164 protein-coding genes, 10 tRNA genes, 1 other RNA gene, 2 pseudogenes, 1 riboswitch and 1 other annotated feature (1 of these 179 cut by a window edge) are annotated in these 162,359 nt (G+C 34.5%); of the genes and pseudogenes, 35 read left to right on the top strand and 142 right to left on the bottom strand.

Annotated features, from left to right (window positions below):
* Positions 1–182: 182 nt before the first annotated feature.
* Both ATN92_RS03260 and ATN92_RS03255 read right to left on the bottom strand, forming a co-directional pair.
* Entirely contained in the window at positions 183–2,816 is a 2,634-nt protein-coding gene (locus ATN92_RS03260; RefSeq protein WP_056951785.1) for a glycoside hydrolase family 3 protein, read from the bottom strand.
* 598 nt (positions 2,817–3,414) lie between these two features.
* Complete coding sequence (locus tag ATN92_RS03255; protein ID WP_056951783.1) at positions 3,415–3,609, bottom strand: hypothetical protein; 195 nt, start codon at positions 3,607–3,609, stop codon at positions 3,415–3,417.
* Positions 3,610–3,687: 78 nt separating this feature from the next.
* Here ATN92_RS03255 and coaBC point away from each other — a divergent pair, with 78 nt between their 5' ends.
* Positions 3,688–4,881: a bifunctional phosphopantothenoylcysteine decarboxylase/phosphopantothenate--cysteine ligase CoaBC gene (gene coaBC, locus ATN92_RS03250; RefSeq protein ID WP_056951782.1), complete on the top strand. Its 1,194-nt coding sequence runs from the start codon at positions 3,688–3,690 to the stop codon at positions 4,879–4,881.
* 53 nt (positions 4,882–4,934) lie between these two features.
* Here the strand turns inward: coaBC and lpdD are convergent, their stop codons facing one another.
* From lpdD to ATN92_RS03215, 7 genes are all read right to left on the bottom strand, one after another.
* The gene (lpdD, locus tag ATN92_RS03245) at positions 4,935–5,342 is read right to left on the bottom strand and encodes a prenylated flavin chaperone LpdD (RefSeq protein ID WP_056951780.1); all 408 of its coding nucleotides are present in this window, start codon (positions 5,340–5,342) and stop codon (positions 4,935–4,937) included.
* Positions 5,342–5,914: a UbiX family flavin prenyltransferase gene (locus ATN92_RS03240; protein ID WP_056951778.1), complete on the bottom strand. Its 573-nt coding sequence runs from the start codon at positions 5,912–5,914 to the stop codon at positions 5,342–5,344. The genes lpdD and ATN92_RS03240 overlap by 1 nt, the downstream gene beginning before the upstream one ends.
* Positions 5,915–5,926: 12 nt before the next feature.
* Entirely contained in the window at positions 5,927–7,402 is a 1,476-nt protein-coding gene (locus ATN92_RS03235; RefSeq protein ID WP_056951776.1) for a UbiD family decarboxylase, read from the bottom strand.
* 136 nt (positions 7,403–7,538) lie between these two features.
* The gene (locus ATN92_RS03230) at positions 7,539–8,291 is read right to left on the bottom strand and encodes a nitroreductase family protein (protein WP_056951774.1); all 753 of its coding nucleotides are present in this window, start codon (positions 8,289–8,291) and stop codon (positions 7,539–7,541) included.
* The gene (locus ATN92_RS03225) at positions 8,281–9,504 is read right to left on the bottom strand and encodes an MFS transporter (RefSeq protein ID WP_056951773.1); all 1,224 of its coding nucleotides are present in this window, start codon (positions 9,502–9,504) and stop codon (positions 8,281–8,283) included. The genes ATN92_RS03230 and ATN92_RS03225 overlap by 11 nt, the downstream gene beginning before the upstream one ends.
* A gap of 11 nt (positions 9,505–9,515) precedes the next feature.
* Positions 9,516–10,574 (bottom strand): YcaO-like family protein, encoded by a 1,059-nt coding sequence (locus tag ATN92_RS03220; RefSeq protein ID WP_056951771.1) that lies wholly within the window; start codon positions 10,572–10,574, stop codon positions 9,516–9,518.
* Positions 10,575–10,639: 65 nt separating this feature from the next.
* Entirely contained in the window at positions 10,640–11,389 is a 750-nt protein-coding gene (locus ATN92_RS03215) for a hypothetical protein (protein ID WP_056951769.1), read from the bottom strand.
* A 282-nt stretch (positions 11,390–11,671) separates the two neighbouring features.
* Between ATN92_RS03215 and ATN92_RS03210 the strand changes: the two genes are divergently transcribed.
* A complete protein-coding gene (locus ATN92_RS03210; RefSeq protein WP_056951766.1) occupies positions 11,672–13,186 on the top strand; it encodes an ATP-binding cassette domain-containing protein in 1,515 nt (504 codons plus the stop codon).
* Positions 13,187–13,328: 142 nt separating this feature from the next.
* On the opposite strand, the gene ATN92_RS03205 is transcribed toward ATN92_RS03210, so the two are convergent.
* Both ATN92_RS03205 and ATN92_RS03200 read right to left on the bottom strand, forming a co-directional pair.
* Complete coding sequence (locus ATN92_RS03205) at positions 13,329–15,581, bottom strand: UvrD-helicase domain-containing protein (protein ID WP_234032523.1); 2,253 nt, start codon at positions 15,579–15,581, stop codon at positions 13,329–13,331.
* A 74-nt stretch (positions 15,582–15,655) separates the two neighbouring features.
* Positions 15,656–16,549 carry a LysR family transcriptional regulator gene (locus ATN92_RS03200; protein WP_056951762.1) on the bottom strand — a complete coding sequence of 298 codons (894 nt, stop codon included), beginning with the start codon at positions 16,547–16,549 and terminating at the stop codon, positions 15,656–15,658.
* A 115-nt stretch (positions 16,550–16,664) separates the two neighbouring features.
* Between ATN92_RS03200 and ATN92_RS03195 the strand changes: the two genes are divergently transcribed.
* Positions 16,665–17,393: a DUF554 domain-containing protein gene (locus ATN92_RS03195; RefSeq protein WP_056951760.1), complete on the top strand. Its 729-nt coding sequence runs from the start codon at positions 16,665–16,667 to the stop codon at positions 17,391–17,393.
* Positions 17,394–17,596: 203 nt separating this feature from the next.
* Here the strand turns inward: ATN92_RS03195 and ATN92_RS03190 are convergent, their stop codons facing one another.
* The gene (locus ATN92_RS03190) at positions 17,597–18,529 is read right to left on the bottom strand and encodes an agmatine deiminase family protein (RefSeq protein WP_082604501.1); all 933 of its coding nucleotides are present in this window, start codon (positions 18,527–18,529) and stop codon (positions 17,597–17,599) included.
* Between the two features lie 250 nt (positions 18,530–18,779).
* Between ATN92_RS03190 and ATN92_RS03185 the strand changes: the two genes are divergently transcribed.
* Together ATN92_RS03185 and ATN92_RS03180 are read left to right on the top strand one after the other, a co-directional pair.
* Positions 18,780–19,559: a hypothetical protein gene (locus ATN92_RS03185; RefSeq protein ID WP_056951759.1), complete on the top strand. Its 780-nt coding sequence runs from the start codon at positions 18,780–18,782 to the stop codon at positions 19,557–19,559.
* A 477-nt stretch (positions 19,560–20,036) separates the two neighbouring features.
* Positions 20,037–20,837, top strand: a complete 801-nt coding sequence (locus ATN92_RS03180) for a Cof-type HAD-IIB family hydrolase (RefSeq protein WP_056951757.1) — start codon at positions 20,037–20,039, stop codon at positions 20,835–20,837.
* A gap of 68 nt (positions 20,838–20,905) precedes the next feature.
* Here the strand turns inward: ATN92_RS03180 and ATN92_RS03175 are convergent, their stop codons facing one another.
* Entirely contained in the window at positions 20,906–21,292 is a 387-nt protein-coding gene (locus tag ATN92_RS03175) for a winged helix-turn-helix transcriptional regulator (RefSeq protein WP_082604500.1), read from the bottom strand.
* 150 nt (positions 21,293–21,442) lie between these two features.
* On the opposite strand from ATN92_RS03175, the gene ATN92_RS03170 reads away from it, so the two are divergent.
* Together ATN92_RS03170 and rpmA are read left to right on the top strand one after the other, a co-directional pair.
* Positions 21,443–22,192: an SDR family oxidoreductase gene (locus ATN92_RS03170; RefSeq protein WP_056951754.1), complete on the top strand. Its 750-nt coding sequence runs from the start codon at positions 21,443–21,445 to the stop codon at positions 22,190–22,192.
* 18 nt (positions 22,193–22,210) lie between these two features.
* A complete protein-coding gene (rpmA, locus tag ATN92_RS03165) occupies positions 22,211–22,483 on the top strand; it encodes a 50S ribosomal protein L27 (RefSeq protein WP_056951752.1) in 273 nt (90 codons plus the stop codon).
* Positions 22,484–22,545: 62 nt separating this feature from the next.
* On the opposite strand, the gene ATN92_RS03160 is transcribed toward rpmA, so the two are convergent.
* Together ATN92_RS03160 and ATN92_RS03155 are read right to left on the bottom strand one after the other, a co-directional pair.
* Complete coding sequence (locus ATN92_RS03160) at positions 22,546–22,740, bottom strand: PspC domain-containing protein (RefSeq protein ID WP_056951750.1); 195 nt, start codon at positions 22,738–22,740, stop codon at positions 22,546–22,548.
* A gap of 19 nt (positions 22,741–22,759) precedes the next feature.
* Entirely contained in the window at positions 22,760–22,948 is a 189-nt protein-coding gene (locus tag ATN92_RS03155) for a PspC domain-containing protein (RefSeq protein ID WP_056951748.1), read from the bottom strand.
* Between the two features lie 181 nt (positions 22,949–23,129).
* Here ATN92_RS03155 and ATN92_RS03150 point away from each other — a divergent pair, with 181 nt between their 5' ends.
* Positions 23,130–23,807 (top strand): L,D-transpeptidase, encoded by a 678-nt coding sequence (locus ATN92_RS03150; protein ID WP_056951746.1) that lies wholly within the window; start codon positions 23,130–23,132, stop codon positions 23,805–23,807.
* A gap of 25 nt (positions 23,808–23,832) precedes the next feature.
* Here the strand turns inward: ATN92_RS03150 and ATN92_RS03145 are convergent, their stop codons facing one another.
* From ATN92_RS03145 to ATN92_RS03110, 8 genes are all read right to left on the bottom strand, one after another.
* The gene (locus tag ATN92_RS03145) at positions 23,833–24,237 is read right to left on the bottom strand and encodes a hypothetical protein (RefSeq protein WP_056951744.1); all 405 of its coding nucleotides are present in this window, start codon (positions 24,235–24,237) and stop codon (positions 23,833–23,835) included.
* 76 nt (positions 24,238–24,313) lie between these two features.
* Positions 24,314–25,132, bottom strand: a complete 819-nt coding sequence (locus tag ATN92_RS03140) for a helix-turn-helix domain-containing protein (RefSeq protein WP_056951741.1) — start codon at positions 25,130–25,132, stop codon at positions 24,314–24,316.
* A 474-nt stretch (positions 25,133–25,606) separates the two neighbouring features.
* On the bottom strand, positions 25,607–26,431 hold the full coding sequence (locus tag ATN92_RS03135) for a MetQ/NlpA family ABC transporter substrate-binding protein (RefSeq protein ID WP_411762956.1): 825 nt from the start codon (positions 26,429–26,431) through the stop codon (positions 25,607–25,609).
* An 86-nt stretch (positions 26,432–26,517) separates the two neighbouring features.
* Positions 26,518–26,749, bottom strand: a binding site (T-box leader).
* On the bottom strand, positions 26,749–27,438 hold the full coding sequence (locus tag ATN92_RS03130; protein WP_056951735.1) for a methionine ABC transporter permease: 690 nt from the start codon (positions 27,436–27,438) through the stop codon (positions 26,749–26,751). (Overlaps the previous feature by 1 nt.)
* Before the next feature lie 3 nt (positions 27,439–27,441).
* Positions 27,442–28,500 (bottom strand): methionine ABC transporter ATP-binding protein, encoded by a 1,059-nt coding sequence (locus ATN92_RS03125; protein ID WP_056951733.1) that lies wholly within the window; start codon positions 28,498–28,500, stop codon positions 27,442–27,444.
* 7 nt (positions 28,501–28,507) lie between these two features.
* Entirely contained in the window at positions 28,508–29,842 is a 1,335-nt protein-coding gene (locus tag ATN92_RS03120; RefSeq protein WP_056951731.1) for a M20/M25/M40 family metallo-hydrolase, read from the bottom strand.
* Positions 29,843–29,872: 30 nt separating this feature from the next.
* The gene (locus ATN92_RS03115) at positions 29,873–30,691 is read right to left on the bottom strand and encodes a MetQ/NlpA family ABC transporter substrate-binding protein (RefSeq protein WP_054643280.1); all 819 of its coding nucleotides are present in this window, start codon (positions 30,689–30,691) and stop codon (positions 29,873–29,875) included.
* A 668-nt stretch (positions 30,692–31,359) separates the two neighbouring features.
* Positions 31,360–32,109: a LysM peptidoglycan-binding domain-containing protein gene (locus ATN92_RS03110; RefSeq protein WP_056951729.1), complete on the bottom strand. Its 750-nt coding sequence runs from the start codon at positions 32,107–32,109 to the stop codon at positions 31,360–31,362.
* Between the two features lie 216 nt (positions 32,110–32,325).
* Between ATN92_RS03110 and ATN92_RS03105 the strand changes: the two genes are divergently transcribed.
* Positions 32,326–32,925 (top strand): YitT family protein, encoded by a 600-nt coding sequence (locus tag ATN92_RS03105; RefSeq protein WP_082604498.1) that lies wholly within the window; start codon positions 32,326–32,328, stop codon positions 32,923–32,925.
* Positions 32,926–33,486: 561 nt separating this feature from the next.
* Here ATN92_RS03105 and ATN92_RS03100 read toward each other — a convergent pair.
* Both ATN92_RS03100 and ATN92_RS03095 read right to left on the bottom strand, forming a co-directional pair.
* The gene (locus ATN92_RS03100; protein WP_056951726.1) at positions 33,487–35,613 is read right to left on the bottom strand and encodes an isopeptide-forming domain-containing fimbrial protein; all 2,127 of its coding nucleotides are present in this window, start codon (positions 35,611–35,613) and stop codon (positions 33,487–33,489) included.
* Between the two features lie 424 nt (positions 35,614–36,037).
* Positions 36,038–39,055 (bottom strand): hypothetical protein, encoded by a 3,018-nt coding sequence (locus tag ATN92_RS03095; protein ID WP_056951724.1) that lies wholly within the window; start codon positions 39,053–39,055, stop codon positions 36,038–36,040.
* A gap of 271 nt (positions 39,056–39,326) precedes the next feature.
* Between ATN92_RS03095 and ATN92_RS03090 the strand changes: the two genes are divergently transcribed.
* Positions 39,327–39,647 (top strand): helix-turn-helix domain-containing protein, encoded by a 321-nt coding sequence (locus tag ATN92_RS03090; RefSeq protein ID WP_025086035.1) that lies wholly within the window; start codon positions 39,327–39,329, stop codon positions 39,645–39,647.
* A 174-nt stretch (positions 39,648–39,821) separates the two neighbouring features.
* Here the strand turns inward: ATN92_RS03090 and ssrA are convergent.
* Positions 39,822–40,186: a transfer-messenger RNA gene (gene ssrA / locus ATN92_RS03085) on the bottom strand.
* Between the two features lie 144 nt (positions 40,187–40,330).
* Between ssrA and ATN92_RS03080 the strand changes: the two genes are divergently transcribed.
* The gene (locus ATN92_RS03080; protein WP_056951721.1) at positions 40,331–40,978 is read left to right on the top strand and encodes a DUF3862 domain-containing protein; all 648 of its coding nucleotides are present in this window, start codon (positions 40,331–40,333) and stop codon (positions 40,976–40,978) included.
* Between the two features lie 70 nt (positions 40,979–41,048).
* A complete protein-coding gene (locus ATN92_RS03075) occupies positions 41,049–41,492 on the top strand; it encodes a hypothetical protein (RefSeq protein WP_056951720.1) in 444 nt (147 codons plus the stop codon).
* On the opposite strand, the gene ATN92_RS03070 is transcribed toward ATN92_RS03075, so the two are convergent.
* The 3 genes from ATN92_RS03070 to ATN92_RS03060 all read right to left on the bottom strand — a co-directional run bounded on the left by ATN92_RS03070 (position 41,489) and on the right by ATN92_RS03060 (position 45,985).
* The gene (locus ATN92_RS03070) at positions 41,489–42,652 is read right to left on the bottom strand and encodes an MDR family MFS transporter (protein WP_056951719.1); all 1,164 of its coding nucleotides are present in this window, start codon (positions 42,650–42,652) and stop codon (positions 41,489–41,491) included. The genes ATN92_RS03075 and ATN92_RS03070 overlap by 4 nt on opposite strands.
* Before the next feature lie 411 nt (positions 42,653–43,063).
* A complete protein-coding gene (locus ATN92_RS03065; RefSeq protein ID WP_056951718.1) occupies positions 43,064–45,031 on the bottom strand; it encodes a hypothetical protein in 1,968 nt (655 codons plus the stop codon).
* 195 nt (positions 45,032–45,226) lie between these two features.
* Entirely contained in the window at positions 45,227–45,985 is a 759-nt protein-coding gene (locus ATN92_RS03060; RefSeq protein ID WP_056951717.1) for a hypothetical protein, read from the bottom strand.
* Between the two features lie 117 nt (positions 45,986–46,102).
* Here ATN92_RS03060 and ATN92_RS03055 point away from each other — a divergent pair, with 117 nt between their 5' ends.
* The 3 genes from ATN92_RS03055 to ATN92_RS03045 all read left to right on the top strand — a co-directional run bounded on the left by ATN92_RS03055 (position 46,103) and on the right by ATN92_RS03045 (position 49,608).
* Complete coding sequence (locus ATN92_RS03055; protein ID WP_056951716.1) at positions 46,103–46,429, top strand: ArsR/SmtB family transcription factor; 327 nt, start codon at positions 46,103–46,105, stop codon at positions 46,427–46,429.
* The gene (locus ATN92_RS03050) at positions 46,419–47,036 is read left to right on the top strand and encodes a cation efflux transmembrane domain-containing protein (RefSeq protein ID WP_056951715.1); all 618 of its coding nucleotides are present in this window, start codon (positions 46,419–46,421) and stop codon (positions 47,034–47,036) included. The genes ATN92_RS03055 and ATN92_RS03050 overlap by 11 nt, the downstream gene beginning before the upstream one ends.
* Before the next feature lie 220 nt (positions 47,037–47,256).
* Positions 47,257–49,608: an isopeptide-forming domain-containing fimbrial protein gene (locus ATN92_RS03045; protein ID WP_056951714.1), complete on the top strand. Its 2,352-nt coding sequence runs from the start codon at positions 47,257–47,259 to the stop codon at positions 49,606–49,608.
* Positions 49,609–49,740: 132 nt separating this feature from the next.
* Here ATN92_RS03045 and ATN92_RS03040 read toward each other — a convergent pair whose 3' ends face one another.
* Positions 49,741–50,379, bottom strand: a complete 639-nt coding sequence (locus ATN92_RS03040) for a GNAT family N-acetyltransferase (RefSeq protein WP_056951713.1) — start codon at positions 50,377–50,379, stop codon at positions 49,741–49,743.
* Positions 50,380–50,689: 310 nt separating this feature from the next.
* Here ATN92_RS03040 and ATN92_RS03035 point away from each other — a divergent pair, with 310 nt between their 5' ends.
* Positions 50,690–51,871 (top strand): MFS transporter, encoded by a 1,182-nt coding sequence (locus ATN92_RS03035; protein WP_056951712.1) that lies wholly within the window; start codon positions 50,690–50,692, stop codon positions 51,869–51,871.
* Between the two features lie 39 nt (positions 51,872–51,910).
* Here ATN92_RS03035 and ATN92_RS03030 read toward each other — a convergent pair whose 3' ends face one another.
* Both ATN92_RS03030 and ATN92_RS03025 read right to left on the bottom strand, forming a co-directional pair.
* Positions 51,911–52,120, bottom strand: coding sequence for a DUF3923 family protein (locus ATN92_RS03030; RefSeq protein WP_056951710.1), 210 nt, complete (start codon positions 52,118–52,120; stop codon positions 51,911–51,913).
* 2 nt (positions 52,121–52,122) lie between these two features.
* Positions 52,123–52,548 carry a GNAT family N-acetyltransferase gene (locus ATN92_RS03025; RefSeq protein ID WP_056951709.1) on the bottom strand — a complete coding sequence of 142 codons (426 nt, stop codon included), beginning with the start codon at positions 52,546–52,548 and terminating at the stop codon, positions 52,123–52,125.
* A 145-nt stretch (positions 52,549–52,693) separates the two neighbouring features.
* On the opposite strand from ATN92_RS03025, the gene ATN92_RS03020 reads away from it, so the two are divergent.
* Entirely contained in the window at positions 52,694–53,014 is a 321-nt protein-coding gene (locus ATN92_RS03020) for a DMT family transporter (RefSeq protein ID WP_056951708.1), read from the top strand.
* On the opposite strand, the gene ATN92_RS03015 is transcribed toward ATN92_RS03020, so the two are convergent.
* Positions 53,011–53,688, bottom strand: coding sequence for a YoaK family protein (locus ATN92_RS03015; RefSeq protein WP_056951707.1), 678 nt, complete (start codon positions 53,686–53,688; stop codon positions 53,011–53,013). The genes ATN92_RS03020 and ATN92_RS03015 overlap by 4 nt on opposite strands.
* 133 nt (positions 53,689–53,821) lie before the next feature.
* Between ATN92_RS03015 and ATN92_RS03010 the strand changes: the two genes are divergently transcribed.
* The 3 genes from ATN92_RS03010 to ATN92_RS03000 all read left to right on the top strand — a co-directional run bounded on the left by ATN92_RS03010 (position 53,822) and on the right by ATN92_RS03000 (position 55,258).
* A complete protein-coding gene (locus ATN92_RS03010; RefSeq protein WP_056951706.1) occupies positions 53,822–54,067 on the top strand; it encodes a hypothetical protein in 246 nt (81 codons plus the stop codon).
* A 77-nt stretch (positions 54,068–54,144) separates the two neighbouring features.
* Positions 54,145–55,011 (top strand): glycerophosphodiester phosphodiesterase, encoded by an 867-nt coding sequence (locus tag ATN92_RS03005; RefSeq protein WP_056951705.1) that lies wholly within the window; start codon positions 54,145–54,147, stop codon positions 55,009–55,011.
* Positions 55,012–55,015: 4 nt separating this feature from the next.
* Positions 55,016–55,258, top strand: coding sequence for a DUF3781 domain-containing protein (locus tag ATN92_RS03000; RefSeq protein WP_056951704.1), 243 nt, complete (start codon positions 55,016–55,018; stop codon positions 55,256–55,258).
* A gap of 33 nt (positions 55,259–55,291) precedes the next feature.
* Here the strand turns inward: ATN92_RS03000 and ATN92_RS02995 are convergent, their stop codons facing one another.
* The 13 genes from ATN92_RS02995 to ATN92_RS02935 all read right to left on the bottom strand — a co-directional run bounded on the left by ATN92_RS02995 (position 55,292) and on the right by ATN92_RS02935 (position 69,939).
* Positions 55,292–56,539, bottom strand: a complete 1,248-nt coding sequence (locus ATN92_RS02995) for an MFS transporter (protein ID WP_056951914.1) — start codon at positions 56,537–56,539, stop codon at positions 55,292–55,294.
* Positions 56,540–56,843: 304 nt separating this feature from the next.
* A complete protein-coding gene (gene adhE, locus ATN92_RS02990) occupies positions 56,844–59,462 on the bottom strand; it encodes a bifunctional acetaldehyde-CoA/alcohol dehydrogenase (RefSeq protein ID WP_056951702.1) in 2,619 nt (872 codons plus the stop codon).
* Positions 59,463–60,127: 665 nt separating this feature from the next.
* Positions 60,128–61,804 carry an oleate hydratase gene (locus ATN92_RS02985; protein ID WP_056951701.1) on the bottom strand — a complete coding sequence of 559 codons (1,677 nt, stop codon included), beginning with the start codon at positions 61,802–61,804 and terminating at the stop codon, positions 60,128–60,130.
* A 166-nt stretch (positions 61,805–61,970) separates the two neighbouring features.
* Positions 61,971–63,167: an acetate/propionate family kinase gene (locus ATN92_RS02980; protein ID WP_056951700.1), complete on the bottom strand. Its 1,197-nt coding sequence runs from the start codon at positions 63,165–63,167 to the stop codon at positions 61,971–61,973.
* A 10-nt stretch (positions 63,168–63,177) separates the two neighbouring features.
* Positions 63,178–64,191: a class I SAM-dependent methyltransferase gene (locus tag ATN92_RS02975; RefSeq protein ID WP_056951699.1), complete on the bottom strand. Its 1,014-nt coding sequence runs from the start codon at positions 64,189–64,191 to the stop codon at positions 63,178–63,180.
* A gap of 245 nt (positions 64,192–64,436) precedes the next feature.
* Complete coding sequence (locus ATN92_RS02970; protein WP_056951698.1) at positions 64,437–64,910, bottom strand: ComGF family competence protein; 474 nt, start codon at positions 64,908–64,910, stop codon at positions 64,437–64,439.
* Positions 64,888–65,166, bottom strand: a complete 279-nt coding sequence (locus ATN92_RS02965) for a hypothetical protein (RefSeq protein WP_143444259.1) — start codon at positions 65,164–65,166, stop codon at positions 64,888–64,890. Before ATN92_RS02965 ends, ATN92_RS02970 begins: the two co-directional genes overlap by 23 nt.
* Positions 65,135–65,587: a type II secretion system protein gene (locus ATN92_RS02960; protein ID WP_056951697.1), complete on the bottom strand. Its 453-nt coding sequence runs from the start codon at positions 65,585–65,587 to the stop codon at positions 65,135–65,137. Before ATN92_RS02960 ends, ATN92_RS02965 begins: the two co-directional genes overlap by 32 nt.
* Positions 65,557–65,886, bottom strand: coding sequence for a competence type IV pilus major pilin ComGC (gene comGC, locus ATN92_RS18995; protein WP_056951696.1), 330 nt, complete (start codon positions 65,884–65,886; stop codon positions 65,557–65,559). Before comGC ends, ATN92_RS02960 begins: the two co-directional genes overlap by 31 nt.
* Positions 65,886–66,872, bottom strand: a complete 987-nt coding sequence (locus ATN92_RS02950; RefSeq protein ID WP_234032520.1) for a type II secretion system F family protein — start codon at positions 66,870–66,872, stop codon at positions 65,886–65,888. Before ATN92_RS02950 ends, comGC begins: the two co-directional genes overlap by 1 nt.
* Positions 66,865–67,833: a competence type IV pilus ATPase ComGA gene (comGA, locus tag ATN92_RS02945; RefSeq protein WP_056951693.1), complete on the bottom strand. Its 969-nt coding sequence runs from the start codon at positions 67,831–67,833 to the stop codon at positions 66,865–66,867. The genes ATN92_RS02950 and comGA overlap by 8 nt, the downstream gene beginning before the upstream one ends.
* A gap of 86 nt (positions 67,834–67,919) precedes the next feature.
* Positions 67,920–68,897: a Gfo/Idh/MocA family protein gene (locus ATN92_RS02940; RefSeq protein WP_056951691.1), complete on the bottom strand. Its 978-nt coding sequence runs from the start codon at positions 68,895–68,897 to the stop codon at positions 67,920–67,922.
* A gap of 1 nt (position 68,898) precedes the next feature.
* Entirely contained in the window at positions 68,899–69,939 is a 1,041-nt protein-coding gene (locus tag ATN92_RS02935; RefSeq protein ID WP_056951689.1) for a Gfo/Idh/MocA family oxidoreductase, read from the bottom strand.
* Between the two features lie 170 nt (positions 69,940–70,109).
* Here ATN92_RS02935 and ATN92_RS02930 point away from each other — a divergent pair, with 170 nt between their 5' ends.
* A complete protein-coding gene (locus ATN92_RS02930) occupies positions 70,110–70,997 on the top strand; it encodes a MurR/RpiR family transcriptional regulator (RefSeq protein ID WP_056951688.1) in 888 nt (295 codons plus the stop codon).
* 33 nt (positions 70,998–71,030) lie between these two features.
* Here the strand turns inward: ATN92_RS02930 and ATN92_RS02925 are convergent, their stop codons facing one another.
* The 10 genes from ATN92_RS02925 to murB all read right to left on the bottom strand — a co-directional run bounded on the left by ATN92_RS02925 (position 71,031) and on the right by murB (position 83,408).
* Entirely contained in the window at positions 71,031–71,759 is a 729-nt protein-coding gene (locus ATN92_RS02925; RefSeq protein ID WP_056951686.1) for a YebC/PmpR family DNA-binding transcriptional regulator, read from the bottom strand.
* A gap of 114 nt (positions 71,760–71,873) precedes the next feature.
* On the bottom strand, positions 71,874–72,572 hold the full coding sequence (locus ATN92_RS02920; RefSeq protein WP_056951684.1) for a hypothetical protein: 699 nt from the start codon (positions 72,570–72,572) through the stop codon (positions 71,874–71,876).
* Positions 72,573–72,693: 121 nt separating this feature from the next.
* On the bottom strand, positions 72,694–73,212 hold the full coding sequence (locus ATN92_RS02915; RefSeq protein ID WP_056951682.1) for a VanZ family protein: 519 nt from the start codon (positions 73,210–73,212) through the stop codon (positions 72,694–72,696).
* A gap of 5 nt (positions 73,213–73,217) precedes the next feature.
* Positions 73,218–74,813, bottom strand: coding sequence for an APC family permease (locus tag ATN92_RS02910; protein WP_056951680.1), 1,596 nt, complete (start codon positions 74,811–74,813; stop codon positions 73,218–73,220).
* Positions 74,814–74,895: 82 nt separating this feature from the next.
* Positions 74,896–76,707, bottom strand: a complete 1,812-nt coding sequence (gene glmS / locus ATN92_RS02905; RefSeq protein WP_056951678.1) for a glutamine--fructose-6-phosphate transaminase (isomerizing) — start codon at positions 76,705–76,707, stop codon at positions 74,896–74,898.
* A 267-nt stretch (positions 76,708–76,974) separates the two neighbouring features.
* The gene (gene glmM / locus ATN92_RS02900; protein WP_056951677.1) at positions 76,975–78,327 is read right to left on the bottom strand and encodes a phosphoglucosamine mutase; all 1,353 of its coding nucleotides are present in this window, start codon (positions 78,325–78,327) and stop codon (positions 76,975–76,977) included.
* 20 nt (positions 78,328–78,347) lie between these two features.
* On the bottom strand, positions 78,348–79,448 hold the full coding sequence (locus tag ATN92_RS02895; RefSeq protein WP_056951675.1) for a CdaR family protein: 1,101 nt from the start codon (positions 79,446–79,448) through the stop codon (positions 78,348–78,350).
* Entirely contained in the window at positions 79,432–80,289 is an 858-nt protein-coding gene (gene cdaA, locus ATN92_RS02890) for a diadenylate cyclase CdaA (RefSeq protein ID WP_056951674.1), read from the bottom strand. Before cdaA ends, ATN92_RS02895 begins: the two co-directional genes overlap by 17 nt.
* A gap of 75 nt (positions 80,290–80,364) precedes the next feature.
* Complete coding sequence (locus ATN92_RS02885; protein WP_056951671.1) at positions 80,365–82,488, bottom strand: Na+/H+ antiporter; 2,124 nt, start codon at positions 82,486–82,488, stop codon at positions 80,365–80,367.
* Positions 82,489–82,508: 20 nt separating this feature from the next.
* Positions 82,509–83,408, bottom strand: coding sequence for a UDP-N-acetylmuramate dehydrogenase (gene murB, locus ATN92_RS02880; protein WP_056951669.1), 900 nt, complete (start codon positions 83,406–83,408; stop codon positions 82,509–82,511).
* 112 nt (positions 83,409–83,520) lie between these two features.
* On the opposite strand from murB, the gene ATN92_RS02875 reads away from it, so the two are divergent.
* Complete coding sequence (locus tag ATN92_RS02875) at positions 83,521–84,273, top strand: exodeoxyribonuclease III (RefSeq protein ID WP_056951667.1); 753 nt, start codon at positions 83,521–83,523, stop codon at positions 84,271–84,273.
* Between the two features lie 12 nt (positions 84,274–84,285).
* Positions 84,286–84,822 (top strand): 3'-5' exonuclease, encoded by a 537-nt coding sequence (locus tag ATN92_RS02870; RefSeq protein WP_056951665.1) that lies wholly within the window; start codon positions 84,286–84,288, stop codon positions 84,820–84,822.
* On the opposite strand, the gene ATN92_RS02865 is transcribed toward ATN92_RS02870, so the two are convergent.
* From ATN92_RS02865 to ATN92_RS02850, 4 genes are read right to left on the bottom strand one after another with little or no spacing between them, the layout of a single operon-like run.
* Complete coding sequence (locus ATN92_RS02865) at positions 84,819–85,283, bottom strand: GNAT family N-acetyltransferase (RefSeq protein WP_056951660.1); 465 nt, start codon at positions 85,281–85,283, stop codon at positions 84,819–84,821. The two genes, ATN92_RS02870 and ATN92_RS02865, sit on opposite strands and share 4 nt — an antisense overlap.
* Positions 85,283–85,741: a tRNA (adenosine(37)-N6)-threonylcarbamoyltransferase complex ATPase subunit type 1 TsaE gene (gene tsaE, locus ATN92_RS02860; RefSeq protein ID WP_056951655.1), complete on the bottom strand. Its 459-nt coding sequence runs from the start codon at positions 85,739–85,741 to the stop codon at positions 85,283–85,285. The genes ATN92_RS02865 and tsaE overlap by 1 nt, the downstream gene beginning before the upstream one ends.
* 15 nt (positions 85,742–85,756) lie before the next feature.
* Positions 85,757–86,725, bottom strand: coding sequence for a phosphate acetyltransferase (gene pta / locus ATN92_RS02855; RefSeq protein ID WP_056951650.1), 969 nt, complete (start codon positions 86,723–86,725; stop codon positions 85,757–85,759).
* Between the two features lie 2 nt (positions 86,726–86,727).
* On the bottom strand, positions 86,728–87,420 hold the full coding sequence (locus tag ATN92_RS02850) for a uracil-DNA glycosylase (protein WP_056951648.1): 693 nt from the start codon (positions 87,418–87,420) through the stop codon (positions 86,728–86,730).
* 81 nt (positions 87,421–87,501) lie between these two features.
* Here ATN92_RS02850 and ATN92_RS02845 point away from each other — a divergent pair, with 81 nt between their 5' ends.
* Together ATN92_RS02845 and ATN92_RS02840 are read left to right on the top strand one after the other, a co-directional pair.
* Positions 87,502–88,383, top strand: a complete 882-nt coding sequence (locus ATN92_RS02845) for a Cof-type HAD-IIB family hydrolase (protein ID WP_056951646.1) — start codon at positions 87,502–87,504, stop codon at positions 88,381–88,383.
* Positions 88,380–88,931: a hypothetical protein gene (locus ATN92_RS02840; RefSeq protein ID WP_234032519.1), complete on the top strand. Its 552-nt coding sequence runs from the start codon at positions 88,380–88,382 to the stop codon at positions 88,929–88,931. Before ATN92_RS02845 ends, ATN92_RS02840 begins: the two co-directional genes overlap by 4 nt.
* 190 nt (positions 88,932–89,121) lie before the next feature.
* Here ATN92_RS02840 and ATN92_RS02835 read toward each other — a convergent pair whose 3' ends face one another.
* The 3 genes and pseudogenes from ATN92_RS02835 to ATN92_RS19460 all read right to left on the bottom strand — a co-directional run.
* Positions 89,122–89,688, bottom strand: a complete 567-nt coding sequence (locus ATN92_RS02835) for a GNAT family N-acetyltransferase (RefSeq protein WP_056951644.1) — start codon at positions 89,686–89,688, stop codon at positions 89,122–89,124.
* A 245-nt stretch (positions 89,689–89,933) separates the two neighbouring features.
* Complete coding sequence (locus tag ATN92_RS02830; protein ID WP_234032518.1) at positions 89,934–90,284, bottom strand: hypothetical protein; 351 nt, start codon at positions 90,282–90,284, stop codon at positions 89,934–89,936.
* Between the two features lie 12 nt (positions 90,285–90,296).
* A pseudogene (locus tag ATN92_RS19460) lies at positions 90,297–90,404 on the bottom strand (TetR family transcriptional regulator); the annotation flags it as partial.
* Between the two features lie 237 nt (positions 90,405–90,641).
* On the opposite strand from ATN92_RS19460, the gene ATN92_RS02825 reads away from it, so the two are divergent.
* Positions 90,642–91,118 carry a hypothetical protein gene (locus ATN92_RS02825; protein ID WP_056951640.1) on the top strand — a complete coding sequence of 159 codons (477 nt, stop codon included), beginning with the start codon at positions 90,642–90,644 and terminating at the stop codon, positions 91,116–91,118.
* On the opposite strand, the gene ATN92_RS02820 is transcribed toward ATN92_RS02825, so the two are convergent.
* The 50 genes from ATN92_RS02820 to ATN92_RS02580 form a co-directional block, all read right to left on the bottom strand.
* Complete coding sequence (locus tag ATN92_RS02820; RefSeq protein WP_056951638.1) at positions 91,108–91,986, bottom strand: sigma-70 family RNA polymerase sigma factor; 879 nt, start codon at positions 91,984–91,986, stop codon at positions 91,108–91,110. The genes ATN92_RS02825 and ATN92_RS02820 overlap by 11 nt on opposite strands.
* A complete protein-coding gene (locus tag ATN92_RS02815; protein ID WP_056951636.1) occupies positions 91,983–93,827 on the bottom strand; it encodes an N-6 DNA methylase in 1,845 nt (614 codons plus the stop codon). Before ATN92_RS02815 ends, ATN92_RS02820 begins: the two co-directional genes overlap by 4 nt.
* Before the next feature lie 773 nt (positions 93,828–94,600).
* Positions 94,601–95,725 (bottom strand): GH25 family lysozyme, encoded by a 1,125-nt coding sequence (locus ATN92_RS02810; RefSeq protein ID WP_056951634.1) that lies wholly within the window; start codon positions 95,723–95,725, stop codon positions 94,601–94,603.
* The gene (locus ATN92_RS02805; RefSeq protein ID WP_056951632.1) at positions 95,722–96,012 is read right to left on the bottom strand and encodes a holin; all 291 of its coding nucleotides are present in this window, start codon (positions 96,010–96,012) and stop codon (positions 95,722–95,724) included. The genes ATN92_RS02810 and ATN92_RS02805 overlap by 4 nt, the downstream gene beginning before the upstream one ends.
* The gene (locus ATN92_RS02800) at positions 96,013–96,321 is read right to left on the bottom strand and encodes a hypothetical protein (protein WP_056951630.1); all 309 of its coding nucleotides are present in this window, start codon (positions 96,319–96,321) and stop codon (positions 96,013–96,015) included.
* Entirely contained in the window at positions 96,321–96,659 is a 339-nt protein-coding gene (locus ATN92_RS02795; protein WP_143444255.1) for a hypothetical protein, read from the bottom strand. The genes ATN92_RS02800 and ATN92_RS02795 overlap by 1 nt, the downstream gene beginning before the upstream one ends.
* Before the next feature lie 60 nt (positions 96,660–96,719).
* A complete protein-coding gene (locus ATN92_RS02790; RefSeq protein ID WP_056951627.1) occupies positions 96,720–98,264 on the bottom strand; it encodes a hypothetical protein in 1,545 nt (514 codons plus the stop codon).
* 10 nt (positions 98,265–98,274) lie between these two features.
* A complete protein-coding gene (locus ATN92_RS02785) occupies positions 98,275–100,551 on the bottom strand; it encodes a BppU family phage baseplate upper protein (protein ID WP_056951625.1) in 2,277 nt (758 codons plus the stop codon).
* A gap of 4 nt (positions 100,552–100,555) precedes the next feature.
* Positions 100,556–100,915 (bottom strand): hypothetical protein, encoded by a 360-nt coding sequence (locus ATN92_RS02780; protein WP_056951624.1) that lies wholly within the window; start codon positions 100,913–100,915, stop codon positions 100,556–100,558.
* The gene (locus ATN92_RS02775; RefSeq protein ID WP_156638746.1) at positions 100,916–101,074 is read right to left on the bottom strand and encodes a hypothetical protein; all 159 of its coding nucleotides are present in this window, start codon (positions 101,072–101,074) and stop codon (positions 100,916–100,918) included.
* Positions 101,075–101,084: 10 nt separating this feature from the next.
* A complete protein-coding gene (locus tag ATN92_RS02770; protein WP_056951622.1) occupies positions 101,085–102,848 on the bottom strand; it encodes a phage tail spike protein in 1,764 nt (587 codons plus the stop codon).
* Positions 102,845–103,534: a phage tail domain-containing protein gene (locus tag ATN92_RS02765; RefSeq protein ID WP_056951620.1), complete on the bottom strand. Its 690-nt coding sequence runs from the start codon at positions 103,532–103,534 to the stop codon at positions 102,845–102,847. The genes ATN92_RS02770 and ATN92_RS02765 overlap by 4 nt, the downstream gene beginning before the upstream one ends.
* Positions 103,534–107,322: a phage tail tape measure protein gene (locus tag ATN92_RS02760; RefSeq protein WP_056951618.1), complete on the bottom strand. Its 3,789-nt coding sequence runs from the start codon at positions 107,320–107,322 to the stop codon at positions 103,534–103,536. The genes ATN92_RS02765 and ATN92_RS02760 overlap by 1 nt, the downstream gene beginning before the upstream one ends.
* 247 nt (positions 107,323–107,569) lie before the next feature.
* Positions 107,570–107,956 carry a hypothetical protein gene (locus tag ATN92_RS02755; protein ID WP_056951616.1) on the bottom strand — a complete coding sequence of 129 codons (387 nt, stop codon included), beginning with the start codon at positions 107,954–107,956 and terminating at the stop codon, positions 107,570–107,572.
* Between the two features lie 15 nt (positions 107,957–107,971).
* Entirely contained in the window at positions 107,972–108,577 is a 606-nt protein-coding gene (locus tag ATN92_RS02750) for a hypothetical protein (RefSeq protein ID WP_056951614.1), read from the bottom strand.
* Between the two features lie 11 nt (positions 108,578–108,588).
* The gene (locus ATN92_RS02745) at positions 108,589–108,996 is read right to left on the bottom strand and encodes a hypothetical protein (RefSeq protein WP_056951612.1); all 408 of its coding nucleotides are present in this window, start codon (positions 108,994–108,996) and stop codon (positions 108,589–108,591) included.
* 2 nt (positions 108,997–108,998) lie between these two features.
* Entirely contained in the window at positions 108,999–109,370 is a 372-nt protein-coding gene (locus ATN92_RS02740) for a hypothetical protein (protein WP_056951610.1), read from the bottom strand.
* Complete coding sequence (locus ATN92_RS02735; protein ID WP_056951607.1) at positions 109,360–109,707, bottom strand: hypothetical protein; 348 nt, start codon at positions 109,705–109,707, stop codon at positions 109,360–109,362. Before ATN92_RS02735 ends, ATN92_RS02740 begins: the two co-directional genes overlap by 11 nt.
* Positions 109,688–110,005 (bottom strand): hypothetical protein, encoded by a 318-nt coding sequence (locus tag ATN92_RS02730; RefSeq protein WP_056951605.1) that lies wholly within the window; start codon positions 110,003–110,005, stop codon positions 109,688–109,690. The genes ATN92_RS02735 and ATN92_RS02730 overlap by 20 nt, the downstream gene beginning before the upstream one ends.
* Positions 110,006–110,021: 16 nt before the next feature.
* Complete coding sequence (locus ATN92_RS02725) at positions 110,022–111,350, bottom strand: phage major capsid protein (RefSeq protein ID WP_082604495.1); 1,329 nt, start codon at positions 111,348–111,350, stop codon at positions 110,022–110,024.
* 3 nt (positions 111,351–111,353) lie between these two features.
* A complete protein-coding gene (locus ATN92_RS02720) occupies positions 111,354–112,139 on the bottom strand; it encodes a head maturation protease, ClpP-related (protein WP_158106614.1) in 786 nt (261 codons plus the stop codon).
* Positions 112,126–113,433, bottom strand: a complete 1,308-nt coding sequence (locus ATN92_RS02715; protein ID WP_056951602.1) for a phage portal protein — start codon at positions 113,431–113,433, stop codon at positions 112,126–112,128. The genes ATN92_RS02720 and ATN92_RS02715 overlap by 14 nt, the downstream gene beginning before the upstream one ends.
* A gap of 15 nt (positions 113,434–113,448) precedes the next feature.
* Entirely contained in the window at positions 113,449–115,095 is a 1,647-nt protein-coding gene (locus ATN92_RS02710) for a terminase TerL endonuclease subunit (protein ID WP_056951599.1), read from the bottom strand.
* On the bottom strand, positions 115,082–115,405 hold the full coding sequence (locus ATN92_RS02705) for a P27 family phage terminase small subunit (protein ID WP_199250834.1): 324 nt from the start codon (positions 115,403–115,405) through the stop codon (positions 115,082–115,084). Before ATN92_RS02705 ends, ATN92_RS02710 begins: the two co-directional genes overlap by 14 nt.
* A gap of 113 nt (positions 115,406–115,518) precedes the next feature.
* Positions 115,519–115,848 carry an HNH endonuclease gene (locus ATN92_RS02700; RefSeq protein WP_056951597.1) on the bottom strand — a complete coding sequence of 110 codons (330 nt, stop codon included), beginning with the start codon at positions 115,846–115,848 and terminating at the stop codon, positions 115,519–115,521.
* Position 115,849: 1 nt separating this feature from the next.
* Positions 115,850–116,134, bottom strand: coding sequence for a hypothetical protein (locus tag ATN92_RS02695; protein ID WP_056951595.1), 285 nt, complete (start codon positions 116,132–116,134; stop codon positions 115,850–115,852).
* 391 nt (positions 116,135–116,525) lie between these two features.
* On the bottom strand, positions 116,526–116,855 hold the full coding sequence (locus tag ATN92_RS02690) for a hypothetical protein (RefSeq protein ID WP_143444251.1): 330 nt from the start codon (positions 116,853–116,855) through the stop codon (positions 116,526–116,528).
* Positions 116,856–117,224: 369 nt separating this feature from the next.
* A tRNA-Gln gene (locus tag ATN92_RS02685) sits at positions 117,225–117,295 on the bottom strand.
* Positions 117,296–117,385: 90 nt separating this feature from the next.
* Positions 117,386–117,452, bottom strand: a tRNA-Thr gene (locus ATN92_RS02680).
* Positions 117,453–117,784: 332 nt separating this feature from the next.
* Positions 117,785–118,282, bottom strand: coding sequence for a hypothetical protein (locus ATN92_RS02675; protein WP_056951591.1), 498 nt, complete (start codon positions 118,280–118,282; stop codon positions 117,785–117,787).
* A 491-nt stretch (positions 118,283–118,773) separates the two neighbouring features.
* A complete protein-coding gene (locus ATN92_RS02670; protein ID WP_056951587.1) occupies positions 118,774–119,061 on the bottom strand; it encodes a hypothetical protein in 288 nt (95 codons plus the stop codon).
* Complete coding sequence (locus ATN92_RS02665) at positions 119,054–119,233, bottom strand: hypothetical protein (RefSeq protein ID WP_143444249.1); 180 nt, start codon at positions 119,231–119,233, stop codon at positions 119,054–119,056. Before ATN92_RS02665 ends, ATN92_RS02670 begins: the two co-directional genes overlap by 8 nt.
* A 98-nt stretch (positions 119,234–119,331) precedes the next feature.
* Positions 119,332–120,480: a site-specific integrase gene (locus ATN92_RS02660; RefSeq protein WP_056951582.1), complete on the bottom strand. Its 1,149-nt coding sequence runs from the start codon at positions 120,478–120,480 to the stop codon at positions 119,332–119,334.
* Positions 120,443–121,126, bottom strand: a complete 684-nt coding sequence (locus tag ATN92_RS02655; protein ID WP_056951580.1) for an N-6 DNA methylase — start codon at positions 121,124–121,126, stop codon at positions 120,443–120,445. The genes ATN92_RS02660 and ATN92_RS02655 overlap by 38 nt, the downstream gene beginning before the upstream one ends.
* Positions 121,101–121,670: a hypothetical protein gene (locus ATN92_RS02650; RefSeq protein ID WP_056951578.1), complete on the bottom strand. Its 570-nt coding sequence runs from the start codon at positions 121,668–121,670 to the stop codon at positions 121,101–121,103. Before ATN92_RS02650 ends, ATN92_RS02655 begins: the two co-directional genes overlap by 26 nt.
* Positions 121,639–121,914 carry a hypothetical protein gene (locus ATN92_RS02645; protein ID WP_056951576.1) on the bottom strand — a complete coding sequence of 92 codons (276 nt, stop codon included), beginning with the start codon at positions 121,912–121,914 and terminating at the stop codon, positions 121,639–121,641. The genes ATN92_RS02650 and ATN92_RS02645 overlap by 32 nt, the downstream gene beginning before the upstream one ends.
* Positions 121,911–122,177: a hypothetical protein gene (locus ATN92_RS02640; protein WP_056951575.1), complete on the bottom strand. Its 267-nt coding sequence runs from the start codon at positions 122,175–122,177 to the stop codon at positions 121,911–121,913. The genes ATN92_RS02645 and ATN92_RS02640 overlap by 4 nt, the downstream gene beginning before the upstream one ends.
* Before the next feature lie 49 nt (positions 122,178–122,226).
* Entirely contained in the window at positions 122,227–122,367 is a 141-nt protein-coding gene (locus tag ATN92_RS02635) for a hypothetical protein (RefSeq protein WP_156638745.1), read from the bottom strand.
* Between the two features lie 4 nt (positions 122,368–122,371).
* Positions 122,372–122,866: a hypothetical protein gene (locus ATN92_RS02630; RefSeq protein ID WP_087721292.1), complete on the bottom strand. Its 495-nt coding sequence runs from the start codon at positions 122,864–122,866 to the stop codon at positions 122,372–122,374.
* Between the two features lie 13 nt (positions 122,867–122,879).
* The gene (locus ATN92_RS02625; RefSeq protein ID WP_056951571.1) at positions 122,880–123,356 is read right to left on the bottom strand and encodes a hypothetical protein; all 477 of its coding nucleotides are present in this window, start codon (positions 123,354–123,356) and stop codon (positions 122,880–122,882) included.
* A gap of 28 nt (positions 123,357–123,384) precedes the next feature.
* Positions 123,385–123,576, bottom strand: a complete 192-nt coding sequence (locus ATN92_RS02620; RefSeq protein ID WP_056951569.1) for a DUF6877 family protein — start codon at positions 123,574–123,576, stop codon at positions 123,385–123,387.
* Between the two features lie 24 nt (positions 123,577–123,600).
* Positions 123,601–124,350 carry a hypothetical protein gene (locus ATN92_RS02615; RefSeq protein WP_056951567.1) on the bottom strand — a complete coding sequence of 250 codons (750 nt, stop codon included), beginning with the start codon at positions 124,348–124,350 and terminating at the stop codon, positions 123,601–123,603.
* A 9-nt stretch (positions 124,351–124,359) separates the two neighbouring features.
* The gene (locus tag ATN92_RS02610) at positions 124,360–124,827 is read right to left on the bottom strand and encodes a hypothetical protein (RefSeq protein WP_056951565.1); all 468 of its coding nucleotides are present in this window, start codon (positions 124,825–124,827) and stop codon (positions 124,360–124,362) included.
* 4 nt (positions 124,828–124,831) lie between these two features.
* The gene (locus ATN92_RS02605; RefSeq protein WP_056951563.1) at positions 124,832–125,209 is read right to left on the bottom strand and encodes a hypothetical protein; all 378 of its coding nucleotides are present in this window, start codon (positions 125,207–125,209) and stop codon (positions 124,832–124,834) included.
* A gap of 11 nt (positions 125,210–125,220) precedes the next feature.
* Complete coding sequence (ssb, locus tag ATN92_RS02600; RefSeq protein WP_056951561.1) at positions 125,221–125,778, bottom strand: single-stranded DNA-binding protein; 558 nt, start codon at positions 125,776–125,778, stop codon at positions 125,221–125,223.
* Positions 125,768–125,902: a hypothetical protein gene (locus ATN92_RS18990; RefSeq protein ID WP_256970561.1), complete on the bottom strand. Its 135-nt coding sequence runs from the start codon at positions 125,900–125,902 to the stop codon at positions 125,768–125,770. Before ATN92_RS18990 ends, ssb begins: the two co-directional genes overlap by 11 nt.
* A complete protein-coding gene (locus ATN92_RS18695; RefSeq protein WP_056951560.1) occupies positions 125,889–127,076 on the bottom strand; it encodes a conserved phage C-terminal domain-containing protein in 1,188 nt (395 codons plus the stop codon). The genes ATN92_RS18990 and ATN92_RS18695 overlap by 14 nt, the downstream gene beginning before the upstream one ends.
* A 114-nt stretch (positions 127,077–127,190) precedes the next feature.
* A complete protein-coding gene (locus ATN92_RS02590) occupies positions 127,191–127,385 on the bottom strand; it encodes a hypothetical protein (protein ID WP_056951558.1) in 195 nt (64 codons plus the stop codon).
* 11 nt (positions 127,386–127,396) lie between these two features.
* Positions 127,397–127,624, bottom strand: coding sequence for a hypothetical protein (locus ATN92_RS02585; RefSeq protein ID WP_056951556.1), 228 nt, complete (start codon positions 127,622–127,624; stop codon positions 127,397–127,399).
* 7 nt (positions 127,625–127,631) lie between these two features.
* Complete coding sequence (locus ATN92_RS02580) at positions 127,632–127,952, bottom strand: DUF771 domain-containing protein (protein WP_056951554.1); 321 nt, start codon at positions 127,950–127,952, stop codon at positions 127,632–127,634.
* A 105-nt stretch (positions 127,953–128,057) separates the two neighbouring features.
* Here ATN92_RS02580 and ATN92_RS02575 point away from each other — a divergent pair, with 105 nt between their 5' ends.
* A complete protein-coding gene (locus ATN92_RS02575) occupies positions 128,058–128,765 on the top strand; it encodes a hypothetical protein (RefSeq protein WP_056951552.1) in 708 nt (235 codons plus the stop codon).
* A 76-nt stretch (positions 128,766–128,841) separates the two neighbouring features.
* Here ATN92_RS02575 and ATN92_RS02570 read toward each other — a convergent pair whose 3' ends face one another.
* The 3 genes from ATN92_RS02570 to ATN92_RS02560 are packed head-to-tail and all read right to left on the bottom strand — an operon-like array spanning position 128,842 to position 130,020.
* A complete protein-coding gene (locus tag ATN92_RS02570; RefSeq protein WP_056951550.1) occupies positions 128,842–129,048 on the bottom strand; it encodes a hypothetical protein in 207 nt (68 codons plus the stop codon).
* 2 nt (positions 129,049–129,050) lie between these two features.
* Positions 129,051–129,761, bottom strand: a complete 711-nt coding sequence (locus ATN92_RS02565; RefSeq protein WP_056951549.1) for a phage regulatory protein/antirepressor Ant — start codon at positions 129,759–129,761, stop codon at positions 129,051–129,053.
* 10 nt (positions 129,762–129,771) lie between these two features.
* The gene (locus ATN92_RS02560; protein ID WP_158106613.1) at positions 129,772–130,020 is read right to left on the bottom strand and encodes a helix-turn-helix domain-containing protein; all 249 of its coding nucleotides are present in this window, start codon (positions 130,018–130,020) and stop codon (positions 129,772–129,774) included.
* Positions 130,021–130,168: 148 nt separating this feature from the next.
* Here ATN92_RS02560 and ATN92_RS02555 point away from each other — a divergent pair, with 148 nt between their 5' ends.
* From ATN92_RS02555 to ATN92_RS02535, 5 genes are all read left to right on the top strand, one after another.
* Entirely contained in the window at positions 130,169–130,792 is a 624-nt protein-coding gene (locus tag ATN92_RS02555; protein WP_199250832.1) for a LexA family protein, read from the top strand.
* Positions 130,793–130,804: 12 nt separating this feature from the next.
* Positions 130,805–130,984: a hypothetical protein gene (locus ATN92_RS02550; protein WP_056951545.1), complete on the top strand. Its 180-nt coding sequence runs from the start codon at positions 130,805–130,807 to the stop codon at positions 130,982–130,984.
* Between the two features lie 9 nt (positions 130,985–130,993).
* Positions 130,994–131,485, top strand: coding sequence for a DUF4429 domain-containing protein (locus tag ATN92_RS02545; protein ID WP_056951544.1), 492 nt, complete (start codon positions 130,994–130,996; stop codon positions 131,483–131,485).
* Positions 131,486–131,550: 65 nt separating this feature from the next.
* The gene (locus ATN92_RS02540) at positions 131,551–132,201 is read left to right on the top strand and encodes a hypothetical protein (protein ID WP_056951542.1); all 651 of its coding nucleotides are present in this window, start codon (positions 131,551–131,553) and stop codon (positions 132,199–132,201) included.
* A 129-nt stretch (positions 132,202–132,330) separates the two neighbouring features.
* Entirely contained in the window at positions 132,331–133,530 is a 1,200-nt protein-coding gene (locus tag ATN92_RS02535; RefSeq protein ID WP_056951539.1) for a site-specific integrase, read from the top strand.
* Positions 133,531–133,699: 169 nt separating this feature from the next.
* On the opposite strand, the gene ATN92_RS02530 is transcribed toward ATN92_RS02535, so the two are convergent.
* The 16 genes from ATN92_RS02530 to ATN92_RS02460 form a co-directional block, all read right to left on the bottom strand.
* A tRNA-Leu gene (locus tag ATN92_RS02530) sits at positions 133,700–133,783 on the bottom strand.
* Positions 133,784–133,820: 37 nt separating this feature from the next.
* Positions 133,821–133,891: transfer RNA gene (locus tag ATN92_RS02525), tRNA-Cys, on the bottom strand.
* Between the two features lie 20 nt (positions 133,892–133,911).
* Positions 133,912–133,983, bottom strand: a tRNA-Gln gene (locus ATN92_RS02520).
* A 9-nt stretch (positions 133,984–133,992) separates the two neighbouring features.
* Positions 133,993–134,065, bottom strand: a tRNA-His gene (locus ATN92_RS02515).
* A gap of 19 nt (positions 134,066–134,084) precedes the next feature.
* Positions 134,085–134,155: transfer RNA gene (locus ATN92_RS02510), tRNA-Trp, on the bottom strand.
* 5 nt (positions 134,156–134,160) lie between these two features.
* A tRNA-Tyr gene (locus tag ATN92_RS02505) sits at positions 134,161–134,243 on the bottom strand.
* Positions 134,244–134,483: 240 nt separating this feature from the next.
* Entirely contained in the window at positions 134,484–135,959 is a 1,476-nt protein-coding gene (locus ATN92_RS02500; RefSeq protein ID WP_056953611.1) for a peptide MFS transporter, read from the bottom strand.
* A 147-nt stretch (positions 135,960–136,106) separates the two neighbouring features.
* Positions 136,107–137,609: a glycerol kinase GlpK gene (gene glpK / locus ATN92_RS02495; RefSeq protein ID WP_056953609.1), complete on the bottom strand. Its 1,503-nt coding sequence runs from the start codon at positions 137,607–137,609 to the stop codon at positions 136,107–136,109.
* 40 nt (positions 137,610–137,649) lie between these two features.
* On the bottom strand, positions 137,650–139,158 hold the full coding sequence (glpK, locus tag ATN92_RS02490) for a glycerol kinase GlpK (RefSeq protein ID WP_056953607.1): 1,509 nt from the start codon (positions 139,156–139,158) through the stop codon (positions 137,650–137,652).
* Between the two features lie 97 nt (positions 139,159–139,255).
* A complete protein-coding gene (locus ATN92_RS18985) occupies positions 139,256–139,552 on the bottom strand; it encodes a YfhO family protein (protein ID WP_256970556.1) in 297 nt (98 codons plus the stop codon).
* Positions 139,542–141,806: a YfhO family protein gene (locus ATN92_RS02485; RefSeq protein ID WP_256970555.1), complete on the bottom strand. Its 2,265-nt coding sequence runs from the start codon at positions 141,804–141,806 to the stop codon at positions 139,542–139,544. Before ATN92_RS02485 ends, ATN92_RS18985 begins: the two co-directional genes overlap by 11 nt.
* 677 nt (positions 141,807–142,483) lie before the next feature.
* A complete protein-coding gene (locus tag ATN92_RS02480) occupies positions 142,484–142,693 on the bottom strand; it encodes a hypothetical protein (RefSeq protein WP_056953605.1) in 210 nt (69 codons plus the stop codon).
* Positions 142,694–142,767: 74 nt separating this feature from the next.
* The gene (locus ATN92_RS02475) at positions 142,768–144,120 is read right to left on the bottom strand and encodes an FAD-dependent oxidoreductase (RefSeq protein ID WP_056953603.1); all 1,353 of its coding nucleotides are present in this window, start codon (positions 144,118–144,120) and stop codon (positions 142,768–142,770) included.
* 1,699 nt (positions 144,121–145,819) lie between these two features.
* Positions 145,820–147,070 (bottom strand): NAD(P)H-dependent oxidoreductase, encoded by a 1,251-nt coding sequence (locus ATN92_RS02470; protein WP_056953601.1) that lies wholly within the window; start codon positions 147,068–147,070, stop codon positions 145,820–145,822.
* A gap of 11 nt (positions 147,071–147,081) precedes the next feature.
* A complete protein-coding gene (locus ATN92_RS02465) occupies positions 147,082–147,690 on the bottom strand; it encodes an NADPH-dependent FMN reductase (RefSeq protein ID WP_056953599.1) in 609 nt (202 codons plus the stop codon).
* 99 nt (positions 147,691–147,789) lie between these two features.
* Positions 147,790–148,719: an FAD:protein FMN transferase gene (locus tag ATN92_RS02460; RefSeq protein WP_056953597.1), complete on the bottom strand. Its 930-nt coding sequence runs from the start codon at positions 148,717–148,719 to the stop codon at positions 147,790–147,792.
* 99 nt (positions 148,720–148,818) lie between these two features.
* Between ATN92_RS02460 and ATN92_RS02455 the strand changes: the two are divergent.
* Positions 148,819–150,638: pseudogene (locus tag ATN92_RS02455) on the top strand (FAD-binding protein).
* 438 nt (positions 150,639–151,076) lie between these two features.
* Here ATN92_RS02455 and ATN92_RS02450 read toward each other — a convergent pair.
* From ATN92_RS02450 to ATN92_RS02435, 4 genes are all read right to left on the bottom strand, one after another.
* Positions 151,077–151,149, bottom strand: a tRNA-Thr gene (locus tag ATN92_RS02450).
* A 94-nt stretch (positions 151,150–151,243) separates the two neighbouring features.
* A tRNA-Asn gene (locus ATN92_RS02445) sits at positions 151,244–151,316 on the bottom strand.
* Positions 151,317–151,380: 64 nt separating this feature from the next.
* Positions 151,381–152,670: a serine--tRNA ligase gene (serS, locus tag ATN92_RS02440; RefSeq protein ID WP_056953595.1), complete on the bottom strand. Its 1,290-nt coding sequence runs from the start codon at positions 152,668–152,670 to the stop codon at positions 151,381–151,383.
* Between the two features lie 474 nt (positions 152,671–153,144).
* Positions 153,145–154,593, bottom strand: coding sequence for an amino acid permease (locus ATN92_RS02435; protein ID WP_056953593.1), 1,449 nt, complete (start codon positions 154,591–154,593; stop codon positions 153,145–153,147).
* Positions 154,594–154,675: 82 nt separating this feature from the next.
* A riboswitch (Lysine riboswitch) is annotated at positions 154,676–154,878 on the bottom strand.
* Positions 154,879–154,978: 100 nt separating this feature from the next.
* On the opposite strand from ATN92_RS02435, the gene ATN92_RS02430 reads away from it, so the two are divergent.
* Positions 154,979–156,493 (top strand): helix-turn-helix domain-containing protein, encoded by a 1,515-nt coding sequence (locus ATN92_RS02430; protein WP_056953591.1) that lies wholly within the window; start codon positions 154,979–154,981, stop codon positions 156,491–156,493.
* A gap of 37 nt (positions 156,494–156,530) precedes the next feature.
* Here ATN92_RS02430 and ATN92_RS02425 read toward each other — a convergent pair whose 3' ends face one another.
* From ATN92_RS02425 to ATN92_RS18685, 3 genes are all read right to left on the bottom strand, one after another.
* Entirely contained in the window at positions 156,531–156,683 is a 153-nt protein-coding gene (locus ATN92_RS02425) for a hypothetical protein (protein WP_156638767.1), read from the bottom strand.
* 86 nt (positions 156,684–156,769) lie between these two features.
* Positions 156,770–157,342: an RNA-guided endonuclease TnpB family protein gene (locus ATN92_RS18690; protein ID WP_234032522.1), complete on the bottom strand. Its 573-nt coding sequence runs from the start codon at positions 157,340–157,342 to the stop codon at positions 156,770–156,772.
* 32 nt (positions 157,343–157,374) lie between these two features.
* On the bottom strand, positions 157,375–157,539 hold the full coding sequence (locus tag ATN92_RS18685; RefSeq protein WP_234032517.1) for a hypothetical protein: 165 nt from the start codon (positions 157,537–157,539) through the stop codon (positions 157,375–157,377).
* Positions 157,540–157,608: 69 nt separating this feature from the next.
* Here ATN92_RS18685 and ATN92_RS02415 point away from each other — a divergent pair, with 69 nt between their 5' ends.
* Positions 157,609–157,902 (top strand): transposase, encoded by a 294-nt coding sequence (locus ATN92_RS02415; protein WP_143444178.1) that lies wholly within the window; start codon positions 157,609–157,611, stop codon positions 157,900–157,902.
* 139 nt (positions 157,903–158,041) lie between these two features.
* Here the strand turns inward: ATN92_RS02415 and ATN92_RS02410 are convergent, their stop codons facing one another.
* From ATN92_RS02410 to ATN92_RS02400, 3 genes are all read right to left on the bottom strand, one after another.
* Complete coding sequence (locus ATN92_RS02410) at positions 158,042–160,282, bottom strand: L-type lectin family protein (RefSeq protein WP_056953587.1); 2,241 nt, start codon at positions 160,280–160,282, stop codon at positions 158,042–158,044.
* A 121-nt stretch (positions 160,283–160,403) separates the two neighbouring features.
* Positions 160,404–161,516 carry a DUF916 domain-containing protein gene (locus tag ATN92_RS02405; protein WP_087721267.1) on the bottom strand — a complete coding sequence of 371 codons (1,113 nt, stop codon included), beginning with the start codon at positions 161,514–161,516 and terminating at the stop codon, positions 160,404–160,406.
* A 4-nt stretch (positions 161,517–161,520) separates the two neighbouring features.
* Positions 161,521–162,359: the 3' portion of a WxL protein peptidoglycan domain-containing protein gene (locus ATN92_RS02400; protein ID WP_056953584.1), read on the bottom strand. The gene runs 154 nt beyond the window's last position; 839 of the gene's 993 nt are visible here — the last part of the coding sequence; its start codon lies beyond the right edge, outside the window; its stop codon occupies positions 161,521–161,523.

Below are 162,359 nucleotides of genomic sequence, written 5' to 3'. Positions count from 1 at the left end.
AAAGTAGGATTTAGTCCGGAGCAACAAGAAAATTGGCTCAGCCATGAGATTCCCTTAGCAATTTATTGCTTAGGGAAAGGTCGAGCTTAGAGATCCATTATTTTGCACGAAGTGGGAAATAATTAGCTCTAAGTCGGCCCATGGCGTTCCAGCCAAATTTTCTTGTTGCGGAGGACGGCATTTTAACTAAACTTCAATTTCAAAACTGTTCTTAAAATATTGATTGCAGATTTTTGTAAATCACCTAAGTACAAAGTATTGTTATCTTTCCACTTTCCTGTTAACAAGACGTGATCATCATCAACGATTTGAGCTTCTCCAGTATAAACCCAAGTTTGGATTTGCTTATTCAAATTAGAATTGCTATCAACTCTAACTTTTACTAACACATCCCCATCGGCATCTAATACGAAGTCGTTCCACATTTCTGTTCTCTTGATGCCCTTAGTTTTAATATCAAGTTCTTCTTTAATTTTGATATTGCCCTGATCATCAAACTCTGGTCCAAAATCACTAGCTGCACAGAGCAAATCTTCCTTGGAACTTCCAGGCATAATTAAATCATTTCCAGCATGCATGCTTTCTTTAGGATCAGCGGAACTGAACCAATCGGTCATTACTAATCCCTTGAAATGCCATTCATCACGCAAAATATTCGTTAATAATTCAAAATTAGCACCTGAGAACGTTCCATTAACTTGATTGTATGAAGTCATCATTGCCACTGGTTGGCCTAATTTCACAGCAATCTCAAAATTACGCAAATAAATTTCACGTAGAGCTTGTTCACCAATTAAACTATCTCCGGAATTACGGAAACTCTCTTGGTTATTGCCAATAAAGTGTTTCAAGGTTACTCCAATTGTCTGGTGATCTTGTACCCCTTTAGTTTCTGATGCAGCAATCGTTCCAGAAAGATATGGATCTTCAGCAAAGTATTCAAAATTACGTCCACCTAGTGGATCTCTGTGAATATTCATTCCTGGAGCTAACCACAAATCAACTCCAAACTCGACCATTTCTTTACCAATGGCGAATCCAACTTTTTTAACCAAACTCTTATTCCAAGTCTGAGCCAATGCTGTTCCAATAGGCCATGCAGTTGCATAATGTGTAATTGTCTGACCGTTTCGTTCAAAGACTGGCTCTATTCTGATTCCAGCAGGTCCATCGGCCATAACTAAAGCGGGAACCCCTTTATGATCGATCATTCCAGTTTGTCCAGCAGCACCAGGTAAAATATCTGACGAGATACCAACCACACTATTCTCTTTAGTTGAAAGCTGTCCTTCGACTAAATCAACTAATTGCTTAGTAGATAAACTAGCCACAAATTCAGCCAGCTCGACATCACCATTATTAACGTCATCAAGTGTTTTTCCAGCAGCATTGCGAACTTGTTCTACAACTTCGTCTAAACCTTTACCAGGCAATGGATTTTCATCATTGATGAAAGTTGTAACATCAGATTTTTCTTGATATTGGATAAATTCAGTTTCTGGGAAATTATTAGCTTTCAAAATAAAACGTGGTACGTCAGTCACATTCTCCAATTCAACTTTGTTCTCTGTAAAGACAGTTGGATCAGTTTCCGGCTTCATCAATGAATCAACTTTTTTCAAAATAACTTTTTCATCAAGTTTAAACGAAGCAACGACTTTCGTATTACGTGAACTGTTACCTACTCGCAAAAGATAAGTCCCAGGCACTAGAACATAAGCTCCTAATTCATCATCGAAAACACTTAAATCACTCGTATCAATTTCAAAATCCACCTTCTGTTGCGCATTAGGACGCAATACAGATGTTTTTTCATAGCCAATTAAATCTTGATAAGGCGTAGGAATTCCCGTCTGTGGCTTAGAAACGTACACTTGAACGACTTCACGACCAGAATACTTATTGCCAATATTTTCGACATTAACACTTAGCTTAATTTTTTTCTCATTAACATTTACTTTTTGTGCTTTTAAATAGAAATCAGCGTAACTCAAGCCGTAACCAAACTCATATCTTGGTTTAACGTTGAAGCTATCAAAATAACGATAACCAACGTAAATACCCTCAACGTACTTAGGATTCTCCATACCAAAATTTTCTGAAGTTGGATAATCATCGTATGAATAAGCCCAAGTATCTGTTAATTTACCAGAAGGTGTTGTTGTACCGTCAATAATATCAACGACCGCATCTCCAGTTGTCATTCCCAATTGAGAAACGAGAACAACACTATCCAACAAAGGACATTCATCAATAAAACTAGTATCGATCACACCACCAACATTCAAAAGCAAAATGCTGTTAGTGTAATATTCACTCATTCGTTTAATATTTGAAAGTTCATTATCAGTTAATTTAAAATCGCCAGCTTCATTTTTACGATCATAATTTTCGCCAGAACTTCTTGAAATAACATAGATTCCAGTTAAACTATCTTCAAATTCACCGACTTCTGGGTCATCAAATTTAAAGGCTGGTGCTAATAAAGCTAAAGGATCATCTTTTAATTTTTCATCATGTGACTGTTTTTCTTTTTGGTAATAGCGATTCAAACGGTTCAACCAAGCCTTAGTAGTAACCGTGAAACCATGACTCTCTAGTCCATCCAGAATACTAACCATATTTCGTTGATTAACATCACCAGAACCAGTACCACCTTTGATTGTGGCAAAAGCCCCACTTCCGTACAAAGCTACTGTTTTATTTTTAATCGGTAAAGTAGCATTACGATTTTGTAATAAAACAATACCTTCTTCAGCTGCATTTTTAGCTAATTCTTTATTTTCTAATTCTCTTTGTGAAATAACGTTTTCCATCGCGACATTCTCCTTTGGTGGAAATGTAATTACCTTAATTTTACACTTTTAAATAATTGATTAAAAAGTAATTTCATAATCATTATATGTATTCTTTCAAATAGAAACATTATTAGTATGATTGAATTACAAAAAAAGGCCAGACACTGGCATGTCTGACCTTGAGTAACACATAGTTTTTTTATATATTCAGGCGATGACATTAAGATTTTTGGGACTGAAGATTGCCGTCTTCAGTCCTTTTTAATGTCCTCATTTACAAAAAAATAATAGCCCGAAATTTAAATTAAAGTCAACTGTGTTCTTAATCCTAATATTAGCGAGTAAAAACGCAGCATCTTGAAATTCTTAACTCCACATTATCCAAATGAAAATTCTAAATCAAAAGAACAGTTCACTAGTCTGGAGCAAAAGTTGAAAATGCGGTCAGCTGTGAAATCATTGTTAGTGGCTTTGCCACTTACAATGAGGCCGGACTTGAAGATCCATTATTTTGCACGGAGTGTGAAATAATTAGCTTCAAGCCGTGCCCACAGCGTTCCACCAGCATTTTCAACTTTTGCGGAAGACGGTAATTTAAACGTATCCCTAATTTATTCTATTTCTTAAAGAAAAATCGTCTCAAAACATATTTATGAATAACAATCATAAGAAAAATGACAACAACACCAATGATTATTTCACTAACTACAAAATTGCTTCCTAATACACTTTGTAAAACCCTAAGTAATGGATCATTCAAACCAACAATCAATAAAATAATAATTATTATATCCAACGTATAAATATTCATGGCAACCCCCTGATAAGAAAATATTATCATACTCATAATCATGTATAATATAGTAAGAAAAAATTTTGAGGTGAAATTATGCTTAAAGATAAACATATTGCAATTTATGTTACAGGTGGTATTGCAGCTTATAAATCATTGAACATTGTCCGTGCATTGATTAAACAAGGTGCTCAGGTTCAAGTTATTATGACTAAATCAGCACAAGAATTTGTTACACCACTAACCTTCGCTACCTTGAGTCAAAGACCTGTTATCACTGATAATTTCAAACCCCAAACCGCTACTGATGACTTTATTCCTCATATTAAATTGGCACTGTGGACCGATTTAGCCGTAGTCGTACCCGCAACTGCCAATATTATTGGAAAAATGGCTAATGGCTTAGCTGACGATATCGTTTCTACCAGTTTGCTGGCAACTAAAGCACCCAAATTGGTTTTCCCAGCCATGAATACCGATATGTATGAAAATCCTGCCGTTGAGCATAATTTACAAACTTTAAAACAAATGGGAATTCAAATAATTGAACCCGAAACAGGCTTTTTGGCCGAAGGAATGACTGGCAAAGGCCGCTTGCCCGAACTTGATGTCATAGTTAAAGCGATTCAAGAACAGTTTGCTGAGAAAAAACTGAAGGGTGTTAAAGTTGTTGTAACTGCTGGCGGAACTAAGGAAGCTATCGATCCAGTCAGATTTATCGGCAATCGTTCGTCCGGTAAAATGGGCTTTGCGATGGCTAAAATTGCCCGTGATCTAGGAGCTGAAGTAACCTTAATTACCACTGTGGCAGCACCATTTGGTGGTATGAATATTATCCAAATACAAACTGCTGACGAAATGATGAAGCAATTAAAAGATGTTTTTCCCACTACTGACGTTTTAATCATGGCTGCCGCTGTTGCCGATTTTAAACCAGTTCATGTAGCTGATCAAAAGATCAAAAAGAATGATGATGAAGATATTTTCACTATCAAATTAACTAAGAATCCCGATATTTTACAAACTATCGCCGCTACTAAATCCAAAGATCAATTTGTTGTTGGCTTTGCTGCTGAAACTCAAAATCTTTTAGAAAATGCTGAAAAGAAGTTAGCTAAGAAGAATGCTGATGTAATCTTAGCTAACAATGTTGCTCAAGTCGACGCCGGTTTTAACGTTGATACCAACAAAATTACCCTTTTACAAAAAGGACATCAGCCTTTAGTTTGGCCATTAATGTCTAAGGAAGATGTAGCCAAAAAATTCTGGAAATTCTATTTAAGTAAGTAAAACAAAAATGCCCTCTAGAACTAGGTAATCACTAGTTTTAGAGGGCATTTATTTCATTGTGGATTCTCCGAATTACTGTAGTAAATAGGTTCTGGCACATCGAAATCGTTTTGTTGTAACCAAGTACTAATTTGATCACCTAAATTCTGTGCCATCTGACTGGAAACCATGATTTGTTTCTTTGAAATATGATTAATGTGGACTCCCGCACTGATAGTGCAACTTCCCGGTAGACAAGGTTGAATAATTTTTCCAACACGAGTGGCTAGAACATCATCCTTATGAAATCTGCCGTCGTGACTAGGATATCGTATCGTCTGCATATCAATATTTTTCGTTAGAGTCGTGATAGTTCCAATATGAGGATTATCTCCACCCGTTATAGCGATAAATAAATCTTTACCAATGATAGTAATATCAGCTGTCATAGTGTAATTTTCTTTGGTAACTGAGAATTTCATTAAATTCCCTCCCAACGTCCGCCAATTGCATTGTCAATTCTTAAAGCATCTAGTTCTTTCATTGTTTGATGATCAACTAAATCTTGAATGGTTTCAGGATGATTATAAAATGCCGGAATTGGTGGAATCATTTGTACACCCATTTTCGATAACTTTGTCATGTTTTCTAAATGTATCGTATTTAAAGGCGTTTCTCTTGGTACCATAATCAACTTACGTTGTTCTTTCAGTGTGACATCAGCTGCTCGTGAAATTAAATTGTCACCGATACCTACTGCAATACTGGCGACTGTCTTCATACTGGCAGGAACGATTACCATCCCATCGGTTAAGAATGAACCACTAGCAATAGTAGCACCCAAATCATTATCACTGTAAAAGTAATCGGCTAATTCCTTAATCTCAGCTAAAGACATTTCTGTTTCTAACTGTAAATTTTTCTTAGCCCAAGCACTGAAAACAACATGTGTTTCAACATTCTCAATTGCCTTCAATTTTTTCATCAAATCAATTGCATAAATTGTGCCTGAAGCACCAGTTACACCAATAACAATTCTTCTTTTACGAGCCATCTTCACACTTCCTTATTTCAAATATTTTTGCCAGTCATCGACTTCCTTAAACTGAGCACGGACAAATTGATCTTTCATATCAAATGGTACAGTACCATCAATAATTGTCTTGGAACTCATACCACGGAAACGAATTGACTTAGGATCATATTGTGGTCTTTCAGATGGATCCAAAGGATGATTTCTCATACCTGGTAAAACCATAATATCCTTGTCGCCTTGGAATCTAGTATTCATTGTCCAAACAACATCGTTCATATCAAAGATGTCGACATCTTCATCAACTAAAAAGACTGTCTTCAATTCCTTAAAGGCTGATAGAGCTAAAATAGCTGCTTGTCTTTGAATACCTTCATCGGCTTCATTATCCTTGTGAATTTGCATAATAGTCATTAACTTACCGCCACCTGCTGGAGGATTATAAACGTTAACAACTTTTCCAGGAATAGCCTTGTCAACAAGTTCAAGAATACTTGCCTCAGTAGGAATTCCAGCCATGGAAACATGTTCTTCACTAGGACCAATTGTTGTCTGCATAATTGGGTTATCTTTACGGTGAGTGATAGCCTTAACTTTTACCACATTAACGGCTGGATTAGCATCACCATTGTAGCCTGGGAATTCAGGCATAGCTTTGCCAGTGTGTGTATTGATATCTTCTTGCATAGTTTGGTTAGGCATAATTTCGGCTTCAACTACGTATTCGGCACGAGCAATCGCCTTTTCATCAATTGTTTTGGCGTTAACGAGTTGAACTGCTTGATTACGCAAAGCACCGGCAATATTCAATTCGTCATAACCAAGTGGAGTTGTAGGTGGCTCAAAAGTTGCCCCAATGGTAATAGCTGGATCCAAACCAATATTAATTGTAATAGGCATAGGTTTATCTAGTTTTTCAAATTGTTTCTGGAAGTGTCCAATGTGACGACCACCAGGCATGATATACATACCAATTGTATCTTTGTCTTCCAAAACCATACGGTGAATCGTAACGTCTGTCATAGTCTTATCGGGATCTGAACCCAAAACTAATCCCATAGTAATATATGGACCAGCATCGTATTCAGTATTAGTTGGAGCTGGCAAAATCTTTCTGATATCGAAATCTTTGTCAGTAGCCTTATGAACAACTTCTTGTACAGGAGCTTTGTCAGAATCCACCATTACTGGAGCAACAGGATGTTCCACTGAATCCTTTAAAAGACGTCCCAAAGTCTTATAGTCATGATGCAAAATCATCCCATCACGCTTACGACTTGCCATCGCACCGATGAATACTCTTGTTCCAGGAAATCCTTTGACATTGTTGAACATCATTGCTGGACCCTCTTGAGTAGGACGTTTAACCGTTCCACCAGCACCGATATAACGGTAAACTCCTGAAAGTTCTGCATCCGGATCAACCTCAACATCAGTTTCATGATATTGACCAGGTTCTTTCTTTAATTCATCAATAACTCTTCTTAAATCATATGGTTGTTCTGACATTTAATTGCCTCCTCTTTGTCTTAACAGTGATTATTATAGGAGGGATATTAAGTGCGAACAATTCATGTTAATTTAAAAAGCATTCCATAATGGAATGCTTTTTTGAGAAATATTATAAAATTGATTAAAAAGCTTTTTAATTGGATCTGTATCCAAAAAACTGAATCATTACCGGAGAAATATTTGAAATTCCTATTGTCTTTTTAACACCTTCATCATCAAATCCCGACCAGCTGATATCGCCAAAATCTGGAATCTCTCTACTCCCAAACAATCTAAAAGCTTCAGCCATTTCACCCGCTTCAAAAAGCATATGTCTAAAACCTCTGAATCCATATTTAATAGTTGTTCTAAACAACGAAAAACAGTAACAAATCATTAAATCAGACGGTAATTTTTTATTTTCGTCATATGGATATATATACTTTGCCATTTTATTTAATTCTTGGCCACAAGAAACATAAATTAAATTTTGGGTATCATCATCTAAAACATATATGCCTCGACTTAATTTTTCAACAATATTATCTTTCGTAACAATAAGTATGGGAAAAATAGGATAAAGGGCTCCAGCGGACCCATAAGATCTATGATTAGATTGATTTCCTTTGCAAAACGAGAGAGAGATTACTTTAAGTAAATCTTCCCTTTTCATGGGAATTCTTTGAAACTCTCTTATACTCTTAATACCATATCCCTTCATTAATTTTATAGGCTTAAGTTGATTATCATGTGTAAAGAACGGAGACGTATTTTGAACTAACTCATATTTAAAATTCTCCTTTTTTTTCTTTCCATGTTCCATGGTATTCCAAACTCTTTTATATTTTAATAAGTCTGACGAACCAATATCATTATTATCAATAATATCTATAATTTTATTTTTCATTTTCTATCAACACTTTCATGTATGGCGGCGTATATATAATTAATGCTGCTAAAAACATTATTAAACCAAGTACAATTATTAGCGGTCTTAGCCCCACTAGTTTTAATAAAAATGGACTTGTTATTCCAGCTATCGGATTGGCGATTGAAAAAATTGTCAATACTGCCCCCACAGTTTTTCCAATATCAGATCTAGAGGCTGACATTTGTACGGCCGAAAAATAAATTATTGCCGATATACTATTAAAAAAGCCGTACAAAATCCATATAATTCCTACTAGAACCACATTAATGATACTTACAAAAGGTACTAATGAAAGCAAACCCAACAAAAATAAAGAGAAAGCTTGTCCAGCAAGATATATTGGATAAAAATGTAATTTACCAATTTTTTTTCCTAATTTTGTCAGAACAACTGTTCCAACAATTCCCCCAATCGTTAAACCCATATCTATAAAGTTGTATGTAAAAGAATACTTACCATATATATCAACACTAAACTTGGGCATCAAAAGCCATATGGTCCAATAGCAAAAATTAGTTACCAAAGCAATTGGTATCATTATGCTTACTAAATGATTTTTATATATAAGGAAAATACCCTCTTTTATTTTTGATTTTAGCCGAAATAATGATATATTATTACTCATTTTAGGTTTATCGTCTGCCTTTATTCTCGAAAGAGAAATAAAAGAAATAATGACAGATATCACAACACAAACCAAAGAATATTCTGGATCTTTCATCATAACCATAATTACTGAAAAACCGGATGATACAATTGATGATACTTGTGATGCTAGAGAAACCCATGAATTTGCAGATACAATATCTTCATCATTTTGTATAAAGGTTGGAGCAATAGACTCAGTCAATGGCATATAGACAATATTTAGACAGGCATTCAATATTACAATAGTTATAACAATATAAACATTACTTCCACCCATCATCAATATAGTTAATGCAATTATTAATGCAATTATTCTTATAAAAGCAATCATTCTTAATAATTTTAATTTACTTGATCGATCAACGATATATCCACCCATCATCGAACCCAGTACAGCAAGCATCGTTATCGTACCAATAGTCGATACAATTGATTGGTCTTTAGTAATTCTATATAAAAACCAATAGGCGTATGTTATAAAAGCGGATATAGAGAAACTACTAATAAAATCACTGAAAACTATTAACTTAATTTTCTTCATATATTATTCACCTACCAAAATGGAACTGTGCCTAATTTAAGAGGTTTGTCCGTTCGTAAAATTAATCTAGATACAAACGGTGTAGTACTTAACAATGTCTCTGGTTGTAATAATGTACTATAGGCTTTTATCGTATATCCATTTTTATTATTAATTGTGGAGAAATATGTTTGAGTTTTTTTCATTAACTTTTCTATGCTATATTTTTGAATATTATTATCTAACCTACTATTTGTCCTAGTTTCTAAAATATGTTTGTAGGTTTCCTCAAACCTCAACATATTTACGTTAATCTCACCATTCAATGCTTCCCACATATGTCCTCTATATGTGCCAACCGCTTCGAGTATTGCATGTTTACACGAGTATTCCAAACTAAATGATGTCCCTAATCCTAGTGAAATGTTAGGATATTCATTTGAATAAATAACACATAATATAGTAATCACTTTCCATTCATTTGGTATTTCAAATAGATCTACCCCCTTTACATTTGGAGAAATTTTGATTTCTTTTATCATTCTTTTAACAAGCTCTAACTGAGTTGTATTAACATCGAATAAACCATTTCCTTTATGCCACCAACTTGCAAAATCATCTCTCTCAATTAATTCCATGATTCCTTTTTCAACTGCAATTTTAAATTTATTATCATGAGCATAGCCACTATAAGTTATCCAACTTAATCCCTTCTTAAGGGGTAAAGAAATTGATATAGCAGCTGGAATTAATACTTTTTTACCATCCCAACGTGTAAAACATACGTATCTAGAATCATCACTACTGTACCAATCCACATCATTTTGGTTTTTACTATTCCACTCAGAAGGAATTAAACTTAATGGAATTATTTTATTTTTTTTTGTATAGGGCTTCATTTCATTAATAATCAAATTTGCAGATTTTTTTATATCATTTTGTTCATAGAATTCTTGCCTGACCTTTTCCGTCAAATGATCCACATCTCCGCCAAAAATTGTAGCTGATGGTCTAAAGCTTTCATCAATTGGCATTCGCATACTTGTAAATTTGGGCATACCCCACTTTTTTAAAATTTGTATTTTTTCCATATTTTTCACCAATAAACAAAAAATGCGGGAATCATAATGATTCCCGCATTTTACGCGTAAATCTTTTATGCGTCTTGTGCTTCTTTTTTTTGTTCATTTTCCAATACCGAATACTCTTCATACGATATTTCTTTTCCAGTTAGACTCGTATGTGTTGAATATTCAATTAAACAGAAACTTGTAATCTCTGTTGATACTTGACTAATTTTAGTAAGAGCTGATGCTGTCAAAGCAGTAATTTTATTATCTGCATCCCTTATTGATAATTGGAGTTTTCCCCTCATAGCATCTTCCTTTACTGATTCTTTGGAATATTCAGTTAACAAATCTTTTAATACATTTCTTAAACTTGAAATTTTAGAATTTAAAATCTTCAAGTATTCCAAATCTCCATCTTTTTGAAGAGCAAGTTTTACTTGATCAAATGATTCCGATTTTCCTGGCATCATTCCCATTTTGTTCCAAAATTCATAAGCTCTATCTTGGTCTTTTTGACTATATGGATCAACAAATTCCTTATGTAATTCATTTTGTCTATATAGCGGCTGTAAAGTTAATTGCATTTTTTGTATTTTTTCTTCTGCAGACTTTGCGGACACAATTGCCCTTTCAAAATGTTCTTGTGATGACTTTAAATCAATAAGTGATTCCCTTGAATCCGTACGCTCATTTAACACTAAACTTTCAACATACGAATTTGCTTTACCAAATTCTGTTTGAATATCAAAAATAGACTTTGTAACTTCTGCGTACTGTCCAGCATACTCTAGATTTTTTTGACCATAATGAGAATAACCGCAATTCATACCACCCATGATAAAATCTCCTTTATCTTTACATTATTTGATGAAATAGAATAAAATTCACTCTCAAAGATTAATTTTAAAGTCGTTATATTAATATAAACCTAATTAAATTAAATTAATTTAGATTTCGCGCGAACGATTTTCATTTGATATTAGAGTGTTTTTAAAATTTATCATCATCAACACCACAAACATATCACCTTACCTTTAATTATTCAATAGTTTTATTATTATTTAATTAATATCATTAAAAGTATTATAATGTAACTAAAATTATTAGAGGAGGATAACATGTTACAAATCTCTAAAGGAATTATTTCAATCAACGATAATATTCTATTTACGTTCCCTAATCTAATAGTTCATTCTGATGAAATTATTGGAATCGTTGGTGATAACGGTGCAGGTAAAACTACATTTTTTAATTATATAATTGAAAATATTCGAAGAAAAAAAATAATTAATTTTAACGGAACTTATTCTTTAGTTAAGCAAATTCAACCCACAGATGATATGAAAAGTGGCGGAGAAAGAACTAAAGCCACAATAATTGAATCCTTAGAAAGCCATCCCGCTCTATTAATGTTGGATGAACCATCTACAAATCTAGATACAACTCAACAAATCTGGTTGAAAGATATAATAAATTCCTTTAATGGGACATTATTATTAATAACTCATGACGAATCTCTTTTAAACTTGGTCAATTCCTTGTGGATAATAAATGATAAAAAACTAACCGTTTATAACGAATCATATAGAGAATTCTTACTAAATAAAGAAAAGAGTTACAAAAAACAGCTAACTTCTTACAAACAACAACAGATTCAAATATCTAAATGGAAGAAACAAATACAAAAGCGTGAACAACGAGCCGAACGACTAAAAAAAGGAAACGGTAGAAAACTATCCTCATCCGATAAAAAGGCCGCCGGAATGACTAGCCACGATGCTATGGAAAAAAAGATGCAGAAAAGTGCAAAAACATTAGAAAACAGAATGAATCGCACTATAAAAGTACAACGTCCTAGAACAGTGAAGCCAATTAAATTCGTAGATCCAAATACTAAACTTCTTGATAACCGGACAGTCTTAAATATTAAAGATACGACAATAAAAATAAATGATCGTATTTTAATCGATGACGTGAATTTAAAACTTAAATATGGAGATCATATCCAAATTACCGGTAAAAATGGCAGCGGAAAAACTACTATGATAAAAATGGTTCTAAGACATAAAGAGAAATTTTTCCTAAATCATATTAGTATTGGTTATTTTGACCAAAACCATACATCCTTAGCAGACAAAGACAAAGTAAATTCATTGATACGAGCATCATCTGATCAGAATTCACAAACAATTTTTGCTACCTTTTCATCACTAGGAATAAAAGAAATTCTGACAAGAAGAGTCTCTGAACTAAGCGGCGGTCAAAGGGTAAAATTACAACTGGCAAAAATATTACTAGGTCCACACCAATTACTGATTTTAGATGAGCCTACAAATTACTTAGACTTACGGGCAAAGAAGGGACTTGAAGATTTCCTTATTAATTATCCAGGAACAATTATTTTAATTAGCCATGACATTGATTTCACAGAAAAATTGAATTTTAAAACTTACAATATAAAAAATAAAAAGCTTCTAAATCCAATTTTGAACAATCATTACTCTAGTTCTGAAGACGATAATCTACTTTTGCTGAAACAACGACTTGGAACATTCATTGCCGACCCCAACATTAGTATGGAGGAAATAAAAGATTTGCAAAATAAAATAAAAAAATTGGAAACTAACAGATAATGAAAAGTGTCTAAAATATAATTAAAGAATGGTATAAAACCACGAAAAAAGGCAAAACAAATAATCCTAGTAATCAAATACAATTACTAGGATTATTGTTTCAATGCTTGAAGATTAAGTATATTTGTCTCACCTCCACAATTTACTTTTTATCTTTTTTCTTAGGTAGTTCCAATTCAAACACCAAAGGATTGGAATCTGGTGCAATTCTTAAATTTAATTCCTTCTGGGCTCTAGTGACACCAACATACAGAAGACGACGTTCTTCTTCAATGAAAGCCGAATAATTCTCAATCTCATTGTACATTGTGTAGAACATTTTGAATTCTTTATTTTTATTCAAAGTCTTATCCAAATTAATTGGGTTGAAAGCATTGTTATTGGTAATATCACGATATTTTTCAACGTGAGCTGTCTTCAAGGCATTCTCCAAATATTTAAAATCGTGATTATAAACTATTTTCCATTTCTGTACAAACTTATCCATTGGCATTTCAGGTGGGAACCAACTATTCAAAATTTTACTGTTACGATCAACTTCTTTATCCGTTAATCCATAGAGATAAACATACTTGAATTCCAATCCCTTTGCCTGATGCAATGACAAAAATTGGATACGATTATCCTGTTTGCCTTGCTCAACTCGACTCGTAAGAATCTCTTTTTTATTTTCCTCTGCACTAAAGAAATCATCAATATTAGGATACTTCTCTAACTCTTCCAACAAATACTTCTTAATATCGTTAACTTCATTTTTCGACATGAAATTCTTTTCTTCCATGTAATCAAAATATCTGTCAGTTAATTTAGTCGTGGCCTTATACAAATCTTTAATCAAACTCTGCGACAATTTTTGCTTCGTAGCTTCATTGTCTGACTGTTCCATCTGTTTTTTAAAACGTTGAACACTATTGAAATAGACTTTAACTCGCTCATCAGTCCGTTTATAAGGTGTGTTAGTCGTCGCATTGTACTTCTCAGCACCCTTAAAATACTGACTCAAAGTTTCAAATTCAGCTTCAGCTTGGGCCTGAACTTTTTCAGTGTGATCTTTATAAGCTCTGAAACCAATACGATTGGCCTGATTGCTGAAGTAGGAAAACTTGTCCTGCCACAAAGATCTCATTAATTCAGTCACAATTCGATAGACAATATTATTCTGTAAGATAGCTCCAATATTATTGATATCCGCATAAATCTTTTGATTAGCCAACCAATCAGCCAGCAACATTCTTGAAGAATTGTAACGAACCAAAATAGCAATATCATCGTTGTTAATTTTAGGATCATTAATTTGTTTGACCAGACGACGTAACATCTTGGAATCACCACTAAAACCTGACTTCTTCGTACTATAAAGAATAAACTTTCCCATATCCTTCTTGCCAGACAATAAATCCTTATCCAAACGAACATGATTCTTTTTAATCAGTGGAATAACTCTTTTCAAAATTTTCTCACCGGTCCGATAATTCGTTGATAAATTTTTCTTTTGAGCCTGTGGTAAAAGTTTCTTATAGTTCAAAATGAATTGTGGATTACTACCTCTGAATGAATAAATACTCTGATCATCATCCCCGATAACAATCAAATGTTGCATCGTTTCTGGACTCAATAATTGTGAAATGATTTTCCACTGTAAGTTGTCAATATCCTGAAACTCATCAATAACCGCAATCTTAAAACGGGCCATAATCTGTTGATAATACTGCAAATATTCTGGCACCTGCATACTCTTTAATAACAAAAGCTTCATATCGTTAAAGTCAATATAGCCATTACTATGCTTTAATTCCTGATATTTTTTAATCACATCAATATAATCTTCAAAAAAAGTTTCGTTGTGATTTTGTCTTGAGTATTGACCCATAACTTTAACCGCTTCACTCAAAGGTTTGCCGACGCACTCATTAGGTAATACACCGTCACTAGTCAAATCTTGATTGATCAAATAATCATTCAAATCGAACATTTCTGACAACATCTCATCTTTGGTAATAATATTACTAGGATGTTTGATCTGATCCGATAAGTCTCGAATAAAGTAGCGATAAGATGTTAAAACCTTTGCACTACGATATTCAGGATTCTGCCGTAATAATTGATAAAACAATGCGTGAAAAGTGGTAAATTTCGGCTTGCCACTGGATAAATTCAGTCCACTACCCTGCAACTGGTCAACAAAATTTTGATAACGTTGGCCCATGTCAATTTTAGATTTGTGTGAAAAAGTAATTCCTAAAATTTCATTGGGTTCCGTCTTACCTTCAGCTATCGCAATCAAAGCCATCAAAATAAAAATAGTCGTCTTACCTGAACCGGCACAAGCGTTGACTAATAGTGGTCTCATAAAATCATTATTCAATATAGCAATCTGTTCATTTGAAAATTTCATTTTCAAATTTGATTCCATCAAATTAATTATTTCAGTTGTTGATAAATCTTGGATATTGTCGTCCCCCAATACTTCTACTTAGCTTGTAAAACTTTTAAATTTGTTTGGATATATTTCCAAAAGAGATTATTAGCACTAGAATGTTCACCCTTAACTCGGATAAAACATAATTCATTAGCAATATTCGTTGTCAATGGAACAATCGAGAACTCTTCACTGTCAAAGTTCTGAGCTGTCTTTTGCATCATAATGGAAATTCCCATATTGTTTTGGACCATCTGCATAATTAAATCGACTCTGGTTCCTTCATACGCAATTCTTGGCGTGAAGTGAGCCTGACGGCAAAGTTTTATAACTGGATCATATAAGTTAGTCGATTTTCCTAAAATCAAAAACGGATCATTCTTCAACTGAGAAATAGTGAGTTTTTCCGATTTTGCCAAAGGATGCTTTTTAGGTAGAACCGCTACAAATTTGTCCTCTTCAGTGATAATTCTTTCTAAATCAGAATCATCAAAATCAAAAGTTCGAGCAAAAATTATTTCACACTTACCTGATTTCAATGAAGTAAATAAATTGTAGCTTTCCTCTTCTCGTAGCTGCATATGCACTTCAGGATGTTTCTGTAAAAATTGTGTTATTAAAGTAAAACTCTGATAACTAGGCATTGTTGGAATGGTGTGCATTTCAATTGTCAAATTTTTAGCTGCCTGAAAGTCGTTTAACTTATTACTTAATTCGTTATAGTCCAATAAAATCTTCTTCGCATAAGGTAAAACAATTTCGCCTTGTTGCGTCATTTCAATTTTGCGATGGGCACGCTTGAACAATGATACACCAAGTTCCTTTTCTAATGCCATGACCTGTTTAGAAATATTGCCTTGAGTGGTAAAAAGATTCTCAGCCGTATCAGTATAATTCAGTGTTTTTGACAAATCGACAAAAATTTTGAGCTTTTGCAAATCCATTCCTCATGCCTCCCATTCCATTTTAGAATACTATATCACAGTTTTTGAATTGTTCATTGCCCTACTAAATCCTAAAGTTGGAAATAGTTAAGTATTTGAAAGGGGTATTACGACTATGCCAACTGGTGTTATTATCAATGCTGCTTCAGTCTTATTGGGTGGCTTACTTGGCGGGTTCTTAGGTGATAAATTTAGTGAACAATTCAAAAATGATATTACCTTGATTTTCGGTGTTTGTTCGATGGGAATGGGTATCTATTCAATCGCACCGATGAAATATATGCCTGCTGTTATCTTTGCTTTAGTAATCGGAACTGGAATAGGTTTGTGGATGCATTTGGGTCAATGGATCAATAAAGGTGCTGTTGAAATGCAGAAGCCTATTTCAAAATTATTCCCTAATTCTAAGACAGAAATGTCCCATGAAGATTTCGTCAATACTTTAGTTACCGTGATTGTACTCTTCTGTGCCAGCGGTACTGGTATTTACGGAAGTTTGGATAATGGGATGACTGGTGACACAACTATTTTGATTTCTAAATCTGTTTTGGACTTCTTTACAGCTGCTATCTTTGCCTGCAACTTAGGTTACGTAGTTTCTATTATTGCTATTCCACAATTTATTCTCTTCTATATTTTATTCTTACTAGCACGTTTCATTTTCCCACTCACAACGCCAAATATGATTCTTGATTTCAAAGCTTGTGGTGGTTTTCTAATGCTGGCAACTGGTTTCAGAATGGTAAAACTCAAGATGTTCCCAATAGCAGATATGATTCCCGCGATGGTTATCATTATGCCTTTGAGTTGGATCTGGGCTAACTGGTTCTTGCCTTTGCTGTAAATTATATTCTTCGTAAGTTTGATTAAAAATAATGGCATCTATTTAGAATAAGCGTATGTTTCTTACGTTTCTAAATGGATGCCGTTTTTATTTTCCGAAATATTTGAAACAAGTATACAAAAAATAAATAGAACTTCTCTACAATTATCTACAAGGAATGAGAGGAGTAAAAGTTTTGAAAAAAGTAGCGATGCTTACGCTAGCTAATTTTTAAATTTATTGGGTACATTCCAAGTTAAACAGTGAAGTGAGCCACCAAGCACCGATATATTTCCTACTTTGACGGGAACTACTGGTTTATTAGTTTGAGCTTGAACCATTTTTAGAACCGAATGATCCCGCTTAAGTCCATACATGGGAAAATAAATTGTGTGATCGGTTTCCAGCATATTAATGTATAACCCCTTGGCCGAAGCTATCTTAGAGTCGTATTGTCCCTTGCTCGTATAGGCCGACGGCAACACGATAAATTTCATTTCAGGAATCTGTTTTTTTATCTGTCGTTCAATTTTTTGTAAGAATCCAGGTTCATAACTGAAATCATTGATGAACATTTTATTCGGACTAATGAATTTTACCATCCCATCGCTATGTCCTAAAACGTCTCCAGGTTCAGTCGAAATGTAGACTACTCGTCTCACCTTTAATTTATCTTTCAATTCTGAAGTTATTTCGGTCTTGGTCCAATCGGGATTATCCTGAAATACTTTTTTGGTCAGTACTACAGTTTGATCGCCATCCCACTGAACATTTCCACCGTCCAAAACTAAGCTGGATTGACTATATTTGTATCTTCCTTTTAAAAATTTTTTAAAGCGATTATTCAAATATCTACTATCACACTTTTTTAAATAACTAGGCGAATATTTAAATTTCACCATCTTTGTCGTAATGACCGGAGCAACATCCCGTAACCAAATATCAGGATAATAGAATTTCAAAACAGAAAAAGAATCACCTTTATTCATTTTTCGTGAAAAATCATAATTAAATTTCTTCAAAGAATCATAGAATGGTTGATAATAATCGTCATTTTGATCTGGCATACTAGTATAAATTGTTTCAGCCGACACCAAATTATTAGTTCCCAAAATTGTTAACAATGCTGTTAAAGTTGCAATAATAATTTTTTTCATGACTCCGACCTCTTTTCACAAAGAGTATAACAGCAGCTTTCTTTATATATTTATATAAAAAATATATAGCCGATCTGGCACCAAAAATTAATGCTTGACAGTACAGACTATATATTTAAATAAATAATATAAATCTAATCAAATTTTCCAACATTGACTTCTGTTGACCTTTTAAATAAGTTAATCTGAAGACGAAATGGATTTCAATATTCCGCGATACATCCAAAAATAAAAACGAGGGGTACTGATTTTGAAGAAAACAGTAACATTAATCGTTGCTATAATAGTTTTATTATTAGGCGGTTTCACTACGTATTACATTAACAACAAGGCCAATAATATTACTCACGAAAAAAAGATTTCTAATGTTAAAGAAAACATTTCTCCCCAAAAAATAAGTAAAACCGAAGCAAAAAAGATCAACGATGCATTCTATAGTCACAAAATTACAAAAGCAGGTGGAGAATCATGTTTTGTTGGTGAATACCCTTCGACTTTTCCAAAATTGATTAACAAATCTGAATTAGTGGTTGTTGGTAAAGTAGTCGGACTCAAAAGTCATGTTTCTGATAACTTCCCTTATACCACTGTGAGCTTGAGAGTCGATAAAGTTTTAAAAGGTGACAGTAAAAAGCTGCATAAAACCATTCCAATAGAAATCATGGGTGGAAATATTACTAGAAAAGAAGATGCAGCCGCCCACAACCTTAAACCCTCTGATGATAAAGATCCTAATGAAATTATCACCTTAGAGTTTACTCGCTTACCTAGAGCTGGCGAAAAAATGGCAGTGGGACTTACCAAAATTCCTAAAGGAGTAAACGGAACTCAGGGAAAATCTTGGAGTGCAACTTATGTTGAAAAGAGTACCTTCTTTCAAGACTCCGATGGCAAATACCGCCGAGAATCTGAGGTACCGCCAACTACCGATAACGGTACTCATGATCTGACTGGACAAAAAGAAGATGAACTAATGAATAATGGAATGAATGATTTAATTAATAAATCTCAAAATAAAAAAACAAATTAAATAATGTATCTATTCACGATAAAAGTATTACTTTATATCCAATTTCTTCTTGTTGTTCCTTTCACTTTGCTAAGTAATCGCTATAAACTTAATGACCTCCATCAAGCGCTCAAGGTATATGAGTTCTTGATGGAGGTCTTTCTTTTGGAACTATGTCTTAATATTAGAATCAAGGAACTAATCGGTAGTAAAAAATCTGTGGGCCCTCAGTGGTGAATTTTACTTAGCTTGCTTAGCAAGGTTAGTAAGAGACCGAACTTCGAGATCCATAATTTCGCACAAAGTGCGGAATTATTAGCTTGAAGTCGCGTCCACCACGTTCCAGCGGCCCACAGATTTTTTACGGACGACGGCATATTTCAGTTACATTAGTCAGTATCTAGTTACAATTAAGTTTGAATAAATAGATGCATTTTTATTTTTATATTCAGTTAGTTTATAATAAATTATAAATAAACTTACTTAGGAGAATTTAATTTGAAGAATATAAAATTAATTGCAACAGATATAGATGGAACACTTTTTGATTCTAATCACGAATACAATATCCAGCGCTTAAATAATTATATTAACCAATTGCATCAACAAAATATTAAATTTTCCGTAGCCAGTGGTAATAGTTATAGTCACCTCGAACAGATTTTCCAACAAACTGAAAATATCGATGCTATCGTGGCTGAAAATGGTGCTCAAATTCTAGTTGACGGTAAAACTATTTACGAAGACACTTTGAACAATGATGAATTATTTGATATTGATAAAGAATTGAATAGTAACTTAAATATTATCAGTCTTTGTTTCTCCGGTGAAAATGGAACTTACGTCAATGCAGATTCCCCACAGACCAATGATTATTACATCAATAACCTTGTCCGACTTGATAATATGAATGACATCGACGATAAAATTTTCAAAATGAATATTCGAATTGACGATGAAGAACTCGACCCCACAGTCAAATATATTAACGATAATTATGGAGACAGTATTCACGCCGCCGTAAGTGGCTTTGGTAGTATTGATATCATCAGTGCTCACATCAACAAAGCCACTGGTATCAAGGAGTTGTGTGATTACTACAATATTTCTACTGAAAATGTCATTTCTTTTGGCGATAACGGTAATGACTTGGAAATGTTACAAGAATCTGGTATCGGTGTTGCCATGAAGAATAGTGGTAAACACATTCAAGCAGAAGCTGACATGATTTCTGTAACCGACAATGATCATGATGGTGTTCTCAACACCATTGCAGACGTACTAAGCCTTGAAAAATAATCAGATTTTATGAACATGAAGACCACTAGTCCTAAAACGGATTAGTGGCCTTTTTTTAATGGAGAAATTTATTTTGAATCTGTCCATTTTTGATGATCTGTATATTCCAATTTAATCTTTTGTCCGTTCTCATTTAAACGTTGGGCCTGTTGTTCTCCCCAATAAGACATTGACCCTAGAACCTTTGCCAAGGAATAACCGTCAGGTGTCAATGAATACTCAACATGTGGAGGTATCTCATTGAATACTTTTCGAGTAATAATTTTATCTGCTTCTAACTGTTTTAATTGTTCAACCATTACCTTCGCAGATATACCTTTTACACGTCGCTGTAATTCCAACGTTCGCAAAGGTCCATCCAGTAAATGACAAATTATTAATGGTTTCCACTTATTTCCCATCACGTTCAGCGCCAATAAAGCACCATTGGTAAATTCATTTTCTTTTTTTACCACAATTTTCCCTCCCTCAACACTTACCTGCAGGTAAATAACCCACTTTAAAGTGCGTTCTAGAATAATTTTGACAATGATTTATGATATTAAATATCGTTACTAACTTAACAGTATATCAATCGAAAGGTTATAGGTCTCAAATAATTAATTATGGAAAATATTCAAGGTAAAACTATTATTATTACTGGTGCTTCAAGTGGTATAGGAAAAGCCACTGCCACTAAATTGGCTGAGAATGGTGCACAACTAGTTCTAGCAGCCAGAAACGAAACGAAACTACAAGAACTTACAAATGAGTTGGCAAAAAAATTCAAAATTAAAGCCATTTATAAAGTTACCGATGTTACTCAAGAATCTGATATTAAAGACTTAGTTAACTTCACCATTACCAATTTTCATAAAATTGATGTTCTATTTAATAATGCCGGATTGATGCCCGTCTCACTACTCCGAGATGGTAAATCAAATGAATGGGAAAGAATGATTGATGTTAATTTAAAAGGTGCCCTATATGGCATTAAATATGTTTTGCCAATCATGGAAAAACAACACAATGGTCACATTATCACAACTGATTCCGTAGCAGGTCATTTCGTAGGAGCCGGTTCTGCTGTCTATTCTGGCACCAAATTTGCTATGCGAACTATCATGGAAGGTCTACGTGTGGAAGAAGTCGGTAATGGTATCAAATCAACTTTGATTTCACCCGGACATTCTCAAACTGGATTGGCTTCTACCATTAGTGATAAAAAGTTAAAAGCCGACGTCTTAAAGAGTGAACAAGAAACTGGTCTAAAAGCTGAGGATGTAGCAAATGCCGTTATTTATGCCATCAATACTCCTGATAACGTTGGCATAAATGAAGTGATTTTGCGTTCTACCAATCAAAGAGATTATTAAAATACGAGGAGAAATATTATGTTAAAAATGAATTTACAATTTTTTGCCCATCATAAAGGTGGAGGTTCTACTACCAACGGCCGTAATTCAGCTGGCCGTAGACTTGGAGCAAAAAGGGCTGATGGTCAAAGAGTAAAGGCTGGATCTATCCTCTACCGTCAACGAGGTACCAAGATTCATCCCGGAACTAACGTTGGCCGCGGCAGTGATGATACACTTTTTGCTTTAAAAGCCGGTGTTGTAAGGTTTGAACGTCTTGGCAGGGATAAAAAGAAAGTTTCCGTTTATTAGTTTTACATAAAAAGGCTCAGTAAAGCGATCATCACAGATGATTACTAAACTGAGCTTTTCTTTTAATTCATATCTGGTTTTTCCATTATCATCCAAAGTATTAAATAAACAATGATTCCTGGGAAACCTGGGGTCAAGGCTAAAATAACATACAACACTCGACCAATTGCTGGATTCCAATCGAAATTCTCACAAAATCCGGCAATGACTCCACCTAATATTTGATTATCTTTAGATCTTTTAACTGGAATATGCACTGTACTCTCCCCCTTTAATTTAATCTTCTGGATTTTCCATTAGTAACCAGAGTACTAAATAACCGATAATTCCTGGTAAAGGTGTCAAAGCTAAAATAACCCATAATACTCTAGCAATGGTTGAATTCCATTGGAAATGCTCAGCTAATCCACCGATTACTCCGGCAAGTACTCTATCATTGTTGGAACGTTTAATTGGAATATGCATAATTGCTTTCCCCCTTTGTTATGTTAAATTCATCTTAATCTATTCTCAAAAATAAGTACATTTAAATTGCTTACATAAAACTTACAATTATGTCACATAAAAGTATTACTTAGTTACAGTGCTTTTTTCTACAAGCCATGTATAATATAAATATAATTATATACGTTTGGGGAAATTTTTAATGAATCGTAGGAAAATTTATACTATTGTTTTATCCGCACTTTCAGTTTTAATATTGGGAATAATTGTTTGGCATGTTTCAGATACTTCAGCTAAAAAAAATCAGGCTGAGGCTCAACAACAAGTCATCAAAAAAAAGCAGGCTAAGAAGAAATTAAAGAAAAAAACTCCTTCGCCATTAAATGTTAAAGATGATAAACATATGGTGAAGTTAGAAAATTTCAAATATAACAGTGCTTCCGAAAAAAAAGAATATCCAGATCTATACAAATATCCTAAAGCCTGGATTGATGTCGATATCACGACTCAACGTGTTTACATTAAAGACGGCAAAACCAATCTATATGAGATGTACTCATCAACCGGTAAGCATGATACGACTCCTAGAGGAACTTACCATATTCAAAACGAGCGTGGTGATTTCTTCTACACAGCACCTTTGAAATTAGGAGCATACTACTACGTTTCCTTTTTGAATCATGGTGAATACCTTTTCCACACAACACCAACCGATGAACAAGGAACTTATGTTAAATCAATCGCCAAGACTTTAGGTAGAGAACCTTCATCTCATGGATGTGTCCACCTATCTGTTCCCGACTGTAAATGGATCTATGAAAATGTTCCTTCAGGGATGAAGGTCGTTATTCACGGAAAATATCAACCACAAAAAGCGTAATCACTCAAAAGTGACCACGCTTTTTTCATACTTCAATCATTTTTTTCAATGCTTTCAAATTCTGGTTAAAGGCTCTTTTAGTAATTGGTAAAATTAAAGTTTCCGGCAAACTAAAGTCATTCAAGATGTAAAAGTTCTCTGTTACTAATACATGATTGTTAGTTTGAAAAGTCTGAAAAGTTAATTGATATTCTAGTTTTCCGCCTTTACTTACATAAGCTACTTCATTATCATTTTGTTCAACAGTCATAATTTCATCTTGATTTATAGCAGGTTCATCTCGATGAATTGCAAATTCGTTAACACTCACTTCAGTAACTTCTGAAATGGCATAATTCCATTTAGCCAAGGTAAAAGCATTCACCAAAATATCCGTCACCGTTTTAAGATTAGAGTTGATTTCAATACTATTAGTAAATAATTTTTTCATAAGAGCATCCCCTATCTAATTTATGGAGTCATCTTACGAAATTTGGTCTCTAATTAAAAATCAGTATTCTGATATTTTAAAATTCTTCAAAAATATTTTCACCGTATAGTTCTGTAAACAAATCCTTACGTCTATTAGCTTCCAGACGTTCATCATCGTTGTGAGCTACCAATGCCAAACGAGCCAACAGAAAATAACAATTAGCCAACATATAGTGAGAATTGTGTTTTGCAATAAAACCAATTCCGTCAGCTATATAGGCAGTCGAATCTTGATAATCATTTAATTTGAAGTAAATCAATGCAGCTAAATAATAAAGAGCATTTTGATTTTCCTCATAAGAAAATTCATCCCAATTTCTAAAGGCTTTATTAATATATTCCTCCGCTAAATCTTTTTGATTTTCCAGACTATGAACATAACCAATAGCCATATAAGCCAGACGTCCTAAAGTATTGGGATGTTTAGGATTGACCTCTGCCAGCGACAAATTCAACGACTGCTTAGCCTCAGAAATAGCATTAGTCTGTATCTGTGCTACCCCTAAATAATAGTAATAAGCTTGCATTTGTAAACTGGTTTTTAAATTATCTAAAACCTTATCCTGCATCAAAAAATCATATAATTCCTGATACTGATGATTATTACAAAGGTCATCCACTTTATCATTAAAATTGTATTTTGAACTGATAGGAAAATTAGTTGCCAAACTAACTTGATCCAAACTTACTTCCAGTTTAGTAGCTAACTTGATCAATAAATTAGCATTAGGAACATAAACGTTATTTTCAATAGCTGACAACATCGATTGAGCACAAATACCCTCTGCTAATTCTTTTTGTGTAAGTTTCTTATCTTTTCGCAGTTCTTTAATAACCGTCCCTAAATCTTTCATATATATCCCTGACTTTGCTTTACTTGTTATCTCCATTTTAAAATAAATTTTGTGAAATGTGTTATCTTTCGTTACAAAAAACGCCTAGAAATTATTCTAGACGTTTTTTGGTGTGGTAGTTGTTCTATTCTTTGGTGGTAGTTTGGAGCCCTCTCTTTTGATACTCGGTAATTTGATAATTTTGGTCTTTGGGGATTGTGGTATTTATTTTTATCCTCAAGTATGCAGCAAACGGGTTCCACAGGCCAGATTCCTGTGCTTTGCCTGACTTCACAAACTGTCTGCCCCGCAGCCAATTCGCAAAGTCCTGCAAATGCTCAGAATCTAAGCAGGCCTGCTCCACCCTCTAATTTAAAACGGGTTCCGAATGACAGATTCCTGTGCTTTGCTACAGAGCTGAAATCATCCGCAGGTACGGCGGATAATTCCAGTTCTTAGGCAAATGCTCAGAATCTAACCGTCATTCTCCACCCTCTAATTCAATACTTTATAATTCCAAGCTGGTTGTTCATATCCGTGGAATTCATTCTTAATAACTTTGGCAATATCTTTTGATTGATATGCTTTAACAATCTTCTTGTATGTAGGATTATCTTTGTCTTTCTTATTAGCTGAAATAACATTTACATATGGTTTTGATTTGGCTGTGATTTTTTCTCTATAAACGGCTGTCTTAGGATCTAGTTTTGAATCGTTAGCAACTCCACTATTAACTACTGATGCTGTAACGTCATCCATTGACTTAGCTGTTTGGGCAGCATCTAATGGTGTGATCTTTAGATTCAATTTATTTTCTGTAATATCTTTTAAACCAGGAACTTTGGCGTTATCCAACTTAATCAAGCCGGCACTTTCTAGTAATGTTAATCCACGGGCTTCATTTGTGGCATCGTTGGCAACGGCAATTTTATCACCATTCTTGATTTGGCTAACTTTCTTGATCTTCTTTGAATATAGAGCCATTGGGGCAATTACGGTTGAACCGATTGAAACGATATGTGTCTTATGTTTCTTGTTCCAGTCATTTTGGAAAATAACTGTTTGGAAGGCATTCAAATCAATTTCCCCTTGATCCAAGGCTGTATTTGGTTGACTGTAATCTGAGAATTCAACAATTTTAATGTTGATACCCTCTTTTTTAACTTTCTTAGCAACAGCTTTTAACACTTCATCATCAGACCCTGTAATACCTATTTTTACAGTCTTTTCTTTAGTTGAACTGGCTGAAGAATTACTTCCACAACCTGCCAACAAAAACAAACTGAATGTGGCAACAACTAACAAAAATATAGCTTTAATTTTATTTTTTTTCATAATGAAACTCCTCCTCATATTTAAATCCCTATATACAAAAAGGCGCTCCTAACTAGACATCATTTGTCTAAGATAGAAGCGCCTTTTGCGCGGTACCATTCTATTTTAAAAGCAAATTCACATCTGCTTTCCTTAATAACATGCATTGCATGCGTGTACGATAATGGGTACCGGCCATCACCCCTTAAAAAATTCAGGGATACCAATCACGGATCATTTTCACTTACTGCTTTGTCCTCATCTCAGCACCTGAGGCTTTCTGTACAAAATTCAATAAGTTACTTTTCCGATCAACTTGTTATCTAATGTTCAAGTTTACGGACGGCAAAATCGCCAAGTCCTTGAATAACAAACACTAAAACTAAGATAAATAACATAGATACAATAGTTACATCATTTTCAAATCTTTGATAACCGACAGAAATGGCCATGTTACCAAGACCACCACCACCAACAGCACCGGCCATGGCAGTTAAACCAATCAAACTGATAATTGTTAGAGTTCCTGAACGGATCAATTCTGGTAGACCTTCGCGCAAGTAAACTCTAAAAATAATTTTAATTGGTGAAAGACCGATTGCTTCAGCAGCTTCAATCACACCGTGATCAACTTCAACTAGAGCTAATTGAACTTGTCTAGCAAAGAATGGTGCTGTTCCGATAACTAACGGTACTAAAGCACCAGTAGGTCCAATTGTTTGACCAACAATCAACTTTGTAAATGGTCCAATAACAGCCAATAGAATAATAAATGGTATTGATCTGAATAGGTTAACCAACTTGTCTAAGCAAGTATAAAAAGTCTTATGTGGAGTAATTCCATCATCAGCTGTTACAACTAGCAGAATTCCTAAGATAATTCCGATAATTCCAGCAAATAATGCACTGACAAATGTCATATAAAGTGTTTGCCAAATGGCTATTACGAAACCATTGTCACCTTCCCAATTAGCTACAACGTTAGGAAGAAATTTATTTACTAAATCTGCCATGAATTATTCGCCCTCTTTCTTTAAAGATATTTCTTTAACATTAACTTTTAAACTATTTAAGTATTGAATAGCTTGTTCAACTTTGTCATCGTCTCCTGTCAAAGCGAATAACATAATTCCAACTGTGGTACTTTGTAATCTTTCAATATTACTGAAAAGAATGTTAGCTTCAACTTGGAAACGTTTATAAAGTTCAACAACAATTGGTTCATTAGTTGAATCACCGATATAATTCAATTCGATCAGACGACCGGAAAGTTTATCAACAATTCCACTATCTCTAATTTCATCAAGAACTGAACCAATATGAGTAGATGTATTAACAAAATCTTTTGTAAGTTGTTGCTTAGGGTTACCGAAGATTGATAGCAAACTGCCTTCTTCAATCAATTCACCATTTTCCATAACTGCAACACGATTACATACTTGTTTGATAGCATCCATTTCATGTGTGATGATAACGATTGTGATACCTAATTCTTCATTCAAACGTCCTAGTAGATTCAAAATTTCAGTGGTAGTTTTTGGATCTAGAGCACTAGTAGCTTCATCTGAAATCAAAATTTCGGGATCATTTGCTAAAGCACGAGCAATCGCAACACGTTGTTTTTGACCACCTGATAGCTGTGATGGATAGTTCTTAGCACGATCAGATAGACCAACAATATCCAATAATTTATCAATTTTTTGTTTACGTTCAGCTTTACTTAGTCCTGAATCACGTAATGGAAAATCAACATTTCCATAAACAGTTAATGAATTCATCAAATTAAAGTGTTGGAAAATCATTCCAATATTACGACGTGCCTTACGTAAATCCTTAGCACTCAATTGTGTTAAGTTTTGGTCATTAACTACAACTGTTCCTGAAGTTGGTTTTTGTAATAAATTAATTACACGAACCAAAGTACTTTTTCCGGCACCAGAGTATCCAATAACACCAAACACATCACCTTTGTTAACGTTAATCGAAACGTCTTTCACAGCTTCAATTGTTTTGCCTTCATTATGAAAAGTAACATCAATATCTTTTAGCTGAATTATCCCATTTTGTTCTGCCATATAATAATTACTCCCTTAATTTACCTAAGAATTGATCAAAGAAATCAATGAAGTCTAGGTAATCTTTAATTCTAATATTTTCGTTAGGGGCATGATTGCCAGCCTTAGAATAACTTACACCAGTTGAAACAATTGAAGCGTGAGTATATTCATTTAATAAGTACATTGGACCAGTACCAGGACTTGATGGTAATGCTTCAACCTTATCAGCCCCTCCAAAGAAGTCTTCAGCAGTTCCAATTAACTTATTAACAATTGGACTGTCTAGATCCCAACGATAGCCTTTTTCACCCAATAGATATTTAACTTTAATATCTTTAAAACCTTGATCATTCAAATATTTAGTTAACTTATCAAAAAGATCATGTGGATCTTGATTAGGTACCAATCTGAATTCCAATTTAGCCTTGGCAGCTTTAGGAGTAACAGTTTTTACTCCTTCGCCTTCCCAGCCACTGCTAATTCCTTCTATATTAATAGTAGGATTAAATGTCAAATTGTAATTAACTGATTTGTTCTTCAATAATGGTACTTGTAAGTCCCACTTAGATTTCAAATCAGGTGTAGTAGCTTTATTAACTAAATCAATTTCTCTTTGAGAAGGTTCAACAACATCATCGTAGAAACCAGGAATCTTAATATCACCTTCTGGAGTTCTCAAAGCATCTAATGCTTGAGCTAATCTCCATGTAGCTGAATCAACTACAGCGGCAAATGATGAATGAAGATCAATATTGGCAGAAGTAGCTTCTAATTCAAAACATAGAACCCCTTTATTACCACCAGTGAAATTAAATTGTTCTTTTTCATTCTTGTATCCTGATTCCCAAATTATCAAATCAGCAGATAGTTTGTCTGAATATTTCTTCAAATAGTCTTCTAAGTGACGACTAGCAACTTCTTCTTGTCCTTCAACTAAGAACTTAATGTTGCAAGGTAAATCACCATGTTCTTGACGATAAATCTTCAAAGCAGTAATTCGACTGATCAAATCAGCTTTACAATCAGAAACTCCACGTCCAATGAACTTGTCATCAGTGATCTTTAATTCAAACGGATCTGAATTCCAAAGTTCTACTGGTTCTTCCGGTTGAACATCGTAATGATTGTAAATAAGAATTGTGGTATCACTTGGCTTCTTAGGTTTAATTTCGGCGAAAACAACTGGATATTCATATTCATCCCAAACTGTTGCATCTGCTCCAAAGTCTTGTAGTAAATTCTTAAGGAATTCGGCTGTCTCAGTAATAGATTGATTCTTTGCTGAAACGGATGGTAGTGCGATATATTGCTTTAAATCTTCAATCGACTTCTGAATTAATGGATCTGATAATTTTGACATATGAAAACCTCCTCAAATTTTTAAAACATTTTACTTATTCCAAGCTGGTACAGCACTTTCGCCGTAAACCTTCTTGATTTCTTTAGCAACTGATTTCGTTTGGAATGCTTTAACGACTTTCTTGTAAGTCTTGTTATCCTTGTTCTTCTTTTGAGTAACAATGATATTGATCCAAGGTTGTGACTTCTTATTAACTTTTTCAGTTACAACAGCCTTTGATGGATCAAGTTTGGCATCACTAGCAACATTACCATTAACGATTGCGGCATCAACATCATCCAATGAACGAGCTGTTTGTGCAGCATCAAGTGTTGTGAACTTCAAATTCAATTTGTTTTCTTTGATGTTCTTTGTTGATGGTAATTTAACACCACTATCAAGTTTCAAAAGTCCATTAGCTTCTAGCAATTGTAATGCACGGGCTTCATTAGAAGCATCGTTAGGAATGGCGATCTTAGCACCGTTCTTCAATTGACTAAGCTTTGTGATCTTGTGTGAATATAGAGACATTGGTTGAATAACTGTTTTACCAATTGATACTAGATCTGAATGATGTGCTTTATTCCATGAATTTAAGAAGAATGTGTGTTGGTAAGCGTTGATATCAACTTCCCCTTGGACCAAAGCCGTGTTAGGTTGATTGTAATCATTAAACTCAACGACCTTTAAGTTGATACCTTCACTCTTTACATTTTTCTTTACCACTTTCCAAATTGCAGCATCTGAAGGATTGATTCCGACTTTAACTGTTTGTTCCTTATTTTGGTTACCACAACCAGCTAATACGAAAATAAATAATGCTGTAAAAGCTAATAGGATTACCTTACCCAAATTCTTAAATTTACTCATTTTTTTCCCACCTTACTTGTTTCTTAACTAACCAAAAATATCTATAAAAACAAAAAAGCCACTTCCAAACATGAACAGACTATGTTCATGTTTAGAAGCGGCTATTGCGCGGTACCATTCTAATTCGGAATAAATTTACACTTATCCCCTTAACAACGTACAAAATTTCTATACGCGTGTACTGTAAAGGGTACCAACCATTGCATCTTTATCCGAAAGGATTCAGCGCACCAATCACGGGTCATTTTCATTCAAGTCGTCGCCCTCATCTCAGCAAATAGAGGTTTTCTGTACTAACGAGGTTGAATTACTTCCCCCGATCACTTTGTTTAATAAATGTCTTTTGTTAATTGATGATTTGATAATACAATCTAATTTTTAAATTGTCAATCAATAAAAATAAGTTTTTTCAGTTAATTTTCTAATTTTATGTTTTCATGCCAAGTGTCATTTATAACATGGCATTTAGTAAAATGCCCGTTTTACAACCTTTGATCAAGTCTACCGTGACAACTTTTATAACGAATAAACTATATTTTTTTAAGAATAAAAAAATTATAAATTTATTTTCTAACACTAAATAATATTAGAAAAATTAAACATTTATTAAAAAAGTCCCTCTAAATTAATAGAGAGACTTCTGCAATTGTCTTTATATTTTTTAGTAATTAAGAAATTACTTCAACTGAAGCTGTAGTTACACCATATGAAGGAATTGATGAACTAGGCATAGCAACATCTAATTGTTGTGAGTTTGAATTAGCGAATGTTCCTGTATCATTTACAGTTCTGTACAATACTGTTCCGTCTGCTAAAGTAATCTTTAATTGTGTACCCTTAGGGAATACTAAAAGATTAGCAGCGACACCACCGTAACCCATATTTGAACCTAAAACAGATGGATCATAGAAACTAATTTTAAATGTACCACTAGCTGTTGATGATGTTGTACTTGTTGTTTGTGTAGAAGCAGCTTGTGTTGTAGCTTGTGAACTATCCGTTGTGTTTTGTGTAGTTGCTTGTTGAGCACTTGTATCTTGTGTTGTTGTAGTATCAGTATTTTGTGTATCATTTGATGCTTGTGTAGTAGTATCTGTTGATGTTTGTGTTGTTGGTAATACATTTTGTGATGCTTGTGTATTTGTATTATCAGTTGTAGTTGTTGCTGTTGAACCAGGTAATGTAATAACATCTCCTGGGAAAATCAAGTCAAATCCGCCAACTTCACGGCCGTTTGCTTGTTCAAGTGCGGAAATACTAATTCCGTTAGCTTCAGCAATGTTCTTATAAGAGTCACCCTTTTCAACTTTAACTTGGTTGTTACCAGTTGAAACTGCGGCTTGAGCAGTATTTGTTGAAGTGAATACTCCTGCTAATACTACTGTACTTAATAAAGCGATAGATAAAACTTTTTTCATGAATTAATTACATCCTTAATTTTTAAATTTGTTTAGCTCTCATTTGCTATGGTGCTATACTAACAGCCCAGTATTACATGACAGCAACCACAAAGTTACAATTTAAGGCCAGAATGTAATTTTAGTAATACTTATGAAATATAATTATTTATTTTATTTTTTAGGTATTGAGTACTTTTATTGCTAATGGCTCTATCTTCATGATATAGTACATATATGAAGAATAAAAAGAGAACGTCCGCAAAACTACTAATAATGTTAGTTGCTTTGGAACTTATCGCATTTAGTCTTAATATGTTCTTCGAACCGCATAGTATAGCGGCTGGCGGTGCTACAGGTATCGCTATTTTGCTACAGGCAGGGTGGAAAATCCCAACATTCATCTCGGTTCTTTTCATAAATATTGTGATGTTAGTACTGGCTTACATACATTTAGATCGACAAACTACCGTTAAATTAGCAATCGGAAGTTTCATGCTTCCCCTCTTGTTATATATCACACCTGTTTACAATTTGATTCCTAATAATCGAGTAATCTCTATTATAGTAGGAAGTATCATTTTTGGAATTGGTTTAGCTATCCTTTATACTCTCAACATGTCTAGTGGTGGGACAACAGTTCCTCCAATGATCATCCACAAGAATTTCGGTGTTGATAAATATATTAGTTTATTCATTATTGATGGATTAGTTTGTTTAGGAAACTTTGCTTTAAACGATTTAATTTCCTTCCTACTAGCTGTCATGTCAGTTGGTATCTCTAGCCTCGCAATTAAAGGTTTCGGTATTTTCCATCAACGACACATTACACAATAAAAGACGCCCATATCAAAGCATTCAGTGTTTTGACATAGGCATCTTTTTTTAATTGAAGATCCCCATGTATATGGGGAACACTAAGAAAAGACTGATATATCAACATTTTAAAATTAGAAAATCACTTATTTTTATTAACTTGAAAAAGTAAGTTCATCAGTTTCTTAAAGAATAACTTTCTCTTCTATTGAAAACAACTCTATTTCTAATTTTCAATAACTAACAAAGACATTTTAAATTCATGTACACAAAAAAGAAGATTCAGAAATCAAATCAATTTCCGAATCTTCTTTTATTTGTAATTTCTTCCAGACTCTCAATACCTGTAACATCCTTATTTTAATTTTACTGTCAAAATAATTCTATTACCTACCTATATGTTTTTATAACATTTTTAAATCTACTTAATTAATTATTGGAAATTCCATCAATAGCGCTCCACGTTATTTTCCAGAATAGACACCTGACTTAAGGCCATAACCATTTGCATTCATCAACCATTTTCCTGGTCCTATAAACTCAATAAGAGCATTGTTTCCTAACTTATTAAATCCTGCACTATCAACTCTCTGAAGGATCGTATGAAACAAATACTTGATAGTATGGATCATTCATATAATTTATGAAATTAAGTTCACTAACTTTTTTTACATTGCCTTTATTCTGAGCAGTTAAGGTGAAATTCAATACATCATTTATTTTATTTTTACTATCACCTCTAGAACTCTCCGTAGTATTTTTAAAATTCTTATCAAAAGATGAACTACTCGGAAAGTTATCCGATTCTACATTAAATGAAGTAGAAGAGATATCAGTTGAAATCGTTGGCTTAGCATCACCAGGTTTAGAAAAAGCATTCATATCTGTACCAGTGACACTTGTATTTGTTTTTGAAACAGTTCTACCTCTGACAGCAATATCAATTGTTGTGTCATAAGTCAACGTTTCTGCTCCTGTACTAATATACAAATTATCGTTTGAGCGAACTGTCAGTAATCTGCTAGAAGTGTCGTAATCATAGTTAGATTTTAGAACCGAATACGCTGCTTTGCTTCCAAACTTAAGCTTCAACGAACTAAGATCAATATTTAGACCTTCAGGAATATTGATCTTAAATACTAAAGCTCCCCATTTAGCATCTGAATTTCCATTTTGTGCTATCCAGGAAAATGAAACCTTATTATCTACATGATATGTTCCTCCAGTCATTGATCCACTAAGTTCTGGTTCGACTTTATAACTATTGATAACCATTTTAGAATTAGCCGATGATGTCGCTGATCCATCATCATTTTTGGTGACATAATTGTTCCCTTTTAAACCATATGTAGAATAGGCCTCACCGTTCATTTTAATGTAGTGAGGATCATTACTACTTGCATCCAAATAGTTATTCAAAAAGTTTTCATTTGCCAACTGATCCTTCGTTATTCTGCCAGTAAATGTAAATGTATATTGTTTATTAACTAAAGCCGATAAGCTTTTTGCAGTAGCGGTATAATTGCCGTTATTGTCCTTTTCTATATTAAAGTCACTAGTAACATCTGTACCAGCTGAATTTTTAATTTTTAAACTAACATCATTAGAATTTAAATCACTTGGTATCTTAAAATGTAAAACATAATTATCTAAATGAGTATCACTTGGTTGTGATGGAAACGCCTGAACAACATTCCAACTAATCTTATTTCCTTTATCAGAATTATCATTAGTGGTTCCAATTACATCAGGTGAAGCAAGTAGTATTGGAGATGCTGATGTTGTTTGAACATTATAAAAAGCAATCCCATCAAACATATAAAAAGTAACATTCATACTACTACTTGAAGATGTATATAGTTCCGAAAAATTATTATATTTATACTCATATCCACCGAGCTCATTAGCCGTAATAAAAAGACTTCCCTTATTATATGAATTTATATTATAGAGATCTGAATAGCCGGTGCCGACTTGACTACCAGATGCCGTTCTCGCAGAATTAGGTACTCTTCTCCCTTGAAAAACATCAGGATCCATATAAACGGCCTTAGGATAAGATAATTTACCATGATTCATAGTTCCGCTAATTTTCTTCATGGAATCCTTTGTATTAGATTTAACATACATAACATTATTATTAATGTAAGAAAGTGCCGATGCATTAATATTCGTGTACATAAATTTAGCATCATCACCAACAGGTGCCAATGTTAGACGTTGAGTCGCATTTGATACATTAACGTTTCCGTTTAACTTCTTATTCTCCGCAAATAAAGTAAGGATATCCACACTCTGTCCTTTATAATACCCGACATTAGATATACGGTATGTCACTGGTCCCCCGGATCCTCTGACGGTAGGGACTCTTGAACCTTTCAATAAGGATTCCTTTCCGTCCGAATTAACAATGTAATATTTTGTATCTGAAGTCAGAATAGGAGCAAAAGCATATTTACTATCGATAGGCTCATTAACAGAATATATATTTAGATTCTTCAATGTAGGAGAATTATTGTTATCTAATCGTTGACCCCAAGAACCGTTACCGTTAGAGCCAGAAGAAACTCTAGGGTTTCTATCAGGTACAACAATCGTATCAGGATTAGGCAACAAAGAGGCTGCCGAAATCTTTTGATAATCTGAAAAAGAAAGAATTAAAAATATAAGAATAATACTCCAAAAAGGAAAAAAACTTGATTTTTTCAAAGAAATATCCCCCTTTTTTCTATATATGAGGTATTATAAAACAGTTATGTGCATATTTCTCACATTTTAAAAATAATGACTGTTATTTGACATATTTTTTTAGTCCAATCATAGAATGATTTTGCTGAAATTTTCCATACTCTAGATATGAAGATGAGTGATATTTTTAAACTTAGTCTTATTGGTAAAAAAGTGGAAGGTAAATCATCTCTCAATTCTCTCAATGGCTCTAACACATCCCACAAGAATAAAGAAGCCCACAAAATGAGTAGCTTTGAGGCACAAGTCTCTATTACATACGATTTACGACCCAAGTCGGTAAGTTTCCCTTGCTTAGACATAATAAATAGGCCCCGATACTCAAAGAATGAGAATATCGGGACCTATTTTTTAAGATATTTTTCAAATTTTAATATTAATTATTCTATAAACTATCCGTAGCTGTCCAAGTGACTGTACTTGTATATTTTCCAGGATAATCAACACCGTTACTTCTTAATTTTATTTTTTGAGGTCCATTTATCAAATCTAAAATCGTCGATCCTCTATAATCATCTGTACTCTGTTGTTCTCTAATTAGTGAATCAGTATTTGTGATATTGATAATGTTATTATTGTCATTTAACTCTAGGCCAAGGTCATCACTACTTATTTCCCTTTGACCTGATTTAAAGTTAGATGCTCTAGCCATCAATTTCCAACCATTAACATGTGATGGATCTCTATCATCATTAACAGTTACATTAAATTTTTTGGATGCCGGTGACTTTATCACCGGAGTATATGCAGGAATAACTCCAAAATCCAAATTCTGAGTAACGTCGAGAGATAAGGTATTAGTTCCACCTACACTTACAACGGTAGCTGGTAAAAATGTAGCATCATGGAAAACTGTTTCCGAAAATGGAGTAGTATTAGCATTTTTATCAGTCAAGTAAATGACAATCTTATCGTCATTTACTATTCCAGAAATATTATTTATTTTCCAGTTCCCATTACTGTCAACTGTCGTGGCATTTGAATAAACCGTATCTGCACTACCATTATGATGGATTATCTTCCAACTTAATGACGTTCCTGGTTCACCTGTACCTTCTAATTCTTTAGACCACTGAGAAATCATTTTTACATTATTTTTTATTACTACTGGATCAGGTGGCGTCTTATCTATGACCGTTTGTTCTTTATATTGATTATATTTCGTATTGCTCATATCAGTCTTTATAGCATTAACAGAATTATAATCCGGATCATTTCTCCACAATTTTAAAATTTTTATCTTGGTACCTGGTTCTAGATATTTTGTACTGGAACCAAAGTTACTAATTGGTATCTTAATAGCACCATCAATCGTTGATGTACTGTATTCATAATATTTTTGGTTCTGAACAGATGTCCCAGTTGCAGTTTTAGTTGTTCCATCTGGATAAGTTAATTGAACCTCAGCATAAACTTCATTGTCATATGAAGGGCGATATGCATTATTCTCAGCGGGCATTAATGTTGGTACCCAAACATATGAATCGGCATTGGTAGGCTGGTCAGGGGCATTTTTTACTTGAGCAGGTGCTGTATTAGCCGTCATCCTTCCCAATTTCGATAAACCTGAATTATTTACTAAGAATTCTTTAAAATCAGCATCAGAAGTAGTAGTAGTAAATTTATTGAAATTAACTCCTGAATAAGTAGCATTAACATATTTCCAGCTCTTAGTAGGAGATTTTTGAACATTTGATGTACTTAACCATACAGATAGTGGAATATTACCATGATTAAATTGGCTAGTATCCGAACAATTGAATAAAGTCCCCCCTATTCCTGTTCCAATGGAAGCAGTATTCATAAAATCAAAATATCTAGGTACCCCCATATTAAAATTTAATATATTTGCAGAATAGAATATTGCGTTGCCAGGATAATACCCTCGTGCTACAAAAGAAGTCCCATCACCGGCTGTCATGTCGATTCTTGATAATGAAGATATAGCTGGTCCATTGTTCGCACTAATGAGAACCTGAGAGTCTGTACCACTTAATTTGAAAGAGTTCGAATTTCCGCCACCAGCATAATATATTCCTTGTCCGTCATTATCTCCAATTCCCGGACCCGAACTAGTTGAATTATTTATACAATCAAATTCAGCACCATTGCTTACCGAAATATTATTACCTCCACCATACATACGGATTCCATATGTATTAACAGTTCCATTTTGATTAATTGAAACTTTAGCATGATTTTTTATATCAAATGTCATTTCTCCCGTCCATGCAAACCTAATAACAGCATTATTATAATCAGCTGTTCCTGAACGAGAAACATTTAATTCAGTACCTTCATCAGAAACATCAAAAATACTTCCTACTCCAGATTCCGTTATGGCAGCTCCATTAGGGTTATTTACTGTAAATTTAGAATTTGTTGATAATATAATCTTGGTATTCGTTCCAAAAAGATAAATGGGAGCATTAAAATCCCCCTGATTTGTTTTATCAACATTTACGTTTGAATTGTTAGTCATTTCAAGTACCATACCAGTTTGAGTATTAGTTCCACTCGTACTGATAAAATAATTTGAAGTTCCCGAGGCGTAAGTTGATTTAACTGTTGAATTATTTATATTGATATTTTTCGAAATACTATCAGATGTAGAACTATAATAAAAACTCCTAGAACTATCTGTAATTGTCGAATCTTTGATAGATAGATCTCCACCTGACGATCCTCTAAATCTAATCGTAGGAGTGGAACTTGTATTTTGCGTTACATAGTTGGCATTAGTAAAAGTCAAATTGGTATAAATATTATTATTGTCTAAAATTGAACCAGTTAAAGAACCTATACCTGAAAATATAATTCCAGCATTTGAACTAGATCTTAGCATTGCTGATCCAGTTGAATTAATTGATGCATCAACAAAATTAATCTGATAATTGTTAGTATTCAGATATCTACTAGCCATATCTATACTGTGTCCGTTAAAAGCAACAACCTTATCATTTTGAAAACTAACCTTATTATCAGCGGCCTTTAGGTCTACGCCAATAATTATTTCCCCTACCGATGTATTATTAGCGGCATCAATAAAATCCTGCCAACTATTGACAGTAACAGAACTCCCCTTAACATCTAACACCGGAACACTGGATATCGATTGCACCCTAAAATTTTTCAATGTAGCATTTATTTGTTTATTTTTTAAACTGAATTCTCCTGAATTATTTATTTGATTTAAAAAGTCTGCTTTATAAGGCTGAGATACCCCAGTATCATTAGAATCATCGGATAAATTACTGTTTAAATTTAATGATTGAGATATTTCGTTATCTGAACTATCCGCTTTTACAAATGTAGTATTCGTTATTAAACCAATTAGGAATATTGATAAATATATCAGAAACAAATTCAATTTATTGCGATGTAAATTTTTTATAAAAAACATGTGATGACCCCCTCATCAGAAATTCCATATGATATCAATCAATGGATTCCTACTGGCAATCTGAAAAAAGAGATATTAAAAACATAACGAAAGAATCTAAAAATAGAAAAAAACTTGATTTTTTCAAAGAAATATCCCCCTTTTCTCTATATATGAGGTATTATAAAACAATTATGCGCATATTTTCAATATTTTAGAAAAAATGACTGTTATTTGACATTTAATTTAGTCTTATCGTAGGGGAGCTTAAGGCTTGAGGTGTATGACTACTATGGCTAAAAGTTACAATGATTTTATTAGACAAAAAAGATTAAGCAAGGGATTAACAATTGAACAGCTTGCCGAAATTTCTCATGTTTCTAGATATACAATCTCAAGGTTGGAACTGGGAGAATCAGGTAGCATATCCTTATCTAAGTTGGAAAAAATTGTCCACGCTCTAGATATGGAGATGGGTGATATTTTTAAACACAGTCTCATTGATGAAAAAACTGATAATTTCTTTAAATTTATGAATACAATGAATCTGAAAGATCGCCAATCTTATGTAGATTTATTCATGGAAATAATCGGCTTCGTTGATGATAAATAAATTGGTTATAAAAAAACAGTAACTAACCGTAGTTAGTTACTGCTCCCTTACTTATTTTTGACGATAAACATATTTATCCAATATACATGCCTAGTATTAGATAAATTATGAAAAAGAAAAAAAGCCAGCTATATCAAGGTATAAATTACCTGATATAGCTGACTCTTATTTGCTTTATGGAGGTGAGGGGAATTGAACCCCTGTCCAAGCGTAATGCTATGCAAGCCTCTACACTCATAGTTGTATTATTTAAAGTTTCGCCACTATGAACGCCATACAACCCGGCTAGCCACAATGACTATTCCGACAATCTCTTTTTAACTATTCAGAATGCGTAGTTAAACGTAGCCCAATATTTTTGAGACCCATTTCCAGCCCTTGGGCGAAACTAGAATGGATCACGCTTAGACTGTTTTTAGGCAGCTAATGCGTAGTTATTATTATTTTTTGCAGTTATAATAAACTGTGCGTTTTAAAGGGACGCAAGGCCCTAAGTGCAACTCACACGCTACTACACATGTCGAATCCAGAACACCCCCATTAGTGTTCACAGTCTATACTATCGAATTTTGTTTTATTTAGCAAATTATAAGTTTATTTATTATGAAAATATTGGTGCATCTAGGATGCTACTTTCAGTAAATACTAGTAAAATACTGAATATAGACGGAGGTATAAACATATTGAATGAAAATGAAAAGAAACCTTTCTATAGAAGAAACTGGTTCTGGATCACGATTCTTTCGATTATTATTGTAGTGTCAGCTACTACCTACATCGCCAACTATTCCTACTATAAAGATGAAGCTGATCAAGCTAATGTGGATCAACGAAAAGATCAATCAGAGAGAAAACAGGCCGAAAAGAATCCTTCTTTGGTTGCTAAATACAATTCCATTAAAACCGGCAAGAATGGCTACTCCAGAAAAGTCATCACTAATCTACTTGGAAATCCTACTGAAACACAAATAATGGATAAAAAAGGAAAAGAAATCACCGCCACATGGAATAAAACTGACAACAACAATCAAGTAATGATTCAAATTACTTTTTTCAAAAACATCGCTAAATCTAAATCCATCCAAGGACTTGATATTGATCGAGAAAATAGTTTGACCCTAGCCGATTTCAATAAACTTAAAAATGGTGACAATTACAACCGTGTTATCTCTGTACTTGGCGATCCTGACGATTATTCTGACATTAATGGAATTAGAACATTAACCTATGTTTCGGACTTATCTGAAGCAGATCCTAGTCAAAATGCTTCAATTGATATTAAGCTATCCGATAATAAAATAATCGCCAAATCACAAGTCAATTTAAAATAAGCCTCTACAAGAGTAGAAAAACTCCTTAATTATTAAGACTAACGGTCTTCATAGATTAGGGAGTTTTTATTTGCCAAAATTGCTTTCAACTTTTCTACAAATGCCAGATGATATTAACAGAGATCAATTACTGTCTAAGGAGATTGCATTGAAAAAAATTATTATAGTGCTTGCCACCATTCTAACCACAATTATTTTAGGCTTCTTTGTTATTCCTGAAATTTCTTACATACTTCAAATAAAAAGTGTTATTAATTCTGAACTGAGCAATGGTAATATTACTTACAAGTCTACTAATCAGAAAATTAAAGATTTCTTACAAAAACATCATTATCAAAAAGTAAAAGATATAACTGAATTTCAAGGTTCAGATGGCAAAAGTGGTTATCTAGTTGCTACCCTGGATAACAAAAATGATTTAGGTATTTTTATATCTTACGAGCACTTCGGTCCCTATTTGTGGAATCCACATATAATTTCCGTTAACCATTTTCCGTCTAATTATTATAACTAATTGTTAACAAGTAATTTTCGATGACCAAAACGCAAAATCACCAAAGACACTGCTAAAATAACAATCGCTACTAAATATAAAAGATTGTAAGAACCATGTTCTACAATCAATCCACCAACTAATGGTCCAATCGCTCTAGCAAAAGTTGAAGACATGCTCAACAAACTTTGATAACGCCCTGCCTCCGATTTTGGTGTCGATTCACTAACCATAGCTGGAATTCCCGGATAAACTAGAGTTTCACCTAAGGTTAAGACAACCATCCCAATAACAAACGCTAAATAAACTTTTGCATTAATAATTGAAGCAAATGCCGCAATAAACAAGATGACTCCAAGTGGTATCTGAATTCTCTTAAACCACGCTTTATTTTCAACCAAACGATTAATTAATGGCAAAACTAAAACAATCACCACTGCATTGATGGTCCACAACAAACTATAACGGCTAACAGGAATCCCTAAATTAGTTAAGTGAGCGGAAATGTTACTGCTCCATTGTGAATATGCCAACCATGATACTCCTAAGAACAACGCAATCAGACCAACTCCTGGTTGTAATTTAGTTTTTCTTACCTTTTTAATCTCATCCTTTGTACCATTTTCAACTACCACTTCTCGATTATTGTAACCAAAGATTACTAATAGGAAAAAAAGCGTTAAGAAGAAAAAATTAGCTACAAAAACCAATGTCATCTGAACTCCAGCAATATAACCACCTAGAGCCGTTCCGATAGCATTTCCTAAATTGGTTCCCATGTAAATTCCATTAAAAAGTTTATAGCGGTCAACATCATCTATCTGCGCCGCAAATGAATTAATGACCGTAAAGGCACTACCAACACCAAATCCTAAGATTGGTAACAAAATCGGATACGCTGGCCAACCATGGTCAAAAATCAAGCCAACCAATGCCAATAATCCAATTAACGTACTGATAATAACCGTTTTATGACCACCCCAACGGTCAAATAATTTTCCACCTAAATAATTTCCTAAAAAGGTTAATATCGAATTGAAAAACAAAACCATCCCAGCGACTGCCAATGACTTGTGCAAATAATTGTGGATAAATATCGTATTGATAGGCCAAATAAAACTAGCTCCGACTGACTCTAAAAAAGCACCCAAAATCAGAGTCTTAGCTGATACTCTTTTCATAATTTCCCCTTAAACACATTATAAAGTTGTGAAAAGTTTATCATCTAAATGCTCATTGTCAACGTATGATATTCTGTAATTAAGGAGGAAGTCAAAATGTCTGATAATAATCCATATTGTCATCAAGGAATGACTTGTTTTTCCAGTTGCCACTGTTCAAGTAAAGATGGAATCTGTCATTGTCCAATGCTTGATGATCAAAAATGTACTTGCAACAGTTATTGTGGCCCTAAAACTCCAACTACAATTTAATTCAAAGAAAAAAATTGAAATAGAATCCAATTCCTTTCAACAAAAAAATCAGTTTAATGTCCCCTTTAATGGTCATTAAACTGATTTTTTATTGATATTTTCTTTATTTAAAACATCTATATAAAAGTCCTAAAAATATTTTACGTGGATACTTTAATTTTAAATACTATCTTCAAAGGTCCAATGTAATTCAGTACTATATTTCCCAGCCGTCGGCAATGTATTTCCAATATAAAGCAGAATTCCTTCGTCTTTTTTCCATCCAATTGATGATATATTATCTTGATCAAAACTCTTAATTAATACATCACTATTTGATAGATTGGTATAATCGTCATTTTGATAATAACGTAATGTCATTCCATCACCTAAAGGTTTTGATTCGGATACCAAAACCTTCATTGCCTTTTTATCTCTTCTTTGATCACTAATATTAATTGTGCTATTAGGTAAATTGTTATCATCTTGACGGTAATATACCTTATTCAGCTGTGAATCTTTAATTGTTCCAAAACTAATATCATTTACCGCAGCATTAAACTTATCATTTACATAGTTTATCGTATGTTTACTTGCACTCTCTTGATAGACCGAACCTCCATAATCATCACCATAATAATAGGGAACTGATTCAAATTTTTCCGCATCAGTTACTCCCGATACTGTTGCATCTATTTTTAATGAATGTGACTGTGCGTTCTCATTAAAATCTATTCCATTAATGATAATATAGGATTCCTTCTTATCTGAGCTGTTATAAACAGTATAATTATCTGAATCTACTTCTTTTCCATCTAATTCAACATTATTTACAAGTGTCCCTTTATGAACAGGAACTACATAACTTCCATTAGTCAAAATCGAATTTTTATTATTATTTTTTAAGTTGAATTCATATGAAATATTATCGTTATTAGTTACCTTATTTAAGGTATCGGAAGTATTACTACCATCATCATAAGTATTATTAATAACTTTAGTAGAGATCGAAAGATCTGGATTATTTTTAACCGTCAATGTTGCCTTATTAGTAGTTAAACTATCCGTTTGAATAAAGCCCAATAAAGAGACGGTTATTTGAGCCTGATACTGTGTCCCATTGTCATCCATAGTCGTTTTGGGGATAGTATAATCAACATAATCTTTGTAATTGCTACTGTTACTTGTCGCTACAGTGGTTTTGTTTCCGTCTTTATCATACTTATACCATTTAATCTGAATACTCCCACTTGTATTCGAATTAGTTCCATCTATATTACCATGCATACTAAACGTTGCCGATTGTCCAACATCAACTGTCTGATCATCAAGTCCACCACCAACTCTGACATCAGTATAGCCACTCGTAGTTGATCCGTCGGGATTTTGCATTTTGGCAGTTACTCTAACCGTACCAACAGCACCACTTTTTGCTATTAATTTATTCGTTGTTCCACCATTTTCAGTATCTTCCTCAAAATTAGCTATTTCAGGCTTATCAACTGAATAGGTTATTTTACCGGTTGCATCCGTTGGCGTCGGATATGCATGAATAAAAGTATAATTTTGTGATAAATCTGAATCTGATTCATTATATATATATTTATTGTCAGCGCTTACTTTGAGGCTGGTGGCATTTACCGGATCCTTAACATGTACAGCTGTTACCTTAGAATATATGTGGGTTTTTAAATAAGGCGTGAGTAAAGTGTAATATTGTGTATCGAGCTGATACCAGGTCGTTCCTGAACTCTTAGGAGTTATTGGAAAATTCATACGGTGACCGCCATCAGATTCCGAAACACTACTCCAGTTCTCACCATAGTCTGTCGATTTATACCATCTATAATGTGGCGAATCAACTGGTCCAGTTAAGACTGTCCAAATGGATCGACTTGCAGAAGTATGAACTACAATTGATTGCCCCACTTGAGTATAATAATCAGTTTCTGGCTGTAACGAGTAACCATTAGAAAACCAAATACCTAAGAAAACAATTGGATCCGAAGTTGGAGTTGCATATGGTTTAACAGTTTGATCATCAGCTTTAACAGTTAGTGAATCATTCTTAATATTGACAAATGAATAGAATATTATCACCAATACTAAAATCAAGCCAAGCCTAACTTTGTTAAATTTTTTCGTCATTATATATCCTTTCTAATTTGACCATTAATATAATATAATAATTTTTTAAATTCATAAAACAATATTACTCAAAATTAACTAAAAAATTACACATATTTTGTATTTTAATGAATATTATTATAAAAAGACATACAAAAAAAACAGACATCTATCGAATTTATAGTACGCGCCTATAAATTCCAACGGATGTCTGCTCTATTTTTCCACTGTCAACTCATGTAAAGTTTGTCCCGATGGTGACTTTAATTGTAGCCAGCCATTAGTTCCTGCAAAATAGAGAAATGTTCCAACTTCATTAACACTTCGTAAAACAATATCTTTTGTCAAAACATTGTCATGTAATTCCTTCTCATGTTCCTGTCGCAATCGTAAGCCAAATCTGCCAGCAAAACCAATCACACCAGATTTAGTCAATGGTGCCTGACCAACCAATATAGCCCCAGATTTAACTAAGAACTGGCTACGTTTTTGCCAATAAACCGTCGCTTTACTACCCTTATAATCAATTTTGAAAGGTACATCTGCTAAGGAAGCCATAAATTTGTGACGTGGTTTAACCCTTTTAACTGGAGTAGTTCTTAAACCAAAAGCAGACAGGATTGGCAACACATTCTGCCAATATTTTTCGTACAACTGTAGTGAAACCTGTGAAATTTGCATCTTATACTCAGCATTGATCTTATAACCCGATTGCACCATATGTTTAGTCAGGAAATAAAAGAAGTCCGTAACGATAAAGTTTTCCGGTACCACAATTTCAATATAGCTCGTAGCGGCCTCGGTATTGTCCAGATCTCCAATTCCTAATCCAATAATCTCACGGTTCTGCATTATCAAGAAGATTGATTCCTTACTGTATTCCTCAGGCTTCGTGAAATAATAATTAATACTTCCCAAATCCTTTAAATCTATGGTTATCTTTTGATCCGAATAATTTCCAGTGAAATCCGTCATGACCAAATCCTCCACAATTTATTAACATACAATAAATAAATCTTACCACAATATTATTTCTCTTGATGGTATGTTATCATTTACATATGTTAAAAATAACATATGTAGGAGAGAAATATGTCACAACTAAAAATCATTGCTCCTGATCTCTTAAACGAATCACAAAAAATTCTAAAGTTGCTTAGCAATCCAACTAGAATTCAAATGCTCAATATTTTGGAACAAAAAGAAATGAACGTCAGCGAGCTCGTCGAATTATTAGGCGTCGAGCAGTCAGTCATTTCTCACCAACTAGCTCTTCTTAAAAATTATCAACTAGTAAGCTCCCATCGAGTCGGAAAGGCTAATTATTATCAATTAGATGATCCTCATATTTTAGATGTTATTAATGAAACTCTAGAACACGCTGATCACGTTATGCGAGGTAAAAAACATGGTGAATAAACTAGATTATGTTAAAAAGAGTCTTCAAATAGAATATCTCTCAACTATTTGGATGGCCTTCGAATTTATTGTTGGTTTCTATTCTGGAATAAAAGCCGGTTCAATTCTTTTAATTGCTTTCGGTTTAGATAGTTTTTTAGAAATCATTTCTGGAAGTACCTTGATTTGGCGTTTAAAAAAAGAATTCAATAATGATTCGGTTGAACAAATCGAAAATGCCGAGAGAAAATCTTCTTTAATCGTTGGTAGCGTATTATTACTGCTATCAGCCTACGTTGTCGCCGTATCATTCTTTAATTTGATTACCCATCAAGCCGCTGACACTAGTATTTCCGGTATCTCAATTGCCATAGCATCGGTCCTATTAATGCCATTCTTCACCTTCAAAAAACGTTCTTTAGGTAAAAGTATTAGTTCTGACGCACTAATTGAAGACGGAATGTGTAATATCACCTGTGCATACATGGCAGGAACTGTACTTTTAGGTGCCATTCTAACTGCCCTCTTTGGTCTATGGTGGGTCGATTCAATTGCCGCCCTAGTATTAGTCTACTTTATCGCAAACGAAGGCTTGGAATCATTCAAAAATGGTTTAAATAAACATTAAATTAAATTTAATGTTTATTTTTTTTAGTGTTTCCTCTATTTTATATAAATATCTATATAAATATGAGGCTGAAAAATTAATCAAAATATCAATTATTCTTTTCGATATAGTATTATAATTACTGTGAATAATAGTATTTACGGGAGGAATTTATTATGAAGAGATTTAAATCTATCAATTTTTATTTGATGTTTTTCTTATAACTTTCATTCTCATACTATTGCTTCCCGTCACGAACGTACACGCAGCTGATCCTGACACCCAAACAAGTTATGATAAAGATATTACTTGGAATTCGGGTACATCCTCAGTAAATTCTTATCAACAATTGGAAATTGCTCCTGGAATTAGTCTAGGTTATGCTTTTGGTTTGACTCAAGATACAAACGGTAACGTAAAATCCATGTCTGATAATACACTTAATCAACCATCAGATACTCAAGGAGGTAACAATATTTACCGTTCAAAAATCAATATTTTTCTAAATGATAATGGAAAATATGTTGGTTCAGTCTTCCAGGGCTCTCATACTAGTACTACTTCATCAGTTAATACGGATCAAGTATCATCCACTTCACCAGATTTTTTAATTGCACCACTTAACACTAGTTTCGGACTTAGTGGTCTAACCGCTAGTAAGTATGCGCTTTTGGGCAGTAGTACTATTGGCCAACCCTCAACTGCATATATGCAAAATAAAAAATTCTATATTGGTAAAGATTCTAACGGACACGCTGCTTACAAGATTGTTGGTGACTTTGTAAGAGGAACTGGGACAGGCAATAATGTTTTTGATTTAAAGGCAGAAATTGTTTTACGCGCTTCGCCAACTAATTCTGCCATCATTCAAAGAGAGTTATTTTTAACCAATAATTCTAGTCGAACACAATCATTCCAGGTTCTATATGGTGAGGATACTAAATTAAGTGATAACGACCGTGTTCTAATAAAAGATTTGGGAAATTCTAACGGTCTATTCATTGAAGATGGTTCCTACAAATTAATGGTTACTAATGAAACTCCGGACGGATTCAATTACTACGCTGGTCAAACATTTAGTAGTAGCGGTATGGATTGGATCAAGGGGTTCGATTCTAAAACCGGAGCCGGTGCTGAGTCAAAGAACTACAAATACGGAGATCCAATAACTGGTACTGCAGCACTTAGTGACTCCAGTTATACTCTAAAGTGGGATCCAACTACCTTAGATCCTGGTGAAACTGCGCACTATGGCTCAACAATGGGTGTTACTGCTAGTCCCTATGCTCTGCCAGTTGTAAGTAAAACTTATACTAATCAAACTAATAGTACCGGAGTCAACAATATCGGTGATAAATTAAAATTCTCTTTAAAAGTTCGTAATAACGGATATGGAAGTTCATGGACCTATGAAAAGCTTAAGGATACTATTCCTGATGGTTTACAAATTGATCCTAATAGTATTGTTCTAACCTATAATGATGGTACATCAACTCCTATTAATGCTAGTGATTATGATGCTTCAACCAAAACGCTGACCATCCCACCGACATTATCTTTAACTGATGGTCAAGAAGCCACTATTTCATACAATGCTAGTATCACTCGAGATGCCAGTGGAAAAACCATTACGAATACTGCTTACTTCACTGGTCACGATACCAAAACATCAAGTAAAACCTATGATGCTTCGGTAGATATTCCAGTCAAAAAGTCTAAATTTGATTTCACATTTAACAAGTACGTCAAGAACGTTACTAAAGGTGAAACCAATTTTACAACAAGCACTAATGCTAATATTGGTGACATTGTTGATTTCTATATGGTTTATAAAGTATCTGCCGGTAGTGACTCTCTATTAGCTGGTACCAAATTAACCGATGATCTTCCTACTGGACTAGTTTTAGATGGAAAAGTTCATATTAAAGGTCCTAAAGATACAACGCCTTATCAATCTTCTCAAATAAATACTGGTATTAACCAGGTCGATGCTGGGGAAAACGTCACATTGGAATTCAATGCTAAAGTAACCTCTGCAGCAGTTGGTCAAGTAACCAATGTTGCTACTGTTTCTGGCGGAGTGAGCTCCTCAAATGAGACAATCCGTGACATGGTTTCTAACGGTGCTTCAGTTAATATTCAAAAGAGTGACGCCTTTACTGAAGTTCCTAGCCTGATAGATTTCGGCTCAGTTAATGTTTATGGAAAAGAAATGGTTCTTAACAATGTTGCCACTAAAGGTGGATTGATTGTTGCTCATCCCGACGACAATAATTTTAACGTTTCCGTTTCCTATGACAATAACAATACTGATACTCAAATGAAGAATTCCAATAATGAGACTTTGCAGGCTGACGACTCAGGCTTATTATTTATCAGACAAAGAACAAGTAAAGTTACCGATGATGGTACTTGGCAACCTATTACAACTGATGGCGTCCCTATTCAGACAGATAATTTTTCAGGAAGTCAAGATACCTTAAACCTATCTAACTACGTTGGTGCAAATGATTGGCAAATTCATTTAGCTCCGGGTACTTCAGCTGGAAATTACAAAGGCATATTATCGTGGAATTTGATTGAATCGATTTAAGAAAATCTCAAGAAAATTTAAATTTCCTTAAGAAAAACACCACTTCAAAAATAATTTGTTATTCTTATGAAGTAGGAATTAGTTGTTTTTAGTAAAAAAAGGACATTCACAATCGTGAATGTCCTTTTTGCTTTAGATAGCCTTTGATAAGACCCAATCTTTAACATCACCATGGCTCAAGTTAACTTTCTTAACTGAGCGTACGGCAAAATTATTCTTTTTATAAAATTTAACGTTCTTTTGTGTATTGGTTTCCAAAATAATATTGCGGTAACCAATTTTCTTAACATAAGGGCTAATATGATTATTTAGCATCTTACTACCAATTCCTTGACCACGTAAACTTTTATCTACAGCTAAATATTCAACAGCACATTTCTTCTTACCTTTTACTAAATCGAAAAGATCTTCGAATTTAAAGATATCGAATGCATTGAAACCATTGAATCCACTCATAAGAATCTGCGGTATCAACTTCAGACCATCCATTGATAGATAATCCCAGTTGCTTATCTGACGACCTTGATTGAATTCAATTAGAGCAACTGCTCTAGGCTTTCCCTTTCCGTCAGCTCCAACATAAACCAAACCTTTTTTCATGAATACATTAACTTCCAGAGCAAAGTATTTATGCAACAACTTATCAAACTTAGCACTAGATCTGAACTCTTGTTGGAACATGTTCTTAGTTGTGATGTATTCCTTAAATGAATCTACTAGTAAATTTATTATCTGAGGCTTATCACTGTTCAAGCCACTTCGAAAATCCAAAATATGACCTCCTTATTAGTCATACCTAACATATTAATACCATCCATACAAAATGTCCATTTATAAAATCATTTTTAATAAATTTATATGCCAAACGTTATTTTTGTTATATATATTTAATGAAATAGTTAGTTTAAAGTATTAGACATTAATATGGAATCATAGTAAGCTATGAGGTAATGTGAGATTTCAAGTTCATATCTAGCCGATATCTAAGTTCTTCTTAGAATATCGGCTTTCTTATCGTCAACTACTATCAGCAGATGGTAGTTTTTTTGAACTTAAAAATATTTATCATTAGGGGGGAAATATGGGGAAAAACAAGAAATCAATCTATATCCTTGTAGTCAGTAACTTTCTAATCTGTTTAGGAATCGGATTAGTTATTCCAGTTACACCATTTATCAAGAACGAGTTTCACTATACGACATCTCAAATGGGGGTCATGACGTCACTTTTTGCCTTCGCTCAATTTGTCGCCTCACCTATTGTCGGTAAGATGTCGGATAAAGTTGGACGTAAACCGGTAATTGTTATTGGTTTGTTCACCTATGCTATTTCAGAATTCATCTTTGCCATCGCAACTAGTTTACCTATCTTTAACATTTCACGTGTTATTGGTGGTTTATCGGCTGCGATGGTTGTACCAACTTCTATGGCGTTGGGTTCTGATCTAACAACTTTAAAAGAACGTGCCAAAGTTATTGGTTGGCTTTCTGCTGCCTTTAGTGGTGGTTTGATCTTAGGACCAGGACTTGGTGGTATTTTAGCTGGCATCACTTATAAAACACCATTTTACTTTGCTGGTGCTCTTGGTATCATCAGTGCCATCTTTACTTTATTCCTATTAAAGGAAAACAAAGAAGTTCTCGAAGAAGAGGCCTTGGAAGCTGAGAAAAAAGCCCAAGAACAAGGTTCTATCAAATCAATTTTAACTTTACCGATGGTCATGCTCTTCGGAATGATCTTGGTTTCATCCTTTGGTTTGCAAGGATTTGAAAGTATTTATAGTATCTACGTTAACCAAGTTTTTAACTTCGGTTTAAGTACCATCGCTCTAGTTTTAACTCTAAACGGAATTATTTCTTTAATTCTACAAGTTGCAGCTTTCAATTGGATCATTAATAAAATTGGAGAAATGCGTTTGATCAGTATTGCCTTTTTACTAAGTGCCGTCTGCGTCTTCTGGATCACTCAAGCACATTCACACGTCGAAGTCATCGTGGCAACGCTAATCATCTTTTCATCATTTGATTTATTAAGACCTGCTATTACAACTCTATTGACTAAATCTAGCCGTTCCAATCAAGGTCTTATCAATGGTATGAATATGTCATTGACTAGTATCGGGAATGTTATTGGACCACTAATGTCTGGAGCATTAATGGATTGGAATACTCATTATCCGTACTTAGTCGTAACAGTTATTCTGGCTGCATCTTACTTACTAACCTTTGTCGTTAGAAAGCATCCTATCGTACCAGCTGAATAAACAAAATCCTGATCAAATTTAATTGGTCAGGATTTTTTATTACTTAGATTTTCTTTTGATAAAAAACAATACTAATAATTGACATAAACAAACAAAAATAAAGCATCCACCTAAAACAGCTAACGAAACCATTCGTATTGTCGGATTCTGAATAACTCCAGCTCCGTCAATTCTTCTATTTAAAAGATAAATTGCACTAGCAACAAATAGTACTAACCAAGCAATATTAATTCCCCACCAAACTTTCATTCTTATCCCCTTTTCCATAACATCTGATATTCAACTTCATTAGTTGATTCATCAATACCTTCATGATCCACCTTAAACTCATTTTGTAGATAGAATTTTTTAGCCTGGATATTTTTGGCATAAACATCTAACGACAATTCTGAACATTCTTGTTTCAAATAATCTAATAACTTTCTGCCTACTCCACGACTCCGATATTCCTTTTTCACAAAAATTCCAGCCAAATAATTCCCATGTAAACCGGCAAATCCTACAATTTGATTCTTATCAACAAACACATATATATCAGCTTCTTTAAACTGTTCCTTAACAGAATTCAAATTGTCAATCCAATAATTCCTTTGTATAAAAGAATGAGCCTCCAAGTTCCCCTGTAACCAAATATCACTAACAATTTCAATTTCATCTGGTTGCATCTTTCGAATCATATTTGCCATTTCTCCTCAAATTTGCTATTCTTTATAGAAATAATTATACACCGCCGGGTGTCAACTAAAAAAAGTACTCTTATAAATTCCATTAGGCCATAGAAGGAATTTATAGGGGTACTTTATTTTTTTGGAGGAAATTATTATGAATTGGATTTATTTAATTATCGCTGGAATTTTTGAAGTCGTTTGGTCAACCACTATGAAATTAAGCCACGGCTTTACCAAAATCAGTTTCACTATTTACACCATTATTGGCTTATTTCTCAGCATGTTCTTTCTCGCCATTGCAGTTAAGAGAATGCCAATGAGTTTGGCTTATCCTATCTGGACCGGGATTGGAGCTGTTGGTTCCGTTATCATTGGAGTTGTCCTCTTTGGTGACAAATTATCACCACTGACTTGGGTCTTTGTAGCTCTTTTATTAATAAGTATCATTGGTATTAAGATTTCATCTGGTAATTAATACTTGTCTCGTAAGTAAAGTAAATAAGTATAATATCCACCAACTATTAATAACAAAACAGGAACTATCCAAATTGTTCTTACAAATAGCCACTTCTGAAGAAGAGCTGATGATACAGCTCCTAAAGCAAAACCGAGTACTAATTCAAAATAGATCACTGCTGTGGTTACATCACTCTTACGACCATGATAAAAATATTCAACAAAGGAAATAACAGCTTTTTTCAAATTACCTGTTGAAAAGACATTATTATATCCCATACCTTCAATTTGACTGAAGGCTACATTTTGCATCGCCATAACAAATGCTAGTGGTGGCACAATATAGATATTAGAAATTGTCTTAGGCATAAACCCAACAATTACACAGACCACGAACTCTACAATAAGGCTGGTTAAGCGCCAATAATGACTACGATTATTTTTATGTTTCATAATTTCAACGGTTATAATTCCTAAAACAAAGAACAACATTGTAAAAATTTTGGTCATAATCCCTGGTAAATTTTGCCGTGCAATATCTACACTGAGGAAAACAATATTACCCGTTTGACCTGCTGCTAAAACTCGACCGCGTTGAACATACGTATAAGCATCAATAAAACCACCAATAAATGTTAAGCCGATGGCTATCTCTTTTAATTGGAATAATTTAAAACTTTGATATCTTTTCATCTGTAACCTTCTTTTTATGACAATCATAATTTTATCAAAAAATAAGATAGTTTGCTTATTCCTTCGCCTTAATTTAATGACAGCGCAATCATTATGGTATATGCTGTAATTAATTAAGAGAGGATGCGATATTATGTTGTTACCAAAAGATGTTCAAGAAGAAATCAATCATTACAATGAAGAAAGTTTTCAATTACTTCACGATAATCCTTGGCTAATTCCAGCAATCCTAGGTTGCATGACATTACCCGCAGCTGTATGTATTCATGGTTTCTGGAAGAATAGACAATTAAAGAAGCAATTAAAAATCGAACGTGAAAAGACAAGACAACTAAATCTTCAGAATAAACATACTCATTTACTTTCACGTCATCTATAGAAGCGTCACCGTTATTTACGGTGGCACTTTTTTTATGTTTCAACTATGATGGAATATATCACAATAAGGGGAAAATCATGTTAAAAAAGAAATTTATTGCATTCTTACTTTTTTTCACAGTCCTATTAGAATTACCTATTTCATTAACTAACGTGGCTGCAGCGGCTGCACCAAAGGCCAAAGACCTTACCTCGATAACTCAAAGTGTCAATCACGCTTCACCAGAAACACCAATTATTTTTTCACATCGTGGTAGTCCTTATAACAATCCCGATCACTCTTTCAGTGGTTACAATCGTGCTATAAAGGATGGTACACAATATATTGAGCAAGACGTTTGGCTCAGTAAAGATAATAAATTATACGTTTCTCATGATGATAATTTGAAAAAATCAACTGGTTCAAATGTAACAATTTCTAAGTCAACATCTGCTAAATTGGACAAAATTAAACTACGTAATGGTGAAAAACTACATCAGTTAAAAGATGTCTTTAACCGTTATGGTAAAAAAGTTCACTACATAATTGAAACTAAAAAGAATGCTGGCGACAATACTGACACTGAAAAAACACTTGCTAAAGAAATCAAAAAATACAATATGAAGAATAATTTGATTATGCAAGATGAGAGTATCCCTGGTATCAAAGCTTTTCATAAATCATTAAAAAATGTACCTATCCTATGGCTACTAGATTCAGTTACCGAACGTCAATACAGTGAGGAAATTGAAAATGCTCCTCGCTACATCAAATTTATCTCTATTCGTTTGGAACAATGGACACCTAAATTAGTTAAACTGGCCCACAAAAATGGCTTCAAAACTAATGGTTGGATCATCAACACTTATAACGACAATTACAATGCCCTCAATACACTTAAATTAGATAGTGTCTTTACCAACAACACTAAAGAGACCGCTCATCTGATAGATAAATGGAAGTAATAATATGCCCAATCAAAAAACATTTTTAGAAAACATTTGTTATACGCCACTAGTTTTCGGGCGATTCAACAAAAAATTAAATTTGAATTTATCAGAACTCGAAATCAAACAGTTAGTTAATCAAATTATTAGTGCCGACAATACTATTTTTCAAAAAGAAGGAAAAAACTATTATCTTCAACATGAAAAAATTGAACTAGTAATTAATTCTTTTAACTACCGCTTAATTACCGCTAATAGAATATAAAAAAAAACTGAAATCAGATGATTTCAGTTTTTTTTATTTAGAATTCTTGACCATTCTAGGTAAAATAGCAAAAATAACTAATCCAACTAAGAACAATACACTTAATGAAGCTGCTCCAATAGTCGATTTACCAGTTAGTTGTGTAACAATCGCTACAATAAATGGACCCATAACTGCTGAGAATTTTCCTAAAATATTGTAAAAACCATAGAACTCACTACCTGATTCTTTAGGGATAATTTTCCCAAAGTAAGATCTGCTCAAAGCTTGCAAACCACCCTGACTAGTACCCACCAAAATAGCTAAGACCCAGAAATCAAAACTGGATTTTAGATTTAAAGCATACAGACAAATTAAAAGGTAAACTACAATTCCTAAAAGAATACCTTTTCTAGTAGAAGTTTTATCAGCAAACCAACCAAATAGAATGGAAAACGGTACTGCAATTAATTGTACGACTAACATAACAATCATTAATTCAGACGTTTTTATACCGATGTCCATCCCAATAGCGGTTGCCATTGTAAAGATAGTATCGACTCCATCTATATAGAAGAAATAAGCCACTAAGAACCAGGCTACTTGTTTATACTGTTTAATGTGTTTAATAGTTTGAAAAACTCGTTTAAAACTCCCTTTCAAAGGAGATGCTGTTGATTTAACAGAGTATTTTTGAGTAACATTTCTTTGTAGCGGCAAATAAAATACCAACCACCAAAGCGCTGCAATCACAAAGCTCCAATGAGCTATTCCTGTTCCATCTAATTTTCCAAAACCACTAGTTAATTCCAAAACAAGGAACAGTATAAAGGCAATTACCCCACCCAGATACCCATAAGCATAGCCATAAGTCGATATTTTATTCATTTGCTCATCATTAGACACATCAGTCAAAAAACTATCATAGAAAAGATTACTTACTGAGTAACCAATTGCTGACAGAACATAAACTAATAATAGTAAACGCCACTGTGAGGCAGGAACGAAAACTAATCCTACCGTCATCACTATCCCTAACCAACAAAACATGCTTAACAAGCGTTTTTTGAAGTGAGGATAATCCGCTAATGCCCCCAAAAATGGGGCTAATAATGACACTAAAAGTGTACTAAAACTATTGGCATATCCCCAGTACGCCGTAGAACTAGCTGCTGAAACATGATTAGCTGAAGTCATCGACTTAAAATAAACTGGTAAAACGGCCGTCGTAACAATTATTCCATAAGCAGAATTGGCCCAATCATACATGATCCAACTCCACTGCTCTTTATTAATTTTCAAATTGACACTTCTTTTATTCTTTAAAGAAATCATCAATTAACTACCCCCATCCATTTGCGTGAAGAAAACAGATTTATCTAACGCGAAGGAATTATAGCATGGGAAACGTTTTTTACGATACAAGTAAATACAATCGATTTTAATGACAATTATCTGTCCTAATAGCCATAACATAGGCTTTAAAATATTTTGGATTAAAAATAATATCGGTTAATATACAAAAATAGTCCCAATAACTCATAATCAAGTTATTAGGACTATTTTTTTAGTGCTTGAGAATCCGTTTTAATTCATTCTCAACTTATTATTTTTCAATTCCCTTACCAACATACATGTCTTCAAGGATTTGTTTCAATTCAGAAATTAGTGGTTCTTTAGGATTTGTGAATGAGAATTGATCTCCAAATGCTGCTTCTGATAATGCATCAACATTTTCATCAAATTCCTTCTTATTAATATAGTTATCTTTAAGACTTAACTTGATACCAAGTCCATGTGCAAGATCAATAATCTTCTTAACCAAAGCATCCTTCAAAGCTCTGTCATCTTTACCTGACAAACCAATGTATCTAGCAATAGTTGCATAATCTGAATCTGCTCTAAAGCTTTCGTACTTAGGCCACATAGTAATTTTTGTAGGTTGTTCGAAGTTGTAGTTGATTACTTGTGGTAAAGCAATGATTGAAGCCAGTCCATGTCTGATACCATAAACGTTTGTCAAAGCATCTGTAATTGAATGACCAACACCAGCAAAAGCATTACCGAATGACATACCTGCAAGTGTTGAAGCATTATGCATTTCTTCTTGTGCATCCTTATCACCAGTGGCAGCTTTTTCTAAGTTATCAAAGACTAATTTAATAGCTTGTAGTGCATATGGTCTTGTGTAATCTGAGGCCATATTGGCTACATAGGATTCAATAGCATTGTTCAAAACATCCATACCTGATTCAGCAATGATGTCTTTTGGCATTGTTTCAACAAATTGTGAATCAATGATAGCAACATCAGGCGTTAGGGCATAATCAGCGATTGGGTACTTTGTTCCTGTTTGTGTATCAATAATAGAACTAAATGGTGTAACTTCAGCTCCAGTTCCGTATGTTGTTGGAATAGCAACAAATTGTGCTTTTTCAGGCTTAGGGAACTTGTAAGCACGTTTTCTGATATCAATGAATCCTTGTTTTGCACCAAAGAGATCAACATCAGGATGTTCGTAGAACAACCACATATCTTTGGCTGTATCCATTGTTGTACCGCCACCTAATGCAATAATTGTATCAGGTTTGAACAAATTCATTTGAGTAACACCACGTTTTACAACATCTGTTGTTACAATATTATCAACATCAGAGAACATTGAATATTCAACATGGAACTTGCTACGTTTCAATTCATCAGTAATTGTATCAACAAAACCAAGTTGAACCATGACAGGATCACAAACGATAAAGGCTCTCTTCATACCTTCAAGATCTTCTAGATAACGAACTGAAGTCTTTTCAAAGTAAACTCTTGGTTGTTTAATCCATTGCATATTATTTCTCCGTTTTGCGATTGTCTTAATGTTAAGCAAATCAAATGAAGATACGTTATGAGAAATAGAATTCTTCCCCCATGAACCAGTACCAAGAGTAAGTGATGGAATCATTTCATTATAAAGATTACCAATACCACCAATAGCGGCAGGAGTATTTACCAAGACACGACTAGCTTTCATCTTAATACCAAACTCTGTAGCTAAGTCTTCATCCATTGTGTGAATACCAACTGTGTGACCTAAACCACCAAAGTGTAACAATTCATCAGCTTTTTCGAAGCCTTCTTTATGCCCAGCAACTTTATAAACCGAAAGTACAGGTGATAATTTTTCAGCTGAAAGTGGCTCTTCTGGGCCAACCTTTGATAATTCAACACCAAGTACTTTAGTATCAGTGGGAACCTTGATACCAGCTAATTTAGCAATTTCGATAGCTGATTTACCAGCGATAGGACCTTTAACCCCACCCTCTGGTCTAAACATTGCATCAGCTAATTTCTTATAATCTGATTTCTTAATGAAGTAAATCCTATTCTTTTCAAATAGAGATTTAACTTCGTCATAAATATCAGCATCAACGATGGCACTATTTTCAGAAGCACAAACCATACCATTATCAAATGTCTTTGATAAAACAATATCGTTAACAGCACGTTTGATATTAGCAGTCTTTTCAATGTATGCAGGACCATTACCAGGACCAACACCCAAGGCAGGTTTACCAGTTGAGTAAGCAGCCTTAACCATTCCAGGACCACCAGTAGCAAGAACACTAGCAATACCTTCGTTATTCATCAAGTATGATGTTGCTTCAATACTTGGTTTTTCGATCCATTGAATGACACCTTCTGGGGCACCAGCATCAACGGCAGCTTTTAACATAACTTTAGCGGCGGCAACAGAACAATTTTGAGCTTGGGGATGGAAACCAAAGATAATTGGATTACGTGTTTTCATGGCAATCAATGACTTAAACATTGCAGTTGAAGTTGGGTTAGTAACGGGTGTAACACCTGCTAAAACACCAAGTGGTTCAGCAACTTTGATCAAACGATGTTCTTTATCGTCTTCAATAATGCCAACAGTCTTGTCACGTTTGATTGAGTGCCAAATCTCTTCTGTAGCATACATATTTTTAATAACTTTATCTTCAACCATTCCACGGCCAGTTTCTTTATAGGCTAACTTAGCCAATTCAAAACTAGCATTCAATCCAGCAATGGCCATTTGGTGAACAATATGGTCAACTTGTTTTTGAGTAAAACCGTCCATGATATCCAAGGCCTTGTGAGCCTTAGCAACCATAGCATCAATAACTGGTTTTACATCTTCTTTTTCATCTGATTTTGTAGAAACCTTTGTATCTTTGGAACCTTTCAACATCTGATTACCTCCAAGATTTAAAAATCGATATATTTGTTAACTAATTCACGTTTTATCTTATCACTGTACAATCAATGTTCAAGTTATTTTGTTCAAAAAGCTCAAGTAAACGTTTTCACGTTGATATATCAACACCTGCAACTCAAACGATTGTCAAAAAATAATTTCACATCTTATTTCAATTGTGAATATTTCTTCACAATCTCATCAAAATGCCTATTCTAGGTTGCTTTCCAATTCACAAAAAAAAGAGCTGAATTGAAATTCAGCTCTTGCTTGTGAAAATATTTATCTTTTTTAATGAGATGTTTTGTCGTTTGATGTTAAATTTTATTTGTTTCAAATATAGATTGATTATAGGCATCAACCCCCTTTTTGTGGAGATTTTCGCTTAGGTGTTCTACTCTTAAATACATTTTGTATTGTGAAAATTTGGTCTATTCTATTCTCAATAGTTTTCCTTCTACGTTTCTAATAACTATACTTCAGATTCTAACAACCAAATTTTTATATTTTTCTTCTCAAGTATGCTGCCTAAACGGGTTGCGCAAGGGCAACCTCCTGTGGTTTGCTACAGTGCTGGAATTGCCCGCATAGTACGCGTGCGATTCCAGTACTTAGGCAAATCCTCGGAGGCTGTTCGCCCTTGCTCCACCCTCTCTCTATTATCTAAACATGGTCTTAGTAGCACGTGCCATTACTTTTGGATCTTTCTCATAATGGTGCATTGGTGTCATCTCTGACAATGGAATATTCAACAATGTATATACGGCACGTTGTGCTGCACGGAATGAATATTGTTCCGTAAAGACCATATCGAATGGTTGTTCACAGAATTGACTGATGAAGGCCAAATTCTTACTGTTCTTTGGAACTACATCTGGACGATCTCCGACGGCTCTTTGATTGAACATTGCACTTGCATATGGTAGGTGAACAGGAATTACATTGACAATGCTGTCCATAATTTCCTGTGTATGGTTCTTGATATTGTCTTTGCTTGGATCTACTTCTGCTAAGTGGCCTAATAATTCTTCTAGCATTTCTTTACCTGTCATTTCCATTACAGGCTTTTGTACATAATCACCATTTCTTCTTGGATACATGAAGTAACCCCAGAATGTTGACTCATTAGGCTTTTGTGCCTTGAAGTGTGGTTGATGATGAACAACGATTGACAACAATGGTGTACTGTTAATCCATGTATTCAAAGCATTTCCGGGCTCTTGTTGTGTAATACGTGAAATTTCATTTACCAAGAAGTGGCTGTTGGTTGTAACTGTGAGACTGACCCACTCACTTTGTGTACGATCACCAAAGAATTTGTCAGGATTACCTAGAGAATAGAACTTCTCAGCTGCTTTCTTCCAAAGTGCTGCACTAGGTGCATAATCCATATTTTCCTTAAATGGTGTATTAAAGTCACCAAGTGCTGAACTATCAGTAATTGAACCATTAGTATCGAAGACTAAGTCGTTTTCAGCAATATCAATGTGTCCTTCTTTGTTATCATTGTCGACTTCTTCATACTTGAGTCCAGTAACGATAATATCATCTTGAAGTGGTGTATCTTTGAATTCCAAATCAGTAACTTTACGGTTATTGATGAAGGTTACACCACGATCTTCCAAATACTTGCGCATTGGCAAAATGATACTTTCAAATTGATTGTATGGACTTCTTGTAACACCTTCTAGTGTATTGATACGACTGAATTCAAGAATCATACGATTCATATAACGACGTAGCTCAACAGCTGAACTAGCACGTTTGAAAGCAAATGTTGTTTGCCACATGTACCAGAAATTAGTTGTGAAGAAATGTGGACTGCTTGCAAACCATTCAGCAATACTAATGTTATTTAGTTTTTCTTCATCCTTTTCAGGCATCAACATCAATTTAGATAATAAATAACGATCCTTATTATCAAATTGCATATGTCTGTAATTGTCTTTATTAGGTTTTACACGTGGACCATCGCTATCGATCAAACGTCCAACATCATGTGTTGGATGAGCGTGGTCAAAATTCAAAATGTCATCCGTAACTGTTTGTCCAGGATGATCCAATGAAGGTACTGAACGCAATACATCCCAAAGGTTTTCAAATGTCTCTTCGTTCAACATTCTTCCACCTTTTGCTAGGAATCCTTTGCTGTTCGATAAAGCTTGGTTACCATACTCTGTTTCATAGTCTTTAACTGCAGCACCATCGTTTGCACCATGGTCTTCTAGACCCATCATTGTAATTTGATCGCCATTAAATCCCCCATCACGAATCAAATAAATAGCAGCAGCTAAGTTACCAACACCTGTACCAATCATGTAGGCTTTTCTTGTCATATCATGAACCTCCATTCCAAATTTGCTCTTTTCTATACACCCTTAATATAACAGTAAAAATAAAAAAGTAAAGGCTTACATCGCATTATTGGCAACATTTTTAATCTAATTTTTAACACTAAAAAAGGAATCAAAACAACTTAAATTTGTTTTGATTCCTTGATTTTTAATCACTATATTTTATTAATCTAACTACATCACGAACAATCATTAATTCCTCGTCAGTTGGTACAACCAAAACATCAGTAGTTGAATCTTTTGTACTGATACGACGAATTCCTTTGCCATTTTCGTTAGCTTCTTTATCAATTCTTATACCACGATAATTAAAGTGGTTTACAATGTCCTCACGAATTTCAGCACTTCCAGCACCAACGCCAGCAGTAAAGATCAAGACATCAGCTCCACCCAGTAGGGCAATATATGAGCCAATATACTTAACAATTCGATTGACAAAAATCTTGATAGCCAAATCAGAACGATGATTTTCATCCTTAGTTGCTAACAAATCACGCATATCTGGTGATACACCTGAAAGTCCCAACAAACCAGATTTAGTATTCAAAATTTTTACCATTTCATCAGGATCAGTAATCTTCATCTTTTGCATCAAATAAGCAACCAATGAAGGATCAACATCCCCAGAGCGTGTACTCATAGTAATACCAGCCAATGGAGTGAATCCCATGGATGTATCAACTGATTTACCGTCTTCAATTGCATCAATTGAAGCTCCACTACCAAGATGGGCAGAAATAATCTTAAGGTCAGCTAATGGTCTTTGTAAGTAATCGGCCGCTGCTTGTGATACATAGCGGTGACTTGTACCATGGGCACCAAATTTACGAACTCCATATTTTTCATAATACTCATAAGGAATACTATACAAGTAATTGACCGGATCCATTGTTTGATGGAACGAAGTATCAAAGACTGCTACTTGAGGAACATCTGGCAAAATCTTTTCAAATGCTTCAATTCCAGTTGCTTGACCGGGATTATGTAATGGGGCATATTCAGAAAGATTTCTGATTTGTTGGATCACGCGTGGTGTTACGATGGCTGAATCTTTAAAGATACTACCACCAGCGACAACACGATGACCTACTCCGGTGATCTCGTCATAACTTTTGATTATTTTCAATTCAATCAATTTATCAAGCATCATATTAACAGCAGTTGTATGATCAGGAATGTCTCCCAATTCACTGATTTTCTTGCCATTATATTGAACTTCAAAGACTGAATCTGGTAATCCCAAACGATCTACCATTCCTTTGGCGATAACCTTCTCATCAGGTACTGTATATAGTTTCCACTTCAATGTAGAGCTACCAGAATTAACGGCCATGATTTTAGACATTTAATCTCACCTAACCTTTAAAATTTTTTGCCCAGCTTTGCAACTGGTCTTTAAATCCCTCAAACAACTTAGGGTTATTGGTATCTGGTATTGTGCCCATCAAAACATTTTCCACTTGCTTAGCATTATCGCCATGTTTTTGTAAAACTACGACTGCCTTTTGTGCTTCTTTTGATGCAAATAAGCTTGTTGGCAAATCTAATACAGCTTGCAGATAAACACTTGAAACCATCCATTCAGATAATTTCTTTGCTTGGTCAGTTTGGAAAATCTGTGAAGGTACAATGAATATACCGATTCCACCGTCATTTAAATTATTCATAGTTTGTTCAATCAACAAATGGTGAGCATAAGAATGTCCCTTGTCTGATTTTGTTTTGAAATTCTTAGCATTGTCATCAATTGGATAATAGCCAACTGGTAAATCAGCCACTGCCAAATCAATATCAGTAATATCCCAATCGGCGACACTATCCTGATGATAAGCGTCTAAATTAAGATTCATTACTTCACTAAATGATTTTGTTAAAGAAACTAACGCATCGTCATTATCAAGTGCCGCAGCATTGATATTGAATTTGTCAGTCATATTCAATTGTTCAATAACTTCAATCAGCAAGTTACCTGTTCCAACAGTTGGATCGACTATGTTCACGTCTTTCTTATTTTGAACATTTAGTACCTCATAAGCAATTAAGCTAGTTATCAAACCAATCGCATCAGGAGTCATTAATTTATTAACTTCAGCTTTATCATCTTTTTGAGCTTTGATAATTGATACTGTAATCGCTTGCTTAAGTTGCAGTGGAGTTAGATTTAATTTCTTCATCTCTGCATAGATATTTTCTAACTTAGAAACAGTATCTTTGTCAGGAACACCGTTCTCGACATAAACGCTGCCATCAGAAATATCTGTTAATGTTTCGGCAAGTGATTCAATGTTGTTAACTCTTAAGGACTCCTTTAATAAAGAATTAGCTTGATTCATCTTATCAAAATATGTTTGCATATCTTTTTCTGACATGGTTAACCTCTTTGCTTAATAATTAAAATTTTAACGTTGAAAACGATTTTATTCAAGGACTCGTCAATTCACAATAGTCTATTTTATTACTTTTATTAATTTTCTTGTTAATTTGTTGCTCATAAATCTCATCTAAACGCCGGTATCCCGAGATTTGTTCGCCAATCAAATTACTAGTGTATCCTACAATTAAAATTACGACCGATAATATTAAAATACTATTTAATAAAACCGCACCGCTTCTTTTACAATTTATGTTCATCCAACGTTAAGTACATTTCAGATTTTTCACCGGCTTTATTCACTGTTGTTATGATAACTAAATTTGAGATTTTTTCAATCTTAATTTCTCTTTGATTTACTAAAATAGGCTCATGTCCACCACTGACAACGGTCTTATATCGTAACATTTTATTATCCCCTTTGCCAAAGATATTAAAAACAAAAGCCGGATGCTTATCATTAAGCCACTCCGGTTTTGTATAAGATATATGATTGTCTTTCACTTCATCTATTCTTAAAGCATGGTCCATTTCACTTTGAATCTTCTCTTGAGTTACATGCCAACGTAGCTGATCTCTAAACGTAGTATGTTGCACTGTCCTCATTATCAACAATGATTGTTGCAAGATTCCTAAAGTCATTAAAGTTATCATCAAAGCTAAAATTGATTCATACAGAACAAAGCCCTTTCTTCTAGCTCTTAACTTGATAGACATGATTATTTACCCTAACTTGATATGTATTTCCAATCTTTTGATAGTAATAGATTCGATTCTTTATCGTTACTCTATTAGGCATATGCGAATTTTCCAAATGCAACAATATTATTTTGTGAGCATTGACTCTTTGTTCCCACTGATTGATCAATTTGAACTGTTCACTGACACAAAGCGACAACATAAAAATAATGGTTAAAGAAATCGTTAAGGAAGTTAATGCTTCAACCAGGATAAAGCCGCTGTGTCTTTTCAATAATTTCACCCCATCCCATTTGAATTCGATATTCATACTTACGATGTGTCAGTTTGGATTCAAATATAATTATTTTAGGATCCGACTGACCAGACCTCCTAATAAAATAATCAATCGGACCGTTAGTATTCCTCAAGGTTTTTGGAAAAATCTTTTTCTTTAAAACAATTTTTCCATTAACTGCATACCGCCCAAAAGTAACGTGATCACCACGAATTTTTAGATAAGCCGGTTTCTGATTAAGATAAGAATAATTCATTTCATTTTTAAACGAATTCTTAAACCACTCTAAGGATTCTTTTTCTTCAATACGAGCTTGATAATCTTTGAGGTTCCACACTGATACAGCAACCAAACTACAGACGATTGCTAAACCAATTACTGTTTCAATTAATGTGAACCCGTGTCTACTAGTGTCCATTCTCCGGTTTCTTTATCCTTCTTCAAATCTAATTTAGCATTATTCAACTTATCAAATTGTTTCTGACTAATGTAATTAGCTTTTTTTAATGTGCCTATATTGATTTCATCTTCAGAATGATCTTCCGAATATAACCCAGCTTGACTAACAACAGTAGTTCTTAAAGCCTCATTCGATTTCTTATTGGCGTTATCACGTTGCTTAGTTAAATTGGGAATCATAATCAAAAGTAACAATGAGATTATGAACAAGACGATAACCATTTCAATTAAAGTAAAACCTTTTCTTATTTTCTTCATTACGAGATTCCCTTCATCATTCCATAAATTGGTAACAAAACTATTAAGTAAGTTACGACAATTACAATCGCTATAACGGCAAATAAAATTGGCTGTACTAGTCCTAATAATTTTTTGAGATTACGTTGTGTTTCTTCAAATTTTAATTCTGACATCAACAAGATATCTTGTGCCAATGCCGTTCCACTTTCACCAGCTTGTAAGATAATCTGTAATTGTTTTGGCAACAGTGGTTCTTTTTCGACCAATGTTAATAAGCTTTTCCCACTAATCAAATTATTAATAAATTTAGTCGCCAAATGCTCTTGAATTGAACCTTTTTGAAAGTGATTATTATTTTCACAAATGCTTTGGAGGTTCATTCCGTTAGCCAATTGCATTCCTAATCCTTGTAATATCAAAAAATGAAAAAAGCTCTGATAAATTTTCCCTACAAATGGTAATTTCACAAGAAACAAAGCCCGATCATACTCATCTTTTTTTCTAAGAAAGATTGCTAATGAGAAAATACTTAAGGTTATCAAAAGCAGAACTAGTAAAATTAATCCTAGAAATAAGTCTATTGCCTGACTACCACCTGCGACAGCTAACTGAGGAACAATATAGAGTTTCATCCCTATTAACATTGTGATTAAAAACATTAATATGAAAGCAGGATAAGCCAACAATTCTTTAAATTTGTTCTTCTGTTTAGACTGACTTTGTAAGAGAACCCCAGTCTGTTCTAAGGCTTGAGCCAATCTTCCATGGTTTTGGGCGATAATCAATTGATTATAAATAACAGCGGGTAATTTAAAATGGATCAATGATTGTGAAATCATTTTCCCTTGCTGTAAATCCTGATAAATCAGATCAAATACACTTTTCTCATCGTCCAGTAAACGGAGACAATTGATTGAATCACTTAGTGAAAAACCATTTTTCAAAAGTTTACTAATTAAAATTAAATATTCAGCTTTTTTTGCCGTTGAAAACTTTTTAACCATAAATATATTCCTGATAAGTTTTTTGATTGATTCGACCGACTTGATAGGCTTCTTCTAACATTGTTTGCCAATTTTTATCAGCAACTTCATCTTTTAAATATTTCTCAATCTGTGTTGAATTTAAGGTATCAATAAACAATTCCAAATCATTAAAGGTCGGTATTAAACGTTGATAGGAAATAAAATTAATCCCATTCAAAATATCAATCTCGTCAATTCCAAATTGTCGCAAACGCTGAAGAATGGAATACTTAGATTTTCCATGAATCGTTGACATCACTGTATAACCACAGAGTGCCGCTTGAATGGCCTGCTGTGCTGTATGTTTATCCCTAATTTCACCGATAATTAACACCTCTGGTCGATGACGAAGACTAGTTTTTATCAATTCTTCATAAGTCATCCCTGCATCATCGTTGACTTGTAACTGTAAAAAACTATCTTCAACAATCTCAATTGGGTCCTCAATACACATAACTTTCTTATTAATACTTAATTGTCGTCCCAGAGTGTACATCAAAGAAGTTTTGCCTGAGCCCATTGGTCCAGAAAATAACATCATTCCTTTTCGTCGGGCGATTGGTAAAATTTTCTGAATTAAAATTTCATTCACCATTGAATTAAATTCCTGTGGATAAATTAATCTCACGACCATGGATTCACGATTCTGAAAATCTCCTACTGAGGAAATTCTGATAAAGATACGTTTATTTTGATAGTTAAAATTAAACGATCCTTTCTGTGACCGACGTCGCTCAGATACATCTAATCCACCATTAAATTTTAAAAAATTCATAATGGCAAAACTCTCATCATTAGTTAAATCGGCTACTGTGTAGTTCTGAAAAGAATTACTCGCTTCAATGTGATAAAAGTTATCGTGTGGAAAAAAATAAATATCTGAAATTTTATTGATACATGCTTCCGTTAATAAATTATTGACCATTGTTTCGGCTGTCATCAAATGCCCCCTTTCAGGTAAAAATTACGAAGAAAAAAGCAAAAAAATACTCTCAGTAATCTTTTTTACAATTACTGAGAGTATTTTTAACCTAATTTAATTCCTGAATCTTTCAATGCAGCATCGACAACGTTCATAACGGTCATACTGTGTTGCATTCTTTCTTTAGCGGCTTTCATATCGTGTTGTTTGATCATTTGATTGAAAGTTTTAAACTCTTCATACATGCGATGAGAATGAATTTTTTTATCTACCTGTTCAGATTCAGCACCATTTAGTTGTTCACTGTAATCCTTCATTACATTGGTTGGTCCATCAACAACAATTGATCCTTTATTGCCTTGAATAGTTGAAGTAACCTGAGCTGAACAATCCTTAGCAGCAATGCAGACCACTTTTGTCCCAGGATAATCGAGTACCAAAATACCGGAAGTATCAATTCCTCGCGTTACGTTAGCATAATAATGAACTGCCTTAGGAGCACCCATCAAACCAATTACAAAATGAATATTGTAAATATTCAAATCCATTAGAGCGCCGCCACCTTTTTTAGGATCAAAGACTGGCAAGATTTTTCCAGCTAAAAAGGCGTCATAACGATGCGAATATTGTGAATAATTGCATTCAATTACCTTTAAAGATCCTAGCTCCGGTAAGGCTTGTTTTAGTGATTGATAATTAGACAAGTATTGATTAGTAATTGCTTCAACCAAAATTAGATTTTTAGCTTCAGCTAATTTTTTTAACTCAACTAATTGGATCGAATTCAATGTAAATGGTTTTTCGCAAATAACATTTTTGCCAGCTTCCAAAGCCATTTTAGCAAACTGATAATGTAAAAAGTTAGGCAATGCCACATATACAGTATCAATTTCTGGATCAGCTAAGCACTCCTTTGCATCAGTATAAATCTTCTTGATCTGATTAGTTTTTTGCAATTCTTCCATAGTTGATAAATCTTTTGGTGTTCCCATAATAGCAGTTAATTCCACTTCAGGGATATCGTGAATCATCGTTAGGAAATCTTTGACGATCATGCCAGCTCCAAATATCGCTAATTTCATCCTAATTACCTTCCTCTTCCGTAATTTGATTTATACCCATTTCGAGCATATGAATTTGATAAATAGTCTCTTCATCTTTTACTGTCTTAGGCTTGCCGTTGATGATAGCATCATATAGTCCTTGATAGACACGACTATAATCGCCAACTTCAGAAACAACTTTTTCCTGATGATATTGATCGTTATCATCTAAATAAGTTAAAGTTCCATAATCCTCTGGACGATCAATACCGAAATCATCATGATCTGGCATATAAAAATGCTTCAAATCAACTTCTTGACGATCCATATCCTGTTTCACAAAGACACCTTTTTTACCATAAACCGTAAAACTAGGACGTGGTACTAATCTGAAATAACTCGACTTAACTGAAACCTTCATAATTCCGTAATACATATCAATATCAAAGTAATCGTTCATGCGATTTTCACCTAATAGTTGACGAACATCGTAGTGAACTTTATCTGCTTTGCCAAAATATGAAATAATTTGATCCAAGGTATGGCAGGCATGACCATACAAGAAACTATGACCAACTGAAAATTGTTTTTCGCCTTCAGGAACATAAGGACGGAAATAATCATAGGTCGATTCAACTTCCAAGATATCCCCAAGTTTTCCACTTTCAATCACTTTTTGAACAGTTAAGAAATCTGAATCGTAACGACGATTTTGATAACATTGAATCAATAGATGTTTATCATTTGCCAATTGAAATAATTCTTTGGCTTGGGCTTCTGTTTCTGTAAATGGTTTTTCTACCAATACATTCTTATTATGATTGAGTACTTCTTTTGCTAATTTATAATGTGCTTCAGCTGGGACTGACAAAACCACTAATTGAATTTCTGGATCATTATAAATATCATTTATATCAGTCGTATAATTGATTCCGTCAATCCTCTTCCAAACATCATGGCTGATGTGACGAGCGTAGATTGTCTTTACTTTAATTTGATCCTTTAATTTTAATGAAAATGGTAGATGATAACGGTTAGCACTTTTACCATTCCCAATATATGCGATAGTCAATTTTTTCATAATTGATTCCTCCCTTTATCCATAAACACACTCTACAGGCAAAAGACCAAATTGATAACCTTTTGACTTGAAACTGGTCATTATGAACAAAGATAAGTATCAATTACACCAATCTCATAAACATTATGTTCAATGGATTCGGTATAATCAGTTTAGAAGGAGATCTGCTTATGCTTTTTTCAGATAGAATTACCCATATTAATGATTTAACCGATAACGAACAACGTATCGCTAAATACATCGAAAACAATCTTAATGCCGTCTCGACCATGGCAATTCAAACTTTAGCCTCAAAAACTTATACATCCCATTCGGCGATTGTCCGTTTTGCCAAAAAATTAGATTACAGTGGCTTTCGAGCCATGCGACAAGACATCAGTAAGGATGTTCAACAAAATATTACCAAGCTAAATGATGTCGATGCCAATTTTCCTTTTTCTTCGACTGACTCAGCCCTTGATATTGCCAAAAACATTTCCGACTTAACTATCAACGCTGTAAAAAGAACTTTAGCGCAAATAAGCGAAAAAGAACTAAACGCTGCTGCTGCCAAAATTATGGAAAGCAAACGTCTAGTTCTCTTCGCAATTGGTGACACTCAGATTCGAGCTCGTGGTTTTCAGAGTAAACTTGTTAAGATTAATAAATTTGCCATCATCGCTGAAGAATACAGTGATGAATCATGGACTTCCGTCAATTTGGATGAAAATGACTTAGCAATTTTTCTTTCTTATACTGGTAATAGTTCCAACTATTTGAATCTAATAAAATTTCTAAAACAACAGAAAGTTCCTACACTCTTGATAACAGGTAATCCTGACAGTCAAATGATTCAATATGCCTCTCAAACTATTTCCATCATTCAAAACGAGTACGATATTTTTAAGGTCAGTACTTTTGCTTCCCAAATCACCTTTGAATATCTACTGGATACTCTCTTTGCCATCGTTTACTCACAATCATACAAAAAGAATTTAATCAAATTGCAGAGTAACTATAATAAACTAACTTCTAACGACATCCTTGATAGTATCCCTAAAGACAAAAAAAGATCGTAAACATAATGTTTACGGTCTTTTTAGTTAAAGAACTTATTCTTCATCGTCAGCAGCAGTATAAACTTCTGAAACATCTTCATCATCTTCAAGTTGATCAATCATATGTTGAAATTGTTCTTTTTTCTCTTCTGGAACAGGTGTAGTGTTTTGAGGAATCATTGTTAATTCTGAATCAGCAAGTTCGTAGCCCTTTTCGATCAAACCATCACGAACGGCTGCAAATTCTTTAGCTTCAGTATAGATTTCATAAGCGTCATCTGATGTTTGTAGATCATCAGCACCAAGGTCCATGATATCCATCAAAACAGTATCTTCGTCTTGAGTATTCTTTGTACGGTCCAAAACAATGTAACCTTTACGGTCGAACATGTAAGCAACTGAACCACTTGAGCCCAAGCTTCCTCCGTTACGGGTAAATGCAACACGTACGGCAGAAGCAGTTCTGTTCTTGTTATCTGTTAAAGCTTCTACTAGAACTGCAACTCCACCTGGAGCGTAGCCTTCGTATGTAACTTCATCATAATGTTCATCACTGCCACCTTCAGCCTTGTCTAAGGCACGTTTGATGTTGTCCTTTGGCATATTAGCTGCACGAGCTTTATCTACGATTAAACGAAGGGCAGCATTATCGTTAGGATCGGCACCACCCGATTTAGCTGCCATGAATAACTCACGAGACAGCTTTTGGAAGATTTTACCACGTTTTGCATCTTGGGCGCTTTTTCTACCTTGGATGTTATGCCATTTTGAATGTCCTGACATTTCTGTTTCCTTCTTTCATGATTATTGTAAACCGCATATAATTTTATCAAACTAATCGCGGTATTTCAATATCCGTAGGCTAAATAAACCATAAAAGAAGATATTTTCTTTAACTCAATTGAATTTTTTAAAATCTAAATTGATCAAAGCTAAAAATCCCAGTGCAACGCCTAATAGACGGACTTTAATGTCATTATCGTTACCTGTTTGTGGAAAAGTTTTTAGATTATTCGCTGGATTTCTGCGAGCGCTTACTAAATTATCCTTAAAATGGGATTGTTCTGTCTCTTTTACAGCTTCCTTTTTTACTTCTGGAGCTTTATAAACAGTTCCAAACATAACCATCCCTGTCGTCTTTAAGGGCTGCACATGATTTTTGGATTTATTAACAATTTTTGTATCACTTTTATTCTCAGTATTCGAATTATCAGTTGATTTTACCGGTGCAATAGGCAAAATGGTCAAATGAACTGTAACATTCTCTCCATTGGCTGTACTTACTACAACATCATAAGTACCCTCTTTAGCTAAATCGACTTTAGTCAAATCTAATCTAGTAAATTTTTGTCTATCACCGTCTGAATTCACAAAATCCTTCAACATTGGAGCTGAATCACCTAAATGTATCGTGAAATCATGAACCGTATTCGAGGATGTATCAATATTCTCGTCTTGTTTGGTAGCATTCACATTCTCCACTACATCACTATTATCATTAGAGGATGCATTAACTATATCAATTTGGCCTAACCCCAAGATCAAAATCCATCCCCATACTAAACCATTTGTTAAAAACATTTTTTTCGTCTTCATTTTTTTGACCACCTTTATAAGATGACATCAAATTATATGTTTAAACATCTTACATAGAGAATACACCCTTCTGGACAAAATAAAAAACTTTATCAACCCGTAAACACAGGTTAATAAAGTTTTATTTATTTTTAAATTCATGTCGACGAATTAAGTACAGAACAAGCACTAATATTAAAATCCCCACTAAAGCACCTGTACTATCCAAAATAACATCCTCAACTAACGGTGTACGTCCACCAGTTAAACCTTGATGAAATTCATCAAACGCCGCTAAGCCAGTCGCTACCATCCAAGGAATAAAAATCATCAAAACGAAGTTCTTCTTGAAGTACGTGTATAACGCTAAACACAAGAAAACTCCTAACAACAAGTAAATTCCAAAATGAGCGCCTTTTCGAATGAAGAATTCAACAAACTTAAAATAACCATCATTCTCAACGGATTGATACTTGCCGCTGTAGGTAAAACCAATTTTAGATAAAGCATTATAAAATGGTTTACCTGCTAAATATTTTTCTAAAAATGGTACTGAAGTCTGTTCTTTATAAGTCATCGAAGAACTGTAAAAAAGAATTGCCTCAATTGCGACTACTAGTCCCCAAAACCATTTCTGTTTTGTTTTTAAACTATTATCCATTAACTCTAATTATTATCCAACTTAACAGTTGAATTGATTTCTTTAGCATCATCGAAGTAACCAGAATAATACAATGAATGAGTTGCCCAATAATACATTACAGTTGAGAAAATCAAGATAACAACAAAGTCCATTGGATACTTAATCAAATTCATTCCACCGAAATCTGATCCACCAATCCATGAAATAATTGATAAACCAAACAGATGAACTATCAACCAGAGACTGGCATACAATTTCTGCTTAAACTCTTTAAACCCACGGCGATAATCGTAAACAAAGTAAATTGGTAATCCAACAATAATGATTATAATAACTTCGACCGTAGTTGGGAACATAGCCCAATAAATTGCCAAACTAATTAAATCAAAAACAACTGGAGCTAGAATTTTCATTCCTTTAATTTTTGTTGGTCTTCTCATTTCCGGACCCATTTTACGTAAACTTCCTGCTACCACTGGACCAGATAACAAGGAAATCAGCGTTGATGCTGCAACCACACGTGATAGTAATGACCAATTCTTGAATAGTAGAATCAAGATAAAACTAACAACAAAGTCGACCATTAAAGCTATCCGTGGTGAATTGTATTTATTATTTGAATTACTTAAGAATAAAGGCAAATGCTTATTCTTAGGCATTGAAGATAATGATTTACTTGCAGATGAAGCAAAAGCAATTCCACTACCTACTGGAGAAATGAAGGCTGTAAAGTAGACCAAAGTTGATAACCAATAGATATTCAACAAAATAGCCAAATCAGCAAATGGTGAATTAAAGTTAATTTTTGACCATCCACCACTGATAACTGACTGTGGCAATGCCCCGATAAAGACAATCTGCAACGCAATATAAATCAAAGCACTAATCAATAATGATAAAATGATTCCCCGTCTAATATTAACTGACGGCTTCTTTATGTCATTACTCAAGTTAATGACCGTTTGAAAAGCCACATATGAATAAATAATTCCGGCACTACCAATTGCCACGAAAATCGATGAAGTACCATTAGGCATAAATTCACTGAATGAACTCCCCATGTTATTGAAATCAAAATGAGCCGTAACCAAAACAATCATTGTAACAATTGGCACGATTACTTTTAACACAGAGATGAAATTATTAAATTTAGCCATAATCGTAACTGACCAATAATTAATAATTGTAAAAATGAACAACATAACTGTTGCCATCATAATTCCTTGAGTGCTAAGTTGTCCGCCCTTCATAAATCCATGCGTCCAATTAGCCCACTCCCAAGGCCACGTGCTCATGTACTGAACCGAGGCCACAGCTTCAATCGGTAAAATAGCTAATAATGAAATCCAATTAGCCCATGAGAAAATATGTCCTAACAACGAACCATGAGTGTACATTGTAAATCGACTCATAGCTCCCTCTTCCGGAAACATCGTCCCAATTTCGACATAAACCATTGCAATCATTGCTACTAAAACTGCTCCCACAATCCACGCAATAATTGCTGCTGGACCGGCTATTTGTGCTGCCTGACTAGATCCAAACATCCAACCTGAACCAATAATCGCACTTAGCCCAAACATTACTGTTGAGAACAAATTTAATTTTTTATTCCTCATAAAACCACCAATCTATAATTTTTATAATAAAAAAATAGCCTTCATTACGAAGACTATTATATATCCATTATGTAAATTTAGGCTACTCTACTGTCACACTTTTTGCAAGGTTACGAGGTTTATCAACATCATTACCACGTGCCAAACTTGCATAATAAGCAATCAGTTGAGCTGGTACGATACTGATGATTGGTGAAATCAATTCATCAATTTCCGGAATAATGATTTGGTCTCCAGCTTCAGCATACTTTTGACTAGCAATTACCAAAACATGTGCTCCACGGGCTTCAACTTCTTGAATATTACCACGAGTATGGCTAGCATCAATTCCATCATTTACGTAAGCAAAAACTGGTGTATCCTTTTCGATCAAAGCAATTGTTCCGTGTTTCAATTCTCCAGCAGCAAAGCCTTCGGCATGAATATAAGAAATTTCTTTCAATTTAAGAGCGGCTTCAAGAGATAAGGCATAATCGACACCTCTACCAATATAGAAAGCATCGGATTTATTTGTTAAGTAATCGGCTGTTAACTTTTTAATTTTATCTTTTTCGTCAACGATTGTTTGAATACCATTAGCAGCCAAAGCTAATTGTTCTTTCAAATTAAATTCTTTAGCAATTTGAAGATTTTTGGCTTCACCCAAAGCTTTAGCCAATACTGCTTCAACAGCAATTTGTGCTGTATAGGCTTTTGTAGAGGCAACGGCAATTTCTGGTCCAGCTAACAATTCCATTGTGTAAGTAGCTTCTCTAGAAAGAGTTGAGTTGGCCACGTTTGTCATTGTTAGACTCGGTAACTTCATCTCATTAACTTTAACCAATACTTGACGACTATCAGCTGTTTCACCACTTTGTGATAAGAAAATAAAGAATGGTTTCTTAGAAAGTTTTGGCATATGATAACCAAATTCACTACCCAATTCAACATCTACTGGTACGTCAGCAATCTTTTCAAAGATATTACGACCAACTAAGCCAGCGTGATAACTAGTTCCAGCAGCAACAATATACAAACGATCGGCCTGCTTGATTTCATCCAATAAATCTTGTTCAACATTTAAAGAACCATCATCGTTGATATAATTTTTAGAAATCTTTCTCATAACATTGGGTTGTTCATCGATTTCTTTCAACATGTAGTGATCATATGTACCCTTAGAAATATCATTTTCATCAATATTTACAGTATAAGGATCTCTTTGAACTTTAGTACCATCAATCTTACTAATTTCAACTGAACCCTTCTTCAAGATAACAACTTCGCCATCATGAATTTCAACAAACTTATGAGTTTGATCAAGCATAGCCATAGCATCGGAACAGATAACGTTGAAACCATCACCTAATCCAATTAGAAGTGGGCTCTTATTTTTAGCGACAAAAATACGATCTGGTTCTTCTTTGTCGATCATAGCAAAGGCATATGAGCCTTCAATTAGGCTTAGAGCTTTACGGAAGGCTGCTTCGCCATCCATACCCTTCTTAGCAAAGTAGTCAACCAATTGTACGGCTACTTCTGTATCAGTTTGACTTTCGAATTTAAAGTCAGATAAATATTCATTTTTCAACTCAGCATAGTTAGTGATAACACCGTTGTGTACTAGATAAAAACGGTTATCTTCTGAGAAATGAGGATGAGCATTTTCAATTGTTGGCTTTCCATGTGTTGCCCATCTAGTATGTCCGATTCCGGCTAGGCCTTGAACATCACTCGTAACGGCATTTTCTAATTCACTTATTTTACCAACTTCTTTAACCAAGAAGTCTTTACCTGTTTGATTATTAACGTAAATACCAGCTGAATCATAGCCACGATATTCAAGTTTTTCCAATCCATTTAATAAAATATCAGTTGTATTATTATTTCCAATTACTCCGACAATTCCACACATAATAATTATAGCCTTTCTTAATTGGTATAGTTTAATTTATTATAAATGGTATAGTTCATTTGAACTGTACTCATCACCTTGCGACAATGACTAGAATACTAATCTATTATCATTATGTCAAGAAATCTTTAATATTTTTTATAAATGGTATATATGGTATGTACCGATTATAAATATTGGTATACATTATATAGACCAATAAAAAAAGAGAAACTAAGGGTCAATCCCTCAATTTCTCTTTTTTCGAATTTCTTTATCTGTATTATATTAGCTTAATTCACTTTTAACAACTTCAACGATTTGGTCACAGTATTCATTGACCTTTTCTTCAGTTGAAGCTTCACACATTACACGAAGCAAAGCTTGTGTACCACTAGGACGAACTAGTACACGACCATCGCCATCCATCTCATCCTCAACTGTCTTAATAACGTCAAGAATTGCTTGATGTTTGTCCCATGAATTCTTGTCAGATACAGGAACATTAACAAGTTTTTGTGGATAAACTTTTACAGGAGCAGCTAATTCGGCTAGGCTCTTACCAGTTTCCTTCATAACATGAAGTAGATGTGTACCCGTTAGCATACCATCACCAGTATTCATGTATTCATACAAAACAACGTGTCCTGATTGTTCACCACCGATGTTGTAGTTATTCTCACGAATTTCTTCAACAACGTGACGATCACCAACAGCTGTTTGTACAGAATGCATGCCATTAGCTTCAATAGCCTTGTACAAGCCAATATTACTCATAACAGTAGTTACAATAGTATCCTTCTTTAAACGGCCACCATCGTGCAAATATTTACCAAGGATAAACATGATCTTATCACCATCAACAATGTTACCATCGCCATCAACTGCAATACAACGATCTCCATCGCCATCAAAAGCTAATCCAGCTACAGCGTCTGATTCTTTAACACGTTGAGCCAATTGTTCTGGGTGAGTTGAACCAACATTTTTGTTGATATTGATCCCATCTGGATGTGAAGCCATGATATCAAAGTCCACATTTAAGTCAGCAAAAAGTGTACTTGCTAAACGACTTGTTGAACCATTAGCAGTATCAAGCACGATCTTCATACCACTAAGGTCATCAGAAAGAGTTTGCTTCAAGAATTGTAGATACTTTTGAGCACCTTCTGGATAGTCAGAAACACTACCTAAACCTTCAGCAGATGGTCTTGGCAAAGTATCTTCCTTAGCATCCAATAGTTCTTCAATCTCTTCTTCAACGTCATCTGGCAACTTGTAGCCATCTGATCCGAAGAATTTAATACCATTATCTTCAGCAGGATTATGTGAAGCTGAAATCATAATACCAGCATCAGCTGAAACGGCACGAACAAGATATGCAACGGCAGGAGTTGTAATAACATCCAAATTCAAAACTTCAATACCAACTGAAAGCAATCCTGAAATTAAACTAGTTTGTAGCATTTGACCAGAAATACGTGTATCTCTAGCAACTAAAACACGTGGATGTGCGTTCTCGTTATCTGAGTGTTGTGTTAAAACATAACCACCACATCTACCTAATTTAAAAGCTAATTCAGGACTTAGCTCTTTATTTGCAATACCTCTTACTCCGTCTGTTCCGAAATATTTTGTCATGAAAAATTTACCCCCAGCGTTTATTCGCTATCATTATTGTCATTTGTGGAATTAGTGCTTGATGAGCTTGTGTTATCACTAGTACTACTCTTGGAATCCGAACTAGTTGAACTAGTTGATGTAGCTGTATTTCCTGTCGTACTAGACAAAGCACTAGAATTAGAACTGGCACGATTAATCGTCACACTAATAGTAGTTGGATCAGTGAAAGTAACTTTGTTACCTAAAACATCACTCAAATTGATAGTCTTCTTTGTACTACTACTATTTACGTCTGAAACATCAACCGGTACGTCGATTGAGCCACCAATGGCGCTGATCTGATCTTTTGTACCGAAAACTCTAATATTTTTAACATCAGATTCAAACGTATAACTCGTATCCGATGAATTTCCTTTTTGTTTCAAATTAATATTTACTTGCTTACTTTGAATCGAAATAGGAATCTTCACATGAATTGTTTGTGGATCTAATGTAACATTTACTGTTTTACCATTTTTATCGAGAGCTTGCACTAAAACTTCTTGATCAAACGTAGATTTTATTCCCTTAGGCAAATTGGGTTTAACAACTACTTTATCAATCTTATTAATTTCAGAGGCCGCACCTGTTACAGTGACAGTATCTGGAGACTCTTCAATTGTTCCAGTCTCATAACCACTTGCTAGTGAATCTTTATTATAATCAACATCCACTGCAAATTTCTTTGTTACACGTTTTTGAATATTAACTGTGACATATTTTGGTTTAATACTATATGTCAATTCACTATTTAACCCAGTTTCTTTAATTTGAACTCGATGTTGACCGATAGAAAGGTCTCTTAGATTCAAATACAAATTAAAATTCTGTGTATTCTTTGTTGCTGTAACCAGTGCTGCTGGACCCTCAATTGTTATTTTAACTTTTTCAGGGTATCCAGTTATGTAGTACTTATCAACATCTGCTTGTAACTGCAATGGTACTGTAATCGTAGCCTTTTTAGTTACTGTAGACGTATTCGATTGATTAGAATCTCTTGTCGAACCCACACCAGGTGTACTTACAAAGAAGAATAGCCATAAGGCACAACAGAGAGATATAAATGCATAAAAATAATTACTGTTAATTATCTTTTTCATCTTGTCTCTCCTTCTTCTTTCGACTTAACTTCAAGAATCCCAAAATTGAATGAGTTCCACTTTCATTAGGGTCCTTCAATTGAGCTTGTAGATACTTTAGATAATCATCCCGAGACAGATCCAGCATCATATGACCGTTCCGAGTAATCATAACGCCACCAGTTTCTTCAGAGACAACAATCGTTATTGCATCAGTCACTTCACTGATACCAACGGCCGCACGGTGTCTTGTTCCCAATTCCTTAGGAATAGTATTACTTTCCGACAGAGGCAAATAAGCAGCGGCTACGGAAATCCGATTATTCCGTACAATAACAGCTCCATCATGCAGTGGTGTATTCGGGATGAAAATATTGATCAATAACGCACCAGTAACTTCAGCATCCAAATCAATTCCGGTTTCGACATATTCTTCCAAACCAGTATTCATTTCCAAAGTGATCAACGCACCAATACGACGTTTACTCATATACTGAATAGCTTGATCAAGACTCTCAATCAAATGATTCTTTGTTTTGCCTTCTTCATTACTAGTCGAACTAAAGAATGGCAATCGACCTAGATGTTCCAAACCACGACGAATTTCAGGCTGAAAGATTATCACAATAACAATAATCCCCCAGTTGATCAGCTGATCCATTAAGTAAGAAACAGTATGCAGGTTCAAAGCCCAACTAATAAGCTTTATACCAAAAATAATTATTATTCCTTTTAACAATTGAACAGCTTTGGTGCCCCGTAACATCGACAGAACTTTATACAAAAAATACCAGACTACCAAGATATCAACCAAGTTAGCCAAATTCTGCCACGTAAAAATATTGCTTGGTATAAAATTCATTTTCATAGCTCCTTAGTAGTTCGAACTAATTATAACAAACAATAAAAATTATAAAAGTTCACCATATTTTGTATTTTAATCTACACCAATACTAATAACTTCTTCACTATAATTAATGTTTTTGCGCAATTCATTAGCTGTGATTTTGCTAATTTTTCCTTGTTCCAACATATCTTGAACAAAAGCTCGACGATAACTCAAAGCTTTTATTTCAAGATTCATACGTTCACTATTGAATTGAGGCGAGCGTCCACGATACTTCCCTTGTAACAATTCCAAACGATCTTCGTAATGACGTTGAAAAATATAGATTAAATCATCATCAATACCGTCAGAATCTGATTGATTCAATTCCTGTAATTTCTCTAAGGCATTCTTAGCACCAGCAATAGAAATCTTAATTGAATCCTGATTGATCTGTTGAATATCATCTGAATTCACAGAACGATAAATCAAATGCTTAATCTGTAAATAAGTTCTTCGGAAGTAATTGTAGAAAAATTCAACCGTTTGATTAGAACGGCGATGCACAATCTCTCTTTTATAACGAGCAATCTTCTTTATTGCCAAATCATAAGACTCGTCAGATATTTCGTGATTATCATATAATTCATCAACTGCTTCTAATTCACAATTAAAAGAAATATCCCACAATTCAGCATCTTTTTTACCACGAACCCGACGCTTACTAATTTGACTAGTTTTAACCTGGTTACGTGATTGAATGCCTAAATTACGAACATCATACAAATATTCAGCAATAACAGATGAGTAAACTGCCGTATCGCCATCATCCATCTCTGAACGTAGTTTTTTGACAGTCTTCTCTAAAATAACTCGGTTAGCCTCGTATTCTGTTAACTCAATTGGTGTTTCATCAGTATCTTCATCATTCTCATCATCCTCATTTTCTGAGGTAAGTGTGCTACCACGATAAGCAACTGGCGCACTATTCTTAGTCAAAATAGGAATCAACAAGGTTGCCCCTAACAAACTGAAAATAATAACTGCACTGGCAATGAACAATAGAAGTGTTCTAGATGGAAAAGCAGCTCCACCCTTGATTGTCATTGGAATTGACAAAGCACCAACCATTGTAACGGCGCCACGAACACCAGAAATTCCTGACATCAAACAGTCATCAAATCTGGTTTTTGACCACAAAACAATCTTGCCATCGCCATTATTTGAAAATGTTGAATAAACGTAACTCCAAAGAAAACGAATTACAACTAACATTATCCAAATAATAAAGGCTAGTAACGTGGCTCCAAAAGTATTGATATTATCGTTATGGACCAATTCCTCCATTGCAAAAGGAATTTCGATTCCCAAAAGAACGAAAACAATACCATTAAGTACATAAACCACTAAATCCCAGGTTCGTGAAGTAACCAATCTGATTTCAGGAGTAAAGTTACTAATATTTCTACCAGAAGAAATATTTAAAATACCCGCTATAACGACCGCTACAACACCTGAAACATCAAAAACATCTTCAGCCACATAGTAAATAATAAATGGAATAATAATCTGAATAATCGCATGCAAAATTGAATCATCGACACCTTGATTAATCAGATACAATCTAATTCCATTGAAAATCCATATCATCACGGCACCAACCAAAGCACCGATAATTGATATATGGAAAAAATCCATTGTTGCACTTTTCAGTGAAAAAACTCCTGTCACTGTTGCAGCAACCCCGTATTTAAAACAAATCAAACCAGATGCATCATTGATCAAACTTTCTCCATTAATCAAATGCATCAGTTTATCCGGAATATGAGCTTTTTTTGCAATGGATTCAACCGCAATTGGATCAGTTGGCGACAAAACCGCCACTAATGTAAATGCCGTTGCCCAAGGTAATTGAGGAATGAGCCATTTAACAAACACTCCCCCAATAACCGTAGATAAAATAACTAAGATAATCGCATTTCCTAAAATAGGACCCTTTAATTTCCAGAGCTCTCTTTTGGGAAAATTATTTCCATCATTAAATAGAATTGGCGCAATAAACGCCAGTAAAAACCATTCCGTATCAACATAGATCTTCACATGTATAAATAGAGCCGCTAAAATCCCCGCCGCAATTTGTAACAAACTGGGTGGAATCGATACAAAATAGTGACTTACAATATTGGCAATAATTAATAAAGAGAGAATCAAAATAATTGATTCAATTATTTCCACAGACAACACCTACCATTTTTTTATTTTTCATCTTCACCAATAATCCGAACTTCGGTATGAAGTTCGACATCAAACTTTTCTTTTACAGTCTTTTGAATCAGATGTATCAAATTCATATAGTCAGTTGCTGTGGCATGTTTAATATTTACAATAAAGCCCGCATGTTTCATGGAAACTTGAGCTCCACCAACAATCTTACCTTGCAAACCAGCTTTGATAATCAAGGGACCTGTGAAATGACCTTTTGGACGTTTGAAGACACTACCACAAGAAGGATATTCAAGCGGTTGTTTCGATCTTCTTAATTCGTTCAAACGATCCATTTCTTCTTGAATAACTTCCTTTTTACCGCGTTTCAATGCAAATGTTGCACTAATTACAATTCCACCATTATCCTGAACTATACTATGACGATATGAGAAGTCCATTTGTTCATGGTTAATAGTGGTGATATGACCATCAGGTAATAGCACTTCAGCGGATTCAAAGACGTCCTTAATTTCACCACCATAGGCCCCAGCATTCATAAAGACTGCTCCACCAACACTACCTGGAATACCGGCAGCAAATTCAATGCCAGTTAAACCAGCTTTTTGTGCAGCAATTGTTGTATTAATAATTGTTGCGCCAGCTTCAGCAGTAACTTTAGTATCAGATACTGTAATTTTATGGAAATTAGGCAAGATGATAACAATTCCCCTAATTCCACCATCTTTTATGATCAAATTGCTGGCATTACCAATAATAGTAATATGCACATCATTGACCCTAGCAGTATCGACAATTTTCACTAACTCTTCACGAGTTTTAGGGAATGCTAAAACATCAGCATTTCCACCCGTTTTAGTGAAAGTATACTTACCGAGTGGTTCATTTATTTTAAATTCAATATTAGGTAATTCATCAACTGGAAAATTCAATATTCATCATCCTTTATGTTGCATAGACTTACATATAATTTTATCACATACTTAGATACATAACGAACTAACAAACACCACAATAATGCTATAATTGTGCCGAGGTGATTTTATGAAACTTATATCTTGGAATGTAAACGGTTTACGTGCTGTAGTCAAAAAAGATTTTGTTCAAACTTTTGAAGAATTAGATGCCGACATCTTCAGTATCCAAGAAACTAAATTGCAAGAAGGTCAAATTGATCTCGATTTAAATGGCTACCATCAATACTTTTTCTACGCTAAAAAGAAGGGGTATTCTGGCACTGCCGTTTTCACCAAGAAGGAGCCTTTAGACGTTCATCAAGGCTTAGGAATCGATGAATTTGACGATGAGGGCCGAACATTAACTCTAGAATTCAAAAATTTTTATTTAATTAATAGTTACACCCCTAATTCCCAACAAAAGCTTAAACGCTTGGATTACCGCATGCGTTATGACGATGCTTTAAGAGCATATATGCAAAAATTATCAGCTGATAAACCAGTCATTCTATGTGGTGATCTCAATGTTGCTCATGAAGAAATTGATATTAAGAATGACAAAACCAATCATAAAAATCCTGGTTTCTCTGATGAGGAAAGAGCTAAATTTACGGAATTATTAGATAGTGGTTTCATCGATACCTTTAGAATTTTGCATCCCGATGATGTTAAATATTCATGGTGGAGCTACCGTTTCAATGCTCGCCAAAATAATGCTGGATGGAGAATCGATTACTTCGTTCTATCCGACAATGGTAAAAAAATGTTAAAAGACGCTGACATTCACACTGATATTTATGGTTCAGATCACTGTCCCATCGAATTAGACTTAGACATATAAGGAGTTTAACTTATGAATTTTGTTTCTATGGATTTTGAGACTGCTAACGGAAGTCGTGATAGTGCTTGCTCATTAGCTCTAGTACTCGTCCGTGACAATCAAATTGTTGATAACTTTTATACATTAATAAATCCTCAACAATATTTCAGTCCTCGTAATATTCAAATACATCACATTAGACCAGAGGATGTTCAAGATGCACCTACTTTCGATCAAGTTTGGGCACACATTCAGCCTTTGTTCGACAGTAGCCATTTAGTTGCGACTCATAATGCTAGCTTTGATAATAGTGTTTTAAAGAAAACCTTGGTTAATTATGGAATTATGGTACCTAAGTATTTAACAATCGATACTTTAAGAACCAGTCGTAAGTTTTTCCCTGATTTTCCTAATCACAAATTGAACACTGTTTCTGAACGTTTAAATATTGATTTACGTAATCATCATAATGCCCTAGCTGATAGCGTTGCTTGTGCTGAAATCCTTGTTAAGACTGAACAACAATTTGGAACTGAACAAATAAAAAAGATGGTTAAGCTTACTAGCTAGACCATCTTCGACATAATTAACGTTTTATCTTTTGTTAACTCTGTTGCAAAACCATATTTTTGATAAATATGAATTGCGACAGGGTTATTTTTATATACTTCTAAGAAAATTTTCTTTAACGGTGATGACTCAAGCCAATCAAGGGTATCTTCAATTAGATAGGACGCTATCCCATTATTCCAAAAATCTTTATCGATTACGATTCCTAATTCCGCTTGCTCATTATCTTTAGCTTCAATTCGACAATAACCAATGATTCCTTCATCAAAAACAGCCACCATCAATTCATCTACTTTAGATTGATAAATAGCATCTAAAGATTTCTCTTCAGTTTTAACGGTTAAATCTTTCAAGTCTTCGAAAACAATAAAATCTGACTGTTGACTGGCCTTTTTTAAAAAGCTTATCAATTTAGCAGCATCACTAGGAATTGCTTCTCGTAAAGTTAACTCTTCACTCATTAAAGATCTCCAAACTTGCGGTCAGCGTATTTTTCACCATGTAGCTTAAAGACTATTTGACGATCAGTATCTGACAAACGGGCAATATTAATTGAAATATGCTCCGCTGGAATTTCATCTTTAATGAATTGAGGCCATTCAACAATAGTAATTCCATCACCATTAAAATATTCATCGAATCCTAAATCCTCATCCGGACTACTTTCCAAACGGTAAGCATCCATGTGATAAAGTGGCAATCTTCCATCCTTGTATTCACGTATCAGAGTAAATGTAGGACTTTTAACATTTCTTTTAATTCCTAAGCCACGCGCCAACCCACGTGTCAAAGTGGTTTTACCGACACCCAAATCACCATTTAGAACAATTACATCCCCTGCTTTTAACAGTTCAGATATTTTTGCTCCCAATATTTCAGTCTCTTCATATGAATGGGTTGTTAGTTGATATTCAAGCATAATTTCTCCTAAATTTTATAATGCTAAGGCAGCAGTCAAAATGGCAGACTTGTAAACATCCTCTTCATTGCAACCACGTGATAAGTCAGAAATTGGCTTAGCAAGTCCTTGCAAAACAGGTCCAATTGCTTCAAAACCACCAAATCTTTGAGCAATCTTGTAACCAATATTACCTGATTGTAGATCTGGGAAGACGAAGACATTAGCATGACCAGCAACTTGTGAACCTGGAGCCTTTTGAGCACCAACACTTGGTACAAATGCAGCATCGAATTGTAGTTCACCATCAAGGGCCAAATCAGGTGCCAACTTGTGAGCAATTTCAGTAGCTTCAGCTACTTTAGTTACGTCATCACTCTTGGCACTACCTTTAGTTGAGAAGCTAAGCATAGCAACTTTAGGATCAATATCAAAGAGTTTTGCACTCTTAGCAGTTTGAACCGCAATTTCAGCCAATTCTTGAGCATTAGGATCGATATTAATTGCACAATCAGCAAACATGTAACGTTCGTCACCCTTTTGCATGATGAACGAACCACTAATTCTTGAATTACCAGGAGCTGTTTTGACAATTTGAAGAGCTGGGCGAACAGTATCACCAGTTGAGTGGATTGCACCAGAAACCATACCATCAGCTTTGCCAGTATAAACTAACATTGTTCCAAAATAATTATTATCTAAAAGCATTGTTTCAGCTTGTTCTTTAGTATTCTTACCTTTACGACGTTCAACAAATTTATCAACTAAAGTATCAAAATCAGCATATTTCTTAGGATCAACGATTTCAATTCCAGAGATATCAAATGATTTTTCGTTAGCAACTTGTTCAATCTTATCTTGTTCACCAATTAAGATAGGCTTCAAAATATTTTCTTTAAAAAGTCGAGATGCGGCGCCTAGAATTCTAGGTTCTTCACCTTCTGGGAAAACAATTGTCAAATTCTTTCCATCAATTTTACTTTTAAGGCTTTCAAATAAATCCATTATTATTCCTCCGTCTCATCGGCATTCTCAGGTAATTGCCAATTTATTTCCTCTTCATTATAGTTTAAAAGTGCGGCATTTGCTTTAGAAAATGGTTTGGAGCCGAAAAAGCCATATCTAGCAGCAAATGGACTAGGATGTGGTGAAAATATAATTGTATTCTTTGACTGATCAATCAAAGGAATCTTACTTTTAGCAGCATTTCCCCAAAGAATGAAGACCACTTTTCCACGTTCAGATAGTGCATGGATCGCATAATCAGTTAGTTGTTCCCAACCTTTTCCCTTATGTGAGAAGGCTTGTCCACGTCTAACGGTTAAAACTGAGTTCAAAAGCAGTACACCTTGTTGAGCCCAAGCTTTAAGATAACCGTGTTCGACTGGTGTACAGCCCAAATCATCCTGCAATTCTTTATAGATGTTTCTCAGTGAAGGCGGTATTCTTACACCCGGAGCCACTGCAAAACTACAACCAATAGCTTGATTAGGTTCATGATAAGGATCTTGTCCCAAAATTACGACTTTAGTGTCAGCAAATGAGGTCCACTGAAAAGCCTGATAAATATGGTGCATTTCTGGATAAATTGTTTGGGTATTATATTCATTAACAAGAAATTCACGCAATTGTTCATAATACGGTTTGTCAAATTCACCTTGAAGAACACCTTGCCAATCATTTTTTATTAGCGTTTTCAAATTTACACCTACCTGTTTGATATTAATTCCATAAAATATGGTAACATTCACATATAGCATAACGCACTCGGAGGGAACTTTATGATTAAATTAATTGCATCCGATATGGATGGTACATTATTGAACGATAAAATGGCTGTTTCAGATCGCAATATCAAAGCCATTAAAGATGCCCAAAAGAATGGCATTGAATTTATAATAGCAACTGGTCGAAGCCTTGATGAAGCTAAGCCTTTTTTGAAAAATCGAGTTCATCCCGGATACATCACTCTAAATGGTGCTGAAGTATACGATGAAAATGAAAAACTTATTTCAAGTAATCCTATTTCTGAAAAATCAAAAACAGAAGTTATCAATTACTTAAAGGAACACAAAATTTACTTCGAAGTAGTCACTAACAAGGGAATTTTCTCAGATAACAAAGATTTACGTGTTTCTAGCTTAGCGGAGTTATTGGTTAAATTAAATCCTAGTACAACTTATGAACAAGCACTTCAAGATACTTTAGCTCGTGTCAAATTAACACCAATGAATTTTGTTAGCAGCTACGATGAAATTCTCAGTGATCCTTCCTACAAAGTTATGAAGCTGTTGGCCTTTAGTGGCAAGGATACAGAAGTTTTAGCACCCTTGAGAAAAGACATCGAAGAAAACATTGATGACGTTGTTGTGACATCATCTTCACCAAATAACGTAGAGATCAACAGTATTGATGCCCAAAAGGGTATTGCACTTTTACAATTTGCTAAGGATAAAAACATCGCTCAAGAAGAAACCATGGCTATCGGTGACAATCTCAATGACGAGTCAATGATTCGAGATGCTGGTGTTGGTGTTGCCATGAAGAATGCTATTCCCGCTATTGCCAAATTAGCACAGATTCAAACAGATAATAACATCAATGATGGCGTTGCCCAGATTGTTGAAAAAGTTATTGCAAAGGCAAAGAATCAGAATAAATGATGAATCTTTATATTCGAAAAGCGGACTTAGCGGTTGGTAATATCCTAGTAGTGATCAATCAAAACAAGGAAACCATTTTTATTGCATCCCGCGATAAAAAAAATCCTTTCTTAATTAAATTGTATAATCGTTTGAATACGTTGATCGGTGAAATAAAATTAAAAAATAACTTTTTAAAAATTTATTCAATTGAGATCAATGGTGAGGAAAAAGCAACAATCAATGCTATACCCATGCTAGATCTAAAGTACGTCCATCTTAGTAAGATCAATTGGAATGTCACTGGCAATTTAGTTATATCCGATTATCACGTCACTAAAGATGGCAAAGAAATTCTCTGTGTGCAACCAACTATTCTGGCACAGGGTCATCCCGGACTGGAACTAGACTTTGCTAATATGGACGATGGTCCTATCGGTACTCTTTTAACTATCTTTTTAAATAAATACATTAAGCTACCAACTCTTACTCCTAATGCAGATCTGGATAACAATTTACTGAAAAATAAAATTCCTTACTTGAACAATTTCAAGAGTAAATGTAATTAAAAAAGTGCTCATATCAATCCAAGGCAACATTGCCATATGGTTGATACGAGCACTTTTTTGTTTAGAAAGATTATGTATTATTTTCTTTAACAAAACATTCAAAATACTGTTTAGTCCAGAGTAAAATTTGAGAATTTAAACATATTTCCACTCTAACCAAACTTTAGTAAGAAATATTTTTCCTTCAAACTTACTTTGCTAAATCATATTGCATGTGATCGTATAGATGACTACCGATATACAATTGACCGACTTTCTTAAAACCAGTCTTTGTGTATACATGTTTAGCAGGCTCATTATTTACGTCAACATTCAAACTAAGGATTTTCTCACCACGGTCACGCATAACCTCAATGAATTGCTCCATTGTTTTTGTTCCAATACCCTTATTTTGATAATCTGGAGCGACTGCAAATGAATCTAAATACCATTCACCAGGCCAGGCCTCTTTATCGCCAAACAAATTCTTTTCTTTAATGCCGTACTTGTGCATAATTTTGATCAAGGGTTCATCAATGCCATCCTCTAAACTTTCAGGATAGCCGACCATAATTGCCACTACTTTACCATCGATTTCGTTAACGAGAATATTATCCAATCCATAACGATAGCCAGGTTGGAAGAAACCTTCCTTAATAACTTGAGCCATCTTTTCATCGCCAACTTCTTTAAATACATCGAGTTCCATCTCATCAAAGATTTGGAAAAGGATTGGCAATATCTGATCCGCATCCTCTGCTTTTGCATTTCTAAACATTTTTCCACCTCAAGTATATATAATACATGAAATTTAAATAATCTCAAACCAAGCGTTAAACACAAAAAAGCGATGACTCTTATCATCACTTTTTCTACAAAATTATTACTCGTAACCCCTTTACTTAGATTTAATCAAATCAGTGCTTAAATATCATCAACTTGATTACAGTTATTATCATAACTAAATGTTTTTCAAGTTTATATATGCAGTTTTCTGAAAGTGTTCAAAAATTGAACACTTTTTTAAATCTGTTTAAAAGTAATTTGAAAAAATTCTAAGTAATGATTAACTTCTTGAATAACGAGTTCTGTTTTCATTTCTAATCCATTATCTAGCCAATTAATTATAATAAAGCACAAACCACTAACGAGATATATATTTTCTGGATTAATTTTGAAATTACATTCTAAAAGCTGACTATTAAAAATATTGATCAAGAACTTCTTTCTAATACTCAATTCAGCTAATCGATAAAAATTTAAACTAAAGGTTTTATTCTTACTAATATATAGAATAAATTTACTGACGAATTCGTTAAAATCATCGCTCTCCTTAATTGCCATATTTAAAATCTTTTTCTCAAAAGTAGCCATATAAATATCTTCAATACTATTGAAATAATAGTAGATCGTACCTCTAGTAACTTTTGACGCCTTAGTCAAGTCGGTTATAGTAAATTTTCTCACTCGATTGACTGATAGCTCCTCAAACATTATATGGATTAGATGATCGACGGTTCTATTCACAGCATTACCTCGCCTCAATATTTACTTGTATCCTAACAAAAAAGTAACTTTTTTAATATGCTTTTTGATCGATTTTGTGAAGAAATTACTAATAAATAAAATGCTACATTTTATCAAAATTTACATAGTCAATTTTCTACTTTTGATGATATTTAAGAATTATAATGATTTTGAAATTGAAAATTTTGAGGGAGAAACATTGATATGAATAGAAAGAAGATTGCCCTGTTAACTGGTTTAACCATTTTTGGTGGTACAAATATTCCATACAATAATTTGATCAATAACCAATCTAATAATGTAATTAAAGCAGCACAAAGAAAAAAGTCATCAAGAACTGAATCAAAATATCCAAATATTATGAAAAAACTGGATATAACTTCTATGCAACAATATGATAGCAATATCCTTTTCATGAGTATTACTTTAAATAATTTTTACATTAAAGACTTTCATACCGATAATTCTGGTAAAACCAATCTACTATTGGTACCCTTGAGCACCAGTGACCAGTATTTTGTTACCTCCGTTAAACTTGACCACAAAATAAAAAAGAATCAAAGGATAACAATCCAAGGATTCTTAAATGGTAAAACCAAAATTAGTAAGAAACAAAATTTCAACGATAAATATCTCGACAAAAGCGCTGTCTCCGTTCTAGTGGATCACATTAATTATTAAAGAAATAGTCTTTTAATCCATCTATATCACGTAATTTATCAATAGCCTGTTTTTCAATTTGACGAACACGTTCTTTAGTAACTCCTATTTCCTGTCCAATTACCGATAAAGTTCGCTGACCTTGATTATCAAAATCATAGCGTTCAATAATAACCTTAACTTCTCTTGAAGTTAAACGTTGATGCAATTGTTTGTATAGGTCTTCTCTTAGAAAATCATTCTCGATAATAGCCTGCATACTTTGTTTTGTATCCGGTAAAATATCGGCTAATTGACTGCTTTCATTATCGGATATTGGATGGTTCAAACTCATTGGTTTCAATTTTTCTTGGTCAACTTGTATCAAACGTCGGTATTGTTTTTTAGTAATATCGGCTTTTTGACAAATCCAAGCTACATCTATTTTCCCATACAGGTCCATGCTTTGATTTCGAAGTGACTTAATTAATTTGGCAGCCGTTGCTTTATGATTGGGAATTCTGATTATTGAATTGACACTGTCCTTTTCACTCAACATTTCTTTTTTGATCCACCAATAAGCATATGTTGAAAACTTATTATCATGATTACGATCATATCGTTTAACGGCCTTCATCAGGCCAATATAGCCAACCTGAACCAAATCTTCTTCAGATAGACTCGAACCTAAATAATGAGAATAACGGCCAGCCAAACTATGAATTAATCCACTATTAGCCTTTATCAACTTGGTCATTGCAGCAGCATCTCCATTATTATATTCCTTAACATACTGTTCATTATTTTTATAACTGACTTCATCTGGACGTTTAACATTCTCATATCGATAAATCATTTTATTGTCTGAATCATTCAAAATTATAATAAAGCCATAGAAATTATAAATCATTTGTCTTTTCCTCCGTCATCAACTTGATATAGGCCACCTAAGCCCATTTTTTGATACAATTCTTGGTTAAATTTATCTTGTAAATCTTGTAATTGCCTCATTTTTACCTTAATTTCATCACTTTTATGTAAATAATCTTGAACAAATTTCTTTTGTTTATCTACATCGACTTTAGGTACTTCAAATTGACTCAGACTCTTTATAGGTATCTGTCGAACCGTTGTACCTACCATAATATCTTCTAATTGAGCCCTACCGATAGGACTATTTATAAACAGTTTCAAAAATTGTGAATCATATACACTGGAATTGACCCTTAATCTAACTAAATTGCTATTAATCAATGTGTTTGGGCGAATATCTTCAACTTTTAACAATTTGAATGAACCACGAACGGCCATTACAATATCACCGTTTTGTAATTCGTAATTATCAACTTTAGTCCGTTCCTCAACGTCACCGCGAGACATTTTTGTATAACTAATTCCGGTCGAATTCATATCTGAAATTCTCATGATCCAATATTTCCCCTGCAAACTTTCATTTTTAGAGATCATATTGTAACCACGATCTATTTTAGAAATATTCTCTAATGGGACCGTATCCCCGCTATAATAATCAATTAAATTAATTAAATACTTTTTGTCGTCGAAGTTATACACCGTTTTTTTAATATATCTTTCAACCATCATACTGTCATCCGAAATTTGATCAATTGGTACTAACAAAGAATAATTTTCTATTTCCGTTAAATTACGGTTAGTAGTTACAATCTTTTCAATTTCATTTGATTTTAACCACAAATTACGACGAATTTGTAACGTTTCCTCCTTAGAAACCTTTATGAACAGAACTTTATTTTTATGCTCAATCGTCTTATCTCGATTAAATACTAAGACACTAGTCGGAATTGATGTATTAAAGAGCAGCCCTCCAGGTAAAGAAATTACCGTTTCAAAGAGGTCTTCTTTCAAAACATTATGACGAATATCTCGTTCTAATCCTCCCCTAAACAGAACTCCAGTAGGAAGCAATAATACTACTCGACCAGATGACTTTTTAGAAGAACTGATAGCATTCATGATAAAGCCCCAATCAGCCTTTCCATATGGAACCTTCCCAAAAGAGTATCTATCGTACTTATCTATATCATTTAGACCTCTGGGGAATTGCATGGCAAATGGCGGTTCCGTAATCACTACATCAAATTTCATCAATTTACCATCTTCAACATATTGGGGATCTGATAAAGTGTCACCCACAAAAAGCTGATGATTCGTTGAACCATTAATATCTAATAACATCTCTGCAATAGCGACACGTAGTGGGTTTATATCCTGGCCATATACACGCTGTTGAGGATTATTTTTAATGATTGTAAGTAAAGTCCCCCCAATTCCACAACTAGGGTCTAAAACGGTATCGTTTGCTCTTATATTAGCTAATCTTACCAATAAATCATTTATATCATTAGGCGTTTCAATTTCATCGTATAGACGTCTAGAGTTCACATTGAAATATTCTTGGACAAATAATCCTATATCTTCTCCATTCATTTCATCAACACAATCGACAATATGCTGATAAATGTCCGAGGAAATATTATCTGTTACAAGTTCGATTACTGGAATAACCGGTTCTAACACCTCAATATCCTTAGAATCTATTAATTGAGAAAAATTTCGACTAATTCCATTTTTAGATAATTTACATCTACCGCTGCTTGATAGATAAGAGATTGCTACAATAAAAATACATTTTTCTAAATCTGGTATATCGAAACCAACTTGAGTAAGGGTTCTTCTTAATCTACCACGTACTCTCTCTTTTTCTGTTATCATTATTTCACCTTTTGTTTCAAAAAAAGTATTAATTATACTTTTTAAAAGATTTGAAAAATAAAAAGCAATATCGTTGCTCTCGAATATATTAAAACACCTTACTCAGTCATTTACAATAGTTTAATTTAGTATTTCAAATACTTATTTTTAATAAATCTACAAAAAAAGCTCTAACCATTGATTTAACAATGATTAGAGCTAACTGATATTAATCGCTTAATACCGGTGATCGGGGTAGTTCCTTCCTATTACATAGGGTCTCAAGCAACAAAAGTGCACCAAAGGTGCACCTTCTGAAAATCAGTCGGTAAAGGGTTGACCCCTGCCTACAATTAATCAGTTCATTTGCCAGTTAGTTTATCTATTCTTCAAAGATGAAGGGATATTTATTAAACCTCTTAATCTTTTACTTTTGATTCTTTCTTAAACCAAGTCATTCAAGATTAAATTAAATAATAATTAAAATGCAGAACTCATTCAAATGAAATCATCTAAAAGCAGACTATTCAATATTTCTGAATAGTCTGTTTTTTAACCATGGTTCTAAGGGAAAAATATATTTTATACTTTATTAAAAATAGATCAAACATCGATGACATTAAGGAACTTCGTAATTTATTGGATGAACGCGAAAATAAACTCAAATAAGAAAAGCTCTCACCTGTTAGAGTGAGAGCTTTTTACTATCGTCAAAAAAATAATCAAATTGTACTCTTTAAATATAGCAATTAACTTTGGTAATATCTTTATGCACTTTTAATGAAATGTCGAAACTAACCTTTAAATCCTGATCCCTGCATATAATTTAATGGAATATACATATCAGTAGCAACCTTATAGCACCAGCCGACATTAGGAATATCATACAAAGTATCAAAAGTTTTCCATTCTGTACCACCTTTAAATGTTTTATTTGAATCCTTAATAGATTGCCCCTTTGAAGTATACGCAAGAACGCCATAGTCAGAACTATAATTAACAACTACCTTTTCTTTGAAAATTGTTGATGATTGTGGAAGATAAATGTTTCCACCAATTAAGAAATAAGGCTTCATATTAATTACTTTGATACCACCAGATAGCCAATCCGTAGCGGAAACTACATTTGTTCCAACATTTGGAGTTCCATCAGCTTTATAGGTCGTATAAGCCTTATAGTCGTTTCCTTTTACAGAAACAACATTACTGATTGTTTGTCGTGGATCAACTTTAGCAGATTGATTGGCTGTATAAAAGTCATCATAGCTTTGAGAAACATCAAAATTACCATAGCTCCCGTTAAAGCGATATGTACTCCCCCACTGCCAAGCATGAGTATTTGAATACCAATTTTTTCCCGAAGCATTATAAGGATAACTTGCAATCCAGCCTCCAGAATTAATATCCATCTTATTTCCTAACCAACTAGACATAGTATAAATATCTGAGCGATATCCATATTTAGCCACTTGATCCATAAAAGCTTTGTTATTAGCATTATTCTGAGCACGACTTAATCCATTTTGCTGTTCAGCTTCAACATCTGTAACTAATACAGAACCAATTGGTAGACCGTCTGATTTAGCCATTGTAGCAGCATAGTTTGCCTCAGCAATCGCACCTTGAACACTAGTGTATCGTGCAAAATGATAGCCATTGATATAAAGTCCTGCCTTTTGAGCAGTATTAATATTATTAGCTGCTGTGTAATCATGGTAGTAAATACCTTCAGAAATTTTAGTAATCACTGATTTAACACCATAATTATTTAGCATATCTTGAAAATTAGCCACAGTCATATACCCATTGTGATTAGATACATCAACAATGTCAGTTCGTGCAGCATCCACATTTGTTGTGCAAAAAAATAGACCTGCGGCAAGCAGACCTACAATATATGTTATTTTTCTTTTTTTCATTCAGATTTTCCTCCGTCATTTAAAAATCCTTGAACTCCATCAAACATCCCTGATGTCCAACCACCAATTAATAAACCAGCAATAATTGCTTTTCCAATTTCCTTATCGTGAAATACTAGTGCTGTTACAATTGCCAACACCAGTCCTAAACCCATTGATACAAACGGCATCCATTTGCTGTCAATGGTCTTCGTATTTTTAACTGAGTTTGTTAATACATAACACAAGATAGCAATGACTGTTAGCTGTGCTACATCAATCAAATTTAATCCTTCAATAATTTGCATTTATTTTTCCTCTTCCTGCTCGGTGAACTTACTTACTTGAGAAGTAAGACTCCCCATTTGTTTATTCAATGAATCAATCACACTATTTAACTTTTGAACTTGCGCTTTCAATTCAATTACTTGTTCTTTTAAATCATCACGTTCATTAGTAATTCTATCCAATCTTTCGAAAAGGTCATTCGTGTGATCCGCATAGACACCTTCATTAGATCCCTGATTTTTCAACCGTTGTAACCACACACCAAAAATCCCCGTTATTACCGCCCCACTAATAGCAGATAGTAAAGTTCTTATCGTTTCCTGACCCACTAAGGTTCACTCCAAAATGCTTCAAAGAGTATTCGAATATCTATAAACAAGATAAATATAGTGGTAAATTTTGGCATTAAAACGGGGGCATTAAAATCATGAATCGCAAAGATAATTAGATAGAAAGTCCAAACAAAAAGGAGTAAAAATACAATAATGTCTTTTACCGACTTTGTTAAAACTCCTAAACAAGAAAACATCACGTATAGCCCAATAATTATCAATGCTATAGCAAATGGTGGATCATCCACAGTAGCGATAAATGTTGGGGCTGCTGATGGTCTATCAATAAAATTACCAGTTCCAAGGAATATTAATCCTAACGCTAAGGTTTCCATCCCTGTAAGGAACCACGAATGGTTCTTTTTCAAATATCTCAATTCACATCACTTCTTTCTTTAAACTGCAATTACTTCATCTATTACTGGAAAGCTCATAACATTAATTGTCAAACTGGAATACTTAATTGATGGTAGCCATACTTGAATAAATAAATTTTCAATTTTTCCATCATTAGAATCACCGAAAACTAATTTAATTTGACCTCTATCACCATTCCAACTACTTACTCCCGCTAAATTACCGTCTCTATCTCTTAAAACACTTCCATCAAGTGGTTCATTAACTAGTATGTAATTTCCAGCTATAAGGGCTGCCTGAATTTCTTCTTTACTAATAAAATAATAAAAATTAGTTTCACTAAACTTAGCAATATCTTTAGGGATAATTAATCCAGAAAGTGAAGGCATATAAGCAACGGGATATGTTGTATTATCAGTTATTAAATGTTTGTCAATTCCTATAAAAATGCCATTTTTTAAATCGCTAGGTTTAAAGTCAGTGTCTAGTTGGAATGATGATCCACCACTCATATCCTTCGGATTTTGCCAATTATTCTTACTTTGTACCCACAAATTCGTACTTCTATATAAAGGTGTCTTAGTTACTATCGTTCCTTCAGTGACTATTTCACCTTTTTTTGCATAATCTTTTAATTTCGTATCAACATCTGTTGTCTTAGCATATGAATTCAATGTTGAGGTTTTTACATATGAACTTAGGTCTGGGTTAGGCAATGTAATTTGTAACCTCTTATTACTGATGGCAACGTCTTTACCATTAACGGTCGCACCAGTTACCAATTGAGCTTTGCTAATTTCACTCATAACAGTTGAACCAGTGGGAACATTCCCCATTTTGCTTTGAATTGCATTAGCAGCATCTTTAGCAGATTTAGCATCATTTTGCATTTGAACAACATCAATCTTATTTACTTCAGCTTTAGTTGCATCAAGCGTTTTAGTTAGAGATTGCATCGTTTCATTAGCCTTATTAATGTTTGATTGGACATCAGTCATTTTGCTTGTAAAGTTATTTCTATCAACGTCAATCTCTTTATCAATTACGGCTCTGACATCAGCAATAGATGCCAGAGAACTACTAACAGTTGTCTTAACCTTTGCTAATGTGGTGTTTGTCCAATCAGTGATCTGTTTAATTAGCTCATCTGTTTTAGCATCAATAATTCCTGACCCATTAGTCGAAATTTCATTAATTAAAATTGCATCTGACAGAACATGATTCATAATGCGATCCATTTGACCAATGTAATTATTTGATTTGATGTCGTTTGGTTCTGTGATGTGAATTAGTAGCCTTGAACTCTCTATATTATTGATAACAAAAAAAGCACTGACTAAACTGCCAGAGCTTTCACTTAAACTTCTTGGAATTCGATATGTTAATTGACTGCCTAAAATTCTAAAGTGAGATGAATCGTTGTCTTCATATTCTTGACCATCTGGAAGTAAGGCTTTGAATTTAATAACAGTACCGGATGGGAAACCAACAAGGTCAAAATCCATTCTTGCTAAATAATCACGCTTCAGTAATCGAATTGGACTTCGATTAATTGGTAATGCTTTATAAGTTTCTAGCTTCATTTTCTACCTCCTAACTTAGACCTGTGATTGTATAAGTTATTTCTTTGCCTGCAGAGTCTTTGAGTTTTAAAGCTTTTCCATTTAATGAATCTAGTGTTGTTAATTTAATCCATGGACTCCAGGTCAAAGGAGTGCCACGAGTTCCACGCATATAAAGAGCAACTGGTGTATCAACACAGTTATAGTATATTTGGACTGCCCCTCCTGATGGTGAACCATTTAGAACCATTAAATAGCCCCAAGTGTTCCCAGCACTAGTAGGTATGTTATTACCACCGCTGGCACCTTGAACCAGGTATATCCCAGGATTTACATAATCATCCCAATTGGAATCTTTTGTAAGAATCTGATTGCCTGATTTAAAAACACTTCCCGAACTGGTAATAGTGATTATTTCATTAAACACCACATATGAATCGAATGCGGTAGCTCCTTGTGGGCAATTAACCGAGACCGTCCAGGCTTTAACAGGTCCTGACCCAGTTTCTACAAAATACCCATATCCCAATGAGTATCCGTTCGGATCTGAATCAGTAATATGAACCCATCCTCTAACTGACATACTATCGCCACTAGGATTATTTTTAACTCCTGCCTGACAATATATAGTATGAAAACCTAATGGTAATTTTGTTATTAATTCCTTAAAATCTTTATTCTCATTATTAAGGAGTGCTATTTCAAAAGAACCATTATCAGCCGTAATTTTAGATTTTTGTAAAACCATTGGATCTAAAGGATTAGGGCCCCAAGGACGTGATGTCAAGCCTGGCTCTAATTGCAATTTTTTAGCAAAAACAGAACCTCCAATTCCTTCCCAATTTCCATGAGCCTCTACCCTCACCATAGCGTTTTGAATCATATATTTATTTTCAAAGGTTACTGACATTCTAGTCCACGACTTAACTCCAACATCTGAAATTATTATCCCTTGAACATCACTATCAGGATTGTCCAAATCACTTATATAAAAAACAAGTGATATTGGCCCATTATTGTACATCTTAAAATCACCACTAAAGGTATACTCTTTTCCCTTTTTTAGTGAGACGACTGTATAGTATGATGAATAATTTCCAAACATGTGAATCATATTGTATCCATCAGTATCTTGTTGAAGCTCAACTGAGGTCATTTTTTTAACCCAAGAAGTCATTTCTTTAGAGTCTGGAAGCAAATTATATGTGTCATTTAAAAAATCTTCTTGAGCAATGGTCAAATCTGTTTCAACGTTACTGAGTTTTAATTGAGCATTTTTAAACCTAATGGTTCCATCAATGTAGTTAACTTGAAACCCTAACATTGTCGATAACGAATTGCTCAAATCCTCAGTAATTCTAAATGTATAAGTATAGTGCCCTGACATTTTTTCAGCTGTTGGTTTAATTTGATTTTCTCCATTTATCTGCCAAGGTTTTGCATTTACTTGAGGAACCATATACCCAGTAGTAGTTACCTTATCTACCCTCCAATCTACACTGAAAGTAGCTATTTGATTAACAACAGCATTTCCACTTATTTGTCCAAAAGAAAAGGTCCAAGGATAAATTACTTGATTTTGTATATTTTGACCGGCATAAAAAACTTCCTTTAATGAATTTAAAAGATAGTTTCTAGTTCCAATTTCAGGAACTTCTAAGGCATCTAGTTGAGTTTTCAAAGCGGTATATTTATTTTTAACATCAGCTGCTTGCTTGTCCAGATTAGCTAAATAAGTTTTAAATTCAGTGGTCTTGGAGTTAATAAACTGAACATATTTAGCATTAAGATTATCCATTAAATCTTTCATTTGTTTTTTAGAAGCCGCTAATGCTGTATCAAATGTTCCTTTACCGGTTTCAGCAAGGTCATTGATAGCAGTGTAATCCGACATAACATGGTTAAATATTCTATCAACTTTAGAAATATAATCTCCCGACTCCAGTTTCTCCATGCCGGCTTTGGTCAAAATATGGATATAGAAGTTGGAGGTAGAATCATTACCAATCTTAAAGTACGTATTGGTTGTTGATCCTGAGGCATCAGTTAGTTCATCAGGAAACGTATACGTAAATGACTTCTTATCAGCACCAATTTGAAAATGACTTTGTTCATCATCTTCAATCGTTGTTGCATCTGGTTTATCTGAATAGAATCCTAATTTAGTTTTCGTTAAATCCTTTTCACTAAAATCCTCCTCAAGATCAACAGGAATCTGAATTGATGTATCTCCTTGACGTAGAGTAATCGGGTACTCATAAATCGGTGTTTTTTTCTCTGTGTTGAGTGTGATTTTTTTAACCGTCATTAAATCACTCCTTTTCTAAAATTTCTTTCAGCAGTGACTTCACTTCATTGAGATCACTGCCATTTTTTTGTCCTTCTGCTGCTACAGCACCAAGTTGAGTTTGCAAAATTGCTGTACTTGGTTGTGGGATATTAAAAGGCTGGTGTAGAGAATGTTCAGAGTATGTATAAAGATCGTGATAATCCTCAAACATTTTGTACTCTCCGTCACCCAAATACGTCTTAATGTAACCCTCTTTTTCCAAATCGGGATTAGTAGTAGAGAAGTCATAAAAATTCATTGGCCAATCATCTTCTGTGGCATCTGAATTGTGTTCAAAATCAGTGACAACTCCACGTTTATCAGTCTTTATGTAGATATACATTTATTTCTTTACCCCCTTACTCGATTTCAACTTTGCATTTTCAATTCTCAAATCTTGATTTTCCACGAAAAGTGCAGAATTATCTCTTTCGAGATTTGCAATTTTATAAGTCAAATTTTCAATCATTTTTTGGCCAAACGTCTTTTCCTTTTTTTCCATGTTAATCTCCTTAAAGATCTGATTGATTTAGTATCCTTAGTGATGCTGACACGTTGCCTGTTGGTCCAACAAATAATCTTCCGGTACCATCACCCCAAAGATTAGCTCCACCAACCATTAAATATCCGCCATTTACAATGTTCATTTTTTGAACTCCATCAAGTTGCCAAATAGTTGCTCTTGGTGATGTCATTCCGTAGCCAGAAAGAGAAACGACATTTCCATTATCTCCAGCTAAATCAATTGAAGTATCGCCTGTAATTCGGGCGCCATGAAGCTCTCCACCTTCCATATAGACACTGCTCATACTGTGACCTATGAAATTATCTGCATAGATATATCCACGACTATCCATGGCTGTTTTACCTGAACCATCATATGAAATGCCGTAGCTGTTTAATCTAAATCTACTCCCAGCGCTACTTTCAATTGTCATGTCTGTCGCATTATCACGATCAGGGCTAAATTTGATTACCCCGTTACCAGGACGGTTAATATAGTTAAAAATATTATCCCGATTATCATCAATTTGTGATGTCAAATCATCTATGTGAGCATCATAATCATGCAGATCAGAACGGATATCTTTCAATTCACTTTTACTGTTTTCTAAATCGTTTTTGGTATTATCCAAATCACCTTGAATATTGTCCATACCATCTTTAACGTCGTTAATACTTGCTTCAGTATTATTAGCTTTGTCGGATAGTCCGGTTCTAGTAATGGTTCCCAATTCGATTTCGGTATATTCCTGAGTTAAAGCATCAAATTTATAGCTGACGATGCTATCTTTAATGTCAAAATCATTTAATTGAACATGAACGACATCAAATGGGCGAACGTCTACCAACTTTTTGAACTGAATATACTCTCTTGTATCGCCTAGATTTTTAAACTGAATTTTGATATTAATTGTTGGCTTATCAGCATCATTCTTTTCAAACTCTTTTTTAGCAAGATTTCTTAACTGCTCATAGGCTTGCTCTTTCGGAACCGCACCATCTTGGTTCAAAGTGGAATTTGCATCTTGAGCTTTAACATCCTGATAATCTACCGTCTTGATTCGTACATTTTCATACTTATCAATCAAGGGACTATCGACGTACTTTTCAGGAAGCATTAAACCATCAAACCCAATGGGCATTATTCTTGTTGCCATAGGTTCCCAATCGATTTGATGATCGTATCCTGTTAAATTCTTGCCATGATTTATTCGGAAACCTCTATCTTCACCAACTGCTTTCAGCATTTTCACATCATAACCGTCACGATAAATAGTTCCACCCCAACGGTTGATAAAAGTATTACTTTTTGATGTATCTAGAAGCGCCTGAACTGGATTCATTCTGACCATTCGGCAATTAGTAACATCTTCAATATCAGAACTAAATCTAAATTTAGTCGAATACTGAAATGCTGCATTGAATCTTGCCATCAATGCTTTACCAGTGGATTTAACAAAATTAGAGTCCTCAATTAAATTTGAAGCTAGGTCATAGAAAATGTGATAGCACTCTACTTTTGTGAATCCAATTTGCTCAGTTACTTTATGAATTCTAAATGGTTGGTCTCCAAGAGGTGTCGGTGCAATAACTATCATGTCACCCTTGATTAAGCTGCTAAACTTGGCACTACTAAAATAATCAAAGTCAAAACTGTACATTCCATTTTTTGTCCACTCGACGGAATTAGATTTAACTCCATTATCAAGAACAGCAATCCCATTAGTTTTGAATTGTTCTTCAGTAGCATTTTCAGGAAAGAGTCTAATCATAAATATCTCTCCCTTACTTTAATTTTTATCGAGTTCAATCCACCACTAATTTCAATCGTGTTTTTACCAGGGTTTAACTTAGGAAAATCGCCTATCATCGATAAGCCTAAATTCTTGTCATCTTTGTAAATTTCTTGAATTTCGGAGTCCATATAGGCGTGTTCTACGGCCAAGTTCAGCTTTACAGGTGAACCATTAATCGTAATCGTCCCCTGACCGCTCTCCAATATTTCCATTTTTGGCAATGAAAATACAGTTCCGTGGTTATAAATGGTTCCAGATTTCTCTACCGTAATTTCACGTTCATCACGTAGATATTCAAAAGGATCACAAATAAATGAAACTTCAAATGAACCGTACTCAGCGATTTCATTATCAATGTCGCCTATTTGAACCCGTTTAACTTTTCTATAAACTATGTCATCACTAAAATAAATCTTCTGACAATTGAAAAGCCACGACTTTATGTGTCGTAGCTTTTTTTTGACATTAAAATTCTCCAAAATATTAAATTGAACCTTTTGCGTCACATCCTTAATGTACTTGAGACGATTCAAACTTCCGTTTCGTCCTTCGACATATTCTGATTCATACTCAAAATCTGGATTTGAAATTTTGGGACGATCTGCAACCGCTAGTAACATATCTGAATCAAAAACTCCGTCGACAACAATATGCAAACTCACTATGCATTCCCCCTAACTCCAAAACTGGATTTATTACTTTGATTTCCCATCCACGAATCAGCACGTTCAAATATTCTATCAACATCTTCGTTATCTCTAACTGTATTGTAGAAAGTCATTTGAACATTCTGTGTGACGGGTCTGTTAATTCTTTCATTTGTAGCTTGTACAATCTGATTACCAATTGCAGATAGATTTTTATAATTTAATGGAAGAATTGCTTCGGGTCCGGCTTCACCACCACCCTGAAGGTTTCCACCGTTCATTCCAAAAATCGTTGGTGCTTTCATGATTCCACCAATAGCATTCCACCTTACAGACAAGTGTGGTACTGATGGTGGTTTCAAGCTAAACTTTCCGGATAAATGAAAGTGTGGCAATGGTGGCAAGCTAATCTTAGGAATTCTAAGGTGCATTCCCGAGAAAAATCCTTTTATTGCGTTAACAATTCCAGAAATAGTCGATTTAGCGGCTTGAACTGGACCAACCATTGCTGACTTGATTCCATTCCAAACGCTTGATGTTACTGATTTGATATTGTTCCAAGCGTTACTTACTAATGATTTAATTGCATTAACGACACTTGAAATTGTTGATTTGATTCCATTCCAAATGCTGGATACTGTCGATTTAACTCCGTTTAAAACAGACAATGTTACAGATTTAACGGCATTCCATCCAGCTGAAACCGCCGATTTGATTCCATTCATCACCGAAGTTGTTACGGATTTGATTCCATTCCAAGCTGCTGAAACTGCTGATTTGATAGCATTCATCACCGAAGTTGTCACGGATTTGACTGCATTCCATCCAGCTGAAACCGCCGATTTAATCGCATTCATCACCAAAACTGTTACTGATTTGACTGCATTCCATCCGGCTGAGACTGCTGAACTAATAGAATTAAGTACCGAAGTCGTTACCGAAACAATGGCTTGCCAAATGCTTGTAATAATATTTTTTATGCTGTTAAAAACGCTCGTTGTAACACTAACAATTGCTTGCCAGATAGTCACAACTCTACTTTCTATTGCAGAAGTTACCGTTATAAATACAGTAGAAATAGCATTCCAAATCGTGGTAAAGAAACTACTTAATGCGTTGAAAATCGTTTGTGCCGTAGTAACTATAGTCGTCCAAATAATACTCAAGGTATTAGTTATGAATGTCCATACACTTTGGGCTGTGGTAGAAATAATTTGCCACATTTGACTAAAGAATTCTACTAATGGTTGCCATATTGGTGCTGTTAAAGCAACGATTGCTTGCCAAGCCCACTGTAACCAAGAAGTTATAAATAGCCATACACCTTGAATGACAGACTGAATTGTCATAAAAATAACAGTGATTACGCTGACTAATCCAGTCCATATACTCGATGCGATTGATACAATATTTGTCCATAATCCTGATAAATAAGTGGTAATTGAATTCCAAATACTGCTTGCTGTTGTACTTATCGATGTCCATAAATTACTAAAGAAGTTTCCTAATCCATTCCATATGCTTGAAGCCATCGAGACGGTACTTGTCCATAGATTTGATAGGTACGAGGTAATTGAGTTCCATATACTACTTGCTGCTGTACTTATTGATGTCCAAAGTCCACTAAAGAAGCTACCCAATCCGTTCCATATACTACTTGCTGTTGAAACGGTACCTGACCACAGATTTGATAGATATGAAGTGATTGAGTTCCAAATATTAGATGTCGCTGTAGCTATCGAATTCCAGACGTTTGAAATTGTTGTAGAAATTGCATTCCAAACTTCTTCAGTTTTAGCTTTTATTTGATCCCAATGAGTAACTATATACAGCACCAAAACAGCTATGATTGCTATAATTGCGCCTATACCACCGGTCATTAAGGCCGTTGCCAATTTTATGCCTTTTAATGCGTTGGCTATTGCACCTATGGCACTAATTACCGAACCAATAGTTACTAATAATGGCCCTATTGCAGCAGCAACACCGGCTATTGCCATAATAAATTGCTGTGTTTCTGGGCTTGCATTGTTGAATGCCTTGGCAATATTTTCTAACACTTTGAATACCGGTTCTAAACCATCCAACACATTACTTAGTGCATCCATCAAAGGACCACCGAATTCGATACCTAAATCAGAAACCTTGTTCTTAACAATCTTCAGTTTGGAACTGAAAGTTGAATAGCGTTTCTCAGCTTCCTGTGTCAAAGCGGTATTCTGTTTCCAACCATCACCTGAAATCTTCAAAGCTTTAGATAAAGTATCTCCGGCACCAGAAAGACGTAACATAGTATCGATTTCTTGTGTCGAATTAATTCCCATATCTTTTAGCATTGAGGTGACATCTTTACCACTAGCTTTGGCTTTACCAAGTCCTTTAACAAATGAAACAATTGCTCCGGAAGCATCACTCTTCCAATGTTGCTTGAATTGTGATGATGACATTCCTGAGACTTTGGCGAATTGTCCTAAGGTCTTATCGCCACTAGCCACGGAAGTATTAATTTTTTGCATGACACGAGACATTGCGCCACCACCGGCTTCAGCTTGAATACCAACAGATGACATAGCAGCTGCCAAACCAGTGATTTGCGATTCAGTTAATCCAACCTGATGACCAGTACCGGCAAGTCTCAATGACATATCAACGATATCGGATTCGGTCGTAGCCATGTTATTACCTAAGTTAACGATTGCCGAACCTAAACGATCAAAATTCTTTTGTGGCATACCAGTGATGTTGGCCAATTTAGCTAGTGCAGTAGCAGCATCTTCTGATGACATATTGGTTGCTTGTCCCATGTCAATCATTGTTCTGGTAAAGCCTAAAACATTAGGTGTTTTAATTCCTAATTGTCCAGCCGCTTCAGCAACATGAGAAATTTCTGTTGTAGTGGCTGGAATCGTTTTGGCCATGTTTCTAATGCCAGTCTCTAAATCTTTATAAGATATTTTGACTTTGCCGTTAGAATCTTTTACCTCATCAACAGTTTTCTTAACGCCTGTAAATGCACTATCAAAATCACTAGCAGCTTTAACCGAAGCGGCAACACCAGCAACAATAGGTGCAGTTACACCAACTGTCATACCCTTACCGACAGATTTCAATTTATCTCCGGCGTTAGTCATTGCTGATCCAAAATTCTTCATCTTATTAGTAGAGTCGGCATAAGAATTAGCAAAGTCTTGGTTAGCCTTCTTAGCCTCTAATAACTTGCCATTTAAATCTTGTACTTGCTGAGAATTTTCACCATATTCTTTTTTGGCCAATTCAAGTTGTTTCTCTAAATTCTTAACCTGTTCAGCCGTAGCTTGTTCCTGTTTTGCATAGTATTGCTTTGCTAATCTAGCCTTATCACTGGCCTTAGCATTATTCCCAAGTTGTGCTACTTCCAGTTGATATTCCTTTGAAAGATTACTAGAAGATGTCTCAAGAGATTTTTGTTCCGATGCAAGTGATTTTAAAGTGGCCTGCCTTTTTTGAGATGCTTGAGCCGCTTCACTTTCAGCTTTCTTAGCCTCATTTAATTTCTCATTGGTTGCGGTAATTCTATTTTTTAAAGATTCTTCTTGTTTCTCGGCGGTTAATAATTTGTTTGTCCAAAGACGGGTTTCTTCAGAATTCTCACCCGTAACTCTCTTAACATTTTCTAGAGCTTCAGATGTGATCTGAGTCTTACTCTTAGCTAGCTCATATTGGCTATTTAGCTTAGTTAGGCTAGCATCGAGCTTTTCCGACTCACTAGAAGTGTTTCGCATTTGCTCTTTTTGCAATGCAAACTGCTTATTTAAGGAAGTCATTGCGTTACTATTTTCTTTAATAGCAGATTTGAATTGCTGATTAATTACCTTATATTCAAGTTGAATCTCTTTTCCGTTTGCCCTTAAATAACCTCCCTTCTAATTTATGAATTTAAATAATTTTCTACTTCAACTTTATTAATTGCCAATTTGTTCAAACTGCTAATTGGCCAATTTTCGGCAATTTCAGGCTCAATTCCTATAAAAAAAACGTAGAAGCTAAATAAATCTTCTACGTCGTCAATAATTATTTTCGGTGCTTTCTTTTCCTGTCCTTGCCGTTTCCTTTTTTTGTTGAACGTTTAAATCCATTAGCAAATCTAGCATCTGCTTTGGCCGAACCGCTAATCATCTCGGTTAGAATCTTACCTGATTGTTCAAAGTCCAAATCCAATTTATCTTCAAAATCATCTTGGCTCATCTTCGTATCAGGATTGGCATTCAAATAAGCAATCCAAGTTGAATTAATAAGATAAGGCTCCATTTTTTTAGGTTCCTTATCTGCACCAACAAAGGCTTGTAATAGGGATTCTGGCAAGAGCCCTTTATCCTGAAAAACTCTTAATGCTTTAATTGAAATTTTTGGCTTAATTCTTACTTTTTCGCCATTATTTAGTGTAATTTCATCAATCATCTTAAAACCTCTTTATTATTTTGATGTTGTTGTAGAAGATGCTGGTGCTACGGCCTTTACTAAGTCTGGTGTAAAGTCTGTCAACCATTTATCTGCTACGTCTGTATCAACTTCACTTTGAAGTGCTTCGTAGAAAAATTTGTTATTATCGTCTTTCATAGCAATAAATTCTTGCTCTATTTCGGCAATTTCTTCACCGCCGTTTTCTAATTCCCAAGTCATACCACCTGAAAATTGCATATTAGGAAACGCACGTAGCATTGCCATCACTTCGTCCAAGTCAAGAACCTTAAAGGACATAATTCCACGACCTTGACGTGAATCTGTTCCATAGGCATATACGCCCTTTTTTAACCCGTCTGTCTTCAATCCCCAAACTTTACGCAAATTTTCGACTGGCATATGTCCAGTAAATTTACATTTTAGTTGTGTAGGAATATCAACGGATCTAACCGTGTCACCTTCACATTTTTTAACAACCGTTTTTAAAGTTGTTTCAATTTCAAGTTTTCCTGTACATCCCAGCTTAACCGCAGGTGTAATGTACTTATTATCCTCAAGCCACTTAATAGCAGCATCAGTTACTTTGTATTCATCAAAAGTTGTATATTCTTCAGCCATTTATTTTCTCCTTAGAGTTGTAAAGCATCTTCCAATGCTTCCATTACTTTGTTAAATATTTTATTTGATGCAGCATCCCCACCTTGTTCAAAGAACCTTTGGTCAATGAAATTATGCGGTCCAATACCATCATTAGGAAATACCAGGTAGCCGAAACTACCCTTATTCTTTGCTGCACCGCCACGAGCATAAATTCTAAATCCCAAATTCAGCATGTCCAATTTCAGTGAATTAGATGTCTTAGCATGTTTCTTATCCCGATTTGATACTGGCATAAATTTTATGATGTCTTGAATAGCTTCCTTTGCCCCAAAGTTATGCACAACTTTGTTAACAGCATTCTCAGCCTTATCAGGAATTTTAGCCATTTCATTTTGAATAGCTTGAGATTTATCATAATTTAAGAAATATTCTGCCATTATTACCACTCACCTACTTTGATTACATGAACAAAATTAAGAGTGGTCATCTCGGCCTCTTCGTTGCTATCAGTAAACTTACCATTTTCCACTTCAGAGCCTGTGAAGCGTAATCTAGCTTTTTTAAGACTTTCAGCAAGCGACAAGACATTGATTGTTGAACTATCACGTGTGACAAATGATAATGTGAAATCCTTCAGAAATTGATTTCTATCGTTATCCGAAGGTCTGATAGCACCCTTCTTTGAATAAACAAAGAAGGATTTATTTGAAACAATTTCGTCTTTTCCTAAAGAGGTATCAAAAAGTGGATAAGCCTGTGCATTCATAATTTCAATGAATTCATCAAGATTTAATGTGTCATTAAATTTCATTTAGGTTTCCTTCCTTAGTTAAATACCAGAACATTTTTTGTCTATCCGTGGACAAATCGATGTATTCAATTTCATAGTAATCATCATTGATAGCTACTTTTTGAATGTTTTTATCGATTCCTGGAACAAAAAAAGTTTCAACCTTTAAATTAGATGTTTGATCCTTTCCAGAATCGAATAATTCTTCATCTTCTTGACGGATTTGTTTGTAATCAAAAAAGAGAAATCCAGCTTCGATTAAATCGAAGCCAATTTTCTCTTTCAGTTCGTTACGCTTAGTTTTTATTGTTCCGTAGTGTAAAACACCATCGGTAAAATTAGTCAGCCTTCGCTTCATTGAAAGACCTCCTAGATGAACCATTTAGAATTTGAAGATGTAGGATATCGCTTTGATAATCAATCGGAAACATCTGTCGATAGCCATCCCAATAATAGCGACAGTAATTCATTAGCAAATCATTTGCTACAATCTCTGTTTCTGTATCACCCACAAATTTAACCGGTCCAACTCGACTGGAAATAAACGCCATCCCTCGTTGGATAGCTTTTCTCAAGCTGTCGTCACGTTCAGTAAAGGTAATTTGAAGTTCACTCTTTACTTGTGTTAGCAACTTATCGTCTACTCTATAATCCATTAATTACCTCCACAAGCTATTCAGCTGGGACTAAGGATAATAGGTCATCCTTGGATGTCTTCCCTGTGTAATCAATCTTTTGATTATCTAGCCACGCTTTAATTTCAGCTACAGTTTGATCTGTCGTAGGCTTAGTTGTTCCCTTTGAATCAAAAGAGCCTTCTTCCGTTACATCACCAATTTTACCGGCTTTATGTACATCTGGATCTCCTTCAAGTTCTGGAACCTTAGCGCCTTCCATACCTGAAATATCAGCAACAAAGAATGCATTTTGATTCTTGGCAACACCCATACCAAAAAACTTAGCAATGAATAAATACATGTCTTCGATTGCTAAGGTTTGATCGTATTGATTAAACTCAACAGAACCCGAAACACCTAATACATAATTTTTTGTAAATCCAAAAATTAATCTATCCTCTGGAACTGCATATGATTGAATAATTGTATCTCCAGTTGGCAAAGTAATTAAATGCCAGTTGTTGTCAGCATCATTAACAGCCAATTGTGGGAATAGCTTTGACCAGTATGTCATAGGGTTAACCATAACTGAAATTGGTCCATTAGCTGTCTTGGCCTTTGTTAAAGCTGCATGAATTCCAGCTAATGACAATGGCTTCAAATCATTTACAGCAACTGTTTCCTTATCTTTATAAACTCCGTCAACGGCACCACTTAATTTCTTAATCATACCAATTGGTTGAAGTTTCCCATTTCCTTGAACAACTGCTGTTTCAAGCGTTGCACTCATGGTTTCCTCTAAAAATGTTGTTACATACTCAGACAAATATGCAGGTCCAAGCTTGAAGAATCCTTTAGGAATGGCAAGAAATCCAGATAGTTTGCTTGATTCTAGTGATAATGTTTTAAATCCATCTAACAAGATTTGTTTAATGTCTGATGGTACTGTGCCCCAGAATGCTGTTTTCTTAGTAGGATCAGCATAAATTAATTTCATCAAGGCTGTCACATTTTGAGTATCAATAGCTGCTAGCAATGGATGGTCTTCCTTAATACGTGATAATACGTCCTCAACTACTGTTTCAGGAAGTGTTTCATCTAAATTTTCGAATGATTGTTTTTTAGCAGCATCCGCAAAGAACTTTCGTTCGTTGGAGGTCATCGGTCTACGAATTCCACGTGTTTCAAGAATCTTTTCATCATTCATTTCTGTATTCATTTGTTGAACATGCTTCATAGCAGTAGCACCGATTGAATTTTGTAAAGATGTTGCAAACTCTCCAAACGCCTCTTCTTGAGCATTGTCATCACCATCACGCATTGCCTTAAACATAGCAATACGTGCATCTTTTACTTCTTGTGTATTTAAATCTGGATTTTTCATTTATTAATTTCCTTCTTCCGCAATAAATTTAGCAAATTTACTAGCCATTGATTCGGCTGTTGTCTCATGATTGTCTTCAATAGGTACTTTTTCTTCATATTGAATTCCATTTGATGTAATTTGAGCTGATGTAATTCTAGAATTTTTTCTAGCAACCATTTGATTACCTGAATACTTAGCAAATAATGATTGTTTAACATTTTCTTCAGTAGAATCCTCGTCATCATTTGCTGCTGAATCAACAATTTCATCTGCAAATCCCAAGGCAATAGCTTCCTCAGCATTCAGATATGTTTCATCATCCATCAGCTTGATTAATTCTTCTTCTGTGCCAACGAATCTTGTTTCATATGTCTTAATCATGGATTCATCCATAGCATTCAATCCTTGAATGGCCTTGGTTAATTCTTCCACATTTCCATAAACATCTGTAGCAGCATGATGTACCATAATCTGAGCATTTTCTGGCATAAAAATAGTGTCGCCAGCCATTGCAATGACTGATGCGGCACTTGCAGCGATTGCATCAATATAAATATTAATTTTTTTATTTGATTGCTTAAGTTGGTTGTAAATACCGATACCCTCGAATGCTATACCGCCATAAGAATTAATATGAACATCGACTTCATCACTATCAATTTCTGATAAGGCTTTTGCAACTGCTTTAGCAGTAATTGATTGCTCATCTTCATTCCAAAATGTTTGACCAATGAACCCATATAAATTTAGTCTTGCAGGTTCATTTTCATTTTGTACTAAATTAAAAACAGTTTTAATCTTTTTCATTTTCATTTCCTTCGTCATTATTATTCTCACCACCCTTCAAATCATCTTCAACCAGACTGTAATTCTTACTAATAATATGTTTATCAGCCCAATCTTCCTTGATTGGTTCATAATCCATAAAATTCAAAATGTCATTAACAGACCAAACACCAATACGACTAATCAATTCAGCAGAATTAGCAATCTTAGTGAGATCGTAATTTCTAATCTTATCAGTTCTAATCTTGCAGTATGTTCTTTTGGAAACATTCTTTTGACCAAACATTTTTCGATTGATTTCATCTTCAATTTGTTCAGCTATCGGATTGATACAGAATGAGATAAAGTTATCGGTCATTCCGTCAATGTCAGCTGTATCACCTTTTAACAATCCACGAGGAATCATAAAAGCATCAGCTGACATATCTACAATGTCACTGACCATTGCTGAAATATCTCTAGTGGTTTTGTTAGCAGCACTGCCTGAGGACTTACTGTTACCAGTTGAATTCAAATCATTAAGCGTTAAACCAGATTCTAAAGGTGTAACTGAATCTTTATCACTAAAGACCCCTTTTAAACGTTCACCAAACAAATCATCAATAACAGTGTCATATTCAGTTAACGGAGTACCGTTCTCATCAGTAACTTGAGTACCATTCTCATCAATAACCGGTTTCTGTTTTAATTGGTCAAATGTGGAATCAATATTCAAAGCGTACTTAATCGCATTACTCCTGTTATAGTTTTTAATTGCGCCATTCAGCAATGAGCCGTACTGCTCAAAGATACCGTCAAACAAAGATTTAACTTTTGAGTTATTCAGTTTCAAATGAAATACTTCATTTTCCAAAAAACTACTGTTCATAGAATAGTTATTAACTAAAATATTTGAGTAAATATTTGGTTTAAAAGCATATTCATGAAACGTAAAATCATCTGCTACTATCAATGATCCGTCAACTCTTGATTGAATAACTAAGGCTCCATCTTCGTTCATTACCATCTGATAAATAACTTTATTCCAAAAATCAGCTGCATTTTGATTTTGATTAGGCTCAATGTTTAATTGATACCAAACATCCCCTTGAAATCTTTCGCCCTTCTTAAAGGTTTGAAAATCACATTTCACTAAAGCATTAGCAATTCGATTAATACACAGCTGAATTGCATATAACTTAAAAGCAGTATTAGTTGTCGAAGAATTAATGTAATCTTCAAACAACTTATACTGCTTTTTTCGTAGGTCTATGGCTTGTTGTGACTCAGTAACTCTAACTGGTTCATTATTTTTAAATAAATCAAAAAATCCCAACCGCTCACCTCCTTTCTAGTAAGTATGAGTTCTTAATGTTCTGTGATATGTAGCAACCGGAACATCTAGTTTATCTCTAAATTGGAATGCATTTAGAAACGCAAAGAACCCATCTGTTTTTCTTAGCTTTGGTTCAATTTTTTTATATTCAATATTTCCTCTGCTATCACGATCTTTATAAACGTTATTTGTATACCAGCGCATCATAAAGTCATCATCAACATAAACAATATTATGATAAGCAAACAAATCATCAATCGTATTTTCCAGATCAGTATGTGTTTTGATACCGGTTCTTGCTGCTAATAGTTCGCCAAAACCATTATTAGTAAACTCTTGCTGTAAGTAATTTCGTCTAAACGTATCGGCTGCAATATCCTTGATGTCATAATATTTTGCTTGTTCCAATATCCAATCAACTACGTACTTAGGCCGGTTGGTTTCGTCGTCAATAATTTTAATAAATCCTTTTTCTTTTGCTACATCTAGTGGAACTTTGTACTTCCTATGTTCCAGTGCTTTGTAGTTAATCAGTGAGTGGTGTTTCCAGTAATATTTATTCCCAATTTTAAATAACAAACCTATACCACAGAAATCCATTGTGTCAGAAAAATCAATTCCCACAATACAACTTCTACCACGTAAATCTGGAGTAGTTTGGTTAGTTGCCTTGATGTTATCCCAACTGGCAACAGGTGATTGTGCCTTACTTGCTGGAATATTCATCCGCTTAGTCATAAATTCGATACGTGCCTGATCTCGATCATGAGCTTTTTCAAACTCTGATTCCATTTCTTGTTTTAACGTTGGAAAATAAATCAATGATGGATTAGCTTTTTCCCACATTGTTTCATCTTCCCATTCATCAGGACTATCAAGCTTACAAATGAACGGAAACATTCTTCGCTTAGGACGTTCGCCAGCAAGAACCATCTCACTCTCATCTTTCAAATTGTCCAAGAAGCCCTCACGATTATATCCATCAGTGGTCATGTAAAATCTACGTGGATAAGGTTTCTTACCAAGTCCGGAAGTAAAAACGTTGATAGTTTCTTCATCTTTATAAGCGTGAATTTCATCAAAAAATACCGCACCAGGTCGCCCACCATCTTTAGTATTAGCGTTGCTAGTTCGGTATTTTATTTTAGAATTAGTTTTTTTATATTTAATTAGCTTTTTAGTCCACTGAAAATATTTTTTATATTTACGTGGATTACTATCAAGCAAATCCCAAATTTCATTAAAAGAAGTAGTGGCTTGTTCTTCAGAAGTAGCTACAATATCAACATCATAATTTCTAATACCTTGCTTACTAGCTAGTAACCACTCTTCAACTGACATGAAACCAGTCTTACCACCACCACGACCTAACAGAACTAGAAATTCATCAAACATTAAGCTTCCATCATCATAAAATGCTCCATGTACAAAGGCCAAAATAAATTTTTCCCATGGAAGAAGTTTCCATACAAAATGTTTTTCAATATTCTCCAAGGCCGCATCTATCAAATCAGTTCTTAAAACAGCATGTAGATCAGCCAATTTATCAATTAGAAAGTGCATTAATTGGATTTGTTCTTTACAGGCAACGATCTTACCAGATAAAACACCATTCATGTATTCATCGATAGCAGGATGATATTTTACTTTAGAAATCGTCATCTTCTTCAGGCTCACCTTCAATCGTTTCAATATGTAGTTGCTGTAATATTTTTAACATCTGTGCATTAACTTTTACTAGCTCTGATATCGAGTCATTCTTTTTAAAACCATGTTGTTTGTCACCGTTTTTCCACTCAATTGATACACCACGAGCTTTAATATCTTTAATTAAGTCATTTTTTATATCAAAAAAACTAACATAATCATTTACCAAATCCTCAAAATGAGGTGTATCAGCTTCCATGGATTTTAGTTGATTTTGCAACGATTCTCTCAAATGCTTAGCATTTATTGCCTTCTTTCCAACCACAATTTTTAATACACCCCCCTCTCATGTGAGAATCAATAAATTTGTTAAGTCTTCACCCTATCCCGTTGTTTGTCTCCCCAAGGGATTTGCCGTTTGGTTTGACCGGGGGGGTGCTACCAACGTTCTTCATTCTCAAATTTGTCTTTATGAAATGCTTCTAACTTTTCTGGATGCTCCTGATTATGATGTACCCTGCATATCGTCTCGGTGTTACTTAAACTTAATGCTTGTAAAGGATAATCACGAACATGTTTGATGTGATGAACAGTAGTAGCATGTGTATGCTTGCCTTGTGTCTTGCATACCTGACACTCTTCATGATCTAACTTCAGCCTTGCCGATCTCACTCGTTGCCACTCTCTTGTGTGATAGAACTTAATCACATCATCATTAGCAATCCAGTCTCTTAGTTTATGTAACATGTCATCAGTCATTAAGTTCATGTTACTTCTTCATACCTTTGATATACTCTTTAGCCCATACACCTATTAGTTCAGTGATGGCGTCAACACTCAGCTTCTTAGGATCAATATCCAACTCTTCCAGTTGAGCAGCGTTGTGTGGCATGAGTAGCATGTTGCGCATCAGTGATACAAACAGAGCAGCAGCTTCCTCATTAGATACTTGATTCATTGTGAATGAGTCAAGGAAGGCTTGCTGTATCTCATCCATGCTCATCCTGTTCTCATCAAGATATTCCTTGATGTGTTTCTTTTGTAGTCTGTTCATTGACATACCTCCAATCTATTTCGGCTACTGGAATCGAACCAATTTTATTAGCTAAGGAAACTAATAAGATACCAACCTTCCAACCGATACATAACTATCTATGTTGATGTTAACTTTTCCGATGCTTTAAAATCTAAATTGAACGCTTAAATTGCTACAACTTTTATCGTGGCTTTTTTGTAAATAAAAAGACCACATCGTTTGATGTGACCTCTAATTATTTATCTTTAAAGTATTTAGTAATTAATATCGATATTATTAGCACTGTAATAAAATCAACTAACAAATAAATTGTCAGACTATCAATCATATATATATCCTATTTTTTATATGATTCAATAAATAATTTCAATCTTGAAAGAAGTGGTTACAAATTCAAATAGGCAAATCTTTATGATGCAGGAACATCAAATGTTGATTTACAACTAGAACATTTATAATAATGTCTTGAACTTCCATCCGGGGTTAATCTAACAAGATTGTTTTTACTTCCATAACAACCGGGACAATATGGTCCGTCATCACTGACAAATACGTATCCATTTTTACCAAATGCTACTTGTTTTGTAATATCTCTTTCTTTCTTTAATGTAGCAACATCATGAACTAATTCAATGTTTTCATTATATAAATCCATTACTTGTCCTTGAAGTTCAATAATTGAAGAATTCAATTCTGAATCATTGATTTTCTTTGCAATTTTTGAAATGTCTTTAAGCATATTAGATATCTCCGAGTATACTACCATTAATTTCCTCCTGAAAAGTTTCTCAAGAAGATTATATAAAAACACCATCGATTAAGATAGTGTTTTCTAGTAAATATAGGGTTTCTCCACCTATATATTATTTTGGAACCATCGTCAGGTATGGAATCGAACCATGCATGTTTGAATTGTCTTGCCACGCTCTCGACTACGTACGCTACGTTAGAGTCGTATCAAACGGAGGCGATATACATATCAATAGCCCTTTACACTATCTCATCATCCTGTGTTACCCTTTTCACCACTGACTACTGCTGTTGTTTGCAAATTAAAAGAACTAAAAGCTCTTTCTTTTATATTTTATGATTGCTTTACGACAATCAATTGTGCAGATAGGAGTTGAACCTATGCTCACAGAGTCAAAGTCTGTTGCCTTACCACTTGGCTACTACACAATATTGGCTAGGATTAACCAGCCCAATTATATCCGAAAGGAGGAACTCAAATATTTAATACTTTTAACGTGGAAGCTGGCACTCCCACAATAGCATGAGCAGGACTCGAACCTGCATCGCCGACACTGTCAGTGTTTTACCATTAAACTATCACACTACTACTAACCTTTACGGTATCACGTCTGACCCCTCATCATCACGGTGTCAACCACGTACGAATAGTGGTATAAGTTTCACGGCTAGCAAAATGGACTGGATGGAATCGAACCATCAATTACAGAGGTCATCCCTGCTGTAAACCCCAACTGATTCAGTCCAAACTTGAGTTAAGCTTTGGCATTAACTAATCGAAAACATATTATAGAAAAGGAGGTCAACAAAGTGCTACAAAAAAGTATTATAGATAATCCTTACCGAAATTATCTACAATACTAATATAAGCTTTTAAATTAGGGTTTTGTCGTCGTCTTTTGTGCATGAAATGTGCATTCATCTAGAAATGTCATTAAGGCTATCAATCCCAAACAGCATGACTTTTAATTCACCGAATGCTTTTTTCTGATCTCTTCTTAAAGTCGAATCGTCTATGTTCCAATATTCGCATAGCCACTGCTTACTCTTTCTCTTCTCACTTAGATACAAGCCGTCAATAATACCGAACTTTCTTTTGTCAGCATCATTACCAGACATACATATTTTTTTATACTTACCAAGAACTTCATTAACGAATTCCATCATTTCTCTGGAACGTTCTCTATATCCAAGCAACGCATACAAACTTAATTGGTTTCTAGATAGTTCACCATCTATGTCTATCTCAGGAAGTTTTACATCAAGATGATTTTGTAAGTATCGATAATTCACCAAGAGAATCTTCACATTTCGTAATTCCTTACCTCGCTCATTATCTGTTTTCTTGTCACTAATATTTATAATTTCAGTAGCAAGCTCCTTAATAGATTCTGGTGTTAAACTTATTTCTTTCATCCCTGTAATCCCTTCCCATTGTTATTATCGATGTCTTTTATTGAAAGCAGCTTCAAATTAATTAAAAATATTGCAGCTCCCTCTCTAAAATCAATACTTACTTCAGTCTCACTTAATTTATAAAATTTGAATCCATCTTTACAATACAATCCTTATTTGGATAAGCTCTTTTTAGCTTAACGAGTTTGCCATCATCGTACGTGTATACCCACAATCCAGACTATTTTAAAACAATTTGTTGTCTAATCATCTGTCTTTCTCCTGATCGTTACCGACATTTTTCATTATTCCAATTATTTCTTTAAAACTAGATTTCATTAGTTTGTTTTGTTTAGCCACGATCTCATAATCTTTAACATTTTGATTATAATTTTTTGTTAAGTCATCATTTTGCTTTCTGAGTAACTTATTTTGCCTAGAGATTTGATAGCAAGCAATTAAGACAATGAATATAAAAGCCAGAATAAAAAATTCAGATATCGATATTGGCATTATTTAACTTCTACATATTTTTTTCTAAATACTTTATCTCTAACTGCCCAATGTTCACCATTGGCACCCGTGACAATCCAATCACTAATTTTTAGTTCTAAAAATTCTTCCAACGATTTAATAAAATATCTTGGTCGCTTTTTACTCAATTCAATAGCTATCGGACCGAATCTTGTCTCTTTGATATCGTAATCAATTAATTGGAGATCATAATTCTTAATCATTTCTTGAGATCCATCAAATTGTTCAGCCCTTATTAATTCAGTTCTTTGATATTCCTTAATCATCTTCCTGTACGCCATATCCTAATTTTCTATTCTTAATACTACATTCAGAACTTACAGATTCTAAAGTCTTCAACAATGTGCTGAACGTAGACTTATCCATTACATTTTCTGTCAAAAAGTTCTTATTTTCTTTAACCATTGTAGTTAAATCGGATATTTTAGAATTAACCATGTTTAGCTTTTGTTTGTCTTTTATATTCATCCCTCTAATCCTTTCATAAAGACTAACCAGCGGGCTTTTAATCCTTTATCACCAAAAGTAGTTATTGACTAAGACAGCAACCCTTTGATTTTTTCATCTGATGCTCGTTTCTTTTCCTCAAGAATATGAGCATATACTTTAAAGAGCATACTCGTATCCGTATGTCCAAGCTGTCTAGCAACAATTTGAGGTTGAATATCTTGATAAAGCAAATATGAAGCATAACTATGTCTTAGCTTATGTGCAGTCAATCTTGGCAATCCTAAATGGTTTTCAATAAGTTCAAGCTGATTATTAACCGTACTATTAAATATTCTTACACCTTCATTAATAAGTGGCCTACTAGGATCATTGGGAATATCGTACTTTTCTTTAAACTGATAATATTTTTTTAGTAATGAATAAAGTGTTTCATCAATTGTTATGTGTCGTATCGAACCAACATTTTTGGTATTTTGAAATTCTCCCTCAGGCTTTCTATAATTCCAAGTTTTTGAAATATTTAAGTAATCACGTTCTACATCTGTGTACCGAAATCCTAACGCTTCTGCAAATCTAGCCCCTGTATGAATTAATACGGCGTAAAGCATGTAATACATCTGATAGCTACTGCTTTGACCTCTTCCCTTTGCTGATTTCGTATAGTCCTCACCGTGATAAATTGGTTCTTGATCTAACATAGCATCCAACTTGAAGTCAATATAAGACTTAAATTTATTAAACTGCGTAGCACTAAATGCTTTAACCTTTTGTTTTACCGCTGCTCTTTGTTCAGGGGTCCATGTTTCTTCGACAGAGTGAATTACGATTCCGGTTTTTGCATATCCTCGAATATATCCATCATCTACCGCGAAGCCTAAACCCGCACCAATTTGAGTTCTAAAATCCATAACGGTCAAGCGTTGATGTGTTTTTCCGTAACCATCCAATATAAACTGCAAATTTTGACGATTATTTTCTAAATCAATTAGTAACATATCAGGAGCAATTTTTTTAATCTGTTCCAAGGACGCAAGATATTTATCTAAAGTAACGCCTCTAACTTTGCCTTCTTTTTCAGTTGCTATGAACCATTTATAGTAATCATAAAATGTCATACCTCTAACTTTTTTTATTAAATTCTGTCTGCTAATTTTTCTGGTTGATCCATCTTCAGCTCTATAATACATTTCTGCATTATTAGCGAATCTCCTTGATACGCTCAATTGATTTTGCATCAAATACTTCCTCCAATTTGTTTTCAATATGTTCTGGATAGCGTTCGTCACTCCAGCTTTTAATATTGAATTCTTTTTTGACCTCTTCTGAATAAGGCATTATGTTTATATCGCTAAAGCTTAATGCATCATTCTTAACGTTTTGTACGAAAAAGATACCCTTACATTTTTCTCTGGATAAACTGTCAATTTGAATCACAGTTGCGTTCATTCCACGAATTGCTAAATTAAAAAGTAAGAACGGTATCGCTCTATCTGATAGTTCTTCTAAAATATGATAATGTTCACTAGGTCTATAGTCCCAAAGCGTTTGCTTTAAACATTTTTGATAATAATGATCAATCACAATTCCACCAGTTCCTGCGGCAGGTTCAAAATAATTATCGTCTTTTGTATTAACTAACTTATTCATGATTGTTGAAACCGATTGAGGAGTAAAGTCCTGCTTTTTCTTCTTCCGATCAGCCGCTTCATCTTGAAAATACATATGAAACCAGTCAAAACTCATATCCGTTTCATTTTTTAGGAACACTTTGAATAATTGAATACGTTTATCTTTATTCAATATTGTTGATAGCAGCTTCTCTGGTGCCTTCCATGAATCATTCACGCCAATTAATTCATTTATCTTTTCTGTCGTTAGCATCTATTTCTCTGACTTTCATTTTTAATCTCACAATATTAATACCAGCTTTATTTAATTCTGGATTGTTAAAAAAATAACCTTCATGATGAATTCTGGCAATTTCTTGTTTGGTAACTTTGGTTAAATTCTTTTTTGAAAAATTCCGATTATTTCCATCAAGAAAATAAATACGTTCATTAGAATTTAATTTACAGTCATGATATTTTTCATACACATATCTGGAATATTGTTTCCAGCCAGTATCGGTTTTTATCAAAGCTTTTCCATACTTCATATATTTGCTACCGATTGGAACTGGTTTTCTACTCCCACTATTAGCTTTCATTAAGCCTTTGGTTCCCGTATTCCAGGGAATCATCCCAGGTTTAAAATAATTGTTATAGCCACTTTTTAATTTATGATGCACTTTGAATGATCTAAGTTGTGTGGCTGTAAAATTTGTGTCAAATTTTTTATTGACCAAATTTGCAAGCTGCTGACTACTAATACTTTTATAGTTTTGATAAATAAAGTCACTTTGTTTTTTCGTGAATATCCTTATCATCTTTATCATCACCTAGTAAAATTTGTGAACGTCCATTTGAATCAGCACTGTTAATATCATCATATGCAACCTTTGCCTTCAACATCACATTTGCGTTTTGAATTATCTTATCCCCAACATTAGTCATAGCTTTACTTCTTAAAACTTCTTTATTGAGTTCTTCATCGGATAATGAATCGTCATTAAGGCGTTCCATTTCTTCAAATAAATGATTATTTAAATCGACTAATGTATTTTTTGTCATCCCAACACCCTGATTAAACGGCCTTTGTACCGTGTAAATTTCTTACCGTCAACTGCTATACAAGTAACCTTTAGTCCCATCCGATCTATGACCCAAAACGCACTTGCAGCATCCTCTTGATCGCTATACCTTTTATTAGCAGTTGTGTACTCCTGAACTTTTTCATTTCCGTTATATAAACAAATGGTTTTGTAATTATTACTATCAAATCGAGATAACCACCATTTGTTATATGCCTTTTCTATTTTAGTTAACTTCGTCATTTTCCAACTCTTCCTTTTGCAATTTTAAATCCTATTACCGAATTTATTTTTACTCATCAGCATATTCCTTCAATATTTCATCGATATTCTCAGCGCCTGCATACGCATCTTCTTCTTTGAGTTCATCATCGTCAAATGGACTTAGATTTTTAAGATATTCGACTACTGCTTCATACTGTTTGCTATTCATCTGCTTATTCCTCCACCAGTTCATTTTCAGGAACTACTTCCATAAAAGGTTCATATTTAGGATTGATATCCAACACTTCTTCTTTAGTAAATTGTGTTTGATAATCTTCATTCTGATCCTTAATGAAGTGAACATAATATTTCTTGTCCGGAAACTTAGCCTTACCGGTATAAAAATCGGCAATATCTTTTGAAAAGCCAGCTTCTTCATATATTCCGATATAATTCAACTTATTATTCAAAGCTGTGAATCCACTATTCGATTCAAAAATATCTCCAAAGATATGGAATAAGTCATGGTCTGACACGGCATCTTCTAATTCTTCACGTTCCATTTTTGTCCAACCCTTTAAAACTCGTACATTGCTCATATCTTTTACCTCATAATTAAACTTTTTTGTTAGTGGAATTGGAAAAGCTTTTACTAAATCTTTAACACTCATTGAGGTTTCTCCATGAATCATTCCACCACAAAGCACAGCGTCATTTATTTTTGTCATATGTCGTCTATCCTCAACTAACTTTTGAAATTTTATACGTTACTTTATGTGGTCTAGCTTTGTATCTAGCACTTTTCCAATATCTAATTTTCTCAATTGGAACTTTCATAAACTCAGATAGTTCTCTTATCGTCCCTGTAGCAATCTTTTTGTGTTCCCGAATCAAATTGTATGTGCCGGTTCTACTAAGCTGTTCATTGTGATTTTCTAACCACTTAGAATTATTCAAGTTACCCATACGAATCAAGCAATTCAAGCTCGTAACAGTAACACCCAGTTCATTAGCAATTCGTTCTTTATCAATTCCTTGATTCAGCATAAGTTGAGCTGATCTAAAATCGAAATCATAATATTTAAATTCAAACGGATCTTTGCCGTCGTTAAAATATTTTCGTATTTTAATCATTCGTTCATCGAATAAAGGGATGTTAGATATATCGCCATATTCCATCTCGCATTGATATATAAGACCTAACATTGGATTAATCATTTTTATTCATCCCCTATCTGATATTCCATTAACTAATACTCTTCAAACGATTGGACCACCTTTGAGCATATCTAGCTTGCTGCCACATATATTCATCAGTGTCATTACCACCAGAAGCCATCCAATCTGTCATTCTTTTATTTATGTCCATCAACGCTTCCATTGGAATTCTGTTAGACAAAGAGTTAACAATATCAATTGGTAGTTCCTTACTTCTCATAATAAATTCACCATCCCTACAGAATTAAGCAATTACTGTTACATGTCCTGATTCAATCTCATCATTGAGATTATCATCTAAGTATGTCTTGATATTATTCATGGCTTCATTCTTCCAAGCTCCACCGTCAGCTTCAAATAACGCTGCTTCCATTCCCTCACGCATTCTGAATACAAACTTACTCTCAGGTTGTTCAACTTCAATAAATGTTCTATATGGTCTCATAGTTACTGGATTAGGAACCTTAACGGCTCCGACAGTAGCAATACCCGTTTTAATCTGAACTGATTGACTAACACCATCGTCAGAACTTTGATGAACCTGTTGTTCTTTCAAATTACCGATTACCTTTAAAATGAGTTCACGATCTTCTGTTTCAGCAAAGCGTGATTGCAGTGCAATATTTAGTGTTTCCGCCTCATAATATTGATTAAATCCAAAATCTGGAATCATTGCTTTTGAATCAATTAGTTTCTCACGTCTTCCATATTCATCGATGGCACCAAACACTTGAACTCTAGTTGGTGATATTACTTGAACAAACAATTGTTTGTCCTTTCGCTCATTCATATTCTTAATTAATTCAATAATTCCAGACAACGTTGAAATTTGAACTGAATCCTTACTTTGATTCTGAGGAATAACTGGTTTTGGCTCTCCATAATCGTTAAATGTGTAATTACGTCCTTGAATCTGAACCAATCTATCTCCGCTATTGGCAGCATTTACTAGTTCTTGAATTTTCTCAATTGTTTCACTTGTTAAATTTTCCATACTTATCACCTATGCCTTTTTACCTTGTTTTTGTAAATCAATCACTTGTGCTTGTTCTGATGATTCTTTTAAATCTTTAGTTTGTTTATCTTTATTTTCGACATTCTCTATCTTTTCACCGGTATCTGTACGAAGATCACCATTATCATCGATATATGTTTGTCCTTTGATACCTGATTTCAATTCATTAGCTTCAATTGCTCCTGTATCATCGTTTCTACCAACAAGTAATGTAGTTGATACTCCATTCTGTGGAACTAGCTTAGATTTAACTTCAGAGTACACAGAAATGGCATCCCTATTATCATTTGGTAAATATGTCAAAGTAATTGTGACCGAACGTTTCTTTTTTGCATCGGTATTTTCGTCAAGAATATTTTCACTAACCTTTTTAAGTTCCTGTTCAAATTTTTCCTGAACACCACCATTGGACATTTTTGATAAATCGAAATTTATTAGCTTTTTTACTTTCGTCATTTTATTAATCTCCTATTCTATTTAGTAAGTCGAACATGAATGACTGCATCCTGGTCTTATCGAATTTGTAGCAACGTAATTCTTCATTAACTGGCCTATCAATTGAAAGAGTACAATCACCAATAGATAGATACCCATTACTATCAAGCTCTCTGTCGTAGTATTCGCTATAATCACTACCTCGGTTTGTCGCTTCTTTTGGTTGGAAATTTTTCCAACATTGATTTGCTTGCTCAGATAAAAACTCTTTTAAATTGTTCCAAGTTTCTTTATCAAATTTCATATCGCTGTTTTCTGATAATGGTCTTGCCAAAAAAATAGCATGTTTTCTTGTAACAACAGTTAAAACGTTGCGTTTCTCGTCTTTAAAATTTTCAATCAACTTAATTCCCCCTAGAATGGCAAATCATCATCCGAAATATCTATTGGTTTCGAGTTATCAGCAAACGGATCACCCATATTATTGTTCAAATTATTAGATTGATTATTATTATTATTATTGTTGTTGTTGCTTTGACTATTATTGTTTCCGTATGAAGTCTGATTTGATTGATTTTGTTGATTATAATTAGGTGCTTGATTTGAGTCTGAATTATTTGAACCATTGCCAGAACTCCTCTTTTCAGATTCTGAACGAGATTCAAGTAAGGAGAAATTATCAACGACAACTTCAGTTACATAGACTTTTTGTCCTTGCTGATTGTCGTAATTTCGTGTTTGAATACGGCCGTCAATTCCAACAAGCGAGCCTTTATGGGTGAAGTTAGCAAAGTTCTCTGCTGCTTTACGCCAAATAACACAATTAACAAAGTCGGCTTCACGCTCACCTTGAGAGTTAGTAAACTGTCTATTAACCGCAAGTGTAAACCCTGCGACTGCTGCACCATTTTGTGTGTATCGAAGTTCTGGATCACGTGTTAAACGTCCTACTAAAACAGTTCTATTTATCATCAGTTTTTCCCCAATCTATAAAGAATCTCGAAACTATTATTAATCCAACAGCTGCAAGAACTATCCTGCCTATCATTTTCTTTTCCTCCAATGGTTTCCCCACGATTAATTTACTTAACGTCATATTTTGCCCTCATTTCAGCAAGCTCTTCCATAATTTCTTCATGACTTTTTATATATTCATCTTTGCTTGGTACATGTGCCTGATTCTCTGGTGCACTCCAATCTGTACCAATTTCAACAATTGGTTGTCTCCCTGTTCTTTTTCCAACAGGGATGTTAGATTTTTCATTCAAATATCCTTCAAAATTAGGACCGAATAAAGTTTGTGGTCTTAGATATATGTTTCTGCTTGGATCATTTAGCCAACTGATTACTTTTTTATCAATAACCTTCTTAAAATCATCTAGTCTAAATCCTTCATTCCATCTTTCAAGAATCATTTCTCTAGATTTAATAGTTGTTGATTTAAATGATTTACTGGTTTGAGCATTTAAGTAATCGATTATTGATTGATATGGAATAGCACCGTCGGGTTTCCCGACAGTATCTTTATCTAAATGGTTATCTAATAATGGTTCTCTCTCTTTATAGTTTTCTAAGTAGGGGGATTTAATTTTCTTAGTAGGTTCGTTAAATTTATTAAGTACCCCATTAAATTTTCTAAGTAGGTATATTTCTCTTTTAAGTACTTGCTTTGGCTTATCGGGATTGTAAAATCTTTTAGTTTCGATATACGATTTTTCTTCAAGATTACTAACCAACTGAGAAGCTCTTGCTGAACTACATCCTAAGAAGTTAGCAAAGTGTGAGTTACTTGCGAAACATCCCAAGTCACCAAACGATAAACTACTAATTTCAGTTATTAATGCCATCTGAGACTTATTGATTCCTTGTTCAAATAACAACTCTCTTGGAATCCAGACGCCTTTGAAATCTCGCTTGTAATCATCAATATTTTCTAATTCTTCAACAGTGAAATCAGTTTTATGTTGTTGAATCGGATATGTCTTTATTGGATATATTTCACGTCTACTGACTTGTTTCTTACCCTTCTTGTAAAAGAGCTTAACCGTTATGTATTTCTTGTCTGTGAGGCTCCTAACAAGCTGTGAGATTCTTGCTGAACTAATTCGTAGTATCTTAGTAAAGTGTGAGTTACTTGCGTAGCAACCTCTTCTACCGGCCAAACCTATAATCTCTGCATAAAAGAATCTTTCCATAATTCCAAGATTCCTATCCATCCAAATTTCTTTTGGGATCCATATGCCACTAAAGTTAATAATTTCATCAGTCATACAAATCACGCCTAACTCTTATATTTTCTTGTTAAGTAAGACGTTGTATAATAAACATGTGTTTGGTTGTTTATTATACAAACGTCCACAAGATGCTTATGTCCTGCAAGACAACTACATCTTTGAAGCCTTTCTCTTATTGAGGAGGGCTTTTTTCTTTTCCTTAAAATCATCATCACAAAATAACCAACTTTCAAAAAGATTATTCCAATCCTTTAAAACCGATTTTTCGTAAAATGGTCTCCAAAAGAATCCCAGTACAAAAGATAAAATTGGTACCCACAGTATGCTTGGAACTGATAATGTCATTTTTATTCCTCCTAAAATTCAAATTCATATGTATATGAGTCCGTTGTTGATGCGTTAACTTCAACGTTTGCACTTTCTAATGCATCCATTGCCCCATCTGACAAAGGTTGATTGAACGCCATAGTCACCGACCTCTTTCCCAGTGATACAGCCATCACAATTTTTTTAGCTAGTTCTGAGTATTGATAGTCCTCTTTTGCTTGAGGAATAAACTTTTGTAATTTATTTAAATCATTCATATTTCTTTCACTCTCCTGCTATTTTTAAGTTCATGATTCTATCCATGTTTTCTCTGCAAAAAATTGAAAACGTCCGATAATCAAATTTGTATTTACCACCCTGTCGTGGATAGTAAACCGGTCCTCCATTTTCACTTCTCAATTCCTTCTTAAACTTGGAGTCATTCAATACTGCTCTAAGTCTCTTAGGATATAAGCCACTCATTCTTGCCGTATTCTTAAAATCCGTATAAATCAGTTCTGAACTTTCGGCTTCAAGCTGTCTTTTGACCTCATTTCTTATCATCTCTTCAAGCTGCTTGTCTGGGATTGTTGTCGCCATTTGCATAATAATCACCTCCTTTCATATCCATGAATTTAGACCTTTGCGTATTTTGGACACGTGTTTCTTTGATATACTTTTCTTAATCCCAAAACAATCGAGGTGAAAATAATGAACTTTATAAAAACTAATTGGATTGCTATTGGGTCATTGGTTATTGCAACACTGAGTTTCCTTTATACCTTTTTCAAAACCAGAAAAAGTATTTCTGTAACTTGGGATGATAACTTTGTTTGTAACTTTCCCGATACCACATTTGTCTTTAACAGTGAAACTCACAGCAAGGAATCTATGACACATGTGATTACAAGTTCAATATCCATCGTTAATCCATCTTCAACAGATATATCTTTCTTTGATTTGCGAATATTTGATCCTAAAACTAATCTCAATATCGAAATGGTTACACAAAAGACTATTCCATCGTACGTTGAAGGAAAACATGTCTATCAACATCTGAATAAACAAGGAAATAATTACCAACAGATATACGGCCGCTATCAACAAATGGATATTCCTGAAAGAAAGTTTGGAATACTTAAAGGAAATTCTTTTACTAAAATTGATATCATTGGTGATTTTGACGTTTTACCCGATGAGTTAGGTAATATAACTGAATTAACGATTTCATTTAAAATTTCAAAGTGGACATTATTTAAAGATCAGTATGCAATTACCAACAGAAAAAAATACAAAAGCTATTCTAAAACTTATGATATTAGCGGTTGGAATGAACAGTGGCAATCAATGCTAGAACTGCAACAACAAATGCTATTAAAGGCAGTGAAAGATGCGCAAAGTACGCAATCAGACAAATGACACCAGTAATAGCTATTGAAATAATTAATAAAATCATGAAATCCATCATATACACCATCTTCCCTAGTTATTCCTTTTAATGTTTTTCTGCTTTACAAACTCTAAAAACCTTTCCATCAACCATTACATAAAGATTCTTGTTCGAAGGTAACAGCTTCGACAAGGATTTTTTTTCTGCCTCATCAATGAAAAAAATCATACTAAACCTACTTGTTCCACCAGTAAGAATAGGTATTCTGTCATTACCATCCTTATAAAAGTAAACGTACTCATGATTTTCCAAGGCTATATCTCCTTTAAAAATTTATTAACAAAATATGTTTGACCTTTTCCAGTAACTTTAGGAGTTTTAGTCACTCTTACAGAACCATCCGGGTTGCTGTAGGTACGTTCTTTTATTTCAAATATCTTCAAGTTCATTGACCTCTGAGTAGGCATATTTCTATCTGAGCGATTTCCAGCGATCAAGTAACCATTTGACCGTAGCCATTCAAATAATCTTCCAGCACCAATATTTACGCCATTCTGACTAATTAATTTGGCAAGTTCGCCAACGAGAATACTTGTATCACTAGTTTCAACCGCATTGGCAAATAAAACTTTTGGTTTCATCTGTTCAATTTGATCTTGTTGATTAGCAGCAAGTCTTAATGCTTCCGACATAGTTGATGGAACATGAAAACCACCAGTCTTTATCTGTTCTTCCATTTTGTTGAAGGCATTGATGTATTGAATTTTGAAACGTGTAGCTTTTTTCCCAGTGAATCCCATGGCCAATAACGTAAATCCGTCTTTAGTCATATAAAACATTCTGTATAGACGACCTCGACTATTTTTATAGGTTCCTTCTCGAAACATATTTTTCACTGCCGAATTTTCGACCGTGAGATTTTCAATGGATTCCAAAATATGCTTGTGGTCTTTATCAAAATTCTCGGCAACTTGTAAACTACTTGTCACTGGTTGCTCGTTTTTTAAAAACACTAATTCATTCAAAGACATCACCTTATTTCTTTATTTTTTTGCTAAAAGCGTGATTGCTTCCAAAAAAAATATAATCTTGTGGAATATTGTATATATTGGTTACCCTGTTTATTTCTGAAATTCTTAAATCAGATGAATCCTTTTCCCACTTTTGGAGCGTTGGCTTTGAAATTTTAAGTCGCTCAGAAGCCGTTGTCTGATTCAGACCGGCTCTTACTCTGAGATCTCTTAAAGTATGTTTTGCTCTAATAGGAATTCTATTATCAGACATGTCCATACCTCCTTTACAAGCAATAGATTATCACGCTTTTAGCGAAAATACAATCTTTTTTTGTTTTAAAGCGTGTCTTTTTGTCTGAAAGAAAGAATTTTAACGCTTTTTGTGATATATTATAGATAATGAAATGAGGTCAATAATAATGGTTAAAGATATAAAAGAAATATTCTCAGAAAACTTAAAACGTTATATGGATATTAAAGGTGAAAATATTACCAAATTATCTGATTCCATTAATGTTGCCTACTCAACAGTGTCAGACTGGATTCATGGTCGTAAAATGCCAAGGTCTGGCTCACTAGAATTACTAGCTGAACACTATGACATTAACATTTCTGACTTAACCTCAGCAAAGTTTGAGATGATTCCTAGTCAAAGACCATCCAAAAGAATTCCTATTATTGGTGAAATAGCATGTGGCGATCCTATCACTGCAGAGGAAAACATTGAAGGTTATTTATATGAACCTATTGATTCCTTACCAAGCGGTAATCTCTTTTATTTAAAAGCAAAGGGTCATTCAATGGAACCAACGATTCCTGACGGTTCAAATGTTCTGATTAGAGAGCAGCCTGAAGTAGAAGATGATGAAATAGCCGCTGTTCTCGTCAATGGTGATACTGAGGCAACTCTAAAAAGAATTAAACATCAAGGGGATATTGTCATGCTGATGCCAGATAATGCATCATACTCTCCTTATATTGTCACTCGTAATAATCCAGCTAGAATCTTAGGAAAAGCAATACGTTTTACTACTGATCTTTAAGGAGTGTTTAGTTTGCATGTAAAAAATGAGATTGATCTAAGGGATGTCCTATTGCAAAGAGCGGGTGAAGCCTTCATTAATAAAATAATCTGGTTTGAAGGTAAAGAATATTATGGCAAAGAGGCCGTCCAAAAAGCACTGGCATTAGTTGATTTAGTGGAATTCTATGATAAAAAATATAATTTATATTAAGGGGAAATCATGGTTATAACCGTTAAGGGAACAAATGGTCAAATTACAGCCGATAATGAAAAAGTAGTTATATCTCGTAAAGGATTTCTAGGTCATATAACTCAAGGATTCAAAGGTGATCGAACTATTTATTATACGGATATTAAATCTGTGGAATTTAAAAAAGCAACAATATGGATGAATGGTTATATTCAATTTATTACAAATGCTGAGTTGGCTACTCAAAAAAAATCGGGTGTTCTTCATTCCTCTACTGAGGCCATTAAGGATCCTAACATTGTTGTATTTAGAGCCTTCAAAAAAGAAATGGTTACTGATAGTCAAAAAATTTATAATTTTATTATGAATGAAATTGATTCTTATAAGCATAGCAATTCATCAAGTGACGCTATACAACTCTCATCTGCAGATGAAATAACTAAATTTAAAAAATTACTTGATGAAAATGTTATTACTCAAGATGAATTTGATAAAAAGAAGAATGAATTATTAAATCTTTAATTACTATTTTTGTCCAAATACTGACGACTTAAAAAGCTGAATATATTGTTCTATAGGGGGAAATCATGAATAAGGGTTCAAAAATACTTTTATCAAGCATTGCTGCTGTCACTCTATCAACTACTTTTTTAGGGACATCTGGATTAACTTTTAATCCTACACAAGAAACAGTTGTTTATGCAAAAGCAAAACAAGCAACATTGATTCCGGGATCTTATAAAGTAGGTTCTGAATTAAAGCCTGGTAGATACACTATCACTTCTTCAGACGGTTCAAGTGGTAACATTTCTTCCATGCCTAAAAAGAGTCTTCACGGCGACACAATAAACGAGATTCTTGGCAGTGAAACCGATATGTCACAGGTGCCATCTGTCACTGCAACACTTGCTAAGGGTGACAAAGTAAAAATCGAAGGATTAACTTCAGCAACATTCACCCCAGTTAAGAAACGAAATAAGAAAAATAATACTGCTTTGGCAACTGGTTCTTGGATAGTTGGTAAAGATATTAAAAAAGGCAAATATACCGTTACACCAGTTGATGGTCAAAGTGGTAATTTTATTGTGATTCCAAAGAGTACATTTGGAGATACAACAAACGAAGTTCTTGGTGGAGATACTGATATGTCACAAGTACCAAAGGTAAATGTGAAATTACATAATGGCGATAAAGTTGAAGTAGCCGGTATGACTCAAGTCAATTTTGCTAAAAGATAAATCCAAATAAAAAAGCCCTACACAAATGTGCAGGGTTAGAAGTAGGATTTTTACAATTGAATAATTTAAATAAGTCTCACCGTAGGCTTATTTATTTTCGCCCAAATCCACCGAAAGGAGGTGAAAAATATGTCTAAAAATAAACATACTTTAATTTACAAGAAGCAAAAAGGTTGGGCATACCGTGTTTATTACATGGGTGAAGATGGAAAGAACCACTCTATTAATAAGCAAGGTTTCAAATCTAAGTCTGATGCTGAAGATGCCGCCAGAGAGATTGAAAATAGACGTGCCGTTGCAAGACTGGATATTGCAGAAAATATCACCTTTGCACAGTATTTTGAATCATGGATCAATACTTATAAATTAGGTAGATACTCTCTTTCTACTGATTCAAAGTATGAGGTTGCTCTAAGATTCATTCAAGATTATTTCTATGATGATTTGCTAAAAGATATTACTAAAATGGAATATCAAGGATTCATAGATGACTACTCAAAAGACCATGTCAAAGATAGCATCTATCGAATTAATGGTTATATTGGTTCTTGTATTCAAGAAGCTGTTGACGAAAGAATCATCGACCGTAATTTTACAAGAAATGTTGTTATTACAACTAAAAAGAAAGGCAAATCTGCAGATCTAAAATATCTCGAATCTGACGTAGCATCCAGTTTAAGAATCATGGCCAAAGAGAATGCTACCCTATCAAATATTTCTGCATGTGAGATTCTATTCGCATTAGGAACCGGCTGTCGGTATGCTGAAATAGTTGGATTGACCTGGGATAATGTTGATTTTGAAAATCACACAGTCAATATTCAAAAAACTTATGATTATAAAAAAAGAACTGGCTTTCTCCCCACAAAGACAGAAAGCTCAGTTCGACAGATCACTATCTCAGACGAATTGATCCGAGAATTACGACTATTAAGAATGCAGCAACGTGAGACTTTCTTTAAACAAGGCTTTAAAAACAATAAAAACTTTGTATTTATTAACAAGAGGCACACTGTTCCCTCAGATACCTCAGCTAATAATGTTCTAAGAAAATATCTCAAAAAAATTTATTTTGAAAAAAATAAATCCAAAGGTATGAACGATACCGAAAATAGAAAAACATTGGACAATATGGAACTAATCGGATTTCATGGTCTCAGACATACCCATGCATCATATCTAATAGCACATGGTCTGTCACTTGAGTATATATCACAACGCCTTGGTCATTCAAACGTTGCGATCACTTCTAAGGTCTATATTCATCTATTAAATGACTATCGTGAGCGTGAAGATAGTAAGGCGATGAAGGCTCTATCTAAGCTCTAAAAAGAGTGACCAAAAGGTGACCTTTTTCTCCAAAAGTGACCAAAGGTGACCCATTTTTCTTCACAAGCTGGTAATGAGTTAGACAAATAAAAAAAGCTCTGAACATTGACTTAACAACGTTCAGAGCTACTTGCTATCGAGTTAGTAAAGAGCTGGTCTTCACAATTAATACCGGTGATCGGGGTCGAACCGATACTCCCTACTGGGAACAGGATTTTGAATCCTGCGCGTCTGCCAATTCCGCCACACCGGCATGTTTATAACATGCCTGATTACTTAAGCATAACCAAAGGCGGTAACCGGATTTGAACCGGTGATGAAGGTTTTGCAGACCTCTGCCTTACCACTTGGCTATACCGCCATATTCAATTTACAAAGCAATTGGGTTAGCTGGATTCGAACCAGCGCATGATGGAGTCAAAGTCCATTGCCTTACCGCTTGGCTATAACCCAATAAAAATAGGCGGTATGTGAGAATCGAACTCACGTGTGTCGGTACCACAAACCGATGTGTTAACCACTTCACCAATACCGCCATGATCAAAAGGTAGAAACAGGGATAGTAGGAATTGAACCCACACCGACGGTTTTGGAGACCGTAGTTCTACCTTTAAACTATATCCCTAAATATGGAGGGGAGTGGATTCGAACCACCGAACCCGAAGGAGCGGATTTACAGTCCGCCGCGTTTAGCCAGACTTCGCTACCCCTCCATGAGTTGCTCTGTCTTCATTCGACTTAATAATATTAACGAAAAAACAACTTCATTTCAAGGGATTTTTTAAAATAATTGTTATTTAATCTAAAAAATGAAGTTTTTTTGTTGTAACCTACTATATCATCCTCCACAACAAGACCAATTTGACTGAAACACAACATTTTGTAGTCAATGGTACCAAACAAAAAAGCCTCAACCGATTTAAAATCAGTCAAGACTTTATATTAATTTTAATTTAGTTAACACCTTGCATAAGTTTCTTGATCTTTGGTACAAATAAAATCAAGATAACTGCTACAACTAGTGTCACGATACCAGTTACACCGAAGAACATAATTTCATTATGTGGGTCTCCTGGATTGTATAACTTAACGATTTGAGCATTAGCAGCTTGTCCGGCAGAATCAGCTAAGAACCACATACTCATCATTTGACCTCTGAAGGCCTTAGGAGCAAGTTTAGTTGTAGCTGACAAACCAACTGGAGAAATCAACATTTCCCCAATTTCAATAATACCCCAACTTAATACTAACCAAAGTGGACTAACTTTTGCCCCTGGTGCAATTCCCATCAAAGGAATGATCAAGACAAAGTATGAAATAGCCGTTGCAACTAATCCCATCCAGAATTTAGATGGTGATGATGGTTGACGTCTGCCCAATTTGATCCATAACCAAGCAAAGAATGGTGTATAGATAATAATAAAGAATGGGTTAAGCATTTGGAACAATGGGGCTGATAACTTAAATCCTGCAAAGTTAAGATTTGTTTGTTCAGCAGCAAATAAAGCTAAAACAACTGAACCTTGTTCTTCAATTGCCCAGAAGATAACTGCAGCTAAGAACAAAGGAATATAAGCAAGTACACGTGATCTTTCGACCTTAGTAACTTTCTTACTTGAAAGCATCATAATGAAGTATCCAATTGGTAAAGCAATACCTAGAATACTGATAATTGTGATGATGTTATCGATTGTAAAGGCATGAGCAAAAATCATTACAATTACAATAATAGCCAATACTAATACTACAAGAGCAACACGTTGGAAGAACTTAGTACGTTCTTTGTCAGTGATTGGATCTGGAGCATGTAAACTTTCTTCAGGAAGATACTTACGACCATCCCACCAGTAAACAATCAAACCAATAAACATACCAATAGCAGCTAGTGAAAAACCAGCATGGAAATTAAATTGATTACTCATAGCATTTACAGCTGGTGGAGCAAATAATGAGCCTAAGTTAATACCCATGACATAAATACTGAATCCTGAATCACGTCTTGGATCCCCTTCACTATATAATCCACCAACCATTTCGGATACGTTTGGCTTCAAAAGTCCGGTACCAATAACGATAAGAGCAATTGATGTAAACAATCCCGTTTCACCAATAGGAAGTGATAGCACAATATGACCAAGCATAATGGCAACACCACCCCAGAAGACTGTTCTTCTGGCTCCTAAAAGTCTATCACTGATAAATCCACCTAAGACACTGGACATATAAACTAATGAACCATAGATAGACATAACAGATGCGGCTGTAGTACGGTCCATTCCTAGACCGCCCTTAGTTACAGCGTAGTACATATAGAAAAGCAAAATGGCACGCATACCGTAATAACTGAATCTCTCCCAAAATTCAGTTAAGAACAAGGTGCGTAAACCTGTCGGTTGACCGAAAAATCCTCGGTCCTTCTTCTCATCCATTAAAAAATTCTCCTCACATTACACAATGATGTATTAATATTAAACTTTCAAAAACTTCATGTCAAAGTTTTTTTAATAAAATTCATAAGAATCCTTTTATATCAACAATAAAAAATAAGAGTCTTTTAAGATAGGCTCTTATTTAAATTAGATATTATGTTTAAAAGCCATCGTTGCTTCAACAGCATCTTTCCATCCATCATATAGATTTGTACGTACGGATTCTGACATTTTAGGTTGATAAGTTTTACCGGTTTGATAATTTTTTTTGATGTCATCCAAATCTTTCCAATAGCCTACTCCCAAGCCTGCCATAAAGGCAACACCTAAAGAAGTGGTTTCCAATTCAGATGATCTTTGAAGTGATATTCCCAGAATATCTGCTTGAAATTGCATGAGATAGTCATTAGCAGAGGCGGCCCCATCAACTTTTAAGACTTCAATTGGAATCTTAGAATCAGAACTCATTGTTTCAATAATATCCTTTGTTTGATAAGCAATGGCTTGCAAAGTAGCTTTAATAACATCTTTATCGGTCGTTCCCCTAGTCAAACCGAAGATAGTTCCATGAGCTTCATTATCCCAGTATGGTGCACCTAATCCAGCAAAGGCGGGTACCACATAGACTTCGTTGTTATCAGTCGAACTCTTAGCTGCATCGGAAGTTGCAGGTGTAGAGTTAATCAACTTCATATCGTCTCGTAACCACTGTAAGGCTGCTCCAGCAACGAACACACTACCTTCCAACGCATAATTGATTTCACCATTTATTCCATAAGCAATTGTCGTCAATAAATTATTATCTGACATAGCGGGTTTATTACCGGTATTCATGACCGCAAAGGCACCCGTACCGTAAGTATTTTTTACCATCCCTGGTTCAAAAGCCATTTGACCGAATAACGAGGCCTGTTGTGAACCCGTCATTCCAGAAATAGGAATCTCTGAACCATAGAATTGATAGTTCTTCGTTATTCCGAAAACCTCTGAATTAGATTTAACCTCAGGCAGCATCACTTTAGGAATATTAAAGATTTTTAACAAATCATCATCCCACTGAAGTGTGTTGATATTATAAAGCATTGTTCGGCTAGCATTAGCGCAATCAGTCATAAAACTTTCGCCGTCGGTTAATTTCCATAATAACCAAGTATTAATAGTTCCAAACAAAAGTTCACCTTTTTCAGCGCGCTCTTGGGCACCATCGACATGGTCCAAGATCCAACGAATTTTTGTCGCTGAAAAATAAGGACTGATGATCAATCCAGTTTTTTGATGGATTTCGTCTTTATAACCCGCTTTGATAAAATCATTGGCTAATTTAGAAGTCTGACGACTCTGCCAAACAATAGCGTTATATATAGGAAGTCCCGTTTTTTTATCCCAAACAACTGTTGTTTCTCTTTGACTAGCAATTCCAATCGCTTTAATTTGCTTGGGTTTAATTCCTGAATCAATCAAAGCAGTTGCAATAGTTGTTTGTACAGCATTCCATATTTCATTTGGCTCGTGTTCGACCCAACCTGGATCAGGCAAAATTTGTCTAATTGGATGTCTCGCCATCGCTACTTGTTGACCGTTATGGTCAAAAATAATTGCTCGAGCTGTTGTTGTTCCCTCATCAATTGCTAAAATGTAATCTTTATCCATCTCTAACTCCTAAACAGCAAAAAAGGCGATACTTCGCCTTTTATTTAGTTGTCTTATGCTTAAATTTTCTAGTTGCACTGACTGCTTCACGCCAACCTTCATATAAGTAATCGGCACGTTCTTGATCCATCTTAGGTTCAAACGTAGCACCAGTAGCATATTGTTTCTTAATATCGTCTAGATTATCCCAATAGCCTACTGCTAGTCCAGCTAAAAAGGCAGCTCCCAAAGCAGTAGTTTCCAAATCCTTAGCTCTTTGAACCGGTGTCTGCAAAATATCAGCTTGGAATTGCATCAAATAACGATTATTTGCTGCACCACCATCTACTTTCAACGTTGGAATTTCGATGCCAGTATCTTTCTTCATCGTGTCCAAAACATCACGTGATTGATAAGCCAATGATTGCAAAGTGGCCTTAATGAAGTCATTCTTAGTTGTTCCACGTGTTAAACCAAAGACAGCACCACGGGCATCAGCATCCCAGTATGGAGCACCTAAGCCTGTGAAAGCTGGTACTACGTATACTTCATCTTGATCCATTGAAGCCAGAGCAGCTTCTTCAGATTGAGGTGCAGAATCAACTAAATTCATTGCATCCCGTAACCATTGAATAGCTGATCCAGCTACGAAGATACTGCCTTCAAGTGCATAATAAACCTTATTGTTAATACCATAACCAATAGTTGTTAATAAATTATTATCAGATAATTGGGGCTTTTCACCGGTATTCATAACAATAAAAGCACCAGTTCCATAAGTATTTTTAACCATCCCCGGTTCAAAGGCCATTTGGCCAAACAAGGCAGCCTGTTGATCACCAATCATACCAGCAATAGGAACTTCTGAACCATAGAAATGATAATCTTTTGTCTTAGCGTAAACTTCAGAATTAGGTCGTACCTCTGGTAGCATTGCTTGTGGAATATTTAGAATTCTTAAAATATCTTTATCCCATTCCAAACTGTGAATATTGAAAAGCATTGTACGACTGGCATTGGAATAATCAGTTATATGAGCAGCTCCACCAGACAGCTTCCAAAGTAACCAGCTATCAATTGTTCCAAAGAGAAGTTCGCCATTTTCAGCACGTTTTTGGGCACCATCAACATGATCTAGAATCCAACGAATTTTTGTAGCAGAGAAGTATGGATCAATCAGCAAACCAGTTTTTTCATGAATCATCTCACCATAACCACGACCAGCTAACTTCTCAGCTATATCAGTAGTCTGACGACTTTGCCAAACAATCGCATTGTAAATAGGAAGACCCGTTGTCTTATCCCAAACCACCGTAGTTTCACGTTGGTTCGTAATACCAATACCCTTAATTTGATCTGGTTTAATACCTGATTCAATAAAAACATTGGCTATAGTTGACTGCACAGCATTCCAAATCTCATTAGCATCATGTTCTACCCAACCAGGTTCAGGAAAGTACTGTGTGAACTCACGTTGAGCATCAGCTATCTTATTTCCCTTTTGGTCAAAAATAATAGCACGAGTACTAGTTGTACCTTCATCTATCGCCATAATATATTCATTGGACATTAAATTTCACCCCGCCTTTAATGTAAACGTTTCATATCAGAATCTTATAACATCTACAGAAATTTGCAAATATTTCGATAATTTTTACTAAAATTAGTTATAACTTATTTCGTAATTTATCCTTTGATTTAACTACCAAAAGAAAACTTATAAACAGTATAACGGCAATGGCAGAAACAAGCCAGCCTAGCTTTAGACCAGGTACTTGATAATTTAAAATTACGTTATGGTGTCCCTTTTTGAGGTCAATCGCCATCAAATTTGAAACCACCTTATTAATTTTAGCTTTTTTTCCATCAACATACGCACTCCATCCATTATCATATGGAATACTCAATAATAACGGTGAATCTTGATCCACATTAATTGAACCGCGAACCGTATCATGATTCAAATCTGATTTGACATGTAGAGATCGTTTTTTTTAGATTATCTACTGATAAATCAAATTTAGTTTGATCCAGTGATTGAAAGTATCGAGGATTTAAACCTAAAGATCTATTCGTTAGAATTTTCACTTCTAATTTTTTATTTCGTTTAAAATCACCCAAATATAACGTTGCTGCACTATAAACATTAATTGGTGATGTCTTAATGCGTTTGCCATTAACATAGATCTTCGACTTATCATAATTAAAGGGCGTTACATAAAAATATAACGGTCCTGTTGCTCTCGTAGTTAATTGATAATTATATAATTTACGATTGCCGACAGTACTTTGTTGCATACTGGTTAAGAGTGAATTTTTGAAGTATTCGGCACTACTTCCATTCAGAGCCTGCCACAATCTTTCTTGATTAGACAAGGCCTGACCAGTTTTCATCTTAAAGTCATAAATATTATTATCAGTTAAAAATCCTAAAGTTGGAGCATCATAGTTCTCTTCTACATAGTAATGATTACTCCATTGACGTACTCGATAATAAACACCCAGCAAAGCATTAGTTAATTTAGTACCACCATAATAACTAATCCTTCTGACATTAAGACTAAAATAACCTAGGTCTTTCATCATTTCCAAAGTATTTTGATTCAATGTCGAGCTGTATAAACTTAAGCCATTGATGTTGAACAAAATGGAATCATTATAGTTATTATATTTTTCAGGAAAAGCTTTATTCAATCCTGATTTAGAAACAATTATTCGATGTCCCAAATTACTTCGATCTTTTACTTCTTTTAAAATGGTGTTCTCACGATCAAATTCATTCTCGTAAATAGCCTGATTTCCAAAGTCAGCCGTTGCCATCACCGAATTAAAATTAGCAATCACTTCAAAACTAATCATTAAAAATAAAATCAACAAGAAATTCTTATTACGATTTAATAGTAAAAGTGATAATCCTGAAAGAATAATACAGGCTAGACTCAACCAGAAGTAACCTATGCTGTATTTCAAACTGATACTGTCAAATCCTAATTGTTCAATCACCTTAGGTAGGAGCCACTCGGTTAAATATCCTAAACAAATTAATATTCCGGCGACACAGGTAGCCTTCGTTATAACGCCTAGTTCATTAACCACTCCACTCTGCCAAGCCTTGCGGGCAATAAAGATACAGGCAAAAGAAAAGATAAAACTATTACGAAATGGAAAACCAGCTGGGTTTTGAAACATGTGCCACATCGTATTAAAAGTTGTCACAAACATACTGATAAGCAAAATTCCCAATAAAAAGACTGAATTCTGTTTATCACGATTATTAACACGTGAACTAAGATAATAACTTAATAATAAAATCAAAACTGTCGATGTCATAAAAACGGATGGGCCATGTTCCAGACGCTGGTCAAAACTGTTACCTCCAATACCCAATTCAGTTAAAGCTTCTAAACCAAAACGAGCTGAGGGCAAATAATTGAGGATATTAAATGAGGTCTTAGCCGTTTTTAACATTCCTATTAAAGTTGGCAACAAAACCACCGCTGAACTTAATCCTGCTAGAACAGAAGAAATCAAGTAACGTCTGATAACCAACCATTTATCTTGCCGATGGAATAAATTATCTTCTAATCCAATAAAGATGAAGAAACAAAGTGAAAAAATACAGAGCATGTATCCCAAATAATAATTAAAGATAATCGAAAACAGAATAGAAAAATAATATAGCACATACTGATGATGCTTGATTACACGCATTACACCAACAGCTACCAAAGGCAACATAATTAAAGCATCTAACCACATTAGATCATAGAAGTATGACGCTACAAAACCACAAAAACTATAAGCAATTGTAAACATCCAATTAACAATGCTTCGCTCTTGAAAGTACTCTTTTAAAAAGAACGCCATCGTTACACCCATTGTGGATATCTTGAGCATAATCAAAATATCAGCTGCAATTGGAATATTTCGTGCACTAAAGAAAACCAACAATAGATTAAAAGGCGATAACAAATAGTAACTCATAACAGGAAAAAAATTATCACCCAAAGATTGACTAAACAAATATAAATGCAAATTTCCCGATACCAGTTGCCTTCTAAGCTCCGTCAAGAACGTTAAATATTGAGTTCCCAAGTCACTACTCAAAAAATTATTACTACCAAAAGGAACTAAACCAGTACAGGCAAAAATAATCGAAATAATAATCAGATTAATGATAAAAGCTCCGGAATAATAAAACACACGACGTTTTGCCATATCAAAACTCTCCTTACTAACTACCAAAATAATATGAGATATTAAGCAATAAGTAAAATTATTAACGTCGAGAACACAAAAAAGGCTTGCTTACGCAAGCCCATGTTATTATCGTTTTTCATATTATTACCTCAGGTCAGTTAAATAGTTATTTGTTTGAATGGTTGTATTTTTGATTTGAATGTTAGTACTTTTTAATTAGTTTAAAAACTTTTTTTCATTGTGACTTCTGATCATCTTAGTACAAACAGTAGCTAAGACAGATACACCCGTGAGAACAAGAATCGGATGTTTTTTCATAAGCATTCACCTCGTTTTTTGAATAGCCATATTTGACTATGTATACATAGTAACGTGATTTTATGAAAGGAGTTTTAACAAAATAAGAATAATTTATGAATTTTAGAGAGCGGAGCAAGGGTGCCCAACCCACGAGGATTTGCCTAAGTACTGGAATCGCACGCGCACTATGCGGGCAATTTCAGTACTGTAGCAAACCGGAATGGGTTCCCTTGCGAAGCTCGTTTCCACCATTCTGCATAGAACCATGGTTATTTACTGCCTAGGACATTTTTCAATCTGTTTTAAAAATTCCTTCACCATTCCAGCATCAACTCCAGAAACATTCTTCAATTTACCATATAACCACATACCCAACCTATAATAACTATCAATATCTAACTCAAATTTCTGTGCATAAACATAATGAATGGCTTCTTCATATTTACGATGCAACAATAATTGATCCAAATCAGTATAAATCTTCCTTTTTGATTCTGTTGCTGTTCAAAGACTACTTCATTTCTCGCCTTACCTTTTCCCAGAACAGCTCCAAAGCACTCAGCAAAAGATTTAATCTGACGCATGATAAAATCATCATCTTCCATCAACATCACCCCCAAGGATTTCACACAGGTTATACAAAAAAAGGCGGCCCCAAAGCCACCCTCATAATCTTCAATTATTCATTAACAGTTGAATCAGCTTTTTCAACAGCAGCACCTGCTAAAGCACTAACGTAATTAACTGGTTTATCAAAGTTTGGTTGGAACAAGAAATCAACCATTGATAGTTCATCAATTGTAACTTTCTTTTGAATAGCAAGTGATAGCAAGTTAGCTGATTGTGATACATCATATTTACTTGTCAAAGCACCACCAAGAACTACTCTTGTCTCAGGATCCCAAACTAAGTTCATTAGAACAGGAGTTGTTGATAACATAAACTCAGGACGATAGTTGTCTTCAAGTGAAACTTCAGCAACATTCTTACCCAAAGCATCAGCATGAACCTTAGTCAATCCACTTGCTGCATAGGTTCTGCCAAACAATTCAACAGCTGAACTAGCTTGTGTACCCATATATTCAGCGGTATCTTTTTCAATATTCTTACCAACTAGAATACCTTGACGAACTGAGTTAGTTGCTAAAGGAATATATTGGTTGTCACCAGTTGGATTGTAATGAACAGATGCTGCGTCACCAGCTGAATAAACATCTGGAATGCTTGTGTGCATATATTTATCCACAACTAATGCACCATTTGGAAGAGTTTCAAATTTATCAGCGAACATCTTTGTATTAGGACGGAAACCAACACACATAACGGCAATGTCAGCTTCGTAAGTATTCTTATCGGTTTTAACAATTACACTATGATCTGTTTCTTCAAATGACTCTACTTTTTCACTCAAACCTAAAGTTACACCATTATCGATATAATCTTTTTCAGCAACGGCCGACATATTCGGATCAAGGTTCTTAGCCAAAACATCAGGTAAAGCATCAATCAAGGTTGTTTCTTTGCCTAAAGTAGCATAACCTTCAGCTAATTCTGCACCAATATAGCCAGCACCAATAACAATAGCACTCTTAATATCTTTGGCATTTTCTTTCAATTCATTGGCATTAGTCCAGTTCTTGCACAACATAACACGATCTGAATTAATTCCAGGAATTGGTGGAATAATTGGAGCTGAGCCAGTTGTGATTACTAACTTATCATATGGTTGACTAAAAGTATCACCATTTGCCAAACTTTTCACTGACAATTTCTTGTTATCAAAGTCAATATCAGTTACATCATGTTGCATATACATATGTGCACCCATATCAGTTAATGCCTCGGGGCTGGCATAGAACATCTTATTAGGGTCTGAAACACGATCACTTACCCACAGTGCAATCCCACAGGATAGAAAAGATAAATTATCATTTCTTTCAAAAACGGAAACTTCCCAGTCTGGGTGCTCCTTCAAAATGTTCATTGCTGAAAAAGTTCCTGCATGTGTACAACCTACAATACTTACTTTCATAATAGACACCGTCCCTTTTTCTTATTATTATAATTTATTCACTAATACATTAAAAGCGTTTACAAGATATTTAAAAAATATATTTCACTTATATAATATCTTGATATCGGCAGATAAATTTAATTCTTAATCCTCACTTCCTTCATATTTGTGGATTATCTTTTATCAACAAAAATCTTATGATAACGCTATTATCTAATAAATGATTAAATTTGTGATATTAAAAACAAATAAATATTTTTTTCGAAAATGAATTTAATTGTTTAAACACATGTGGTATATTATAAGTGTGCAAGGGGTTTAGATATGAAAATGCAATTCCTTCCTTTTTTAACTCTTAATGAAGGTTGCGATACACATCCTCATATCGTTAACCTGTAAAGTTCATTCGTATCAATAATAAAAATTGCCCCCCTCAATCAATTTTTACTCAAAAGATACGTTTGTAATATCCCATTACAATAATTTACTTTGAATGCTTTCATTAATTAATTAACAAATCCCTCTCTATTTGACAAATATGGAAACCTCACAAGCATTCATATCTTCCCCTGACACTACTGGTAATGCCGTTACACCAATGTGTGTAACAAAAAACAAGCCCGTCCCCCCAGATGAGCTGTTTTTTTGTTCTTTTTTATTAATTCGAATATAAAAAAGATATCTTTTCTAATAAATATTGATTATTAATTTCAAACTAAATTAATTACTTAAATTATTTAACTACCATCCCTCATGAAATCTTATCCATTAACATATTTCTAATTGCAATAAATAAATATTGTGATATTAAAAACAAACAATTATTTTTACGATAATTGAAAAATCATGTTTAAAAATATGTGCTATATTTATAACTGTGAAAGGGGATATGGTATGAATCAATTATGATTCCTCCTTTATTACTTTTGATACATGGATCACGGTACACATCCTCATACCGAGATCTAAAATCTAAACGAACTAATGAATAAAAATTGCCCCCTCAATCAATTTTTACTTATTACGAGTTATCCCAATTACAAATTCAGTTTGAATGCTTTCCGTTATTAATACCAAATCCCTCAATTTGGAAATTTTATCGAAATCATTCATGCCTTCCCCTGACACTACTGGTAATGTCGTTACATAATCGTAACGAAAAGACAGGCTTATCCCCCTCAGATGAGCTTTTTTTGTGTCTAGAATTTATTTCAAGGCCTTAAAACACAATATCGAATTATTATTGCTCAATCAATTCATTATTTTATCCTAAAAACAAATAAATAATTTGTTCTATTTTGAAACAACATGTTTAAACATATATGCTATATTTATAACTGTGAAAGGGGAAAGATATGAGATGCGATTCCTTCCTTTAACTCTTAAAACAGTTACGATACATCCTCATATCGTTAACTCACAAATTTAAATTCTTAATTGATCCCCTCAATCAATTAAGAAAAATCCCATTACAATAATTTACTTTGAATGCTTTCATTAATTAATTAACAAATCCCTCTCTATCTAATATTTAAAAGAAATTGGAAACCCTCATAAAGCATTCATATCTTTCCCCCGACACTACTGGTAATGTCGTTGTGCATTCGTACAACAAAAACGAGCTCATCCCCCCTCAGATGAGCTTTTTTTATGTTCAAAACTTAATTGGTCTGAATAGATAAAAAAATAGACTCCCAATAAGGAAGTCTATTTTCATTTAATGTTTTGAAGCACTACTTGTTGCATCAACTTCAGGTTTGACCTCTTCTGCTTCTTCTTTAGAAGCACTAGCAGTTGCATCCACTGATGTTTCAGATTTCTCTGAAGCTCCGGAAGTAGCGTCAACCTTAGCGTTTGGATCTGGAACCAACATTTGACCAGTTTGTTTCAAGTATTCATTAACGATAGGTTTCAAATCAACAGCCCATTCATTAACACCTTTGTAATTACCTTCTTCATCATGCATAGCTTTGTAGTAATGCATAACATGATGATCGCTATCTCCTCCAGGTACTGGCATTGAAACTAAATCAGTCTTACCACTTCTCAACATGTGGATAACTTGTTTAACATGCTTAATAACACGCGCTTTACCTGGGTGAACTGCAGTCAATGAATCACCGACTTGAGCAGGTGTTCTCTTAGCCAACATCTTTTCAGTTGGTAAGAAACGATTGTAATAGATAAATTGATTATTTTCATCTACGTAAGTCAATTCAATCGGTGTAGTCTTCAACATGTAGTTCAACTGGTTAACAGTTAACAAACCACTATCCAACTTAACATAAGTATCACCATCTACAGCGTTAACCTTTTCAGCAGCTTTATTTATCCAATCAGGATCATCCATATCTACACCTTCTACAGTTGTATCTACTTTACCTGAAGCTGATAAATCTTCTTTTTCATAGTCGTCAGCATCGATCATATTAATCACCTTCGCAAACTTAATAAATTTTTGTAAAGTTGTATCAAGAAAGTCAACAGTACGTTGATCCTTCAATTCACCGTTATCATCAAAAGCTGTCTTAACGTTACCTAATAGGAATTCATTACCAGGCAAAACAACCGCATTAACTCCTGGTGCCTCTAAGATTTGTCTCAAGTGTAATTGAGCACGTGATGAACCTTGAGTATGATATGAGGCTCCTACGATCATGACTGGCTTGCCATCAAAAGGATGAATCTCATATGATAACCATTCAATAACATTCTTCAAAGCAGCTGGAACGGTATGGTTATGTCCAGGAGTTGCAATGATAACGCCGTCAGCTGACTTAACCTTGTTACTTAATTTTTGAATAACGGAACTATTTGTTTGATCGTCATCTTGACTGAACATTGGCACTTGATTGATATCCAAAACTTCAATATCAACAACACCCTCACAGTGCTTTGCAATGAAATTCAATAATGTGCGATTGTATGATTGGTCAGCGATTGAACCTGCAATACCTACTAATTTCATATTTACCTCTCCTAGTCCTTATCCCAAGAAAATTCTTTGGCTTTTTGTTTGTTAACTTCATTAGCATTATTTAATTGTTTTGATATATTCACGAAATCCAAGAAATCTTGGAACAACCCGTCTAATTGCTTAATAACCTTTTCATCCTTCAAGTCACCATTCTCATCAAAAGCTTGTAATGAGTGGCCCAATAGGAACTCCGAACTAGGCATAATTCTAGCTTTCAATTCTGGTGAATCCAGAATCTGACGCAATTGAGCTTGAGCACGTGATGAACCTAATGATCCATAAGAAGCTCCTGTAATCATAACTGGCTTATCCACAAATGGATGAATTCCATATGATAACCAAGCTAGTGCACTTGATAAAGCAGCTGGAATAGAATGATCGTATTCAGGTGTCGCAATAATCACACCGTCAGCGGCTTCAATTTTAGTAGCAATATCTAATGCTTCTTGAGGAACATATTTGTCAGCACTCTTCTTATAAATTGGAAGATTCTTGATCTCAACCAACTCAATTTCGGCAGCTGATTGGAAACGTTTCTTCATGTACTTCAATAATTCACGATTAGTTGACTTATTGGAATTAGATCCCACTATTGCAATAAATTTATTCATATTAGCAATCACCTTATTTATAATTATCTTACATGTTCATTGTAAATTCGTTCACAATATAAATCAACACAATTTTGGAATTGTTATGATATATAATTGTTATATTTTAAAAAACTTGTCACGTAGTCCACTAGTTGTCTGATATTCCAAATCTTTCGTGATGAAAATAGCTTCAACACCAGGTTGGCTTTCAATCAAAGTCAATCCTTTTTCGATACCTTGATAGAAACCAACGGTTGACCAAATCTCTCCATCAATTGATTTATCACTAACAATCGTCACGCTGGCAAGATTATTTTTGATAGGATAGCCCGTTTTGGAATCGAACATATGATGATATTCATGACCATCAATAACTAGTTTACGTTCATAAATACCTGACGTTCCAATTGACTTGGCCGTAGTATGCAAAACACCTAACGACACATCCCGCTTTTCTACTGGATTTTGGACACCGATATTCCACATCTTATCTTCATGAACACTGGGACCGACTAAAAGTACATTACCACCCAAATCGATAATGCCCGTTTCAACATTCATACTTAACCACAGGGCTTTGATTTTATCAGCAATATAGCCTTTAGCAATTCCACCTAGGTCAATTTCCATACCCTTTTCTTCCAAAAAGACAGTTTGCTGTTCATCGTCCAATTTGATCCTTTCAGGGTCAATGATACGTAAACGTTCTTTAATATCGGCATCACTGGGTTTGTTAGCACCTTTGAAACCTATTTTCCACAACTTAACCAATGGTCCAATCGCAACATTGAAACCTAAATGCTGACGACTAACTAATACTGCACGTTTGATTAAATCGTAAGTGTCAGTTGGTACCGCTACTGGTTTGATTCCAGCTGAATAATTGATGGACATAACTTCAGATTGATCACGATTGACGGTCAATTTATCTTCAAAATTTTTAATCAACTCGTAAGCTGCATCCAACTCTTCCTCTCCGGCTGGAGTCGCAACGGTCAGATTGATCAAGGTTCCTAGGGCATAATACTTCTTATTAACTAAACTCATTTTCATCCTCGATTTCAATTCCAGATTTATAAAACGTTCACAATGTCACAATTTAGAGTTATATTAACCATAACACCTTACGGAAATGGAGTGAATGATATGTTTGAGGATTCAAAACTAAATTGGAATGCTACTTATGATGTAATCGTCTTAGGCTTTGGTGGTGCTGGTGCTACTGCTGCAAGATTTGCGGCCGACAACAATGCTAAGGTCTTAATTACTGATTCAGCTCCCGAGGGTCATGAAGGTGGCAATACTCGCTACGCCGGACAAGTTATTTCTTCAGGTGACAACCTTGATGATTTGAGAAAATATTATCAAGATTTGGCCTACCCATTGGCTTATGATCAAGATTTAATGGAAACTTTCATTCAGGGATTGTACAAAATTCCTGATTATCTAGAAAAATATTTGGGTGTAAAACCTTTTGTTATGGGTCAACATCCAGAATCACCTGTTTCCAAAGCTTTATACTTTATGGCTCACGAATATCCCGAATTTAGAGGTCAAGCTACCCATGAACTAGTTGCTGTCCATGAAGGTGTGGCCGATTCAGCTTTATGGAAGAATTTACGTCAACAAGTTCTCGACCGTGCTGATAAAATTGATGTCCTTTATCAAACACCTGCAAAGCACTTAATTCAAAATCCAGAAACTAAGGCAATTGTCGGAGTTCAAATTGAACGTGACGGTAAATTATTAAACGTTAAAGCCAATAATGGTGTTGTAATGGCAACTGGTGGTTTTGAAAACAATCCTAAAATGATTGAAAACTACTTAGGCGAAACTAGCTTGAATCCCATTGGTTCTCTCTACAACAAAGGTATTGGCGTCAAAATGGCTAGCGAGGTCGGTGCTCAACTTTACAACATGAACAATTATGAATCATACGGTATCTTCCATGGGTTGACACCTAAACCTGCCAAAGGCCAACGTTCACAATTTTTGCCATTTGACTGGCCCGCTTTCCATCAAGGCAGCTTGATTGTTGTCGGTGACGATGGAACTCGTTACTTCGATGAAAATGAAATCCACAGACACGGTCACATTCAAGACCACGGCAACTGGAGAATCCCTCTAGCTCAACGTCATCCCTACGTCGTCTTTGATCAAAAGAAGTACGATGAATTATCTAACGATAAAAATGCTCCTTACCCAGAATTTTTGAAAGCTGTCGTTAAAGCTGACAATCTTGAAAGTTTGGCCAAAGTTTTGGATGTCGATGTTGATAAGTTGCAAAAAACTATTACAGACTTCAATTACTTTGCCGAACAAAAACGTGACTATGCTTTCAATCGTGATCCTGAAACCTTGACTGCTTTTGACGATGGTCCTTATTATGCTCTAGCAATGGTGCAAGGTCTATTGAATACTCAAGGTGGTCCAGTTCACAACTCTCATGCCGAAGTGGTCGACAACGATGATCAAGTAATCCCTCATCTTTATGCTGCCGGTGAATTAGGTAGTTTGATGGGACGTCAATACAACGGTGGTAGCATTTAGCCGAGAATTTAATCTTTGGTAAGATTGCTGGTGAAAATGCTGCTAGTGTAAAATCTGAAGCTACTACCACAAATGTTGATGCTCAAACTTCAGCCAGCATCCATGAAGAAGGACTCGGTTCCGATATTGCCGAAGAACATTTCGAAACAAATGATAATCAATATATCGGTAAATCAACTGCCGGTATGGGTAACGAAATCGTTGTCCGTGTCACAGTTGATGACGACAAAAATATTCAAGATATCGAAGTTTTGAAACAAAGTGAATCCGACGACTACGGTTTGAAAGCTGTTGAAGAACTTCCAAAAGAAATCGTCGCTAAGAATTCTGTCGATGTCGATACCGTTTCTGGTGCTTCAGCTTCAAGTAAAGCCATTAAAGAAGCCGTTCAAAATGCTTTAAATAAAGTTGAATAAAAAAAGCCAACAATATAGATTTAATTGTCGACTTCAATTTCATGAGCTAACCTCTTCAGGTTAGCTTTTTTGTTTATTTTTTATCAAAAAAATGGAGAAACACGTCTGTGTTTCCCCTGGGAGGTATTTCTCAATTCATTATCTAATACAGTCATTATATAATTAATGCGAGTAAATTTATATAGCTTAGGGAAATTTATAACATTTTTTTGATATTCTTTGATTTGTAAAATAATCTTCTTTGAAAAGGCATACATATGAATTGTTAAAAATTTGCACGACAAATTTAAAATCGAAAAAGTTATCAGCCGTGCAAACTTTCGTGCAAAGTCATTTGATTTTCTCTGACATTCTTGGATTTTTACAAATAAAAAAAAGCCTTGAATGCTGATCTAACAGTATTCAAAGGCTCTTCTTTTTTAACTGACATTCTTATTATGCCGTGTGCAGGAGTCGAACCTGTGACCGCCGGTTTACGATACCGATGCTCTACCAACTGAGCTAACACGGCAAGAAAAAGAAATCCTATAAAAAAAATACATCTAATTCAAATGAACTAGATGTATTTCTATTGAAGACACCTAGGATTTCCTAAGTATTTATAACTCCGGATGTCAGACTCGAACTGACGACACCCTGATTAACAGTCAGATGCTCTACCAACTGAGCTAATCCGGAATAATTCAATAGCTCTTTAACAGAACTATTAAATCTTATCAATCTATTGGGATTGAGTCAATACTTATTTGGCATTTTCTTTAGTAATTTTTGTAATTCCACCCATGTATGGTACCAATACGTCAGGAATTGTAACTGATCCATCTTCATTTTGGTAATTTTCAAGGATAGCAGCTACGGTACGACCTGCAGCAAGTCCTGAACCATTCAAAGTATGTGCCAACTTTGTCTTACCATTTTCGTCACGGTAACGGATATGAGCACGACGAGCTTGGAAGTCAAGACAGTTTGAACAACTTGAAACTTCACGATACTTGTCTTGAGCAGGCATCCAAACTTCAAGATCGTATGTCTTAGCTGAACTGAAACTGGCATCCCCACTTGAAAGTACGATAACGTGATATGGTAGTCCTAATTGTTTCAAAATATTTTCAGCATTAGCTGTCAATTTTTCTAGTTCATTGTATGATTCTTCTGGTTTTGTAACCTTAACCATTTCAACTTTATTGAATTGGTGCATACGGATCAAACCACGAGTATCACGACCAGCACTACCTGCTTCTGAACGGAAACAAGGTGTTAGAGCTGTAACGTACTTAGGTAAGTCTTTTTCATTCAAAATCTTACCGGCAAAGTAGTTTGTCAAAGGTACTTCAGCTGTAGGAATCAAAGTTAGTGGGTTTTCATCAACCATAACTGTATAAACGTCTTCAGTAAACTTAGGGAATTGACTTGTACCAAACATGGCATCGTTGTTTACCAAGTATGGAGGGATAACTTCTGTATAGCCTTCCTTTTGGTGTTGATCCAACATAAAGTTGTAAACAGCACGTTCAAGTCTAGCACCCATGCCAATGTAGTAAACAAAACGTGAACCAGCAACTTTAGTAGCTTGTTCAAAGTCTAAGATTCCTAGTTCTTCACCGATATCCCAGTGATGACGAGGTTTGAAACCTTCCTTAGGAATAGCACCGACTTTACGGATTTCAACGTTAGTACTTTCATCAGGTCCAACAGGAACTGAATCATCAGGAATATTAGGTAGACGAACTAAGATATAGTTCATTTTTCCTTCTGTTTCTTCAAGCTCAGCATCCAAGTCCTTAATGTCTGAACCAACTTGCTTCATAGCAGCAATTTCGTCACTGGCATCTTCTTTATTACGTTTCTTAGTAGCGATACCTTGAGAAACAGTGTTTCTCTTTTCTTTAAGGGTTTCACTCTTAACTAATAATTCACGACGTTTGCTGTCATAGCCAAGCAATTCATCAATTTCATCACTAGTTACTCCACGTGATGCTAACTTGTTCTTGATCCATTCTGGATCTTTTCTAATCAATTTGATATCTAACATTGAGATTCTCCTTTTTGATTTTTGGCTTGAGAGAGTTTGTACTCTTTTTTGGTTTGGGGTGAAATTTTTTTTGATAACCATTGTTCTATTTTTTATAGTGGAAACGAGCTTCGCAGGGACAACTCCTTCCGGTTAAGTCAACTTATCTCTGCCGGCGCTTCGCTACCGACTGAGATAAGTAGTCTTAATCCTCGGGAGCTGAACGCCCCTGCTCCGCTCTCTACAAAAAAAGGCCGATTCATCCCAATAAAGGGACGAATCGACCATTCGCGGTACCACCCAGTTTCAGTGTACGCAAATACACTGCACTTTCAGACTTTATCGGATCAACCCGAACGGCATTACCCGTTGCCAGAATGCTGGAATAAAAGCCTTTGCGATTTTCACCAACCATCGCTTCTCTGAAAGGTTTATGAGTAGGCACTCTCTTAGCGTTATATTCATTTCTAATAATAATTTAAACTAACTTAAATATCAATAGCGGTTGTGTTTTTGTTCATGTTTTACATCGATATCTTCTAGTTTCAAAAACTTAGTCTTATATCTAATCTTGTAGTAAAGCCAACATACGAACAAAATAATCAATCCACTATAACTAATCAATAATCTTCCGATATTGAAATCTACCATTGATCTTACGTCTTGTCCTAAGATAATAATAATTCCTAAAACAATGGCTAAAATTGGTCCAAATGGGAACCACTTTGCTTTATAACGAAGATCATCTAGATCATAGCCTTTATACAAGTATGCTTTTCTGAAACGGTAATGTGAAAAGGCTATTCCTAACCATGCAATGAATCCGGTTAGTCCTGATGCGGCAACTAACAATTCATAGAATGAATCACCATACAAACTTGTAAACAAGGCGATGGCTCCAACTAAAGCTGTTAATAATAGTGAAAATACGGGAACGCCTCGACCATTGGTTCTTTGGAAAGCCTTTGGTGCCATGCCTTGTTTACTCATTGACCAGAGCATACGGCTGGCAGCATATAATCCTGAATTAGCAGCAGAAATAACTGATGTTAAAATAACGGCATTCATTACTCCAGCAGCTAGTGGAATACCAACTTTTTTGAAGACAATAGTAAATGGACTGATAGCAATATCGCCAGCTCCTGATCCTAATAAGTTAGGACTTGTATAAGGAATCAAGGCACCGATAACGGCGATTGACAATATGTAGAATAACAAGATTCTCCAGAAGACTTGCTTGATAGCCTTAGGTATACTCTTCTCGGGTGTAGCAGATTCACCTGCGGTAATTCCGATCAACTCGGTACCCTGGAACGAAAAACCAGCTACAACGAATACACTCAGAATTGCCGGTATTCCACCAACAAATGGTGCTTTCTTGTAAGTGTAGTTAGTTAAACCAACAAAATTTTGATTGCCTAGAATACCTAAAATACTCAAGATACCAACAATCAAGAAGATGATTACAGCAATAACTTTAATTGATGATAACCAATATTCAGTTTCACCAAATGATCCAACTGAAATAAAATTAATTACTAGTAAAACAATCATAAAAGTTAAACTTATTTTCCATGATGTCCAACTTGGGAACCAATACTTAACAACCAATGAAATAGTTGATAAGTCTACCGCTAAGGTAATAGCCCAGTTAAACCAATAATTCCAACCTAAAGCAAAGCCAAAGGCTGGATCGATAAATTTAGTTGCGTAAGTTGCAAAGGAACCGGAGACCGGCATATAAGTTGCCATTTCTCCCAAACTTGTCATCAAGAAATAGACCATGATACCGATAGCCGCATAAGCTATCAGAGCTCCTCCAGGTCCTGCGGTTGAGATTGAAGAACCACTGGCAACAAATAATCCAGTTCCAATCGAACCTCCTAACGCAATCATTGATAGATGACGAGTCTTTAACGACCGACTCACATCATTATTTTCCATCTTTCATTCCCCTTTTATTTGGACATAAAAAAAGTCCCTATTATCAGAGGAACTACTGACAATAAGGATTATAATTATCCCAATAATCAATAGCTCAACGTTTTTCAAAAAATAAGAAACTCATTCTCTGAACGTACGACAGTCTACCACCTATTAAGTAATAGCCCAATCAACTTTATCAAGTAGGGATAAAATGATTTCGGCAACTTTTCCTTTAATGTTTTTTCAAGGTACCCTATCGTACTCCAAAACACGACTAATAAAAATTGCGCCTCTATCTGATTACAAAATATTATAAATAAATGTTAAGATAGTAGCAAGTAGTGTTTCTTATATTTATTAATCTTTTTAAATTAACAATTTAACATTGCCGGGGGAAACAAACATGTTGGAGCAAATTTTCTTAGTTAAGCAAGACGTAGAGAAATATCGAATGCTAACTGTTATTAAGTCGCTACCTCCTCGTGAAGTAAACTTGAGTAATATTAGTAGTAGATTACAATTTACGTACCAAAAAACATATAACATTTTCCAAGCACTGCTAGAAGATTTTGCCGATGTCGCCCCTGATATCGATCCTAGTGACACTAAGATTGAGTCAATCGACTTTAGTAAAATTTTCATTGATACTTACCGCCTATACTTAGTTAAGAACTCGGTAGTTTTTCAGGCCTTTAATTATGGCCTGACCAGTGCTAATCCATCATTTGAGAGTTTCAGTAACGAACACTTTACTAGTAAATCAACTCTCAATCGTCGAATGTCCAAATTCAGAGCCTTCCTTAAAAACTTTGGACTTAAAATTTCCAATTCAACCCTTGAGATCAAGGGTAATGAGAAAAATATCCGATGGATGGCTTATTATGTCTATTGGTATACTTACCATGCTCAAGAATGGCCATTTAGCCTTATTCAAGAGAACTCAATCGATCAAATTATTGCCAAAGCGGGAATAACTTTTGACAATCCAATCGTACATTTTCAACTGAAGTATTTCTTGGCAATCTCCAGAATTCGTTTGATCAAACGAAATTATATTGAAGATTTGCCATATTACAACGTTGTCTTCGATAATCAACAACTAGGTGAAGAGATTTTAACTCACGATGATTATCCAATTGTGCCACTAGATGCCTTACATAATGAAAATAAGCTGATCAATCTCTTTAGAAAGACAGCCTTTCAACCTAGTGACACCGCCTTTGAACAACCAATCAATACTAATGCTCGTATTAATCCGAAGTTCTACGCGCTCGTTTATCACTTTATAGATTTTCTTAAAGAGCATTATCACGATGATATGACTGTTTATCATAATCAAAAGACTTTGAAGCACATCATGACTTATGTCACCCGTGATATTGTTTTCTATTACATCATGGCGCCATATTCCTTGATGCATCTCGATACAATGTACGCTGAGGGTAATGAACAATCATATACTGACTTGTACAAAGACGTTTATACCTTCTTCTCAAATGTTGATCAAAATGAATTTCCGGGCATTTATAATGCGGCTGAATTAATTTCAAAAGATTTATATCAAATCTTGCCAAGTTATATTTCAACAATTCGTGAAGAAGATTTCATCCGTGTTAAAGTCTTAATTGACCCAGGTAATCAGGCCGCTGAGGTTGCTTTAAGAACAGTTCGTAATCTCGAATTCGTTGAAGTAGTTCCAAGTAACGTTTACGATGATGTCGACGTCTTAATCACTTCATTGGATGTCTTACCATTGGATATCGAGAAAAAGAAGTATCCAGGAAATCTTAAAGTCATTCCCTGGGATATTTCCTCCACTAGGCCAGACTATATCTGGTTATTGATTCAATTGAATCAAATCTACGTCAAAAAACTTAAAAATAAAATCACCACAAATAAAAAGAAAAAAGTTTTGTAAAGAAATAGACGAACTCATAACGAGTCCGTCTATTTTTTTACAATGAATTAATTGCTGTCCAATTTAAAGTACCAGTATATTGACCAGCCTCATTTTCTTTACTAGTATCATTCTCCAATAATAGACCTGAATTATTTGTCCAATCATCAGAAATATCATCAACTGTCTTCGTTTGAAAATGTTTTTTCATAATCAAGCCGCCTTCACTGTGAACTACGTCGGTACTAAAATACCGAGCTTCTAGGAACATTCCATACTTGCCAACTAGTATTTCAACTAGTCAGTAGAGGTTACTAAGGCTTGTTCCAAGCCAATATTTAATATGTTTTTACTTGCATTGACATCTCTATCATGGTGAATACTACAATTTGGACAATCCCATTCTCGAATGTTTAATCCGTGTTTACCATCGTCATAACCACAGTTAGAACAAATTTGACTAGTTTTGAATGGATTAACTATCAAAAGTTTTTTACCATACCATTCACACTTGTATTCAAGCATTAGTCTTAATGCACTCCATGATTGGTTGGCAATAACACGTGATAATTTATGATTCTTAAGAAGATTTTTGGTTTTCAAATCTTCAATTACAATCATGTCATTATTTTCAACTAATTCACGAGTTATCTTATGAAGATAGTCTTTCCTTTGATTAGCTATTTTTTCACTGTATTTAGCTACCATGAGCTTAGCCTTTATATAATTACTGTACTGTTCTAAAGTTTTTGGGTCACTCAATCCAAATTTTTTCTTGTATTGAATGTCCCTCAAAGCCTGAGTACGTCTTCTAGCTAATCGTTTTTCCCAATGGTGTTTCTTTTTAGCTAATTTTTTATCAAACCGTATAGCCTTATATTTTCTACCGTTTGAACAAATGACTAGATCAGAAACACCATATCAATTCCAACTGATTTATTAGTCTTAGGTAATTGCTCTGGTTCTTCATCAACCGTTAAAACAGCATAATACTTGCTAGTAGATGACTTACGAATCGTAACGTACTTGATGATACTAGGAATTGATTTCTTGTTCTTATATTTCATTACTCCAAGTTTAGGAAGTTTTATATAAGAGTTATCAATGATCTCAACGTTGTTATTTACGAACTTAGATTGATAACTTTGTTTGGGAAACTTCTTGCTCTTGAAACGAGGAAACTTACGCTTTTTACTAAAGAAACCCCTATATGCCTCAAACAAATCTTTATTAGTGGCCTGAAGACTGGTGCTTTCAGCTTTCTTTTACCGGATAAAACACCAACAAATACCGTAAAAAATCTAAAAAGAATATCGGTTAGAGAACGGCTCAAGAAATACCCGGAAACAAAATCACAATTATGGAGTGGCCATCTTTGGTCTTCAAACTATTTTATGAGCACATTAGGAAATGCATCTAAAAAATTGTAATAGAATGTGTTAATTAACAATTAAAAAATATAATAATGGTCGTCCAAAATATTGAAAAAACTCGGTAATAAATTACCGAGTTTTTTCAATTGACGACCTTTATAAAAGCTTTTATTTCATAAAATGAATCATTTTTAACCTAAATTGAGTTATTCAAAGTCCAACTAATTGTTCCTGTATATTTTCCACTAGAAACTAGATCACCATCTGAATGCAACAAGATTCCAGTATTTTTCGACCAGCCCTTAGTCACATCAAAGGTACCCGTCTCCGACTTTTCAATTTCTGAATTACTAATAAGTGTTGGTGAATTCAAATCAGCTACCTCACCTTGGGCATCCCGATAAAACATTTCACCATCAAAAGTCTCACTATCGTCGTTCACTAAAGAAGTACCACTGGCTGACAGAGACCACGATGAATCCTGAGCAATCACATTGACCTGCCAATCGTCATTTCGACGTACATCTCCAGAATAATATGATTGGATATTAGCAAATGAAAAGTTACCATCACCTAAATCAAGTTTCAACGATTGCGCATCAACTGTCACCGTAAAGGTCTTCGTCTCTGATTTATTATTGTAGTGATCATTGGCTGAAATTGTTATCGTGTGTGTACCTGGGCCTAGAATCTCTTGTTCAGGTAAGTCAGTTCCGGCGTCAGAACTACCATAAAACGGAAGTGAAAAATCAATCTTCTTATTGTCATCAGTAGCCGTGACTGCCATTTGACTCAAATTTTTACCATCAACTGTCACATTTAAAAGAGCTCCCTCACTTTCAAAGGCACTACCATCAGCATAAGTAAGTGAACCCTTCAAATTGGTACTAGTAATAGTTGAAATCTCAGTTGATGACAAACTAGCATCCAAATTTAGAGTTTTGATTTTAGGATTACGGATAACAAAATCAGTTGCCATTGCATCACCAATATAAGTATCACTGGCAAAATGAACATGACTAGATGCTACCTTCGTATTGTCAGCAACCGTTGTTGGCGTGGTACCAGTTAAAGTAAGCGTAGCCTGATTATTAGTCGTATTCAACACGTTCGTAACCAAACTGATTGTGTGGGTCAAAACACCAGTCTTATTAGCTGTGTCAATTTCTGAATTAGAAATATTCTCCGTATTGCCATTAGCAAATTTAATTGAAGCACCATAATTTAAAGTAACGTTTTTGGGCACATCAATTGTCGTTTTGATTTTACCAACATCTTCTTGTCCACCATTGTATTTCAAATCGTACTGTAACTTCAGATTATCGCCAGCATTGATTTCTTTATAATTAGAAGTCAATTCGCGATCATTTTGAGTAGAGTCGAAGATTTTAGCATCAACTGAAACATCAGCCAATGAAGATAATTGTTCATAAATCAACTGAGATTCACTTGCTCCCGTATTACCAGCACCAACAAAACCCCAAGTAACCTTTTTATCACTGCCTAAATTAAATTTACTCAAGTCGATTTCGACCGTTTTATCTGCCTCGATTGGATTTGTAGCAGAATCTACTCCAGTATTAGTGTTAGGTGTACCATCAATATTTTTATCATTGAATTTATAAGTAATATTGGCCGTCTTACCATCATTATTCGGATTATATAGAATCGAAACATGATGCCAACCGCTATTTGTACCAATCGTCCGATAAATTGGTGACTGATGAATCAATGAATAAGCCCCATTACTCAGTGGTGAATAAGATTGCTCATCATCAGGATATCCCGAAGCAATGTGAACCTTGTCACTGACTAATTGAGTACTATCCAAACTCGAATCTTTGTCAAAAGCATCATTCACGTTCCCACTGACGTTAGGATAATTATCAAATTCTAGTGCCCAACTATTTTGAATAGCGTTCGCCAAATGGGATGTATTCTGATCCGCTGCCCAAACACCTAATGTTTCCATTGGTGCCGTCGCATTGCCATTCAAAGTCGACAAAGCATTAGTGCCATTAGGATCGTTTTGCATAACGAATGCTAATCCACCACCACTAGCAGTGTCTACAGGAGTTTTTATCCAAAATGAAAAATAAGCATTCTTAGTGACATCCATCTTATTCTTCTCATTTGACCATAAAATCCCATTATTATTTTTACTACTCCAAAAAGTCATGTAAACCGTATTACTCAAAGTATTATTAACAACAGCGGCTGCATTCGTTCCACCATTGATCAAACTGGATGGTTTAGTAAAAATACCATCTTTTGCTGGTCTACCTATGATAGAACCATTCGGTGTATATCCCAAGACATCATCATTACTTAGCCCAGTTGGCGTATCATCAGCTTTAACTGTCGTTGCACTAAAAAGAACAATCATAATACTGGCAAAAAATAATAGAACATTCTGCCAAAGATTTTTAGTCTTCAAATTAACGCCCTCCTTCAGCCTACTCATCAAGCTTATTATATTCTCAATAAAATAATATCTCCACCTTAATTAAAAGAATAAAAAAATACCTCAAGCATTATTTGCTTGAGGTATCGGTAGCTTATTTCTTATGACGAGATGATCTTGTATTACCAGATCTAGTAGTCTTATTAGGATCATTCTTTGGTTTTCCACCAAATCTCAATCCACTACGACCTTTAGGTCCTTTACCGTTCTTATTACGTTGTGAATAGTACAAGTACATCCAAACAACAATTACGATTAAAACAATAATTCCAATGATGATACCAATCCACTGCTTATTATTACTTTCCTGCTTAGGATTGATGGCATCTTTAACACTATCGACTTCTTTTTGTTGAACCGATATATTTTTATCAAATGATTGAGAAAATCCAGAATCATTTTTCAAAGTAATATGTGCTTTATAAGTTCCCGATGTCAACTTACTAATCGGAATAAAGTAATTGAATTGTGAATTAGGCGCAATTTGCAAATTGTCAGCGTTGTACTTAATCGTCTTACCATTATGTTTGATGTGAGCAGTCAATTTAACTTTATTAATGTTAATCGGAGCTGTGTTATCTAACATATAAGAAATACCAGTTGAACCCGCCACAGCCCTTGGAGCAGCTGAAGTTAAATGCATACTAGGCATTACTCCATCGTCTTTTGAACGTAGAACAACACCCTTAACGTAACGCACTTGATTCTTGATATTGATATTTTTTGACTTAGTAGGACTGACTGACGCTGTGGTCGTGACTCCACCAAGAATAATTCCGGCGTATTCTGAATCTGGAGATTTAACTTTGAATTCAACCGTCTTATTCTCACCAGTATCCAACTTAACAACTTGTTTCCTTGAACCATCAACTAATGAAGTCAATGAAGGAAGCTTAGACTTATACAATTTAGTATTGTATTTATCATAGCCAATCACACCTGAGTCAGCTGTATAAGCATTGTTAACCTCAGCAGTAACTGTAATTGGTTTCGTACCAGTATTCGCAATTAAAACTTTTAAAGTTTGTTCCTTCTTAGGAGTTACCTTCAAATCAAAATATGATTCATTCTTGTCAATTTGATTGTCAGGTAAAATTGCTTGAATAGCATAAGATTTGTCTGGTGCTGCCTTCACCGTTGTTGCTGGTAAAAAGGCAATTAATAACATCAACAATGTTGAGAAAAATAATATTATTCGTTTTTTCATATTTTTAACTCCTACCTGAATACCAAATGGCCCAGAAAATAAGGAAAATCAATGATACTAAGACACAGACAATCAAAATATAAGTTGTGGTCTTGTTATAGATCAAGCCTTTACAACGTTTGTTGATATCATTCGCCTGATCTTGCGTAATTTTATATGTCTTATGGAAAGTCCAAGTAGCTTTTCCACTTCGGGCCGCACCCTTAACAACATATTCACCCGCTTGAATTGGTGTCTGATTCTGATCAAAATCAACCGGAATAGCTGAATTAGGTGCAACTTTATTATACGTCGTATCGGCAACCATTTCCTTAGGTCCCAAATTGAAACGATCCAACCAACTCTTACGTTTTACAGTCATATGAACGATAACATTCTTCATCTGACCAGGTTCTTTATTTTGCAAATTGATAATAATATGCGGTTTTCGACTAATTACGTCCAAAGCCAAATTATGTAAACTGATAATACCACCAACAGCTTTATTGTTGCCCGTTATCCAGACTGCAACATTGGCATTACCTTTGGCACCATCCCTAGCTGCATCATAGATGTTAAATCCACCCATAACTAATCCTTCTATCTTATCAGATGGCAATTTAATTTTAAAAGTCACATCTTTAGTCTTATTCGGCTCCAAAACTAAGGTCTGTGGCTTGGTCATATCGGCAAAAGCATATTTCAAACCATACTGACCTGCACGAACCTTGTCTGTATAGACGATTTTACCATCCATGGAAGTTGTTGCATTTGTTGGTACAATTCTCAAACGTAGTTTATTAATACTGAAATTACCAATAGAAATCTTAACTGTACGTGTAGCATTCGGTTTGCCAACAATAT

The sequence above is a fragment of the Companilactobacillus bobalius genome, from assembly GCF_009764355.1.
Note: the sequence above shows the minus strand (reverse complement) of the source record. Positions and strands in the feature narration are given on the sequence as shown.

What these genes read in the sequence shown, in the direction of transcription:
- ATN92_RS03260 (WP_056951785.1), bottom strand. Translation starts at nt 2,816, where the DNA reads ATGGAAAACGTTATTTCACAAAGAGAATTAGAAAATAAAGAATTAGCT.
- ATN92_RS03255 (WP_056951783.1), bottom strand. Translation starts at nt 3,609, where the DNA reads ATGAATATTTATACGTTGGATATAATAATTATTATTTTATTGATTGTT.
- coaBC (WP_056951782.1), top strand. Translation starts at nt 3,688, where the DNA reads ATGCTTAAAGATAAACATATTGCAATTTATGTTACAGGTGGTATTGCA.
- lpdD (WP_056951780.1), bottom strand. Translation starts at nt 5,342, where the DNA reads ATGAAATTCTCAGTTACCAAAGAAAATTACACTATGACAGCTGATATT.
- ATN92_RS03240 (WP_056951778.1), bottom strand. Translation starts at nt 5,914, where the DNA reads ATGGCTCGTAAAAGAAGAATTGTTATTGGTGTAACTGGTGCTTCAGGC.
- ATN92_RS03235 (WP_056951776.1), bottom strand. Translation starts at nt 7,402, where the DNA reads ATGTCAGAACAACCATATGATTTAAGAAGAGTTATTGATGAATTAAAG.
- ATN92_RS03230 (WP_056951774.1), bottom strand. Translation starts at nt 8,291, where the DNA reads ATGAAAAATAAAATTATAGATATTATTGATAATAATGATATTGGTTCG.
- ATN92_RS03225 (WP_056951773.1), bottom strand. Translation starts at nt 9,504, where the DNA reads ATGAAGAAAATTAAGTTAATAGTTTTCAGTGATTTTATTAGTAGTTTC.
- ATN92_RS03220 (WP_056951771.1), bottom strand. Translation starts at nt 10,574, where the DNA reads ATGGAAAAAATACAAATTTTAAAAAAGTGGGGTATGCCCAAATTTACA.
- ATN92_RS03215 (WP_056951769.1), bottom strand. Translation starts at nt 11,389, where the DNA reads ATGGGTGGTATGAATTGCGGTTATTCTCATTATGGTCAAAAAAATCTA.
- ATN92_RS03210 (WP_056951766.1), top strand. Translation starts at nt 11,672, where the DNA reads ATGTTACAAATCTCTAAAGGAATTATTTCAATCAACGATAATATTCTA.
- ATN92_RS03205 (WP_234032523.1), bottom strand. Translation starts at nt 15,581, where the DNA reads ATGAAATTTTCAAATGAACAGATTGCTATATTGAATAATGATTTTATG.
- ATN92_RS03200 (WP_056951762.1), bottom strand. Translation starts at nt 16,549, where the DNA reads ATGGATTTGCAAAAGCTCAAAATTTTTGTCGATTTGTCAAAAACACTG.
- ATN92_RS03195 (WP_056951760.1), top strand. Translation starts at nt 16,665, where the DNA reads ATGCCAACTGGTGTTATTATCAATGCTGCTTCAGTCTTATTGGGTGGC.
- ATN92_RS03190 (WP_082604501.1), bottom strand. Translation starts at nt 18,529, where the DNA reads ATGAAAAAAATTATTATTGCAACTTTAACAGCATTGTTAACAATTTTG.
- ATN92_RS03170 (WP_056951754.1), top strand. Translation starts at nt 21,443, where the DNA reads ATGGAAAATATTCAAGGTAAAACTATTATTATTACTGGTGCTTCAAGT.
- rpmA (WP_056951752.1), top strand. Translation starts at nt 22,211, where the DNA reads ATGTTAAAAATGAATTTACAATTTTTTGCCCATCATAAAGGTGGAGGT.
- ATN92_RS03155 (WP_056951748.1), bottom strand. Translation starts at nt 22,948, where the DNA reads ATGCATATTCCAATTAAACGTTCCAACAATGATAGAGTACTTGCCGGA.
- ATN92_RS03150 (WP_056951746.1), top strand. Translation starts at nt 23,130, where the DNA reads ATGAATCGTAGGAAAATTTATACTATTGTTTTATCCGCACTTTCAGTT.
- ATN92_RS03145 (WP_056951744.1), bottom strand. Translation starts at nt 24,237, where the DNA reads ATGAAAAAATTATTTACTAATAGTATTGAAATCAACTCTAATCTTAAA.
- ATN92_RS03140 (WP_056951741.1), bottom strand. Translation starts at nt 25,132, where the DNA reads ATGAAAGATTTAGGGACGGTTATTAAAGAACTGCGAAAAGATAAGAAA.
- ATN92_RS03130 (WP_056951735.1), bottom strand. Translation starts at nt 27,438, where the DNA reads ATGGCAGATTTAGTAAATAAATTTCTTCCTAACGTTGTAGCTAATTGG.
- ATN92_RS03125 (WP_056951733.1), bottom strand. Translation starts at nt 28,500, where the DNA reads ATGGCAGAACAAAATGGGATAATTCAGCTAAAAGATATTGATGTTACT.
- ATN92_RS03120 (WP_056951731.1), bottom strand. Translation starts at nt 29,842, where the DNA reads ATGTCAAAATTATCAGATCCATTAATTCAGAAGTCGATTGAAGATTTA.
- ATN92_RS03115 (WP_054643280.1), bottom strand. Translation starts at nt 30,691, where the DNA reads ATGAGTAAATTTAAGAATTTGGGTAAGGTAATCCTATTAGCTTTTACA.
- ATN92_RS03110 (WP_056951729.1), bottom strand. Translation starts at nt 32,109, where the DNA reads ATGAAAAAAGTTTTATCTATCGCTTTATTAAGTACAGTAGTATTAGCA.
- ATN92_RS03105 (WP_082604498.1), top strand. Translation starts at nt 32,326, where the DNA reads ATGAAGAATAAAAAGAGAACGTCCGCAAAACTACTAATAATGTTAGTT.
- ATN92_RS03095 (WP_056951724.1), bottom strand. Translation starts at nt 39,055, where the DNA reads ATGTTTTTTATAAAAAATTTACATCGCAATAAATTGAATTTGTTTCTG.
- ATN92_RS03090 (WP_025086035.1), top strand. Translation starts at nt 39,327, where the DNA reads ATGGCTAAAAGTTACAATGATTTTATTAGACAAAAAAGATTAAGCAAG.
- ATN92_RS03070 (WP_056951719.1), bottom strand. Translation starts at nt 42,652, where the DNA reads ATGAAAAGAGTATCAGCTAAGACTCTGATTTTGGGTGCTTTTTTAGAG.
- ATN92_RS03065 (WP_056951718.1), bottom strand. Translation starts at nt 45,031, where the DNA reads ATGACGAAAAAATTTAACAAAGTTAGGCTTGGCTTGATTTTAGTATTG.
- ATN92_RS03060 (WP_056951717.1), bottom strand. Translation starts at nt 45,985, where the DNA reads ATGACGGATTTCACTGGAAATTATTCGGATCAAAAGATAACCATAGAT.
- ATN92_RS03055 (WP_056951716.1), top strand. Translation starts at nt 46,103, where the DNA reads ATGTCACAACTAAAAATCATTGCTCCTGATCTCTTAAACGAATCACAA.
- ATN92_RS03050 (WP_056951715.1), top strand. Translation starts at nt 46,419, where the DNA reads ATGGTGAATAAACTAGATTATGTTAAAAAGAGTCTTCAAATAGAATAT.
- ATN92_RS03035 (WP_056951712.1), top strand. Translation starts at nt 50,690, where the DNA reads ATGGGGAAAAACAAGAAATCAATCTATATCCTTGTAGTCAGTAACTTT.
- ATN92_RS03030 (WP_056951710.1), bottom strand. Translation starts at nt 52,120, where the DNA reads ATGAAAGTTTGGTGGGGAATTAATATTGCTTGGTTAGTACTATTTGTT.
- ATN92_RS03025 (WP_056951709.1), bottom strand. Translation starts at nt 52,548, where the DNA reads ATGATTCGAAAGATGCAACCAGATGAAATTGAAATTGTTAGTGATATT.
- ATN92_RS03020 (WP_056951708.1), top strand. Translation starts at nt 52,694, where the DNA reads ATGAATTGGATTTATTTAATTATCGCTGGAATTTTTGAAGTCGTTTGG.
- ATN92_RS03015 (WP_056951707.1), bottom strand. Translation starts at nt 53,688, where the DNA reads ATGAAAAGATATCAAAGTTTTAAATTATTCCAATTAAAAGAGATAGCC.
- ATN92_RS03010 (WP_056951706.1), top strand. Translation starts at nt 53,822, where the DNA reads ATGTTGTTACCAAAAGATGTTCAAGAAGAAATCAATCATTACAATGAA.
- ATN92_RS03005 (WP_056951705.1), top strand. Translation starts at nt 54,145, where the DNA reads ATGTTAAAAAAGAAATTTATTGCATTCTTACTTTTTTTCACAGTCCTA.
- ATN92_RS03000 (WP_056951704.1), top strand. Translation starts at nt 55,016, where the DNA reads ATGCCCAATCAAAAAACATTTTTAGAAAACATTTGTTATACGCCACTA.
- adhE (WP_056951702.1), bottom strand. Translation starts at nt 59,462, where the DNA reads ATGTTGAAAGGTTCCAAAGATACAAAGGTTTCTACAAAATCAGATGAA.
- ATN92_RS02985 (WP_056951701.1), bottom strand. Translation starts at nt 61,804, where the DNA reads ATGACAAGAAAAGCCTACATGATTGGTACAGGTGTTGGTAACTTAGCT.
- ATN92_RS02980 (WP_056951700.1), bottom strand. Translation starts at nt 63,167, where the DNA reads ATGTCTAAAATCATGGCCGTTAATTCTGGTAGCTCTACATTGAAGTGG.
- ATN92_RS02975 (WP_056951699.1), bottom strand. Translation starts at nt 64,191, where the DNA reads ATGTCAGAAAAAGATATGCAAACATATTTTGATAAGATGAATCAAGCT.
- ATN92_RS02970 (WP_056951698.1), bottom strand. Translation starts at nt 64,910, where the DNA reads ATGTCTATCAAGTTAAGAGCTAGAAGAAAGGGCTTTGTTCTGTATGAA.
- ATN92_RS02960 (WP_056951697.1), bottom strand. Translation starts at nt 65,587, where the DNA reads ATGGACACTAGTAGACACGGGTTCACATTAATTGAAACAGTAATTGGT.
- comGC (WP_056951696.1), bottom strand. Translation starts at nt 65,886, where the DNA reads ATGAAGAAAATAAGAAAAGGTTTTACTTTAATTGAAATGGTTATCGTC.
- ATN92_RS02950 (WP_234032520.1), bottom strand. Translation starts at nt 66,872, where the DNA reads ATGGTTAAAAAGTTTTCAACGGCAAAAAAAGCTGAATATTTAATTTTA.
- comGA (WP_056951693.1), bottom strand. Translation starts at nt 67,833, where the DNA reads ATGACAGCCGAAACAATGGTCAATAATTTATTAACGGAAGCATGTATC.
- ATN92_RS02940 (WP_056951691.1), bottom strand. Translation starts at nt 68,897, where the DNA reads ATGAAATTAGCGATATTTGGAGCTGGCATGATCGTCAAAGATTTCCTA.
- ATN92_RS02935 (WP_056951689.1), bottom strand. Translation starts at nt 69,939, where the DNA reads ATGAAAAAATTGACTATCGCATATATTGGGAATGGTAAAAGTGCTAAC.
- ATN92_RS02930 (WP_056951688.1), top strand. Translation starts at nt 70,110, where the DNA reads ATGCTTTTTTCAGATAGAATTACCCATATTAATGATTTAACCGATAAC.
- ATN92_RS02925 (WP_056951686.1), bottom strand. Translation starts at nt 71,759, where the DNA reads ATGTCAGGACATTCAAAATGGCATAACATCCAAGGTAGAAAAAGCGCC.
- ATN92_RS02920 (WP_056951684.1), bottom strand. Translation starts at nt 72,572, where the DNA reads ATGAAGACGAAAAAAATGTTTTTAACAAATGGTTTAGTATGGGGATGG.
- ATN92_RS02915 (WP_056951682.1), bottom strand. Translation starts at nt 73,212, where the DNA reads ATGGATAATAGTTTAAAAACAAAACAGAAATGGTTTTGGGGACTAGTA.
- ATN92_RS02910 (WP_056951680.1), bottom strand. Translation starts at nt 74,813, where the DNA reads ATGAGGAATAAAAAATTAAATTTGTTCTCAACAGTAATGTTTGGGCTA.
- glmS (WP_056951678.1), bottom strand. Translation starts at nt 76,707, where the DNA reads ATGTGTGGAATTGTCGGAGTAATTGGAAATAATAATACAACTGATATT.
- glmM (WP_056951677.1), bottom strand. Translation starts at nt 78,327, where the DNA reads ATGACAAAATATTTCGGAACAGACGGAGTAAGAGGTATTGCAAATAAA.
- ATN92_RS02895 (WP_056951675.1), bottom strand. Translation starts at nt 79,448, where the DNA reads ATGAAAAAGATAATTAACAGTAATTATTTTTATGCATTTATATCTCTC.
- cdaA (WP_056951674.1), bottom strand. Translation starts at nt 80,289, where the DNA reads ATGAATTTTATACCAAGCAATATTTTTACGTGGCAGAATTTGGCTAAC.
- ATN92_RS02875 (WP_056951667.1), top strand. Translation starts at nt 83,521, where the DNA reads ATGAAACTTATATCTTGGAATGTAAACGGTTTACGTGCTGTAGTCAAA.
- ATN92_RS02870 (WP_056951665.1), top strand. Translation starts at nt 84,286, where the DNA reads ATGAATTTTGTTTCTATGGATTTTGAGACTGCTAACGGAAGTCGTGAT.
- ATN92_RS02865 (WP_056951660.1), bottom strand. Translation starts at nt 85,283, where the DNA reads ATGAGTGAAGAGTTAACTTTACGAGAAGCAATTCCTAGTGATGCTGCT.
- tsaE (WP_056951655.1), bottom strand. Translation starts at nt 85,741, where the DNA reads ATGCTTGAATATCAACTAACAACCCATTCATATGAAGAGACTGAAATA.
- pta (WP_056951650.1), bottom strand. Translation starts at nt 86,725, where the DNA reads ATGGATTTATTTGAAAGCCTTAAAAGTAAAATTGATGGAAAGAATTTG.
- ATN92_RS02845 (WP_056951646.1), top strand. Translation starts at nt 87,502, where the DNA reads ATGATTAAATTAATTGCATCCGATATGGATGGTACATTATTGAACGAT.
- ATN92_RS02840 (WP_234032519.1), top strand. Translation starts at nt 88,380, where the DNA reads ATGATGAATCTTTATATTCGAAAAGCGGACTTAGCGGTTGGTAATATC.
- ATN92_RS02835 (WP_056951644.1), bottom strand. Translation starts at nt 89,688, where the DNA reads ATGTTTAGAAATGCAAAAGCAGAGGATGCGGATCAGATATTGCCAATC.
- ATN92_RS02830 (WP_234032518.1), bottom strand. Translation starts at nt 90,284, where the DNA reads ATGGCTACTTTTGAGAAAAAGATTTTAAATATGGCAATTAAGGAGAGC.
- ATN92_RS02825 (WP_056951640.1), top strand. Translation starts at nt 90,642, where the DNA reads ATGAATAGAAAGAAGATTGCCCTGTTAACTGGTTTAACCATTTTTGGT.
- ATN92_RS02820 (WP_056951638.1), bottom strand. Translation starts at nt 91,986, where the DNA reads ATGATTTATAATTTCTATGGCTTTATTATAATTTTGAATGATTCAGAC.
- ATN92_RS02815 (WP_056951636.1), bottom strand. Translation starts at nt 93,827, where the DNA reads ATGATAACAGAAAAAGAGAGAGTACGTGGTAGATTAAGAAGAACCCTT.
- ATN92_RS02810 (WP_056951634.1), bottom strand. Translation starts at nt 95,725, where the DNA reads ATGAAAAAAAGAAAAATAACATATATTGTAGGTCTGCTTGCCGCAGGT.
- ATN92_RS02805 (WP_056951632.1), bottom strand. Translation starts at nt 96,012, where the DNA reads ATGCAAATTATTGAAGGATTAAATTTGATTGATGTAGCACAGCTAACA.
- ATN92_RS02795 (WP_143444255.1), bottom strand. Translation starts at nt 96,659, where the DNA reads ATGGAAACCTTAGCGTTAGGATTAATATTCCTTGGAACTGGTAATTTT.
- ATN92_RS02790 (WP_056951627.1), bottom strand. Translation starts at nt 98,264, where the DNA reads ATGAAGCTAGAAACTTATAAAGCATTACCAATTAATCGAAGTCCAATT.
- ATN92_RS02785 (WP_056951625.1), bottom strand. Translation starts at nt 100,551, where the DNA reads ATGACGGTTAAAAAAATCACACTCAACACAGAGAAAAAAACACCGATT.
- ATN92_RS02780 (WP_056951624.1), bottom strand. Translation starts at nt 100,915, where the DNA reads ATGTATATCTACATAAAGACTGATAAACGTGGAGTTGTCACTGATTTT.
- ATN92_RS02775 (WP_156638746.1), bottom strand. Translation starts at nt 101,074, where the DNA reads ATGGAAAAAAAGGAAAAGACGTTTGGCCAAAAAATGATTGAAAATTTG.
- ATN92_RS02770 (WP_056951622.1), bottom strand. Translation starts at nt 102,848, where the DNA reads ATGATTAGACTCTTTCCTGAAAATGCTACTGAAGAACAATTCAAAACT.
- ATN92_RS02760 (WP_056951618.1), bottom strand. Translation starts at nt 107,322, where the DNA reads ATGACTTCCTTAAATAAGCAGTTTGCATTGCAAAAAGAGCAAATGCGA.
- ATN92_RS02755 (WP_056951616.1), bottom strand. Translation starts at nt 107,956, where the DNA reads ATGATTGATGAAATTACACTAAATAATGGCGAAAAAGTAAGAATTAAG.
- ATN92_RS02750 (WP_056951614.1), bottom strand. Translation starts at nt 108,577, where the DNA reads ATGGCTGAAGAATATACAACTTTTGATGAATACAAAGTAACTGATGCT.
- ATN92_RS02745 (WP_056951612.1), bottom strand. Translation starts at nt 108,996, where the DNA reads ATGGCAGAATATTTCTTAAATTATGATAAATCTCAAGCTATTCAAAAT.
- ATN92_RS02740 (WP_056951610.1), bottom strand. Translation starts at nt 109,370, where the DNA reads ATGAAATTTAATGACACATTAAATCTTGATGAATTCATTGAAATTATG.
- ATN92_RS02735 (WP_056951607.1), bottom strand. Translation starts at nt 109,707, where the DNA reads ATGAAGCGAAGGCTGACTAATTTTACCGATGGTGTTTTACACTACGGA.
- ATN92_RS02730 (WP_056951605.1), bottom strand. Translation starts at nt 110,005, where the DNA reads ATGGATTATAGAGTAGACGATAAGTTGCTAACACAAGTAAAGAGTGAA.
- ATN92_RS02725 (WP_082604495.1), bottom strand. Translation starts at nt 111,350, where the DNA reads ATGAAAAATCCAGATTTAAATACACAAGAAGTAAAAGATGCACGTATT.
- ATN92_RS02720 (WP_158106614.1), bottom strand. Translation starts at nt 112,139, where the DNA reads ATGAAAAAGATTAAAACTGTTTTTAATTTAGTACAAAATGAAAATGAA.
- ATN92_RS02710 (WP_056951599.1), bottom strand. Translation starts at nt 115,095, where the DNA reads ATGACGATTTCTAAAGTAAAATATCATCCTGCTATCGATGAATACATG.
- ATN92_RS02700 (WP_056951597.1), bottom strand. Translation starts at nt 115,848, where the DNA reads ATGAACTTAATGACTGATGACATGTTACATAAACTAAGAGACTGGATT.
- ATN92_RS02695 (WP_056951595.1), bottom strand. Translation starts at nt 116,134, where the DNA reads ATGAACAGACTACAAAAGAAACACATCAAGGAATATCTTGATGAGAAC.
- ATN92_RS02690 (WP_143444251.1), bottom strand. Translation starts at nt 116,855, where the DNA reads ATGCTTAAAGACATTTCAAAAATTGCAAAGAAAATCAATGATTCAGAA.
- ATN92_RS02675 (WP_056951591.1), bottom strand. Translation starts at nt 118,282, where the DNA reads ATGAAAGAAATAAGTTTAACACCAGAATCTATTAAGGAGCTTGCTACT.
- ATN92_RS02670 (WP_056951587.1), bottom strand. Translation starts at nt 119,061, where the DNA reads ATGATTAAGGAATATCAAAGAACTGAATTAATAAGGGCTGAACAATTT.
- ATN92_RS02665 (WP_143444249.1), bottom strand. Translation starts at nt 119,233, where the DNA reads ATGGTTAATTCTAAAATATCCGATTTAACTACAATGGTTAAAGAAAAT.
- ATN92_RS02660 (WP_056951582.1), bottom strand. Translation starts at nt 120,480, where the DNA reads ATGCAAAATCAATTGAGCGTATCAAGGAGATTCGCTAATAATGCAGAA.
- ATN92_RS02655 (WP_056951580.1), bottom strand. Translation starts at nt 121,126, where the DNA reads ATGCTAACGACAGAAAAGATAAATGAATTAATTGGCGTGAATGATTCA.
- ATN92_RS02650 (WP_056951578.1), bottom strand. Translation starts at nt 121,670, where the DNA reads ATGATAAGGATATTCACGAAAAAACAAAGTGACTTTATTTATCAAAAC.
- ATN92_RS02645 (WP_056951576.1), bottom strand. Translation starts at nt 121,914, where the DNA reads ATGACAAAAAATACATTAGTCGATTTAAATAATCATTTATTTGAAGAA.
- ATN92_RS02640 (WP_056951575.1), bottom strand. Translation starts at nt 122,177, where the DNA reads ATGACGAAGTTAACTAAAATAGAAAAGGCATATAACAAATGGTGGTTA.
- ATN92_RS02635 (WP_156638745.1), bottom strand. Translation starts at nt 122,367, where the DNA reads ATGAATAGCAAACAGTATGAAGCAGTAGTCGAATATCTTAAAAATCTA.
- ATN92_RS02630 (WP_087721292.1), bottom strand. Translation starts at nt 122,866, where the DNA reads ATGACAAAAATAAATGACGCTGTGCTTTGTGGTGGAATGATTCATGGA.
- ATN92_RS02625 (WP_056951571.1), bottom strand. Translation starts at nt 123,356, where the DNA reads ATGATTAATCCAATGTTAGGTCTTATATATCAATGCGAGATGGAATAT.
- ATN92_RS02620 (WP_056951569.1), bottom strand. Translation starts at nt 123,576, where the DNA reads ATGAGAAGTAAGGAACTACCAATTGATATTGTTAACTCTTTGTCTAAC.
- ATN92_RS02615 (WP_056951567.1), bottom strand. Translation starts at nt 124,350, where the DNA reads ATGGAAAATTTAACAAGTGAAACAATTGAGAAAATTCAAGAACTAGTA.
- ATN92_RS02610 (WP_056951565.1), bottom strand. Translation starts at nt 124,827, where the DNA reads ATGACGAAAGTAAAAAAGCTAATAAATTTCGATTTATCAAAAATGTCC.
- ssb (WP_056951561.1), bottom strand. Translation starts at nt 125,778, where the DNA reads ATGATAAATAGAACTGTTTTAGTAGGACGTTTAACACGTGATCCAGAA.
- ATN92_RS18990 (WP_256970561.1), bottom strand. Translation starts at nt 125,902, where the DNA reads ATGACGTTAAGTAAATTAATCGTGGGGAAACCATTGGAGGAAAAGAAA.
- ATN92_RS18695 (WP_056951560.1), bottom strand. Translation starts at nt 127,076, where the DNA reads ATGACTGATGAAATTATTAACTTTAGTGGCATATGGATCCCAAAAGAA.
- ATN92_RS02590 (WP_056951558.1), bottom strand. Translation starts at nt 127,385, where the DNA reads ATGACATTATCAGTTCCAAGCATACTGTGGGTACCAATTTTATCTTTT.
- ATN92_RS02585 (WP_056951556.1), bottom strand. Translation starts at nt 127,624, where the DNA reads ATGAATGATTTAAATAAATTACAAAAGTTTATTCCTCAAGCAAAAGAG.
- ATN92_RS02580 (WP_056951554.1), bottom strand. Translation starts at nt 127,952, where the DNA reads ATGCAAATGGCGACAACAATCCCAGACAAGCAGCTTGAAGAGATGATA.
- ATN92_RS02575 (WP_056951552.1), top strand. Translation starts at nt 128,058, where the DNA reads ATGAACTTTATAAAAACTAATTGGATTGCTATTGGGTCATTGGTTATT.
- ATN92_RS02560 (WP_158106613.1), bottom strand. Translation starts at nt 130,020, where the DNA reads ATGTCTGATAATAGAATTCCTATTAGAGCAAAACATACTTTAAGAGAT.
- ATN92_RS02555 (WP_199250832.1), top strand. Translation starts at nt 130,169, where the DNA reads ATGGTTAAAGATATAAAAGAAATATTCTCAGAAAACTTAAAACGTTAT.
- ATN92_RS02545 (WP_056951544.1), top strand. Translation starts at nt 130,994, where the DNA reads ATGGTTATAACCGTTAAGGGAACAAATGGTCAAATTACAGCCGATAAT.
- ATN92_RS02540 (WP_056951542.1), top strand. Translation starts at nt 131,551, where the DNA reads ATGAATAAGGGTTCAAAAATACTTTTATCAAGCATTGCTGCTGTCACT.
- ATN92_RS02535 (WP_056951539.1), top strand. Translation starts at nt 132,331, where the DNA reads ATGTCTAAAAATAAACATACTTTAATTTACAAGAAGCAAAAAGGTTGG.
- ATN92_RS02500 (WP_056953611.1), bottom strand. Translation starts at nt 135,959, where the DNA reads ATGGATGAGAAGAAGGACCGAGGATTTTTCGGTCAACCGACAGGTTTA.
- glpK (WP_056953609.1), bottom strand. Translation starts at nt 137,609, where the DNA reads ATGGATAAAGATTACATTTTAGCAATTGATGAGGGAACAACAACAGCT.
- glpK (WP_056953607.1), bottom strand. Translation starts at nt 139,158, where the DNA reads ATGTCCAATGAATATATTATGGCGATAGATGAAGGTACAACTAGTACT.
- ATN92_RS02485 (WP_256970555.1), bottom strand. Translation starts at nt 141,806, where the DNA reads ATGGCAAAACGTCGTGTGTTTTATTATTCCGGAGCTTTTATCATTAAT.
- ATN92_RS02480 (WP_056953605.1), bottom strand. Translation starts at nt 142,693, where the DNA reads ATGGAAGATGATGATTTTATCATGCGTCAGATTAAATCTTTTGCTGAG.
- ATN92_RS02475 (WP_056953603.1), bottom strand. Translation starts at nt 144,120, where the DNA reads ATGAAAGTAAGTATTGTAGGTTGTACACATGCAGGAACTTTTTCAGCA.
- ATN92_RS02470 (WP_056953601.1), bottom strand. Translation starts at nt 147,070, where the DNA reads ATGAAATTAGTAGGTATTGCAGGTTCAATCGCTGACCAATCATACAAT.
- ATN92_RS02465 (WP_056953599.1), bottom strand. Translation starts at nt 147,690, where the DNA reads ATGAATAAATTTATTGCAATAGTGGGATCTAATTCCAATAAGTCAACT.
- ATN92_RS02460 (WP_056953597.1), bottom strand. Translation starts at nt 148,719, where the DNA reads ATGAGTTTAGTTAATAAGAAGTATTATGCCCTAGGAACCTTGATCAAT.
- serS (WP_056953595.1), bottom strand. Translation starts at nt 152,670, where the DNA reads ATGTTAGATATCAAATTGATTAGAAAAGATCCAGAATGGATCAAGAAC.
- ATN92_RS02435 (WP_056953593.1), bottom strand. Translation starts at nt 154,593, where the DNA reads ATGGAAAATAATGATGTGAGTCGGTCGTTAAAGACTCGTCATCTATCA.
- ATN92_RS02430 (WP_056953591.1), top strand. Translation starts at nt 154,979, where the DNA reads ATGTTGGAGCAAATTTTCTTAGTTAAGCAAGACGTAGAGAAATATCGA.
- ATN92_RS02425 (WP_156638767.1), bottom strand. Translation starts at nt 156,683, where the DNA reads ATGAAAAAACATTTTCAAACGAAGACAGTTGATGATATTTCTGATGAT.
- ATN92_RS18685 (WP_234032517.1), bottom strand. Translation starts at nt 157,539, where the DNA reads ATGAAATATAAGAACAAGAAATCAATTCCTAGTATCATCAAGTACGTT.
- ATN92_RS02405 (WP_087721267.1), bottom strand. Translation starts at nt 161,516, where the DNA reads ATGAAAAAACGAATAATATTATTTTTCTCAACATTGTTGATGTTATTA.